Annotated in this window: 208 protein-coding genes, 2 tRNA genes, 1 other RNA gene, 5 pseudogenes and 1 riboswitch (2 of these 217 running past the window's edge); of the genes and pseudogenes, 102 read left to right on the top strand and 114 right to left on the bottom strand. The window is 62.1% G+C overall.

The annotated features are described in order from the left end of the window. Both AC5ZG5_RS02410 and AC5ZG5_RS02405 read left to right on the top strand, forming a co-directional pair. A protein-coding gene (locus tag AC5ZG5_RS02410; protein ID WP_456640943.1) for a xanthine dehydrogenase family protein molybdopterin-binding subunit crosses the window boundary here: on the top strand, positions 1–1,845 show its 3' portion. It extends 351 nt beyond the left edge of the window; 1,845 of the gene's 2,196 nt are visible here — the last part of the coding sequence; its start codon lies off the left edge, out of view; the stop codon is at positions 1,843–1,845. After that, positions 1,842–3,185 carry a c-type cytochrome gene (locus AC5ZG5_RS02405; RefSeq protein WP_456640942.1) on the top strand — a complete coding sequence of 448 codons (1,344 nt, stop codon included), beginning with the start codon at positions 1,842–1,844 and terminating at the stop codon, positions 3,183–3,185. Before AC5ZG5_RS02410 ends, AC5ZG5_RS02405 begins: the two co-directional genes overlap by 4 nt. A gap of 247 nt (positions 3,186–3,432) precedes the next feature. On the opposite strand, the gene AC5ZG5_RS02400 is transcribed toward AC5ZG5_RS02405, so the two are convergent. The 3 genes from AC5ZG5_RS02400 to AC5ZG5_RS02390 form a co-directional block, all read right to left on the bottom strand. Then, entirely contained in the window at positions 3,433–4,941 is a 1,509-nt protein-coding gene (locus tag AC5ZG5_RS02400; protein ID WP_456640941.1) for an amidohydrolase family protein, read from the bottom strand. Positions 4,942–5,249: 308 nt separating this feature from the next. Then, positions 5,250–6,779, bottom strand: a complete 1,530-nt coding sequence (locus tag AC5ZG5_RS02395; RefSeq protein WP_456640940.1) for a hypothetical protein — start codon at positions 6,777–6,779, stop codon at positions 5,250–5,252. A 143-nt stretch (positions 6,780–6,922) separates the two neighbouring features. Next, on the bottom strand, positions 6,923–7,573 hold the full coding sequence (locus tag AC5ZG5_RS02390; RefSeq protein WP_130226472.1) for a LysE family translocator: 651 nt from the start codon (positions 7,571–7,573) through the stop codon (positions 6,923–6,925). A 272-nt stretch (positions 7,574–7,845) separates the two neighbouring features. On the opposite strand from AC5ZG5_RS02390, the gene AC5ZG5_RS02385 reads away from it, so the two are divergent. Together AC5ZG5_RS02385 and AC5ZG5_RS02380 are read left to right on the top strand one after the other, a co-directional pair. Beyond that, complete coding sequence (locus tag AC5ZG5_RS02385; protein WP_245474759.1) at positions 7,846–8,418, top strand: hypothetical protein; 573 nt, start codon at positions 7,846–7,848, stop codon at positions 8,416–8,418. A gap of 272 nt (positions 8,419–8,690) precedes the next feature. Next, positions 8,691–9,440, top strand: coding sequence for a response regulator transcription factor (locus AC5ZG5_RS02380; RefSeq protein ID WP_456640939.1), 750 nt, complete (start codon positions 8,691–8,693; stop codon positions 9,438–9,440). 21 nt (positions 9,441–9,461) lie between these two features. Here the strand turns inward: AC5ZG5_RS02380 and AC5ZG5_RS02375 are convergent, their stop codons facing one another. From AC5ZG5_RS02375 to AC5ZG5_RS02335, 9 genes are all read right to left on the bottom strand, one after another. Further along, on the bottom strand, positions 9,462–10,886 hold the full coding sequence (locus AC5ZG5_RS02375; protein WP_456640938.1) for an HlyD family type I secretion periplasmic adaptor subunit: 1,425 nt from the start codon (positions 10,884–10,886) through the stop codon (positions 9,462–9,464). Next, the gene (locus AC5ZG5_RS02370) at positions 10,883–12,637 is read right to left on the bottom strand and encodes a type I secretion system permease/ATPase (RefSeq protein ID WP_456640937.1); all 1,755 of its coding nucleotides are present in this window, start codon (positions 12,635–12,637) and stop codon (positions 10,883–10,885) included. Before AC5ZG5_RS02370 ends, AC5ZG5_RS02375 begins: the two co-directional genes overlap by 4 nt. Positions 12,638–12,759: 122 nt before the next feature. Beyond that, complete coding sequence (locus tag AC5ZG5_RS02365) at positions 12,760–13,218, bottom strand: hypothetical protein (RefSeq protein ID WP_028163714.1); 459 nt, start codon at positions 13,216–13,218, stop codon at positions 12,760–12,762. A 173-nt stretch (positions 13,219–13,391) separates the two neighbouring features. Then, positions 13,392–14,780, bottom strand: coding sequence for a hypothetical protein (locus tag AC5ZG5_RS02360; protein WP_456640936.1), 1,389 nt, complete (start codon positions 14,778–14,780; stop codon positions 13,392–13,394). A 200-nt stretch (positions 14,781–14,980) separates the two neighbouring features. Then, complete coding sequence (locus tag AC5ZG5_RS02355; protein ID WP_456640935.1) at positions 14,981–15,805, bottom strand: TIGR00282 family metallophosphoesterase; 825 nt, start codon at positions 15,803–15,805, stop codon at positions 14,981–14,983. A gap of 6 nt (positions 15,806–15,811) precedes the next feature. Further along, complete coding sequence (locus AC5ZG5_RS02350; RefSeq protein ID WP_456640934.1) at positions 15,812–16,387, bottom strand: 5-formyltetrahydrofolate cyclo-ligase; 576 nt, start codon at positions 16,385–16,387, stop codon at positions 15,812–15,814. Between the two features lie 250 nt (positions 16,388–16,637). Further along, positions 16,638–16,798: non-coding RNA, 6S RNA (gene ssrS / locus AC5ZG5_RS02345), on the bottom strand. Positions 16,799–16,894: 96 nt separating this feature from the next. After that, entirely contained in the window at positions 16,895–17,278 is a 384-nt protein-coding gene (locus tag AC5ZG5_RS02340) for a cell division protein ZapA (protein ID WP_028163718.1), read from the bottom strand. After that, positions 17,275–17,598 (bottom strand): DUF4164 domain-containing protein, encoded by a 324-nt coding sequence (locus AC5ZG5_RS02335; RefSeq protein ID WP_028163719.1) that lies wholly within the window; start codon positions 17,596–17,598, stop codon positions 17,275–17,277. The genes AC5ZG5_RS02340 and AC5ZG5_RS02335 overlap by 4 nt, the downstream gene beginning before the upstream one ends. Before the next feature lie 396 nt (positions 17,599–17,994). Between AC5ZG5_RS02335 and tkt the strand changes: the two genes are divergently transcribed. The 8 genes from tkt (at position 17,995) to AC5ZG5_RS02295 (ending at position 27,558) form a co-directional block, all read left to right on the top strand. Continuing rightward, positions 17,995–19,980 carry a transketolase gene (gene tkt / locus AC5ZG5_RS02330; RefSeq protein ID WP_456640933.1) on the top strand — a complete coding sequence of 662 codons (1,986 nt, stop codon included), beginning with the start codon at positions 17,995–17,997 and terminating at the stop codon, positions 19,978–19,980. Between the two features lie 142 nt (positions 19,981–20,122). Next, positions 20,123–21,130, top strand: a complete 1,008-nt coding sequence (gene gap, locus AC5ZG5_RS02325) for a type I glyceraldehyde-3-phosphate dehydrogenase (RefSeq protein WP_456640932.1) — start codon at positions 20,123–20,125, stop codon at positions 21,128–21,130. Positions 21,131–21,281: 151 nt separating this feature from the next. After that, positions 21,282–22,475, top strand: a complete 1,194-nt coding sequence (locus tag AC5ZG5_RS02320; protein ID WP_130226480.1) for a phosphoglycerate kinase — start codon at positions 21,282–21,284, stop codon at positions 22,473–22,475. A 46-nt stretch (positions 22,476–22,521) separates the two neighbouring features. Continuing rightward, entirely contained in the window at positions 22,522–23,589 is a 1,068-nt protein-coding gene (gene fba / locus AC5ZG5_RS02315; protein ID WP_130226481.1) for a class II fructose-bisphosphate aldolase, read from the top strand. A 286-nt stretch (positions 23,590–23,875) separates the two neighbouring features. After that, positions 23,876–24,901: a class I fructose-bisphosphate aldolase gene (locus tag AC5ZG5_RS02310; RefSeq protein WP_456640931.1), complete on the top strand. Its 1,026-nt coding sequence runs from the start codon at positions 23,876–23,878 to the stop codon at positions 24,899–24,901. After that, the gene (locus tag AC5ZG5_RS02305) at positions 24,902–25,582 is read left to right on the top strand and encodes a thiamine phosphate synthase (RefSeq protein ID WP_456640930.1); all 681 of its coding nucleotides are present in this window, start codon (positions 24,902–24,904) and stop codon (positions 25,580–25,582) included. Continuing rightward, positions 25,579–26,679, top strand: coding sequence for an SEL1-like repeat protein (locus tag AC5ZG5_RS02300; RefSeq protein ID WP_456640929.1), 1,101 nt, complete (start codon positions 25,579–25,581; stop codon positions 26,677–26,679). Before AC5ZG5_RS02305 ends, AC5ZG5_RS02300 begins: the two co-directional genes overlap by 4 nt. A gap of 87 nt (positions 26,680–26,766) precedes the next feature. Next, entirely contained in the window at positions 26,767–27,558 is a 792-nt protein-coding gene (locus AC5ZG5_RS02295; RefSeq protein WP_028163727.1) for an inositol monophosphatase family protein, read from the top strand. Between the two features lie 53 nt (positions 27,559–27,611). Here the strand turns inward: AC5ZG5_RS02295 and AC5ZG5_RS02290 are convergent, their stop codons facing one another. Beyond that, positions 27,612–30,764: a multidrug efflux RND transporter permease subunit gene (locus AC5ZG5_RS02290; protein ID WP_456640928.1), complete on the bottom strand. Its 3,153-nt coding sequence runs from the start codon at positions 30,762–30,764 to the stop codon at positions 27,612–27,614. 6 nt (positions 30,765–30,770) lie between these two features. After that, entirely contained in the window at positions 30,771–31,982 is a 1,212-nt protein-coding gene (locus AC5ZG5_RS02285) for an efflux RND transporter periplasmic adaptor subunit (RefSeq protein ID WP_456640927.1), read from the bottom strand. Positions 31,983–32,573: 591 nt separating this feature from the next. On the opposite strand from AC5ZG5_RS02285, the gene AC5ZG5_RS02280 reads away from it, so the two are divergent. The 3 genes from AC5ZG5_RS02280 (at position 32,574) to AC5ZG5_RS02270 (ending at position 35,408) form a co-directional block, all read left to right on the top strand. Continuing rightward, the gene (locus AC5ZG5_RS02280; protein ID WP_130226488.1) at positions 32,574–33,575 is read left to right on the top strand and encodes a flagellar motor protein MotA; all 1,002 of its coding nucleotides are present in this window, start codon (positions 32,574–32,576) and stop codon (positions 33,573–33,575) included. Between the two features lie 221 nt (positions 33,576–33,796). Further along, a complete protein-coding gene (locus AC5ZG5_RS02275; RefSeq protein ID WP_456640926.1) occupies positions 33,797–34,825 on the top strand; it encodes a peptidoglycan -binding protein in 1,029 nt (342 codons plus the stop codon). Between the two features lie 88 nt (positions 34,826–34,913). Next, positions 34,914–35,408, top strand: coding sequence for a GNAT family N-acetyltransferase (locus AC5ZG5_RS02270; protein ID WP_456640925.1), 495 nt, complete (start codon positions 34,914–34,916; stop codon positions 35,406–35,408). Between the two features lie 18 nt (positions 35,409–35,426). Here AC5ZG5_RS02270 and AC5ZG5_RS02265 read toward each other — a convergent pair whose 3' ends face one another. Beyond that, positions 35,427–37,286 (bottom strand): ABC transporter ATP-binding protein/permease, encoded by a 1,860-nt coding sequence (locus AC5ZG5_RS02265; protein WP_028163733.1) that lies wholly within the window; start codon positions 37,284–37,286, stop codon positions 35,427–35,429. A 184-nt stretch (positions 37,287–37,470) separates the two neighbouring features. On the opposite strand from AC5ZG5_RS02265, the gene rpmE reads away from it, so the two are divergent. After that, the gene (gene rpmE / locus AC5ZG5_RS02260) at positions 37,471–37,698 is read left to right on the top strand and encodes a 50S ribosomal protein L31 (RefSeq protein WP_028163734.1); all 228 of its coding nucleotides are present in this window, start codon (positions 37,471–37,473) and stop codon (positions 37,696–37,698) included. Positions 37,699–37,905: 207 nt separating this feature from the next. On the opposite strand, the gene rcdA is transcribed toward rpmE, so the two are convergent. Then, a complete protein-coding gene (rcdA, locus tag AC5ZG5_RS02255) occupies positions 37,906–38,418 on the bottom strand; it encodes a protease adaptor protein RcdA (RefSeq protein ID WP_028163735.1) in 513 nt (170 codons plus the stop codon). Here rcdA and AC5ZG5_RS02250 point away from each other — a divergent pair. Continuing rightward, positions 38,417–38,608, top strand: a complete 192-nt coding sequence (locus AC5ZG5_RS02250) for a hypothetical protein (RefSeq protein WP_456640924.1) — start codon at positions 38,417–38,419, stop codon at positions 38,606–38,608. The two genes, rcdA and AC5ZG5_RS02250, sit on opposite strands and share 2 nt — an antisense overlap. A gap of 267 nt (positions 38,609–38,875) precedes the next feature. Here the strand turns inward: AC5ZG5_RS02250 and AC5ZG5_RS02245 are convergent, their stop codons facing one another. Then, the gene (locus AC5ZG5_RS02245) at positions 38,876–39,067 is read right to left on the bottom strand and encodes a DUF1192 domain-containing protein (RefSeq protein WP_028163736.1); all 192 of its coding nucleotides are present in this window, start codon (positions 39,065–39,067) and stop codon (positions 38,876–38,878) included. Positions 39,068–39,221: 154 nt separating this feature from the next. On the opposite strand from AC5ZG5_RS02245, the gene AC5ZG5_RS02240 reads away from it, so the two are divergent. Then, positions 39,222–40,223 carry an NAD(P)H-quinone oxidoreductase gene (locus tag AC5ZG5_RS02240; RefSeq protein WP_130226491.1) on the top strand — a complete coding sequence of 334 codons (1,002 nt, stop codon included), beginning with the start codon at positions 39,222–39,224 and terminating at the stop codon, positions 40,221–40,223. 119 nt (positions 40,224–40,342) lie between these two features. After that, the gene (locus tag AC5ZG5_RS02235; RefSeq protein WP_028163738.1) at positions 40,343–43,219 is read left to right on the top strand and encodes an EAL domain-containing protein; all 2,877 of its coding nucleotides are present in this window, start codon (positions 40,343–40,345) and stop codon (positions 43,217–43,219) included. A 101-nt stretch (positions 43,220–43,320) separates the two neighbouring features. On the opposite strand, the gene AC5ZG5_RS02230 is transcribed toward AC5ZG5_RS02235, so the two are convergent. Beyond that, positions 43,321–43,599 (bottom strand): DUF7662 domain-containing protein, encoded by a 279-nt coding sequence (locus AC5ZG5_RS02230; protein WP_456640923.1) that lies wholly within the window; start codon positions 43,597–43,599, stop codon positions 43,321–43,323. Between the two features lie 137 nt (positions 43,600–43,736). Between AC5ZG5_RS02230 and AC5ZG5_RS02225 the strand changes: the two genes are divergently transcribed. Next, positions 43,737–45,230 (top strand): GGDEF domain-containing protein, encoded by a 1,494-nt coding sequence (locus AC5ZG5_RS02225; RefSeq protein ID WP_456640922.1) that lies wholly within the window; start codon positions 43,737–43,739, stop codon positions 45,228–45,230. A gap of 136 nt (positions 45,231–45,366) precedes the next feature. Here the strand turns inward: AC5ZG5_RS02225 and AC5ZG5_RS02220 are convergent, their stop codons facing one another. Then, positions 45,367–46,248 carry a UTP--glucose-1-phosphate uridylyltransferase gene (locus tag AC5ZG5_RS02220; protein ID WP_130226494.1) on the bottom strand — a complete coding sequence of 294 codons (882 nt, stop codon included), beginning with the start codon at positions 46,246–46,248 and terminating at the stop codon, positions 45,367–45,369. 249 nt (positions 46,249–46,497) lie between these two features. Here AC5ZG5_RS02220 and AC5ZG5_RS02215 point away from each other — a divergent pair, with 249 nt between their 5' ends. Together AC5ZG5_RS02215 and AC5ZG5_RS02210 are read left to right on the top strand one after the other, a co-directional pair. Then, positions 46,498–47,832, top strand: a complete 1,335-nt coding sequence (locus tag AC5ZG5_RS02215) for a lytic murein transglycosylase (RefSeq protein ID WP_456640921.1) — start codon at positions 46,498–46,500, stop codon at positions 47,830–47,832. 148 nt (positions 47,833–47,980) lie between these two features. Then, a complete protein-coding gene (locus AC5ZG5_RS02210) occupies positions 47,981–49,660 on the top strand; it encodes an SGNH/GDSL hydrolase family protein (RefSeq protein WP_456640920.1) in 1,680 nt (559 codons plus the stop codon). 116 nt (positions 49,661–49,776) lie between these two features. Here the strand turns inward: AC5ZG5_RS02210 and AC5ZG5_RS02205 are convergent, their stop codons facing one another. Together AC5ZG5_RS02205 and AC5ZG5_RS02200 are read right to left on the bottom strand one after the other, a co-directional pair. Next, positions 49,777–50,145 carry a CsbD family protein gene (locus AC5ZG5_RS02205; RefSeq protein ID WP_028163744.1) on the bottom strand — a complete coding sequence of 123 codons (369 nt, stop codon included), beginning with the start codon at positions 50,143–50,145 and terminating at the stop codon, positions 49,777–49,779. Between the two features lie 61 nt (positions 50,146–50,206). Then, positions 50,207–50,941: an SDR family NAD(P)-dependent oxidoreductase gene (locus AC5ZG5_RS02200; protein WP_456640919.1), complete on the bottom strand. Its 735-nt coding sequence runs from the start codon at positions 50,939–50,941 to the stop codon at positions 50,207–50,209. A gap of 102 nt (positions 50,942–51,043) precedes the next feature. On the opposite strand from AC5ZG5_RS02200, the gene AC5ZG5_RS02195 reads away from it, so the two are divergent. Continuing rightward, positions 51,044–51,823 (top strand): SDR family NAD(P)-dependent oxidoreductase, encoded by a 780-nt coding sequence (locus AC5ZG5_RS02195; RefSeq protein ID WP_456640918.1) that lies wholly within the window; start codon positions 51,044–51,046, stop codon positions 51,821–51,823. 131 nt (positions 51,824–51,954) lie between these two features. Then, complete coding sequence (locus AC5ZG5_RS02190; protein ID WP_456640917.1) at positions 51,955–52,842, top strand: TauD/TfdA dioxygenase family protein; 888 nt, start codon at positions 51,955–51,957, stop codon at positions 52,840–52,842. A 115-nt stretch (positions 52,843–52,957) separates the two neighbouring features. Here the strand turns inward: AC5ZG5_RS02190 and AC5ZG5_RS02185 are convergent, their stop codons facing one another. After that, a complete protein-coding gene (locus tag AC5ZG5_RS02185; RefSeq protein ID WP_456640916.1) occupies positions 52,958–53,608 on the bottom strand; it encodes a YqgE/AlgH family protein in 651 nt (216 codons plus the stop codon). 135 nt (positions 53,609–53,743) lie between these two features. On the opposite strand from AC5ZG5_RS02185, the gene AC5ZG5_RS02180 reads away from it, so the two are divergent. Both AC5ZG5_RS02180 and AC5ZG5_RS02175 read left to right on the top strand, forming a co-directional pair. After that, entirely contained in the window at positions 53,744–54,583 is an 840-nt protein-coding gene (locus AC5ZG5_RS02180) for a protein-disulfide reductase DsbD domain-containing protein (protein WP_456640915.1), read from the top strand. A gap of 206 nt (positions 54,584–54,789) precedes the next feature. Continuing rightward, complete coding sequence (locus tag AC5ZG5_RS02175; protein WP_165435543.1) at positions 54,790–56,166, top strand: lipopolysaccharide biosynthesis protein; 1,377 nt, start codon at positions 54,790–54,792, stop codon at positions 56,164–56,166. A gap of 404 nt (positions 56,167–56,570) precedes the next feature. Here AC5ZG5_RS02175 and AC5ZG5_RS02170 read toward each other — a convergent pair whose 3' ends face one another. Next, positions 56,571–57,218: a TIGR02594 family protein gene (locus AC5ZG5_RS02170; RefSeq protein ID WP_456641012.1), complete on the bottom strand. Its 648-nt coding sequence runs from the start codon at positions 57,216–57,218 to the stop codon at positions 56,571–56,573. 53 nt (positions 57,219–57,271) lie between these two features. Between AC5ZG5_RS02170 and AC5ZG5_RS02165 the strand changes: the two genes are divergently transcribed. Further along, the gene (locus AC5ZG5_RS02165; protein ID WP_456640914.1) at positions 57,272–57,475 is read left to right on the top strand and encodes a hypothetical protein; all 204 of its coding nucleotides are present in this window, start codon (positions 57,272–57,274) and stop codon (positions 57,473–57,475) included. Between the two features lies 1 nt (position 57,476). Further along, positions 57,477–58,337: an alpha/beta fold hydrolase gene (locus AC5ZG5_RS02160; protein ID WP_456640913.1), complete on the top strand. Its 861-nt coding sequence runs from the start codon at positions 57,477–57,479 to the stop codon at positions 58,335–58,337. A 276-nt stretch (positions 58,338–58,613) separates the two neighbouring features. Here AC5ZG5_RS02160 and metW read toward each other — a convergent pair whose 3' ends face one another. Together metW and metX are read right to left on the bottom strand one after the other, a co-directional pair. Beyond that, positions 58,614–59,282, bottom strand: a complete 669-nt coding sequence (gene metW, locus AC5ZG5_RS02155; protein ID WP_130229631.1) for a methionine biosynthesis protein MetW — start codon at positions 59,280–59,282, stop codon at positions 58,614–58,616. 3 nt (positions 59,283–59,285) lie between these two features. Further along, positions 59,286–60,488: a homoserine O-acetyltransferase MetX gene (gene metX, locus AC5ZG5_RS02150; RefSeq protein WP_456640912.1), complete on the bottom strand. Its 1,203-nt coding sequence runs from the start codon at positions 60,486–60,488 to the stop codon at positions 59,286–59,288. An 82-nt stretch (positions 60,489–60,570) separates the two neighbouring features. Then, a riboswitch (SAM riboswitch) is annotated at positions 60,571–60,650 on the bottom strand. A gap of 306 nt (positions 60,651–60,956) precedes the next feature. Between metX and AC5ZG5_RS02145 the strand changes: the two genes are divergently transcribed. From AC5ZG5_RS02145 to AC5ZG5_RS02135, 3 genes are read left to right on the top strand one after another with little or no spacing between them, the layout of a single operon-like run. Beyond that, positions 60,957–61,814 (top strand): chorismate mutase, encoded by an 858-nt coding sequence (locus tag AC5ZG5_RS02145; protein ID WP_456640911.1) that lies wholly within the window; start codon positions 60,957–60,959, stop codon positions 61,812–61,814. 2 nt (positions 61,815–61,816) lie between these two features. Continuing rightward, the gene (gene hisC / locus AC5ZG5_RS02140; protein ID WP_456640910.1) at positions 61,817–62,914 is read left to right on the top strand and encodes a histidinol-phosphate transaminase; all 1,098 of its coding nucleotides are present in this window, start codon (positions 61,817–61,819) and stop codon (positions 62,912–62,914) included. Then, positions 62,911–63,846 carry a prephenate/arogenate dehydrogenase family protein gene (locus tag AC5ZG5_RS02135; RefSeq protein ID WP_456640909.1) on the top strand — a complete coding sequence of 312 codons (936 nt, stop codon included), beginning with the start codon at positions 62,911–62,913 and terminating at the stop codon, positions 63,844–63,846. The genes hisC and AC5ZG5_RS02135 overlap by 4 nt, the downstream gene beginning before the upstream one ends. A gap of 105 nt (positions 63,847–63,951) precedes the next feature. Here the strand turns inward: AC5ZG5_RS02135 and AC5ZG5_RS02130 are convergent, their stop codons facing one another. Next, positions 63,952–65,139: a DUF2125 domain-containing protein gene (locus tag AC5ZG5_RS02130; RefSeq protein WP_456640908.1), complete on the bottom strand. Its 1,188-nt coding sequence runs from the start codon at positions 65,137–65,139 to the stop codon at positions 63,952–63,954. 108 nt (positions 65,140–65,247) lie between these two features. On the opposite strand from AC5ZG5_RS02130, the gene AC5ZG5_RS02125 reads away from it, so the two are divergent. Then, positions 65,248–65,844: a gamma-glutamylcyclotransferase gene (locus tag AC5ZG5_RS02125; RefSeq protein ID WP_028163760.1), complete on the top strand. Its 597-nt coding sequence runs from the start codon at positions 65,248–65,250 to the stop codon at positions 65,842–65,844. A gap of 212 nt (positions 65,845–66,056) precedes the next feature. Here AC5ZG5_RS02125 and AC5ZG5_RS02120 read toward each other — a convergent pair whose 3' ends face one another. The 4 genes from AC5ZG5_RS02120 to ftsE all read right to left on the bottom strand — a co-directional run bounded on the left by AC5ZG5_RS02120 (position 66,057) and on the right by ftsE (position 69,275). Continuing rightward, positions 66,057–66,830, bottom strand: a complete 774-nt coding sequence (locus AC5ZG5_RS02120) for a lysophospholipid acyltransferase family protein (RefSeq protein WP_456640907.1) — start codon at positions 66,828–66,830, stop codon at positions 66,057–66,059. A 27-nt stretch (positions 66,831–66,857) separates the two neighbouring features. After that, positions 66,858–67,580 (bottom strand): YdcF family protein, encoded by a 723-nt coding sequence (locus AC5ZG5_RS02115; protein ID WP_456640906.1) that lies wholly within the window; start codon positions 67,578–67,580, stop codon positions 66,858–66,860. Positions 67,581–67,651: 71 nt separating this feature from the next. Beyond that, on the bottom strand, positions 67,652–68,623 hold the full coding sequence (locus AC5ZG5_RS02110) for a cell division protein FtsX (protein WP_028163763.1): 972 nt from the start codon (positions 68,621–68,623) through the stop codon (positions 67,652–67,654). Further along, positions 68,616–69,275 (bottom strand): cell division ATP-binding protein FtsE, encoded by a 660-nt coding sequence (gene ftsE, locus AC5ZG5_RS02105; protein WP_130229349.1) that lies wholly within the window; start codon positions 69,273–69,275, stop codon positions 68,616–68,618. Before ftsE ends, AC5ZG5_RS02110 begins: the two co-directional genes overlap by 8 nt. 203 nt (positions 69,276–69,478) lie before the next feature. Between ftsE and AC5ZG5_RS02100 the strand changes: the two genes are divergently transcribed. Both AC5ZG5_RS02100 and AC5ZG5_RS02095 read left to right on the top strand, forming a co-directional pair. Next, entirely contained in the window at positions 69,479–70,336 is an 858-nt protein-coding gene (locus AC5ZG5_RS02100; RefSeq protein WP_456640905.1) for an MJ0042-type zinc finger domain-containing protein, read from the top strand. Positions 70,337–70,371: 35 nt separating this feature from the next. Next, positions 70,372–70,749, top strand: a complete 378-nt coding sequence (locus AC5ZG5_RS02095) for a response regulator (RefSeq protein ID WP_028163766.1) — start codon at positions 70,372–70,374, stop codon at positions 70,747–70,749. Positions 70,750–70,935: 186 nt separating this feature from the next. Here AC5ZG5_RS02095 and AC5ZG5_RS02090 read toward each other — a convergent pair whose 3' ends face one another. Then, positions 70,936–73,536, bottom strand: a complete 2,601-nt coding sequence (locus tag AC5ZG5_RS02090) for a TIGR02302 family protein (RefSeq protein ID WP_456640904.1) — start codon at positions 73,534–73,536, stop codon at positions 70,936–70,938. Between the two features lie 253 nt (positions 73,537–73,789). Between AC5ZG5_RS02090 and AC5ZG5_RS02085 the strand changes: the two are divergent. Continuing rightward, positions 73,790–74,142: pseudogene (locus AC5ZG5_RS02085) on the top strand (carboxymuconolactone decarboxylase family protein); the annotation flags it as partial. A 228-nt stretch (positions 74,143–74,370) separates the two neighbouring features. Beyond that, entirely contained in the window at positions 74,371–75,270 is a 900-nt protein-coding gene (locus tag AC5ZG5_RS02080) for an NAD(P)-dependent oxidoreductase (RefSeq protein ID WP_456640903.1), read from the top strand. Positions 75,271–75,437: 167 nt separating this feature from the next. On the opposite strand, the gene AC5ZG5_RS02075 is transcribed toward AC5ZG5_RS02080, so the two are convergent. The 4 genes from AC5ZG5_RS02075 to argH all read right to left on the bottom strand — a co-directional run bounded on the left by AC5ZG5_RS02075 (position 75,438) and on the right by argH (position 79,110). Beyond that, the gene (locus tag AC5ZG5_RS02075) at positions 75,438–75,665 is read right to left on the bottom strand and encodes a hypothetical protein (protein ID WP_028163770.1); all 228 of its coding nucleotides are present in this window, start codon (positions 75,663–75,665) and stop codon (positions 75,438–75,440) included. 412 nt (positions 75,666–76,077) lie between these two features. Then, positions 76,078–77,343 carry a diaminopimelate decarboxylase gene (gene lysA, locus AC5ZG5_RS02070; protein WP_130229354.1) on the bottom strand — a complete coding sequence of 422 codons (1,266 nt, stop codon included), beginning with the start codon at positions 77,341–77,343 and terminating at the stop codon, positions 76,078–76,080. Positions 77,344–77,350: 7 nt separating this feature from the next. Continuing rightward, entirely contained in the window at positions 77,351–77,620 is a 270-nt protein-coding gene (lptM, locus tag AC5ZG5_RS02065; protein WP_028163772.1) for an LPS translocon maturation chaperone LptM, read from the bottom strand. A 92-nt stretch (positions 77,621–77,712) separates the two neighbouring features. After that, entirely contained in the window at positions 77,713–79,110 is a 1,398-nt protein-coding gene (gene argH / locus AC5ZG5_RS02060) for an argininosuccinate lyase (protein ID WP_456640902.1), read from the bottom strand. Positions 79,111–79,231: 121 nt separating this feature from the next. Here argH and tlpA point away from each other — a divergent pair, with 121 nt between their 5' ends. Further along, entirely contained in the window at positions 79,232–79,909 is a 678-nt protein-coding gene (tlpA, locus tag AC5ZG5_RS02055) for a thiol:disulfide interchange protein TlpA (RefSeq protein WP_496138672.1), read from the top strand. Here tlpA and AC5ZG5_RS02050 read toward each other — a convergent pair. The 6 genes from AC5ZG5_RS02050 to AC5ZG5_RS02025 all read right to left on the bottom strand — a co-directional run bounded on the left by AC5ZG5_RS02050 (position 79,906) and on the right by AC5ZG5_RS02025 (position 84,043). After that, entirely contained in the window at positions 79,906–80,094 is a 189-nt protein-coding gene (locus AC5ZG5_RS02050; RefSeq protein ID WP_028163775.1) for a putative motility protein, read from the bottom strand. The two genes, tlpA and AC5ZG5_RS02050, sit on opposite strands and share 4 nt — an antisense overlap. 185 nt (positions 80,095–80,279) lie before the next feature. Continuing rightward, complete coding sequence (locus AC5ZG5_RS02045; protein WP_028163776.1) at positions 80,280–81,161, bottom strand: 3-hydroxybutyryl-CoA dehydrogenase; 882 nt, start codon at positions 81,159–81,161, stop codon at positions 80,280–80,282. Between the two features lie 243 nt (positions 81,162–81,404). Next, positions 81,405–82,355, bottom strand: coding sequence for an electron transfer flavoprotein subunit alpha/FixB family protein (locus AC5ZG5_RS02040; protein ID WP_130229358.1), 951 nt, complete (start codon positions 82,353–82,355; stop codon positions 81,405–81,407). Continuing rightward, the gene (locus AC5ZG5_RS02035) at positions 82,356–83,105 is read right to left on the bottom strand and encodes an electron transfer flavoprotein subunit beta/FixA family protein (RefSeq protein ID WP_028163778.1); all 750 of its coding nucleotides are present in this window, start codon (positions 83,103–83,105) and stop codon (positions 82,356–82,358) included. It abuts the gene before it with no gap. A 120-nt stretch (positions 83,106–83,225) separates the two neighbouring features. After that, positions 83,226–83,798: a cob(I)yrinic acid a,c-diamide adenosyltransferase gene (locus AC5ZG5_RS02030; RefSeq protein ID WP_456640900.1), complete on the bottom strand. Its 573-nt coding sequence runs from the start codon at positions 83,796–83,798 to the stop codon at positions 83,226–83,228. Positions 83,799–83,848: 50 nt separating this feature from the next. Further along, positions 83,849–84,043, bottom strand: coding sequence for a twin transmembrane helix small protein (locus tag AC5ZG5_RS02025; RefSeq protein WP_208827699.1), 195 nt, complete (start codon positions 84,041–84,043; stop codon positions 83,849–83,851). A gap of 121 nt (positions 84,044–84,164) precedes the next feature. On the opposite strand from AC5ZG5_RS02025, the gene AC5ZG5_RS02020 reads away from it, so the two are divergent. Continuing rightward, the gene (locus tag AC5ZG5_RS02020; protein ID WP_456640899.1) at positions 84,165–85,058 is read left to right on the top strand and encodes a YihY/virulence factor BrkB family protein; all 894 of its coding nucleotides are present in this window, start codon (positions 84,165–84,167) and stop codon (positions 85,056–85,058) included. Here AC5ZG5_RS02020 and AC5ZG5_RS02015 read toward each other — a convergent pair. Together AC5ZG5_RS02015 and gluQRS are read right to left on the bottom strand one after the other, a co-directional pair. Then, on the bottom strand, positions 84,985–86,235 hold the full coding sequence (locus AC5ZG5_RS02015) for an ATP-binding protein (RefSeq protein ID WP_456640898.1): 1,251 nt from the start codon (positions 86,233–86,235) through the stop codon (positions 84,985–84,987). The genes AC5ZG5_RS02020 and AC5ZG5_RS02015 overlap by 74 nt on opposite strands. 272 nt (positions 86,236–86,507) lie before the next feature. After that, complete coding sequence (gene gluQRS, locus AC5ZG5_RS02010) at positions 86,508–87,380, bottom strand: tRNA glutamyl-Q(34) synthetase GluQRS (protein ID WP_456640897.1); 873 nt, start codon at positions 87,378–87,380, stop codon at positions 86,508–86,510. Between the two features lie 117 nt (positions 87,381–87,497). On the opposite strand from gluQRS, the gene AC5ZG5_RS02005 reads away from it, so the two are divergent. Then, entirely contained in the window at positions 87,498–88,166 is a 669-nt protein-coding gene (locus AC5ZG5_RS02005; RefSeq protein WP_130229751.1) for a DNA-3-methyladenine glycosylase family protein, read from the top strand. 96 nt (positions 88,167–88,262) lie between these two features. On the opposite strand, the gene AC5ZG5_RS02000 is transcribed toward AC5ZG5_RS02005, so the two are convergent. Beyond that, positions 88,263–88,778, bottom strand: a complete 516-nt coding sequence (locus AC5ZG5_RS02000) for a hypothetical protein (protein ID WP_456640896.1) — start codon at positions 88,776–88,778, stop codon at positions 88,263–88,265. 157 nt (positions 88,779–88,935) lie between these two features. After that, complete coding sequence (locus tag AC5ZG5_RS01995) at positions 88,936–89,823, bottom strand: LysR family transcriptional regulator (protein WP_456640895.1); 888 nt, start codon at positions 89,821–89,823, stop codon at positions 88,936–88,938. Positions 89,824–89,953: 130 nt separating this feature from the next. On the opposite strand from AC5ZG5_RS01995, the gene AC5ZG5_RS01990 reads away from it, so the two are divergent. From AC5ZG5_RS01990 to AC5ZG5_RS01955, 8 genes are all read left to right on the top strand, one after another. Further along, positions 89,954–90,928 carry an NAD(P)H-dependent flavin oxidoreductase gene (locus AC5ZG5_RS01990; protein WP_456640894.1) on the top strand — a complete coding sequence of 325 codons (975 nt, stop codon included), beginning with the start codon at positions 89,954–89,956 and terminating at the stop codon, positions 90,926–90,928. Between the two features lie 213 nt (positions 90,929–91,141). Continuing rightward, the gene (locus AC5ZG5_RS01985) at positions 91,142–92,323 is read left to right on the top strand and encodes an ABC transporter substrate-binding protein (RefSeq protein ID WP_456640893.1); all 1,182 of its coding nucleotides are present in this window, start codon (positions 91,142–91,144) and stop codon (positions 92,321–92,323) included. A gap of 29 nt (positions 92,324–92,352) precedes the next feature. Further along, positions 92,353–93,879 carry an acyl-CoA synthetase gene (locus AC5ZG5_RS01980; RefSeq protein ID WP_456640892.1) on the top strand — a complete coding sequence of 509 codons (1,527 nt, stop codon included), beginning with the start codon at positions 92,353–92,355 and terminating at the stop codon, positions 93,877–93,879. 133 nt (positions 93,880–94,012) lie between these two features. Continuing rightward, complete coding sequence (locus AC5ZG5_RS01975; RefSeq protein WP_456640891.1) at positions 94,013–94,873, top strand: helix-turn-helix domain-containing protein; 861 nt, start codon at positions 94,013–94,015, stop codon at positions 94,871–94,873. Positions 94,874–94,981: 108 nt separating this feature from the next. Next, positions 94,982–96,343, top strand: a complete 1,362-nt coding sequence (locus AC5ZG5_RS01970; protein WP_456640890.1) for an FAD-binding oxidoreductase — start codon at positions 94,982–94,984, stop codon at positions 96,341–96,343. 244 nt (positions 96,344–96,587) lie between these two features. After that, a complete protein-coding gene (locus tag AC5ZG5_RS01965; protein WP_456640889.1) occupies positions 96,588–97,673 on the top strand; it encodes a DUF2855 family protein in 1,086 nt (361 codons plus the stop codon). 92 nt (positions 97,674–97,765) lie between these two features. After that, a complete protein-coding gene (locus AC5ZG5_RS01960) occupies positions 97,766–99,553 on the top strand; it encodes a flavin-containing monooxygenase (RefSeq protein ID WP_456640888.1) in 1,788 nt (595 codons plus the stop codon). 128 nt (positions 99,554–99,681) lie between these two features. Then, complete coding sequence (locus AC5ZG5_RS01955; RefSeq protein ID WP_456640887.1) at positions 99,682–100,656, top strand: peptidyl-alpha-hydroxyglycine alpha-amidating lyase family protein; 975 nt, start codon at positions 99,682–99,684, stop codon at positions 100,654–100,656. A gap of 304 nt (positions 100,657–100,960) precedes the next feature. Here the strand turns inward: AC5ZG5_RS01955 and AC5ZG5_RS01950 are convergent, their stop codons facing one another. Then, the gene (locus tag AC5ZG5_RS01950) at positions 100,961–102,721 is read right to left on the bottom strand and encodes a chloride channel protein (RefSeq protein ID WP_456640886.1); all 1,761 of its coding nucleotides are present in this window, start codon (positions 102,719–102,721) and stop codon (positions 100,961–100,963) included. A 190-nt stretch (positions 102,722–102,911) separates the two neighbouring features. On the opposite strand from AC5ZG5_RS01950, the gene AC5ZG5_RS01945 reads away from it, so the two are divergent. The 3 genes from AC5ZG5_RS01945 to AC5ZG5_RS01935 all read left to right on the top strand — a co-directional run bounded on the left by AC5ZG5_RS01945 (position 102,912) and on the right by AC5ZG5_RS01935 (position 106,519). After that, positions 102,912–103,469, top strand: a complete 558-nt coding sequence (locus AC5ZG5_RS01945) for an HNH endonuclease (protein ID WP_028163793.1) — start codon at positions 102,912–102,914, stop codon at positions 103,467–103,469. Between the two features lie 42 nt (positions 103,470–103,511). Then, positions 103,512–104,126: a class I SAM-dependent methyltransferase gene (locus AC5ZG5_RS01940; RefSeq protein ID WP_456640885.1), complete on the top strand. Its 615-nt coding sequence runs from the start codon at positions 103,512–103,514 to the stop codon at positions 104,124–104,126. Between the two features lie 413 nt (positions 104,127–104,539). Next, positions 104,540–106,519, top strand: a complete 1,980-nt coding sequence (locus AC5ZG5_RS01935; protein ID WP_456640884.1) for a hypothetical protein — start codon at positions 104,540–104,542, stop codon at positions 106,517–106,519. A 168-nt stretch (positions 106,520–106,687) separates the two neighbouring features. Here the strand turns inward: AC5ZG5_RS01935 and AC5ZG5_RS01930 are convergent, their stop codons facing one another. Next, positions 106,688–106,987 (bottom strand): hypothetical protein, encoded by a 300-nt coding sequence (locus AC5ZG5_RS01930; RefSeq protein ID WP_456640883.1) that lies wholly within the window; start codon positions 106,985–106,987, stop codon positions 106,688–106,690. A gap of 247 nt (positions 106,988–107,234) precedes the next feature. On the opposite strand from AC5ZG5_RS01930, the gene AC5ZG5_RS01925 reads away from it, so the two are divergent. Together AC5ZG5_RS01925 and AC5ZG5_RS01920 are read left to right on the top strand one after the other, a co-directional pair. Further along, complete coding sequence (locus AC5ZG5_RS01925) at positions 107,235–107,477, top strand: DUF3551 domain-containing protein (protein WP_080663745.1); 243 nt, start codon at positions 107,235–107,237, stop codon at positions 107,475–107,477. Positions 107,478–107,639: 162 nt separating this feature from the next. Beyond that, positions 107,640–108,758 carry a class I SAM-dependent methyltransferase gene (locus AC5ZG5_RS01920; protein ID WP_456640882.1) on the top strand — a complete coding sequence of 373 codons (1,119 nt, stop codon included), beginning with the start codon at positions 107,640–107,642 and terminating at the stop codon, positions 108,756–108,758. Between the two features lie 100 nt (positions 108,759–108,858). On the opposite strand, the gene AC5ZG5_RS01915 is transcribed toward AC5ZG5_RS01920, so the two are convergent. Next, a complete protein-coding gene (locus AC5ZG5_RS01915; RefSeq protein ID WP_130229109.1) occupies positions 108,859–109,038 on the bottom strand; it encodes an ACT domain-containing protein in 180 nt (59 codons plus the stop codon). Positions 109,039–109,236: 198 nt separating this feature from the next. On the opposite strand from AC5ZG5_RS01915, the gene AC5ZG5_RS01910 reads away from it, so the two are divergent. After that, positions 109,237–110,919 (top strand): Na/Pi cotransporter family protein, encoded by a 1,683-nt coding sequence (locus AC5ZG5_RS01910; protein ID WP_456640881.1) that lies wholly within the window; start codon positions 109,237–109,239, stop codon positions 110,917–110,919. 35 nt (positions 110,920–110,954) lie between these two features. Here AC5ZG5_RS01910 and AC5ZG5_RS01905 read toward each other — a convergent pair whose 3' ends face one another. Together AC5ZG5_RS01905 and AC5ZG5_RS01900 are read right to left on the bottom strand one after the other, a co-directional pair. Continuing rightward, positions 110,955–112,076: an AI-2E family transporter gene (locus tag AC5ZG5_RS01905; RefSeq protein ID WP_456640880.1), complete on the bottom strand. Its 1,122-nt coding sequence runs from the start codon at positions 112,074–112,076 to the stop codon at positions 110,955–110,957. A gap of 206 nt (positions 112,077–112,282) precedes the next feature. Continuing rightward, complete coding sequence (locus AC5ZG5_RS01900) at positions 112,283–112,549, bottom strand: GlsB/YeaQ/YmgE family stress response membrane protein (RefSeq protein ID WP_456640879.1); 267 nt, start codon at positions 112,547–112,549, stop codon at positions 112,283–112,285. Between the two features lie 375 nt (positions 112,550–112,924). On the opposite strand from AC5ZG5_RS01900, the gene AC5ZG5_RS01895 reads away from it, so the two are divergent. After that, on the top strand, positions 112,925–113,230 hold the full coding sequence (locus AC5ZG5_RS01895; protein ID WP_456640878.1) for a hypothetical protein: 306 nt from the start codon (positions 112,925–112,927) through the stop codon (positions 113,228–113,230). A gap of 22 nt (positions 113,231–113,252) precedes the next feature. Here AC5ZG5_RS01895 and AC5ZG5_RS01890 read toward each other — a convergent pair whose 3' ends face one another. Beyond that, a complete protein-coding gene (locus AC5ZG5_RS01890; protein WP_456640877.1) occupies positions 113,253–114,491 on the bottom strand; it encodes a cytochrome P450 in 1,239 nt (412 codons plus the stop codon). 135 nt (positions 114,492–114,626) lie between these two features. Next, positions 114,627–116,474: an outer membrane protein assembly factor BamB family protein gene (locus AC5ZG5_RS01885; protein ID WP_456640876.1), complete on the bottom strand. Its 1,848-nt coding sequence runs from the start codon at positions 116,472–116,474 to the stop codon at positions 114,627–114,629. A 282-nt stretch (positions 116,475–116,756) separates the two neighbouring features. Here AC5ZG5_RS01885 and AC5ZG5_RS01880 point away from each other — a divergent pair, with 282 nt between their 5' ends. From AC5ZG5_RS01880 to AC5ZG5_RS01870, 3 genes are all read left to right on the top strand, one after another. Continuing rightward, complete coding sequence (locus AC5ZG5_RS01880) at positions 116,757–116,981, top strand: dodecin (RefSeq protein WP_028164458.1); 225 nt, start codon at positions 116,757–116,759, stop codon at positions 116,979–116,981. A gap of 121 nt (positions 116,982–117,102) precedes the next feature. Next, positions 117,103–118,992 carry an AMP-dependent synthetase/ligase gene (locus AC5ZG5_RS01875; RefSeq protein ID WP_456640875.1) on the top strand — a complete coding sequence of 630 codons (1,890 nt, stop codon included), beginning with the start codon at positions 117,103–117,105 and terminating at the stop codon, positions 118,990–118,992. A 297-nt stretch (positions 118,993–119,289) separates the two neighbouring features. Continuing rightward, positions 119,290–120,807, top strand: a complete 1,518-nt coding sequence (locus AC5ZG5_RS01870; protein ID WP_456640874.1) for an AMP-binding protein — start codon at positions 119,290–119,292, stop codon at positions 120,805–120,807. Between the two features lie 282 nt (positions 120,808–121,089). On the opposite strand, the gene AC5ZG5_RS01865 is transcribed toward AC5ZG5_RS01870, so the two are convergent. Continuing rightward, a complete protein-coding gene (locus AC5ZG5_RS01865) occupies positions 121,090–121,509 on the bottom strand; it encodes a DUF1810 domain-containing protein (protein ID WP_456640873.1) in 420 nt (139 codons plus the stop codon). Next, entirely contained in the window at positions 121,506–121,997 is a 492-nt protein-coding gene (locus AC5ZG5_RS01860) for an NUDIX hydrolase (RefSeq protein ID WP_283813312.1), read from the bottom strand. The genes AC5ZG5_RS01865 and AC5ZG5_RS01860 overlap by 4 nt, the downstream gene beginning before the upstream one ends. A gap of 252 nt (positions 121,998–122,249) precedes the next feature. Between AC5ZG5_RS01860 and AC5ZG5_RS01855 the strand changes: the two genes are divergently transcribed. Both AC5ZG5_RS01855 and AC5ZG5_RS01850 read left to right on the top strand, forming a co-directional pair. Next, positions 122,250–123,221, top strand: coding sequence for a S1C family serine protease (locus AC5ZG5_RS01855; RefSeq protein WP_456640872.1), 972 nt, complete (start codon positions 122,250–122,252; stop codon positions 123,219–123,221). 17 nt (positions 123,222–123,238) lie between these two features. Beyond that, on the top strand, positions 123,239–124,312 hold the full coding sequence (locus tag AC5ZG5_RS01850; RefSeq protein WP_456640871.1) for a carboxylesterase family protein: 1,074 nt from the start codon (positions 123,239–123,241) through the stop codon (positions 124,310–124,312). Between the two features lie 73 nt (positions 124,313–124,385). Here the strand turns inward: AC5ZG5_RS01850 and AC5ZG5_RS01845 are convergent, their stop codons facing one another. After that, positions 124,386–125,126 carry an SDR family oxidoreductase gene (locus AC5ZG5_RS01845; protein ID WP_456640870.1) on the bottom strand — a complete coding sequence of 247 codons (741 nt, stop codon included), beginning with the start codon at positions 125,124–125,126 and terminating at the stop codon, positions 124,386–124,388. Between the two features lie 121 nt (positions 125,127–125,247). Here AC5ZG5_RS01845 and AC5ZG5_RS01840 point away from each other — a divergent pair, with 121 nt between their 5' ends. Both AC5ZG5_RS01840 and AC5ZG5_RS01835 read left to right on the top strand, forming a co-directional pair. Further along, on the top strand, positions 125,248–126,135 hold the full coding sequence (locus AC5ZG5_RS01840; RefSeq protein WP_456640869.1) for a LysR family transcriptional regulator: 888 nt from the start codon (positions 125,248–125,250) through the stop codon (positions 126,133–126,135). Between the two features lie 71 nt (positions 126,136–126,206). After that, positions 126,207–126,413 carry a hypothetical protein gene (locus AC5ZG5_RS01835; protein WP_028164448.1) on the top strand — a complete coding sequence of 69 codons (207 nt, stop codon included), beginning with the start codon at positions 126,207–126,209 and terminating at the stop codon, positions 126,411–126,413. Positions 126,414–126,428: 15 nt separating this feature from the next. On the opposite strand, the gene AC5ZG5_RS01830 is transcribed toward AC5ZG5_RS01835, so the two are convergent. Together AC5ZG5_RS01830 and AC5ZG5_RS01825 are read right to left on the bottom strand one after the other, a co-directional pair. Further along, entirely contained in the window at positions 126,429–127,091 is a 663-nt protein-coding gene (locus tag AC5ZG5_RS01830; protein WP_130229120.1) for a DsbA family protein, read from the bottom strand. A gap of 218 nt (positions 127,092–127,309) precedes the next feature. Further along, on the bottom strand, positions 127,310–127,804 hold the full coding sequence (locus tag AC5ZG5_RS01825; protein ID WP_456640868.1) for a hypothetical protein: 495 nt from the start codon (positions 127,802–127,804) through the stop codon (positions 127,310–127,312). 189 nt (positions 127,805–127,993) lie between these two features. On the opposite strand from AC5ZG5_RS01825, the gene AC5ZG5_RS01820 reads away from it, so the two are divergent. The 4 genes from AC5ZG5_RS01820 (at position 127,994) to AC5ZG5_RS01805 (ending at position 130,796) form a co-directional block, all read left to right on the top strand. Then, on the top strand, positions 127,994–128,269 hold the full coding sequence (locus tag AC5ZG5_RS01820) for a PsiF family protein (RefSeq protein ID WP_456640867.1): 276 nt from the start codon (positions 127,994–127,996) through the stop codon (positions 128,267–128,269). A gap of 142 nt (positions 128,270–128,411) precedes the next feature. Further along, on the top strand, positions 128,412–129,476 hold the full coding sequence (locus AC5ZG5_RS01815) for an AbrB family transcriptional regulator (protein WP_433994508.1): 1,065 nt from the start codon (positions 128,412–128,414) through the stop codon (positions 129,474–129,476). Positions 129,477–130,128: 652 nt separating this feature from the next. Continuing rightward, complete coding sequence (locus tag AC5ZG5_RS01810; RefSeq protein ID WP_456640866.1) at positions 130,129–130,299, top strand: hypothetical protein; 171 nt, start codon at positions 130,129–130,131, stop codon at positions 130,297–130,299. Between the two features lie 173 nt (positions 130,300–130,472). After that, entirely contained in the window at positions 130,473–130,796 is a 324-nt protein-coding gene (locus AC5ZG5_RS01805) for a YnfA family protein (protein WP_028164443.1), read from the top strand. A 144-nt stretch (positions 130,797–130,940) separates the two neighbouring features. Here AC5ZG5_RS01805 and AC5ZG5_RS01800 read toward each other — a convergent pair whose 3' ends face one another. After that, a complete protein-coding gene (locus AC5ZG5_RS01800) occupies positions 130,941–131,477 on the bottom strand; it encodes a disulfide bond formation protein B (RefSeq protein ID WP_456640865.1) in 537 nt (178 codons plus the stop codon). Positions 131,478–131,629: 152 nt separating this feature from the next. On the opposite strand from AC5ZG5_RS01800, the gene AC5ZG5_RS01795 reads away from it, so the two are divergent. After that, positions 131,630–131,714 (top strand) — tRNA-Leu (locus tag AC5ZG5_RS01795). Positions 131,715–132,163: 449 nt separating this feature from the next. Here the strand turns inward: AC5ZG5_RS01795 and AC5ZG5_RS01790 are convergent. The 4 genes from AC5ZG5_RS01790 to AC5ZG5_RS01775 all read right to left on the bottom strand — a co-directional run bounded on the left by AC5ZG5_RS01790 (position 132,164) and on the right by AC5ZG5_RS01775 (position 137,327). After that, positions 132,164–132,490, bottom strand: coding sequence for a hypothetical protein (locus AC5ZG5_RS01790; protein WP_456640864.1), 327 nt, complete (start codon positions 132,488–132,490; stop codon positions 132,164–132,166). A 284-nt stretch (positions 132,491–132,774) separates the two neighbouring features. Next, on the bottom strand, positions 132,775–134,064 hold the full coding sequence (locus AC5ZG5_RS01785; RefSeq protein ID WP_456640863.1) for a phthiocerol/phthiodiolone dimycocerosyl transferase family protein: 1,290 nt from the start codon (positions 134,062–134,064) through the stop codon (positions 132,775–132,777). Between the two features lie 129 nt (positions 134,065–134,193). Next, positions 134,194–136,071 (bottom strand): DUF4387 family protein, encoded by a 1,878-nt coding sequence (locus tag AC5ZG5_RS01780; RefSeq protein WP_456640862.1) that lies wholly within the window; start codon positions 136,069–136,071, stop codon positions 134,194–134,196. 329 nt (positions 136,072–136,400) lie between these two features. Continuing rightward, the gene (locus AC5ZG5_RS01775; protein ID WP_456640861.1) at positions 136,401–137,327 is read right to left on the bottom strand and encodes a LysR substrate-binding domain-containing protein; all 927 of its coding nucleotides are present in this window, start codon (positions 137,325–137,327) and stop codon (positions 136,401–136,403) included. 96 nt (positions 137,328–137,423) lie between these two features. On the opposite strand from AC5ZG5_RS01775, the gene AC5ZG5_RS01770 reads away from it, so the two are divergent. After that, positions 137,424–138,716, top strand: a complete 1,293-nt coding sequence (locus tag AC5ZG5_RS01770) for an MFS transporter (RefSeq protein ID WP_456640860.1) — start codon at positions 137,424–137,426, stop codon at positions 138,714–138,716. A gap of 30 nt (positions 138,717–138,746) precedes the next feature. Here AC5ZG5_RS01770 and AC5ZG5_RS01765 read toward each other — a convergent pair whose 3' ends face one another. From AC5ZG5_RS01765 to AC5ZG5_RS01745, 5 genes and pseudogenes are all read right to left on the bottom strand, one after another. Further along, positions 138,747–139,676 (bottom strand): LysR family transcriptional regulator, encoded by a 930-nt coding sequence (locus tag AC5ZG5_RS01765; RefSeq protein ID WP_456640859.1) that lies wholly within the window; start codon positions 139,674–139,676, stop codon positions 138,747–138,749. Positions 139,677–139,940: 264 nt separating this feature from the next. Then, positions 139,941–141,197, bottom strand: a pseudogene (locus tag AC5ZG5_RS01760) (DUF3300 domain-containing protein). 71 nt (positions 141,198–141,268) lie between these two features. Beyond that, the gene (locus AC5ZG5_RS01755) at positions 141,269–141,559 is read right to left on the bottom strand and encodes a hypothetical protein (protein WP_456640858.1); all 291 of its coding nucleotides are present in this window, start codon (positions 141,557–141,559) and stop codon (positions 141,269–141,271) included. A 285-nt stretch (positions 141,560–141,844) separates the two neighbouring features. Further along, the gene (locus tag AC5ZG5_RS01750; protein WP_456640857.1) at positions 141,845–142,852 is read right to left on the bottom strand and encodes a phospholipase D-like domain-containing protein; all 1,008 of its coding nucleotides are present in this window, start codon (positions 142,850–142,852) and stop codon (positions 141,845–141,847) included. A 14-nt stretch (positions 142,853–142,866) separates the two neighbouring features. Next, positions 142,867–144,654 (bottom strand): ABC transporter ATP-binding protein, encoded by a 1,788-nt coding sequence (locus AC5ZG5_RS01745; RefSeq protein ID WP_456640856.1) that lies wholly within the window; start codon positions 144,652–144,654, stop codon positions 142,867–142,869. Between the two features lie 293 nt (positions 144,655–144,947). Here AC5ZG5_RS01745 and AC5ZG5_RS01740 point away from each other — a divergent pair, with 293 nt between their 5' ends. Next, positions 144,948–145,229 (top strand): hypothetical protein, encoded by a 282-nt coding sequence (locus AC5ZG5_RS01740; RefSeq protein WP_456640855.1) that lies wholly within the window; start codon positions 144,948–144,950, stop codon positions 145,227–145,229. A 303-nt stretch (positions 145,230–145,532) separates the two neighbouring features. On the opposite strand, the gene AC5ZG5_RS01735 is transcribed toward AC5ZG5_RS01740, so the two are convergent. Both AC5ZG5_RS01735 and AC5ZG5_RS01730 read right to left on the bottom strand, forming a co-directional pair. Beyond that, positions 145,533–146,204 (bottom strand): MarC family protein, encoded by a 672-nt coding sequence (locus tag AC5ZG5_RS01735; protein WP_456640854.1) that lies wholly within the window; start codon positions 146,202–146,204, stop codon positions 145,533–145,535. A 5-nt stretch (positions 146,205–146,209) separates the two neighbouring features. Continuing rightward, complete coding sequence (locus AC5ZG5_RS01730; protein WP_456640853.1) at positions 146,210–146,479, bottom strand: hypothetical protein; 270 nt, start codon at positions 146,477–146,479, stop codon at positions 146,210–146,212. A 275-nt stretch (positions 146,480–146,754) separates the two neighbouring features. Here AC5ZG5_RS01730 and AC5ZG5_RS01725 point away from each other — a divergent pair, with 275 nt between their 5' ends. From AC5ZG5_RS01725 to AC5ZG5_RS01710, 4 genes are all read left to right on the top strand, one after another. Further along, positions 146,755–147,048: a hypothetical protein gene (locus AC5ZG5_RS01725; protein WP_456640852.1), complete on the top strand. Its 294-nt coding sequence runs from the start codon at positions 146,755–146,757 to the stop codon at positions 147,046–147,048. Positions 147,049–147,232: 184 nt separating this feature from the next. Beyond that, a complete protein-coding gene (locus AC5ZG5_RS01720; protein WP_456640851.1) occupies positions 147,233–148,672 on the top strand; it encodes a DUF4403 family protein in 1,440 nt (479 codons plus the stop codon). A gap of 3 nt (positions 148,673–148,675) precedes the next feature. After that, complete coding sequence (locus tag AC5ZG5_RS01715) at positions 148,676–149,875, top strand: alpha/beta fold hydrolase (protein ID WP_456640850.1); 1,200 nt, start codon at positions 148,676–148,678, stop codon at positions 149,873–149,875. Positions 149,876–150,110: 235 nt separating this feature from the next. Continuing rightward, positions 150,111–150,632, top strand: coding sequence for a hypothetical protein (locus tag AC5ZG5_RS01710; RefSeq protein WP_456640849.1), 522 nt, complete (start codon positions 150,111–150,113; stop codon positions 150,630–150,632). A gap of 140 nt (positions 150,633–150,772) precedes the next feature. On the opposite strand, the gene AC5ZG5_RS01705 is transcribed toward AC5ZG5_RS01710, so the two are convergent. Then, the gene (locus tag AC5ZG5_RS01705; RefSeq protein WP_496138671.1) at positions 150,773–150,901 is read right to left on the bottom strand and encodes a hypothetical protein; all 129 of its coding nucleotides are present in this window, start codon (positions 150,899–150,901) and stop codon (positions 150,773–150,775) included. On the opposite strand from AC5ZG5_RS01705, the gene AC5ZG5_RS01700 reads away from it, so the two are divergent. The 3 genes from AC5ZG5_RS01700 (at position 150,900) to AC5ZG5_RS01690 (ending at position 153,595) form a co-directional block, all read left to right on the top strand. Next, positions 150,900–152,261 (top strand): DHA2 family efflux MFS transporter permease subunit, encoded by a 1,362-nt coding sequence (locus AC5ZG5_RS01700; protein ID WP_496138670.1) that lies wholly within the window; start codon positions 150,900–150,902, stop codon positions 152,259–152,261. The two genes, AC5ZG5_RS01705 and AC5ZG5_RS01700, sit on opposite strands and share 2 nt — an antisense overlap. A 50-nt stretch (positions 152,262–152,311) precedes the next feature. Beyond that, complete coding sequence (locus AC5ZG5_RS01695) at positions 152,312–152,479, top strand: hypothetical protein (protein WP_456640847.1); 168 nt, start codon at positions 152,312–152,314, stop codon at positions 152,477–152,479. A gap of 804 nt (positions 152,480–153,283) precedes the next feature. Next, on the top strand, positions 153,284–153,595 hold the full coding sequence (locus AC5ZG5_RS01690) for a hypothetical protein (RefSeq protein ID WP_456640846.1): 312 nt from the start codon (positions 153,284–153,286) through the stop codon (positions 153,593–153,595). Positions 153,596–153,702: 107 nt separating this feature from the next. Here the strand turns inward: AC5ZG5_RS01690 and AC5ZG5_RS01685 are convergent, their stop codons facing one another. Next, complete coding sequence (locus AC5ZG5_RS01685) at positions 153,703–154,038, bottom strand: hypothetical protein (protein ID WP_456640845.1); 336 nt, start codon at positions 154,036–154,038, stop codon at positions 153,703–153,705. 108 nt (positions 154,039–154,146) lie between these two features. Here AC5ZG5_RS01685 and AC5ZG5_RS01680 point away from each other — a divergent pair, with 108 nt between their 5' ends. Next, positions 154,147–156,486 carry a PAS domain S-box protein gene (locus AC5ZG5_RS01680; protein WP_456640844.1) on the top strand — a complete coding sequence of 780 codons (2,340 nt, stop codon included), beginning with the start codon at positions 154,147–154,149 and terminating at the stop codon, positions 156,484–156,486. A gap of 216 nt (positions 156,487–156,702) precedes the next feature. Here AC5ZG5_RS01680 and AC5ZG5_RS01675 read toward each other — a convergent pair whose 3' ends face one another. From AC5ZG5_RS01675 to AC5ZG5_RS01600, 16 genes are all read right to left on the bottom strand, one after another. After that, a complete protein-coding gene (locus AC5ZG5_RS01675; RefSeq protein WP_456640843.1) occupies positions 156,703–157,092 on the bottom strand; it encodes an NAD(+)--rifampin ADP-ribosyltransferase in 390 nt (129 codons plus the stop codon). A gap of 1,170 nt (positions 157,093–158,262) precedes the next feature. Continuing rightward, a complete protein-coding gene (locus tag AC5ZG5_RS01670) occupies positions 158,263–159,288 on the bottom strand; it encodes a mechanosensitive ion channel family protein (RefSeq protein WP_456640842.1) in 1,026 nt (341 codons plus the stop codon). Positions 159,289–159,387: 99 nt separating this feature from the next. Further along, positions 159,388–160,638 carry an adenylate/guanylate cyclase domain-containing protein gene (locus AC5ZG5_RS01665; protein ID WP_456640841.1) on the bottom strand — a complete coding sequence of 417 codons (1,251 nt, stop codon included), beginning with the start codon at positions 160,636–160,638 and terminating at the stop codon, positions 159,388–159,390. Next, positions 160,635–161,024: a response regulator gene (locus AC5ZG5_RS01660; protein ID WP_456640840.1), complete on the bottom strand. Its 390-nt coding sequence runs from the start codon at positions 161,022–161,024 to the stop codon at positions 160,635–160,637. The genes AC5ZG5_RS01665 and AC5ZG5_RS01660 overlap by 4 nt, the downstream gene beginning before the upstream one ends. A 2-nt stretch (positions 161,025–161,026) precedes the next feature. Next, entirely contained in the window at positions 161,027–162,517 is a 1,491-nt protein-coding gene (locus tag AC5ZG5_RS01655; RefSeq protein WP_456671140.1) for an ATP-binding protein, read from the bottom strand. Between the two features lie 34 nt (positions 162,518–162,551). Then, a complete protein-coding gene (locus AC5ZG5_RS01650; RefSeq protein ID WP_456640839.1) occupies positions 162,552–163,301 on the bottom strand; it encodes an SDR family NAD(P)-dependent oxidoreductase in 750 nt (249 codons plus the stop codon). 21 nt (positions 163,302–163,322) lie between these two features. Further along, positions 163,323–164,105: a 3-hydroxybutyrate dehydrogenase gene (locus AC5ZG5_RS01645; RefSeq protein ID WP_456640838.1), complete on the bottom strand. Its 783-nt coding sequence runs from the start codon at positions 164,103–164,105 to the stop codon at positions 163,323–163,325. A gap of 42 nt (positions 164,106–164,147) precedes the next feature. Then, positions 164,148–165,323: a DUF3734 domain-containing protein gene (locus AC5ZG5_RS01640; protein ID WP_456640837.1), complete on the bottom strand. Its 1,176-nt coding sequence runs from the start codon at positions 165,321–165,323 to the stop codon at positions 164,148–164,150. A 32-nt stretch (positions 165,324–165,355) separates the two neighbouring features. Further along, a complete protein-coding gene (locus tag AC5ZG5_RS01635) occupies positions 165,356–166,156 on the bottom strand; it encodes an acetoacetate decarboxylase (RefSeq protein ID WP_456640836.1) in 801 nt (266 codons plus the stop codon). 84 nt (positions 166,157–166,240) lie between these two features. Beyond that, complete coding sequence (locus tag AC5ZG5_RS01630; RefSeq protein ID WP_456640835.1) at positions 166,241–167,197, bottom strand: MBL fold metallo-hydrolase; 957 nt, start codon at positions 167,195–167,197, stop codon at positions 166,241–166,243. A 77-nt stretch (positions 167,198–167,274) separates the two neighbouring features. Next, positions 167,275–168,480 (bottom strand): NAD(P)/FAD-dependent oxidoreductase, encoded by a 1,206-nt coding sequence (locus AC5ZG5_RS01625; protein WP_456640834.1) that lies wholly within the window; start codon positions 168,478–168,480, stop codon positions 167,275–167,277. Between the two features lie 48 nt (positions 168,481–168,528). Further along, complete coding sequence (locus AC5ZG5_RS01620) at positions 168,529–169,386, bottom strand: alpha/beta fold hydrolase (protein ID WP_456640833.1); 858 nt, start codon at positions 169,384–169,386, stop codon at positions 168,529–168,531. Between the two features lie 226 nt (positions 169,387–169,612). Further along, positions 169,613–170,563, bottom strand: a complete 951-nt coding sequence (locus tag AC5ZG5_RS01615; RefSeq protein ID WP_456640832.1) for a helix-turn-helix transcriptional regulator — start codon at positions 170,561–170,563, stop codon at positions 169,613–169,615. A 234-nt stretch (positions 170,564–170,797) separates the two neighbouring features. After that, positions 170,798–172,900, bottom strand: coding sequence for a PAS domain-containing sensor histidine kinase (locus tag AC5ZG5_RS01610; RefSeq protein WP_456640831.1), 2,103 nt, complete (start codon positions 172,898–172,900; stop codon positions 170,798–170,800). Further along, positions 172,893–173,330, bottom strand: a complete 438-nt coding sequence (locus AC5ZG5_RS01605; protein ID WP_456640830.1) for a response regulator transcription factor — start codon at positions 173,328–173,330, stop codon at positions 172,893–172,895. The genes AC5ZG5_RS01610 and AC5ZG5_RS01605 overlap by 8 nt, the downstream gene beginning before the upstream one ends. A 66-nt stretch (positions 173,331–173,396) precedes the next feature. Beyond that, positions 173,397–174,041, bottom strand: a complete 645-nt coding sequence (locus AC5ZG5_RS01600) for a response regulator transcription factor (protein ID WP_456640829.1) — start codon at positions 174,039–174,041, stop codon at positions 173,397–173,399. A 516-nt stretch (positions 174,042–174,557) separates the two neighbouring features. Here AC5ZG5_RS01600 and AC5ZG5_RS01595 point away from each other — a divergent pair. Both AC5ZG5_RS01595 and AC5ZG5_RS01590 read left to right on the top strand, forming a co-directional pair. After that, entirely contained in the window at positions 174,558–175,493 is a 936-nt protein-coding gene (locus tag AC5ZG5_RS01595; protein ID WP_456640828.1) for a helix-turn-helix domain-containing protein, read from the top strand. A gap of 358 nt (positions 175,494–175,851) precedes the next feature. Next, the gene (locus tag AC5ZG5_RS01590; protein WP_456640827.1) at positions 175,852–176,424 is read left to right on the top strand and encodes a hypothetical protein; all 573 of its coding nucleotides are present in this window, start codon (positions 175,852–175,854) and stop codon (positions 176,422–176,424) included. 157 nt (positions 176,425–176,581) lie between these two features. Here AC5ZG5_RS01590 and AC5ZG5_RS01585 read toward each other — a convergent pair whose 3' ends face one another. The 4 genes from AC5ZG5_RS01585 to AC5ZG5_RS01570 all read right to left on the bottom strand — a co-directional run bounded on the left by AC5ZG5_RS01585 (position 176,582) and on the right by AC5ZG5_RS01570 (position 179,458). Then, positions 176,582–177,571 carry a glutathione S-transferase family protein gene (locus AC5ZG5_RS01585; RefSeq protein WP_456640826.1) on the bottom strand — a complete coding sequence of 330 codons (990 nt, stop codon included), beginning with the start codon at positions 177,569–177,571 and terminating at the stop codon, positions 176,582–176,584. A gap of 18 nt (positions 177,572–177,589) precedes the next feature. Then, positions 177,590–177,829, bottom strand: coding sequence for a DUF2798 domain-containing protein (locus AC5ZG5_RS01580; protein WP_456640825.1), 240 nt, complete (start codon positions 177,827–177,829; stop codon positions 177,590–177,592). A 31-nt stretch (positions 177,830–177,860) separates the two neighbouring features. Then, positions 177,861–178,352, bottom strand: coding sequence for an Ohr family peroxiredoxin (locus AC5ZG5_RS01575; RefSeq protein WP_456640824.1), 492 nt, complete (start codon positions 178,350–178,352; stop codon positions 177,861–177,863). Between the two features lie 74 nt (positions 178,353–178,426). Beyond that, a complete protein-coding gene (locus tag AC5ZG5_RS01570; protein WP_456640823.1) occupies positions 178,427–179,458 on the bottom strand; it encodes a glutathione S-transferase family protein in 1,032 nt (343 codons plus the stop codon). Between the two features lie 291 nt (positions 179,459–179,749). On the opposite strand from AC5ZG5_RS01570, the gene AC5ZG5_RS01565 reads away from it, so the two are divergent. The 3 genes from AC5ZG5_RS01565 to AC5ZG5_RS01555 all read left to right on the top strand — a co-directional run bounded on the left by AC5ZG5_RS01565 (position 179,750) and on the right by AC5ZG5_RS01555 (position 181,901). Further along, positions 179,750–180,364: an FMN-dependent NADH-azoreductase gene (locus AC5ZG5_RS01565; RefSeq protein WP_456640822.1), complete on the top strand. Its 615-nt coding sequence runs from the start codon at positions 179,750–179,752 to the stop codon at positions 180,362–180,364. A 297-nt stretch (positions 180,365–180,661) separates the two neighbouring features. Next, complete coding sequence (locus AC5ZG5_RS01560; RefSeq protein WP_456640821.1) at positions 180,662–181,525, top strand: tryptophan 2,3-dioxygenase; 864 nt, start codon at positions 180,662–180,664, stop codon at positions 181,523–181,525. Positions 181,526–181,676: 151 nt separating this feature from the next. Continuing rightward, entirely contained in the window at positions 181,677–181,901 is a 225-nt protein-coding gene (locus tag AC5ZG5_RS01555; protein ID WP_456640820.1) for a transcriptional regulator, read from the top strand. A gap of 61 nt (positions 181,902–181,962) precedes the next feature. Here AC5ZG5_RS01555 and AC5ZG5_RS01550 read toward each other — a convergent pair whose 3' ends face one another. The 4 genes from AC5ZG5_RS01550 to AC5ZG5_RS01535 all read right to left on the bottom strand — a co-directional run bounded on the left by AC5ZG5_RS01550 (position 181,963) and on the right by AC5ZG5_RS01535 (position 186,754). After that, positions 181,963–183,321, bottom strand: coding sequence for an amidase (locus AC5ZG5_RS01550; protein ID WP_456640819.1), 1,359 nt, complete (start codon positions 183,319–183,321; stop codon positions 181,963–181,965). 6 nt (positions 183,322–183,327) lie between these two features. Further along, a complete protein-coding gene (locus AC5ZG5_RS01545) occupies positions 183,328–184,485 on the bottom strand; it encodes an iron-containing alcohol dehydrogenase (RefSeq protein WP_456640818.1) in 1,158 nt (385 codons plus the stop codon). A 12-nt stretch (positions 184,486–184,497) separates the two neighbouring features. Continuing rightward, complete coding sequence (locus tag AC5ZG5_RS01540) at positions 184,498–185,664, bottom strand: VOC family protein (protein WP_456640817.1); 1,167 nt, start codon at positions 185,662–185,664, stop codon at positions 184,498–184,500. Between the two features lie 133 nt (positions 185,665–185,797). Continuing rightward, the gene (locus AC5ZG5_RS01535) at positions 185,798–186,754 is read right to left on the bottom strand and encodes a LysR substrate-binding domain-containing protein (protein ID WP_456640816.1); all 957 of its coding nucleotides are present in this window, start codon (positions 186,752–186,754) and stop codon (positions 185,798–185,800) included. A gap of 203 nt (positions 186,755–186,957) precedes the next feature. On the opposite strand from AC5ZG5_RS01535, the gene AC5ZG5_RS01530 reads away from it, so the two are divergent. After that, positions 186,958–187,575, top strand: a complete 618-nt coding sequence (locus AC5ZG5_RS01530; protein ID WP_456640815.1) for a glutathione S-transferase family protein — start codon at positions 186,958–186,960, stop codon at positions 187,573–187,575. Between the two features lie 22 nt (positions 187,576–187,597). Here the strand turns inward: AC5ZG5_RS01530 and AC5ZG5_RS01525 are convergent, their stop codons facing one another. The 6 genes and pseudogenes from AC5ZG5_RS01525 to AC5ZG5_RS01500 form a co-directional block, all read right to left on the bottom strand. Further along, positions 187,598–188,317: a nitroreductase gene (locus AC5ZG5_RS01525; protein ID WP_456640814.1), complete on the bottom strand. Its 720-nt coding sequence runs from the start codon at positions 188,315–188,317 to the stop codon at positions 187,598–187,600. A 213-nt stretch (positions 188,318–188,530) separates the two neighbouring features. Further along, a pseudogene (locus tag AC5ZG5_RS01520) lies at positions 188,531–188,811 on the bottom strand (integrase); the annotation flags it as partial. 321 nt (positions 188,812–189,132) lie between these two features. Continuing rightward, complete coding sequence (locus AC5ZG5_RS01515; protein ID WP_028167703.1) at positions 189,133–190,050, bottom strand: ABC transporter permease; 918 nt, start codon at positions 190,048–190,050, stop codon at positions 189,133–189,135. Then, on the bottom strand, positions 190,047–191,093 hold the full coding sequence (locus AC5ZG5_RS01510) for an ABC transporter permease (protein WP_456640813.1): 1,047 nt from the start codon (positions 191,091–191,093) through the stop codon (positions 190,047–190,049). The genes AC5ZG5_RS01515 and AC5ZG5_RS01510 overlap by 4 nt, the downstream gene beginning before the upstream one ends. Positions 191,094–191,134: 41 nt before the next feature. Further along, positions 191,135–192,715, bottom strand: coding sequence for an ABC transporter ATP-binding protein (locus AC5ZG5_RS01505; protein WP_456640812.1), 1,581 nt, complete (start codon positions 192,713–192,715; stop codon positions 191,135–191,137). A gap of 6 nt (positions 192,716–192,721) precedes the next feature. After that, positions 192,722–193,690, bottom strand: coding sequence for a BMP family protein (locus tag AC5ZG5_RS01500; protein ID WP_456640811.1), 969 nt, complete (start codon positions 193,688–193,690; stop codon positions 192,722–192,724). Positions 193,691–194,100: 410 nt separating this feature from the next. On the opposite strand from AC5ZG5_RS01500, the gene AC5ZG5_RS01495 reads away from it, so the two are divergent. Genes AC5ZG5_RS01495 through AC5ZG5_RS01485 form a run of 3 tightly spaced genes read left to right on the top strand, consistent with a single transcriptional unit; the run spans position 194,101 to position 196,797 of the window. Then, positions 194,101–194,907, top strand: a complete 807-nt coding sequence (locus AC5ZG5_RS01495) for a cysteine hydrolase family protein (protein ID WP_456640810.1) — start codon at positions 194,101–194,103, stop codon at positions 194,905–194,907. 1 nt (position 194,908) lies between these two features. Next, entirely contained in the window at positions 194,909–196,117 is a 1,209-nt protein-coding gene (locus AC5ZG5_RS01490; protein ID WP_456640809.1) for an amidase, read from the top strand. Then, positions 196,114–196,797, top strand: a complete 684-nt coding sequence (locus AC5ZG5_RS01485; RefSeq protein WP_028167709.1) for a TetR/AcrR family transcriptional regulator — start codon at positions 196,114–196,116, stop codon at positions 196,795–196,797. Before AC5ZG5_RS01490 ends, AC5ZG5_RS01485 begins: the two co-directional genes overlap by 4 nt. A 277-nt stretch (positions 196,798–197,074) precedes the next feature. Here AC5ZG5_RS01485 and AC5ZG5_RS01480 read toward each other — a convergent pair. Further along, positions 197,075–197,164, bottom strand: a tRNA-Ser gene (locus tag AC5ZG5_RS01480). A gap of 76 nt (positions 197,165–197,240) precedes the next feature. After that, positions 197,241–198,017: a helix-turn-helix transcriptional regulator gene (locus tag AC5ZG5_RS01475; protein WP_456640808.1), complete on the bottom strand. Its 777-nt coding sequence runs from the start codon at positions 198,015–198,017 to the stop codon at positions 197,241–197,243. 129 nt (positions 198,018–198,146) lie between these two features. Here AC5ZG5_RS01475 and AC5ZG5_RS01470 point away from each other — a divergent pair, with 129 nt between their 5' ends. The 3 genes from AC5ZG5_RS01470 to AC5ZG5_RS01460 are packed head-to-tail and all read left to right on the top strand — an operon-like array spanning position 198,147 to position 201,786. Then, a complete protein-coding gene (locus AC5ZG5_RS01470; RefSeq protein WP_456640807.1) occupies positions 198,147–198,638 on the top strand; it encodes a (2Fe-2S)-binding protein in 492 nt (163 codons plus the stop codon). Then, positions 198,635–199,624 carry an FAD binding domain-containing protein gene (locus AC5ZG5_RS01465; protein WP_035691962.1) on the top strand — a complete coding sequence of 330 codons (990 nt, stop codon included), beginning with the start codon at positions 198,635–198,637 and terminating at the stop codon, positions 199,622–199,624. Before AC5ZG5_RS01470 ends, AC5ZG5_RS01465 begins: the two co-directional genes overlap by 4 nt. Beyond that, positions 199,621–201,786, top strand: coding sequence for a xanthine dehydrogenase family protein molybdopterin-binding subunit (locus AC5ZG5_RS01460; protein WP_456640806.1), 2,166 nt, complete (start codon positions 199,621–199,623; stop codon positions 201,784–201,786). Before AC5ZG5_RS01465 ends, AC5ZG5_RS01460 begins: the two co-directional genes overlap by 4 nt. Positions 201,787–202,383: 597 nt before the next feature. On the opposite strand, the gene AC5ZG5_RS01455 is transcribed toward AC5ZG5_RS01460, so the two are convergent. Continuing rightward, positions 202,384–203,382 carry a Bug family tripartite tricarboxylate transporter substrate binding protein gene (locus tag AC5ZG5_RS01455; protein ID WP_456640805.1) on the bottom strand — a complete coding sequence of 333 codons (999 nt, stop codon included), beginning with the start codon at positions 203,380–203,382 and terminating at the stop codon, positions 202,384–202,386. Between the two features lie 134 nt (positions 203,383–203,516). Beyond that, positions 203,517–204,782 carry an FAD-dependent oxidoreductase gene (locus AC5ZG5_RS01450; RefSeq protein ID WP_456640804.1) on the bottom strand — a complete coding sequence of 422 codons (1,266 nt, stop codon included), beginning with the start codon at positions 204,780–204,782 and terminating at the stop codon, positions 203,517–203,519. Between the two features lie 132 nt (positions 204,783–204,914). Between AC5ZG5_RS01450 and AC5ZG5_RS01445 the strand changes: the two genes are divergently transcribed. Continuing rightward, on the top strand, positions 204,915–205,058 hold the full coding sequence (locus tag AC5ZG5_RS01445; protein WP_456640803.1) for a hypothetical protein: 144 nt from the start codon (positions 204,915–204,917) through the stop codon (positions 205,056–205,058). Positions 205,059–205,090: 32 nt separating this feature from the next. Next, on the top strand, positions 205,091–206,068 hold the full coding sequence (locus tag AC5ZG5_RS01440) for a LysR substrate-binding domain-containing protein (RefSeq protein WP_080663741.1): 978 nt from the start codon (positions 205,091–205,093) through the stop codon (positions 206,066–206,068). Positions 206,069–206,407: 339 nt separating this feature from the next. Here the strand turns inward: AC5ZG5_RS01440 and AC5ZG5_RS01435 are convergent, their stop codons facing one another. The 3 genes from AC5ZG5_RS01435 to AC5ZG5_RS01425 form a co-directional block, all read right to left on the bottom strand. Next, positions 206,408–207,028 (bottom strand): thiamine pyrophosphate-dependent enzyme, encoded by a 621-nt coding sequence (locus AC5ZG5_RS01435; RefSeq protein ID WP_456640802.1) that lies wholly within the window; start codon positions 207,026–207,028, stop codon positions 206,408–206,410. 713 nt (positions 207,029–207,741) lie between these two features. After that, entirely contained in the window at positions 207,742–208,785 is a 1,044-nt protein-coding gene (locus AC5ZG5_RS01430) for an alpha/beta fold hydrolase (RefSeq protein ID WP_456640801.1), read from the bottom strand. Between the two features lie 100 nt (positions 208,786–208,885). Further along, positions 208,886–209,386: a ferritin-like domain-containing protein gene (locus AC5ZG5_RS01425; RefSeq protein WP_456640800.1), complete on the bottom strand. Its 501-nt coding sequence runs from the start codon at positions 209,384–209,386 to the stop codon at positions 208,886–208,888. Between the two features lie 660 nt (positions 209,387–210,046). On the opposite strand from AC5ZG5_RS01425, the gene AC5ZG5_RS01420 reads away from it, so the two are divergent. The 4 genes from AC5ZG5_RS01420 to AC5ZG5_RS01405 all read left to right on the top strand — a co-directional run bounded on the left by AC5ZG5_RS01420 (position 210,047) and on the right by AC5ZG5_RS01405 (position 213,613). Beyond that, entirely contained in the window at positions 210,047–210,277 is a 231-nt protein-coding gene (locus AC5ZG5_RS01420) for a DUF2934 domain-containing protein (protein ID WP_456640799.1), read from the top strand. Between the two features lie 167 nt (positions 210,278–210,444). Further along, complete coding sequence (locus AC5ZG5_RS01415) at positions 210,445–211,728, top strand: SDR family oxidoreductase (protein ID WP_456641011.1); 1,284 nt, start codon at positions 210,445–210,447, stop codon at positions 211,726–211,728. Continuing rightward, positions 211,728–212,198 (top strand): DUF2269 family protein, encoded by a 471-nt coding sequence (locus AC5ZG5_RS01410; RefSeq protein ID WP_456640798.1) that lies wholly within the window; start codon positions 211,728–211,730, stop codon positions 212,196–212,198. Before AC5ZG5_RS01415 ends, AC5ZG5_RS01410 begins: the two co-directional genes overlap by 1 nt. 131 nt (positions 212,199–212,329) lie before the next feature. Then, positions 212,330–213,613 (top strand): DUF892 family protein, encoded by a 1,284-nt coding sequence (locus tag AC5ZG5_RS01405; RefSeq protein WP_130229815.1) that lies wholly within the window; start codon positions 212,330–212,332, stop codon positions 213,611–213,613. 27 nt (positions 213,614–213,640) lie between these two features. On the opposite strand, the pseudogene AC5ZG5_RS01400 reads toward AC5ZG5_RS01405, so the two are convergent. Next, positions 213,641–213,751: pseudogene (locus AC5ZG5_RS01400) on the bottom strand (metallophosphoesterase family protein); the annotation flags it as partial. 367 nt (positions 213,752–214,118) lie between these two features. Here AC5ZG5_RS01400 and AC5ZG5_RS01395 point away from each other — a divergent pair. The 3 genes from AC5ZG5_RS01395 to AC5ZG5_RS01385 all read left to right on the top strand — a co-directional run bounded on the left by AC5ZG5_RS01395 (position 214,119) and on the right by AC5ZG5_RS01385 (position 215,683). Beyond that, positions 214,119–214,340: a hypothetical protein gene (locus AC5ZG5_RS01395; RefSeq protein ID WP_456640797.1), complete on the top strand. Its 222-nt coding sequence runs from the start codon at positions 214,119–214,121 to the stop codon at positions 214,338–214,340. A 186-nt stretch (positions 214,341–214,526) separates the two neighbouring features. After that, positions 214,527–214,988: an HNH endonuclease gene (locus AC5ZG5_RS01390; RefSeq protein ID WP_456641010.1), complete on the top strand. Its 462-nt coding sequence runs from the start codon at positions 214,527–214,529 to the stop codon at positions 214,986–214,988. Next, complete coding sequence (locus tag AC5ZG5_RS01385) at positions 214,961–215,683, top strand: hypothetical protein (protein WP_456640796.1); 723 nt, start codon at positions 214,961–214,963, stop codon at positions 215,681–215,683. Before AC5ZG5_RS01390 ends, AC5ZG5_RS01385 begins: the two co-directional genes overlap by 28 nt. A gap of 101 nt (positions 215,684–215,784) precedes the next feature. On the opposite strand, the gene AC5ZG5_RS01380 is transcribed toward AC5ZG5_RS01385, so the two are convergent. Together AC5ZG5_RS01380 and AC5ZG5_RS01375 are read right to left on the bottom strand one after the other, a co-directional pair. Further along, on the bottom strand, positions 215,785–216,183 hold the full coding sequence (locus AC5ZG5_RS01380; protein ID WP_456640795.1) for a hypothetical protein: 399 nt from the start codon (positions 216,181–216,183) through the stop codon (positions 215,785–215,787). Continuing rightward, positions 216,183–217,184: an NAD-dependent epimerase/dehydratase family protein gene (locus tag AC5ZG5_RS01375; RefSeq protein ID WP_456640794.1), complete on the bottom strand. Its 1,002-nt coding sequence runs from the start codon at positions 217,182–217,184 to the stop codon at positions 216,183–216,185. The genes AC5ZG5_RS01380 and AC5ZG5_RS01375 overlap by 1 nt, the downstream gene beginning before the upstream one ends. Positions 217,185–217,450: 266 nt before the next feature. Here AC5ZG5_RS01375 and AC5ZG5_RS01370 point away from each other — a divergent pair, with 266 nt between their 5' ends. The 5 genes and pseudogenes from AC5ZG5_RS01370 to AC5ZG5_RS01350 all read left to right on the top strand — a co-directional run bounded on the left by AC5ZG5_RS01370 (position 217,451) and on the right by AC5ZG5_RS01350 (position 222,858). Continuing rightward, positions 217,451–218,260 (top strand): class I SAM-dependent methyltransferase, encoded by an 810-nt coding sequence (locus AC5ZG5_RS01370; protein ID WP_456640793.1) that lies wholly within the window; start codon positions 217,451–217,453, stop codon positions 218,258–218,260. A gap of 530 nt (positions 218,261–218,790) precedes the next feature. Next, positions 218,791–219,354, top strand: a pseudogene (locus AC5ZG5_RS01365) (integrase core domain-containing protein); the annotation flags it as partial. A 125-nt stretch (positions 219,355–219,479) separates the two neighbouring features. Next, a complete protein-coding gene (locus AC5ZG5_RS01360) occupies positions 219,480–220,397 on the top strand; it encodes a glycosyltransferase family 2 protein (protein WP_456640792.1) in 918 nt (305 codons plus the stop codon). A 135-nt stretch (positions 220,398–220,532) separates the two neighbouring features. Next, the gene (locus tag AC5ZG5_RS01355) at positions 220,533–221,243 is read left to right on the top strand and encodes a polysaccharide deacetylase family protein (RefSeq protein ID WP_456640791.1); all 711 of its coding nucleotides are present in this window, start codon (positions 220,533–220,535) and stop codon (positions 221,241–221,243) included. Between the two features lie 208 nt (positions 221,244–221,451). Then, positions 221,452–222,858 (top strand): asparagine synthase-related protein, encoded by a 1,407-nt coding sequence (locus AC5ZG5_RS01350; protein WP_456640790.1) that lies wholly within the window; start codon positions 221,452–221,454, stop codon positions 222,856–222,858. A 159-nt stretch (positions 222,859–223,017) separates the two neighbouring features. Here AC5ZG5_RS01350 and AC5ZG5_RS01345 read toward each other — a convergent pair whose 3' ends face one another. The 3 genes from AC5ZG5_RS01345 to AC5ZG5_RS01335 form a co-directional block, all read right to left on the bottom strand. After that, positions 223,018–223,821 carry an FkbM family methyltransferase gene (locus AC5ZG5_RS01345; protein ID WP_456640789.1) on the bottom strand — a complete coding sequence of 268 codons (804 nt, stop codon included), beginning with the start codon at positions 223,819–223,821 and terminating at the stop codon, positions 223,018–223,020. Between the two features lie 870 nt (positions 223,822–224,691). Then, complete coding sequence (locus AC5ZG5_RS01340; protein WP_456640788.1) at positions 224,692–225,810, bottom strand: hypothetical protein; 1,119 nt, start codon at positions 225,808–225,810, stop codon at positions 224,692–224,694. 32 nt (positions 225,811–225,842) lie between these two features. Then, positions 225,843–226,366, bottom strand: partial view of a glycosyltransferase family protein gene (locus tag AC5ZG5_RS01335; protein WP_456640787.1) — the 3' portion only. 436 nt of this gene lie beyond the right edge of the window; the window shows 524 of its 960 coding nt (coding positions 437–960); its start codon lies beyond the right edge, outside the window; the stop codon is at positions 225,843–225,845.

Raw genomic sequence — 226,366 nt, 5'->3', positions numbered from 1 at the left:
GTCTTCGGCTTGCAGGCGACGGGTGGCTCGACCTCGATCCGCGCCTGGTGGAAGCCGCTGCGCGCTGCGGGCGCCAGCGCGCGGGCAATGCTGGTGCAGGCCGCAGCAGTGCAATGGCAGGCCGAGCCTGCGAGCTGCACGACGTCGAAAGGCGAAGTCGTGCACGCGGCAAGCGGCCGCAAGCTCGGCTATGGCGAACTGGCGCTGGCCGCGCAAGGCGAGACGCCGCCGAAGGATGTCCCGGTCAAGGACCCCAAGGACTTCGTCTATATCGGCCAGCCCCTGAAACGGCTGGATACGCCGGACAAGGTCAACGGCAAGGTCGTCTACGGCATCGACGCGATCCTGCCGAACATGAAGATAGCAACGGTGGCTGCCTGCCCCGTATTCGGTGGCAAGGTCGGCAAGGTCGACGACAGCGCTGCGGTGAAAATCCCGGGTGTGCGCAAGGTCGTGGTCCTCGAGGACACGGTCGCGGTGATCGGCGATCACATGTGGGCGGCAAAGAAAGGCCTCGAAGCGCTCAAGATCGAATGGAACGAGGGACCTAACGCAAAGCTCGGCACAAAGGACATCTGGCAGCATCTGCGCGCCGCCATCGAGAAGGACGGCGCGGTCGCAAAATCGGTCGGTGACATCGCCAAGGGTCTTGCGAGCGGCGACAAATTCGAGGCGAGCTTCGAACTGCCGTTCCTCGCGCACGCCTCGATGGAGCCGATCAACGCGACAGTTCACGTCAGGCCGGATGCCTGTGAGATCTGGACCGGCACGCAGATCATGACGCGCGTGCAGTCGGAGGCCGCAAAGGCCGCCGGCCTTCCCGTCGACAAGGTGATCGTCAACAACCACCTGCTCGGCGGCGGCTTTGGCCGCAAGCTCGAGCCGGACATGGTGATCACGGCGGTGAAGATCGCCAAGCAGGTCGATTATCCTGTCAAGGTGATATGGACCCGCGAGGAGGACATCCAGCACGACGTCTATCGCCCGGTCTATCGCGACCAGGTCACCGCGACTCTGGTCGACGGCAAGGTGGCGGCCTGGAAATACAAGATCGCCGGTTCGGCAGTCATTGCGCGCTGGCTGCCCCCGGCGTTCCAGAAGGGAGTCGATATCGACGCAGTCGACGCCGCCGTAGAGACCCCCTACGACTTTTCCAACTTCCACGTCGAATATGTCCGCGCCGAGCCGCCGGCGGTGCCGACAGGCTTCTGGCGCGGCGTCGGCCCGAACAACAATGTGTTCGCATTCGAATGCGCAATGGACGAGCTTGCGCGCAAGGCCGGCAAGGATCCGGTCGAATTCCGCCGGAGCATGCTGACCAAGAGTCCGCGCGCGCTCGCGGTGCTGAACCTCGCCGCCGAGAAGTCCGGCTGGGGCGAAAAGCTGCCACCGCGCGTCGGCCGCGGCGTCTGCGTGCAGCCCTCGTTTGCGAGCTTCCTTGCGACCGTGGTGGAAGCCGAGATCGACGACATCGGCGAGATCGTGCTCCGCCGCGTCACCTCGGTGGTCGACACCGGGATCGCGGTCAACCCCGACACGGTGAAGGCGCAGATCGAGGGCGGCCTGATCTTCGGCCTCACCGCCGCACTCTATGGCGAGATCACCATCGACAAGGGTCGCGTGCAGCAGTCGAACTTCCACGACTACCGCATGATGCGCATCAACGAGACGCCGAAGATCGAAGTCACCGTGGTCAAGAGCGGCGAAGCGCCAGGCGGCATTGGCGAAGCCGGCGTCAACGCCGGACCGCCTGCGCTACGCAACGCGATCTACGCTGCAACGGGCGTGGCGCTGCGGCGCCTGCCGATCGACCGTTCACTGATCGCCGTGGGGAAGAAGGCATGAGACGGGTAAAGCGTATCCTGTTGAGCCTTGCAGTGATCATCATCGCGGCTGTTGCGATCGGCGTCTGGATCGTCCGTGGCCCGGGCCCGCTTGATTTCGCAGGTGGCAACAAGGCGGCCGTCGCCGACTACCGCGCCGGCAGGCCGACCGGCGTGCCAGCAGCGCTGGAGAAAGCGAGCCTGGTGGAGCGGGGCGAATATCTGGCCAAAGCGGCGGACTGCATGGTCTGCCACACCAAGCCGGGTGAGAAGCAATACGCCGGCGGGCTGGCGTTCAAGCTGCCGTTCGGCACGCTCTATTCGACCAACATCACGGCTGACAAGGAAACCGGCATCGGCAATTACAGCGACCAGGATTTCCTCAACGCTGTCCAGCGCGGCAAGCGCCATGACGGGGCGATGCTCTATCCGGCGATGCCCTATGCGTCCTACACCTACATGACGGACGAGGACCTGCTGGCGGTGAAGGCCTATCTATTCAGCCTGCCGCCGGTGCGCGCGCCGGCGCCGGAGAACACGTTGGCGTTCCCGTTCAACCAGCGCTGGGCGATGCTGTTCTGGTCGGCGGTGTTCAACCCGGACACGCGCTTTGCGCCCGACACCTCGAAGAGCCCGGAGTGGAACAGGGGCGCCTACCTCGCCGAAGCGCTCGCCCATTGCGGCGAGTGCCACACGCCGCGCAATCTCGGCTTCGCGCTCGACAACCGCAAGAAATTCGCGGGCGCCGTGACCGCCGGCTGGCGCGCCTTCAACATCTCCTCCGACAAGGCCACCGGCCTCGGCAATTGGAGCGACGAGGCGCTCGTCTCCTACCTCTCGACCGGCCATGCGCTCGGCCACGGCACCGCCTCCGGGCCGATGGGCGAAGCGGTCGACAACAGCCTGAGCCAGCTCGCGCCGGAAGACGTCCGCGCCATCGCCGTCTATCTGCGCAGCGTACCGCCGCAGGCCTCGCCCGACCTGCCGGCGACCACGGCTCCCGCAGCACCTGCCTCGCACAAGCAAGGCGTAACGGCGGATGCGAGGGGCAAGATGGTGTTCGAGGGCGCCTGTGTGAGCTGCCACGGCTGGACCGGCGAGAGCCTGGTGTCGCCGACGGCGACGCTGACCGGGTCGTGGGCGGTCAACGATCCCGCGGCCACCAACGTGGCGCAGATCGTTCTGTCCGGCACCAAGCGCACCACGCCGGACGGCGCGCTCTCGATGCCGGCATTTGGCAACGCCTATTCGGATGACGAGATCGCGGCAGTCGCCAACTATGTCACCGCCCGTTTCGGCGCCAAGGGCTCGAAGCTCACGGCGAAGGACGTCGCGGAGCTGCGGCAGCAGACGGCGCAGTAGGTATTTGGAAGTGCCGTAGCCCGGGTGAAGCGCCAGCGTAACCCGGGGCCGCTGGTAGAGGTTGACGGAGGTACCCTGGGTTGCGCTTCACGCCACCTGGGCTACGAAACCGGTGTCCAATTCGCATCGACGCGAATTGGACGAAGGCAAGGCAATTCACAGCGAGCTTGTCGCGCCGCGAATCGTTGTCCCTCTCCAATTGACGGAGGTCTCCTCGGCAAAGGGGTGCCGAGTCCGGGATCATGCTCTACGCGGCGCGAACGTATCCGTAGCGCAGGTTCGAGGGTTCCTTGGCCCCCAAGGCGTACTCATTCTTGAGCGCCGCCAGGCGGTCCTCTGAAAAGGCTGGCATACTGCTATTGTCAGCGGCCCTCAGCTTGATCTTGTAGAACCTGGTCGCGTTGCCGGCGAAGATCTGCTGCTTGACGGCGCTGTTAGCGTCGCCGAGCGGCGCAAACCCGTACTTCTTCTGCATATCCTCCGGGATTTCGAGCCGGCGTAGCGCCTCGATCTGCCATTGCGGCGAGCCGTACCAAACCGAGTCGGTGCCCCACATCACATGATCCACGCCCATGCCCTTGATCAGCGTGCCGACCAGCGCGGCGCAGAATTTCGGATGCGCGACCGCCGAGTTGGCAAAGGACGTGCCTAGCTCGGCATAGACATTGGTGACGCCGAACTTCTGCGGGATTTCCGCAAGATCGGAGGCCCACTGGATGCGACCCGTTTGTTCGAAATCCACCCATGCCTTGTCCGGCAGCTCGAGGAACGCCCGCAGCGCCGAGTGATAGATCACGAAGTTCATCTGCGGCCAATCCTTGGCTGCCTTTCCGATGTCCCAAGCCGTCGCGTATTCCCAGACGCCGGCGAACGATTTCTCGTAATCGGGCGGCAGCAATCCCTTGTGGATGCACAGCGTGTTGATGCCTGCCTTCACCGCCTTTTCATAGAACGGATACATCACCTGCTCGTCGTCGAGCCGCCACGGGAACTTGGAAGGCGCCAGCGGATCGCCGATCGTATAGGACTTCCAGGAGTCCGGCTTGTAGACCTCGATCGCCTTGTCAACCTCCTCCATCCAGCCGGGCTGTTTGGGCGTTATGACGCTGTGCGCCAGCAGGCGCCGGGAGCCAGCGAAGCCGTTGATGAGTTCGCGCGCCTTGACGATCTGCTCGTTGGAGAGCAGCCACCAGCTCGGATCGTCGAACGGTGCTCCGCTTAAGAGAGCCATATTGGTGTCGCTGTCGTAATAGATCTCTTTAACGTAGTTCTGGAACTTGTACCGGGCGAGCGACGACACGCCTTCCTCCTTCATCTTCGGATTCCAGTGGTCACTCGCAAATTGCGCTAGTCCCAACAGCTCCTTGTGGTCGAAGTCGTCGCGGACAAAGTGGGTCTGAACGTCAAAGATGAACTGCTCGGCAAGGTTTTGCGCCCGGGCAAGCATCAAATCGGGTTCGCGGGCCTCGGCCGGCGCGACTTGAAAGACGTTACCGTAGACATCGTTCATGGCTAGAAAGGCCGCGGCCATGCCGCAGCTCGTGTGCAGGAACTGCCGGCGGCTCAGGCCCAGCCATTTGCCGTTAGAATCAGCAAGCTCGTTAATTCGAGTTTCAACCTTTTTCTGAAGGGCGCTCTGCGGGGGCGGGAGATACTCGCCGTTTGATACGATCTGGGTAGGAATCGGCGTCGCCGCCGATGCCGCTTCAGCGCCGGCAACGAGGCGCTGCTCTCGTTCACTTAGCCAAGTGCTCATCATTCTCCTCCCCGGCTATGTTGGCATGCACCAATGCCGATTGCGCTCATTCGGCCGAGCGCTTGGCTTGCGATCTACGAAAGGCAAATGCGCTCGGCATACGGCGTTCTGTCCGCATCGCGTGATCAGAACAGAAAGACTGCTTGAGAATTTGATGGGATCAGCGGCACCCGTTTAGGTAGCTTAGCTAATGGACTCAACGCCCAAACTCGTATCAGCGCAAGCGATGTAATTCGGCAGCTTCGCTGTCCCAACGCTTCGTCGTCCCCGTTGCTGCGAGCGAGCGCAGCGGATTGCTACGATGCCTATCAGCCGCTCCTCGGGCCGGAACGCATCGCACGTCTGATCGTCGCGGCGGCGACCGCGCGATCGGCCATCAGTGTCTCAGTCGGTTCGACGGCGAAAAGGGACAGCATGAGGCCCACCATCGGCACTGCGGGCATCAGATATCGCGAGACGTCGAGAGTGTGAGCGGCGGCGGCGGTCGCGATCGAAGCCGCCCACATCACGACCACGATGCCTGCGCGCGTCACGAAAGCTGGCCGCCGACGCCGCACGGCTGCCACCGTCCAGAACATGACGGCGATAACGAAGGCAGCGGACAATGCCTTGAACAGATAGGCGGAAGTTACAGGGAAGTCGGACAATAGGCCGATCCGAACCGGTCCGCCTTGCAGATCGTTCGGCTCGGCCGCCCGGCCGTGCCGCGCCATGATCTCGGACACGTGCGGCACGTCGTCGCTGGACACTGGTATGAAAGGCTCGAGTCCATAAGGCGGCCATGCCGACGAAAAGCCATAGGCCATCTGACGAATGAACTTGCCTGCGTAGACCAGCGGCCGATCGCGCGCGGCGGCCAGGAAGATCCGCCAATAGGCTGCCGTTGCCCCGACGGCATGTCCGGTCGTGTCGGCGAAATCCCGATCCAGTTCGCTGTCGAACAGGCACGCGTCGCCAAAGAACCCGAGTACGGGCCAGCGGCCCGGCTCCGCGGCGAAGTCGGTGGCAAGCCGCGCCATTGTGGCATCGGCGCGGTCGCCTGCCGCCGATACGATCTCACCTCGCGCGGCATCGCTTGCGAGCACGATGTTCAGGTGATTGCAGAACAGTGTCTTGGGGACGAACACGGCCGAGGCCTGGTCGGAGCTGGAAACTCCGAACCGTGAGCCGGCAAGGAGAAGCGCCAGCGCCGCCGCGATGGAGGTGGCCATCACGGCAAGGCGCGCGGGCGTCTTCGGCCGGACAAGGCAGGCGCCCACCAGGATGGCGGCGATCGGGACGAGGAGTCCCTGCGATCTCAAGCACGCTGCGATCGCCGCGCACAGGATGGAAGCGACGACCGCGCAGCATCGCGCCGCTCCGTCGATGCAGGTGGCAACGAGCAATCCGGCTGTTGCCAGATTGAGGAAGACCGCAAAGAGAAGGTCCGCGGTGAGCACGTTCGTGAACAGCAACAAGCCCGGATACGTCGCGACCAGGATGATCGGAATCAGCCCGACGGCACTGCGCGTCGCCGCCTGCGCGGTTATCGCAAGCGCCAGCATCAGAACGGCCCAGGCCGCCTGCTGCAGGCGCACGACCGTTCCGAGGTCGCCTCCGAACGCGAACGTCACGGCCAGGAATGCCGGGTAGCCCGGGTCACGCCCACCCGTCACGGTCGGCCGTCCTGCCTCAAGCGTGCGCAGCGCGGATTCCACGAACGGCGGCGTGTCACCCCAGATGACCGGGACCGCCGGCCTGAACGACACGAGAATTGCCAAGAGGAGTGCGGCCCACGCCAGCGCGGCCCATGGCCGCCACGGCGACCCGACGCCGAAGGAGATGGCTCTGCTTTTCATACGCGCTGGAGCTTTTTGGTCGGACCGCACGATCACCGTCCACACGGGATAAGATCCGCCCCGGCGTCATGCTAGACCAGGACGCGCTACATCACCATCGACCGTGAGCGATGGCAGATCGTGAAAGCAGCGCAGCCCGGCAATCAATTGGCCGGACGCTTCGCCAGCACGAGGCCGATGCCCAGCGCGACCATCGCAGCTCCCGATGCCTCTCGCAGGCGGCGAATCAACGCGGGACGTGCTGCTGCGCCTTGGCGGATGCGACTCGCGGCGAAGGCGACCACGATGTCGGCGAGGGTGTTGAGCGCGACCGACACGAAGCCAAGCATCACGAACTGCAAAGCGACGTGGCCTGCGCTCGGGGTCACGAATTGCGGAACGAAGGCAAGGAAGAAGGCTGCGGTCTTCGGGTTCAGCGCCTCGACCAGCACTCCTTCGCGAAACGCCCGTCGCGGCCCGATCGGCGGTGCCGCTGGTCCCCCCTTCAAATCTGGCGATGCGTCCCTGCGGGCCGACAGAAGAGTGCGAAGGCCTATCCAGATCAGATAGGCGGCACCGATCAGCTTCAGCGCTGTGAACAGTTCCGCACTCGCGAGCACGATAGCGGAAACGCCCAAGCCGCCCGCGACGACGTGGACCATGCCGCCCAATCCGGTGCCAAAGCTGGAAGCCACGCCTTCCGCACGGCCGCCAGCGAGGGTGCGTGCAGCGACGTAGAAGATGCCCGGACCGGGCGTGACGGCGAGCACCAAGGCCGCGGCGAAGAAAAGCGCGAATTGAGTCAGATCTGGCATGATCGTGAGTTTTACAGCATCACGGGCCTAGCGCCCAGAGCGCAGATCCTGATCGAACGTCCCACGGATCTCGCGCAGCAGATCATGCGCTTTGTGCCTCCTCGCTCCCGACATATTTCCTCGCTGCGTTAACCATGCACGAGCGCGGCTGAGCAATGGTTCGACGCTTAATGCGCGCTTAACGCTTTTGCGGGACACATAGAGGATCAGCGCAAAATCAAGTCGCAAGAAGTGCGAGTGGAAGTCTGCCCTACCCCGAGGAGGGGGATTGCATGGGACTGCTTCTCATTGGCTTGGTGGCAGGAATGCTGATCGGCTATGGCATGCCTCCGTCTACCCAGGCGAGCTTGCAGATGTGCGGGTCGAAAATCTGTTTCGATGGGAGCGTGCCACCTCAGGCGGAGCCGAAGGCGAGCGCGCCCACGCCCGATACTGCGGCGAAGGCAACGAAGGCTGCAACGTCGGCGAAGCCAGAGAAGCGATCACCGCCCCGTCGGGACACAAGGGTTCCGCGTGGCAAGAACCCGCCGCCGAAGGCGATGGAAGACCGCGCCGCGGCTGCCGGGACATCCGAGGCCGTCCTGAGCAAGGCGAAGATGTCGGTCGCAGCAAAAATGGAAGATCCGGCATCGGCCGAGTTCACGGACGCGAAGCGGGCAATCAGGAAGAATACGCTGGGGCGATCGGTGGACACGATCTGTGGTCATGTCAGGGGAAAGAAGGCGTCGGGCGAGGACACCGGGGAGAAGCCATTTCTGTATCTCGTGAAGGAGGATGACGTCTACGTCGTCGACGGCAAAGCGAACTCAGCCGCGGCGATCGCATATCGGAATATTTGTAACTGAAGCGTGACACCGGGAAAGCGGATACCGGTGACCAACGTGCGCGTTCGATCGGCCAGAGGCTTGTGCCAAAGGCCGGTTGCGCGACGCTGGATCATGATCCGATTAGACGGAATCGGATCATGATCTCATCTCTTTGTTTGAGCATGATCTTCCTGCGCAAACGCTTTGCGTTTGTCGCAGGGAAAACCGGTTTCCACTTTTCCGAATCATGCTCTCGTCATTGGCATGGAAATGATTGGGGTAGGGCGGCAATTCCTTCAATTGAGGATATTATGGACGACCTTGTCTCTGCTGCAGAGCGGCTCAACGGATCGCTGCCGTTGCCGGTCCTGCTCATCATCGATCCGCTCACGCTGGCGCGGACCTGCATTCTGCACATTCTCAGACAGGAGCTGAGCGGATTCGAAATCGTCGAGATGGCCACGACCGACAATCTCGGCTGCGCCACGGGACGCGACGTTCGGCTGGCAACGCTCAGCATCGGGGACAAATCGGTGGCTGATCCCTCCGTCGCCGGCGACCTCGCGCTGCTCGCCGATTGCTGCCCCAACGCCTCGATCGCCCTGTTCTGCAACCGGGACGACGAAGCCACCGCGCTTGCAGCCCTGCATCGGGGCATCAAAGGCTTTTTTCCGACCTCGATCCCGGTCGAGCTCGCTGTCGCCGGCTTGCGTCTTGTTCTCGCCGGCGGCGTCTACAGACCGCTTTCAATTGAAGGGCAGGACGGGTCCTCTAGCTGCGAACCGATCTACCATAGCCCGTTGGCGCCGATATATCTGGCAAACCAGGACCAGATCGAATTCACGCCTCGCGAGCAACACGTGCTTGCGGAATTGGAGCTCGGCCTGCCCAACAAGCTGATCGCCGCCAAACTGAAGCTTTCGGAAAACACGGTGAAGATGCACATTCACCACATCATGCGGAAGTGTGCCGCCCGCAATCGGACCGAGGCCGTGCTGCGCTGGCGCGCAAGATCGACCGTTCACCGCGGACCGGAGCCCGGCGCATTCTCGTCATCCTGATCTGGCTATTCCTGCCGTCGCTCAGTCTTCACTGAAGGCGGTGTGGAAGCTGTCGAGCAGAGGCCGCAAGGCGTAGATCGCCACGGTGCCGCGCCCGGTTGTGATGAACACCTGGGCCGGCATTCCCGGAATGATCTTCAAGCCATTCTCCACGATCTTGGAATCCTGGACGCGGATTTTCGTCGCGTAATATGGCTGGTCGGTGCGCTTGTCGAGCAATCGATCGGCCGATACGTGCATCACCGTTCCCTTGAGACGCGGGACGCGACGTTGATTGTAGGGCAAGAGGTGTACGTCGGCGTTCAGCCCCGGATGAACCACGTCGATGTCCTCCGGCTTCAGGCGCGCGATCACGACCAGCCTGTCCTGCCGGGGCACCAGATCCATCAGCGCGGCGCCGGCGCCGATCACGCCGCCTGGCGTATGAACCCGCAGGTCGGTTATCACCCCGTCCTCGGGTGCCTTGACCTCCGTTCGGGACAACTGGTCCTGCGCCGCCAGCAATTTTTCGCGCAATTGAAAGCCCTGGTTCTGCGCCTCGCGCAACGACTGTGCGATCTCGTTCTGCCGGTCGCTCTCGAGCTTCAGGAGCGTCGCCTGCGATTCGCTGATCACCTGCTTGGCGCGCGAAATATGCGCAATGATCTCGCCGCGCCGTCCCTCGATATCGGCCAGCTCCCGCTCAAGGTTCAACAGGCGCGGACGGCGCTCGAGTCCCTTGTTGACCAGGATGGTCACCATGTCGAGCTCTTCGCGCACGATCGTGGCCCGCTGCACCACCGCGTCTTCCTGCGACTTGAGCCCCTCGATCTCCTTTGCGACCTGAAGCCGTTTTTCCCTGAGGATGGTGGCCTGGGACTGGAACACCTGCCGGCGCGTTTCAAAGATGTTCTGCTGTGCCGCCAGCACCGAATCGACCGAGCCGCTCGTGCTTCGGATCCTGTCGAGCCATGTCGGAAACGAGATCTGCTCCTGCCCCTGCTGCTCGGCCAGAAGCCTTGCCTCGCGTGCGGCCGCGTCCCACAACTGCCCCTGCAGGCTTTGCACCTCGGCGCGGGCCCTGGTGTCGTCGAGCGCGATCAGCGTCTGTCCCGCGCTCACGGCGTCGCCGTCGGCGACCAATATTTTCCTGATGATGCCGCCCTCGAGGTGCTGGATCGTCTTCCGGCTCGATTCCGATTCGACCACGCCGGACGCGATCGCCGCGCTTTCAAGCGGAGCAAAGGCCGACCAGATTCCCAGACCCAGCACAAAGCCGACGACCAATAGATTGCCGGCCAGGGTGACGTAGCCGAGCCTGTAGCGCGGCGAGGCTTGCGTCGGCGCCGGGCACCAGGGAAACTGCCGTGGCTCGAATTCGTCGATCGCGGTAATCACGACGCCGCTCTCGCGCTTCGGCAGGAAGGCGGGCGGCAACCGCACGAGGGCTCGGAGGTTTGCGATCATGGGAGAGCCGTTTCCTGCGATGCCACTTGGGAAGCCACTTGCGGCCGGCTCAAATACCGCTCGAAGATGTCCTCGCTCTCGCCGAACGCCGTGACCGCGCCGTCCTGCATGATGGCGATCTTGTCCGTCGCCGCGAGGATGCCCATCCGGTGCGTGACGATGACCACGGTGACGTTGGCGATCTTCAGTTGTTCGATGGCATCCAGCAGCACCCGCTCGCCGGTGTAGTCCAGGCTGGCATTCGGCTCATCCAGCACGACCAGCCGCGGCTCGCCAAAGAATGCCCGCGCCAGCCCCAGGCGCTGGCGAAATCCGCGCGAGAATATGCCGCCGTCATTGGCGACGATGGTATCGTATCCCAGCGGCAGCCGCAGGATACTCTCGTGAATCCCGGCGAGCTTGGCGGCATGCATGACCTTTGGCAGATCGGCGTCGTCCAGTCGGGCGATGATATCCTTGATCGTCTCTCCGACGAGATCGATGTCCTGCGGCAAATAGCCGAGGTAACGGCCCTGCCGCCCTCCGCGCAGGGCCGAGATGTCGGTCTCGCCGAGCAGGACGCGCCCCTGCCCCGGCAACAAGATTCCGGCAATGATGCCTGCGAGTGTGGACTTGCCGGAGCCGGACGGACCGATGATGCCGAGGCACTCTCCGCGCGCGAGCCGGAACGAGATGGTCTTGATGGGAAACCACTCGCCTTCCGAAACCTTCGCGCCGATATTGTCGACGACAAGATCGCCCGTCGACTGTTCCGGCGGACTGTCCGTGTTTTCGGTCGTAGGTGGAACGGCGGCAAGGACGTTGGTCAGCCGCTGATAGGCATCCAGCGCTCTCTTCAGCGCTTTCCAGCTTGCAACGGCGCCTTCGACCGGCGCCAGCGCCCGGCTGAACATCAGCATCGTGACAAAAATGATCGCCGCGCTCTTGCCGTGATCGAGGACGAGCCACGCGGCTGCGCCCATGATGAGAACTTGCGCCAATGAACGCGTCGGCTTGGCGATCAGCATGATGATCTCGTTCCGCCGCTGCGCCAGGTCGTGCTCGCTTTGCGCGTTCCGCGCATCCACGTAGACACGGCGCGCCACGTCGTCCAGCATTCCCATGCTGCGGATCAGGTGAACGTGGCCTGCGACCATCGCAAGGCGGCCGTAGCTTCTGGACAGGGCGATCGCGGATTTCGCCAGCGCGCTTTCGGTGAGAAGATCGCCGACCACCGTGAGGCCGAACAGAAACAGCACGCTGCAGGCGCCAATGCCCCCAAGCAATGGATGCACGAAAAACAGCACGGCGAGGAATGGCGGAATCCAGAGCGCATCGAGCAGCGTCAGGGACGCGCCTGACTCGACGAACTGACGCACGGCCGTGAGATCGCGATAGGCATCCGAAGCGCGTGCTGAATCGTTACGAAACGCATGATCAAGGCAGGCGGAGAGCACGGTGGGCCGAAGCCGGTCTTCCAGCCAGGCACCCAGGCGCGCCAGGACCGAGCGACGCAGCGCGTCAAGCACCCCGCCCACCACAACCGTGAGTGCAACGATCAAAGTGAGCATCAGGAGCGTTTCATTGCTCCGGCTCGGCAGCACGCGATCGTAGATCTGGAGCAGATAGATCGAGGGAGCGAACAGCAGCAGATTGTAGCTGCAGCTATAGGCGAGCACGATGGCGAGCGAGCCTGCGCAGGTCCGCAGCGCCGCCTGCAACGGCGTCCAGGGCGTCTGCAGCAGACTGAACCGAAGCAGCGGCATCAGCATGATCGTCACCGCCAGAGCTTCAAGGCTTGACCTTTTGCGCGGATCGTTTTGCGGGAAATCTGAGGCCGGCGGCATGGACCGCCGGCCTCAGCCGCCTCAATGAGGCCGCCGATCAGAAAGTACTAACCAATATGCACGTCAACGTCGCCGCCCATGCCGAGGTTGTCACTCCCGCCATCGCCGCCGATGCCCGCCGCGACTTCCTGATGCATGTCCGCCTTCAGGTAGTTCGACTGATGCGCCGTCGTGTTGGCATACACCTTGGACGTGTCGTACCCGCTGGACGAGCTCTGATCGCCGTTCGACTTGGCGTCGCCGCCATAAGCCTTCGAGTACTTCGAAGCCTTGGCGTCACCGCCGTCGGCATCCCAGGATGCCTTTTGACTGACGTAGTCGCCCGTCTTCACGTGTACGTCGGCACCATCGGCCTTGTTCGACGGATCGAACTTGATCGATGGTGAATTGCTGATGCTTCCCTTGAAGTAGCCGTCGCCGCCGTTTCCGACGCTCTGACCGCCTGTGCTGATTGACTTGAAATCGATCGAATCGGAAACCTTGAGAAATCCCTTGCCTTTCGACATTTGAGCCTCCGTGCTGAGTTTACCTCGCGCGACATTCCTCCCTGTCCTGGAAGCGGATGCGCGATGCGAGTTTGTCCGCCGACGACGGGCCCGCGATAGATGCCAAATGGGATGTCATTCGATTCCGCGGACTACGCCCGAAAGGATTACATGCCCTATCGAAATTCGGCGCCCTATCCGATCAGATGAAGATCGGACAACAGATGCATCGCGACGTCGCCCCCCAGCGCAAGATTGTCGTGGCCGCCGTTGCCGCCGATTCCGGCGATCTGAACCGCGCTTTGATCGATGTGAACATTATTGATCTGATCCGCCTCGGCCGTCGAATGCGGCCCGGCGATGGCGATGTTGATGGGAGCATAGATCGCGACGCTGACATCGATGAGACTGCCGGAGAAATGGCCGCTGCCGCCATTGCCCGCGCTGTTGTGTCCGGTTGCGATCGCATTGGAGCCGCCGCCCAGGAGTGCAGAGATGAGCGCTGCGCTGCCGCCCGCCGCGACATTGCCGCTGCCGCCGTCGCCCCCGCTGCCGGCCATCTGGAACGAGGACTGATCCAGATGCACGTCGTTGAGCTGGTATGCCTGGTTGGTGGAATTATATCCGGCGACCGAGATGTTGACGGGATCATAGACAGCGACGGACTTGTGGACGAGGTCGCCATGAAATTGGCCATCGCCGCCGTTGCCGGCCTGATTGCCGCCGGTGTCGATTGAACCTTGTCCGTTGCCGTTGGATTGACCATGAACGGATACGTCGCCACCGCCTGCGGCATTGCCGTTTCCGCCCTGCCCGCCGATCCCTGCGATCTGCACGGCGGACTGATCGATCTCGACCGTGTTCAACTGGCTCGCATGCGCGCTGCCGCCGGGCGCCGCAAACGCGAAGTTGACGGGATGGTAGATGACAACCGGCGCATCCAGCAGCGTTCCAAGGAAATGACCGTCGCCGCCGTTGCCGGCGTGATTGTCGCCTGTCGTGATCCCACTGGCGCCGAAGAAAGAGAGGTCGACGTTTCCGCCCGCGGCAATGTTACCATCGCCGCCACTGCCTCCGATGCCGGCCATCTGCAGCGCGGACTGGTTGATATCAACATCGTTGGTCTGCTCGGCGATGGCGATTGAACCATATCCCACGGATACCGCGATGTTGATCGGCTGATAGATCACCAGGGAGGCGTGAATGATGCCGCCATAGAAAAATCCGTCGCCGCCGTTGCCGGCCTCGTTCGCTCCTGTATCGATCGTGCCAGTATTGCTGTTACCCGAATTGGATTGGTGCGCGGGAGCGCCCCCGAACTGACCGGCATTATTGGGCTGGTGGACATCCGCGTTGCCATGAAGGCTGCGGCCTCCATCTCCAGTCGAATCGAGAGACGGGACGGACGCATTAGATGGCGAGCCGAACGAGGAGCCGCCGGCGCCGTCATGGCTATCGGCCGTGAGATGATGCAAACGGGCCGGCGAGAACTTGGTACCGTACGCGGGATCTCCATCATCCCAAGGATAATGCTGCGGCTGATCATGCAGCCGGATGCTGTCCGACATCCAATCGAACTTCATAGTCGCCTCCCTGGCGGGATCGCTCCGCGCAACGCGACGGACCACTCCCGACCGTGAGGCAATGTCACGCCGTATGCGTGAAAAGCCGAGCCATCAATTCGGATGCAACATTTCGGGTGAGATTGTACAAACGAAATCGGGTCGAAGAGGCGGTATCGCGCACGTCAGCGCACCCCATTCGCAGTCGACGCGTTCTTGAACTAGCCCACCCAAAAACCCGGCAGAGCCGGCTCGAGTCGTCCACCGACGCGTACCGGCGCGATGCGGAGCGCGAGGCCGGTGGCGTCGTCGGTCTCGACCGCAACCCCGCTCAGCGTCGCTTCGCCGGCGGCCGGCTCAAAGCGGCCGGAGGGGATGCCGGTTTGGAAGCGCTGCAGCGGCTCTTCCTTCTGCATGCCGATGATGGAATCGTAGTCACCGGTCATGCCGGCGTCGGTCATATAGGCGGTGCCGCCGGGCAGCACCTGGTGATCGGCGGTGGGCACATGGGTGTGGGTGCCGACCACGAGGCTGACGCGGCCATCGCAGAAGAAGCCCATGCCCTGCTTCTCGGAGGTCGCCTCGCCGTGGAAATCCACCACGATCGCATCCGCCGCCTGCCGCAACGGACATGCCTCGAGCTCGCGCTCGACCGCAGCGAAGGGATCGTTGGAGGGCTCCATGAAGACGCGGCCGATCGCGTTGATGACCAGCGCACGCTTGCCGTTCTTGGTGTCGACGAGCGTGGCGCCGCGGCCCGGCGCGTGGCGCGGAAAGTTGAGCGGGCGGATCAGGCGCGGGGCGCGCTCGATGAACACCAGCGCTTCCTTTTGATTCCACGCATGGTTGCCGAGCGTGATCGCGTCGGCCCCGGCATCCAGGAAGTCCTGGTAGATGGCCTCGGTGATGCCGAAGCCGCCGGCGGCATTCTCGCCATTGACGATGACGAGATCGAGCGACCAGTCACGGATCATGCCGGGAAGATGTTCTAAGATGGCGGTGCGGCCGGTCTTGCCGACGACATCACCGACGAAGAGGATACGCAAATTCAGCTACTCCCGGAAATCGAACGCCTTGCGCTCCGTTAGCACATAATCAAGCGCGACGTCGTGCGACAAAGCCGGAACCGCCTTGATTTCCTGCACCGCAAAGCCAAGCCCGATGCCGATCACGTGCTTGGTCTTGCGCAGATGGGTGAAGGTGAAGTCGTAATAGCCGGCGCCATAGCCGATCCGGTGGCCGACCCGGTCGAAAGCGGCGAGCGGCACCAGCATGATGTCGGGGATCAGCTCGGCCGCAACCGGCGACGGCTCGGGGATACCGAGCGAACCAAGCGTCAGCCGGTCGCCCTTGGCCCAGGCGCGGAATAGCAGGGAATGGCCGCGCGCGGTGACCGCCGGCAGCGCAAGCTGTGCGCCCTGCTCGGCGAGCTTCAGCATCAACGGCATCGGATCGATCTCGCTGCGGATCGGGAAATAGCCGGAGACGATCGTGCCCTGCGCGATCTCAAACGGCAGTCCGCGCTTGGCGATCTTCGCGGCGGCAGCAGTGCGCTCCTCTTCGCTCAGCGCATCACGTCGGGTGAGCGCGGCGCTGCGGAGCTCAGCCTTCGGAGAGATCGCGCGCATGATGTCTTGCTCCACGGTCATCACCCGCGAAGGCGGGTGATCCAGTATTCCAGAGCCGTCAGAGCGTTTTCAAGCGAAGTGGATACCGGTTCGCGTAAAGAAAACGCGTCAAACAAAAATGAAGAGCTTCGGATCAATCAGAACCGATGCTCCAGTGATCAACCTGCGAAGCCGCGGCGTACTGGATACCCCGCTTTCCGGGGTATGGCCGACGCCGGGTACCCGTGAACACCGCATGCAAAAAACAAAGCGCGAAGCCGCAGAGGCCGTTGGAGCGCTCGATCCCGGAGTTCCCTACGAAAGTAGGTGGGCACCATATGTCCGGGTCCACGGACCCGGCCAGGGACAGTTCCCTAAAGGATCGATAAGGCCCCGGGGATATATGGCTCCTGACGCGCAACGCAGCTTCGCAGGGGCTAATGTAGCGATGCGCGCGGCGTTCCGCCAGCGGGAATGGATTTCGGGTGGACGTTACCCTCACCTGAAAGGGGAGGGTAAGACAGCGGGCTAGCCGATCGCGATACCGCCGCCGATGGTGCGGTTGAGCACCTGCGTGGTTTTCTCGATCCGCTCAGCGGCGGCGTTGAGTGCGTTCGAGATCGCGACTTGCGTGGCGCGGGCGCGATCGACCGCCGCAGCGCCGGAGTCGCGCAAGGATTCGATTTCCTGCTCCAGGCTGCGGATGCGTGCGCCGGCGTCGACCAGTTCGTCGCAGGCGGTGAGCGCCGCCATCACGGTCAGGCGCGCATCGCCGATCTCACCGAACTTGCCGCGCAGCGATTCGATGCGCGATTCAAGGTTCTCCGCGAGCTTCAAGAGACGAACTTCCTGCCCCTCTTCGCACGCCATGCGGTATTGCCGGCCGTTGATGGTGACGTTGATGTGACTCATCGCGTGTTCTCCTCGCCATCAAGCACGGCGCGGATGGTGCCGATTGCCGCATCCAGCTTCTCGGCGATCTCGCGATTGGTGCGCTCGAGCTTGCGCGTCTTCACCAATGAGCTATCGAGCTCGTCCGCAAGCCGCGAGCGATCGGCACCGAGCGCCTGGATCCGGCTCGCCAGTTCGTTCTCGTCGCGGTCAGCCTCGCGCCGCCGCTCAACGGCGCTTTCCAGAGCATCCAGCGCCGCCATCAGCCGCCGTGTGGCGGCGTCGACGTCGGCGATAGCGGGCTCGGCATTGGCAGCCGCGTTGGTGGAACGATCGCTCATACGAGACAACGTACATCCTCGATGGCGTGGCCGTCCGCGAATCCTTGCGGTTCGGCAAGCGCTTAGGCGATGAAATTTACGTGGTGAGCGAGGCCGGCGCAACGCCGCCGGTAAACTATGCACCGATAGATGGAGCCGCCCCGGGGGTCGCACCTGTCGGTTTTACCCAGGCCCGTCCGCTCGGGAAACCGGCGCTTAGGGGGTTCGTGCCCCCTTCGGCCGGACACACCGGAGGCAACTTTGCGGCCGAAAGCGCGTTTCCTTGCCTTCGACTTCCCTTGGACTTCCGGAATTGAGGTGCTATCCAGCCTTTCCCCGTGCCTACCACCCGCATATGGCGGCCCTCCGGGCAGCGCGCATGCAAGCCAAGCCTCTCATTTCAGACGGATTTTCATCATGACGCAAGTCGATCACACCCGTATGGCCAACGCCATTCGTGGGCTCGCAATGGATGCGGTCGAGAAGGCGAAATCCGGCCATCCCGGGCTGCCGATGGGTGCGGCCGACGTCGCGACCGTCCTGTTTACACAGTTTCTGAAATTCGATGCGGCCGACCCGGCCTGGCCGGACCGCGACCGCTTCGTGCTCTCGGCCGGCCACGGCTCGATGCTGCTCTATTCGCTGTTGTACCTCACGGGCAACAAGGACATGACGCTCGACCATCTCAAGCACTTCCGTCAATTGGGTTCGCTGACGCCGGGGCATCCGGAGAACTTCCACACCAAGGGCATCGAGACCACCACCGGCCCGCTCGGCCAGGGCATCTCGACGGCGGTCGGCATGGCGGTCGCGGAGAAGATGCTCGCTGCCGAATTCGGCAAGAAGATCGTCAACCATCACACCTACGTGCTCGCCTCCGACGGCGACCTGATGGAAGGCGTGTCGCAGGAAGCGATCGCGCTCGCCGGCCACTGGCGGCTCAACAAGCTGATCGTGCTCTATGACGACAACGGCATCTCGATCGACGGCCCGACATCGCTTGCGGATTCCGTCGACCAGGTGAAGCGATTCAAGTCGGCGGGCTGGGCCGCCGAGCACATCAACGGCCAGGATCAGAAAGCGATCGCGGACGCGATTACGCGCGCGCAGAAATCGAGCAAGCCGACGCTGATCGCCTGCAAGACCACGATCGGCTACGGCGCGCCGACCAAGGCCGGCACCAACAAAGTCCATGGCGAAGCGCTCGGCGCCGACGAACTGAAGGCCGCCAAGGAAAAGCTCGGCATCTCGCTCGAACCGTTCTCGGTGCCCGATGACGTGCTGAAGGCCTGGCGCGAAGCGGGTGCGCGCGGCGCGGCGGAGCGCCAGGAGTGGGACGCACGCTACGCCGAGCTCGGCAGCCGCAAGCGCGCGGAATTCGAGCGCCGGCTGCGGCACGAACGGCCGGCGTCGCTGGCAAAGGCGCTGAAGGGACACAAGAAGGCGCTGCTCGAAAACCCGCTCAACGTCGCGACCCGCAAATCGTCGGAGGCCGCGATCGAGGTGATCGCCGCCGCGATGCCGATGGAATTTCTGGCCGGCTCGGCCGACCTCACCGGCTCCAACAACAACAAGGCGAAATCGGCGGTCAACTTCTCCGCCAAGACGCCGAAGGGCCGCTTCATCCACTACGGCATCCGCGAGCACGGCATGGCCGCGGCGATGAACGGCATCTTCCTGCACGGCGGCTTTGCACCGAACGGCGCCACCTTCCTGGTGTTCACCGACTATGCGCGGCCGGCGATGCGACTTGCGGCGTTGATGGGTACCGGCGTCGTCTATGTCATGACGCACGACTCGATCGGGCTCGGTGAAGACGGCCCGACACACCAGCCGGTGGAGCATCTCTCGGCGCTGCGCGCCATTCCCAACATGCGCGTGTTCCGCCCCTGCGATGCCGTCGAGGTTGCAGAATGCTGGGAACTCGCGTTGAACCGGATCGACGGCCCGACGGTGCTGGCACTGACGCGGCAGAACCTGCCACAGCTTCGAACCACCGCGCCTGCCGACAATCCGTGCAGCCATGGCGCCTATGAGCTGGTCGCGGCGCAAGGTGACGCAAAAGTGTCATTCTTCGCCTCCGGTTCCGAAGTTCAGATCGCTGTCGACGCGCAGAAACAGCTCGCGGAACGCGGCATCCCGTCGCGGGTTGTGTCGGTGCCTTCGCTCGAATTGTTGCTGGCGCAGCCGGAAGAGCGGAAAAAGGCCATCATCGGCAACGCGCCGATCAAGATCGCGATCGAGGCGGCCGTGCGCTGGGGTTGGGATGCCGTGATCGGCCAGGACGGCGAGTTCATAGGCATGCACGGTTTCGGCGCCAGCGCGCCTGCCAAGGACCTGTTCAAGCATTTCGGAATTACCGCCGAGGCCGCCGTTAACGCTGCCCTGAAGCGCGTCGGCTAGCGGTTGAGCTTGCCCCGAAAAAGGACTAGGTAACTCCTATCTAATCCGTCCTCGTCCGGCCGAACCGGGCGATCCGCCGTAACACCCTCGCTGGAGCACGCGCCAGCGGGGACGGCAACAGCTATTAGAGGAGTGAAACAGCATGGCAGTCCGGGTCGCAATCAACGGGTTCGGCCGCATCGGCCGCAATGTGCTTCGAGCCATCGCCGAGTCTGGCCGCAAGGACATCGAAGTGGTCGGGATCAATGATCTCGGCCCGGTCGAGACCAACGCCCATTTGCTCCGTTTCGACTCCGTGCACGGCCGCTTCCCGGGCACCGTCACCGTCGATGGCGATACGATCAGCGTCGGCGACAGCAAGATCAAGGTGTCCGCCGAGCGCGATCCGTCCAAGCTGCCCTGGAAGGAGCTCGGCGTCGACGTCGCGCTGGAATGCACCGGCATCTTCACGGCGAAGGATAAGGCGTCCGCGCATCTGACCGCCGGCGCCAAGCGCGTGCTGGTCTCCGCGCCCGCCGACGGCGCTGATGCCACCATCGTCTACGGCGTCAACCATGACACGCTGACCAAGGAGCACCTGGTGATCTCCAACGGCTCCTGCACCACCAACTGTCTCGCGCCGGTGGCGAAGGTCTTGAACGACACGGTCGGCATCGAGACCGGCTTCATGACCACGATCCATGCCTATACCGGCGACCAGCCGACGCTGGACACGCTGCACAAGGATCTCTACCGCGGCCGCGCGGCGGCGATGTCGATGATCCCGACCTCGACCGGCGCAGCCAAGGCGATCGGCCTGGTGCTGCCCGAACTGAAGGGCAGGCTCGACGGCGTCGCGATCCGCGTGCCGACGCCGAACGTCTCGGTGGTGGATCTGAAGATCGTCGCCAAGCGCGCAACCGACGCCAAGGAAATCAACGAGGCGATGAAGCGCGCCTCGGAGCAGCAGCTCAAGGGCATCCTCGGCTACACCACCGCGCCGAACGTCTCGATCGACTTCAACCACGATCCGCATTCGTCGACCTTCCACATGGACCAGACCAAGGTGCAGAACGGTACGCTCGTGCGCGTGATGTCGTGGTACGACAACGAGTGGGGTTTCTCCAACCGCATGGCCGACACTGCCGTCGCGATCGGGAAGCTGCTGTAACCATTTGTTTGTCGTCATGCCCGGCCTTGAGCCGGGCATCCACGTCCTTGTTTCCATAGGAGCAAGGATGTGGATGGACGGGACATAGGCGAGCGAAAGCGACGCCGTCCTTCGGACGGCGAAGCCCGGCCATGACAGAGGAAGCCCTGACATGAAAAACTTCCGCACCCTCGACGACGTCGATGTGAAGGGCAAGCGCGTGCTGCTCCGCGTCGATCTGAATGTGCCCATGGAAAATGGCCGCGTCACCGACACCACGCGGCTGGACCGTGTGGCGCCGACGATCACCGAGCTTTCCGACAAAGGCGGCAAGGTCATCCTGCTCGCGCATTTCGGCCGCCCCAAGGGACGCGATCCCAAGGAATCGCTGAAGCCCGTCGCTGAGGCGCTGTCGAAAGTGATCAAGAAGCCGGTCGCTTTCGCCGAGGACTGCATCGGCGAGGCCGCGGCAAACGCTGTGGCGGCGCTGAAGGACGGGGAGATCCTCTGTCTGGAGAATACCCGCTTCCACAAGGAAGAAGAGAAGAACGATCCGGCCTTCGTCGCGGAACTGGCAAAGCTCGGCGACATCTGGGTCAATGACGCGTTCTCGGCGGCGCACCGCGCCCATGCCTCCACCGAAGGCCTCGGCCACAAGCTGCCGGCCTATGCCGGACGCACCATGCAGGCCGAGCTCGACGCGCTCGGCAAGGCCTTGGAAGCCCCGAGCAAGCCGGTGATCGCGATCATCGGCGGCGCCAAGGTTTCCACCAAGATCGACCTGCTCGAAAATCTCGTGACCAAGGTCGACGCGCTCGTGATCGGCGGCGGCATGGCCAACACTTTCCTGCATGCGCAGGGCGTCGGCATCGGCAAGTCGCTGGCGGAGAAGGATCTCGCCGCGACCGCGCTGCGCATCCTGGACAAGGCCGCGGCCTCCAATTGCGCCATCATCCTTCCCGTCGATGCCGTCGTCTCCTTCCACTTCGCGGCCAATTCGCCATCGCATGCCTACGGCCTGGACGCGATCCCGGCCGAGGGCATGATCCTCGACGTCGGCCCGCAATCGATCGCCCGCATCCATGCCGCGATCGACGATGCGGCGACGCTGGTGTGGAACGGCCCGCTCGGCGCCTTCGAGCTGCCCCCGTTCGATCGCGGCACCGTGGTGGCCGCCAAGCACGCCGCCGAACGCACCAAGGCCAAGAAGCTGATTTCGGTCGCAGGCGGCGGCGATACCGTCGCGGCGCTGAACCAGGCCGGCGTGGCGCACGATTTCACCTATGTCTCGACCGCCGGCGGCGCATTTCTTGAATGGATGGAAGGCAAGCCGCTGCCGGGCGTCGAAGTCCTGAAAATCCGCTGACTACCAGCTCACGCGCGAACGCACTGCAAATACAGGGAGAATTCGGATGGCGCGCATTACCTTGCGGCAACTGCTCGACCATGCGGCTGAGCACGATTACGGGGTGCCGGCCTTCAATATCAACAATATGGAGCAGGCGCTGTCGATCATGGAGGCAGCCTCGAGCGTGGACGCGCCGGTCATCATCCAGGCCTCACGCGGCGCCCGGGCCTATGCCAATGACGTCATGCTCAAGCACATGATGGACGCCCTGACCGAGATCTATCCGCAGATCCCGGTCTGCGTGCATCTCGACCACGGCAACGAGCCCGCCACCTGCATGACCGCGATCCAGTCCGGCTTCACCTCTGTCATGATGGACGGCTCGCTGAAAGCCGACGGCAAGACGCCCGGCGACTGGGACTACAATGTCGGCGTGACCAGGACGGTCACCAACATGGCCCATCTCGGCGGCATTTCGGTGGAAGGCGAACTCGGCGTGCTCGGCTCGCTCGAGACCGGCATGGGCGACAAGGAAGACGGCCACGGCGCCGAAGGCAAGCTCTCCCACGACCAGCTCCTGACCAATCCGGACGAAGCCGTGAAGTTCGTGAAGGAGACCAAGGTCGACGCGCTCGCGATCGCGATGGGCACCTCGCACGGCGCCTACAAGTTCACCCGCAAGCCGGACGGCGACATCCTCGCCATGAACGTGATCGAGGAGATCCACCGTAAATTGCCGAACACGCATCTGGTGATGCACGGCTCCTCCTCGGTGCCGCAGGATCTGCAGGACATCATCAACGAGTTCGGCGGCAAGATGAAGCCGACCTGGGGCGTGCCTGTCTCCGAGATCCAGCGCGGCATCAAGAACGGCGTGCGCAAGATCAACATCGATACCGACAACCGCATGGCGATGACCGGGCAGATCCGCAAGGTGTTCAAGGAACACCCGGAAGAGTTCGACCCGCGCAAATATTTGAAGCCCGCGATGGAAGCGATGACCAAGCTGTGCAAGCAGCGGCTGCAGGAGTTCAATACCGCCGGCCAGGCCAGCAAGATCAAGAAAGTGCTGACCACGGCGGAAATGGCCAAGCGCTACGCCAAGGGCGAGCTCGATCCGAAGGTGGCGTGAAGCCGCCGCTGCCGTAGCCCGCGTGAAGCGTAAACCCGGGGCCACTTGCAACGCGGACACAGATGTCCCGGGTTACGCGTTCCGCTCCACCCGGGCTACAAGCTCTCCACCCTCCCCTCGCACCCGGAAGGCGGAGGGTCGTTCGATTTGTAGTCGCTGTTCGATTTTAATGTTAATCCTGCTCCGGCTTGCGCGCGGCGTCGGCCGCGGCGAACGTTTTCTAGGCAATTGCCCGATAACCGCCTATTTTGGTTTGCAAGGGCATGAACCATCTGGAGGACGTTCCATGAATCTCGCTGACCTCAACAAGATCGCGCTTGCCATGGTCACCCCGGGCAAGGGCATTTTGGCCGCCGACGAATCCTCAGGGACCATCAAGAAGCGCTTCGACGCGATCGGCGTGGAATCGACCGAGGAGAATCGGCGCGACTACCGCGAGATGCTGTTTCGCTCGACGGAGGCGATGAGCAAATATGTCTCCGGCGTCATCCTCTATGACGAGACGATCTGGCAGAACGCGAAGGACGGCACGCCGCTGGTCAAGCTGATCGAGCAGGCCGGCAGCATCCCCGGCATCAAGGTGGACGAGGGCACGCAAGCCTTGCCCGCCTGCCCCGGCGAACTCGTGACCGTCGGCCTCGACAAGCTGGCCGAGCGGCTGAAGAAGTATTACGAGCGCGGCGCGCGCTTTGCGAAATGGCGCGCGGTGATCGACATCGGACAGGGGATTCCCAGCACGACCGCGATCCATGTCAACGCGCATGCGCTCGCGCGCTACGCCGCACTGTGCCAGGCGGCGCAGATCGTGCCGATCGTCGAGCCGGAGGTGCTGATGGACGGCGGCCATGACATCGACCGCTGCTATGAGGTGACGCAGCAGGTGCTTAACACCGTATTCCACGAACTGTTCGTGCAGCGCGTCGCATTCGAAGGCATGGTGCTGAAGCCGAATATGGTGGTATCGGGCAAGAAGAGCCCGAAGCAGGCATCGGTACAGGACGTCGCGGAAAAGACCATTCGCCTCCTGAAGGCCTGCGTGCCGGCAGCCGTGCCCGGCATTGCCTTCCTCTCCGGCGGCCAGAGCGATGAGGAGGCAACCGCGCATCTTGACGCCATGAACCGGATCGGCGGCCTGCCCTGGAAACTCACCTTCTCCTACGGCCGTGCGCTGCAGGCGGCGCCGCAGAAGGCGTGGTCCGGCAAGGCCGGGAATGTCGCGGCCGGCCAGCGCGCCTTCACCCACCGCGCACGCATGAACGCGCTCGCGAGCAAGGGCGAGTGGGAGACCGGCCTGGAAAAGAAGGTGGCATAATTGGCCGCAAAGCCCGTTCCGCCGCGCCCGGCGCCGCGCCTCTATCTCGCGACGCCGGTGGTGGAAGATCCCTCCGAACTCATCGCAAGCCTGCCCGCTTTGCTCGCCGCGGCCGATGTCGCGGCAGTGCTGGTGCGGCTGCGCGAGACCGACCAACGCACGATGATCTCGCGCGTGAAAGCGCTAGCGCCGGTGGTCCAGAGCGCCGCGCTCCTGATCGACGGCCATGTCGAGCTCGTCGCGCGCGCCGGCGCCGACGGCGCGCATCTCACCGGCCTTGCCGCGCTGGAGGACGCGCTGCCGTCGCTGAAGCCGGACCGCATCGCCGGCGTCGGCGGGCTGCCGACGCGCCACGAGTCCATGGCCGCCGGCGAGCTCGGCGCCGATTACGTGCTGTTCGGCGAGCCCGATGCGAGCGGGCAGCGGCCCTCGACGCAGGCGATCGCCGAGCGGCTCAACTGGTGGGACGAATTGTTCGAGCCGCCCTGCGTCGGCTACGCCATTTCGCGTGAAGAGGCTTTCGAATTTGCAGCCGCCGGCGCGGACTTCGTCCTCGTCGGCGATTTCATCTTCGCCGACCAGCGCGGCGCTGGCACAGCGCTCGCCGAGGTCGGCGCGACCATCCGCGAAGCGCATGCGAGCGCGGTTGGGAAGCCAAGGGCAGGACTGACTCCGGAATGAGTCTGCTGCGTCCGATAGCGGTGGTGCTCGGCTGCGCCGTGCTGACGACGGGCGCGGTCGCGCAGATTTCGCTGACGCCGCCCGCCGCACAGGCGCCGGCCAGCAAGCCGGCTCCGAAAAAGGAAGCGCAGAAGCCTGCGCCAAAGCCGAAGGCAGCAGCGGAAAAGCCGAAGAGCGCGGCGGAAAAGAAGCCGGCCGCGCCAAAGCCGTCGCCTTCACCTTCGCCATCGCCGACCCCGACGCACCCGTTCGACGATCCCAATGTCGATCTCGTCTATGGCGCCTATCAGCGCGGCCTCTACAAGACCGCCTTCGACCTCGCCACCAACCGCGCAAACTACGCCCGCGACCCCAAGGCGATGACGATGCTGGGCGAGCTTTATGCCAACGGGCTCGGCGTCAAGCGCGATTACGGCAAGGCCGCCGAATGGTACCAGCGCGGGTCCGATGCCGGCGACCGCGAGGCGATGTTCGCGCTCGCGATGATGCGGCTTGCCGGCCGCGGCGGCCCGGTGAACAAGGACGAGGCGGTCAAGCTGCTGGCGTCCTCGGCCAAACTCGGCAATCCCAAGGCGGCCTATAATCTGGCGCTGCTTTATCTCGACGGCCAGACGCTGCCGCAGGACCTCAAGCGCTGTGCCGAATTGTTGCGGATGGCGGCCGACGCCGGCAGTCCCGAGGCGCAGTACGCGCTCGCGACCTTCTACAAGGAGGGCACCGGCGTGCCCAAGGATCTCGAGAAATCGGTGCGGCTGTTGCAGGCCGCCTCGCTCGCCGACAATGTCGATGCCGAGGTCGAATATGCGATCGCGCTCTACAACGGCTCCGGCACGCCGCGGAACCAGCCGGCGGCGGTGGCGCTATTGCGCAAGGCGGCCCGGCAGAACTCGCCAATCGCGCAGAACCGCCTCGCCCGCCTGCTCGCCACCGGCCAGGGCGTGCCGCAGGACAAGGTCGAGGCGTTGAAATGGCACACCGTCGCCAAGACCGCAGGCAAGGGCGATCCGGAACTGGACGAGATGCTGCTGGACATGAGCCCGCAGGACCGCGCCAAGGCCGAGGAGGCCGCACGCAATTGGCTCGGCACCGGCAAATGACGCCTTGACGGCGCCATCCCGAGAGGGCACGCAGTCGGAAATCCCCGACGGCGCTTGGGCCGTTTTCCCACCGACAAGCCCTCCATCATGCTCTATTCCGCCCTCATCAACGTCATGGTCAAGGCCGCGCGCCGCGCCGGCCGCAGCCTCAAGCGCGATCTCGGCGAGATTGAGCACCTACAGGTGTCGCTGAAGGGGCCGGCGAACTTCGTCTCGCTGGCCGACAAGCGCGCCGAGGAGATGCTCTACACCGACCTCGCCAAGGCCCGCCCGGGCTACGGCTTCATCGGCGAGGAAGGCGGCACCCGCGAGGGCACCGACAAGAGCCATAGCTGGATCGTCGATCCGCTCGACGGCACCACCAACTTCCTGCACGGGATCCCGCAATTCGCGATCTCGATCGGGCTGGCGCGCGAGGGCACGGTGATTGCGGGGGTGATCTACAACCCCGCCAATGACGAGCTCTATATCGCCGAGCGCGGCAAGGGCGCCTTCCTCAACGACCAGCGCCTGCGCGTCGCCGGCCGCCGCAGGCTTGACGAATGCGTGGTCGCCTGCGGCCTGCCCCATATCGGCCGCGGCGACCATGGACTGGCGCTGAAGGAGATGGCCGTGCTGCAGAACAAGGTCGCCGGCTTCCGCCGCTTCGGCGCCGCCTCGCTCGACCTCGCCTTCGTCGCCGCCGGCCGCCTCGACGGCTATTGGGAACGCAACCTCTCCCCGTGGGACATCGCAGCCGGGCAGATCATGGTGCGCGAGGCCGGCGGCACCGTGAGCGGCATCGAGGGCAATGACGATCCGTTGCAAACCGGACACGTGGTCTGCGGTAACGAATTCGTGCACGGCGAACTGGTGAAGATTTTGAAGCCGCTGGGGTAGTTGCTTCTTTGCAACCAAGTCGTCATGGCCGGGCTTGACCCGGCAATGACATGTCAGTGCGTTGGCCGTGCCGGTGCCGCATGCGGCTGCTGCGGCGCCGCCTCCTTCGGCTCGCGGTCGCCGGCCAGCACGCGTTGAACGCTGACGAAGAACACCGGGACCATCAACAGCGCCAGGATCACGACCGCGATCATGCCACCCATGACGACGGTGCCGAGCGCCTGCTGGCTGGCGCCGCCGGCGCCGCTGGCGATCGCCATCGGGAACACGCCGAACACGAAGGCGAGGCCGGTCATCAGGATCGGGCGGAAACGCAGCGAACAGGCCTCGATGGTCGCCTCGAGCAGCGGCTTGCCATGGGCGCGCAGGTCCTTGGCGAATTCGATGATCAGGATGGCGTCCTTGGCGGCAAGGCCGATGATGGTGATCAGGCCGACGGTGAAATAGACGTCGTTGGCGAGCCCGCGCATGCTCGCGGCGATCACCGCGCCGGTGACGCCGAGCGGTATGGTCAGCAGCACCGCGATCGGAATCGTCCAGCTCTCGTACAGCGCGGCGAGCAGGAGGAACACTACCAGCACCGACAAGCCTAGCAGGAACGGCGCCTGCGAGCCCGACAGCTTCTCCTGCAGCGACTGTCCGGTCCACTCATAGCCGAACCCGCGCGGCAATCTGTTCGCGAGCCGCTCCATCTCGTTCAGGGCATCGCCTGAGGTGTAGCCGGCTCGCGCCTCGCCGGAGATGCGCACGGCGGGATAATAGTTGAAGCCCGCGATCTGGGTCGGTCCCTTCTGCCATTCGACCGTGGCGAAGGACGAGAACGGCACGAGCTGCCCGCGGTTGTTCTTGACGTTGTAATTCAGGATATCATCCGCATTCATGCGGGTGAACTTGTCCGCCTGCACCACGACGCGCTGCATGCGGCCGCGGTTCGGGAAATCGTTGATGTAGTTCGAGCCGAGATTGGTCGAGATCGTATTGTTGATGTCCTCGAAGGTGACGCCAAAGGCGCCGGCCTTTTCCCGGTCGATCACCAGATTGACCTGCGGCGCCGGCGGGAGGCCTTCGATATAGACCTTCTGCAGCACGGGGCTGGCATTGGCTTCCGCGATCAGGCGGTCGGCGGCAGCCATCAGCTGGGCGTAACCCTTCTGGCCGCGGTCCTGCAGGCGGAACGAGAAGCCCGAGGAGTTGCCGAGGTTGTCGATCGGAGGTGGCTGCAGCGCCGAGATCTTGGCGTCGCGGATCGATGAAAGGTCGCGGTTGATGTCGGCGACGATTGCGGCCGCCGAATCCTTCGGCCCGCGCTCCGACCAGTCCTTCAGCGTGATGAAGGCCTGCGCGGTGTTGAAGCCCTGGCCGAGGAAGCTGAAGCCGGTGAGGAACGTGACGTTCTCGATGGCGGAGCGTGCCAAAAGATACTTCTCGACCTTCTCGATCGCCGCCTCGGTGCGGGCGAAGGAGGAATCCGAGGGCGTCTGCACGTCGGTGGTGATGAAGCCCTGGTCGTCGACCGGCAGGAAGCCGCCGGGCAGCCGCATGAAGCCCCAGCCAAGCCCGACCAGAAGCGCAACATAGATCAGCATCAGTCGTCCGGTGCGCTTCAGCGTCCATCCAACCGTGCGCGTATAGCCGTCGCGGCCGGCATCGAGCGTGCGGTTGAACCAGCCGAACACGCCGCGGCGGGCATGGCCGTGCCCGGCCGTGACCGGCTTGAGCAATGTCGCGCACAGCGCCGGCGTCAGCGACAGCGCCAGCAGCGCCGAGAACGAGATGGCGGCGACCATGGTGACCGAGAACTGGCGGTAGATGATGCCGACCGATCCCGGGAAGAACGCCATCGGGATGAACACGGCAACCAGCACCAGCGTGATGCCGATGATGGCGCCGGTGATCTGCGACATCGCCTTGCGGGTCGCCTCCTTCGGAGGCAAGCCCTCCTCGGCCATGATGCGCTCGACGTTCTCGACCACCACGATGGCGTCGTCGACGAGGATGCCGACCGCCAGCACCATGCCGAACATGGTCAGCATGTTGATGGAATAGCCGAGAAGCATCAGCGTGGCGCAGGCGCCAAGCAGCGCGACGGGCACGACGATGGTCGGGATGATGGTGTAGCGGATGTTCTGCAGGAACAGGAACATCACGATGAAGACCAGCACCACGGCTTCGACCAGCGTCGTCAGCACCTTCTCGATCGCAGCCTCGACCACGGGCGTGATGTTGTAGGGGATCTCATAAGAGATGTTGGCCGGGAAGAAGCGCGACAGCTCCTTCATCTTGGCTTCCACCGCGCTTGCGGTCGCGAGCGCGTTGCCGGTCGGCGACAGCAGCACCGAGAGGCCCGCCGTCGGCTTGCCGTTGAGGCGGGTCTGGAACTGGTAGCTGAGGCCGCCGATCTCAAGCCGCGCAACGTCGCGCAGGCGCACGGTCGAGCCATCAGGATTGGCGCGCAGGATGATGGCGCCGAACTCGTCCGGCGAAGAGAGCTGGCCCTTCACCAGAACCAGCGCCGAGACGCGCTGCGAGTCCGTCGCCGGCTCGGCACCGATGCTGCCCGAGGCGACCTGCGCGTTCTGCGCGGCAATTGCCTTGTTGACGTCGTCGGCGGTCAAGCCATAGCCGACCAGCTTTGCCGGATCGATCCAGATGCGCAAAGAGCGCTCGGTCGAATACAGCGTGGCACGGCCGACGCCGGGGATGCGGCGGATTTCCCCGAGCACGTTGCGGATCATGAAGTCGCCGAGGCCAATCTCGTCGAGGCTGCCATCGGTCGAGTTCAGCGTGATGATCTGCAGCACGGCGCTGGACGCTTCCTCGACCAGGATGCCCTGCTGGATCACGGCACGCGGCAGGCGCGCCTCGATGCGCTTGAGGCGGTTCTGCACCTCGACGGATGCCTGGCTGGTTTCGGTGCCCGGAACGAAATTGGCGATGATCTCGACCTGGCCGAGCGAGTCGCTGGTGGATTCGAAATTGAGGATGCCGGAGGCGCCGTTCAGCTCCTCCTCGATCAGCCGGGTGACGCTGTTATAGAGATTTTCCGGCGAGGCGCCGGGATAGCTGGTCGAGATCGAGATCGAGGGCGGCGCAATGATCGGATATTGCGCGATCGCCAGCAGCGGAATCGAGATCGCGCCGATCAGGCAGATGAAGAGCGCGACGACCCAGGCGAAGATCGGCCTGTCGATGAAAAAGCTCGCCATCTCGGATCACCGCAGCGCTTGCGCGGCTTTATTTTCCCCCGGCACAACGATCGAAGCATCCGCCGCCTCGGTGAATGCCTGCGGCCGGACCTTGTCGCCTGCCGCGAATTTCTGGAAGCCCTCGACCACGACGCGGTCGCCGGACTTCAGACCTTCGGTCACGAACACCTGCCCATTCTGCAGCGAGCCGGTACGCACGGGCTGAACCGCGACGCGACCGTCGTCCTTGACGACGAACACCTCGCTGCCGCCACCGCCATTGCGCTGAATCGCCTGCTGCGGGACCGCGATCGAGTCGGAATCGATGCCCTGCTCGATCAGCACGCGCACATACATGCCCGGCAACAATTCGCGCCTTGGATTGGGGAACTCGCCACGCAGCGTCACCTGCCCGGTATAGGCGTCAACCTTGGCGTCGGAGAACAAGAGCTTGCCAGGAATCGGATAGATCGTGCCATCGTCCTGCAACAGGCGCACCTTCATCGCGTCAGGCGCGATGCGGTCGAGTTCGCCGGTCTCGAATGCGCGGCGTAGCTGGTTGAGCTCGGTGACCGACTGGGTGAAGTCGGCATAGATCGGGTCGATCTGCTGGATGGTCGCAAGCGAGGTGGAATCGTTCTGCACCACCAGGGCGCCTTCGCTGACCAGCGCGGCGCCGACGATGCCGTCGATCGGCGCGCGGATGGTGGCGTAATCCAGATTGAGCTTGGCGCGCGCGAGATCCGCCTCGCGGGCCGCGACATCCGCTTCGGCCTGGCGTTGCGCGGCAATCGCCTTCTCGTTCTCGGCCTCGGGCATCGCCTTCTGGCTGTAGAGCGTCGTAACGCGATGCGCATGCTGGGCGGCCTGATCGAGCACAGCCTTGGCGCGCGCGAGCGCAGCCTGATTGGACTGCACCTCGACCTCGAATGGCCGCGGGTCGATGCGATACAGGGGATCGCCGGCCTTCACCTCAGTGCCCTGGTGGAACAGGCGCTCGACGACGATGCCGGAAACACGCGGGCGGACTTCGGCGACGCGCGTCGGCGCGACGCGGCCGGGCAGCTCGCGCAGCACCGCGCGCGGCTGCGGCTTGGCGACGACAACGCTCACCTCGGGTTCGGGCGCCGCCTCCGACGCAGCGGTCGCGGCAGTCGGCTCATCACAGCCGGCTAGCAGTGGCGCCGTGGCGGCCAGCATCAGGAGAATGCATGCCGTTCGTGCGCGTAGTCCGGACATTGAAAGCGTCGCCCCGAGTTTGAATTGTTGAACACACTTGGACACGCGGTGTCTCTGCCGACTCCGCCTTGTCACGCTATTCAGGATAAGGCGGGGGTGCTGCGACGCAATACATGACGGCGGCGGCTCAATGTCACATACGGAGAACATATTGAATTAGCATATTTTTCTCCGATTCACCGGATTGTGAAACCGGTTCCATCGGAGCTTGTGGGGGTAACGGACTGCGCCTTCTCCGACGCAGCGGCCGAAACCGATTTCTCGAACCCGCATGCGGGGGAGAATCAGCTTCCGGCGTTTTCCCGATGGTTTCTCCGTCTCTCGCGATCCGGTGCAGGCATCCGTTCGCTTTGCTTCGCGATCAATGCCGAATGAGGATCGGTGCGCGCGTCCCGCAAATCGAGGCCGGCGATTCGCCCAATTGATGATGCGCGGAACATCGTCGAACGGGACGATTTCGGTGGATGATATCGCGGCGGTCGCCATCCAGTTCCGCTTCCGCCCCGAATCACAGGTTTCCTGTCTTTCTTCCCTTGGCCGCTGTGCCATATTGGCTGCCCAACGCGGCTTTTCGCAACGGACATGCCGGCAATGCCCTCCTCTCCCCGCTCCGACATGGAGACCGAACTCAGCAAATTGTCCTCTCCACGGATCTTCCTGGTGCGGATGCTGGTATTTCTGGTGCTGTGCGCGCTGATCGCCATCGTCCTCTACAAGCAGATCCTCGTCGCCTTCTTCGCCAATCCCGGGCTGAACGCGCTGATCGGCGCGGTGCTTTTGATCGGCATCATCCTGTGCTTCCGCCAGGTGATCCGGCTCTATCCCGAGGTGCGATGGGTCAACAATTTCCGGATCGCCGATCCCGGGCTCGCGATCGACCGGCGGCCGACCTTGCTGGCACCGATGGCGGCGATCCTCGGCGGCGAGCGCAGCGGGCGGATGTCGATCAGCCAGCAGACGATGCGGCACCTGCTCGACTCCATCGCGACCCGCCTCGACGAGGCACGCGACATCTCGCGCTACATGACGGGCCTCTTGGTGTTCCTCGGCCTGCTCGGCACCTTCTGGGGCCTGATCGAAACCGTCGGCTCGGTCGGCAAGGTGATCGATGGATTGAAGGTCGGCGGCGACGCCGGCGCGCTGTTCGACACGCTGAAAGAGGGCCTCGCCGCCCCGCTCGGCGGCATGGGCATTTCGTTCTCGTCCTCGCTGTTCGGCCTCGCCGGTTCCCTGATCCTCGGCTTCCTCGACCTGCAATCCAGCCAGGCACAGAACCGTTTCTATACCGATCTCGAGGACTGGCTTGCGACCACGGTGCGCGAATACGCCGGTGACGGCGTCGTGGCCGCCGCAGGTGGTGGCGGCAACCTGCAGCACGCGATCGAGCGGCTGCGTGTCGCGGTGGAGGAAGGCGCGGGAACCCGCGGCACCACCGCGGCGATGGCCAATCTGGCCGAAGCGATCCAGGGATTGGTTGCGCATATGCGCACCGAGCAACAGATGATCCGGGAATGGGCCGACGGCCAGGGCGAACAGAACCGCGAGATCAAGCGCCTGCTCGAACGCCTCGCGCGTCAGCCGGAGAAGAGTTAGAGAGACGGGGACGGTGTCGATCTTGAAGACGGACGAGAGCCACACGGTTACCTCTCCCGGAGGAAGAGGTCGGCGCGTAGCGCCGGGTGAGGGCGCCCGGTCTATCGATAGAGCAAAACCCCTCACCCGGATCGCCGAGGCGATCCGACCTCTCCCTCCGGGAGAGGTGTAACTTGCGGCCTCCCTGGAGGTACCCTTGCTAACGCTAGTAGAGAGTCAAAATGGCCCTTGCCCGTGCCCGCCGCGGTGAATCCGGCTTCAACTACTGGCCGGGCTTCGTGGACGCGCTGTCGACGCTGGTGCTGTCGATCGTGTTCCTGCTCTCGGTGTTCCTGGTGGTGCAGTTCTTCCTGTCGCAGGAAGTCTCCGGCAAGGACAAGGCGCTGGAACAGCTCAACGCCAAGATCGCCCAGCTCAACGACATGCTGTCGCTTGAAAAGCTCGGCAAGCTCAGCCTCGGCGAACAGATCGCGCAGCTCCGCGCCGGACTTGCCTCGGCCGAAGGCGAGCGCGACCGTGTCAAGGGCCTCTATGAGGGTCTGGCCAATGCCGGCAGCGACGCGCAGGGCCGCGCCACCGAGCTCACCAAGGCGCTCGATTCCGAGAAGCTGGTCTCCGCGCGGGCGCTGGCGCAAATCGAAGTGCTGAACCAGCAGATCAGCGCATTGCGTCGCCAGCTTGCCGCCCTCGAAGAAGCGCTCGATGCTTCTGAGAAACGTGACAAGGAATCGCAGGGGCGCATCGCCGATCTCGGCCAGCGATTGAACGTGGCGCTGGCGCAGCGGGTGCAGGAACTGTCGAGGTACCGCTCGGAGTTCTTCGGCCGCCTGCGCGCCATCCTGGGCAACCGGCCAGACGTCCGCATCGTCGGCGACCGCTTCGTGTTCCAGTCCGAAGTCTTCTTCGATACCGGACAGGCCACGCTGCTGCCCGAAGGCCGCGCCGAGCTCGACAAGCTCGCGGCTGCCCTGATCGACCTCGACAAGCAGATCCCGAGCGAGATCGCCTGGGTGCTCCGCGTCGACGGCCACACCGACGTGCGGCCGATCAACAGCCCGGTGTTCAAGTCGAACTGGGATCTCTCCGCCGCACGCGCGATCTCGGTGGTGCAATATCTGATCTCGCTCGGGGTGCCCGCACAGCGGCTCGTCGCCGCCGGCTTTGGCGAATTCCAGCCGCTCGACGCCGCGCAGACGGAAGACGCCTACAAGCGTAACCGCCGCATCGAACTGAAGCTGACGGAACGGTAACGGCGATGTTGGGCAGGCTCTCGCCACAGCGTCATGGCCGGGCTTGTCCCGGCCGTCCACGTTCTCCGGCGTCGCGAGCAGGAAGGACGTGGATGCCCGGGACAAGCCCGGGCATGACGGCGTTGGTGGCGGCTTGAGCGGGGCTTTTGACCTCCGCCCCTATCGCGCCGAGGACGAGGACGCGGCGATCGAGCTTTGGCGGCGAACCTGGCAGCAGGCCTATCCGACGATCGATTTCGATGCGCGCGTGGCGTGGTGGCGCGAGCGCTGGCGCGGCGAACTGGTGCCGAAGGCAACCATCATCGTCGCGGAAGAGGCAAGCGCGCTGATCGGTTTCGTGACCATCGATGCAAGCGGCTATCTCGACCAGCTCGTGGTCGATCCCGCGCATTGGGGTTCAAAGCTGGCAAGCGCGCTGGTCGATGAAACCAAGCGCCTTTCGCCTGATGGCGTCACGCTGCTGGTCAATAAGGACAATGCGCGGGCCATCCGTTTTTATGAACGAAACGGCTTTGTGCATGCCGGCGAGGACCTCAACCCGACGTCAGGACGTCCGGTACTGAAGATGCGGTGGAAGCCGTAGAGCCGAGATCGTGAGCTCTCAAATCCCTTCGAACTGCAACCTCGCCAGCCGCGCATAGAGCCCGTTGGCGGCGACCAGCTCGGCATGGGTGCCCTGCTCGACGATCCTGCCATGCTCCATCACCAGGATGCGGTCGCAGGACAGCACAGTGGCGAGGCGGTGTGCGATGACCAGTGTGGTGCGGTGGCGCATCAACTCCTCCAGCGCGGTCTGCACCAGCGTCTCGCTTTCGGCATCGAGCGCGGAGGTGGCTTCATCGAGCAGCAAGAGCGGCGCGTCGCGCAGGATCGCGCGCGCGATCGCGATGCGCTGGCGCTGGCCGCCCGACAGCGTCACACCGCGTTCGCCGAGCTGGGCCTCGAAGCCGCCGGGCAGGCGTCGCAGAAATTCGGTAGCGTGCGCGAGGTCGGCGGCGCGCTCGACTTCGGCATCGGAAGCATCGGGCCGCCCGAAACGGATGTTCTCGCGCGCCGACGCTGCGAACACCACGGTGTCTTGCGGCACCAATGCCATGCGCGAGCGCACCACGCTTGGATCGGCCTGCCGGATCGGCACGCCGTCGAACGAAATCGTGCCCGAGGCGGGATCATAGAAGCGCAGCAACAGATGGAACAGCGTGCTCTTGCCCGCGCCGGAGGGACCGACGATCGCGACCTTCTCGCCTGATCGCACCGAGAACGAGACACCGTCAACGGTCTTCACCGACCGCCGCGTCGGATAGGCGAAGCTGACATTGTCGAACGCAACGTCACCACGCGCGGGCTGCGGCAGCGCGAGCGGCGCGGCCGGCGCCGTGATCTCCGGCTTGACCCGCAGGATCTCGAACAGCCGCTCGGCAGCACCGGAAGCTGCGGAGATTTCGCCCCAGACTTCGCTGAGCTGGCCGAGGGCGCTCGCAGCAAAGGCGCTGTAGAGAATAAACTGGCCCAAACGTCCCGGCGTCATCGCGCCCGCGAGCACGTCGTGCGAACCGACCCAGAGAATCAGCACCACGCTCGAGAACACGATGAAGATGATGATCAAGGTGAGCACGGCCCGTGCGCGGGTGGAGCTGCGCGCGGCGTCGTAGGCCTGCTCGACCTCGCCACCGAAGCGCGTGGCGGCGAGCCGCTCGCTGGTGAAGGCCTGCACGGTCCGGATGGCGCCGACCAGCTCGGAAGCATAGGCGCTGGCGTCCGCGAGCGTATCCTGCGCATTGCGCGACAAGCGTCGCACCCAGCGCCCGAACGCGACCAGCGGGATCACGATGATCGGGATCGCCAAGAGCACGAATCCGGAAAGCTTCGGGCTGGTGACCACCATCATCGCGGCGGCACCGAGGAACAGCATCATGTTGCGGAGCGCGATCGACACGGAGGCGCCGACCGCTGATTTGATCTGGGTGGTATCGGCGGTCAGGCGCGACACCAACTCGCCGCTGCGCGCGGAATCGAAGAAGGACGGCGACAGCGAGATCAGATGCGCGAACACGTCGCGCCGGAGATCGGCGACGATGCGCTCGCCGATCGTCATGACCAGGTAATAGCGGGAGGCGCTGGCGCCGGCGAGCACCGCCACCACCGCGATCATCACACTGAAGTAGTTGTTGATCATGGCGATGCCTTCGGCCGTGAAGCCGAAGTCGATCACGCGCCGGATCGCGACCGGCACGATCAGCGTCGTGATCGCCGCAACCGTCAGAGAAATAAAAGCGAGGATCGCCCGTCCGCGGTAGCGCGCCACATAGGGCGCAAGCGCCAGCAGCGGCTTCAGCCTGGCGCGGCTCTTCCCTTCCGTCTCGGTCAAGGTGGCTTCAACCAGCGCTTCGCCTTCGAGCAGCGCATCGCGCCGCGGCGGCATCGGACTGGGCGGGTGGTCAAGCTGTTCGGCTGCGCTCATCGGGACAAGGACCAGTTTTTATGTTTTCCAGATAGGCCCCGCGGAAGCGGCTGGCAAATCCGGAAGAGTCCTAATCCGGTGATCCCGGTGGCTTGTTTTGCAGGTTTCCTTACGCTATAGAGCGGCCCAAATCCCGTATCTTTGGACCCCTTGCGACGGGCGCCGGCGCGCCGAAGGAACTGTCATGAAAGCCGATATTCACCCGAATTATCATACGATTACGGTCGTGATGACCGACGGCACCGAGTACCAGACCCGCTCCACCTGGGGCAAGGAAGGCGACAAGCTGCAGCTCGACATCGACCCCAGGTCGCACCCGGCCTGGACCGGCGGCTCGCAGCAGATCCTGGATCGCGGCGGCCGCGTGTCGCGGTTCCAGAAGAAGTTTTCCGGCTTTTTGAAAAAGGACTGAGCGCAAGACTGCGCTTCCTTCTTCCTTTTCGACGTTCAACGAACGCCCCTGCCAAATCAGGGGCGTTTTTTGTTTCCACGCGTCATTGCGAGCGCAGCGAAGCAATCCATAGCGCCGCGGGTGCAGGCATGGATTGCTTCGCGGAGCCTGTCATCGGGCGGCGCTTCGCGCCGACCCGGTGGCTCGCAATGACGGTTAGAGTTGCAGTTACCGTTCGAACGCGGCCTTCAGGCGGTTGAGCTGCGGCACCAGCGGGTTGCCGATCGCGGCGCGATCGGCGGGCGGCGCATGGATCGTGGTGTCGAGCCGGCGCACGCGTGCCTGCAGGTCCATCGAGCGGGTGATCAGGTCCTGCAATTGTTGCGGCAGTTTCTCGATCAGTTCCGCCGGACCCGGATCGGCTGCGGAGAGCTTGACCTTGGTCTTCTCCCGATTGGCCTGGGTCAGCGTCATCTCGCCTTCCTTCACCGCGCGATGCAGCAGCAGCCAGGAGGCAAGCTGCATCAAACGGGTGGTCAGGCGCATGCTTTCGGTCGCATAGGTCAGGCTGACGGACCGTTCCAGCGCCTTGGCCTGGCCGCGGCCGTCGCCATCGAGATAGGCGGCGGTCTCCTCGACCAGGTCCATGCCCTCACGGAACAAGGCTCCGAATGCCGCAGAATTGGTCAGCCGCTCGCTGAACAGAACAAGTGCGGAATCGCTTTGCGACCGCTCCAGCATGGTTAACGCCCTCACGCCACTTTTAATTTTGAACACCGCCGGCTTTTGCGCCAGCTTTATGATGAACAAATCATTGCGCTTGCCGGGCGAAGAGTCCAGCCGCATCCGGATTTATGGTTTCCGGCCGCATGGCGGCGACGACAAGCCTGTGACAAAGCCAAAAAAGAGCCGCCGTTTCCGGCGGCTTTGAAGTTGATAACAGGGAGGCGTCAAACAGAGTGGACAGGAGCCACTCGGTGTCCAAACGAGGACGATGCAGTCATAAACGAGAAAGCTTAATTGATCGTAAATGAGCGATTTTGTTTAAGCTTCGTTTGCCATATCGGCCATTGGCCTAGTTTGGGACAGGATACCAGTTTCGTAGCCCGGATGGAGCGCAGCATAATCCGGGGATCGGTGCGAGCCGGATGCACCGGTCCCGGATTGCGCTGCGCTCCATCCGGGCTACGGGTGAGCGCTACGATTTGAAGAAGCTGTTGGCGGCTTCCTTGGAGGCGCGCTTCTTTGTCATCGCTTCGCGCAGGCGCTCCACTTCGGCCGAGAGCATCGCGATGCGGTCGGTCAATTCCTCGACCGAGAGCAGCGACAGGTCCTGCCCGATCTCGTGCGAAATCTTCTTCCTCGGCCGGTCGTCATCTTCCATCGCCATGCGCGTTCTCCGTGCTTTGCTTCGAGTATGAAAGCCGGTCTCCACTTTCCGGCCATGCTCTGTCACGATCCCGTTGCGGCGGTTGCCAGCGCGATGCAGGCTGGGTAATCAACGTGCCGCGTCTGGAATCCTCCCATTTCGCCAAGGAAAAACCATGGAAAAGCTGCCCGCGCAAATGACCGTCGTCGGCATCAGCAAGCCCGGCGGGCCGGAAGTATTGCTGCCGGAGACGCGCCCGGTGCCGCTACCAGGCCAGGGCGAAATCCTGGTCAAGGTGAAGGCGGCCGGCGTCAACCGGCCTGACGTGGCGCAGCGTTCCGGTTCCTATCCGCCGCCGCCGGGCGCGAGCGACCTGCCCGGCCTCGAGATATCAGGCGAGGTGGTGGCGGTCGGTCCCGGCGCCACCAGGCACAAGGTCGGCGACACCGTGATGTCGCTGGTCGCCGGCGGCGGCTACGCGCAATATTGCATCGCGCAGGACGGGCAGGCGATGGCGGTGCCGCCGTCGCTATCGATCGAGGAAGCCGGCGCGCTTCCCGAAACTTTGATGACGGTGTGGCACAATGTGTTCGAGCGCGGCGGCCTGCAAAAAGGCGAGACGCTGCTGATCCATGGTGGCTCCTCCGGCATCGGCACCATGGCGATCCAGCTTGCGAAGGCGTTCGGCGCCAAGGTGATCGTCACCGTCGGTTCACAGGACAAGGCGGAGGCCTGCCTCAAGCTTGGCGCCGATCGCGCGATCAACTACAGGACCGCGGATTTCGTAGCCGAGGTGAAGGCCGCAACCGATGGCGCCGGCGCCAATGTCATCCTCGACATGGTCGGCGGCGACTATATCGACCGCAACTACGACGCAGCCGCCGTCGAGGGTCGAATCGTGCAGATTGCCTTCCTGGCCGGAGCGCCAAAAGCGAGCGCCAATTTCGCGAAACTAATGGTGAAGCGCCTGCACCATACGGGCTCGACGCTCCGCCCCCGTAGTAATGCGGACAAGGCGGCAATGGTCGCGGCGATCGAGGCCAAGGTAATGCCGCTACTCCGCGAGGGGCGGGTAAAGCCGCTGATGGACAGCACTTTCCCATTGGAAAAGGCGGCCGACGCTCACCGGCGAATGGAAACCAGCGCACATATTGGCAAAATTGTGTTGGTCGTTTAACGCTTCCACTGCCGGCCTAGCCGGAAACCCTTTGATTTCCTTCGCTTTCGTGGCATTTATCCGGGAGCGGCGGGGCGCTGGTTCGCCCGCATGAATCGTGAAAGCGCGGAGTACTGACATTGCGTCTGATCAGGTGGCTTGCGCCGCTTGCGCTGGCCCTCATGATGGTTGTCGGCGCCGCTCCGGCGCGCGCAGTTGACGCCGTCAGCGTCCGCAGCGACGCGCCCGCGATCGATCTCACCGCCGTTCTCGACCACCAGCGCAGCGAGACCGACCGCATCCAGGTCTCGACCGCGCCCGGCACCGACGGCATCGTCCGCCGCATCGAGGTCCGCGCCCGCGAGGGCGGGCAATATTGGGTGGTGTTCGCGCTCGCCAACAATACCGACGACCAGCTCGACCGCCTGATCGTCGCGCCGCATTACCGCATCGTCTCATCCGGCCTGTTCTGGCCGGATCTCGGCCTGTCGCGCATCGCCACCATCACGCCGTCGGTCGGCGACCGTCCCGAGCGGCAGGAAAGCCCGACTGCCGACGTGTTCCGCATCACGCTCGATCCGGGCGCGGTCGTCACCTATGTCGCGGAATTGCGCACCGACAAGCTCCCGCAGCTCTATCTGTGGGAGCCGGAGTCCTACAAGGACAAGGTCAACTCGTTCACGCTCTACCAGGGCATCGTGATCGGTATTTCCGGCCTGCTAGCGCTGGTGCTGACGATCCTGTTCGTGGTCAAGGGCAGCATCATGTTTCCGGCGGCAGCCGCGCTCGCCTGGGCGGTGCTGGTCTATATCGGCGTCGATTTCGGCTTCTGGGGCAAGGTGCTCGACATGTCGAACAACGCCGAGCGCGTCTGGCGCGCGGCGGGCGAGGCGATATTGGCGGCGACGCTGCTCGTGTTCCTGTTCGCCTATCTCAATTTGAGCCGCTGGCATGTGCGCTATTCCCACATCACCATCGGCTGGCTGCTGTTCCTGGGATCGCTGGTGGCGCTGGCGCTGTTCGATCCGGCGGTGGCTTCCGGCATCGCGCGCATGTCGCTCGTCATGATCGCCTTCGCCGGCTTTGCCCTAATCGTCTATCTCTCGACCCACGGCTTCGATCGCGCCGTGCTCTTGATCCCGACCTGGTTCCTGCTGGTGGTCTGGGTGGTCGCGGCCGGCATGACGGTGGCGGGCAGCGTCACCAACGACATCGTCGGCCCGGCGCTGCTCGGCGGCCTCGTGCTGATCGTGATGCTGATCGGCTTCACGGTGATGCAGCACGCGTTTGCCGGCGGCGGCGCCACCACCGGCGTCGTCTCCGATGTCGAGCGGCGGGCGCTGGCACTGACCGGCTCAGGCGACCTGATCTGGGACTGGGACGTCTCCGCCGACAAGGTGTTCACCAGCCCAGAGACCGAGGCCCTGCTTGGCCTGAAGCGCGGCACGCTGGAAGGACCGGCGGCGACATGGCTCGAGGTGCTGCATCCGCTCGACCAGGACCGTTTCCGTGCCGCGCTCGACAGCGTGCTCGACCAGCGCCGTGGCCGCCTGGTGCAGGATTTCCGGCTGCGCACGCCGGATGGCCATTTCATGTGGTTCGCGCTGAAGGCGCGGCCTGTCGTCGGCTCCGACGGCGAGGTCTCGCGCGTCGTCGGCACGCTCACCGACGTCACCGACATCAAGAACTCCGAAGAGCGGATGCTGCATGACTCGGTCCACGACAATCTGACCGGCCTGCCCAACCGCAAATTGTTCATGGACCGCCTCAGCGCGGTCGCCAATCTCGCAAAGACGGTGCCGACGCTGCGGCCGACATTGATGGTGATCGACCTCGACCGCTTCAAGCAGGTCAACGACTCCGTCGGCATGGCGGTCGGCGATTCCATCCTGCTGACGCTGGCGCGCCGCCTGACCCGCATCCTCAAACCCCAGGACACGCTGGCGCGATTGGCCGGCGACCAGTTCGGCCTGATCCTGTTGTCGGAGCAGGACCCGGCGCGGATCACCGCCTTTGCCGAGACCATCCGCAAGACCATCCGCGCCCCGATCGCCTTCAACGACCGCGAGATATTCCTGACCGCCTCGATCGGGCTGGCGCTCTCCGACCCGCAGACGCAGCTCACCGACGAGATCATCAAGGACGCCGAGCTTGCGATGTATCATTCCAAGCGCATCGGCGGCGACCGCATCGACGTCTACAAGCCGGCGATGCGCGCGCGCAAGACCGACCGGCTGACGCTGGAGAGCGAATTGCGCCGCGCCATCGAGCGGCAGGAGATCACCATCCTCTACCAGCCGATCGTGCGGCTCGAGGACCGCTCGATCGCCGGCTTCGAGGCCCTGTCGCGCTGGGATCATCCGAAACTCGGGCGGATGTCGCCGTCCGAATTCATCTCCATCGCGGAGGAGATCGGCCTGATCGTCGACCTCGGCACGTTCGTGATGGACCAGACCGCGCGGCAGCTTTCGATCTGGCAACGCGCGATGCGCTCGCGCGAGCCGATCTTTGCCTCCGTCAACGTCTCCTCACGGCAATTGCTGCGCCACGACCTGATCCACGACATCAGGACCGTGCTGTCGCGCTCCTCGGTGGCACGCGGCACGCTGAAATTGGAATTGACGGAATCGCTGGTGATGGAGAATCCGGAGCACGCCGCGCAGATGCTGGCGCGCATCCGCGAGCTCGGCACCGGGCTCTCCCTGGACGATTTCGGCACCGGCCACTCCTCGCTGTCTTACCTGCAACGCTTCCCGTTCGACACCATCAAGATCGACCAGTCCTTCGTCCGCACCACCAGCCGCGGCACCCGGCCCGTGATCCTGAAATCGATCATCGCGCTCGCCCACGACCTCGGCATGGACGTGGTGGCGGAAGGCGCGGAAACGGATTCGGATGCGGTCGAGCTCTACCAGCTCGGCTGCGAATACGCGCAGGGCTTCGCCTTCGGCGAGCCGATGGACGCCGACGCCGCGATGCGCCTGCTCACCGAGGAACGGCTGGAAGCCGCGAGCTGATCTTCCGCTGTCGTCCCGGCCTTGAGCCGGGACCCATAACCACAAGTGTGCATTTTGCAGCACGCTGGAGCCACAGCGAGCTTAACAACAACGCCCTGTGGTTATGGGTTCCCGCCTGCGCGGGAACGACGCTGGGGGAGCCGCTTGAACTTCACGCTGTTGCCGTCGGCCTGGCGCATGGCGGCATAGCCGGCTTCGAGACAGGCTTCACGCTGCGGCATCCTTTCCTGTGGACTACGCAGGCTATCCCACCAGGAGGCGCGCTGCGCCGCGCGCGGCAGCGGCGCGTCGATGATGGCCTCGATCTCCTCGAAGCTGAGCACCAGTTCGGTCAGCGTCTGCCTCTTCAGATAGTCCCGCAATGGGCCGTAATCGTTCACCTCAGGTCCCTTGAATTCACGTCATTGCCGAAAATTGTCAGTCGAACCAACCAACCGTTAACCCATTCGCGGTTCGCTGTCGCCGTTTAAGGCGGCAACAATGTTTCCGGTGCATGAAGGGTGGCCCGGGACCAAACATGCCAAACGAACGGCGACAACAAGCAAAGCGGCACTGGCGGCTATCGACGAAGCTCCTGATCGCTTCCTCGGTCGCGACCGTGATCGGCTTTTCCACCATCTGCACCAGCGTCATGCTCGACATGCGCCGCGGCGAGGAGGAGCTGGCACGGCAGACGCTGGAAAACCTCGCCGCCGGCATCGACTCCGATATCAGCCGCAACATCGAACTGTACGACCTCTCGCTGCGCGCGGTCGCCGGCGCCATGGTGATGCCGGAGATCAAGGAAGTCAGCAATGAGGTCCGGCACCTGATCCTGTTCGACCACGCCGCCACCGCAAAGCACTTTGGCGCGATCCAGGTCTTCGACAGCACGGGGCAATTGGTAGACGATGCATCGACGCTCGATCCCCTGATCGAGAACCGCAGCGACGAAGAATATTTCCACATCCATCGCGACCAGCCCTACACAGGCCTCTACATCTCAAAGCCGATGCTCCACCGCGGCGCCTACGCGATCGTGCTGAGCCGGCGCATCAGCGGCGAAGACGGAAGTTTTCTCGGCGTCGTCGCGGGCTCGATCCGCTTCAGCTATTTCCACGAACTGTTCGGACGGCTGACGCTTGCCCCCGGCGACACCATCACGGTGCTGCGTCGCGACCGCACGATCATCATGCGCACGCCGTTCGATCTCGATGTCATCGGCACCAACCTGGCGGAGCGGCGCAACTGGACTCCAGACAACCTGAAGAACAACGGCTCCTATGCCGGTGCCGGCCCGATCGACCAGACCCCGCGGCTCTATGTTCGCCGCAGCGGAAACGGCCCGCTGTTTACCGTGGTCGGAAAGCCGCTGGACGGCGTCTTCAGCCTGTGGCGCAAGGAGGCGACCCGGATCGGCGCCATCATGGCGGCACTGGTCCTGTTCGTGCTCGGCACCACGCTGTTTCTGGCGCGCGAGATCGGCCGCCGCGCCGAGGCCGAGGAGAAGCTCGAGGAGCTCGCGACCACCGACGCGCTGACCGGTTTGCGAAACCGGCGCAAGTTCGATGCCGATATCGATACGGAATGGCGCCGCGCCGGCCGGCATGAGACGCCGCTCGCCCTGCTCATCATCGACGCCGACCATTTCAAGGCCTTCAACGATACCTATGGTCACCAGGCCGGCGACCAGGTGCTGGTTGGCATCGCGATCTGCATCTCGGATGCGGTCCGGCGCGCCGGCGATTGCACGGCGCGCCTGGGCGGCGAGGAATTCGCCGTGCTGCTGCCCGGCCAGAGCGCCGTGGAAGCGTTCGGCGTGGCGGAGATGATCCGCCGCAAGGTCGAACAATGGTGTGACGGAGAGACCATCACCACCGTCAGCATCGGCGTCGCGAGCCTGACGCCTCTGGCCGGCCAGAACTGGACCGATCTGGTGGAAGCCGCCGACCGGGCGCTCTACGCCGCCAAGGCCAATGGCCGCAACCAGAGTGTGGTCTCAAGCCTGCAGACAATGTCGCTGGTGGCGTAAGAGAGGCCGCCGTTACGGCCCCGTTTCTCCAGATCTTGTCATTGCGAGCGCAGCGAAACAATCCATGCCTCCACAAGCGGCGAAATGGATTGCTTCGCTACGCTCGCAATGACGGCAATCGACAGCTCGTTTGCCGTCACTTCTCCAGATACTTCTTCATCTCCGCCAGCAGGCCGTCGCGCAGTTCGGGGCGGCGCAGGCCATAGGCGAGGTTGGCGCGCAGGAAGCCGGCCTTGGAGCCGCAATCGTGCCGCTCGCCTTCGAACTCCACGCCATAGAATTTCTGCGTCTTCGCCAGGCCGATCATGGCGTCGGTGAGCTGGATCTCGCCGCCGGCGCCGCGCTCCTGCGTCGCCAGGATTTCGAAAATCTCCGGCTGCAAAATATAGCGGCCGGTAATCGAGAGGTTGGATGGCGCCGTGCCCTTCGGCGGCTTCTCCACCATGCCGTTGATCTCGAACATGGTGGGATGGGCGTGGCGCGGGCCGACGCCGCAGATGCCGTATTGGTGGGTGAGATGGTCCGGCACCTCCTCGACCGCGATCAGGTTTGACTTCTCGCCGAGCTTGCTCGCGGCCTCGATCATCTGGGCAAGGCAGCCCGGCGTGTTCAGCACCAGTTCGTCCGGCAGCACCACCGCGAAAGGTTCATTGCCGATAATGTCGCGGGCGCACCATACCGCGTGGCCGAGCCCGTGCGGCGCCTGCTGGCGGGTGAAGCTCACGGCACCTGCTTCCGGCTGATACTGCGCCAGGACGTCCAACTCCGCCTTCTTGCCGCGCGCGACAAGCGTGGTGTCGAGCTCGAACATCCGGTCGAAATGGTCCTCGATGATGGCCTTGTTACGACCCGTGACGAAGACGAAATGCTCGATCCCGGCCTCCTTCGCCTCGTCATACACGTATTGGATGAGCGGCTTGTCCACGATGGTCAGCATTTCCTTCGGCATCGCCTTGGTGGCGGGCAGGACCCGGGTGCCGAGACCAGCGACGGGGAAGACGGCTTTACGGATTTTCATGGGAATGTCGGGCGCCTTGAGCCTTGAAATGTGTGAGACGGGTATCGCACCTTGCTATCCGGTTTGCAGCCGGGAACAAAGGCGGATGTGTGATGCCGCGTCGCTTTTGTCGTTGTGACCGATCAAAACAAAATCTCGCCTTTGTTAAGCTGTTGGAAACCGTCACAAGGCCTTCTGAACCAATCGTTGGAACGGGCAGATCGAGCCATGCGGCGGACGGGAACAGCGACCAGGAGCCGAACCAGCGCGATGATAATCGCGGCGGTTCTGCTTGTTTCCAATCAGGCCTTGGCCCAGTCCCAGGGTGGGCTCGCGGATCTGTTCGGCAATCTGTTCTCGGGACCCAACCCCTCGCCACCGCCCGCAGCCGCCACCGGCGACGGCTCGGCTCCGCCCTGGAGCGGAGAGGACGGCGCTTCCGGCCACCCATTGATGACGGCGGCCGCGATTCGGCAGGCGGCGGCCAATTTCGACAATTGTGTCGCCTCGATGTGGCCCGATGCGGCGCGACGCAACGTCACACGCGAGAATTTCGAGCGCTTCACCGCGGGGCTCACGCCCGACCTGCGCATCATGGATCTCTTGGATTCGCAGCCCGAATTCACCAAGGCGATCTGGGACTATCTCGACATCCTCGTGAACGACAACCGTCTCGCCACGGGCCGCGAGATCCTCGCCAAATACAAGGCGCAATTCGACGCCGCGGAAAAAGCCTATGGCGTCGACCGCTACGCGATCGCGGCTATCTGGGGGATCGAATCCAATTATTCGACCCAGATGGGTGACCGCAGCGTGGTGCAATCGACCGCCACCCTTGCCTGCATCGGCCGCCGGCAGGCCTACTTCAAGGATGAATTCCTCTCGGCGCTGGAGATCCTCAATCGCGGCGATCTGCGCCCTGAGCAGCTCCGCGGCTCCTGGGCCGGCGCGTTCGGTCCGACGCAATTCATGCCGACCGCTTTCAAGCGCTACGCGGTCGATGGTGACGGCGACGGCAGGCGCGATGTCGTCGACAACCCGGCCGACCTGATCGCCTCAACCGCCAACAACCTGAAAAAGGACGGCTGGCAGACCGGGCAGAGCTGGGGTTACGAAGTCGTGGTTCCCAAGGACTTCAACTACATGATGGCCGACCGTGCCAAGGCGATGACGCTCGCGCAATGGCAGCAGCTTGGACTGCGGCGCGCCAACAACCAGCCGTTCCCGCGCTCCACCGACAAGGCTTATCTGCTCGCCCCTGCCGGCGCTGAAGGTCCGGGCTTCTTGATGATGCAGAATTTCCGGGTGATCATGAAGTACAACCCGGCGGAGGCCTATGCGCTTGCGATCGGCCATTTCGCCGACCGCCTGCGCGGCGGGCCGCCCTTCGTGCAGCCCTGGCCACGCCAGGAACGGGTGCTGTCGCGGGCCGAACGGCTGGAACTGCAACAACTGCTCGCCCAGCGCGGCTTTTACCGCGGCACGCCGGACGGCCAGATCGGCGGCCAGACCAGGGAAGCGCTGCGCGGTTTCCAGGCCTCGATCGGCACGCCCGCCGACGGATTTGCCACTTCCGACATGCTGGAGCGCCTGAGAGGGCGATAAGACCCCAAAAATCACCCAAATACCGCTATTTGGCCGCCGGCCTTGACGACCTGGGCGGATGCCCGATCCATGCTGGAAAATATGCCCGCTTGAGGCCCGATTCCGGTAGTATGGCGTTGTCCTCAAAATCCATTTCGACCGAGCTTTGATGCCGAAGCCAAAGTCCTTCCTGCGCATGTTCACCGAGAGCGGCCCGCTGGTCGCGCTCGCGGTTGCGATCGCGCTGCTGGTCGGGATCGCCGGCCCCGCCTCGGCGCAGTTCTTCGGCTTTCCGGGCTTTGGCGGTCCACCGCAGCGCTCGGCGCCGCGCAACAATGGCGGCGGCTGGTTCGGCGGGGATTTCTTCGCTCCCTTCCAGCATGCGCCGCCGCAGCAACAACAGCAGCAACAGGCGCCGCGTCAGGATTTTTCGCGAGCGCCACCGCCGGCGAAGCGCGACACGGCGCCGGAGCGCAACGTGCTGGTGCTTGGCGATGCCATGGCAGACTGGCTCGCCTATGGCCTCGAGGACACCTATTCCGAACAGCCCGACATGGGCGTGATCCGCAAGCACAAGACCGTGTCCGGCCTGATCAAATACCAGCCCAAGGGCGAGCCCTCCGATTGGGCCGCCGCCGCGCGGAGCATCCTCGCCACCGAAAAAGCGGATGCGATCGTGGTTATACTCGGTCTCAATGACCGCGTTTCGATCCGCGAGCCTGTCGTCGACAAGAAGGACGACAAGAAAACCGAGAAGAAGGACGCCAAGCCTTCGGATGGCGCCGCCAAGCCGGACGACAAGCCGGTCGATGCCGAATTATCGCCCGAGGATGCCGCCGACGCGCCGCAGGCCGCGGCGCCCGAGCGCAGCGCGCGTTCGGCAAACGGCGTCTATGAATTCCGCGACGAACGCTGGGTCGAGCTCTACAACAAGAAGATCGATGAACTGATCGGCGTGCTGAAGAGCAAGGGCGTGCCGGTGTTGTGGGTCGGCCTGCCGGCGATCCGCGGCCAGAAGGGAACGTCGGACATGCTGTTCCTGGATTCGCTGTACCGGGACAGCGCGGCCAAGGCCGGCATTACCTACGTCGATGTCTGGGATGGCTTCGTCGACGAGGCCGGTCGCTTCATGCAGAAGGGCCCGGATTTCGAAGGCCAGATTCGCCAGCTCCGCACCTCGGACGGCGTCTTCTTCACCAAGGCCGGCGCGCGCAAGCTGGCGCACTATGTGGACCGCGAGGTGACGCGGCTGCTCGCCCGCTCCACACCGATCGCGCTGCCGACCGAGCCGGCGACGCCTGACGCCAGTGCTACGCCCGGCCAGCCTGCACGGCCATTGGCGGGACCAATTGTGCCGCTGGTCGCCTCCTCCGTCGGCACCGATCAGTTGCTCGGCGGCCCCGGCTCGCGTCCAGCCGCGGTCGATCCGCTCACGGCACGAACCCTGGTGAAGGGCGAACCGCTCGCGCCACCCGCCGGCCGCGCCGACGATTTTGCCTGGCCGCGCCGCGAAATCGGTCGCGAGCAGGCCAAGGGCGAAACGCCGGTTGCCGCGACCACCCCCGAGGGGACTGGCGCAGGTGCGGGCGCCGGAACAGCGCCGGCGGCGACGGCCGCAGCTCCCGCGCCGCCAAAGCCGGCAGCGCAGAAGCGTGTGTTCCGGCCGGCCCAGCCCAATCCGCCGCCTGCCTCGACCTTTGGCGATTTCTTCGGCTTCGGCTCGCCGCCTGCCACCGGGCCACGTCAGCAGACAGCGCCGCCGCGGCCGCCGGCCTCGATCGTTCCACGTCCACCGGCAGATGTCGGACGATCCGCGGAAGCGCCGTTCGGCAATTTCATGAGATGGTGACGGCAGTCATTCCAAAGATAGGGTGGGCAAAGAGAAGCGTACCCACCATCGCGAGCGGAATGTTAGGCGGTGGCCACGCTTCGCTTTGCCCCCTACGCGGCGCCCTGGAATGACGGCTAATAGCGCCAGCGCGGTGGCGGACGGCGCGGCGGGCGCGACAGCAATAGCCCGAGCGCCAAACCGAGGCCGCCGGCAACCAGCAAGGCGCCGATCGGATTGTCCTGCACGGTCTTGGTCAGCGCCTGCTGGCCGCTTCGAACGGTCTCGCCGCGATTCTCGTAAGCATCCCTGGCGTAGTTGACGGCGGTGTCCGCGGCGTCGCGCGCGGCATCCTTGGCCTGGCCATAGAGATTCTGCACCGTGCCGGCGGCTTCGCGCGCGCGGCCTGATGCTTCCGTCTTGCTGTCACCGGCCATTTCACCGACGGTGCCTTCCGCCTTGCCGGCAAACTCCTTGGTGGCACCAGCGATCCGATCAGTATCCATCGCGGTCACTCCTCTCCTTCTCCGGGAAAGTAACCGGCGAGCCCAGCCGCGGTTCCTGCGCCTACAAAATCAACCCGCCGTCCACGACGATGGTCTGGCCGATGATGTAGGCGGCGAGCGGCGAGGCCAGGAACAGCGCGGCACCCGCCATGTCTTGCGGCGTGCCGAGCCGCCTCAGCGGAATCCGCTCCAGCGCGCCTTCGAGCCGCTTCGGGTTCGCCGTCGTCACCTTGGTCATCTTGGTATCGACCAGGCCCGGTGCGATGCCATTGACGCGGATGCCATCCTCGGCCCAGGCCTCGGCAAGCGTCCGCGTCAGTCCGATCGCGCCGGTCTTCGAGGCGTTGTAGGCGGGATTTCCCATCGTCGAATGATAGGCGGCGGTCGAACTGACGATGATGAGCGAGCCCTTGCTCGCGCTCAGCATCGCCTGGAATTTGGTCGCACACGCCATCAGGCTCATGAGGTTGACTTCCATGACCTTGCGAAAGCCCTCCATCTCGAACTCGCCGCGGCGGTAGATCACCGCGCCTTGCGCCAGCACCAGCACATCGAGCCGGTCGAAGGTCGGCTTGAATTGCGCGATCGCACGAGCGTCGCCGACGTCGAGCTGCGAGTATTCCAACCCGTCCAGATGCGAACCTTCCTCTGCCGAATAGTCGCTCGCCTTGGCGCGCGTGCCGCAGACATGCACGCGCGCGCCCTTGGCGCGGAATGCTTGCGCGATGCCGTTGCCGATGCCGCTGGAGCCGCCCACCACGAGAACCTGCCTGCCGCTGAAATCGAGCTCGTTCATCGCACGCTTTCTCCCTTGCTTCTTGCTTGTTTGACCTGTCTGCGGATCGATGCCAGCCTTGTCAATCCTGCAACCTGTTCCCTCCATCCCACTGGTCACACGATGTCCGAATTCAAACAGCTCAGCCGCTCGGTGAAAGGCTTGACCGTTCTCGTCACCGGCGCCGCCAGCGGCATGGGCCGGGCCACCGCGCTGGTGTTCGCCACTGAGGGCGCCAATGTCGCCGTCACCGACATCACCGCCGAAGGCACGGAAACGGTCGCGCAGGAGATCGGCAAGAGTGGAGGGACGGCAAAGGCGTGGGTGCTCGACGTCGCCGATCGCGATGCAATCCCGGCCGTGATTGGCAGCGTCGCCGCGCATTTCGGCGGGCTCGACATCCTCGTCAACAACGCCGGTATCTCCGTGCGCGTCGCAATCGACGACGACGGCTATGATGACGCGTGGGCCAAGGCGATCGCGGTGATGCTGACCGCGCATCAGCGCATCATCCGCGCCGCTTTGCCGCATTTGCGAAAATCGAAATGCCCGCGCATCGTCAATATCGCTTCCACCGAGGCGCTCGGCGCTACCGCATTGCACAGTCCTTATTCCGCGGCGAAGGCCGGCGTCACCGGGCTGACACGCTCGCTTGCCGTGGAACTGGGCCGCGAGGGCATCACTGTGAACTGCATCTGCCCGGGCCCGATCCGCACCGGGATTACCGACCGGATTCCGGAAGAGCATAAGACGATCTATGCCAAGCGCCGCACAGCGCTCGGCCGCTATGGCGAGCCGGAGGAGGTCGCGCACATGACCTTGAGCCTGTGCCTGCCGGCGGCGTCGTTCCTGACCGGCGCGGTGATCCCGGTGGATGGCGGGCTGATGGCGCGAAATGCGTGATGCGCTGCAACGTGTCCGGGCCGCCGCGTGCAAGGGGCCATGCGCCGGCGCCGCGTTGACTTGGCAACGTCACAGGATAGCCTTTCCTCAAACGAAGCGGAAAAACCGCCTGCACATGAGGAGAGAACGCCATGGCCATCGCGATCCGGCAGCTTCATCCGCATTTTGTCGGTGAGGTCACAGGCCTCGATCTGCGAAAGCCGCTGACCAGGCAGGAAGCGATCGAAGTCGAGGCGGCGATGGACAAATACGCCGTGCTCGTCTTCCACCACCAGGACATAACAGACGAGCAGCAACTGGCCTTTGCGCTGAACTTCGGCGAGCGCGAAAACGCGCGCGGCGGCAACGTGACCAAGAAGGCGGATTATCGCCTCTCCTCCGGGCTGAACGACGTCTCCAACCTCGGCAAGGACGGCAAGCCGCTACCCAAGGATCACCGCACCCATCTGTTCAATCTCGGCAACTGCCTGTGGCATTCCGACAGCTCGTTCCGGCCGATTCCGGCGAAATTCTCGCTGTTGTCGGCGCGGGTGGTGAACCCGAAGGGCGGCAACACCGAATTCGCCGACATGCGCGCGGCCTATGACGCGCTGGACGAGGAGACCAAGTCTGAAATCGAGGACCTGATCTGCGAGCACTCGCTGATGTATTCACGCGGCTCGCTGGGCTTTCTCGACTATAGCGACGAGGAGAAGGAGATGTTCAAGCCGGTGCTGCAGCGCCTGGTGCGGACCCATCCGGTGCATCGCCGCAAGTCGCTCTATCTCTCGTCGCACGCGGGCGCGGTGCGCGGCATGAGCATGCCGGAGGGCCGGCTGCTGCTACGCGACCTCACCGAGCATGCGACCCAGCCTGAATTCGTCTATGTCCACAGGTGGAAGCTGCACGACCTCGTGATGTGGGACAATCGCCAGACCATGCATCGCGTCCGCCGCTACGACCAGTCGCAGCCCCGCGACATGCGCCGCGCCACCGTAGCCGGCACCGAGCCGACCGTCGCGCAGCAGGCCGCGGAATAGCTGTTATACGCAATCAACGCTCGTCATGCGCGGGCTTGACCCGCGCATCCATCACCTCTTCAAGAACGCAATTTTTGACCGATGGATTGCCGGGTCAAGCCCCGCAATGACAGCCTCACGCGTGGCCAGCTTCGTTCGAGAGCATGCCGACGTCGATGCCTATCTTGCGCAGGGCGCGGTCGTATTTGTCCTCGACATCGTCGCCGAAGATCAATTCCGCATCGGCGTCGCAATGCAGCCAGCCATTGTGCTGGATCTCGTTTTCGAGCTGCCCCGGGGCCCAGCCGGCATAGCCCAGGGCCAGGATCGCATGCCTGGGGCCGGAGCCCTTGGCGATCGCCTTCAGGATGTCGACGGTCGCGGTCAGGCAGATATCGTCGTCGATATTCAGCGTCGCATCCTGGATGTAGAAATCGCTGGAATGGAGCACGAAGCCGCGGCCGGTATCGACCGGGCCGCCCTTCATGACCTTCATGGTCTCGGCATTTTCCGGCAATTTGATCTGGTCGGCCTTCTGGATGATATCGAGTTGCACCAAGAGCCCCGGGAAATCGATGCTTCCGGCCGGACGGTTGACGATGATGCCCATCGCCCCTTCGGCGGAATGCGCGCACATGTAGATGACGGAGCGCTCGAAGCGGGGATCGCTCATAACCGGCATGGCGATCAGGATCTGGCCGTCGAGATAACCGCTGCCCGACGAATTGTCGCCGACGCCGGCCACCTTGCCGCGGGCGGTCTTTGGTGCTTTGCCTTCAGGAGTCATCTGAAAGGCCTCCATGCTGATTTGATATCCTGATATTGGGTGAGGCTTCTGTCAATCAAGCAGAGCGCCGTATTCGCGCCATCCATCACACGCAATTCAATGGTTTACGCAATAACCAGCCGGTAAAGACGTTCCATGATCGCCATAGTTCCCATGCGGGCTGCGCTCGGCCTGCTAGCCACTCTTTCAGTCGTCTGGCCTGCGACGGAGGTACATGCCGAGGATTCCTCGCCCTGGCAGCGGGACGCCCATTCGGCGGTACGGCTGCTTGCAGGTTCGCGTAGCGGCGCGGTTTTGCTAGGCGGTATAGCCATCCAACTCGAGCCCGGTTGGAAAACCTATTGGCGTACCCCCGGCGATTCCGGTGTGCCGCCGCGTTTCGATTTCTCGAAGTCGGAAAATGTCGACGCGGTGACAGTGTTGTGGCCGGCGCCTATGAAATTTGACGACGGCGCCGGCGGCACCTCGCTCGGCTACAAGCACCAGGTGGTGCTGCCGCTTCGGATCGTCGCCAAGAGTGCGGACAAGCCGCTGACGCTGCGCGCCAACATTAACTATGCGGTGTGCGAGAAGCTGTGCATCCCTGTGGAGACCAGCGTCGAGCTTGCTTTTGCGAGCGTCGCCTCCACCGAGGACGGCGCGCTGTCATCCGCGCTCGACGCCGTGCCGAAGCCGGCCAATATCGGCGATCCCAACCCGGTGACGATCCGCGACGTCAAACGCAGCGGCAAGTCGACCGTGCTGGTCGATGTCGCCGCGCCCGAAGGCAAGGACGTCAGCCTGTACGTCGAGGGACCGACGCCGGACTGGGCCCTGCCGGTGCCGAAGCTCGAGCCGAACTCCCCACCCGGGGTGAAACGGTTCTCCTTCGAGCTCGACGGCCTGCCGCCGGGCGCCAATCCGGACGGCGCCGCGCTGAAATTGACCCTGGTCGGCGGCGACCGCGCCTACGAGTTCAACACTAATCTGGAGTGATTAGGAATTTGTAGCCCGGGGACAGTGGCCCCGCGCTGAAAGACGGGCCCGGATTGCGCGGAGCCTGTCATCGGGCGCGTATCGCGCGACCCGTTGGCTTCCATCCGGGCTATGGTTTCACCGTTATCCACCCAACCCATTCTTAACGTTTCGTTGATAGTTCAGGGCCCCTGTCGCAAACGCGCGGCATTTTGGGAATTTTCGCCTTGGCCGTGATGGACGCCCAATCCGCAACCGCTTCGCCCACGGGCATGATGGCGCGTATGCGCGGCCTGATCGGCGGCTCCGGCGAGGCATCTGTCACGCGGCGGCTCGCGGGGACGATCTTCGTCATCCGCGTCGTCAGCGCCGTCGCCGCCTATCTCTCGCAAATCCTGCTCGCGCGCTGGATGGGCAGCTCGGACTATGGCGTCTATGTCTATGTCTGGACCTGGGTGCTGCTGCTCGGCAGCATGATGGATTTCGGCATTTCGGCCTCGGCGCAGAAGCTCATTCCGGAATACCGCACGGCAGGCGAGCACGCGCTATTGCGCGGTTTTCTGTCCGGCAGCCGCTGGCTGACTTTTGCGGTGTCGACCGCGGTCTCGCTGCTGCTCGCAGGCCTCGTCAAGCTGCTGTCGCCATGGATCGGCATGGACACGGTCGTGCCGCTTTATATCGGCTGCCTGACGCTGCCGGCGTTCGTGGTCGCCAATACCCAGGACGGGATTGCCCGGTCGCATGACTGGATGCGGCTCGGCCTGATGCCGCAATTCATCGTGCGCCAGGGACTGATCATCGGCTTCACCGCGGGCGCCGTCGTGCTCGGCTTCGATCTCGGCGCCACCGCCGCGATGCTCGCCAGCGCCGCGGCGGTGTGGATCGCCATGATCGGCCAGATGCTGGTGCTGAACCGCCGCCTCGCGGCCCACGTCGAGCCGGGCGAGAAGGCCTACGACATCAGCGGCTGGCTTGCGGTCTCACTGCCGATCCTGCTGGTCGAAAGCTTTTATCTGCTGCTCTCCTACACCGATGTGCTGGTGCTGCAGCAGTTCCGCTCCTCCGAGGAGGTCGGCGTCTACTTTGCCGTGGTGAAGACGCTGGCGCTGGTGTCCTTCATCCACTACGCGATGTCGGCGACGACGGCGCATCGCTTCGCCGAATACAACGCGCTCGGCGACAAGGCGCGGCTATCGGCCTATGTCGCCCATGCGATCCAGTGGACGTTCTGGCCTTCGCTCGCCGCGACCGTCCTCCTGCTCGCCTTTGGCAAGCCGCTGCTCTGGCTGTTCGGGCCGCAATTCGTCGTCGGCTACGACATCATGTTCCTGGCCGCCATCGGCCTCGTGGTGCGCGCTGCAATCGGCCCGGTCGAACGTCTGCTCAACATGCTCGGCCACCAGAAGATCTGCGCGCTCGCCTACGCGCTCGCCTTCGTCATGAACCTGGTGCTGTGCGTCGCACTGGTACCGCGCTTCGGCGGCCACGGCGCCGCCATAGCGATATCGACGTCGCTGAGCTTCGAGACCGTGCTCTTGTTCTGGATCGTCCGCCGGCGGCTCGGGCTGCACGTGCTGGCGTTCGGGAAGATCGGTTCCGGCTGATAGCAATCCCGGGCCGCGCCACATGTAATCGCAGCGTGACCGCAGCAGACCTGAAAGATCTTCTGGAACGCATTCAGGCGTGGCCGAGGCTCGCAAGGCGAGCTCGCTGCGGTTGCGGAGCAAATCGAGAGTGAACTGCGAGGCGACGCCTATGTCGTCACTTGCGGCAAACTGTGCGCGATCGACGACGCCATAGCCTCGATCGATGCCGACGACTTTGCGACCGACCGCGAAGTGGAACGAAGCGAAGCAATCCATAGCGCCGCAAGTGGAGGCATGGATTGCTTCGCGGAGCCTGTCATCCGGCGCGCGTTCGCGCGACCCGTTGGCTCGCAATGACGGAGGCTGTCATTCCGGGGCGATGCGAAGCATCGAGCCCGGGCTGACGGTGGAGAGTGTAGCGGCTAATTCGTCGGCATCACGTAGGCGTAGATGCGGCTGCGGGAGACCGGGGCTTCGCGGACGCGGTTGCCGTTGTTGCCGGAGATCATGATCGGATTTCCCTTGGCATCGATGCCGGTGATGATGCCGACATGGCCGCCGCGGCGTCCCCGCGACATCACGGCGATGGCACCGACCTGCGGTCCGGAGACACGCTGCCCGTAATGGGCGAACGAGCTCGCCATGTCGGAGCCGGTGCCGCGATAACCCGAATGCTGCAGCACCATGTTCATGAAGCGCGCGCACCACAGGCTGCCGCGGCTGGTCGGGTTGCCGCCGAGGTGACGGCGGGCTTCATCGACGATGTTCGATGAACCGAAGCTTGCCGCCTGCTGAGGCTCCGGCGACAGACTCGCATTGCTGTCGGCAAAGCCTTGCGCCTGCATCTGTGCGACGCCGCGCTCAAAGCGCGAGACGCGGACCCTGCGCCAGTGGTGAGCGCGGGCATGGTGATGCTTGGCATGATGACCGGCATGATCGGCCCTGGCGTGGCGCCCTGCGCCGTGATGAGGCCGTGCCGAAGCGGGAGAAATAGAAGCGACGATAACCGTCGAACACAACGCCAGCGCCAGAACTCGAAGCAACCGGCGGAACGCACGCAACTGAACCATACTTCCCATTTTTTCCTTCTGTTACACCCCCGTTTTCCCAGGTGCGCCCGTCTGTGGATGACATCTGGATGACAGCCGCAGCGCGTTTTGTGCCGCTCAATGTGGCAAGACAAAGATGTCGTGCCGCGCTGCGGCGAAAAATTGCGGGACGATTTCGCGAACATTTGGCGGCGAAAAAGAAACGATGCCGCCGCATTGCAGCCGTGAAGGTTAATTGCAATCCTCGCCGCGCAGGCTCACAAGAAGGAAAAGGTTAAAATGCCCTATGCCGTCGCCAAGGATAATGTCCGCCTCTATTTCGAAGAGGTTGGGAGCGGAACGCCGATCATCTTCCTGCACGAGTTCGCGGCCGATCACACCAATTGGGAGCCGCAGATGCGTTATTTCTCGCGCGGCCACCGCTGCATCGCCTATTCCGCGCGCGGCTACACGCCCTCCGACGTCCCGCCATCGGCCGAGGTCTACAGCTACAAGCATTTTTACACCGATGCGCTCGCGGTGCTCGATCATCTGAACATCGCCCGCGCGCATTTCGTCGGGCTGTCGATGGGCTCCTATTCGTCGCTGCAGGTTGCACTGAATGCGCCCGAGCGCGTGATGTCGATGACGCTCGCAGGCGTCGGCTCCGGCTCAAGTCTCGAACACCTCGACGCCTTCCGTGCGCAATGCCGGGCCAATGCCGAGCAGTATGAGACGATTGGATCGGAAGCGGTCGCCAAGGTGACGCGCGAGGCGCCGGGCCGGATTCCGTTCCTGGTCAAGGATCCGCGCGGCCATGCCGACTTCTATGCCGCACTCGCGCGCCACGATGCCAAGGGATCGGCCAACACCATGCGCAGCTTTCAAGGCGGCCGGCCCTCGATCTACACCATGGCGGAAGCGATCGGACGCGTGCCGACGCCGGCGCTGATCATCTGCGGCGACGAGGACGACAATTGCGTCGAGCCGAGCCTGTTTTTGAAGAAGCATTTGCCCGCGGCGGGGCTGACGTTCTTCCCGAAATCGGGACACGTGCTCAATCTCGAGGAACCGGCGCTGTTCAACGAGATGGTCGAGCGGTTTATTGCGTTGGTGGAAGCGGGAAGGTGGCTGCCGCGCGATCCCAGGTCGATGGTGTAACCGTCATTCCGGGGCACGCGAAGCGTGAACCCGGAATCCATTCATCCACGCGTTTTGCGGCGCAATGGATTCCGGGCCTGCGCCTTCGGCGCATCCCGGAATGACGAGGGGAGGTGCTCGCGGCAACAGTTTAGCCTGTCATTCCGGGGCACGCGAAGCGTGAGCCCGGAATCCATCGAGCCGCAGAGTTCGTGGAGGAAATGGATTCCGGGCTCGATGCTTCGCATCGCCCCGGAATGACGGAGGAGAGGTCTTCCGGAATGACGGGGAGAGTACTCAGCGTCCCTTCCCGCCCCTGCTCAGCAGGAACACGCCCTGTTCGCCGAACATGTTCCAGACCCACCACGGCAGGTTCAGCGGCACCGGGCGGCCGTAGAGGTCGAGCGCGACGGCGCGCTCCATCTTGACGTGGATCTCGTCGCAGAGCTGCACGAAATCCTTGATGGTGCAGAAATGAATGTTGGGGGTGTCGTACCAGGTGGCCGGCAGATTTTCGGTGCGCGGCATGTGCCCGCCGATCAAAAGCTGCAGCCGCATCTTCCAGAAACCGAAATTCGGGAACGAGACGATGGCGCGGTGACCGATGCGCAGGAGATTTTCCAGCACAGCCTTCGGCTGCCGCGTCGCCTGCAGCGTCTGCGACAGGATCACGTAGTCGAACGCATCGTCGGGATAGTTGCCGAGGTCGGTATCGGCGTCGCCCTGCACCACCGCGAGTCCCTTGGCGACGCAGTGGTTGACGCCTTCGCGCGACAACTCGATGCCGCGGCCATCGATGCCGCGACTCTCCAGAAGCTGCAACAGATCGCCGTCACCGCAGCCGACGTCGAGCACGCGCGACCCGGGCTCAACCATTTCGGCGACGAGAAGATGGTCCGGACGAAGGCTCGTGCTCGCCTGCGGCGCCAAGCCGGGCAGCGGCAGAGTTTGCTCCTGAAGCGCCATCACTTAAGCCCCCGCATCGCCAAGGCCGCGCGACTTGCCCGCCGAGTGCAGGAAGGCGCGCGAGATGTCGAAGAATTCGGGCACATCGAGCAGGAAGGCGTCGTGACCCTTGTCGGTCTCGATCTCCGCGAACGAGACCCGCGCGCTGGAGGCATTCAGCGCGTGCACCAGCGCCCGCGCCTCCGAAGTCGGAAACAGCCAGTCGCTCGTGAACGATACTACGCAGAAGCGGGTCTCGACGCCGCGGAACGCCTGCGCCAGCACACCATTGTGGTCGGCGGCGATGTCGAAATAGTCCATCGCGCGCGTCAGATAGAGATAGCTGTTGGCATCGAAGCGCTCGACAAAGGACGAGCCCTGGTAGCGCAGATAGCTCTCGACCTGGAAGTCGGCATCGAAGGAGAATGTCGGCAACTCGCGATCCTGCATCCGCCGCCCGAACTTGCGATGCAGCGCCGCGTCAGAGAGATAGGTGATATGCGCGGCCATCCGCGCGACCGCGAGCCCGCGATGCGGATGCGTGCCCTGGTCGACATAGCTTCCGCCACGCCAATCCGGATCGGCCATCACGGCCTGCCGGCCGAGCTCATGAAAGGCGATGTTCTGCGCCGAATGCCGCGTCGAGCAGGCGATCGCGAGCGTCGAGAACACGCGCTCCGGATAGGCCGCCGCCCATTGCACCGCCTGCATGCCGCCCATGGAGCCGCCGACCACCGCGAACAGCGTCTCGATGCCGAGTTGGTCGATCAGCATCGCCTGCGCACGCACCATGTCAGGGATGGTGATGATCGGAAAATCCAGGCCCCATACCTTGCCGGTCGCAGGGTTCAGCGAGGCAGGGCCAGTCGAACCCATGCAGCCGCCAAGCACGTTGGAGCAGATGATGAAGTATCTGGAGGTGTCGAGCGGCCGGCCGGGGCCGACCATGGTCTCCCACCAGCCAGGCTTGCCGGTCACCGGATGCAAATTGTTGACATGCTGGTCGCCGGTCAGGGCGTGGCAGACCAGAATGGCGTTGGAGCGCTCGGCATTGAGCTCGCCATAGGTCTGATAGGCGATCTGGAACGGCGCAAGGTCAATGCCGCAGTCGAGCTTCAACGGCTGATCCATGCCGAACTTCGCCACCAGCGAGGACGGATGATCGGCCTCATGGGCGCGATCCTCACCCTGAATCGACGGACTCTTGATCGACTGCACCTTGGTCATTTGTGGCGCCTTCCTCCGACGCGGAGGTCCCGGACAGAAATCAGACCATGAAAAACCCGGCCTGAACAAAGGTTCGGCCGGGATCGATCTGTCCCCGGCCTGTTTAGCGAATTCTTTAACGTGGCTGCAAGCCGGCCGGCTCAAATGACCACGAAGTGCTGGGAAAGTAGTCCCTTACCCGGCCTGCGTCAAGGCAAGTGGGGCCGTTAACCTAACCGTGACCTTTAGGCCGAGCTTGCACCATCTGGCCCCATGGGACAGAACGGGGGCTCGCACTTTCTCCCTCTCCCGCCCTTGCGGGGAGAGGGTTGGGGTGAGGGGCTCTCTCCGCGAACACGGTACCAGACGGATTCGCGGAGGCTCCCCCTCACTCGAAATTCAAGCTGCGCTTGAATTTCGACCTCTCCCCGCAGGCGGGGAGAGGTGAAGAGTCTGCTTGCTGATTGAAGAGAAACGACGGGCCCTAGCATGTCAAAACCGCCTCCGGCGCCGCCCTCACTGGCCGAGTTGCGCAAAGAGATCGACGCGATCGACGAGCAGGTTCATCACCTGTTGATGGCGCGTGGCGACATCATCGACCGCCTGATCAGGGTGAAGCAGACCCAGGAAGTCGGCTCCGCATTCCGGCCGGCGCGCGAGGCCTCCATGATGCGCAGCCTGGTCGAGCGCCATCGTGGCATCCTGCCGCTCGACACCATCGAGAGCATCTGGCGCGTCATCATCTCGACGTTCACCTACGTCCAGGCGCCGTTCTCGGTGCATGCCGACGTCTCGGTCGGCGAATCCATGATGCGGGATTCGGCACGCTTCCATTTCGGCTTCGTGGTGCCCTACGTCTCGCATTTCAGCGCGCAGGCGGCGGTCGAAGCGGTGGCGAAATCGAAGGGCGACCTCGCGCTGGTGTCGGCCATTTCCAGCCGCACGCCATGGTGGATCGACCTCGAGGCCGAGGGCGCGCCGAAGATCATCGCGCGATTGCCGTTCCTGGAGCGCGCCGATCATCCCGCGGCGCTGCCCGTGTTCGTGATCTCGCGCGTCGCCGACAACGCGATGGTGACCGAAGTCGAGATGTGGAGCGTGCGCGTTTCCGGCTGGAATGCCGAGATCGCCCGCGCGCTGGCCCCGCTCGCTGAAATCGTCGCGGTGCCGGACACCGCCTTCGACGGCGCGGCGCTTTTGGTATCGGTCGCCGGCCGCGGCTTCGAGGAGATCAAAATGGCCCTGATCCGCGCCGGAGCCTCGGTGCGCTCATCGGCCCTCGTCGGCAGCCACGCAACGCGCTATACGGTGCCCCCCCGCCCCTACAATCCGGAGCTAGAGAGTTAGAGATGTCCCGCCCCGTGCCGAATCCCGGCATCCTCGATATTGCGCCCTACACCCCCGGCAAGAGCCCGGTGGCGGAACCGGGGCGCAAGGTGTTCAAGCTTTCCGCCAACGAAACGCCCTTCGGTCCCTCGCCGAAGGCGATCGAGGCCTATAAGCACGCCGCCGAACATCTCGAGGACTATCCGGAAGGCACCTCAAAGGTGCTGCGCGAGGCAATCGGCCGCGCCTATGGCCTCGACCCGAGCCGCATCATCTGCGGCGCCGGTTCGGACGAAATCCTCAACCTGCTCGCCCACACCTATCTGTGCGAGGGCTCGGAGGCGATCTCCACCACCCACGGCTTCCTGGTCTATCCGATCGCGACCAAGGCGAACGGCGCCAAGAACGTGGTCGTGCCGGAGACCGACTACACCGCAAGTGTCGATGCGATCCTTGAGGCGGTCACGCCGCGGACCAAGCTGATCTGGCTCGCCAATCCGAACAACCCGACCGGCACCTATCTGCCGTTCGACGAGGTCAAGCGCTTGCGCGCAGGCCTGCCGTCGGACGTGCTCCTGGTGATCGACGCCGCCTATTCGGATTACGTGGTGCGCAACGACTATGGCCTCGGTCTCGAACTGTGTGCGACGACCGAGAACACGGTGATGACCCACACCTTCTCCAAGATCCACGGGCTCGCGGCGCTCCGCGTCGGCTGGATGTTTGGCCCGGCGCATATCGTCGATGCGGTGAACCGCATTCGCGGCCCCTTCAACGTTTCTACTCCGGCGATGCTCGCGGCGGTAGCCGCGGTCGAGGACACCGCGCATGTCGAGATGTCCAGGGTGCACAACGAAAAATGGCGGAGCTGGGTGACGGACGAGGTCCGCAAGCTCGGGCTGAAGGTGACGCCGAGCGTCGCCAATTTCGTGCTGATCCATTTCCCGACCGAAAAGGGCAAGACCTCGGCCGATGCGGACGCCTTCCTCACCAAGCGCGGACTGGTGCTGCGTGCCGTGAACAATTACGGCCTGCCGCACGCGCTGCGCATGACCATCGGCACCGAGGAGGCCAACCGCCTCGTGGTCGAGGGCCTGCGCGACTTCATGGATCAGAAGTGAACGCCGCGCCGCACTTTCAACGCATCGCGCTGATCGGCTTCGGCCTGATCGGCGGCTCGATCGCGCGCGGCGCGCGGGCGCAGGGGCTGGTCGGCGAGATCGTCACCACCGCGCGCTCGGAAAAGACGCGCGCGCGGGTCGCCGAGCTTGGCATCGTCGACCGCGTGGTGGAGAACAATGCGGAGGCGGTCAAAGACGCTGATCTCGTCATCCTCTGCATTCCCGTCGGCGCCTGCGGACCCGTGGCGGCGGAGATCGCGCCTTACCTGAAGAAGGGCGCCATCGTCTCCGATGTCGGCTCGGTCAAGGGCGCCATCGTCAGGGACATGGGCCCACATATCCCCGATGGTGTGCACTTCGTGCCCGCGCATCCGGTGGCGGGCACCGAGCACTCAGGTCCCGATTCCGGTTTCGCCGAGCTGTTCATCAACCGCTGGTGCATCCTGACGCCGCCCGAGGGCACTGAGGCGGGCGCGATCGGCAGGCTGCGCGAGTTCTGGGCCGCGCTCGGCGCCAAGGTCGAGATCATGACGCCTGATCATCATGACCTCGTGCTCGCGATCACCAGCCATCTGCCGCATCTGATCGCCTACACCATCGTCGGCACCGCCGACGAGCTGGCGCAGGTGACGTCGTCGGAAGTGATCAAATTCTCCGCCGGCGGCTTCCGCGATTTCACCCGCATCGCGGCGTCCGATCCGACGATGTGGCGCGACGTGTTCCTGAGCAACAAGGACGCGGTGCTGGAGATGCTCGGCACCTTCAACGAGGATCTCTCCAAGCTGACGCGCGCGATCCGCCGCGGCGACGGCGAGGCGCTGTTCGATCATTTCACCCGCACCCGCGCCATCCGCCGCGGCATCGTCGAGATCGGCCAGGATTCGGCCGCGCCGGACTTCGGACGGCCGCATGCGAATCTGGAGAAGAAGTAGCGTGGGGCTTGGTAGCCCGGGTGGAGCGCAGCGCAACCCGGGGCAGGTTTATCCGCGTCACCAGCAGACCCCGGGTTGCGCGGCGCTTCACCCGGGCTACGGAAGCTAGAACAGCGGCGGGATTTGTCCGACCTTGATCGGGCCTAGCAGCACTGCGCCGTCGACGAAGCGCAGCGGGAAGCTGCGCGCCTTCTTGCCTTCGAGCATGGCTTCGTTGCCGAGCGAATTGATGCTGGCGGCAACGCCGACATTGGCGTTCTGCTTGACCATCTTGCCGAGACCAGGGACCGCGCGGTCGAGCGCGCCGAAGAGATTGTTGAGGTCCTGCGTCTTCACGCCGGGCGCGACGCGGTCGAGCGTTGATTGCGGCACGCCCTCCTCCAGCATCTTCTCGATGCCGAGCGCCGGGATCACGCGCTCGAGGCCGGTGACCGTCATCTGCAATTCGCCCTCGATGCGGCCACTCGCGTTGAGGCTCAAGGTACCCGCGGAGATCGCGATCATCTCGCCCTGCTGGATGCGCGACTGCACGATTTCGACATGGCCGCCGGCGGCCTGGATCTCGCGGAAACGCTCCGGCCACGGCTTTGGCGTGAAGTCCTTCAAGCCGGAAATCTTGGTACGGATGTCGGCATCGAACGGCGTTGCCAGCACCGGATGCACGTCCTGCAGGCTGCCGCCATTGATCTGCAGCGCGGTCTCGATCACCGGATTGTCCAGGGAGGAGCCTTCGGCGAGGCGGCCGTGCAACTCGACGTGGCTGGCGCGGCCGAGCGGCGTCTGCACCGAGCCGTTGACGCGGTCGATCGCGGGATCGTCGAACACCAGCGAGGCGCGCTGCGGCACCGCCGGCAGGCCCGCCACGCTGGCGCGCCCCGAGCGCCAGTTCACAGCAAGCGACGGCTGCGCGCCGCGCTCGGCGAGCGTCGCCGGCGCCTTGAATTCGGCGATCACGCGTGTGGGGTCGTAGACCTGCGCCACCACCAGGATCTCGCCGAGCCGCGCGGTGAACGGTGTTTGCGCGCCGGCCGTCTGCGAGATCAAGGTCACGCTGGCGTCCTCGCAGCTGATCTCGAGACGGAAGGGGTAACCCGCGACCGATCGCTTGCCGCAATCATAGACCCGGCCCGCCTTCGCCTCCTGCGCGCGCCAGGCATCGGCCTGCACCCAGACCTGGGACGAGGCATAGAACCAGAACGCGCTCCACGCCACGGCGAGGATCAGGACGAGGACGGGGGCGGCAAAGAGACGCCAACGCGAGCGCCGGTGCGGCGCGGGGGTCATATCAGGCATGCGGCGACCTCTGGCTGTCAATTTTGGCAAATGTAAGCGGCAAATGCCGGCCGGAAAGCCGATGAAACCGCTTCGCTTCGCCCCGCGCTTTTGCTAGCCCTTGCGCCGATGTCCGCGCAACTCCTCTCCCCGCCCGAATCAGGTGACAGCGACCTCTGGGTATTCGGTTACGGCTCGCTGATGTGGAAGCCGGGTTTCGACTTCGAGGAACAGGTGCAGGCGCGGCTGATCGGCGAGCATCGCGCGCTCTGCGTGTATTCCTTCGACCATCGCGGCACGCCGGAAAAGCCGGGGCTGGTGCTCGGGCTCGACCGCGGCGGCGCCTGCCGCGGCATCGCGTTCCGCGTCGCGGCCAAGCGGCGCAGCGAGACCATCGCCTATCTGCGCGGCCGCGAGCAGACCACCAACGTCTATCGCGAGGTGCACCGCTCGGTGTGGCTCGAAGACGACCCGCGGTCACGGGTGGCCGCGCTGACTTACGTCGTAGACCGCAGCCATGTGCAGTACGCCGGCCGGCTGACGCTGGCCGACCAGCTCCGCTACGTGCAGCAGGGCCACGGCCGCTCGGGCAACAACCGCGACTATGTGCTGTCCACGGTGCTCGCGATCGAGAAGCAGGGTTTTCGCGATCCGCAGTTGCACAAGCTCGCGACGATGCTGCACGACGCGCATCCCATCGAGCTGCCGCTGCAGGAAGGAACGTAGCTAAAGCGGGATGGCTCTTGTTTGAATCGGCGTGGCAGCGTTTGCCCACCTCTCCCATAGGGAGAGGTCGCGCGAAGCGCGGGTGAGGGGTCGCGGTCCATCGTTAGAGCCGCGGCCCCTCACCCGATTTGCTGCGCAAATCGACCTCTCCCCGACGGGGAGAGGTAAGGCACCTCCGACGTGGCGCCAACGCGACCTGATCTCATCATGCTCTACACCTTCGCCTTCGCGGTATCGGGCACGACGCCGAACAATTGCGCCTGCTCGGCGCGCGCGTCCTCGACGATGCGGTCGGTGGCGCCCTCGATCGACTCGCGCAGCCGCGTCATGAACTCGTCGCGCCGCAAACCCGCCGGCAGCGGATCAAGGAATTCGACAACCAGCGTCCCAGGATAGCGCATGAAGGTGCGGCGCGGCCAGAACAGGCCGGAGTTGAGCGCGACCGGCAGGCACGGCACGCCGCTCTCGGCATAGATCTGCGCGACGCCAGTCTTGTAGCTCGGCGGCGCGCCGACCGGTCGCCGCGTGCCTTCCGGAAAGATCACGAGCTGGCGGCCGCGCTTCACTTCAGCCGCCGCGCGGCGCAGCGTCTTCACCAGCGAGCGCGGTCCGCCGCCGCGATCGATCGCGATCATGCCCGCCTTGATCAGGAACTGGCCGAACACCGGGATCCAGGTCAGCTCGCGCTTGAGCATGTAGAGCGGGTGGTCGAAGAAGCGCAAAAGCTGGAACGTCTCCCACATCGACTGGTGCTTGGCGGCCACGATCAAGGGCCCTTTCGGAATCTTCTCCACCCCTCGGAATTCGACCCGGATGTTGCAGACGACGCGCATCAGGAACAGCGTCGCGCTCGCCCACCATGCGGCCAGCGTCATCATCGCCCGGCGCGGCAACACGACGGTCGGGATCGCGATGATGCTTAAGCTCACCAGCACGAGATAGAACAGCACGTTGAAGATGAGCGAGCGCACGAAGATCGAAGACATCGAATTCCCGAACACGAGTTGGTCTGGTCAGTTCACCTGCGCGGTCGCGGGCCGGCGCGGCGCCTGCGCGCCGCTGGGTTGATCCAGGAATTCCGGCGTCAGGTCGAGACCGATTCTGGCCAGCCGCACCCGCACCTCCGCCGCGACATATTTGACGTATTCCGATAGCAGGAGGCGCAGCGTTCCGCCACTCATCCACCAGGGTTCGTCGCGCCATTTATCGCCGATCACCACGAACGGGATCAGCTCGACATCCGGCATCGCGTGCGACAGTTCGACGATCGCACGCGGCATGTGGTAGTTCGAGGTGACCACGATCAGCGACTTGAAGCCGCGCTCACGCGCCCAGCGCCGCGTCTCCGCGGCATTGCTCCTGGTATTGACCGCGGAGCGGTCGAGATCGACGCAGCACCTGAGCAGTGCCTGATTGCTCTCGGGCAGCGAGCGGGAAATATCGCTCGCCGCATTGGTCGGGTGAACGCCTGAGATCAGCAGCCGCTTGCCGTAGCCGGCCGCCAGCAATTCCACGGCGTCGGAGATCCGCGAGGAACCGCCGGTCAACACCACGATGCCGTCGGCGTTATGCTCGGGCTGGGTTTCGACGCCGCGCAATTGCGACAGGAACGCGACGAAACCGAACCCGGCGGCGACGAACAGCACCGCCAGCGGCGCGACGATCAGCGCGCGCAGCCATCCGCGCGGCCGCGCTGGCCGGCGCTCTTGCGATCCGTCGTCGAGTTCAGAGCTCATCGGATAATGGCTGTCCTTCCCCGGACGCAATTTTAGTGCGTTTTCGGGCGAAGTGGAGTCCGGCCGTTCCATCAGTCGACATCATCGAGCGTGGCGAACAGCGTCCGCCGTGAGGCCCAGGCCGTGATCGCGGCGATCAATACCGCCTGCAGCGCCAGCACCAGATAGCCGGACGGCCGCAGCGAGAAGGTGCCGAGCAGGGCTGCGAACTGGTCGCCGACCGGAGTGCCCGAGAACCAGCTCGCGATCGATTCAGAGAAGCCGAAGAACAGCATCGCGACGCCGCCGCCGATCAGCCCGCCCTCGAGGCCCAGCATCAGGAAGTGCCGCAGGAAACGGTTGGCAATGTAGCTGTCGGAGGCGCCGACGAAATGCAGCACCTCGACGATCGGCCGGTTGGCGGCCATCGCGCCGCGCGTGGCGAAGGAGACCGAGATGATCGTCGCGATGATCACGAGGGCCAGAATGCCGATGCCGGCGAACACGGTGGCGCCGCTCATCGAGCGCATGCGCTCGATCCAGGCGCGATGATCGTCGACGCTGGCGCCGGGGGCGGCCTGCGTGACCCGCGCTCGGAGCGCTGTGAGGTCGGGCGTGCCGCCGGGCTGCACCCGCGCCACGATGACGCGCGGCACCGGCAATTGCTCGATCGACAATCCGCTGCCGAGCCAGGGCTCGAGCAGTTTTGCGGATTCCTCCTTGCTGAACGGGCGGACTTCGACGATCCCACCTTGCGTCCGCATCGCCTCCGCCGCCGCTGATGTGTCGCGATCGAGATCGCGGCCGGGAGCCGGGCGGATCTGGATCGTGATCTCGCTTGCGACCTCCGACTGCCACTCGGCTGCGGATGCGCTGACCAGGAGCACCGTGCCCGTGGTCATCGAGGCGAGGAAGGTCATGATCGCCACGACAGCGACCAGCGCGCGGCCGGAGATCGAGGCGCGCGGCACGATCGGCGACATGTTGCGCGCGTTCGCCGACACCTGCGGGCGTTCATGCCCGAGGTCGACGAGCGGCACATGCTCTCGGCCGATCTTATTCATAGATGTGCAGCCGTCCCTGGTGCAGCACCAATCGCCGCGCCTCGTACTGGTCCATCAGCGTGATGTCGTGGGTCGCGATGATCACGGCGGTGCCGGACTTGTTCAACTCGATAAACAGGCGAAGCAGCCGCCGCCCGAGCGTCGGATCGACGCTGCCGGTCGGCTCATCCGCCAGCAGCAGTTGCGGCCGCGAGATCACCGCGCGCGCGATCGCGGCGCGCTGCTTCTCGCCGCCCGAGAGGATCGGCGGCAGCGCATCCATTCGCTCGCCGAGGCCGACCCATTTCAAGAGATCGATCACCTCGCGCCGGTAGCTGGATTCGTCGCGGCCCATCACGCGGAACGGCAGCGCGACGTTCTCATAGGTCGTCATGTGGTCGAGCAGGCGAAAGTCCTGCAGCACGATACCGATGCGCTTGCGCAGGTTTGCGATCTGGTCCTTGCTCAGCAGCGAAACATCCTTGCCGAACAGATTCACCAATCCGCGCGTCGGCCGCAGCGACAGGAACAAGAGCCTGAGCAACGAGGTCTTGCCGGCGCCCGACGGGCCGGTGAGGAACTGGAAGGAATGAGCGGGGACGGCGAAGCTGAGGTCGCGCAGAATCTCCGGGCCCAGTCCGTAACGCAATCCGACATTTTCGAACCGAACCAAGCTCTAGCTCCGCTCGACATTGGGTTGGACGTTGGGTTCAACTGGGGCGGCGGCCGGGAACCTCGAACCTTGGCTCAATCCTCGCGCCCGCTTCCGGCTGGGCCGACGGGCCGAACAAAGCGTTTGTGCTTCGGTTATGGTTTCCGATTCGTTAACGGTCGCCTTGTAGCATCCCGGCGCATCCATGGTGGGGATTGGGCTCCATGCATATCGTTTGCCCGCATTGTACAACATCCTATGCGATCAAGCTGGAGACGTTAGGTCCGGCCGGGCGTACGGTGCGTTGTTCCCGCTGCAGGGAAGTCTGGCTGGCGCGGCCGGAGGATGCCGTCGACATCACGGCGCCGATGCCGGCGATGGCGGCGGCGAACAGGTCCGCCGCGTGCGATGCCGCCGCGGAATGGGAGGCGATGGCGCGGCAGGAGGAGGAAGAGCGCACGCCTGTCGTCGACAGCCCCTCGATCTCGGCCGACTGGCCGGCGGACGATGCAGACCGGCAGGACTGGCCGTCGGTCGCCCGGGAAGACGCCGAGGCTCACGTAGATGCCGAAGCCAAACCCCGCCGCCGGCTGCCAGGACTGTTCAGACTGCCCACCCTGCCCCGCATCCGCATGCCCGCAACGAGCCTGCCCACCGCCTGCGCGGCGATGGCGGCGCTGATCGTGGCGCTGGTGGTGTGGCGCGGCGACGTCGTGCGCCTGTTGCCGCAGACCGCGCTGTTCTACCGGCTGGCCGGGCTCGAGGTGAACCTGCGCGGGGTGGCGTTCAAGGACGTCAAAGTCAGTCACGAGACAGTGGACGGCAAGCCGGTGCTGGTGATCGAAGGCATGATCGTCGGCGAGACCCGAAAGCCGGTGGAACTGCCGCGGTTGCGCTTTGCGGTCCGGGACGCGCAGGGCGCAGAGATTTATGCGTGGAACACGGTGCTGGAGCAGCCGGTGCTGAAGCCGGGCGAACGCGCCTTTTTCAAGTCCCGCCTTGCCTCGCCGCCCCCGGAAGGGCGCGACATCGATATCCGCTTCTTCAACAAGCGGGATTTGGCGGCCGGCGGCAAGGCTTAGAATACGAGACGTGTCTTGCGAAGGAGGTTAGCTCGATGCCGCGGGTGTTGATCGCCGACGACGAAGATTCGATGCGCTCGCTGGTGGCGCGCGCCATCGCCATGGACGGCCATGAGACCGTCACCGCGCAGGACGGCGCCGCCGCGCTCGAAATACTGGCGCGGGAGCAAGGCGCCTTCGATCTGCTGCTCACGGATATCCAGATGCCTGTCATGGACGGCATTGCACTGGCGCTCGCCAGCGCGCGCGACTTTCCGGAGTTGAAGATCCTGTTGATGACCGGCTTTGCCGATCAGCGCGAGCGCGCCTCCGGCCTCAATGCGATCGTGCACGACGTGGTGACCAAGCCGTTCTCGGTCGCCGATATCCGCACGGCGGTGGCGGATGCGCTGTCGGCGCGGAAGGTGGCGTAGGGTTGCGCGGGGCTCTCTCCGTCGTCCCGGGCTTGACCCGGGACCCATAACCACAGGGAGGTGTTGTGGCGCGAGCAAGCAGTTGCGGCGAAGCCTACAACAACGGCCTGTGGTTATGGGTCCCGTCTTTCGACGGGACGACAGCTGTGTGTGGGAGCCGCACGTCGCGTCATTACGCGCGGAGCCTCAATAATCCTTCAGCAGCCGCTCGAGATAGTCGAGCTCGATCTGCGGCCGCGACGGGTCGGCGAGGCGGCGGCGGAGTTCTTCCAGGATTCGCCGCACGCGCTGCACGTCGATCTCGCCGGGGATCTTGACGGTGTAGTCGTCACCGAACTCGCGGCCGTGCAAGGGGCGCCCGAGCGGATCGGTCTGGTTGCCGCCGCTCTGCTGCCGGCCGACGCGGTTGCCGGGGCCGTCGCCGGCCTGCTCGCCCTCGCCCTGCTGCATCGCCTCGGCGAGGCTCTGCGCGCCCTTGCGCAGCGCATCCAGCGCACGGCCCTGCGAGTCCACCGCGCCATCGGCATTGCCTTCGCCAAGTCGGCCGCTGGCATCGCCCATCGCGGAATCGGCCTGATCGAGCCCGTCCTCGCCGTCGCCCTGATCGCCCTCCTGGCCGCCCTGACCTTGCTGGCCTTGCTGGCCCTGCTGTCCTTGTTGGCCGCGCTGGCCCTTCTCGCCGCGCTGGCCGGGACCCATGCCGCGCTTGGCGAGCTCTTCCTGCAACTTCTGCAGCCGGTCGCGCAGCGCCTGCTGATCCTGCTGCAGGTCGCCCATGGACTGATCGCCCTGTTTGCCGCGCATGCGGTCGCGCCGCGAATCCTGGCCCTGCTTGAAGGTCTTGTCGCGCAACTGCTGCTGCTTGCGGATCATGTCGCCGAGCTCGTTCAGCGCCTGCTCCATGTCGTTGTCGCCGCTCTGGCCGGGCTGCGCCATCTGCAGGTTCTCCAGCATCTGCTGGAGCTGATCGAGCAACTGCCTTGCCGCGTCCTTGTCGCCGGAACGCGACAGCCGTTCCATGCGGTCGAGCATGTTCTTCAGGTCCTGCTGGCTCAGGACCTTGGCGTTGGGATCGAGCGGGCGCGCCAATTGCTGCGGGTTGTTGCGGAACTGCTCGGCGAGCTGGCGCATGAAATTGTCCAGCGCCGCGCGCAGATTGTCGGTGAGCTTCTTGATCTCCTCGTCGCTCGCGCCACGCTCCAGCGCCTGTTTCAAGGCGTCCTGCGCCGCGCGCAGCGCCTTGTCGACGTCGGTGATGTTGCCGTCCTCGATGGTGACGGCAAGCGCCCACAGGCTGGCGACGACCTCGCGCAGCGCGTTGTCGGTATGGGCGGCCTCGAGCTGCCGCGCCACGCTGTGCAGGCCGAGATAGGTGCCGGCCTCGGGCGTGAACATTTCCGGCGCGATCAACAGCGCGTCCAGCGCGGCGTAGACATCGGCGTTCTTGTTGGCGTTGAGCGCGAGAATGCGGCGCTGCTCAATCAGTGCCCGCGCCAGCGGTTTCGTGAACAACCGCTCCGGCAGGCGCATGTTGAACGGTTCGCTCTTGGCCTCATTGCCGGCCTCGTCCTTTGCCGTCAGCGTCAGCGTCACATCCGCGCCGGCATAGGGGTCTTCGCTCAAATCCTTGACGGTCTGGCCGACGCCATTGCGGGTGCGCGCGTTCGGCAGCACGAGCGGGAATTGCGGCGGCTCGAACAGCGGCCGCACCTCTGCCGTCCTGGTTCCGGCATTCCCGGGGTCCTTCGGCGCCTCGCCCGGACGCGCGACGAACTGCGCGCGCGCTTCGGTGATGCCGTAATCGTCCTCGAGCCGGTAGGACAATTGCAACGAGCCGCGCGCCTGGCGCTCGGGATCCTTGGCCAGGGCGACCGACGGCGGACGGTCAGGCGTTGCGGTAAAACGCCACAGCGGCTGGCCGGCCGGCGCGCGGACATGCGCGGTGCCGTCGCCAGCGATCTTGAAATGCCGCTCGTTGGTGCCCTTCGGCGCCTCGCCGGTCGGGGCAACCTCGGTCACGCCGCCGCCGACCACGACGTCGATATTGCCGCCGCTGGAACGCACGAGCAGCGTGCTGCCGGCGGGAACCGCCAATGGCCCGCTCTCGGCGGCAGCCGCTTCCCGGTTCGCCGACGACAGGATGATCGGCGGCTTGCCGGTATAGTTCGGCGGCGTCACCCAGGCATCGACCCGGATATTGGTCGGCGCCAGCACGCCATTCCAATCGAAGGCGGAGGCGAAACGGAGAGAACGCTCATCGCCTGCGGCGATATAGGTGCCGACCAGCATCACGATCACCAACGCCCGCAGGGCCCAGGGATCATGGATCGGAAGCCGGGGCGACGGCAGGCCGGCACGAATGCGCTTGAGCGAGGCCAGCGTGCGCTCGCGCTGTGCCTGCCACAGCGCCTGCGAGACCGGGTCCTGGCTCGTGAGCGTATCGCTCAGCGCGGTCGCCGGGCGATGGCGGATGCCGGTGCCGCGATCGAGCCGGCTCAAGCCCTCCTCGCGCGTCGGCCAGCGGAAGCGAACCAGCGGAAACAGCGCGGAGAGCGCCAGCACCGCGAACAGGCCCACACCGACGAGACGCACCGCAAGCGGCAGCGCCAGCCAGAGTCCCGCCCAGGAGACGACCAGGAACAATCCGATGACGGTCAGAAACCGGGCCAGATGCGGCCATACGCGCTCCCACGCGATCGCGTATTGTGCCCGCTGCAGGGCTTCGTTCAATTTTAGCCGCGCGACGGCGTTATGCTCGCGCGCGGGTTCAGTGGGGTCGCCGCTCAATAAAATCTCCGGGTTGCCCGACACGTCACCTTACCACAAGGGCGGCAATGAGGCACCCGTTCCGTTCCGGCAACCCACACGTGGAATTACGCATAACACGAAGGCGTGACTGCGCGTGAGCGACCCCGTAACGTCGCCGCCACAACCCCAGATCATGAGCCGAAATCGGGCCATGATCTCATTTTTGTTCGGGCATGGAAAACCGGTTTCCATCTTTCCGGATCATGCTCTCTGAACTGCATGAGGAAACGTTATGGACCAAAAGACGCACGACAAAGGCCTGGAAATCCGCAAGGCCGTGCTCGGCGAGGCCTATGTCTCCAACGCGCTCAAGAACGTCGACAGCTTCAACAAGCCGTTCCAGGACCTGCTCAACGAATATTGCTGGGGCTCGGTATGGGGCCGCGAGGAATTGCCGCGCAAGACCCGCAGCATGCTCGACATCGCCATGATCTCGATCCTGAACCGGCCGCATGAATTGCGCTGACCAACGGCGTCACCCGCGAAGAGATCCGCGAGATCCTGATGCAGGTCGCGATCTATGGCGGTATGCCCGCCGCCGTCGACAGCTTTCGTATCGCGCGCGAAGTATTCGCCGAGATCGATAAGGCGCAACGCCTTCTCCGCCGTCGTCCCGGCCAAGCGAAGCGCGAGCCGGGACCCATAACCACAGGCGGATGTGGTTGCGAAAACTGGGGCCACCGGCCGACGCCACAACTTCTCCCTGGGGTTATGGGTCCCGGGTCAAGTCCGGGACGACAGTGAGTGTGTGGCGTGCTGTTTCGCCGCAACGATCTCACAAATAACGATGCAAACAACGATAAAGGAAACACCATGGAAATTGGATTCATCGGCCTCGGGAACATGGGTTTTCCGATGGCGCGCCGGCTGGTCGAGGCCGGGCATCAACTTACCGTGTTCGATACGCGCAAGGAGGCCGTCGAGCGATTGACCGCGCGCGGCGCGCAAGCGGCGTCCTCGCCGAAGGCGATCGCCGACCGGGTCGAGACCGTGATGGCGAGCCTGCCCTCGCTGCAGGCCTCGCTCGAGGTCGCGACCGGTGCCGGCGGCGTGATCGAGGGCGAGCGCGTCAAGCGCTTCGTCGATCTCTCAACGGTCGGCTCGCAGATGGCGGTGCGCATCCATGACCTATTGGCGAAGCGCAACATCGTGCAGATCGACAGCCCCGTCAGCGGCGGCGTCGGCGGCGCCGAGAAAGGAACGCTGGCGGTGATGGTCTCCGGTCCGCGCGCGGACTACGAGGTGCTGAAACCCGCGCTCGACGTGATCGGCAAGGTGTTCTTCATCGGCGAGAAGCCGGGCTCGGGCCAGACGATGAAGCTCGCCAACAATTTCCTGTCGGCGACTGCGATGGTTGCGACCTCGGAAGCGGTGGTGATGGGCGTGAAGTCCGGGCTCGATCCGGCCGTGATGATCGATGTCATCAATGCGGGCTCTGGCATGAATACGGCGAGCCGCGACAAGTTTCCGCGCTCGGTGCTGCCGCGCACGTTCGATTTCGGCTTCGCCACCGGCTTGATGGTGAAGGATGTGCGGCTGTGCCTGGACGAGATGAAGTCGCTCGGCCTGTCGATGGAAGTCGCCGAGGCCGTCGGCCGCCTCTGGGAAACCGTGATCCGCGAGACGGGACCGGACTCCGATTTCACCTCCGCGATCAAGCCGGTCGAGAAAGCGGCGGGCGTCGTGGTCGGTGGCGCGCGAGCAAGCGGTTGAAGCGGAGCACACCCCAAACGCCTGTGGTTATGGATCCCCGCTTTCGCGGGACGACGCTGAACAAGGTGATGTTTGAATCAAAAGAAAGACCGCCTCTCGGCGGTCTTTCTGCATTCAACGAAAGTGTTTTGTGCCGGTCGTTTTTTGTGGCGCCTATCGCGCAAGCGCTATTTCGAGTTGCGGCGGCGCCTGACGTACCAATAGACGCCTGCAGCGACGAGAAAGGGAAGGCCAGCGCCAGCGGCTGGGCCGGGCGCACCACGATATGTTCCCTGGCCGACATAGGTGTAGACCTGGTCGGGAGGGAAGAACAGCGTGGCCGTGAAGTACACACCGGCGGGCACCGCCGCCGCCATCAAGAGGAAAATCGCGAGAACCCAGCCTGGCAATGACATTGTTACACCCCGCTCAGCCGCATTTGATAATATTAATCTCACTCGAATTTAAATATCTGTCAATGAAGATTTAATATTTAAATGGCAGGCATGCGAAAATGACGCAGGCATCTGGGGCAGAAAGTGAAAATACTACGCCCTCTTCGAGACTTATCAGTCACACCGACAAGCAGCGGGCACCGCTCCGCGGCTGTGAGATGGTGTGATCACCGTTCTGTTAAGGCAAAAGCTGCGCGGCGCCCGTCAGAGCCCAAAACGGCTCCCCAAGCCTCCGCACTGCACCGGGAATTCGTCCGGGAGGCCCGATTATTTGAAAACTCCCGCTGTCGCGCGGATTTTTCAATCGTTAAGCTGAATTATAAACCTGTTAAATCGCGACGGGAATTTAAATGCATTAATTCCCGATCGCCACTCACAGCCACGGGGCGGGCTTGTCCATCGCGATCAGCGCCTCGACGTCGACGCGGGGGCGCACGATGGCATACTGATCGTCCTTGACCAGCACTTCCGGCACCAGGGGCCTGGTGTTGTAGCTGCCGGACTGCACCGCGCCATAGGCGCCGGCGGTCATGATCGCCAGGAGATCGCCGGGCTTGGGCTCGGGCAGCGAACGGTCGAGCGCGAGATAGTCGCCGCTTTCGCAGACCGGGCCGACCACGTCGGCAACCATCATCGGCGCGTCTTTCTTGGCCTGCCGCACCGGCAGGATGTCGTGATGCGCTTCGTACAGCGTCGGTCGGATCAGGTCGTTCATCGCGGCATCGATGATGACGAAGTTCTTGGCATCGCCATGCTTCACATAGATCACGCGGGTGAGGAGGATGCCGGCATTGCCGACGATCATCCGCCCCGGCTCGAACATCAGCGTGCAGCCAAGGTTATGCGTCACGCGCCTCACCATCGCGGCATAGGCGTCGGGTGCCGGCGGCGCCTCGCGGTCCATGTAATAGGGAATGCCAAGGCCGCCGCCGAAATCGATATGCGAGATGTTGTGGCCGTCGGCGCGCAAGGTCTGGACGAATTCGGCGAGGATCCGGAACGCCGTCTCCATCTTGCTGAGATCGGTGATCTGGCTGCCGATATGCATGTCGGCCCCGCGCACCTCGATGCCCGGCAGCTTCGCCGCGCGGGCATAGACGTCTCTCGCACGGGAGATCGGGATGCCGAACTTGTTCTCGGACTTGCCGGTCGAGATCTTGGCATGCGTCCCGGCATCGACGTCAGGATTGACGCGCACCGAAATGCGCGCGGTCTTGCCCATCTCGGCCGCAAGCCGCGACAGCAGTTCAAGCTCAGGCTCGGATTCGATATTGATGCAGAGGATGTCGGCGGAAAGCGCGGCGCGCAGCTCGGCCTCGGTCTTGCCGACGCCGGAGAAGACGATCTTCGAGGGTGGAATGCCCGCGGCAAGGGCTCGCTTCAATTCGCCGCCCGAGACTACGTCGGCGCCGGCGCCAAGCTTTGCCAAGGTGCGCAGGACCGACTGGTTGGAATTCGCCTTCATCGCGTAGCAGACGAGCACCTTCTCGCCGGCGAAGGCTTCGGTGAACACCCGGTAGTGGCGCTCCAAGGTCGCGGTCGAATAGCAATAGAATGGCGTGCCCACGGTCTCGGCAAGCCTGGACAGGTCAACGGCTTCGGCGTGCAGCACGCCGTCGCGATAGTCGAAATGATTCATGGCGCGCTCAGTCGAGAAGCGGGTCGAGGACGAAGGATCGCTGACGACCCTTGGCCGCAGCCGGCGGCGCATCCGTTCCGTAGTTCGGATTGAACAGGCTGGGCTGGGCTGCCCGCTGGGTCTCGGTATCTTGCGGCGCGGCCGGCGTCTGCGCCGAGCTCGCGGTCGGCGGCAGGTCGAGCGGTCCCTTGCGTCCGCAGCCGCCGAGCGTCAGCGCGGCAACGCCGACAAGGATGAGAGCCCATCCCGACCGGGTCAGGCGGTGGTTACTGGTCACGACGAAATCCCCAATGCGGACCGCACCATACAAACATTGATTTGCTCTGGCGAGCCCCCGGATAACCATGAGATTGCAGCGAAATTTGTCGTTCAGCCAAATTTTCGCTCTTTTTCCAGCCGCTTCGCCCAGGTCTTCGCCTGGGAAAGCACGTTCTTCGGCGCGGTGCCGCCGTAGCTGATGCGGCTTTTCACCGATGATTCGACCGAGAGCACCTTCAGCGCGTCGGCAGTGATCTTCGGCTCGACCTCCTGCATCGCCTTCAGCGGCAGTTCGTGCAGGGCGACGGCCTGCTGCGAAGCCAGCGCCACGATGCGGCCGGTGACGTGGTGGGCCTCGCGGAACGGCATTTTCAGCGTCCGCACCAGCCAGTCGGCGAGGTCGGTGGCGGTGGCATAGCCCTCGCCGGCCGCGGCTTTCATCCGCCCCTCGTCGGGCACGAGGTCTTCGACCATGCCGGACATGGCGCGGATCGCGAGCGAGAGCGCGGCAAAGGCCTCCATCGCGCCCTGCTTGTCCTCCTGCATGTCCTTTTGATAGGCGAGCGGCAGGCCCTTCATCACGATCAGGAGCGCGGTGAGCGCGCCGATCACGCGGCCGGTCTTGGCGCGCACCAGTTCCGCCGCATCCGGGTTGCGCTTCTGCGGCATGATGGAGGAGCCGGTGGTGAACTTGTCGCTGAGGCGGACCAGGCCCACCAGCGGCGAGGTCCAGACCACGATCTCTTCCGCAAAACGCGACAGGTGCACAGCCGTGATCGCGGCAGCCGACAGGGTTTCCAGGACGAAATCGCGGTCGGAGACGGCGTCGAGCGAATTGGCCATCGGGCGGTCGAAGTCGAGCGCTTTTGCCGTCGCGGCCCGGTCGATCGGAAACGAGGTGCCGGCGAGCGCCGCGGCGCCGAGCGGCGATTCGTTCAGCCGCTTGCGAGCATCAGCGAAGCGGCCGCGGTCGCGCGCCGCCATCTCGACATAGGCGAGAAGATGATGCCCGAAGGTCACGGGCTGGGCGGTCTGCAGATGGGTGAAGCCCGGCATCACCGTTCCGGCATGTTCCAGCGCGCGCTCGACCAACGCTTGTTGGAACGCGGCCAGCGCCGCGTCGGTCTCATCTATCGTGTCGCGGACATAGAGGCGGAAGTCGGTCGCAACCTGGTCGTTGCGGGAGCGCGCGGTGTGCAGCCGTCCGGCGGCCGGGCCGATTAGCTCGGACAGGCGGCTCTCGACGTTCATATGGATATCTTCGAGCGCGCGCTTGAAATCGAACGATCCCTTGTCGATTTCTGACAAAATCGTGTCTAGACCTTTGCCGATATTTTTCGCATCAGACGCGGTGATGATGCCTTGCGCGGCGAGCATCGCGGCGTGGGCCTTGGACGCAGCAATGTCCTGGGCGTAAAGGTGACGATCGACGTCGATGGAGACGTTGATTTCCTCCATGATCGCGTCGGGACGTTCGGAGAACCGACCGCCCCACATCTTGTTGCTCATGATTGCTCGCTCACGACTTCTTAAAACTTCAGGCCTGCCCTTGATCGCCCGACCGTCAAAACCGAACCGGCCACCGGCGCGGGCCCTGCTTAGCCATATCTGACGCGGAATGACAAACGATATGCCCGAAACTCCCCCGTCCCGTGGCGCAACGCGCCGGATCCCGCTCGTGATCGGCGCGGTGCTGGTGGGTGCGCTGATCGGCTATGCCGGCGTCTCCGGATTTGGCGGGCTGATGGGCCGCGGCCCGGCCGGCGATCCGGCCTGCAATGGCGCGGTCGATCTGGCGAAGAAGCTCGGCCCGCTGGCACACGGCGAGCTCGCCGCGCTGACGATGGCGACGAAACCCTTGCGGGTCCCGGACCTCGCCTTCGAGGACGCCGAGGGCAAGCCGAGGAAGCTGTCGGACTGGCGCGGCAAGACCGTGCTGGTGAACCTCTGGGCCACCTGGTGCGTACCCTGCCGCAAGGAGATGCCGGCGCTGGACGCGCTGCAGGCCAAGCTCGGCGGCAAGGATTTCGAGGTGGTGGCGATCAACATCGACACCCGCGACTTCGACAAGCCTAAGAATTTCCTGAAAGACGCCAATCTGACCCGGCTCGGCTATTTCAGTGATGTGAAAGCCAAGGTTTTCCAGGACCTTAAGAGCATAGGCAAGGCGCTTGGGATGCCCACCTCGATGCTCATCGACGGCAACGGCTGCGAGATCGCGACCATTGCGGGTCCGGCCGAATGGGCCAGCGATGACGCCGTGAAGCTGATCACGGCCGCCGTACAGCCGGCCGCGGCAGGGATTTAGGCAACGACGTTCAGATTACCGCCGACGCCCGGCGCCAGATTGGCCGTCGACGGGGCACCCAGGAGCGTCTGGACCGCGGATTTCTCGGCGTCCGCATTGGATTTGATGATCGAGGTCTGAATCTGCGACTGCAGGCCGCCGGCCTGCATGGCCAGAATGCCCGAGACCATGCTCATCATATCCATACGCGGTACTCCCCAATTCGGGCGCACCATAGGCGGCGGGGGGTTAATGAAAGCTGGATATGTCGGGCGCCAGCCGGCCCCGATCATGGCATGTCATACGCGGCTTGACCCGCGTATCCATCAATCTTCACATGAGTCGTTTTTTAGGGATGGATTGCCGGGTCAAGCCCGGCAATAACGACAAGTTAGCGCGTCGGGACCGGCTTCTCGCCGCGGTAGTCGTAGAAACCGCGCTGGGTCTTGCGGCCGAGCCAGCCGGCCTCGACATATTTCACCAAGAGCGGGCACGGCCGGTATTTTGAATCGGCGAGCCCCTCATGCAGCACCTGCATGATCGACAGACAGGTGTCCAGTCCGATGAAATCGGCGAGCTCCAGCGGGCCCATCGGATGGTGGGCACCGAGCTTCATCGCCGCGTCGATCGCCTCGACATTCCCGACGCCCTCGTAGAGCGTGTAGATCGCCTCGTTGATCATCGGCAGCAGGATGCGGTTGACGATGAAGGCCGGAAAATCCTCCGATACCGCGACCTGCTTGCCGAGCTTGCCGACGAACGTCTTGGCAGCGTCGAAGGTCGCATCATCAGTGGCGATGCCGCGGATCAGCTCGACCAACTCCATCAGCGGCACCGGATTCATGAAATGAATACCGATGAAACGCTCGGGGCGGTCGGTGGAGGCGGCGAGCCGCGTGATCGAGATCGAGGAGGAGTTGGAGGCGACGATCGCCTCCGGCTTCAGGACCGCGCAGAGATCGTGGAAGATCTTCCGCTTGGTCTCTTCCTTCTCGACCGCGGTCTCGATCACAAGATCGCAATCCGCCAGTTCGTCGAGGCTGTCAGTCGCGACGATCCGGGACAGCGCCTGCTTGCGCTGCTCCTCGGTGATGGACTTCTTGGCCACCTGGCGCGACAAATTGCCGTTGATGGTTGCGAGCGCCGATTTCACGCGATCGGCGGAAATGTCGTTGAGCAGCACGTCGAAGCCCGCAAGCGCCGCCACATGGGCAATGCCGTTACCCATCTGGCCCGAGCCGATTACGCCGACCTTCTTGATTGCGACCGTCATGTTGTCACCACCGGGACAGCGCGTCCATCGCGCCTCGCCCAAGTCCCCTACTACGTCCCCAATATCCGACAAGTCTTACGTTTGCGCATGATCTTTTTCGTAAACCGGCGCCCACTTAGCGCCGACGCGGCGCTCCGGGTACGGATCATGCTACGGGCGAAAGGTACCTGCTTCGCCGAAAAACGCCATTCAAAAACAAGAACACCGGCCGGGGCCGTACCATCCGGCCGGTGTTCTCTTTGCTTATTTTCCGAGCTTGCCGAGCGCTTCGGTCAGCTCCGGAACCGCCTGGTAGAGGTCGGCGACCAGGCCGTAATCGGCGACCTGGAAGATCGGCGCGTCCTCGTCCTTGTTGATCGCGACGATCACCTTGGAATCCTTCATGCCAGCCAGATGCTGGATCGCGCCGGAGATGCCGACCGCGACATAAAGTTCCGGCGCCACCACCTTGCCGGTCTGGCCAACCTGCCAGTCGTTCGGGGCATAGCCGGCGTCGACCGCCGCGCGCGAGGCGCCGACACCGGCACCGAGCTTGTCGGCCAGCGGTTCGATGTACTTGGCGAAATTTTCCCGGCTCTGCATGGCGCGGCCACCGGAAACGATGATCTTGGCCGAGGTCAGCTCCGGACGATCGCTCTTGGCGACCTCCTCGCCGAGGAAGCTGGAGAGACCGGGATCGGCCGCAGCCGCCACGGACTCGACCGAGGCGCTGCCGCCCTCGCCCGCCGCGGCGAAGGTTGAGGTGCGGACCGTGATCACCTTCTTGGCGTCCTTGGACTTCACTGTCTGGATCGCGTTACCGGCGTAGATCGGACGCTCGAAGGTATCAGGCGCGACCACCTTGATGATCTCGGAGACCTGCATGACGTCGAGCAGGGCCGCGACGCGCGGCATCACGTTCTTGAAGCGCGAGGTCGCGGGCGCAACGATCGCGTCATAGGACGGCGCCAGCGAGACGATCAGCGCGGCAAGCGGCTCGGCGAGATCGTGCGCATAGGCCTCGCCTTCGGCCACCAGCACCTTCTTGACGCCGGCGAGCTTCGCCGCCGCTTCGGCCGCAGCCTTGGTGCCCGCCCCGCCGCCGGCGACCAGCACATGCACGTCGCCGCCCAACTGGGTCGCCGCGGTCAGCGCCTTGTTGGTGACGTCCTTCAGCTTCTCGTGTTCGTGTTCGGCAATCAGCAATGTCGTCATTTAGAGAACCCCGGCTTCGGTCTTGAGCTTCGACACCAGTTCGGCGACGTCCTTGACCTTGACGCCCGCCTTGCGGCCTGCCGGTTCCGAAGTCTTGAGGATTTCGAGATGCGGTGTGAGGTCGACGCCGTAATCGGCGGCGTTCTTCTCGTCGATCGGCTTCTTCTTCGCCTTCATGATGTTGGGCAACGAAGCATAGCGCGGCTCGTTGAGGCGAAGGTCGGTGGTGACGATCGCCGGGCCCTTCAGCTTCACGGTCTGCAGGCCGCCGTCGACCTCGCGCGTGACTTTGAAGTCAGAACCTTCGACCTCGAGCTTGGAGGCGAACGTCGCCTGCGACCAGCCGAGCAGCGCGGCCAGCATCTGGCCGGTCTGGTTGCTATCGTCGTCGATCGCCTGCTTGCCGAGGATGACGAGGCCGGGCTTCTCAGCCTCGACCACCGACTTCAGGAGCTTGGCCACTGCGAGCGGCTCCACCGTGCCCTCGGCCTTGACCAGGATGCCGCGGTCGGCGCCCATCGCAAGGCCGGTGCGGATGGTCTCGGAGGCTTGCGCCGGGCCGATCGACACCACCACAACCTCGGTCGCCTTGCCGGCTTCCTTCAGCCGCAACGCTTCCTCGACCGCGATCTCGTCGAACGGGTTCATCGACATCTTGACGTTGGCGAGCTCCACGCCCGATCCATCGCTCTTGACGCGGACCTTGACGTTGTAGTCGACGACCCGCTTTACCGGCACAAGAACCTTCATCGATCCTCTTTCGCTTTGAAATTAGGGGGTTGATTGGCTTGGGCGCGGAACCTAAAGGTCCCGCTATCGGCGGTCAACGCGCGAAAGCCAAAAATCGGCCCCGTGGATCTCAGACCCATTCTAGCGGTTCTGGCCCGGCACCCACAACACATCACCGGCACCCTTGTCGTTCTGGAAACGGCTGGCGACAAACAGGAAATCCGACAGGCGGTTCATATATTGGATGCCAGCCTCGCTGACTGGCTCATCCGGCTTGGCCGCAAGTTCCACCATCATCCGTTCCGCCCGGCGGCAAATCGTACGGGCGAGGTGCAGATAGGCTGCCGCCGGGGTACCGCCGGGAAGTACGAACGAGGTTAACGGCGCCAGCTCGGCATTGAGCGTATCGATGTCGCGCTCGAGCCGCTCGACCTGGCTCGCCAGCATCCGCAAACGCTCCGCCTTGCCCTCGCGCTGGGGCACCGCGAGGTCGGCGCCAAGATCGAACAGATCGTTCTGGATCAGACCGAGCATGCGGTCGAGCGCGGGATTATCCGCAAGATGAAGCCGCACCACGCCGATCGCGGCATTGGTCTCGTCCACCGTGCCGTAGGCGCTGACGCGCAGATCATATTTCGCTCGCCGCTCGCCGCTTCCGAGCGCCGTCGTACCGTCGTCGCCGGTGCGCGTATAGATCTTGTTGAGCACGACCATGTTCCAGCTCCGGTATTTGCGACCACCTCTTCCTTTTGGAGAGGTAAGAACTAGCGCCCCATCGCCCAGACCGCGAGCATCGCGATTACGATGGCGACGAACTGCAGCAAGACGCGCAGCCGCATCAATTTCTGCGAGGTGTTCGGCGAGCCGCCGCGCATCATGTTGGCGAGACCGAGCAACAGGACTATCCCGACGGCGCCGACCGCGATCGGGAGGATGAACGTACTTAAGAACGATGCCATCTGCGCTACATAACACCGCGATATCTGAAGCGCCACATAGGGCAAGTGCAACGATCTGGCGTTTGGCGCGATTATATCGGAAGCTGGTGTGCGGCCTCGGCTGGCCGGATCAGGGTGGGAAGTGAAGCAGGTTCGGTACGTCTACCACGTCGTGATGGATGCGTTCTACACGTTCCTCGCCGACGACGGCTGGGCGATTGCGAGCCATATCGCGCTCTCGACCCTGATGGCGCTGTTCCCGTTCCTGATCGTGCTGACCTCCCTCGCCGGCTTTTTCGGCTCCAAGGAACTGGCCGACCAGGCCGCGAGCCTGCTGCTGCAGACCTGGCCCAAACAAGTCGCCGACACGCTGTCCAGCCAGGTCCACGACGTCCTGACGACCACGCGCGGTGACATCCTCACCGTCGGCGCGGCGCTCGCGGTCTATTTCGCCTCCAATGGCGTCGAGGCGCTGCGGGTGGCGTTGAACCGCGCCTACGCCGTCCCCGAGCGGCGCCGCTGGTACTGGCTCCGGCTTGAATCGATCGGCTACACCCTGATCGCCGCCATCACCTCGCTCGCGATGGCGTTCCTGATCGTGCTCGGTCCGTTGATACTCGAGACGGCACGGCACTACATTCCGTTCTTCGTCGAGAGCAACGAGCGCATCCTCAACATTGCACGCTACGGCATCACGATCACGGCGTTGACCGTTGCGCTGTTCATCCTGCATGCTTGGCTGCCGGCGGGGCGCCGTAATTTCCTGCAGATCCTGCCTGGCATCATCTTCACCATGGTGGCCTCGCTGATATCAGGCATCGTGTTCGGCCAGTACCTGGCGCGCTTCGCCAAGAACTATGTCACGATGTATGCGGGGCTCGCGTCGGTGATCATCGCTTTGGTGTTCCTGTATTTCATCGCCGCGATCTTCGTCTATGGCGGCGAATTGAATGCGGCGATCATCAAGTCGCGCCTGCCGAAGGGCGTATCGCTTCAAGCAGCGCAGTCGCTAAAGCACGCGGACTCACAGGCTTGACCAGGAACGCGTCGGCGCCGGCCGCCCGCGATGCCGCCTCGTCCTCGCTGCGGCCGGAAATCCCGATGATCGGAATGCGGCCAAGCGGCGACTGAAGCGCGCGGATACGCCTGATCGCCTCCACCCCATCGATGCCGGGCAGCACCATATCCATCAGCACGGCGTCGAAGGCGCCCTGCTGAAGCCGCTCCGGCGCCGCTTCTCCATCGCCGATGAACTCCGCCTGATGGCCGAGCTCGGTGAGGATGGTGTTGAGCACGACGCGGCCGAACGGATTGTCCTCGACGCTGAGCAGCCGGAGCGCGCGCGGCGACCCGGCCGGGACGTCGCTCCCGGCATCGCCGTTGGATGCGGCCGGTTCGCCGGCGGACGCCAGCACGATCGTCAGCGTAAAGGTGGTGCCCCCGCCCCGCCGCTGCCTGGCGACGATGTCGCCGCCCATCGCCCGCGCAAGCTGCTTGACCGAGGATAGGCCGAGGCCTGCGCCGCCGAAGCGCGAGGCGACCCGGACATTGGCCTGCGAGAACGGACGGAACAGGCGCTTGATCTCGGCGAGCGAAAGCCCGATGCCGCTGTCGGAGACCGCGAAGGCGACCCCGACCTTGCCTTTCGCGGCGCGCGTCGGCGTAACCTCGAACGCGACTGTTCCCCGCTCGGTGAATTTGACCGCGTTGTCGATCAGGTTCTCCAGCGCCGCACGCAGCCGAATGGGATCGCCGACGGCGAAGGCGGGCAGCTTTTCGGAGATATCGACCGAGGGCTGCAGGCCCTTGGCCGCCGCCCGCCCGGCGAGTGAATTCCCGGCGTTGCGGGCAAGCGTGCCCAGGTCGAAAAAATCCTGCCGGATCTCAAGGCCGGGCCCACGGCTTCGCGCGGCATCGACGAACAGGGTGGCAAGGCTGGCCAGATGCTCGGCGCCGGCCTGGATGGTATCGACCCAGCGCCGCTCGCGCTCGTCGAGGTCGGAGGTCGCAAGCAGGTTGCTGATCGCGAGAATACCGGTAAGCGGGGTGCGCACCTCATGCGCGAAGGCCGCCAGCGCGGTCTCGACCACGCCGGGGCCCGCCTTGGCAGGCGCGCGTCCGCGGCGTGCCTTTGCCGCCTTCAAGACACGCTTCCGCGACGGCGTCTTCTTGGGATGCCGAATGGTGCGCCCAACGCGCGATCTTGCCGCCATGATTCCCGTGAACCCTGCCCCGGCCGGCAGAATGGCATGCGAGGGTGGTGGGTGTCACGGAGACCTTTTGGGCGACGGCGCCATTACGCGAAAGTGGGCTGAGGCCGTTTGGTTGAGCTCGATCTGGCCGCGAGGACCACCTCTCCCCATCGGGGAGAGGTCGCGCCGACGGCGCGGGTGAGGGGATCAGGTCCCACGAGAGTGCAGGACCCCTCACCCGGATCGCATCTTGCGATGCGATCCGACCTCTCCCAATGGGAGAGGTGAAGCACCTAGGGTAGCCCCACCAGACGGCGGATATCAGCGGGCGTCGCACCGCCGGCGCGCAGTTCCCGCAAGGCGGTTGCCTTGGTCGACTTCGACAGCTTCTGTCCGACCGAATCGCGGATCAGCCGGTGGTGCCGGTAGGCCGGCGAAGCGATGCCGAGCAGCGCCTGCAGCAGCCGGTGCACGCTGGTGGACCAGAACAGGTCCTGCCCCCTGATAACGTCAGTCACCCCTTGCAGGGCGTCGTCGATCACGACCGAGAGGTGATAGCTGGTTGGCGTCTCCTTGCGCACTAGGATGACGTCACCCCACGCCTCCGGCCGGGCGATGACGGTTCCGTGCTCGCCGGCAGGTCCCGCCCCCTGTTCGGCCCAGCTCAGATCTTTCACCCGCGCGCGAGCCGCCGCCATGTTCAACCGCAGCGCGTAAGGCGCCCCCGACTCGATCAGCCGCCGCCGCTCCGGCGCCGGCAGCGATCGCGCGGCGCCCGGATAGAGCGGCGCGCCATCCGGATCGCGCGGCCATGGTCCTGCCGCCTCGCGCTCGGCGACCAGGCGCGCGATCTCAGCGCGGCTTTCAAAGCTCGGATAGAGCAGGCCCTCGGCGGTCAATCGCTCGACCGCCTCGCGATAAGCGTCAAGATGCTCCGACTGCCGCCGCACCGGCGTCTCCCAGGCGATGCCGAGCCAGGCGAGGTCCTCGTAGATCGCAGTCTCGAACTCCGCGCGGCAGCGCGTCGGATCGATGTCCTCGATCCGCAGCAGGAAGCGTCCCCCGGACTCGCGCGCGAGGTCAAAATTCAACAACGCCGAAAAAGCGTGGCCGAGATGGAGATAACCGTTCGGGCTCGGCGCGAATCGGAAAACGGGTGGCGACATTGTATTGGAATTCGTCATTGCCGGGCTTGACCCGGCAATCCATCCTCTAGGACTCTTATCGATAGCAGATGGATGCGCGGGTCAAGCCCGCGCATGACGCGACGAGACTGTTCCTCCATGCTCATCCACTTCGAAACCCAATCGGACCTCGAAGACGCGATCAAAACTCTTGTGAAGCAGGACAAGCGGCTGAGGCCAGTCCTGGAGATCACCGGCATGCCGGCGCTGCGGCAGCGCGAGCCGGGCTTTGCCGGGCTTGCCGCGATCGTCTGCGGCCAGCAGCTTTCGACCGCGAGCGCCGCGGCGATCTGGGGCCGGGTCAGCAAGGCATTCGATCCCTTTCATCATGATGCGATCAGCAAGGCGCGCGCCGACCGGCTTGGCCGGCTCGGCCTGTCGGCGGCGAAGATCAAGACACTGAAGCACATCGCGCGCGAGCTCGCCGCCGAGCGGCTGAACCTCGACGTGCTCGCGAACGAAGACGCCGACATCGCCCACAACACGCTGACCGCGCTGCCCGGCATCGGACCATGGACCGCGGACATCTATCTGTTGTTCTGCCTCGGCCACGGCGACGCCTGGCCGGCGGGCGACCTCGCCGTGCAGGAAGCGGTCAAGATCGGGCTGGGACTGAAGGAACGGCCGACGGCAAAGCAGATGGCGCCGCTGGCCGAGCCCTGGCGCCCGCTGCGCGGCGCCGCGGCGCATCTGTGGTGGGCTTATTACCGTGTGCTGAAGAAGCGCGAAGGCGTGATTGCCGGCGCGAAAACGAGCGCAGGATCGTAGCCCGGGTGAAGCGCAAGCGTAACCCGGGGCCGGCGGCAAACGTCGATACTGGTGTCCCCGGGTTGCGCTTCGCTCCACCCGGGCTACGGGGCTTCGTCACAGTTTTCGGCTGTCGTAGGCCCAATGGAGCAACGCTTGGCGTTGCCGTGGCCTGCAGGTCAGATCACCGGGTTCGCAACTGCGCTTGATCTGCGCGACATGTCGCCGGATCGCTTTCCAGCGCCTGATCTGCCGCGCATCCTCCATCGATATGCGACGGCCCATGTAATAGCGGCAATACCACTGAAACCAGCCGCGCGGATCGTCGGGGTGGATCCATCCTTTCTGTCGCCAGACCGAAAGAGGCTGGCTCGCGTTGACGCCGAAGTAGTTCAGCGAGCAGTCGCGTCTCGAAGGCGAAAGCCGGGCGCCGGCAAACCAGCTCGCCGGGAATTCCTTGCGGCAGTCCGTCATGTACTTGCCGCAGAAGATGCCGAGGGCCAGCAGCTGCTTCGGTGTGAGTTCGGGACGAAATTCCGGATCGAAATTGCGTCCGGCAGGTTCGGTGAGGACGTAGCGGTACCCCCGCTGCATCTTGTCGTTGACTGTAACGCTTACAGAGCGTCGGCGCATGATTGTGAGCCTCATGTCCTTTGACAAGCGCGGCGGGCGGCGAAAGTTCTCTGGACAGGCCCGTAGCCCGGGTGAAGCGCAGCGTAACCCGGGACCGATCGTCAATGTTGATGCAGATGTCCCGGGTTGCGCTGCGCTCCACCCGGGCTACGGGGCACTAGCCGCGCAGCCTGATGCGGTCTTCGCGGGCACAGGCGGTGACGAAGCTGGTCACGGCGCGGACGGCGGGCAGTTCGATCAGGTCGGGATGCGCGAGCAGCCAGAGGTCGGAGACGCTGCCGAGCTTCTGCGGCGCGACCCGCACCAGGTCCGGGCAGCTCTCGGCGACGAAGCAGGACAGCGCCGAGATGCCGAGCCCGGCGCGCGCGGCGGCCAGCATGTCGCCTTGCGACGAGCAGCGCATCACCACCGTTCCCTGCCGCGTAATGAAGTCGCTCCAGCGCGCCAGATGCGCGTTCGACGCCTGGTCGGCAAAACCGATCACGCTGTGACCCCGCCACTCCTCGCGCCGCTCCGGCAGCTTGCGCCGCGCGGCATAGTCGCGCGAGGCGTAGAACCCGGTGCCGAGCCGGCCTATTCTGCGGCCGATCAGGTTTTCCTCGCCGGCATCGACCGGCCGCAGCACCACATCGGCCTCGCGGCGGCGCACGCTCGCCGGAAACGGATGGGTGATGATCTCGAGCTGGATACGGTCGTGATCGCGCAGGAACGGCCCCAGCCGCGGCATCAGCCAGTGCGCGGCCAAGGTCGCACCGATCGACAGCTTCACGACGCCTCTCGCCTGTTCGCCGGTTGCGGACGCCGCGACCTCGGCGCGCAGCGCTGCGGCCGCCATGGCGTCGGCATGCTCGCGAAACTTGCGGCCCTGCGAGGTCAGCGACAACCCGTCATTGGAGCGCGCGAACAGGCGGGTGCCGAGCTGCTTCTCCAGCGCCGCGATCTTGCGGCCGATGGTCGGGTGGCTGGCGCGCAGGCGGCGTGCGGCGCCGGCGAAACTCCTGGTGTCCGCGACGGCGACGAAGGTCTTGCACAGGTCCCAATCCATCCGGCAGCCTCGCATAGCCTGTTCATTTCTGCTGAAACGACTGTTCAATATTGAACAGCGCCACCGCTTCGTCCAGCCCTATATTGACAGCGTCAAGATCAAGATGCCGCAGGCACCGGAGGACCCAGGAATGACGCTGCCCGCTTTTCTCGCCAATAGTCTCGAACTACCGGTGGTCGGCTCGCCGCTGTTCATCGTGTCAGGGCCCGATCTCGTGATCGCCCAGTGCAAGGCCGGTATCGTCGGCTCGTTTCCGGCGCTGAACGCCAGGCCGGCCGAGAAGCTCGACGAATGGCTGACGCAGATCGAGGACGAGCTCGGCGAGTACAAGGCGCGACATCCGGACAAGAAGGTCGCGCCCTACGCGGTGAACCAGATCTGCCATGCCTCCAACGACCGGCTGATGCGGGACATGGAAACCTGCGTGAAGCACAAGGTTCCTGTCATCATCACCTCGCTGCGGCCGCCGTCGGAAATCGTCGAGGCCGCGCATTCCTATGGCGGCGTGGTGTTTCACGACGTCATCAACGTCAAGCATGCACGGAAAGCCGCCGAGCAGGGCGTCGACGGCCTGATCCTGGTCTGCGCCGGCGCCGGCGGGCATGCCGGCACGCTGTCGCCGTTCGCGCTGGTGCGCGAAGTCAAGCAATGGTTCAAGGGCACCATCCTGCTGTCGGGCGCGATCTCCGACGGCTGGAGCATCGCCTCCGCGCTCGCGCTTGGCGCCGATCTCGCCTACATGGGCACTCGCTTCATCGCCACGCAGGAAGCCAATGCCGATCCGCGCTACAAGCAGGCGCTGACTGAACATGGCGCCCACGACATCGTCTATTCGAACCTGTTCACCGGCGTGCACGGCAACTACCTCGGACCGTCGATCGTGGCCGCCGGTCTCGATCCGAACAATCTGCCTGTTGCCGACAAGTCGACGATGAACTTCGGCTCCGGCGGCAACATGAAGGCCAAGGCGTGGCGCGACATCTGGGGTTCGGGCCAGGGCATCGGCCAGATCACGGATGCGCCGCCGGTCGCCGAACTGGTGGAGCGGCTCAAGACGGAATTCACCGAAGCAAGCAGCGACTTCCAGAGACGCGCGAGCGCATGAATTCACCTCGCCCCGCTCTTCGCGGGGAGAGGTCGAAATTCAAGCTGCGCTTGAATTTCGGGTGAGGGGCTGCCTCCGCGAATGTCTCTGTCATCGTATTCGCGGAGAGAGCTCCTCACCCCAACCCTCTCCCCGCAAGAGCGGGGCGAGGGAAAGGCGCGATCAAGCGCCCTCAATTCAGAATAAAAATCTTTAGTCATCGGGAGAGAGACCATGAAGCTGCGGCACGCATTGGCCGTTCTGTTTACCTTGGGCGCGATCGCAACGGCCTTCGCCGAGGACAAGGAAGACATCCGCATCGGGCAGACTCTGCCCTATAGCGGTCCGCTGTCCGGCTTCGGCATCATCGGGCGGACGCAGGAAGCCTTCTTTGCCAAGGTCAATGCCGAAGGCGGCATCAACGGCCGCAAGGTGAAGTTCATCACGATGGACGACGCCTACTCTCCGCCCAAGACGGTCGAGCAGACCCGCAAGCTGGTCGAGCAGGAAGAGGTGCAGATGATATTCGGTTCGCTCGGCACCGCGACCAACAGCGCCGTGCACCGCTACCTCAACGGCAAGAAGGTCCCGCAACTGTTCCTCTTGAGCGGCGCCACCAAATGGGCCGACCCGAAGAACTTTCCCTGGACCATGCCCGGCATGGCCGCCTACGAATCCGAGGGCATCGTGTATGCCAAATATGTGTTGCAGGCCAAGCCCGACGCCAGGATCGCTATCCTCTCCCAGAACGACGATTTCGGCCGCGACTATGCCGCCGGCTTCAAGCGCGCGCTCGGACCCAAGGCCGCCAATATGATTGTCGCGGAGGCGAGCTATGAGACCAGCGCGCCGACAATCAGTTCGCAGCTCGCGACATTGAAGGCCTCCGGCGCCAACGTGCTGTTCGCCGTCGTGCTTGGGAAATTTACCTCGCAGTCGATCAAGGGCGTGGCCGAGCTCGGCTGGAAGCCCGAACTGTTCTTCGTGCCGACCTCGGCCTCCTCGATCTCGTTCCTGGAGCCGGCGGGACTGGAGAATGCAGTCGGCCTGATCTCCTCGAGCAATCAAAAGGACACGATGGATGTGCAGTGGGCCGATGACGCAGGTGTGAAACAATATTTTGCGTTCATGAAGCAGTATCTGCCGAATGCCGACCTGAACAATTCGAACTACGCCGCCGGCTACCACTATGCGACACTTCTGATGGCCGCGCTCAGGGCATGCAAGGACGATTTCAGCCGCGACAACATCCTGCGCCAGGCGACGTCGCTGCGCGAGGTCAAGCTGCCGCTATTGTTGCCGGGAATGACCGTTACGACCGGTCCGGATGATTACCTGCCGTTCCAGCAGTTGCAGTTGCGACGCTTCAACGGCAAGAGCTGGGTCGCTTTCGGCGAGATCCTGGACGACCGCTAGGCCTGTCGCGATAGATTGAGGGTGTGAGAATGATCATCAGCGGTGAACGCCGGATCGGCTATGGCGAGATCAACGAGCGCATCGGCCGCGCAGCATCCGGGTTGCGGGCGCTGGGCGTGCGCGATGGCCAGCCGGTCGCGATGATGTTGCGCAACGATTTTGCGCTGTTCGAGGCGGTGGCCGCCTCCGCCGCGCTCGGCAGCCCAATCGTACCGGTCAACTGGCACCTGAAGGCCGACGAGGTCGCCTATATCCTCGCCGATAGCGGCGCGGACGTCCTGATCTGTCATGCCGACCTGTTGCCGCAGATCCACGATGGGTTGCCCGCCGGGCTCAAGCTGCTGGTGGTGGCGACGCCGCCCGAGATCGCCGCGGCCTACGGCATCACGCCTGAACTGACGCAGGTGCCTGACGGCCTGACCGACTGGGACCGCTGGCGCGACACCCATGCGCCCCTGACCGATGCCCCGATCGGCGCTTCGCCGATGTTCTACACCTCAGGCACCACGGGCCAGCCCAAGGGCGTGCGGCGCAAGCCGATGCCGCCCGAACTGCAGGCCGCGGCCGCCCGCGTCAGCGCGATCGCCTACGGCATCAAGCCGAACGACAACCAGATCGTTCTGATGAACGGGCCGATGTATCATTCGGCGCCGCACAGCTACGGCATGCTGGCGTTCCGCAGCGGCTGCACCATCGTGCTCGAACCGCGCTTCGATCCCGAGGATCTGCTGCAGCTCGTCGAGCGCCACCGCGTCACCCACATGCACATGGTGCCGACGATGTTCGTGCGGCTGCTGCGGCTGCCGGAGGAAACGAGACGACGCTACGACGTCTCCTCGTTGCGCTTCATCATTCACGGCGCCGCGCCCTGTCCGCAGGATGTGAAGCGCGCGATGATCGACTGGTGGGGACTGGTGGTGAACGAGTATCTGGGCTCCACCGAGACCGGGATCCCGATCTGGCATTCGGCGACAGAGGCGCTGGCAAAGCCCGGCACCGTCGGCCGCGTGATCGAAGGCGGCATCGTCAAGATCTTCCGCCCCGACGGGACGGAATGCGACGTCAACGAGCCCGGCGAGATCTTCATGCGGCAGACGGCAATCCCGGATTTCGACTATCACGGCAATGCCAAGGCGCGCACTGAAACCGGGCGTGAAGGCCTCGTCAGCGTCGGCGACGTCGGCTATCTTGATGCGGACGGCTATCTGTTCCTGTGCGACCGCAAGCGCGACATGGTGATCTCGGGCGGCGTCAACATCTATCCCGCCGAGATCGAGAACGCGCTGATCGGCATGGAAGGCGTGCGCGACTGCGCGGTGTTCGGCGTCGCCGACGACGAATATGGCGAGCGGCTGTTCGCCTGCATCGAGCCCGAGCCGGGCGCGACGCTGTCGGTCGCCGCCGTGCAGGATTTTCTGCGCAGCAAACTTGCCAACTTCAAGGTGCCGAAGGACATCCAGTTCATGGACGCGCTGCCGCGCGAAGCCACCGGCAAGATCTTCAAGCGCAAGCTGCGCGATCTGCATCGCGAAGGCACGCTCCGCGCAGCCGTTTGATGCGGCCGAGGCAAATGCGCTCTCACGCCTTTTCACGTGTGCGTTAGGAACGGCTTCGCCGCCCTTTCGCAGCCTCCATCCGCGCCCAACCTAGCAACGTTGTTTCATGCGTTGCCAATGGAGCGCGATCGGCGTGACGAAGTTCGGTCAGGTGCGCTGGGCTCAGAAGGATGGCAGCCCGCCGACGACGTCCCAAGCGGACGGTCCGGCGGGCGAAAGCGGCGTGCGGGTGTTCCGGGCGCTGTTCGACGGCGGGGCGCATTTCAACGCCACACCGGATCAGCACCTCGTCTTCGTTCAGATGTCACCCCATCTGCAGCTCGATTGCCGAATAGCCGGACGGCAGCTTCGGCACGAGACGACCCACGGCGCGCTCGCGATCTGTCCGGCCGGCATTGACTCGTCCGCCGATGCCGACGGCACCGCCGATATGCTGCTGGTCGCGGTCAAGCCGACCCAGCTTGCGCTTGCGGCCGCGGAAGATTACGCGCTCGAAGCAGAGCTGCCGGAACGGCTGTCGGGGTACGACCAAACGCTTCAGCAGGCGGCGCAGTCGCTGGCCGCGGAGAGTGCGCAAGGCTATCCCAATGGTCCGCTGTTCTGGAGCGAAGCCGCGAGCCGCTTCATCGGCCGCCTAGTCTCCCACTATACGTCGACGCCGCGACGCCCAGTTCGCGGCCGGCTCGGTCAACGCGCGCTGCAGCGGATCAGAGACTATGTGCTGATCAATCTCGCCGAGCCGATCGAGGTCGCCGATCTGGCCGCACTCGCCGGCCGCAGCTCGTTCCATTTCTCGCGCGTATTCACTCGATCGGTCGGCATGACGCCGTATCGCTACGTGGTCCATCTCCGCCTGCAGGCGGCGGCGCGGCATATGCGCGAAGGACGAATGGGTCTCGCGGAAATCGCTGTCGACACCGGGTTTGCAGATCAGAGCCATTTGTCGCGATGGGTCCGACGCGTGTACGGCGTCGCGCCCTCCGAGTTTACCTGAGCGAACCAGCAAAACCGCAGGAATCTTCACGAACGCAGGGCCCGCTTCTCCGTAAATCGGCAGACACGCCGAGCACTCCGCTCGCGCCGATCACAGGAGAGTGAAGCCATGTCTGCTACGATCGATGCCGCCGTTTGCGGCCTGAGCGAGGACTTGCCCGGGCTGGTGTCATTGCCCGGCGATGATCGCTATGCGGCGGCGACCAGTATCTGGGCCAAGCAGGTCGGCATCGCGCCCGGTGCGGTCGTGCATTGCCGAACCGCTGGGGATGTCCAGGATGCAATCCGGGCTGCGCGCGAGCGCGAGCTGCCACTGTCGGTCCGCGGCGGTGGCCACGACTGGGCGGGCCGTGCGCTCTGCGACGGCGCGGTGATCGACCTGAGCGGCATGCGCAAGGTGGTGCTGAGTGCCGACCGCCGCAGCGCCTCGATTGCGGGCGGCGCCCGCGCCGCCGATGTCATAGCTGTCACCGATCCACACGGGCTGGCGGTGGTGGCGGGATCGGTTTCGAGCGTCGGGATCGCCGGACTCACGCTCGGCGGCGGCTATGGTCCGCTGATCGGACGCTTCGGACTGGCGATCGACAACATGCTCGCCGCCGAGATCGTGCTGGCCGACGGCCGCATCGTGCATGCCGACAGCGAGAGCAACGCAGATCTGTTCTGGGCGCTGTGTGGCGGCGGCGGCAATTTCGGCGTGGTGACGGCGATGCGTCATCGCGTCCATGAACTGCCGAGCGTCCATTCCGGCATGCTCGTCTATCCCTTTTCCGAGGCCCGCGCGGTGCTCGAACGATGCGGCGCATTAATGGCGTCGGCGCCGGATGAGTTGACGGTGCAGCACACGCTCATGGTCGGTCCAAGCGGCGCGATCGTGGTCCTGGTCATTCCAACCTGGAGCGGCCGGCCCGAACAAGGTGAAGCAGGGCTTCAGCCGTTCGCGCGGTTGGGAACGCTGCTTGCGGGCGGAATCGAGCGGCAATCCTACGCAGCCCTGCTCGGCATGTTCGATCCCTACATCGCGAGCGGATTGCAGACCGTGATGGACAGTTGCTGGCTGCCGGCGCTCGACCGCGACGCCATCGACGTGTTCATCCACGCGATGGAAAACGCGGTCTCGCCGGGATGTGCGATCATTACCCACGAATTCCGCGGCGCGGCGTCCCGCGTCGCGGAGGCTGCGACGGCGTTCGGACTGCGTCGCGATCACCTGCTGGTCGAAATCCTGGCAAGCTTTCCGGATCGCTCCAACGCCAGCGACTGGCCGCGGCACCTGCACTGGACGCGCTCAACGCGCGAGCGCTTCGCCTCAGCGCTACCCGGCGGTTATCCGAACTTTCTCGGCAAGGATGAACTCGATCGCGCGAGACAGAGCTACGGCGGCAATGCCGGGCGGCTGATGGAGATCAAGCATCGCTACGATCCCGACAACGTCTTCTCTTCTGCCATTCCGCTGCCGCGTTCCGCTTAACGTTGAGGACGCGCATGCTGATTCATGTCGTTAGCACTGCTGTCGCGTTCATGCTGACGGCGTTCAGGGCAAAAAAGGTGGCCCCGTGTCTTCCTCGGGTCCACAATTTCAAACGGCTTGTCAGGCCGGCGTCCGCTTCATCGCAGCCGCCGGAAGCGAACAGCGTTTTAAACTATGTTGCCGTTGCAAAACGTCCATCGCCCGACGCAAAGATGGCGGCACGTCACGAGCCGGAGCCGCCGCCATGACATCGACCGACTTCGTCGTCGCCCGCAACGATCTCAAGCAATGCAAATTCATCGAGCAGACGGTGCCCGATGCCGCCGTGCTTCCAAGCGAGACATTGCTGGTCAAGGTGACGCGCTTTGCGCTGACCGCCAACAACATCACCTATGCGGTGCTCGGCGACGAGCTGAAATACTGGCAGCTCTTTCCTGCACCGGATGGGTTCGGCAGCATTCCGGTGTGGGGATTTGGCGAGGTCATCGCCTCCCGCCATCCGAACGTTGCCGAGGGTGAACGGTTGTTCGGGTATTTCCCGATGGCGACGCACCTTGTGATCGAGGCCGCCGAAGTCAGCAAGCGCGGCCTGCGCGACGGCGCCGCACATCGGCAGGGCGTGGCGCCGGTCTACAATGCCTATGCACGTGTGAGCGGCAATCCGGCCTTTGCCGGACGGCAGGGCGACTACCAGGCCTTGCTGCGGCCATTGTTCATGCTGTCGTTCCTGGTCGACGACTTCCTCGCTGAGAACGGATTTTTCGGCGCAGAAAGCGTGATGCTCTCCTCCGCCTCCAGCAAGACCGCGTTCGGGCTCGCGCATCTCTTGCACTCCAGAGGCATCGAGGTGATCGGCCTGACGTCGGAGGCAAATACCAGCTTCGTGACATCGCTCGGCTGCTACGACGAGGTCATCACTTATGATCGCGTCGCGTCGCTGGCTGCGGATCGGCCGGCGGCGTTCGTCGACATGGCCGGCAACAGCGGCTTGCGCGAGGTGCTGCACCGGCACTTCGGCGCGCAGATGAAATATTCCGGGCGCGTCGGACTGACGCATCGTCGCTCATCGGAGAACGAGCCGGAACTGCCCGGCGCCAAGCCGAGCTGGTTCTCCGCGCCCGAGCAGATCCGCAAGCGCGCTAAGGAATGGGGACCGGGCGGAATCGAGGCGCGCCTGGGCCCCGCATGGGCCGGCTTCGCGCCGAAGCTTGAGCAATGGCTCAAGGTGAGCGAAGGCCGTGGTCCCGCAGCGGTGCAAGCAGCCTATCTCGACACCCTGAGCGGCCGCGTGCCGCCGGAACTGGGGCTTATTCTCTCGCTCTGGGAATAGCCGACATCCCGTCACGACCTTTCTGCGGTCTGCCGAATAGGTATAGGCTGCACGGGAACACGCCGCGGAGACGGCCGTGATGGGAAACGCTCATGCTCGACAAGACCGACGACATCTCGGTGGCCGCCGACACTTGGCTCGCGCGATTCGAGGACGCACTTCGCAAGCCGGGCGACGGCGCGCTCAATTTCCTGTTTCTCCCCGATAGTTTCTGGCGTGACATACTGGCGCTGAGCTGGAACATCCAGACCATCGACGGCGCGGACGCCATCATTGCCGAGTTGAAGCGGCATGCGGGCCGCGCGGCACCACGCCGCCTTGTGATCGATCCCGACCGCCGCGCCCCGCGCAAGGTGATGCGGGCCGGCACCAATGCGATCGAGGCGATGTTCAAGTTCGAGACCACGACCGGTCGCGGCAGCGGCATCGTCCGCCTGATCCCTGACCCTACCGACGGCAACGCGCTCAAGGCCTGGACGCTGCTGACCGAGCTCGGCGAGCTCAAGGGCTTTGAGGAGCAGCTCGGCGTCAACCGCCCCCGTGGCAACGCCTATTCGCGTGACTTCCGCGGGCCGAACTGGCTCGACCTCCGCAAGGCGTCGACCGACTATGCCGACCGCGATCCGACCGTGCTCGTGGTCGGCGGCGGCCAGAGCGGGCTTTGCATCGCGGCACGGCTGAAGCAGTTGCAGGTGGATACGCTGATCGTCGACCGCGAGGAGCGCATCGGCGACAATTGGCGCAAGCGCTATCACGCGCTGACCTTGCACAACCAGGTGCAGGTCAACCACCTGCCCTATATGCACTTTCCGCCGAACTGGCCGACCTATATCCCGAAGGACAAGCTTGCCAACTGGTTCGAAGCCTATGTCGACGCCATGGAGCTGAACTTCTGGACCAGCACCGAGTTCGAGGGCGGGCACTACGACGCGAACGAAGGCCGCTGGACGGTGACGCTGCGCGGCGCCGATGGCTCGAAACGCCAGATGCATCCGCGCCATGTGGTGCTGGCCACCGGTGTCAGCGGGATTCCGAGCGTGCCTGATATCCCCGGCCTGAAGGATTTTTCCGGCAAGGTCCTGCATTCCAGCGGCTATGACGACGGCGAGAACTGGAAGGGCAGGCGCGCCATCGTCATCGGCACCGGCAACAGTGGCCACGACATCGCCCAGGACCTCTATTCCAGCGGCGCCGACGTGACGCTGGTGCAGCGCAGCCCGACGCTGGTGGTCAGCATCGAGCCGTCGGCGCAGCTCGTCTATGCGCCCTACAATGAGGGAACGCTCGACGACAACGACCTGATCGCGATGTCGATGCCGCTCAAGCTGGGGCGCAAGAGCCACGCGATGGTGACCGAGAAATCGAAAGCGCTCGACAAGGACCTGCTCGAGGGCCTTAAGCGCGTCGGCTTCAAGCTCGACTACGGCGAGGACAACACCGGCTGGCAGTTCAAATATCTCACCCGCGGCGGCGGCTATTATTTCAACGTCGGCTGCTCCGATCTGATCGTCAAAGGCGAGATCGCGCTGAAGCAGTTTGCCGATATCGAGACGTTCGTTGCCGCCGGCGCCAGGATGAAGAACGGCGAACTCCTCCCCGCCGACCTCGTGGTGCTCGCGACCGGCTACAAGCGCCAGGAGGAACTGGTGAAGAAGCTGTTCGGCGCCGACGTCGCCGACCGCGTCGGCACGATCTGGGGCTTTGGCGAGGAGCAGGAGCTCCGCAACATATACACCCGCACGCACCAGGCGGGCCTCTGGCTGATCGCCGGCGGACTGGCGCAATGCCGGATCGGCTCGAAGCATCTGGCGCTGCAGATCAAGGCGATCGAGGAAGGCCTGCTGCCGCGCGACGTCGGGCCGCGGGCGATGTTTGCGTAGTTTACACCGTCATTCCGGGGCGCGCGAAGCGCGAGCCCGGAATCCATAACCACCATCGTGAGTATGGATTCCGGGCCTGCGCCTTGCGGCGCATCCCGGAATGAAAACGACCTTGGGGAGGAAAACACATGTCGACCATCCTCGGCTCCGGCGAGCATCGCTACCGCGTGGTGCAGAACTGGGCCAAGCTGCCCGACGGCTGGCAGCTCACCGACGTCGCCTCCGTCGCGGTCGACAGCAAGGACCGCATCTACGTCTTCAATCGCGGCGAGCATCCGATGATCGTGTTCGACCGCGAGGGCAATTTCCTGCGGAGCTGGGGCGAAGGCCTGTTCTCCCGCGCCCACGGCCTGCACATCGGCGCCGATGACAATCTCTATTGCACCGATGACGGCGACCACACTGTGCGCAAATGCGCGAGCGAGGGCAAGGTGCTGCTCACGATCGGCATCCCAGCTAAGCCCGCGCCGTTCATGAGCGGAGAGCCGTTCAACCGCTGCACCCACACCGCGCTATCGCCAAAGGGCGAGATCTATGTCTCAGACGGCTACGGCAACGCCCGTGTCCACAAATTCACGCCCGACGGCAAGCTGATGCGGAGCTGGGGCGCGCCCGGCACCGATCCCGGACAGTTCAACATCGTTCACAACATCGCGACCGATGCCGACGGCTTTGTCTATGTCGCCGACCGCGAGAACCATCGCGTGCAGGTGTTCGACGGCAACGGCAAATACGAGACGCAGTGGAACAATCTGCACCGTCCCTGCGCGCTCTGCTGTTGTGGCGGCAAGCAACCCAATTTCGTGATCGGCGAACTCGGTCCCGGCATGGCTGTCAACCGCAAGGTACCTAATCTTGGACCCCGGCTGACCATCGTCGATGCCAAGGGCAATCGCATCGCGCGGCTCGGCGGCGAAACCGGCCCGGGCGTGGAGACCGGCAAATTCCTGGCGCCGCACGGCATCGCGCTCGACTCCAAAGGCGACATCTATGTCGGCGAGGTCGGCGTCACCGACTGGAGGACCAGCTTTCCCGAGACCGAGATGCCGGCCGAGGTAAGGGTGGCGCGCTGCCTGCAGAAGCTGGAGAAGATCGTAACGTAGCTAGAGTTTGATGAGCTAAGGTTGAACTGTATCCGCCGTGGGCGCTGCCTCTTTTCACCTCTCCCATAGGGAGAGGTCGGCGCGCAGCGCCGGGTGAGGGGATCTGCTCTATCGAGGGACCGCAACCCCTCACCCGCGCCTCCGGCGCGACCTCTCCCTTCGGGAGAGGTGAACTTGCGGCTAAGCCGATTCAACCAAATGACATCGCGCTTGAGAGCATGATCCGGAAAAGTGGGGACCGGTTTTTCCTCGCGACAATGGCGAAGCGTTTGCGCGAAGATCATGCTCGAACAAAGAGCCGCGATCAGATATCGCCGATCACCTCGCGCCGGCGCTGCTCGGATTCCTCGGCATAACGCCGCATCGCGTGCGCCTCGTTGAGAACGCCGATCGGACAGCGTTCCGCACCCTCCTCGACCACGGCGAGCGATTCCGCTTCCGCGGCGTCGAACACCGCAATTGCCTCCTGGATGTTCATGGACGGATGCAGCACCACGTCGCTGTGGCGCAGGATGCCGAGGAGGCCGTTGTGCATATCGATATCGGCCGCATGCGCGTCCGCGATCAATGCCAACCCGGCGTAACGCCCCTCGCCGTCGACCGCGACCACCTGGGTTTTGGAGCCGAGCGGGAACTGCTTGCGGAACTGCGCTATTGGCACGTCCGCATTCACGGTCGTCATGTCCCGGCGCATCAATTTGTCCACCGTGAGATCGCGGATCCAGCCGACATCGGCGGCGCTGCGGATGGTCTCGCCGCGCAGATGCAAGCGCCAAGTCGCAAATGAATAGCCGAACAGTTCCCGCGTGATCATCGTGGAGATGATGACGGAGACCAGCACCGCCGTGGTGAGCCAGAGATTGCCGGTCGATTCCAGCGCGATGAAGGACATCGTCAGCGGTCCGCCGATGACCGACGCCGACAACGCGCTCATGCAGATCACCGCATAGACGTCCGGATCGAGTTGGAGGCCCGGCCACAACATGTCGCAACCGGCGGCGAACAGCCGGCCGCCCAGTGCGCCCATGAACAGCGTGGCGAAGAACAGGCCGCCGCGAAATCCGCTGCCGAGCGAGACGATCGAGGCCACCGCTTTCAGGAACAGCACGCCGGCCATGAAGGCGAACGGTATGGACACGATGCCGCCGAGATGCAGCGCGCCATGACCCGAGGACATCACCTGCGGCGTCAGCAGCGCCATCAGTCCGACCGCGAAGCCGCCGAGCGCCGTACGCAATGGCGGCCAGAGCCCTGTCTTTCCGAGCAGCGTCTCGCACAGCGTGACGCCGCGCATGATGGCGATGCCGAACAGCGCCGCCAGCACGCCGAGCAGCGCGGCGATGGCGAGGTCGCGCCCCAGCACGTCGCCGGCGGCATCGACGCCGACCCCCAGCGTCAGCACGCTGAAGGAATGGGCGACAAAATAGCCGGCAACCGCGGCGACCCCGACCGGCGCCAGGCTCGCGGGCGTATAGCCGCCGATCACAAGTTCGAAAGCATAGAAGGCGCCGGCCAGCGGCGCGCCGAAGGCGCCGGCGATCGCCGCCGCCGCTCCACAGCCGACCATGATGCGCTGATCGATGCGCCGCAGGTGGAAGGCGCGGCCGACCGAAGCTGCGATGCCGCTGGAGAGCTGCGTATAACCCGCCTCGAGCCCGACCGAGGCGCCGACGCCGGAGGACCAGATCGTCTGCAGGGCGACGATCACGCTGCCGCGGAACGACATCCGCCCGCCGTAAAGGGCATTGGCCTCGATCGGATCGATCTCGCGCTTCGGCCGCCAGCGCGCCAGCGCGAGGAAGGCCAGGCCCAGCAATAGCCCACCCAGGCTCGGAACCAGCACGGCGCGCAGCGGATCGAGGCTGATCTGGCTGGAGAGCCGCTCGCCGAACGGCAGGTCGAACAGGGCGACGTGCAGGACCGACACCGCGCCACTCATGGCCGCCACCACCAGCCCGCCAATGGTTCCGGTCAGTGCCGCCAGGACCACCAGGCTGGTTTCATGCGCGCGGACGAAGGCGCGCAGCCGGCGTGGAGCCTCGAGATAGCGGGACTTGGTGAGCATTGCAGAGGCCGCCGACGCAGGAGGTATCTGCGGCCTCGTTTACGGGCCTTGCAAGCGGGTGGCAATCACGGCGGGATCATGGCAGCGTGGAATACGATAAACGGCTCAACGCTCTTCACAATCCCGTCACGCTGCATGTAGTATGTCAGTACATGCTGCTTCGCAGCGATATGGAGGCCGGGAGCGTTACTTGAACGCACATGTCTCGCAAGGCGGTTGGCCGGTACTGGTCCTGAACGCGGACTTTCGGCCGCTGAGTTATTATCCCCTGTCGCTATGGTCGTGGCAGGACGCGATCAAGGCAGTCTTCCTCGATCGCGTAAATATCGTCGAATATTACGACCGGGCGGTCCGGAGCCCCTCCTTCGAAATCCAGCTCCCCAGCGTCGTCTCGCTGAAATCCTTCGTCAAGCCGACCACGCATCCCGCATTCACGCGTTTCAACGTTTTCCTGCGCGATCGTTTCGCCTGCCAGTACTGCAATTCGCCTGACGATCTCACCTTCGATCACATCATCCCGCGCAGCAAAGGCGGCCAGACTACTTGGGAGAATGTGGTCGCGGCGTGCTCGCCCTGTAACCTCAGGAAGGGCAACCTGACGACGCAGCAGGCCAAGATGTTTCCGAAGCAGACGCCGTTCGCACCGACCGTGCACCAGCTCCACCGCAACGGCCGCCTGTTCCCGCCAAACTATCTGCACGATAGCTGGCTCGACTATCTGTACTGGGACACCGAGCTGGATCCGTAAAGGGTGCGGCCGTACTTGTGTGCTGAGTCCCACTGCCTGTGAATGAGTGACCTCGCCAGCCAGATTATCCCTCACTACGAAAAGCACGCAGCAGCGTGGGACCGCGACCGTCGGAACGCCTATTGGAACGACAAGGTCTGGCACGACCGCTTCATCGGCCGACTAGCCAAGGACGCCACGGTGCTTGATCTCGGCTGCGGTCCAGGGCAACCGGTTGCGCAGCAGATGATTGAACGAGGACTGCGCGTGACCGGCGTCGACTCCTCACCGACGATGATCTCGTTCTGCCGTGATCGCCTGCCCGATCAAGAATGGATTGTTGCGGATATGCGGCGATTGTCGCTCGGTCGGCGGTTCGACGGCATTCTCGCGTGGGACAGCTTCTTTCATCTTAATCACGACGACCAGCGAAGAATGTTTGCGGTTTTTGCCGACCACGCCTCTGTCGGAACGATATTGATGTTCAATACCGGACCGCAGCACTGTGAGAGCATCGGCGAATACAGGGGCGATCCGCTGTATCACGCGAGCCTATCACCTGCCGAATACGAGGTGTTTACCGCGCGTTTTGGGTTCGGCGTGCTGGAACACGCGACGAACGATGCGCAGGCAGGCGGACGAACGGTGTACCTCTGTCAACGGAATGACTTCGGGTAATGTCGCCTGCTGGGCCCCTGAGCTGAACCGCGCTTCCGCTTTCATCATGTCGGCTGTCCGAACCAGGGCGGATGTCGCCGTGCGCTTGCCCCGACCGCCGCTTCTGAACACAAAGGGACATCCCGCATTGGTCAGCATCACTGACCTCTGCGTGGCGGCGCGGCAACAACCACTTCACAAAATCGCGCCGTGCCGGTTTTCGCCATATCTACGGCGTTTCGCCCGACAATCGTGGTCCTCGGTTATTCGCATGCTCGGCTTCTGCTTTGAAAAACTACGCCGGCTGGAGTGGCAACTGACCTCAGCCGCGACAGTGACGGCGCGCGATGGTAGCGGCGGCTGAGCCACGGACGTCCGAGTGGGGATCGGCAGGGCCGAATGCGGTTCCGGCTTCCTCCAGAAAGGTTGTCAAAATGCATCTCGCCAGCCGGTTTGCTGCTGCAACAGCCGCGTTCATTTTCGCAACAGTTGGATCGCCAGCCCACGCGGCGTCGGGCCCGTGCGGGGAGATGGTCGGGATATCGGTCTTGCCCTCGCCGTTCGCTCCTTGGAAGGGGGCGCCACTGCGCGTCATGATCGTCAGCGAAAAGCCGCTCGAGGGTGTGATGTCGCTGGTCGCGCCCGATGGAAGCGTCACGGCCAAATCGTCTGATCGGCACGGCGGTGCGCCATACTCCTGGCTTGCCGAGGTCGCCGCGCCGGCCGCGGGGACGTGGCACGCCACGCTCGCGCTCGACCACCCGACGGCGGATTGCAGCACGATCACACACGATATCTCCGTGAGCGCGCGCAAGCCGGACCCTGTGGCTATTCCCGCCGGCCGCTTCTGGAAGGTGCGCAACAGCTGGAATCACGAGACGGAAGCCTTGTTCTCGGCGTGGATCGAAAAACTGTTCGACGCGCCGCCCGATCAGGATCTGTCCTGGAAAGCCTGGCATGAAGTCCTGCGCGACCGGTCACGCAACTTCCTGTTCAACTATCTTGGTCGCGGCGAAGACAACGTGAAGACCGGCCTTCGCCCCGACTGCGCCGACTTCGTGTACTTCCTGCGCGCCTATTTTGCCTACAAGGTCGGGCTGCCGTTCGGCTATTCCAACTGCTCACGCGGCACCGGCGGCAGGGCGCCCAAATGCTACCAGTGGTTCGACATGGAGCATCCGGAGATGACACGTCCGCCGGCGCCGCCCGAACAGGAGATCGCGCCGGCGACGATCGCCGACGCCACGCTGCCTGGGCAAACGCCGAGGATCCTGAACATGTTCGGCGGCGCCCCGTCGGCCCAGACACCAGCTCCCGTTGCGGCTCCGCCGAAGCCGCAGCCAAAGCCGCCGACGACGTTCAGTGAATATCTGCGGGACGTCGGCGACGTCGTGCATACGGGCGCCGTGCGGGTCGCCGCGAGCGACGAAAACACCGATTTCTACACCGTTCCGCTGGCGCAAGAGACGCTCCGCCCGGGCACGGTGTACGCCGATCCCTATGGACACGTGTTGATGCTCGTTCATCGCGTGCCGGAGATGGACGGCAAGCCGGGCGTCTTCCTCGCGGTCGATGCCGAGCCGGACGGGTCGATCACGCGAAAGCGCTTCTGGCGCGGCAATTTCCTGTTCGTGCACGACCCCGCGCTCGGCAGCCCGGGTTTCAAGCACTTCCGGCCGATCGCGCGCGACAAAGGCGGTTCGTTGCGGCGGTTGGCCAACGCCGAAATCACCAGCAATCCGCAGTACGCCGATTTTTCGCTCGATCAGTCAAAGATGAGTGCCGAGGACTTTTACGATCGCATGGATGACGTGATGTCGCCCGAGCCGCTCGATCCGGTGAAAGCGATGACGGACGCCATCGCGAGTTTGAACGAGCAGGTGAAGACGCGTGTGACCTCGGTCGAAAACGGACGAAAATATCAGGAGAAGCAGGCTGGCGACGTGGCCATGCCCAACGGCCCCTCGATCTTCGAGACGTCAGGAGCCTGGGAGGATTACTCCACACCGGCGCGCGATTTCCGCCTGTTGATCGCGATGGACGTCGTGCGGGGCTATCCTGATCGCGTCGTGCGGCGGGGGGCGCGCTACGCGATGCCGAACGGCAGGGACATCGCGGATGTGAAGAACGAGCTGCAAGGGGTGCTAGCGTCCGAACTCGCCTCGCGAAAAATATCCTACACCCGCAGCGACGGCTCGCAGTGGACGCTGTCGCTCAAGGAGGTCCTCGATCGTGCCGCGAGCTTCGAGATGGCCTATAACCCGAACGACTGCGTCGAGGTGAGGTGGGGCGCGCCTGACAACAGCGAGGAGGCTTCCACGTGCAAGCGGCATGCGCCGCAGGCACAGCGCGCAAAGATGTCGTCGGAATATCGCAACTGGTTCCGCGAGCGGCACTGGCCGACGCACACCTGAAGCGCGGTACAGGGCATATCAAGGCCAACCGCTTTCGTGGCGCAAGCAAAACGCAAGACCCGCGCTTGTATCCCTACACCGAAGAAGGTTTTTTGGTTACTTCATGAGTCCCGGCACATGTCGTGCTGGGACTCATGACAAAAGCACGTGTCACGTTTTCCGCCTTCACTAATCTCGACCATAGACGCACTTGGCCATCGACCGCAGCGGAACGCCGAACCTGTTGTGAAGGTCATACTCTACGAACGCCTCGAGGCGGCTGTGCGGCTGCTGCGGAGGCCAGGCAAAATAGGGCGTGAAGAAGACCGGCTGCTGCCATTCGATGAGGTTGACCCGGCGATACGCCGAGGGCGCCAGCATCCGCTGTTTCACCGCCCGCTCACACCAATGACCGAACGTGGATGCCTGTGCGCCGCAAGCCGGGGCAAGCGAAAGCACCAATGCTGCGAGCGCTGACATGGCCTTCATTTGACTGCTCCTCGTGAGGATGACAACGCAGGAGATTGCGCCAGTCTTTCATGGACGTCTACCAAGATGTCGTGGCGGCTGTGTCGCACCAGTCTGCAATCACCTTGGCCGCCGGTCCACAAAAAGGCTGTAGCGCATCTGCGCAGTTAATCTCGAAAATTTTAATCCAGTGATGTGAGCCAGTTCACGTCGAACCCGCACGTTTGGTCCCAGCGTCGCGTGGGGCACTTCAACGTGGGAGAGAAAGATGCGTAGCTTCCTTCTTGCTCTCGCGACGTCCGCGACCGTCCTCGCAACTGGCGTAACCCCGGTCGCAGCTAGCGAGTACCGGTATTGCCTCCAAGGCGAAGAGTTTGCCGGCACCGGCGATTGTAGCTTCACCAACTACCAGCAATGTCAGGCTACCGCATCAGGCCGCATGGCCTATTGCGCTGCCAATCCCGACTTTGCGACCGTCCCGACAATTCGTGTCAGGCCGCACCACCGCTGACGCCGCGTGCGTCGCAAGCAAATCAGATGGCTTGGTCCGCTGTGCATCATAAGGCGAGATCGATCATGTGATCGCAGCGGCCAAGTCTGGTATTGGGCCGGTAGCCGACGTGCTGGTAGGCAGCTCGAGAATGTGCGGGCAACCGGAACGAAACCGCCTCGAGTGAAGGCGTCCACTCATCCAATGGTTGTTGCATCTGGCGTCACCCGCTACTGTGGTGGCCGCCACAACGGGGATCTGTCTTTGACGGCCGGATGTTCATTATACCTCGATCTTTACAGACGGCTGCAACAATCATGGTCCGTCGAGACCAGCAGCAAATGGCAGTCCGACAACCCAGCAGCAGGGCAGTGCGCAGTCACCGCCTTGGTGGTTCAGGAAATTCTCGGTGGAGATATCCTGAAGACAGACGTCGATGGGGCGTGGCATTTCTACAATTGCCTCGACGGACGCAGAGTTGATTTTACGGCGCGCCAATTCGCTAGCCCCATTGGCTACGACGATATCGTCAGCAACAGAGACGAAGCCTTTAACGAGACCTCGGCGAGCCAATATGAGCTTCTTCGTTCCTGTGTGACCCTTCTTGGCAGGGAACGTAGTCCGGCACTTGCCGAACGGCGGTTTGCGGAGCGACGACAGGAATTCGTCGGCCTCGATCGCGCCGCGCGCTTCAAGCTGATCTATCAGACCAATCTTTGGGGAGCAAAATCGTCTGTATCGGGCGTTAGCTCTGAAATCACCGCGACGCAGAAGCTCCGCAAGGAATTGTCGGATTTGCCGCGCGGCCTGGGCGTGAGAACGTTGCTGGATCTGCCCTGCGGCGACTTCACATGGATGGCCGAGACTGACCTGGATGACATTCGATATCTCGGCGCCGATATTGTCCCTGAGATCATCGAGGCCAATTTGTTGAGGCATAGCAAGGACGACCGGGAATTTCGACGCATGGACATTATCGAAGACCCAATTCCACGACACGATCTTGTCCTGTGCAGGGATTGTTTCGTGCATTTCTCATTTGCGCAGATCAACCGCGCGATCGAAAACATCAAGCGATCTGGAAGCAAATGGCTGCTAATGACGACGTTCCCGGGTATTCGTCAGAACCAGGATATTGAAGATGGAGATTGGCGGCCGCTGAACCTTCGATCCGCTCCATTTCTGTTTCCTAGTCCGGATACAACAATCAATGAGGGTTGCACGGAAGCCAACGGCGACTATTCGGACAAGTCCCTGGCCTTGTGGCGTATCGACAGTTTGCCTGTCCCCCATGAGCGATAACCGAAACGGAATCATTGAGGCTTCCGGTGACAGTCTTTTGGGTCTCAGGACAGTAAATCTAGCAAGGCGAACTGCCCTTCGGGCCAATAGCGGCTATCATCTACGTAGGAGATCGAGGGCCTCGTCTGCGCACACCTCCACACTGCGATGTGCTGTGTCGGTCGGGAATTTCCTCGTCTCTCGCAATCGTGCAAAACACGAAACTGCTCTCCTGCATTTCGGGCTTCATATCTCTCAATAGCGTCTTAAGGTTGAGTTCACCTGCCACAGTCGTATCCATTTCAATAACTCTGGGCCCACCTCTAATGCGAGGATTTGGCTGACACCTTAATCCCCCATAAGCTTGCCTTTCTTCCCCGGAATACCAGCCACCGTCCCCGCGTGGAAGGAAGGGGCGTCGACGCCGCCGGAACGATCGGCTGCCCTCGCTCCGCAACTGCGCTAGAGTGCAGGACTGGCCTGATCGTCAGGAGCCCGCATGTCTACGGCAATCTCAACACTCGGCGGCGTCGGCCTCTTCCTGCTTGGCATGACCGTGATGACGGACGGCCTGAAGGCGCTGGCCGGGTCCGCCCTGCGCACGGTGCTAGCCAAGGCGGCGGCGACGCCGCTGCACGGCTCGTTCTGGGGCGCTATCGTCACGCTTCTGGTGCAATCCTCCAGCGCAACGACCATGACGACGATCGGTCTCGTCAGCGCAGGTCTGCTCACGTTCCAGCAGGGGCTGGGCCTCGTCTTCGGGGCGAATGTCGGCACCACAGGGACCGGCTGGCTGGTCGCGCTCATCGGCGTCCGCGTCTCGCTCACGGCTGCGGCACTGCCGATGATCTTTGTTGGCGCGTTGACCAAGCTTCTGGCCCGCGGGCGAATATCCGGGATGGGCGCCGCCCTCGCCGGGTTCGGGCTAGTGCTGTTTGGGTTGACGACCCTGCAGCAGGGCATGGGCGGGCTGGCCGAACGGTTGCACCCGGCGGACCTGCCTGCCGTTCTCGGCAGTCCCGAGGCCGGGTGGTGGTCGGGCCTGTTCGGCGTGCTGGTGCTGGTCGTGGTTGGGCTGGTGATGACTGCGCTGATGCAGTCGTCAACGGCCGCCGTCGCGGTCACACTGTCCGCCTACTTCGCCGGCGCGGTCGGGCTGGACCAGGCCTGTGCGCTGATCATTGGCCAGAACATCGGAACAGCGACGAGTTCCGCCCTGGCCGCGATTGGCGCCAGCACCACCGCCAAGCGGCTGGCCATCGCTTATGTCCTTTTCAAGCTTATCGCCGCCGTTATCGCGCTGGCGCTTTTCCCCGTCGTCATCCCTCTACTCGTGCGCGCCTCGAGCACCGTCGATGGCGTCACGCTGCTGGCCTTGTATCACACGGCATACAATGTTGTCGGCGTGGTGGTTCTGCTGCCGCTGATCAACTGGTTCACGCGACTGGTCGAGCGTATTCTGCCCGAGCGTGGCTCGCCGCTCACGCGGTGCCTCGACCCTTCCGCGCTTGAGACCCCGATCGTGGCGGTGGAAGCGGTGCGGCGAACGATTGCACGCGCGCTCGTAACGGTATGCAGTTCGATCGAGGCGGCACTGGCCGGCCGTGCTGAACCAATCCGACTGGGGAAGGACACCGCATCGGTGCAGGATGCTGCAGACGCCTTGCGTCAGGCACAGATATTCCTGTCTGATGTGACCGGACCGCCTGAGAGCGACGACGAGCAACAGCGTCTCACGAGCACACTGCACGCACTCGACCATGCGTCTCGACTGACGGAGATGGCGAATAGCGGAATCAATTTCGGTTCGGTGAGTGGCGGACCGGAGGACATCCGCGCCGGAGAGCTATGCGCAGAAGCGATGCGAAGCGCGGCCGCGATTGCGCGCGGGGTGGCGGCGCCCGCCCGCGCCGACGGATCGCCGCAGGTCACAGCCTCGCATGGCGACGTCATGGCCGGTCCGCGCGCGGTCTCCACTGACGAGGCCATGCCCGAGCTCGAGCGTTGCGCGACGCAACTTGGCGAAATGCTGCGCACCCACCGCAGCGCGACGCTGGGCGCGGTCGCCAATGGAACGCTTACCGCCGACGCGGCGCTCGTTCGCGTCGAAACGGTTCGAAGCCTCGAGGCGCTGTCGCGTCACGCCTGGCGCTCCGCAGCCCATCTCGTCGGTCGCGGCTAAACCCGAGCGATGGCCTCCGGCGCCCGGTCGCGCGCCTAGGGCTCAGTCTCCGTCGCTGCGGTGGCGCTCGAGGCATACAACGAGCTCGCATAGTAAGTGCGGAATGAAAACCGCGTCAGCACGCCAATGGCGGAAGCGAGCGGTACCGCGACCAACAGGCCCACGAACCCGAACAAATAGCCGAAGGCGAACAGCGCGAACATCACCCAAACCGGATTCAGATGCACACGACGGCCCACCAGATTTGGCGCCAGGACGTAGTCGGCCAGCGCTTGTCCGACAATGAAAACGGCCAACACGAGCCAAATCGGCTTCCAGTCCGGCGAGAATTGAGCAATCGCGATGCACACAGATACCACCAGGCCCGAAAGCGCACCGAGATACGGGATGAAGCTGATCAAGCCGGCCACGACGCCTACCAGGATCCCGTGTTCGAGACCGATCAGTTTCAATGCCGCTGCGTAGTACACCGCGAGCACGAGGCAGAGGAAGCTCTGCCCGCGGACAAATCCGCTGATCGTCTTATCGACCTCGCGTGCAAGCATCCGAACCGTTTCACGATGTGCCGGCGGAACCCAATTGTCGACCGTCGCAATCATTTTGTCCCAATCGTAGAGCAGGTAGCAGGCAACGATCGGCGTGACGATGCCAAGCGAGACGATCGAGATCAGAGCCCGTCCCCCGGACCACAGCGATCGGAGGATGGTGTCGAACCAACTGGTAGCCATTCTCGTCAGCTCGCCGATCGAGCGTTCGGTGTGGTTCAGTCCCTCTCCGACGATCCTGCTTACCCACGGTCGGTCCGGATCGGTTGCCAACGTATGCACCCGTCGGACATAGAGCGGCAGGTGTTCGGCGAAATACCAGAGCTCACGGACGATGACGGGCACTGTCAGAACCATCGCGATGCTGATCAGCGCAACGACGAACGCGATAATGGCAAGCGTGGCCACGAGCCGGTTCACCCCCAAGCGCTCGATGCGAGAAGCCAGGGGATTGAACAGATACGCAAGCGCCATGCCGGCGACGAATGGCAGCAGAACTTCGCGCAACAAGATCACGACCGCGGTGATTGCCGCGAAAGTCGCAATCCAAAACACGAGGGGCCGGGTGCGGCGGACGCCGATCGAGCCCATTGCGATTGGTCGTTTCGACAATTCGCCGGTCATGTGTTGAACACGGTCCGTTGGCGATTTCTTAAACTTGCACGTTTGGCCTACCGCTTACGTGCTTGCGATGGATCCGGATGGCGACCGGATCAGGCAGGACGTGGATATGGTCACGTAGCGCGTCATTCTCGGCCGATGGTCGTCTTGCAGCGCTGCCCGCACCGATAGGTCAGAGGCGCTGCCTCTCCTCTACATCAGGTCGCGCGGCCTTGGCGGCCTGCGAACAGGCCGTAGACAAAGAGTACGACGACTGCGCCCACCACGCCACCAAGGAAACCTGCAGATTCACCGGGCTGATACCATCCAACGGACTGGCCCAGGTAAGTCGCGACGAATGCGACGACGATCCCCAAGATGGTCGTCAGAATAAAGCCCTTCGGCTCCGTCTTGTCGCCAGGCATAATGAATTTGGCAATCACTCCAACGATAAAGCCAATGATGATCGTCCAAAGGATGCTCATCTCATTGCCCCTGTGTTGAAACCGCCGATCGACAAATCTGCATTCCGGCGGCCCCCACGCCAGTTTCCTTGATACAGATCAACGGACCGACTTCATTTTCCTGACGACCGCCTCTTCGAGGAGATCGAGCAAAGCGCGCGCGGCCGACGGCATCTCGCGATTGCATCAAATTTTAGAGATAGATCGAAGCGACTTTTCAAGGATTTGCGTTAGGTATCGGGTCATGAGCACCCCGACCTACACACTCTGCTCGCGCGCGCTGACGCTGCGGGCTGACTGAACCAACACGTAACTCCCTTCCCAATCCCGCGAAGCAATGGCCGCAGGCGTCCTCGTCTGCGAACGGCGGAACTTTGCCCGTGAACAGGACCGACGATGACCGTCTCTTACTTGAGCTTCCGCGTGCCCTACTCGGCCAACCGGGACTGCGTGATCGTCATCAAGCCCCAGAGGGAGGCTTATCAAGCAGTCTGCGTCGACGCAGCGACCAGGCGGACCATCGGCAGTCCATCTGTTCAGCGTGACTCCAGCGGCGCCCGGCCACAGATCTCGCCCGCCGATGTCATCGGCCGGATCGGCAGCTATCGCCTGGCCTCCGCCGCTGTCGACCTGGAGGCGGACGAATTGGCCGACCGCAGCCGCCGGATCTCCAGCCAATTGCGCTCGCGCCGGCGTCTGTAGCGCAGGAATTTGCCGGACCGTCTTACGGCTTCCAGGAGAGCCGCATGGTGTCGGCGCGGCGGATTCCGAAATGGCCGCTGATTTTCGGCGGCACATCCAGGTTGAGCTGCGGTATGCGGCCAGCGATTGCGCTGAGGCTTTCCTCCAATTCGGCGCGGGCGATCGCCTCGCCGATGCACCGATGCGCGCCATAGCCGAAGATCGGATGCAGCCGTGGCTGGTCGGTGCGATGAATATCGAAGGTGTCAGGACGATCATAGGCCATCTCGTCGCGCATGGCCGACATGGTCGATAGCGTGACAAGCTGGCCGGCCGGGATGACAGTTCCGCCAACATCGACATCCTCGCTTGTGACCCTTGCGACCGCCCCGACGCTGGGTTCGAAGCGCATCGCTTCGGTGACCGCGCCCGAAACCAGAGCGGGATCACGACACACCTCCGCCCATTGCTCGCGATGCTGAAGCAGAAGAGCGACCTGTACTGCGATCGCGACCCTGGTGGTATCGGTGCCACCGACGATCAGTTGGAAAATCTGGTAAAGCATCTCCTCGGGGGACATTTCACCGGCTTCGCCAGCGGCAGCCAGGAACGCGGACAGGAAATCCCCGCGCGGGCTGCGGCGACGTTCGCCGAGGATCTTGTCGACGTACTCGCGTAGCCTTTGCCCCGCCCTCTCGATCTCGACGAGATCGTCCGGACTGAGCCCAAGACTGAAGGCCTTGGTCACCTCATAGACCAGCAGCGTAAACTCCGGGATGTCCTCGCGCGGGAGTCCGAGGAGATCGGCAATGATGCGGGCGGGTATCTTGGCCGCGAATTCGTCGAGCAAATTGACCTCGCCATCGCCGTACCAATCCTCGATGATATCTTCGGCCGTACGGCGAATGCTTGGACGCATCTCAGCAATTGCGCGGGCAGCAAATAATCGTGAGAACGGCGCACGACGGCGCCGATGTACATCGCCGTCGGCCGTCAGCATGCCATAGTCGAACACATCGAAGATCGTCCCGCTGTCGAAGCCCTGCATCCTGGGAAAGCTCGTTCCGGTGGGGCGGAAGCGTAGATCCTTGCTCAGACGGTCAACATCGGAAAAGCGCAGCACGAAATATCCGCCGGTTTCGTGCAGCACCACGGGGTATTCCTTGCGGTAGGCACGGAATACACCGTGAGGATCCGCTTCAAGCTCCTGCAGGGTAACCGTCGGGACTTCATTGCTGGCGAAGCCGACGGAAAGTTTCTTGGCGCTGATCTCTGCCCTCATCGTACAGTCTCCGCCTTTGTAACATGCCCCGGTCTACGGAAGGGGTATGTTGGTCGCGCGGAGTTTCAGCTCGATTTCGCAGGATCATTAGTCTGTTACGTTCGTAACGCGCCCGATCGGTCGCCGCGTCCCATTTCACGGAGGGCTCACCTCGAACGCGAGCAGCACGTTGCCGGGCACGCCGCTCCATTGCGCGTAGCCTGAATTGACATAGAGCATGCCGTCCACAATCACCGGACCGGGCCCGTCAATGGCGCCGCCGTGTGCCGGGACGCCGTTCACCGTCTCATAGTCGCGCGCGGTGTCGAATTCCCAGAGCAGACGCGCATCGTCGGTCGCGTAGGCGCGCAAATAACTGCTCACGCCGCCGGAGAAGACAACACCAGGAATGGCGCTAACCGCCGCGGAGAGGGCTGGACTGCATCGCTCGCGCTCACCACAGGAGACCGGCGCCACCTGCATGGTGACCTTGCCATCAGCCAGATTCAGCCCGAACAGACCGCCGCCGGCGTTCGGATCGAGACGCCTTGTGCCATCGCGAAGAAACCGCACGTCGGAGTTCGCGACATAGATCCGCTGCTGATCAGCGGCGGAGCCCCACTCGCTGCCGCCCAGCGGCCCTCCCTTGCCGACCCGCGTTTGCCAGATGATCTTGCCCTCGTCATCGGGATCGAAAGCGTGGACTATTCCTGACTTCTGCCCGATCACCAGCATGCGGCGCCCGTCCGGCAAGCTCACCAGGATTGGCGATTGGCCGAAATCGTGGTCCGGACCGGGATCTTCCGGACAGTTGGTCTTGTCGTACCCGTAGCAGGCGACGACATAGCTGTCCTTGGGGGTTGCCTGCCGATGCCACAACATCCGGCCGGACTTCAGGTCGAATGCGACGATGGCGTCGCTCGTATCCGCCGGCGGGTTCGAATAGGAGTTGCTTGTCGCGACGTACAGGGCCTCGCGCTTCACATCGATCGTCGGCGCGGACCACACCGAGGCGCCGGACGGACCGTAAAGCTGCACCCCCGCGGCATTCCTGGTCGTCGGACTTGGCGCATCCGGAATCGTGTACGACTTCCAGATCGGCCCGCCGGTCGCCGCGTCCAGAGCCACCACGCTGCCGCGAAACGTGCAGCATTCGTAAGCGGGCCGCGATCCCGTCGCTTCCTCGATGGAGGAGACCGGAACATAGAGGACGCCGGAAAACAGAGCCGGCGTGCCGGTAATCCGGGCGGCGGGATGGTCTTCCACCTTCTGCTTCCAGATCAGTGCGCCCGTTGTTGCGTTGACGGCGTAGGCATTGGCACGGATATCGCCGAAGAAAATCGCGAACTCATTCTTGCCCGGCAGCGGACCGAAGCTGATCGCGGTGCGTACTGGCGCGTCCGTCGCAAACGTCCAGAACGTGCAGCCACTCCTGGCGTCGAGCGCGTGCACCTTGCTATCGGCGCCGCCGACAAACAGCATGCCGCCGATCACGGCGGGCTGGGCATTGGCGGTGGAGACGCCAGGAAAGCCGAACGTCCATTTCAGGCGCAACCGAGGCACCTCGTCCGCCGTCAGCCCCGCCATCTCGGCGGCTTGAAACCGGCTGTTGTTGATATCAGCGCCCCAACCGGTCCATCGCGGCCGGTCGAACGCCCCGTCGAAGCCGTGGGCGGCTTCCACGCAGTGCCCCGCTGCGTCGGCCTTGGCGGCAGGAGCGCTGTCGCCAACCTGTCTCCCCGTGACGAAGGAGGCGATCGCTTTGCGCTCATCATCGGTGCGGTCCTTAAGCATGGGAGCCATGCTCCCCGACGTGATGGCTCTGAGCACATGCTCGAACGCCATCGACTGCAATGCGGCGCGGTTGGGAATGCGGCTCTGCGGATCGCCCGCATCGTGGCACTGGGCGCAGTGCTGCGCATAAAGCTCGGCACCGGACTGCGCCGCGGTGGCGGGAAGACAGGACCAGATCAAGAGGCCAACGGCCGCAGCGCTCGATCTCATGAGGCTCCCCCCTGGGCGCGACGATCTGAACTTATGGTCTCGGAAAGATCTGCAACCTGGGGATGATAGCGTGATCGGGAAACCTCGACCAGTCAGAACCGCCGCTGGGGCCATGACCACCGGCGCATGTTGTTGGGCGAGCAGCGAGGCGAGCGGAACTCCAGGTGCAGTGAACTCGTTCAGACTGGACGCCGCGCCACTACCGACTGATCCTGGGTGGACGGAGCGACAATCCGGATACGCCGCGAATGACCTGAAACCACTTGCAAAGGAGGTTTTGCCATGCCGACGACAGCCGAGAAAGACCACGTCTACAAGATCCTGGACCTCGTCGGATCGTCCGAGAAGAGCATCGAGGATGCGATCCAGAATGCCATTGCCCGCGCTGCCAAGACCATTCGCGAGATGAAGTGGTTCGAAGTCGTGCAGACGCGAGGCCATATCGAGAATGGCGCCGTTCGCCACTACCAGGTCACGCTGCGGGTTGGATTCACATTGGAGGAGTGAGTCCGGACATCCGGCGCGCCACATAACCATTCTTGCGCCAAGTCAAAGATGTGAGGTAGCCCCCGTGCGACAGATTCATGTTTTCGTTTGACGCTCAACGTCGTCGGGAGGCTAAGTGCAGATGGAAGAACGGTCCGGCGCCCCTTTGATCCCGCAAACCGGCGCGCCGGATACGCTTGCGCAGGTCCGCACGCTGCCCGAGCTGCTGCGTTGGCGCGTCCGGGCAACGCCTGATACGGAAGCCTACCGGCATTTCGATGCAGCCGCCGGGCGCTGGGTCAGCCATTCCTGGCACCAGATCGACCTGGAGTTCGACCGCTGGCGGCGCGCACTCGCCGCCGAGGGGTTCGCAGCCGGCGAGCGCGTCGCCATCCTGATGCCAAATGGCATCGAACATATCGCGATGGACCAGGCCGCATTGTCGCGCGGCCTGGTGCCGGTGCCGATGCACGCGATCGATAATCCCGAAAGCATCGTCTACATCCTGAAGGATTCCGCGGCGTCGCTGCTGCTGGTCGACACCATCGACCGTTGGCGGATCCTCGCAAGCGCCGGCGCGCCGACGGATACGCTCAAGCGTGTCGTCTGCGTCGATCTGCAAGGTACCGAAAACCCGGCAATGATGGATTATCGCCTCATGGCGCTGAAATCCTGGCTGGAGCGCGGACAGGCGGCCGAGGCCGTCACAGACGACGTCGCGTTGCAGCCGGATGATCTTGCCGCGATCGTCTACACCTCCGGCACGACCGGGCGCCCCAAAGGCGTCATGCTCTCGCACGGCAACATCGTGGCGAACGTCAAGGCGATCCACGCGCGCATCGCCGCCAGCCCAAATGATGTCTTCCTGTCCTTTCTACCGCTGTCGCATACGTTCGAGCGTACCGGCGGCTACTACTATCCGATCGCCGCCGGCGCCTGCGTCGCCTATGCGCGATCGGTGCAGCAGCTCTCCGATGATTTGAAGCAGGTGCGGCCGACCGTGCTGATCTCGGTGCCGCGGATCTATGAGCGCATCTATGCCCTGATCATGCAGCACAGCGAGGCGGCCGGCCGCTTCGAACGCGAATTGCTCGATCTTACCGTTGCCGTCGGCGGACGGCGCTTTGACGCGAGGCAACAAGGCCGCAGCCCGTCGCTGTTCGACCGGATGCTCTGGCCGCTGCTCAAGCGCCTGGTCGCCGACAAGGTGCTGGCTCAGTTCGGCGGGCGGCTGCGCGTCGCCGTCAGTGGCGGCGCGGCGATCGGCGAGCGCGTGATCCGGCTGTTCCTCGCGCTCGGACTGGACATCCTGCAGGGCTATGGCATGACCGAGACGTCACCCGTCGTCTCCGTCAATACCGCAGATGACAACGATCCCCGCTCGGTCGGCCGGCCGCTCGACGGTATCGAAGTCAGCATCAGTGAGGATCAGGAGCTATTGGTGCGGGGGCCCAACGTGATGCTCGGCTATTGGCACCGTCCGGACGAGACGCGCCGAATCAAGCAAGCCGACGGATGGCTGCATACCGGCGATCAGGCCCGCATCGAAGGCGGCCGCATCAGCATCACCGGCCGCATCAAGGACATCCTGGTGACCTCGACCGGCGAGAAGATCGCGCCCGTCGATCTCGAAACCGCGATCCTCGCCGATCCCTTGTTCGAGCAGGCCATGGTGATCGGCGAGAATCGTCCTTTCCTCGCGGCGCTCGTGGTGCTGAATGCGAAAAGCTGGGAGCGGGAGAAGGCCAGACTCGCGGGCAGCGGCACGGACGCAGAAACCGCGTTCCTCGTCAAACGGATCGCCGAGGCCGTCAAAGCCTACCCGGCCTATGCGACACCGCGCGCGGTATGGTGGACGCTGGAGCCATGGACCATTGCTGCCGGCCTGCTAACGCCGACGCTGAAGAACAAGCGCCCGGCGCTCGAGCATCGCTTCGCGGCCGAGATCGAACAAATCTACACGCGCAAGCCACAGGGTGGATCGCGTCCTGCACCTGCGCACGCGATCGAAGGATCGGCCGATAGCCGGTGAGGTGTACATGCGCTGTCATTCCGGGGCGATGCGCAGCATCGAGCCCGGCATCCATTTTCCCACCAACACCTGCGGCCCGATGGATTCCGGGCTCGTGCCGACGCGCGCCCCGGAATGACGGCGGTGATTGTTGGCGCGAACGAATGACGAATTCACTTTCGGCTTTCGTCGCGCTCAGCCGGCTGCTTGACTCGCCTCGCTCCTTGTTGATGAAGTGCTTCGAGTGGCGCCGCGCCACACCATCCAAGACACAGACCAAGCGGCTGCAAGCAGCCCACTAAAAATGGAAACGCCCTCATGCTGATCCCGATCGCCGACGTGCCGCGCTGGTATGCTGAACGCCAGCCGGCGGATACGATCGCCATTCGTCATGGACAGGATACGCTGACGTGGGAGCAACTCGAGCGCGGTGCCAATGCCCGCGCGCGGGCGTTTGCGGCCAAGGGCGTCAAGCCCGGCGACTTCGTCGCGATCGGGCTGCCCAACAGCAACGCATTCTTCGAGACCACCTTTGCGGTATGGAAGTGCGGCGCGACGCCGACCTCGCTGTCCTGGCGATTGCCGCGCGGCGAAGCGGCCGCGGTGCTCGATATCCTCAAGCCCGCGCTGGTGGTGGGCGGCGAACCCGATTGGAATGCGCCGAACTCGCTGCCAATCGGCTTCGTGCCCGAAGGATTTTCCGACGAGCCGCTCGCGGCTCCCGTCTCGCGGTATTGGAAGGCGATGACGAGCGGCGGCTCGACCGGCCGGCCGAAAGTGATCCTCGATCATCTGCCCGCCGTGGTCGATACCACCATGGCGCCACCGCTCAGCATCCCGCTAGGCGCCTCGCTGCTCAATCCGGGGCCGCTGTATCACAACGCGCCATTCATCGTTTCGCATTTTGCCTTGTTCGGCGGCGGACGCCTCACCGGCCTGACCAAGTTCGATGCCGAGGAGACGCTGCGGCAGATCGAGGCCGAACGCGTGCAATGGGTCAATTTCGTGCCGACCATGATGCACCGGATCTGGTCGCTGCCGGACGAGGTGCGCAACCGCTACGATCTCTCCAGCCTGCAGGTCGTGTTCCACATGGCCGCGCCGATGCCGCCATGGTTGAAGGAGAAATGGATCGAGTGGCTCGGGCCGGAGCGGATCTGGGAGCTCTATGGCGGCACCGAACGGCAGGGCTCCTGCATCATCTCCGGCGTCGAATGGCTCGCGCACAAGGGCTCGGTCGGCAAGATCGGCGAGACTGCGCGCCTGCGCATCATTGGCGAGGACGGCAATGACGTCGCTCCCGGCGAGACCGGCGAGATCTATTTCCTGCCCAATGATGGCGCCGGCACTACCTATCACTATCTCGGCGCCGAACCGAAGCGCCGCGCCGACGGCTGGGAGTCGCTTGGCGACATCGGCCGGCTGGATGAAGATGGCTATCTCTATCTCGGCGATCGGCTCGCCGACATGATCCTGCGCGGCGGCGCCAACATCTATCCGGCGGAGGTCGAGGCTGCGGTGTGTGCGCACCCCGACGTGCGCTCCTGCGTGGTGGTCGGCCTGCCCGACCCCGAATTCGGCCAGCGCATCCATGCGATCATCGAGTGCGATCGTGCGGCCGATGCGCAGGCGATCGTCGACGGTATGGGCGATTTCCTCGCCGACAGGCTGAGCCGCTACAAGCATCCGGAGAGCTTTGAAATCGTGGACGCGCAGGTGCGCGACGATTCCGGCAAGGTCCGCCGCACGCTGTTGCGCGACGAGCGCGCCGCATGGCTGAAGGAGAATCGCCCATTCCGGATCATGCCGTCGCGCGTGCAGGCGAAGGCGGAGTGACTTCGAGACAATTTCTGCATGCCTCGCGTTCAATACGCGCCGTCATTCCGGGGCGCGCGTCAGCGCGAGCCCGGAATCCATTTCTCCACCTGCGCATGAGGCCTGATGGATTCTCTGATGTGCAATTGCACATCATAGCTCGCGACTTCGTCGCGCCCCGGAATGACAGCGAATGGACTGGCTAAAGCGCGATGAGATGAGGATGAAGCATCATCGCGCTTTAGGTTATTGTTTGAGCATGATCTTTTCGGAAAACCGCGTCACACTTTTCCGGATCATGCTCTAGCCGAGCAACTCCAGCGTTCTCGGATCGGCTTCGCCGCCATAATATTTCTTCAGCGCAGCGGGAAATTCCGGAGCGGCCGACGCGGCGGCGAACAAGGTCATCGAGGAGCGGAACTTCAGATCATCGGGGCTGCCGAGAATATCCCGGATGGTCTTGCCTTCGACCGCGTTGACCAGACGCGTGCACTCGAGCAGCCGCGGTCCCAGGATATCATGCTGGAGATAGGCGATCGCCTCGTCGCGGGAAGCGATCGCAAAACGCTGCGCCATCGCGCTGAACCCGAGGCCGGCAAGCTGTGGGAAGATGAACCACATCCAGTGGCTTTGCTTGCGGCCGCGGCTGAGCTCCGCCACAACCTGCCGATAAACCGGAGCCTGTGCATCGACAAAGCGCGCGAGATCAAAGCGGTCGCTCATAAACTCCTCCCTGATGGGCCGACAAGCTCGGCGAGACGATCGAGCAGCGGCCGCTGGCCTTCGAGGATCTTCGCATGCGCGGCCGCGAGATCGAACCATTCGGCGCGGTCGATCTCAGGGAATGCCTGCATCTTCCCGCTTCTCGGTGGCCACTCGATCTCGAACATATTACTCCTGATAGCATGCACATCGAGATCGCCTTCGACGGCGAAGGCGATCACGCGCTTTCCGGCACGCTGGCGGATCTCGCCCAGCGGCTCAAACGGCTGATCAAGGACGACGCCGGTCTCCTCGGCAAATTCACGACGGGCCACCGCGATTGCATCCTCTTCCCCGTCCATCTCGCCCTTCGGGATCGACCACGCGCCCTCGTCCTTGCGGCGCCAGTAAGGCCCGCCGGGATGCACGAGCAGAACTTCCAGCCGCGCCCCCGAACGGCGATACATCAGGATGCCCGCACTTGCGGGCGCGCGACGTTCCGCCTTCAACGATCTTTGCTCCCGCGACACATACCCTCTCGGGCGTAACCCGCTAGCCAGACCCGATGCTATCCCCGGATGCGTTCGGTTTCAAAATCGTCAGCACCGGCGGGGCTGACGCATTTGTAGTCGTTCCAAACGATGAAGCCCGCTCGCGCTGGGCTCATTTCGTTGTTATATTGCCTCCGGGACGATCGACCGGACATTGACTATTGGGTGCGGCGTTAGTCGAAGGAAACGCGATTCTTACGGAGATCCTTCATGTCTTCCTTGACCGAATGGAAAGTGCCACCGGCGCACCAGCCCAGTTCCGGCAATTACAAATTCGACCTCGACCGCACGCTTGCTGCCGTGGTGGGACTGCACTCCATCATCCCGTCCGACGCGTTCAGCGCGGAGACGCTCGGCACGGAGCGCGCCGGCAACGGTGTCCTGATCGACGACGGGCTGGTGCTGACGATCGGCTATCTCATCACTGAAGCGGAAACCGTGTGGCTGCATCTTGGCGACGGTCGTGTGATCGAGGGCCATCCGCTCGGCTTCGATTTCGAATCCGGCTTCGGCTTGGTGCAGGCGCTGGGACGGCCGGGCATCGAACCAATGCCGATCGGCTCCTCCGCCGCGACGAGGGTCGGCGACAATGTCGTGGTCGGCGGCGCCGGCGGCCGCACCCGCTCGCTGGCGAGCCAGATCGTGGCGAAGCAGGAATTCGCAGGCTATTGGGAATATCTGCTCGATGAAGCGATCTTCACCTATCCCGCGCATCCCAATTGGGGCGGCACCGCGCTGATCTCCGGCAAAGGCGAATTGATCGGCATCGGCTCGCTGCAGCTCGAACGCGAGCGCAACGCCCGCGCCGAGCACGTCAACATGATGGTGCCGATCGACCTCTTGATGCCGGTGTTCGACGACCTGCGCAAATATGGCCGCGTCAACCGGCCATCGCGGCCCTGGCTAGGCATGTACACGACCGAGATCGACAACCGCATTGTCGTAGTCGGCATCGCCGGCAAGGGGCCGGCGGCGCGCGCCGAGCTGAAGACCGGCGACGTCATCCTCGCCGTTGACGGCGAAAAGGTGATGAGCCAGGCGAGCTTCTATCGCAAGCTCTGGTCGCTCGGCACCGCCGGCGTCGACGTGCCGCTCACCGTCTATCACGAAGGCGTCACCTTCGACGTCACGCTGGCCTCGATCGATCGCACGAAACTGTTGAAGGGGCCGCGGCTGCATTGAGCACCGGGAGCGTCGCAATGAGCGAGGCCGTGGTGGACGACATCGTGGCCGTGCTGCCGCCGCTGTTGCAGACGCTCGAATCGCTCGGCTTCATCGCGCGCCATTTGCACCCGCCGGAGTTCGGCCATGTGATGCAGATCGCGGGCGAGCCGGACGAAGCGCTGCGCGCGGTCCGCCCGCGGCTCGCCGACTGGCCGGAGCAATTTGCCGCGATCAGCGCGCAGCTCGAAGCCGCAAGCGATGCGGCGCTCGCCGCCTGGCAGGGCCTGCGCGCAGTGCAGGACGGCAATGGCGATCTGGTGAGCGTGTTCCGCGCGCTGCGCTACACGCCGCGCGCGCTGGAAGCGCTCTATCCGCTGGCCGCGCGATTGCCGCCGGTGAACGAGTTCTTCACCGATCCCGCCTTGCGCGGGGATGCCGAACTGCTGGCGCGGCTGGCCGAGCCCGCCGGTGAAACCACCGGCATCCTGCACGACAGTAACGAGCCCGGCAGCCGCGGCGGCTTTTCGCTCTACGTGCCGGAATATTACACACCCGAGCGCGCCTGGCCGCTGGTGATGGCGCTGCACGGCGGCAGCGGCAATGGCCGCGGCTTCTTGTGGAGCTGGCTGCGCGATGCCCGCAGCCGCGGCGCCATCCTGGTCTCGCCGACCGCGCGCGGAAGCACCTGGGCCTTGATGGGCGACGATATCGACACGCCGAATTTGGTCCGCATTCTCGATTTCGTGCGGGCGCGCTGGACTATCGACGAGAAGCGAATGCTGATGACGGGAATGAGCGACGGCGGCACGTTCTGCTATGTTTCAGGCTTGGACGGCGCCTCGCCCTTCACCCATCTTGCGCCTGTCGCCGCGACCTTCCATCCGTTGATGGCGCAGATGGCGGATGCGGATCGCCTGCGCGGCCTGCCGATCCATATCGTGCATGGGAAGCTCGACTGGATGTTCCCGGTGCAGGTCGCGCGCCAGACGCAGCAGGCGCTGAGCGCGGCCGGCGCTGCCGTCACCTATCGCGAGCTCGACGACCTCAGCCATACCTACCCGCGCGAGATCAACGCGGCGATCCTGGAATGGCTGAACGAAGTGCCGTAGCCCGGGTGAAGCGCCAGCGTAACCCGGGAATGCTTGCTACGCTGACGCAAGAGGCCTCGTCGACGTCGAAGTTTCAGACCAGACCACCATTGGCACGCAGCGTCTGGCCGTTGATCCAGGCACCGTCGGGGCCGGCGAGGAAGGACACCACCGAGGCGATGTCTTCGGGCGTGCCGAGCCGCTCCAGCGGATTCGCCTTGGCAAGGTGGTCGATCAATTCCGGCGACTTGCCGTGCAGGAACAGATCGGTCGCGGTCGGACCGGGGGCGACCGCGTTGACCGTGATCGCTCGTCCGCGCAATTCCTTGGACAGGATCGCGGTCAAGACCTCGATTGCCGCCTTGGTCGCGGTGTAGACGCCGTAGGTCTCGAACTTTGTGCCGACGACGCTGGTCGAGAAATTGATGATGCGCCCGCCGTCGCGCAGCCGGCGCGCGGCCTCGCGCATCGCATTGAAGCTGCCCTTGAGGTTGATGGCGACGTGCTGATCGAACAGCGCGTCATCGGTGTCGGCGATCCCGGCAAGCTTCATGATGCCGGCGTTGTTGACGAGCACGTCGACGCCGCCGAAGGCGGCCTCCGCCGCATCGAACATGCCGCGCACTGCATTGGGATCGCTGACATCGGCCTTGGCGGTAAGCGCCCGTCCGCCGGCCGCTTCGATCCGGCTCGCCACCGCCTCGGCGGCTTTGGTGTCGCCGGCGTAATTGATCACGACGGTGAAGCCGTCCTTTGCAAGGCGTTGGGCGACCGCAGCGCCGATCCCGCGCGAGGCGCCCGTTACCAGTGCTACTTTTTTGGTCCCGTTCGACATCTTTGTTCTCCTGCTGATTTGCGGCCAGGCCGCTGGGTGGCAGGAGTAAAGTAGGCGCTTCCATCTCCCGGATAATCATGTATTTTTTGGCCTTACTGTTCGTAAAACTCGGACAATCGAGATGGATCGGTTCGACGCAATGCGGGTGTTCACCCGCGTGGTGGAGCGGCGCAGCTTTTCGCAGGCGGCGGAGGATCTCGGGCTGCCGCGCTCGACGGTGACGGACGCCGTCAAGTCGCTGGAGGCACGGCTCGGCGTGCGGCTGATCGAACGCACGACACGGCATGTCCGCCCGACCCTCGATGGCGAAGCGTATTATCGCCGCTGCCTGTCACTGATCGCCGACCTCGAGGATGCCGAAGGTGCATTCGGCGGCGGCAAACCGAAGGGGCTGTTGCGGCTGGAAGTGCAGGGCACGCTGGCGCGTCACTTCTTGTTGCCGAACCTGCCGGGCTTCTTCGCGGAATATCCCGACATCGAGATCAATATGAGCGAGAGCGACCGCTGGATCGACCTGATCGAGGAAGGCGTCGATTGCGTGTTGCGCTTCGGCCATCTGCCCGACAGCGACATGATCGCAAGGCAGGTGGTGATGCTGGAGCGCCTCACCTGCGCGGCGCCTCGTTATTTCGAGCGCTTCGGCACGCCGTCCGGTCCCGATGTGCTCGAAGGCCACCGCATGATCGGGATACGCTCGCTGACAACGGGACGGCTGCGGCCGATGGAGTTTGTGGTCGACGGTGCAGTTCGCGAAGTGATGCTGCCGGCGATCATGTCGGTGACGGGACCGGAGAGCTACCTCGCTACCGCGCGGCTCGGCCTTGGCCTGGTCCAGGTGCCGCGCTTCCACGCCGAAGCCGATCTCGGGCGCGGGGCCCTCGTTGAGGTGCTCACGGAATGTCCGCCGCCCTCGGTCCCGGTATCCCTGCTCTACCCACGCAATCGCCAGCTCTCGCCGCGCGTACGCGTGTTCATTGATTACGTGTTGCGCGCCTTCGGGCGGGCGTGAGTGCGGTTCCGGCCCGACCCGGAACCATCCGCCGGCCATCCCCGTTATCTGCGGTCACCGGAGGTTTCGTCATGCGAACGTTTTTCGGAATGATCTTGGGTGCGCTGCTGCTGATTGCGGGCGTTTATCTCTATGATTCGATGCGAACGTCGAGCGTGGCGGGCGGCCAACTCGCGCAGAGCGGCCGCACCATCGTCAACTGGGACGTTGCCGCCGATGACCTGAAGGCACTGAAGGCTCGCGCCCATGAGGATTGGCAGAGGATTTCGTCGCGCTAGCGAGCACGACGGCCACTAGCGGCTCATGTTCGCCTTGCGCGCATCGGCGATGGCCTGCACGAACTGCTCCTTGGTCAGGATGCCGGGCACGCGGAATTTACCGACGATGAAGGACGGCGTGCCCTGAAAACCAAACGCCTCGGCCTGCGCGTTGTTGCGCGTAAGAATGGCATCGATTGATGTGGCATTGGCCGCAAGATCGCGCTTCAAGCGATCCATATCGATGCTCGCACCTGCGAGCACCTCCTGTATCCGCGGCTCGGTCAGCTTCGTGGTGAGGCCCATCATCGCCTCATGCGCGGCCTGAAACTTGTCCTGATACTTCGCCGCCAACGCCATGCGCGATGCAACCTTCGATACATCGCCCAGGATCGGCCAGTCCTTCCACACCAGGCGCACCTTGCCATCGTCCTGCGCAATTTGCTGCAGTTCAGGTGCGATCTTGCGGCAATAGGGACATTGATAGTCGAACCACTCGACGATGCTGATGTCGCCCTTGGCGTTGCCGGCGACAGGGATCTCCGGATCGCGCAGCACGGCCGCTTCGGTCAACACCTTCTCTTCGTCCTGCGCGGCGGCAGCGCGGCTGAGCAGCGTAACGCCGACAGCCATCAGGCCGAGCGCGGCGCGGCGCGTGGGTTCCGGATTGATCCCGGCACGATCGGTCGATGGGCTCATGTCAAATCTCGCGGCTGCCTGCGCTGTCTACGCTCGGCGGGCCGAGATGTCACGCCGCTTTGCCGAGCCCGCACAGCCCATCGCAAATGTCGGCCGAAACACGGCACCATGAAGGCTGGTGCGGCCAGTGTCGTACTCCGGCCGCGCCAGTTGCTTTGTTTGGGCATGATCTTTTTCGGAAAACCGGTGTCCACTTTTCCGGATCATGCCCTAGGAGATCAAGCAGCGCCCTTCAACCGCTTGGTGCATTCGCTGTAGTAGCCGCCGCCCTTCTGGATCCACTTCAGGCCGCCATTGGCATTGCTGGCCTTGTTGGCATTGTACTGGTCGACGCAAGTGTGCATGCGGGCCTTGCCCTCGGTCTCCTTGGCGTATTTCGGATCGACCGCGTTCGGGAATACCGCCGGTCCTGCCGGCGACGTGGGCGCTGCGGCTGGAGCGGCTTCCTTCTTGGCCTCCTTGGCGGCCGGGGCCGGCGCGGGCGCGGCGGCTGTCGGTGCAGCGGGCGCGGCAGCGGCTGGCGTTGCGTTTGCGCCGCACTCGGCCTTGCGGAAGTCGTTCCACTTCTGGCCGCCCAGTGTCCCGGCTGCCTTGGCTGCCTGGTACTTGGCGCTGCATTCCTGCGCGGTCAGGGCCTGCGCCGGCGCCGACATCACGAATGCGGCCAGACCCGAGGCGGCCATCGTACAAAGCAGTTTGGCTTGAATTGTCATGGTTGTTCTCCCTTTCCGTCAAACCTCAGCGCGTTGACGAGGGCCGCATCCTAACGCAACCGGAACTTGCGACAACGCATTGGCGAACCGCCCGCTCAAAATATTGTGCCGCCCGATACGCGCGATATTCATCGGCGGTTCAGCATCGGGCGACGACGGTTTCGCGTCCACTCATTCGAGGTGCGCCCCATGCCGAAGTTTTCCTCCCTCGCCACCACAACCGCCCTCGCCGCGTTCCTGCTGACGGGCACCGCCTTTGCGCAAACCACCACGCCCGCACCGAAGGACACGGCCAAGACCGAGACCAAGGCGGCCCCGACGCCGGAAGAGAAGAAGGCGCGCAGCGCCGCTTCGCTGGACTGCTCCAAGCAGGCGGATGCGAAGAGCCTGCACGGCAAGGAGCGCAAGAAATTCCGCCGGGAGTGCCTGAAGGAAGCCGCCGACAAAAGCGCGGGCACGAAGTAAGGGTGTCACCCCGCCCTCCCGAACACGGGGATGGCGAGCAGCGACGCTCTAAAAATCCGGCGCATTGCTGCAATCGCGAGATGCATTTGTCGCGGGCCTGCGGATTTGGCATAACGCCAGCGTGAACCAGCTTCCCGCATCGATGGCGCTTGCCATTCCCAGCCGCGCGAACATCCTCAATACGACCGAGACGCTCGTCATCGGCGCCGCGGGCGGCCTGCTGTTTTTGTGGGCGAACCTGCCGGGCGGGTTGATTTCCGGCGCGATGATCGCGGTCGGCATCGCCGCGCTCGCCGGCCGGCCGCTCACCGTGCCGCCGGTGGTGACCCAGACCGTGCTGATTCTGCTCGGCATCTCGCTGGGCTCCCTGGTATCGCGGCAACTGATCCAGCATGTGAGCGCCTATCCGCTCACCATCGCGCTGCTCTCGCTCGCCACCGTCTGCTCGATCTTCGGCAGCAGCTTCTATCTGCAGCGCGTACATGGCTGGGACCAGACCTCGGCTTTCCTCGCCGGCAGCCCCGGCGCGCTGTCGCAAATCACGATGCTCGCGATCGAGAAAGGCGCCGATGTCGCCGCGATCGCCGTGGTGCAGACCATGCGCGTGATCATCCTGACCGCCGCTTTACCACTGATGCTGGCGGTGCTCGGCATAGCACCGGCAGCGCCGCCGACGATTGCCTCCGCCAGCGCCTCGCCGATCGAGCTCGTGGCGCTGATCGCAGCCTCCATCGGAGCGGCGCTCGTGCTGCGCTGGGCGAAATTTCCGGCAAGCTGGATGTTCGGCGCGATGCTCGCGTCCAGCCTGTTGCACGGCGTCGGCGCGATCGAGGGCGGCTTGCCGCCGTGGGTGCGCGGCGTCGCGCTGGTCGGCATCGGCGCCCTGATCGGCTCGCGTTTTGCACGGATGAAGCTCTCGACCCTGCGCAGCCACATCAATGCCGGGCTGGGCTCGTTCGCGGTCGCGATCGTGATCTCCGCGATCTTCGTTGCCGCGATCACGCTGACGACGCAGGTCCATCTCTCCGACGTCGTCGTCGCCTTTGCCCCCGGTGCGATGGACGCCATGCTGGCGCTGGCGCTGACGCTGCATATCGACCCGATCTTCGTCGGCGCGCACCACCTCTCGCGCTTCGTGTTCGTGACGCTGGCGACGCCCGGCATCGTGCACCTGTTCGGCCGCCCGCAGGAGGATGTGGACGATTAGGCGAGCTTTCCCCGTGTACGATCTCGTCCCCCCATCGGCGTCACTGGCTTTTGTGGTGTGAGCAAGGGTTTGCTAATCCAAATTTCAAACAGCGGTCCCGTAGGATGGGTAGAGCGAAGCGAAACCCATCAGCTTTGAACCCAGCTGCGCGAATGATGGGTTTCGCTTCGCTCTACCCATCCTACGTCTGAAACAGCGGATGTGAGTTCGCGTTCTCGCGGCGCGTCGCGCCCGAGCTTTGCATCTACTTTCCGCCCTCCTCGATATCAGAGGGCGCAGGGAAAGCCGGGTGCCGGTTGCACCCATGGGCCCCGTGCAACAAAAAGCACGGGGGTAGGACCACAGGTTCAACCGAAAACACTCCGGCTTTCCCTGCGCAGTGGTTTACGACTTACTTCGTGCTCTTCCCGGTGACCGGGCTTTCTTGCCACCGTCGCCTCTCGCGCGAACTTGTTTCGCGCAAAAAACTTAGCGCCAGCGTCGGGGCGCCAGAACCACACGACTTCGCCGTCCGCGCATAGCTGCGTTCGTCGTTCGCAGCACCCGCGTCCACCGCATCTCACCGCAACGTTCGTGACGATCGCGACCCGCCCCTCATCCGCCGTGAGACGCACGGAGTTAAATCACTGATTTGCCCGACAGCGGAAGCGGAATGTTTTTTGCGCGAGGACTGGACGACCCAAATCAGATTGAAATCGCTAGCGAATTTTTCTCCTCTGTCATTCCGGGGCATCGCGCAGCGATGAGCCCGGAATCCATTTCTCCACTCGCGCAAGCGGCCCAATGGATTCCGGGCCTGCGCCTTCGGCGCATCCCGGAATGACGAAGAGGAGTTGGCGGTCACCCTGGCGCTATGGTGACGGCGACGGTGGTATTGACGATCACCGTATTATGGCCGCTGCACGAGAAGCTCCTTCTTCGAGCGCCGCGGGTTTGACGGCGACGATTTGACCCGCCGCCTTGAACAGCAGCGGGAGCCGTGAGAGATGATCCCTTATGAGAACTGCCGTCGTCTATGTTGGCGCCGCGATCGCTGAAATCGCCGGTTGCTTTGCGTTCTGGGGCTGGTTGCGTCTTGGCAAGCCGATCTGGTGGCTGCTTCCGGGCCTGCTCTCGCTGACCATGTTCGCGTACCTGTTGACGCTGGTCGAGAGCGAGGCGGCGGGACGCGCCTACGCGACCTATGGCGGCATCTATATTGTCGCCTCGCTTGTGTGGCTCTGGGCAGTCGAGAACGCACGTCCCGATCGCTGGGATATTACAGGCGCGTCCATATGTCTGATCGGCGCAGCCGTCATTCTATGGGGACCACGTGGGTAGCGGTAGTCGGAACAATGACGGGACTGTCATTCCGGGGCATCGCAAAGCGATGAGCCCGGAATCCATTTCGCCGCTTGCGCCTGTTGCCCGATGGATTCCAGCCTGCGCCTTCGGCGCATCCCGGAATGACGAACGGGCGATCTCTCAGGCTCTTACCGTCCGCGCAAAACCCCAGGCGGCGATGGCGGCCATCAGAAGCGAGATCAGCACGTTGTAGCCGGCAAGCGAGAGGCCGAGAAAGCGCCACTGCACCTCGTCGCAGCGGATGACCTTCACCGTATCCAGCCGCTGCAGCAGGGTGCCGGCGCTGCCGAGATTCCCGACCGGCCCGGTGCAATCGGTCGGCCCCTGCCAAAAGCCCCATTCGACGCCGGCGTGGTAGGCGCCGAGCCCGGCATTGACGAGCGCGGCGAGCGCGAGGACCGCCAGCCCTGCGAGCAGCAGCGGCCGCGGCGCCCCCTTCGCGGCAGCGAACGCCACCAGCGCTCCGAGCGGGACCGCGAGATAATAGGCATAACGCTGCTCGAGGCAGAGCGGACAGGGCAGGATCTCCAGCACAAGCTGGAAAAACCAGGCCCCCGCCAGCGTCGCCGCGGCGATGACAGCCACGGCGGTCGACGCCGTCAGCGCCGGATTGGCCGATCTATGTGTGGACAGCGGATTGGCGGTCGCGAGCGTCACGGCTAAAGCTCCTGCAATACCAACGTGGTATCCCCTGGACCCGGCGCTGTCGAGCCGCGTCCGGATCAAAACCGCGCGGGTTGACCCCACCACCCCGCCCGCTATATTCCGCCCGCTTCGCGACGCCAGCCTTCCGGGCTGATGGGGCGAATGCCCCTGTGGCGGAACTGGTAGACGCGCTCGACTCAAAATCGAGTTCCGCAAGGAGTGCTGGTTCGATTCCGGCCAGGGGCACCACGGAAAAACATCAATAAAAACAACAACTTAAGGCACAAGTTCGATTCCGGATTTCCTCGGAATCTGTCGCGGCGCATTGAAAATCCGAGCAAAAAGCCCACCGCAGCGGTCCACTTTGCTGGTATTTTTGCTGGTATCGCCAAGCCAAACGCGCCGCAGCGAATTTCGCTATTCCGAACGACGGAATCGAGCAAATGGCCCGCAAGAATAATGGCGCGGGTGCCAACCCAAAGTAGACCTGACTAATCTCGACTGCCGCCGCGCGACCGAAATTCGACATGAGCGACGGAACGCCACCCAGCACGAGTTCCTGTCCGATCAACCCACGCAATATCATCGCTGGGCCGGTGTTGGAGCACCAAGGTGGCTAAGAACTGCGAACGCGATGAAGGGGGCAAAGGCTAACGACATTAGATACGTCTTAGTGACAATCAGTCATGTGAGTTGCGCTAGATTACCTCGTACGCAAACAGGGTCGCGACCGCAGTAATTGCGATCAAGCCCCAAAGAAAAACAGTATCTGCGAACTGCTCCATTCGGACGCTGAGCGTAGCTCGATCTGAGTAGCGCATCGACAGATATGACGTTAGGGCACTTACAAGAAAAGTTACCGCAGCAAGAGCCGCATATTCATCTACATGAGACGGGCCATGCTTGACCTCGGCCAGCTTAACCAATCCGATCAGCGTGACACAGACACCGATCATTGTTCCGGAAACTGGCAGGATGTGAGATGCCAGTGTCTCGCTACGCAACTTTGCTGTTCGATCAGTCATGTTTACTCGCTTTGCATGTGCTGTTTCCTTCGATTTTCGCATTGAGTCACGTAGCATCCTTGTTTGAAACGACGAGCGTTCCGGGATGGCGGCTGATGGTATCGTCGATTGTCGACGAATAGTCGTCCATCCGGAATGTACGTGGAAGCGCCGAATAATCGCCCATTGGAGACTCAAACGTCGGATCCCGGAGAGAGCGACTGGCATACAGATGGATATGGGGCTCGGCGAATGCTCGATTGCTCGGCCCATTGGAGTGGTTGGAACGTAACGCGCGCTGACGCTCAGGTCGCCGGGACTGCCACGCACGCAGCGGCAGAGATCAGTCTTCTCACAAACTTTTCGGAGACCACCTGCATCACGGATGGGTCGATGAACTCCGGCACATAAACGATGTTTGCGACGAGCGTACCCTCATAGATTGCGACCGAGACGTTCGGGAATTTCTTGAGCCAGCCGAGCGCATATTCGAAGCCGGCCACCCTCAGCCGCGCCATCGGCCAGCGGAATTTGACGGCTTGCATGTCGGAGACATTCAAAGCAACAGGCGCCTGCTGCGCTGCGCCAAACGACTTCGGATAGTTCAGGTATTCGCTGAAGAAGGCGCCATTGGCGACACCCCGGTGTATATCGTCGAAGATGAGCCTTGCAATTCCGAATAGCGGCTGGTCTAGATCCGGAATCCGCGTGATGTGGCCCGTGATCGCCGTGACGACGAGCTCCGTCGAGACATGCGGCTCAAGTCGCCGACGCATGTCGATGTTGGACCGCAGCAGGATCTGGCGGTAATTGCCTTCTGAGACGTCCCGGATCGCAAGCGCAAATGCGGCGAGAAGCAGTGAGTGGACCGAACATCCGTTGGCGTGGCTTGCCGCGTGGATGCGCTCCACATCGTCGGCCGCGATGACGATACGTTCGAGGCGATGGCTCAAGGCTTGACCATCATGCGCGGCCAGCATCGGAAACTCCGTATACGGGCCCGCATAAGATGGAGCCTTCTGGATTGCATCTGCCGGTAACGAGGCGAGCGCGCGCTCGACCGCGGCGTCCAGCGGCTCAGGGAACGGCTGCTCTTGCAATACCGGAGGCACCTGCCTGACCACGCAATCACAGATGTAGGCCAGGCAGGAATGCAGTTCGACCAGCGAGGTTGCATCAGTGACCGCATGCGAGCTCAGCATGAAGATGTCGAGCGCATCTGCGGCTGAGATAACGTGGATGCGATAGATGCCCTTGCTGGTGTCGAGCTCGGCATTGAGCAATGTCGCGAACAACGCATCGACCGAGCACGTCTCAGGTGTCGCCCACATATCTATGGCCGGGCAGCCATCATCGCGTTCGATGAATTGCCCGTCCTGCACAGCCGCGCGAAGAATGCGGTACCTTGCTTCCAGATGCACGACGGCCTGTTCGAATTGCGCCCTGCTGACCACGCCGGCGATGCGGCTGCGGCTCACCACGGTCGTGCCGGTTGCGAGGTAGATCGTTTCCGTCGGCGACGCCTTCCGAAACCGCCGGCGGGCAGTGTGCGAGAGCTTCAATGGGGTCGGCTCGCTGGTGATGATCTGCTGCATGGTCGAATTCCCTGAATGGCTGGCAAGAAGCGGAGGATTTCGTGCCGCAACATGCCTGCTCAAGGGAATTGGGACAAATATGGCTTCGATATGCAGGTATCGACAGGCCTTATGGGACGCGCGTCTCCGTCAGAACGAGGAAGCCCGCGTAAGCGCGGTCGCATAAAATGGAATGTCCATTCCCTCCAGCGCCGACTGCTGCTGGACTCCGAACACATCTCGCTCGTCCGTTGACCCGGAAATGTTGGGTCGATCGACCGATATCTTGATGGCGTTGCAGCTATCGACGAAAAACGTACCAACGATTTTCGCACTGGGAATGCCGAGAACTCCGGCAATATTTTCCTTTGTGAACAGGTTCGAATTCAGTGCGGCTTCGTAGTTCTCTGCGGAAGCGAAGAAAATGTCGAAGGTCTGTCGATTGATGCCGGCGTCCTTGCTTCGGATGACCGACGCCATGTCCAGCAGCCGAGAAGATCCGATCGGCGCCTCCGTGGATGCGTGGTCGGCAATCATGGAGAGAGTCTGAGTATCGACGTCGCCGGAATAGTCCGTCTCTCCGATCTCCAGATAGTGGTAGTGGTCCACGCCCTCATCTTTCCAATCGCTTCCGTCCGCCCGATAATAGGTGATCGGGAACATCTTCTGGATCACGTCGTCGTTCTGGAGCAAGTGGTAAAGCGACCATGCATATGAATCGGCAGCGTCCAGATTCATGCGCGACGCGGGGCGCGGCGTCGCGACCGAATCAATGCGCGCGAGGTCCCGGCGATGTTGCAGGTCGATCGTCTCGCCATCGCGACCAACGGTACGCAGCAAAATAGCCGGGTTTGAAATGTCTGCCTCGGTGATCGTGAATTCCGCATTGACGAGAGCGGCCGGAAACGCCTCCGCAATATCATTGAGAACCGCCGCTTTGATTTGCGCATAATGGGCCAGGAATACGGGATCGCGCGTACCGCTGGGCACAATGGATCCGAACCGGCCATCTGAACGCTTGAAGTTGATGAAATTCGGCGACATCGGAAAAGCGAGGTTGCCGACCGACGTCTTGCGTCCGGGATAGCCGTAATTAAAAATGGCATTTGTCAGCAGCCGCGCCAGCAGAATCGCATCTTCCTGCTTCGTTGCTGCTGTTTCAATGATAATTCCGAGCTCGCGGCCGGCGTTGCGGATCGGCGTCGCTCGGACGCCGTTGCGGCCGTAGACAAGAATATCTTCCGGAATGCGGCTGAGGTCGGCTGGATCGATGTAGATCAGCGACGCCTTCTGTGCGCCAAGCCGGCACGCTCCCTCAAGCTTGATGCTCCACGGCCATGGCTTGCCATGGCGGACCAATGTGCCGCCCCTGATGCCCGCAGTCCTCCCATCGCGAGAGAAGAACTGGGCTTTCTCCGTCGTGAGAATGCCTTCCGGATAGAACTGAAGTTGCGGATGGCTTTCCTGATACAGCGAATGCGCGGCGATCGAAAAAGGCGTGCAGCGTCGCGCAGGGTTCGGTGACGTGAAGATCGCCGATCCGTCGTCATAGACCTCTGCAACCAGGCAATCGGACGGCGATCCCGGCTCACAGGCGAGCGCACCACACTCCAATACCTGTCCGACATGATATGCAAGGCCGGCGTTGATGCCGCGCCTGATCATGTCGGCTGCAAACAGCGCGGAGTCGCACGAGCGGCCGGCGATGACGAATTGAGCTCCGCCACCGAGCGCGGCGATCAGAGGATGAACACCCATCTGGCCGACGATCGTGCTGTTACGCAGCATTTCCTCATTCAGGGCCGGCCCCGCGCCCGTGGCACGAAGCGCCCCTGCCCGGTATTCCCGGATGACGGTTTCCGGATCGATCTCGGACCTGATGACGGCGACCTTTGCATCCCTCAAGTTGAGTTCGGCAAAGACTTCCCTCGCGATGCCGAGCATCCAGTCGACGGCGCGGTCTCCACCCGCCGTTCCGCTGCTGCCGATGATGACGGGGCAGCCGATGCGCTTGCCGGCCGCCACCATCTGGCGGTAATCCGCTTTGACCGCTTCCCGTTCGAAGTAGGACGTTCCGCTGCCGAGATAGTAGGGCCCGGCATCCATCGAGCCGGCGTCGCAGATGATGGCATCGACATGACCGTTGAGTGCAGACTGAAGCGACTCCTTGGGATAGCCGTAACCCAGCGTGCCGCACGCCGCGACCACCCGATAAATGAGATTTGGCATTGCACTGCTCTTCATGCTCGGCTGCTCCGAATATGGAACCGCCAATCGTCATGAAATCAGATGGTTCGTGCCGGGCTCGGGGACAAATAGGACTTCGATATGCAGGTATCGGTGCTGAGTATGCCCAGCTATTTGAGCCATTCCATTCCGAGGATATGGCCGTCCAGGAGCTCGGCTCCGATAAATTCGGTCAACAGCAAACGAACCGCCTCGCCGGCCCGGCTGAGCGGGAAATCGCTAGACGAGATAATGGAACAAGTCAGATAAAGGTTGGCGTCGACCGGAACGGGTTGCGCGAAGCCCTGATCGACAAAGTTCTTTCCGTTTGCCACCGGCAGAAGCGTATGCGCGATGCCGGTCTTGACTGTAAGCAGCTCGGTCGAGAGCGAGTTGGTTTCCGCGACGATGTTTGGCGTCAACCCATACGCTGCAAAGGTGCGGTCGATCAGCGCCCGCCGTCCATTCGGCCCCCCCGGAAGGGTCAATGGAAGCTCCGCGATCTCCTCCAGGGTCACCGAGGACTTGCCAGGTTCGCCGAACGGCCGCGCTCCTACCAGGCAGAGCCGCTGTCTGAACAGCGGTTCCCGCGCGAATTTCGACACCAGTTCATCCTCGTATATCAGGGCCAGATCCAGGTCGCTGGTATCGACCCTGGTTTCGAGCGATTCACTGTCGCCATCGGATATTTTGAGCTTAACTTTCGGAAGCGCGATTTTCACATGGGCGATCAAGGATCCGATCAAAATCGGAGCCAGCGACGAAGCAATCCCGACGCTGACGGCCCCCTCCGGCTCGCCGCTTTGGGAGCGCGCTACCGTCGGCAGCAGATCGAGCTGATGCAGGATGGACGACGCCTCCCGATAGAGCACTTCTCCCGCGGCCGTCGCGCTGACACCGCGGGCGCTCCGGTTGAGCAGCTTCATGCCCAAACGGTCCTCCAGTTCATGGATCTGCTGGCTCAGGGCCGGCTGGGCCACGTGAATGGCAGCCGAAGCCCGGGAAAAGCTCCCGGCCTCCACAATCTTCACAAAATACCGAAGTTGTCGGAACTGCATGAGTCGATATAACTTTCGGAAGCCGCAATCTGCAAGCGACACGTTATGGATGGCTCACCCAAAAGTCGCAAAGGCCGAGAATACCGGCTCATCGAAATGCGCTCCATCGAGATAGTCGAAGCTGGCCCGGACGAAATAGCGCTCTTCAACAGGCTAGGATGGCGCCTCCTTCCGCTGCTCGTCCTGCTCTTCCTCGTCGCTTTCATCGATCGGCAGAACGTCGGCTTCGCCAAGCTCCAGATGGTGTCGGACCTCAATCTATCAGAGGCGGCCTACGGCTTCGGGGCATCGCTGTTCTTCATTGGCTACGTGATATTCGAGATTCCGAGTTGCCTTGCGCTCAACCGGTTTGGCGCGCGGATATGGCTTGCGCGGCTCATGCTGAGCTGGGGCGTCGTCACAGTACTCCTCGCCTTCACGTCGTCCAAGGAGATGTTCTACGTCCTCCGCTTCCTGCTGGGTGTCGCGGAGGCCGGTTTCTATCCCGGCGTCGTTTTCTACATACGCGAATGGTTTCCTGAACCTTACCGCGTCCGCATGCTCGGCTACTTCACGCTCGGCAGCAGCCTCGGAAACATGTTGGGCGGTCTGTTCAACGGCATCCTGCTCGATTTCGAGGGCGTCCTCGGATTGGCGGGCTGGCAATGGGTGTTTTTGGGAAGCGGAATGCCTGCGATCTTGCTGGCTTTCGTTGCTCTCGGCTTTCTCCCGTCGTCCCCGGCAAAGACGGCAATCCTGACCGACAAGGAACGCGTCGTCCTTGCCGCCGCCCATGCAAGACGCCCGTCCGAGGTGGACGGTCACGGCAATCCACTTTCCGTGCTGTGGGATCCGCGCGTGCTCGGCTTTGGCGGCATCTACGTCCTATATGTCATCGCCTTCTACGAGGCCACCTACTGGCTTCCAACCGTCGTGCACGAGTTCGGCGTCAGTTCGACCATGAACGGGGTCCTCAACATGATCCCCTGGGGCATCGGTAACGTGGGTCTGCTGCTAATCCCTCGAATCCTTGTCAACGACCGGATCACATTGTCGGCGACCGCCGCGATTACCGCCATGGGCGCACTCTGCTTTCTCGCCGGCGTCCTGGTGCAGGATGTGTCACTTCGCTTCATCGCGCTCGCAATCGGCGGCCCCTGCATCGCGGTGCTTAATCCATGCTTCTGGATTTTCCCTTCGCGGATGTTTGCGGGCGCCCGGGCTGCAGCCAGCATCGCAGCCATCAACTCGATCGGGAATTTTGGTGGTTTTGTTGCGCAAAACCTGGCGCCATGGGTCGAGCAGCTCACCGGAACGGTGGTCGGACCGATGCTGGTGCCGGCCTTCTGCCTTGCGGTCCTGTCCGTGCTGGCCATTATTGGACTAATGCTTTCGCCGAGGTCGGTATGAGGACCGCGGTGGTTGGCCACCGAACGCGTTTCATGCTTCCATCAGACGGGCCCCACGCCGCTTGGTCTGCTTGACGAACTTTCTCACGACTTCGATCAACGAGGACTGAACAGCCTCGGTCGCCGTCGACAGCGCAGCGTCGCCGTTCGAAATGACTGAGCACGTCATGTACAAGGCGGGCTCGACCGGTAGCGGGGGTGCGAGTCCTTCAAACCCGCCAGGGGGAAGCTCGCCGATATTCATGATGGTGTTTCCAAGTCCCGCGCGAACCGCGGAGAGTTCGCTCGCGAAATCCTCGGTCTCCACCACGATATTCGGAACCAGCTTGTGCTCGGCAAACGCACGATCGACGACCTGCCGCCGGTTGCCCGGCCTGCTCTGCAAAACGAGCGGCAGCCTTGCGACGTCCTCCAGCGATATCGATGGCTTCGAAATTGCCGCCACATCATTGCCGATCAGGAATAGGCGCTGCATGAAGACCGGCCTTCGCACGTGAGCAGCCACCAATTCATCCTCGAAGGCTAGCGCGAGATCGATCGCATGGGCTTGCACGCGGGCGCTCAGGGCCTCGCTGTTGCCGTCGGAGCAGACCAGGTTCACGGACGGGAGCTCCGTTCTGAAATGCTCGAACACGATTCCGACGAGCGCCGGCGCGAGCGAGGAAACAAGCCCCAGTCGTACGGTGCCCTGCACCTGCCCCGCCGACTCGCGCAAGAGGCTTGGCAGTTGACTCATCCGTTTCAGGATCGAGGATGCTTCGTGGAAAAAGGCCTCGCCTGCCGGCGTCGGCCTGACGCCCCTCGGCGTCCGCAGAAGGAGTGCCGCGCCGACGCGCTCCTCGAGATCGGCGATCTGCTGGCTCAGAGCCGGCTGCGCGACGTGCACAGCGGTCGCCGCCCGTGAGATGCTGCCGGCTTCGACCACCGCAACGAAATATCGCAGCTGCCTGTATTGCAGCATTTTCGCTTTCCCAAGGGCATTCCTAAACCATTATAGCCGTGCTCTGCAAAAATGACAAAATGTGGGGTTGTCGAAGCAATCCCGGGTACTTTTAAGAGGAGACTCTTGCCCCGCGGTACCTTCCGTCGCTCAGCTACGGAAGGTCCCGCAAGACGCATGACTCCTTCAACGCCGGCCAAACGTCATGTGCTCGCCTAAACCGTCGCGAGGCCGCTCCGGACGGAAGTCCGGATGGAAGGCCGGCATCCGCGGCCGCATCGCGTCCTAGGCGTCACCCCGCCGCTCCGGCGCCACCATGCGGTCGATCCTCCGGTCACCAGCGTCACGCCCAAAGTCCGCGTCCCGACGCTCAATACCGCCCTTGGCCCCGTCGCCGGCCAGCGCACGATCTTCGCGCGGTCGATCGACATGCGGCACATCGGCTTGGTCGTGCGACGCATCTTCACGCGGCATGTCCACATGGTCGCGGGAGGCACCTTCATGGGGCATGTCGACAAGGTTTCTCGGAGCGTCATTCGGCAGAACGGTCGGATGGTCCCTGAACATGTCACCGTGCTCGACATCGGCCCGGTCTCGGAAGGCGTCCCGAGCGGCCATCTCGTTGCCGCGACCGAAACGCGCCGCAACTGCCGCGTTGCGATACGGCACGTTGCCGCGATGCGCCGGGTCGTGAACCCAGACGTTGTTGGTGATGTTTATATTGGTGTGGTTGAACACGTTGTAACGGTTGACGTTGATGATGACATTGTGATTCCACCAGTTGCAACCACCCCAGATCGCAGCGCCGACTGCAACGCCCGCCGCAAAGGACACGACATTGCTGGCAACGAAGCCGGGCGGCGACCAGTAGAACGGCTGGTAGTCGGGATACGGTCAGGCACCGTAGACGACGCCGGGATTGTAGACCGGGACGTAGTAGACGTCGGGATTGACCGGCTCGATAACGATCGGCGGCTGCACGCCCGCGACCTTGCTGCCGATTGGCGGCGAGACCGTCGTGACCACCTGCTGGGGCGTCGATTTCAGATTTCCAGCAGCTTGCGCCTCAGCCCGCAGCTTCTGCACGGCATCTAGCACATCCTGTTGCTGCCCCAGGAACGCATCGCCGAGTTCTTCCGTCCAGGCGAGCCTGTCGCTCATCATCCGGAGCGTCTGCGGCACAGCAGTAAGGGCCTTGACGCTCGGATCCCACGATTGGCCCTGCATTGCGTTCTCGAGCGCCTGTCCTTGAACGTCCGGATTGTCATGCGACCAGCGCGCCGCCTCGACCACCTCAAGGGGATAGGTCGAAGCCATCAGGACCTGTGTCAGCAGGGCGTCAGGGTAGAGCGCGATCGGGGCAACGACCTGCATAATCTGGGCTTGGGAAAAGCTCTGATCGCTCGCTGGTTGGCTCTGGGTCTGATCCGCGGCCGTCGGGCTCTGTGCCTGCGCCGGCACGGCGGCGACGCTCCAGACCAGGACGAGAGCGGCGGTGCAGAGCGCCAAGCGACGCGTCGTTGTCGAATCTTTGTTGAACATCTTAGTTCCCCGTTTCCGCCGCGGCGCAATCGATGCGCACACGGCTGTCATGACCTGTGATTCCGAGAGCTTTAGAGGCAGATGCGCTGGCCGTTGCGCCAGAAACATCCGGAGCCGCGGTGGTACGCGTAGACATTGCCATAGCGACCAACGGCAACTGCGCCATTTGGGCCGAAGCCAATCGCGCCGCGGGAGCTGATGCAGCCAGCACGATAGACGCCGCGAACGCACTGGAAAGCGCTGGCGCTGGACATGCTCAGCATCACCCCGAGTATGCCGGCAGCTGCGGCCGCCGCATACTTGGCTTTGCGCGAGGAGAAAGCAGTGACGCGCCGGTCGGATTTCACGTTGATGATAGTCATGGGTCTGTTCCTTTCACGGTCAACAGGGGATCATCCGCGACAGCCTTTCTGTGCCGCGGTGGGTTGGGTTACGGTGTCTTGGAAGGCGGGCCAGAGCGATGAACTGCCCTGCCCGTCAACGCTCAGTACAAATGATCCAGGCAGGCATCGGAAACAAATACTGCTTCGATATGCGGGTATCGGCGGGTGCTATGGCCGAGGATGACGAACACCGCTCATGCATAAAGCACGGGCGCGCTTGCCGCGCCGATGCTCCAGCTTTTGTCGAATAAATATCCGGTTGTGTCAGACGTGATGTTCGTCCGCATCCCGATGCGTCAACGCAAGGCGCGTAATATCCGTCACACCGTGACCTTCCAGATCGGTTCGCACTGCCTCGTCCGACAAGGGCATCTTCCTCGAATGTTTCCAGTCGTGCGCGGCGGTTTCGATCAATCGCCTCACCACGTGCTTTGATGAGGTTTCGATCGCCAGCTCGCGCCGGTCGTCAAAACTGCCCGGGCTGAGATTGATCGATCCAACGATGGCTCGTTCATCGTCGGCGATCATGATCTTGCCGTGGAGCTTCAAGTTCCTGAGCACACGAACCTTGGCGCCGACATCGTGGACGATACGCAGGCCGCTGACGCCCTCGAACAGCTTCTTGCGTTTGAGCTTGTGTAGCGCGCGCGACATGATGCGGACACGTACGCCGCGGCGCTCGGCCCGAACCAGGCGTTCGATGATCACCATGTCCTGATATCGCTCGTTCTGCAGCCACAGCGTTTCCCGGGCGGCATCGATGAAGTCGGCGATGCGCTGACGGCCATTGTTGGGACACCAGATCAAGCTCGAACCGGCTTCCGGAATGAAGGGCTTCTCGTCCCAGTCCGCATTGAAGCACCGTACCATCTCTGCGATCTCCCAATCGTCCGTCGTCTCGACCGCGTAGTCCCGCGTCTGGGTTAGATCGCGCGTTTCCCAATTCAGCGATTCGATGAATCCAACCTTGTTATCGATCACCATCGACTTCTGATGGGTCACGGCGAACGCACGGTTGCTGTCGCGCACGCTGACGCCGGCTGCGAGCAAGCTGTCGCGAGCGATTTCATTGTCGCTGCTGCCGTCCCGGCGGGCCGGATTGAGCATCACGCGGACATGCACGCCCCGATGCCGGGCGGCGATCACAGCATTGAGCAGAGCCGGATCCGTGAACAGGAACATGCGGATGTTGAGGGCGTGCCGGGCCGAATTGATGGGATCAATGATGGCAGAAGCCGTGTCGTCGGGCAGCACGATCAAACGATGTGACATGACTATTCCTCCCCTTAGGCCGCTGCCGTGATCGCCGAGCCCTGCTGGGCGCGGTGCAAGCCCGCATAGACGCCGCCATGCGAGATCAGCGCGGCATGGGGGCCCTCCTCCACCACGACACCATCCTTGAGGACGATGATCTTGTCGGCATCGATCAGGGTGCTGAGACGATGCGCGATCATGATGACGGTGCGACCCTTCATCAGGCGGCGCAGCGCTTCGATGACGAGGCGTTCCGATTCTGTGTCGAGGGCCGCCGTGGGTTCATCCAGCACCAGGATCGGGCTGTTGCGGATCACCGCCCGTGCGATCGAGATGCGTTGCCGCTGGCCGCCAGACAAGGTCTCGCCTCGTTCGCCGACCATCGTGTCGTAGCCATGCGGCATCCGGCTGACGAAGTCGTGGGCATTGGCGACTTTGGCCGCGGCGATGATCTCGTCCTCGGTCGCTTCGGGCCGGCCGTAGGCGATGTTTTCCCGCACCGTGCCGTGGAACAGCACCGCATCCTGAAGCACGAATCCGATCTGGGCCCGCAACGCAGCGACCTTATAGTGGGCAATGTCGACGCCATCGATCAACACGCGGCCGAGAACGGGATCGTAGAAACGCGGCAGCAGGCTAAGCACGGTCGATTTGCCCGAGCCGGTCGGGCCGACGATACCGACGACTTGCCCGGGCTCGATACTGAATGAAACCTCGTGCAGCACCGGATTGTCTTTGTCATAGCCGAAGCAGACCCGGTCAAATGACACGGCTCCCTTGGCCCGGCGGAGATCGATGGCGCCGGCGCGCTCGCTGATCACATCATCGGCGGATAGGATGGTCTGGATACGCTCCAGCGCGACGGTGGTCTGGGCAAGCGTGCTGGTCATGCCGGCGAGATCCTTTACAGGTTTGAAGAATTTCTTGAGATAGGCGAGATAAACCGTGAGCGCGCCAGCAGTCATCTCTCCCGTCACGATCAGCGAGGTTCCTCTGCAAAGCACGATGGCGGTGCAGACGGCGACGACGATATTGACAATCGGCGACATCAGCGACTTGATCTTGCGCGCGCGGAGTGCCGCGGCGACGGTGGCATGGCTGGCAGCTTCCAGATGCGCCAATTCGAGGTCCTGGCGTCCGAAAGCCTTGGTCACACGGATCGATGCCAGGCCTCGCTGCACGACGGACAGCAGGTCGCTTTGGCGAATCCGCACCGCGCGAGTCGCATCCTTTACCACTTTCTTGAAGTGGAAGATGAAGAGCAGGAGCATCGGCGCGAATCCGACCGCGATCATCGTGAAGTCCCACTCAAGCCAGAACATCAGCATCACCATGAACACGATAGTCAGGAGATCGATGACGATGCTGAGCGTCGAAGATGAGGCAAAATCCTGGATCGTGGCGACATCGGTCGTGATGGTCGAGACCAGCGCGCCAACTTTCGCGTGGTCGTAGTAGCGGAGCGAAAGCCGATGCAGATGCTCGTAGATGCGCAGCCGGAGGTCGTTGGCGACCCACTGCCCCGCGCTCGTGGTGTAGTAATTGTCGATATAGCTCGCTATGGCGGCGACGATTGCGATCGCGAGCGTGGCGACACCCGCGAACAAGGCGACGCCAAGCGTATGCTTGCCGAAGCCGGCATATTCATGCGCCCAATCCAGCCATTTCGGCAAATGGTGATTTCCGAGCGCGTCGTCGATCACGAGCTTGAGCGGCCACGGGGCGGCGAGCCCCATCGCGATCTCGACAAGCATGGCGACAAACACGATCGCCAGCCAGCGGCGATAAGGTTGCAACAGATCCATTACCAGGCGTGACATTCCCCATCTCCTTCAAGTCAAAGGCGCGGCGTCAAAGCGCCAGTCCGTCGACGACCGCTGTTGGGGCGGAGGAATGATCGCGCGGCAGATCAAAAACAAATATGGCTTCGATATGCAGGTATCGGCGCGAGCGATACATCGGTTCGCGGTGGTCCACGCCGTGAACCTATCGGTACGGCTTATGGCAGCATACCCAATCCATATTTGTTTCAGGGCGCCCTTTCGGCGAGTGAGGCGCCGTGCACCGAAGCTATCGAAGCCGGCGCGCAAGCGATTTCAGAAAGGACGCAACTATGAACGACGCCATACTCACCCGCCGCGGCTTTGCCGCGACCGCCGCCACCGGGCTCGCCGCGATCGGCCTGCTTGGAGCCAGCGTACGATCCGCCAGCGCCTATCAGGGCAATATGGAACGTGCTGTGGGCTCGCTCCACGAAGCGCTGCAATCGCTGCAGGAATCCACCCCCAACAAGGGCGGCCACCGTGAAAGGGCCATGGACCTGATCCGGCAGGCTATCGCTGAAACGCAGGCCGGCATCACCTTCGCCGATGAGCACGGTGGCGGCGGCCGCTGACCGAATACGGGACGGGCGCGTCTCCCCTAAGTGGGCGCGCCCGTCGTCTAGCAAATGAACGGCCGCTCAGGCCCGCGACCGCGCAAAAGTCGATCATGTCGCGGTGAGACCATCTGGCGCACTCCGCCTTTCCTTGTCATCTCGTCCGAACAGGTGGAGCTATCATCCACTGCTCCGAGAAAGGATTGAAACGCACTCGACCAATGATCGAGGCGGCACTGAAGGACAAATATGTCCTCGTTAAACCGGCATTGGCACCGACTATGGGCCGGTCCGTTGTTTTGCTTCGGAATGATTGGCCCATCACACGCCGTGCAGGCTGCCGATCAGCTCGCTTAGACCGCCCCAGCCGATCTGCACGCCGATGCAGACAAGAATGAAGGCTGACAGCCGAACCAGTGCGTCGACATCCCTATCGCCGAGCCATCGGACGAGGGGCGACGCAAAGCGGTAAGCCGCATAGATCGTCGACGCCAGCGCCAACAAACCAAGAAGGGCGCCAGTGGAGACCAGAGCGATATGAGCCGTAAAGGGCCTGCTGGCGTGGTGGGCGCCGATGGTCAACGCGACCGAGATGGATCCCGGCCCGACCGTCAGCGGCAATGTCAGAGGATAGAAGCCGTCGCTTGCTTGGAGTTCTGGACTTACTTCGGTTGACGGCGCCATGTTCGAAGAACCGCGACCGTTCAGAAGCTTCCATCCCATGCAGGCCACGAGCGCGCCGCCCGCCACGCGCACGGCGGGAACCGTGATTCCGAAGAACTCCAGGATATGCGATCCGCAAAGCATCGAACCGAGCAGCAGCAGGAAACTGTTCAGGGTGACGCTCAAAGCGAGCCGGTTGCGCCTCTCCTCGGCAACGCCCCGGGTCAACGAGAGAAATATGGGCGCCGCTCCGAGCGGATTCACGATCGGAAACAAACCGGCATAGACGAGCAGAAAAGCACCGACCATTTCGCGCTCCAGACCAACCATAAGCTTTACCGGAAGTGTTCGGCTTGAAGACGGCTATTGCCGGCATTGTCGAACTCGGCCTGGCACGCGGGACGAAGCCGGTCGCGATTCTGCAGCAGGCAGGTCTCAATCCTCGATACATTCGGAATGTCGGCGCTGCAGAAGCGGAATGCATCTCCCATGCAAGCACTTCGCTGCTGCGGGGTCCCCTGAGCAGATGCGGGGCCGGCGAAGGCGATTGCCGTCAGTACAAAAAGGCTGCCGACCGTCATAGTCGAGAAGTTGCTCATTCTCATTTTGCGCTCCTGTTATTTGGGTGGACCGCCGCATGGCGGATGCGCGGTTAGAAACAGCGACGCGCGCCGAAGCGCAAATAGCGTCTCGCTATGCGGCTATCTCTGCCGCTTATCGCCCGGGGAGTCGCGCACGCCATCTCGATCGCAGATACCCGCATATCGAAGTCGTATTTGTCACGTCGCGGCCCCGCGCCTATCTCGCGACCGTCAGACTTGCCTCCCCCCGAACGCAACGCGCGGTCGTGAGGAGCCAGGCCAAATCAACGGAGACAGACATGCTGAAAAAAACTTCGATGCTGATCGCAGCCGCCGCATTGGCCCTGGGATCATCGCTGATGATGGCGCAACCCGCCGCCGCGGCCGACGGATGCGGGCCGATGAAATATCGCGGTCCGGGCGGATATTGCCATCGTCTTGGTACCGGCCCTTATCCAAACGGCTATTCCGGCCCCTATCGCAACGGCCCGCGGCCGAATGGCTGCCCTCCCGGCTACTGGCACGGCCCGTGGGGACATTGCCGTGACACGCCCTATCACGGTCGGCTGCCCAACGGCGGCTGGAAACCGTGACCGTCACGCACCGCGCGAGCCGGCAGATGCCGCTCGCGCGGTGCGGCGGGATTATCCAAGCGCACCAATCATTTCCCGTCGCCTATAGCGCTCTCCAATACCTGCATATTGAACGGGTATTTGTCTTCGGTGCGCAGGTCGATCATTTCTCCCGCCAAGCTTTAACCAAAGGAGGTACTCCATCATGACCCCGATCTCGACTTCGCACATCCGCCGCTCGCGTCTGGGCGTAGCATCATCCGCCCGTGCAGGACTTGCTGCACTGGGACTTATCGCATTTTGTTCAAATGCGCCGGCAGACGATAGGCCGCCGCTTGCGCCGGACACTGTCGCACCATTTTCAATCGACTCGCGAATTTCCGCGACGGTCGAGTTCGGGCTGCGTGATCTCGCATCCGACATCCAAGCGCATATCCCGCAACGCCTCGCAACGATCGACGAAAAAGTGAGCTGCGTCCATCGTCGCGTGCTGTTCTTCCGGGTCAATGCCAATTGCGACATCTATGGATATGTCGACCGCTCGGGCCCGGTCTCGCTCTATGGCCGCGGCGATCGCGTCTATGGCTCGGTGCCGATTTATGGTGCTCTGGAAGGCCAGGGCGCCAACCGCTTCACCGCTCGTATCCATGGCGAGACCGAAGCCAGCGCCACGGTCGAGGCCGAGGCCCGTCCCGAGCTGACCAAGGACTGGTCGGTCGATATGAACTTCAGCGACGGCTTCCACTGGAGCGAGCCGCCGGTGCTGCACGTCCTCGGTCGCGAGATTCCGATCTCGAATTATGCCGAACCGCGCATTCGCACCGTGCTCAGTGAAGTTCGCGGCCGCGCCCTGGCTGCCGCACGGCGCCTCGACCTGTATGCCAAGGCCGAAACCGCCTGGCGGCACGCATTCGAGCCGGTGCAACTGTCCGACAGCCCGCCGGTCTGGCTGCAACTGACGCCGCAGAACGTCGCGTTCGCCGGCGTCCGGGCCAGCTCGTCGGTGTTGAGCGGATCGCTCGAGCTGTCGGGATCTGCGGAGACCGTGGTTGGCCAGCAGCCGGCCGCAGTGACGCCGACGTCGTTGCCGGCGCTGGGCCATGAGGTCAGCAATCCCGGATCGTTCGACGTCATCCTGCCGATCCACATCGGCTATGACGTCCTGAAAGACAAGATCACCCAGGCGATCGCCATGCTGCCGCCAATCCCGGGATTCGCCGTGCGCGACGTCGATGTCTATCCCTCGTCGGGCAAGCTCGTCATCGGCCTTAGGATTGCCAACAGCGACGACAAGGATCCGAATGCGGGCCGCTGGATTTATTTGGAGGGCGCCGTCCAGGTCGACGACGCCGGTCATGCGATACGCCTGTCGAATCTTGGCGTCGTCACCAACGACGAAGAGTTGTCGCCGATCATGCAGCCGATCATGGCTCAACTGAACGACAAGATGGATGTCGATTACGGCGTCGCCTATCAGAACCTGCTCAATGCAGCGAACGCGAAACTGAGCCGGCCGCTGAAAGACGGCTTCCGGATGCAAGGCCATCTCGACTCCGCAAAGCTGGAGAAGGTCTACCTGCCGGCCGACGGCATCACCATCGCATTCCGCGCCAGCGGCGAATTGAAAATCCTGTACGGGATGTGAGCCATGATGACCTTCCTCAGCCGCCTCACTCTCAACACCTGCCGCAAGCTGATGCTTGCGGCAGCCCTCCTCTCGGCCACGGCCTATGCCAGCTCGGCCTCGGCGCAGACGTCGTTCTATGATGCCCCGAGATCGATGCTCGCAGGCCAGCCCGGCACCCTGGTCCGCCAGGAAGTGATCGATGGCGCCCCACTCGGCGCCACTGCCTACCGCGTGCTCTATCGCTCGACCGGGATGAAGGGAGAGCCCATCTTCGTCTCGGGCGTCGTGATCGTTCCGCAGGGCGATCCACCGCCGGAGGGACGCCCGATCGTCGCCTGGGCTCATCCCACTACCGGGGTTACGCCCCGTTGCGCGCCGTCGCTTGCGATCTTCCTGTTTCAGCAGATCCAGGGGTTGCGGTCATTCCTCGAGCACGGCTACGTCGTCGCCGCCACCGACTATCCGGGCCTTGGCACGCCCGAGACACATCCCTACCTCGTTGGCGACAGCGAGGCACGTGCCGTCCTCGATTCGGTGCGTGTTGCACGAACGATGCCGGGTGCGGGCGGCGGCAGACGGTTCACGGTATGGGGCCACTCGCAGGGCGGCCAGGCCTCGCTGTTCACCGGGCTCATCGCCAAGACCTACGCCCCGGAATTGACGTTGCTCGGTGTCGCCGCGGCGGCGCCGGCCACCGACCTCGTCGCGCTCATGAACGACGACATCAACTCGATCGGCGGCAAGAACATCACGGCGATGACGCTTTGGTCATGGCACCGTGTCTATGATGCCTCTCTCGGCAAGATCGTCGATCCCCGGGCCATGCCCGTGATCGATCAGTTGGCACGCGAATGCATCGAAGGCCCGTTCGATCTGGCGGCAAGACAGAAGACCGGAGAACCGCTCGAGCAGCACTTTCTCACCGTCGAGCAGCCCGCGGATACCGAGCCGTGGCATTCGCTCTTGGAAAAGAACACGCCCGGCCCCTTGCCCGCGGACATACCCATTTTCCTCGCCCAGGGAACGACCGACCCGATCATCCGGCCGCAGGTGACTGAAGACTACATGAAGAAGCTTTGCTCGGCCGGCAGCAAGGTACAGATGATGCTGATGCCCAATATCGGACATGGCCGCGCCGCTCAGGCCAGTACCGCAACTGTCGTGCGGTGGATCGACGCCCGGTTCGCCGGCGAAACGCCGCCAACCGACTGCTCTAACTGAGCCAACGCGATTTTACGTCCAATGCAAGAGGCCGTTGATGGCCAGAGATCCATCGACGGCCTCTTATTTTCGCGGCAGCACACCGGACGCCAACGACGCAGAATTGCCGGCTCTCGCCGCGCTATCTCCACCGCCCATGTCCCGCGCCGATAGCATCATACCGAAGCCGTATTTGTGCGTCGCGCGCGATGGGTGTCTTTGGCGATCATTCCAGATTTCATTCACGGGAGTGGCCATGAAGATCGCCAACATTGCTACAACAATCATGACTGTCGCGGTCATCTCGATCGCGTTGAATCCAGCTTATGCCGCCGACAAGACCGTCTCGGCGCAAACGGGCTTTACTTGTCCGCCGATACGGAAAAGCGGCATGCCAACGGAGCGAGCCGCTATCCGCAAGCTGATTCCCTCTGGCAAGGCCCTGCAAAATCCTGCGCAACTGAACGCCAGCGTCGAAGGCCTGAAGCGCCTCGGCCTGTCGAAAGTGTGGGTCACCGATCATCCGATCGGTGCTTACTGCACGAACATCGCTAGCAACGGCGTCCTCTCCGACGAGGAGAAGACCGAAGACGTGCGCGAGTTCGCGGCCCAGATCACGCATCTGGTCTACAATGAAGATGATGTTTCCGACATTTCCCTCAACGTTCTATTGAAGCCATCGGTGGCCGACGCGGTGAATGTCAAGGCGCAGGCAAGCGGTCTGTCTCCGGAGCAGTGGATGTCCCGAACAATCGAAGCGGCCGCCCAGAAGCGCTAGCCAAAGCTCGTGTCGCGATCTTGCATCGATTGCAGACTCGCGACCCGCTGCGCGGTAACATGCCTTGACGCGTCCCATCTGCCATTCGTCTTGCTGCCGGTCAGTATTTAAGGACTTGGTGTGATGCACAACGAGCAGCTTCATTCTTCCCGCGCGCAAGAGCCGGGAAGCATCGCGATCGCCAGGCCGGCAGTGGTCTTGTCCGCTCCGGCGGGCGGGACCTCGATGATGTGGATCATCGTGGCAATTGTCTGCATCGGATCCTTCATGGGGCAGCTCGATGCGAGCATCACCCAACTCGTGCTTCCCGCGCTGGAGCGCGATTTCTCAGCGTCAGTTGGCGAGGTGAGCTGGGTCGCCGTGATATTCCTGCTTGCCGTCTCCGTCATGCTTCCAATCTTCGGCCGGCTGGCCGACATGTACGGACGAAAGAAGCTCTACGTTGCCGGATTTCTCGCTTTCATCGCAGGCTCTGCGCTGTGCGGCTTCTCGCCCGGCATCGGCTCGCTGATCGCTGCGCGGGCATTGCAGGCTGTGGGCGCGGCGATGCTGTCGGCCAACAGCGTCGCGATCATTGTGTCCGTCGCCGGTGACAAGCTCCGCGGCAAGGCACTTGGAATCCAGGCCGCAGTGCAGGCCATTGGTCTCTCCGCCGGTCCAACGGTGGGCGGCTGGATCGTCGATACCCTGGACTGGCGCTGGGTGTTCTGGGTGAACGTGCCGTTCGGGCTGTTGGGGACCGTTCTAGCCTGGTTCATCGTTCCCGAAACCAGTGCGAGCAAGCCCGGCAGCCGTTTCGACATGCTCGGCGCCCTGCTCCTCGTGCCGGCCCTTGGTACCCTGATGTTGGCCATCAACCAGGTCGGCTCCTGGGGTTTGACCTCTCCCGGCGTGATCGGGAATGCGGTTGCGGGCATCACCCTGCTGGCCGGGCTTATCATCTGGGAGCGCCGCTCGTCCGATCCGCTCATTCCGCTCGGCCTGTTCAAGAAATGGTCGTTCGCCTGCGGAAATCTGGTGAGCCTGTTCGCCAACGTTATCCTTTTCGGATTGTTCTTCCTGATGCCATTCGCGTTCGAGCGTGTCTTTGGCGAGAGTGCGTTCTCCGCCGGCCTGCGCCTTACCACCATTCCCATCGCGCTCGGCCTGCTTGCCCCCATCAGCGGCGCCGTGTCCGATCGCATCGGGAATCGCCTGCTCTGCGCCGGCGGCATGCTGATCGTTTGTTTCGGCCTGATCTTCCTGTACGTTCAATTGAACGCTGCGACGCCGAGCCTTGCTCTGGTCACGCTTTCGCTGGTTGTCGTTGGTATCGGCGAAGGCGCATTCTTCGCCCCCAACAACAATGCGATCATGGGAAGCGCATCTGTCGCGGGAGCCGGTGAAGCCGGAAGTTTGATGATTGTCACTCGCGACCTTGGCACGAGTGTCGGAATCGCCATGGCGGCGAGCCTGTTGTCGTGGCAATTGCGACTTCTCACTGGTGGATCGAGTACGCTCAACGCCAGCGAGGCCGATCTGACATCGGCCATACAAATGGTCGTGATCGTACTGGCGCAGTTGGCGTTAGTTGCAGCGATCATGTCCTGGGTCCGGCCCGCCAGCCGAACTGCCGTGGGCGAGCGATAGGCCACTATTTTCGATCCCGGATCACACTCGCGAAGGAAAAGATAACGTCCATGGCGACGCCCAAGGAACAACTTACTCAAATCGACAGGGACATCGAAGCCGTTCGCACCGACCTCGTCGACGCCTTCGACGAGCATCGGCTGGCATGCGAGGCACAGCTACATGAACGTCTTGAACTAAGAGAAGAGTTATTGAAGCGCGTGAGCACGGACAATTGATGTCATCGCCGACGATTTAAGCGAGTCACGCCGAGGAAGATGACCTCCGCAAGCGGTCGTCGAGTTAGCAATCCTCGATCGTCGGCTCTATTTGGAATAGCTGGTCTTACGGTCGACCTACGCCTTGATTCAATTACCTACTGAGACTAGGACTCGAGGGCATCAACGTCGAATGCCGTCAAAGCTCGGCTGCTTCAGCGTCTTTGGACCGGCGAGGGATTCCGCAAACTAGATGAAGCGCTTCCGGCCGCACTCCCGCACGGGGCGGCCTGTGTGCATCAAATATCTTGCTGCGGCCGCCGGTCACGCAGTGTGCGAACGATTTCCGCGATCGTCGCCTGTTCCCCCAGCTGGCAGCGTCGCGTAGCGTCCGATCAAGCATTCGCCGGCGACAGCGATGCTTTCGCATCTTATCCTTCCTAAAGGCTCGCGGATACGCTAGGCGGGCGCCTCGAGAAGTGACAGTGGCCCTCACAAGAACTTCGCGCGAGGGCCTAATCTCCCATTCGGATCTGAAAAGCGGCGTCGCCGCTCCCGAAGCTAGCGAGCGTCTTCTGGCGCGAGACGATCATCGAAGCGACAATTCTGCGCGAATGGCACTGCAACCTCGCCGCGCGCGATGCACTGTCTTCCATCGCGCACCTGAAATGGCATCCCGCGCGGAGGCGGTCGGCCTTGGGAACGATGACCGTTTCCACCTGACCAGCAAGATCTCGCCGACGCATCCGGCACCTCGGTCGTGCACGTCAACAGGACCCTCCGGGAGTGCGTAAACGGCGCCTGATCAGATGGGAATATCGGACAGTGAGGCTCCTGGATTTCGAGGAGCTGAAGCGCATCGCCCAATTCGACCCGGACTACCTGCAGGGCAAGTCCACTTTGGAGCGAGCGCGGGTCCCTGGCTTTCGCGCCTTCAAAAGCCGCGAGTCCACACGGACGCGTCGGGTGGTCGGATTACTTTTGGGAGTCCGCAATGATGCGGTTGTCGCGTCGCAAGGTGATACGGCGCTGGGGATGGTCACCCTGGGCCGCTTTGAAGATCGCGCGGGCGAGCTGGGCGTTGGCGGCGCGGGCAAGGATGCGTTCGACGGCATCGTGGCCGCCGTCGTGCCATAGTTCCACGCGAAACGGGAGCTCTTCCGTTGGCGCGGCAGCCCCGTCACTCTTCAATGTTTTGTCCTTGCTCTGCCTCATTGTTCGAGCGGACCGTGCTGCCGGCCTTTTCAATGCTGCGGAGGGTTTGAGCGGGAAACGATACTATTCTTGTGGCGCAAGGTGACATAACGGTCAGGGTATTCCCGCGCTGCGGCATAGTAAGCGGCGTATCCGATGCTTCCATTGGCGGTGACGGCCAGCACCTGTTCGACGCTAGTGCGGCTCTCGTCCCAGAGTTCCACCTTATAGGGCAGATCCTCGCGGCTGGCGGTCGACTGACCGGATCGCTGCGCCGGGCGGGCGGGGTCACCGGGCCCTTCATCCGGAACAAAGCGGTAACTGGTCGTTGCGGCGAGATGCCTGAGGGGAAGGTCGGAGCGGAGAAGACTGGAACGAATGTTCATGGCCATTCATTAGTGTAAAGTCGATACCTGCGGTTTCAATAAGAAATCGCCGGTTCGGTGCGCGACAGGGCGGCGTCAGTGAATATATCAGCCCCACAAGGCTCTTCAATGGAAACCAGGCGGCTCGAACTGCTGCTCGATGCCGTCGCCGACTATGCCATTTACATGCTCGATCCGGACGGGTTCATCACGACCTGGAATGTGGGTGCCGAGCGGGTCAAAGGCTACCAGGCGGTCGAGATCATAGGCCAGCATTTTTCAAGGTTCTTCACCCCGGAGGATCGGGCTAGCGGCCTGCCGGAAAAAATTCTCGAGCGGGCCCGCACCCACGGGCGTCACGAGGCGGAAGGCTGGCGCGTTCGCAAGGACGGCAGCCGGTTCTGCGCCAACGCGATCTGCCAGCCGGTCCTCGACGATCAGGGCGCCTTGGTCGGTTATGCCAAAGTCACGCGCGATATCACCGAGCGCGTGCAGGCGCAGCACGCCATTCTGGAATCCGAGCGTCGATTCCGGATTCTGGTCGAGGGCGTGCTCGACTACGCGATCTACATGCTGGACCCCAGCGGGATGATCACCAACTGGAATAAGGGGGCCGAGCGCCTCAAGGGCTATTCCGCCGACGAGATCATCGGCCAACATTTCTCGAAATTCTATACCAAGGAAGACCGGAACTCGGGCTTGCCTATTCACGTGCTGGAGACGGCTGCGCGCGAAGGCCGCTATGAAGCCGAGGGATGGCGCGTGCGCAAGGATGGCAGCCGCTTCTGGGCATCGGTCGTGGTGGATGCGATCCGCGACGACACCGGCAGCCTGGTGGGTTTTGCCAAGGTGACACGCGATATCACCGAGCGGCGCGTTGCGCTGGAGGCCCTGCGCGAAAGCGAGCGTCAATTCCGCCTTCTCATCACCGGCGTGACGGACTACGCGATCTTCATGCTGGATCCGAATGGAAACGTTGCAAGCTGGAATGCCGGCGCGCAACGGATCAAAGGCTACACCGCCGATGAAATCATCGGCCTTCATTTCTCGCGCTTCTATACTGAGGTCGACCGTTCGGCGGGAGCGCCAGCGCGCGCTCTTTATACGGCCTCACGGGAAGGCCGCTTCGAGGCGGAAGCCTGGCGCCTGCGCAAGGATGGATCGGTCTTCTGGGCTAATGTTGTCATTGATCCGATCCATGACGAGGCCGGCGAGCTGATCGGGTTTGCCAAAATCACCCGCGACATCACCGAGCGCCGCAACGCGCAGCTCGAACTGCAGGAAGCGCAGCGGCAGCGTGCTCATGCCCAGCGCATGGATGCCTTGGGACAACTGACGGGCGGCGTGGCGCACGACTTCAACAATCTTCTGATGGTGGTGAGCGGACATATCCGTACGGTTCAAAAAGCCGTGGCCGACGACACTAAGCTTGCGCGGGCAGCCAACGCCATTTCTTACGCGGCGGAGCGCGGAGCGGCGCTGACGCGTCAGCTTCTCACTTTCTCCCGCCGGCAGACGCTCAATCCGAAGATTTTTCAGATTGCCGAAAGCGTCAACGCCTGCCGCACGATGCTCGAAAGTTCAGCGGGTTCTGCGGTGCGATTGAATTTCCGGATCGCGCCCGACCTTTGGCCGGTCAATGTCGATCAAAGCGAGCTGGAGCTGGCGCTTGTCAACGTCACGCTGAACGCGCGGGATGCGATGCCGGCTGGGGGTGCACTCCTTATTGCCGCAGACAATGTCACCCTCACCGGGGCGGAGACTGACGCCAGGATCGCGGGCGCGTTCGTTGCGGTCCGCCTTACGGATACCGGGTCCGGCATCGCCCCCGACGTGCTGCCCAAGATTTTTGATCCGTTTTTCACGACCAAGGAGGTTGGCAAGGGAAGCGGCCTCGGTCTTTCCCAGGTGCACGGCTTTGCGCATCAGTCGGGCGGCACAGTGCATATCGAAAGCCAGGTGGGACGCGGGACGACGGTCACAATCTATCTGCCGCGATCCGAGGAGATGCCGCACGCTGTAGCGGACGAACGCCAGGAAGAGCGCTCGGCTGGCGGAACACTGCTTGTCGTCGAGGACAATCCCGAAGTGCTGTCGGTATGCGTCTCAATGCTCGAACAGCTTGGCTATGAGACCTACGCGGTGTCCGGCGCTCCGGCCGCGCTGGAGGTGCTCGAGCAAAAGGATTTCGATCTCGTGGTGAGCGACATTGTGATGCCGGGCGGCATGGATGGCGCGGCGCTGGCTAACGTGATCCGCGCGCGCAAGCCCGGACTTCCCGTCCTTCTGGCAACCGGATTCAGCCCCTCGGGCAGCCACACGGATTTTCCTGTCTTGCGCAAGCCCTTCGATCTTTCGGAGTTGAGCCGGACCGTCGCGCGGCTGATTGCCGAAGCCAAGCAGCCGCCAGGCAGCAATCTTGTGCGTCTCAGTGAAGCGCGCCGCTCTTCGGTGCGCAAACCCGACTAGCGAGAAACCTTCTGGATCCGGCCGGTTCGCCGCATGCGGTAAGCGAAGCCCGGTCCGGCTGCGCTTTACGAAGCGCCCGGGCTCGCGGGTTTTGCCGCATGAATCCGGTCACACATTTAATCCCCATGTGAGCTGCCGCGAGGCAGCCTACCTGGAGTGTTTCCGAGGTTTGATGGATAAGAGTTTTTTCCTCGCGCAATCCTTGTATTAGTCCGATCACAGAAGTAGCCTTTTCCTCGCGGCCAAAAGCAATTCCGGGGGAATCTTATGGACGTTGACGATGCGTGTTTTCTCACACTGGAAAGCGGTCCCTGGCGCGTCAGGATCATCTTCGACTACGCACTCGACTTCAACTTCATAAATGCGCGGATGTTCGTGGTGAGTTGCCCAAATTGCAGCTTGGTCAAATAGCTTCACCATGTAGATGCGATCGTTCCGATGGATATCTGGCGAAACATCGCCATTTTGTGGTACGCCGGTCACCGACGACGGCCAAATATACTCGCCTATCTGTAGGCCGAAGTTGCTGCCATGGAAGTAGCGTGGTGGTTTCTTACAAGGAAGCAATCCTTTGGCGGCGAGACGCCTGCGATTCCTTTTCCCCATTCTTCGTTCATGGCCCCGCCGACCGATTTTCTTCTTCCTCGGTTCGAAACATACAGCACTGGTGAAAACGCCGACTACGGCACGTTGCTGACCCCGGTACGAAAATCAGCGTCGCGCGATCAGCGCTTTCGGCGTCGGTCCCGCCCCGAGCGGCAATTCCGATCAGGGCGATTGTGGAGTCCGGAACGGCATAGGCGTGCCCGCTGCGGGAAGCCTGCTGTTTTATTTGCCGGCGAAACCGCGCGTCATCCTGCTGGTATTTGTGCTGGTATCGGCAGCAACCGGCGACAAAAATGGTTTCAAATCAAATCGTTATGGCTCTAGGCGGTTATCGGCCAGGGGCACCACGGAAAAAACTGTAGTAATAACAACAACTTAAGACGCTAGTTCGATTCCGGATTTTCAATCCGCCGCGACAGTTTTCCGGGGAAATCCAAGCATAAGCCTACTGCAGCGGTCCACTTTGCTGGTATTTTTGCTGGTATCGCCAAGCCAAACGCGCCGCGGCGAATTTCGCTATTCCGAACGACGGAATCGAGCAGATGGCCCGCAAGAATGATGGCGCCGTGGGTGCCAACCCACAGCAGATCTCACTAATCTCGACTGCCGCCGCGCGACGAAATTCGACATGAGCCACGGACCGCCGGCGCTTTTCGACTCGCGCACGAAGCTGATGCCGCATTGGGCTGATCGGAACTGTTTCGATCCCAAGAAGTCGATGCCGACAAGGTAGGCGCGCAGGCTTGAGTCTCCTAACATCAGGCTGGTTGAGCTTGTCCGATTCAACCCGCGGCAAGCTCAGGTGATAGTCGTCGAACGCTCGTGCATGACGTGCCGGAGAGCGGATCGATTTCGCAGCGCTTTTGCAACGCGTTGCGCTTGGCCACCTGAGTAAACCGCCACGCGTACATACACCGTGACCAAGAGATCGTCTGCGCTCCTCGTGCGAGTAAGCAATCTCTCCTTCCCCCGGTTTGAGATGGCCCATCAGTGGCTCGCGGATGCTCCAAGTCCATGAGATCCTTAGAGACGCACTGATCCCATGATCCCATGACCGTTGCTAGCGAAGCTTGGCGCGAGAAACCGCGCAGCGTCACGCTGTCCGATCTCGTGCAAATCCTTTCGAAGGAAACACGTACGGCGCTCTGGAAAGATACGTTCGCGTGGGTCTTAACCCGCGCGGGATGAATGCGCCTCGATTGCCCTGGCAGAATGTTCGCCGCTGATCGTGGCCGGGCCGAAGACGAGGCTTTCGGCCGGCGCAGCCAACGAAAGACCGTTTGCTTTGCATTGGCTGTAAAGGAGGTCGATGACTTCATTGCGGGCCGCCGTCCACCCGGCGGGACTCGCCACACGGAACAACAACTCGACTTCAATCGCGGCTGCGTCAATCGCATTCAGGGCGACAATCGGCGACGGGTCCTGAACGATCCGCGTGCTGGCTTCCAGTACGGACCGCATGACTTGCTCGACGACGTTTGGCGTCGTGGTGGCAATGCGTACGGTCAACGTTATCTGGTGCGTCTCGTCGGGGCGGCTGAGATTGGTGACACCCTGTCTTGCCAGGATGCTGTTCGGCACAACGACGACATTGTACCCTCCGGTGAGCAGATTGGTGGAGCGCCAGTTGGTCTCAACGACGCGGCCTTCCGTGCCGTCCTTCAACTGGATCCAGTCGCCTATGGCATAGGCCCTCCCCAGCGTCAGCGCGATCCCTGAGAAGACATCACCAAGGGTATTTTGCAGCGCGAGACCGAAAATGATCGCGACAACGCCTGAGGTCGCGACCAGTGTGCCGACCGGGACACCAAAGACAAAGCCAATGATCGACAGCGCCACACCGAGATAGATGACACCGACGGCCATGTCCTGGATCAGATGCGCTTCCCGTGGCCGACGATTGAGCAACATATAGATGTGGACCAGACCAATAATGGCCCATGCGAGATGGGTCCACCACAGGATCCTGGCCGATATGGAGAGCAATGCGCCGAAACCCCGCAAGTGAGCGCCATCGACGCGGTGCGGAGAGATGCCGCCCAGATAGAGCACGAGGCTCATGCCGACAAAGAACAGAATCTGGGCGATCAGTCGGCCTGCCGGACGGTTGCTCCCCTGAACATGCCAAACGACGATACCGGCAATTCCGAGGATGTTGGTCAGAACAAGCGGCATCATGTGATCTTCGTTTAACATAGTTTAGACTCAGCAATAGCGGTCGGTTGCAATCGACGAAGGCCTTAGACTCAGGTGAAGCTACGCCTCAATGAGTCCACGCCCTCGTGGTGTGATCAATCACCCCACATGCATTCGAACACCCTTGGCGCCGTTGAGGAGCCGCTTCAGATGAAAATTCGCCAGCGGGTCGTCGGCGTTGAGACCGACCAGTGCCGCGAAGGCTGGCACCACGTCGGTGTCATTTGCCTCCAACTTGTTAAACGCAGTTGCATACTGTGTCACGGCTAATCCATAACTCTCCGCAGCCGATAAGGGCTCGTGGGCGCGTAGCGCCTCACTTCGTCCCCGCAGAACAAGATCGCCGATCGGCCGCCCCCTGAACTCTCGGGCCTTACACGCGATCGAGTCGCTGACGCAGATTCGCGTGCCCAATGTTTTGTTCGCCGCCTCCAGTCTGGCGGCAGTGTTAACCGTGTCCCCGTAGGCTGTGTAGTCAAAGTAACGGCCGCCGCCGAAATTGCCGACCAGCGCAGGCCCGGCATGGACGCCTATCCGCGTGACACCGAAGTCAACGCCCCTCTGTTTCCAGCGCTCCCGAAATGTTTCGGCCCATCGATCGAGCGCCTGTGCGCACGCGATCGCACGGGTGGCGTAATCGATCTGGTCGCCGGGTGCATTGAACAGGACCTGAATGGCGTCGCCGATCACCTTCGCCACCGTCCCTTCATAGGCGAAGACGACATCCGTCAGTCCACCGACGTATTCGTTGAGCAGATGTGTCAGCACATTCGAATCGGCCGTCTCGACGAGTGATGTAAAGCCGGTAATATCGGTGAAAATCACCGCAATGTCGCGCCAGTGGACCTGCATTCCATCGTCGCCATCTACCGCAGCAAGGCGCTTAGCGAGCTCAGGCGAGAAATATCTTGACAGCGACGCATGAGCGCGCTCCGCCTCCGCCTGTCGCCGGCGTGCCTCTCGCAAGACCTCGATGTGGCGGATGGTCTTGTGGATCGTGGATTCCAGGTCGGCGAAATCGATGGGCTTGGTCAGGAAGTCGAACGCGCCGCGATTCATTGCGGTCCGTATGTTGCTCATATCGCCGTACGCCGAGACGACAATCGCCGCCTTCTTGTCCTCTCGCTCCTGCAGTTTCGCCAACAGCGAAAGGCCGTCCATGCGCGGCATGTTGATGTCCAAGACCACGAGATCGACATGCGGATGCTGCTCGATCGATTGCAACGCTTCAAGACCGTCACGCGCGAACACGAAGCTTATCTGCCGTTCGCGAATCTGCCGGCGAAACCTCCGGAGGACGAGCGCCTCCAGATCCGGCTCGTCATCGACTACAAGAACGGTGGAGGTCATGCGACATGTTCCAGTCTGGCCTCGATCGCCTGGCGGACCTGGCCGAAATCGATCGGTTTGGTCAACAGAGCCTGCGCGCCCCGGTCAAGTGCCGTCTTGCGCGTTTCGGCATCGCCGTACGCCGTGATCATGATCACCGGAACGTCGGGCCGCCGAGCGCGAAGCTCCGGCAGCATCTCCAGCCCGCTCATTCCGGGCATGTTGATGTCGGAGAGGATGAGGATCAGCGCTTGCTCGCCGGTATCGGAAATGCGGTTCAGGGCCTGCGCTGCCGAGCCGGCAAACTCCATCACAAAGCGTTGGGCGCGAAGCTCGCGTCGAAATTTCTGGCGAAACAGGACCTCCAGATCGGGTTCGTCATCCACCACAAGAACCGATACAGTCATAGTCAGCCCGCAATACTGTGAGAAAGACCGATGTTGCGCGGCAGCAGGATGGTGAACTCGGTGAATTCGCCGGGCTCAGTCTCGACATCGATGCTGCCGCCATGTTGCTTCACGATGATGTCGTGGCTCATGGAAAGTCCGAGGCCCGTTCCCTCGCCCGGCGGCTTGGTCGTGAAGAACGGATTGAACATCTTCTCCTTCACCTCCGGCGGAATACCGACGCCATTGTCGCGGATGCGGATTTCGACGTAATCGCCGCGATCATGCGTGACGGCGCTGAGCGCAGGTTCAAATCCGGGATCACCGTCCTCACAGCGCTTCGCCACGGCATAGAAGCCATTGGAGATGACGTTCAGCAGCACCCGCGTGATCTCATGCGGGAACACGTCGGCGATCCCGGTGTCCGGATCGAACTCGCGTCTGAGGGTGACGTTGAACTGCGGTCTCTCGGTGCGCGCGCCATGATAGGCAAGATTGAGGCTCTCTTCGACCAGCGCATTGACGTCGGCGGGCCGATGCTCGCCGCCGCCGCCGCGCGAATGCAGGAGCATGTTCTTGACGATGGAGTCGGCGCGCATGCCGTGCTGCACGATCTTCTGAAGGTTGTCCGTTAGCAGCCCGCTCAGTTCATCAACTTCGTCGCGGACGTCGTCCAGGAGCGTGACCGGAGCGAGAACCTCGTTCAACTCGCGGGTCAGCTCGACCGAGAGCGCGGCGAAATTGTTGACGAAGTTGAGCGGGTTCTTGATCTCGTGCGCAATGCCAGCAGTGAGCTGACCGAGCGAAATGAGCTTTTCTGTCTGAACCAGGCGGTCCTGGGCCGCCCGCAGATCGTCGAGGGATCTAGCGAGCTCCTTCGTGCGGGCCTCTACTTCTTCGAACAAACGCGCGTTCTCGATTGCGATCACAGCCTGATCGGCGAACGTCTTGAGAAGGTTGATCTGGCTGTCAGTGAAGGTTCCGGGTTCGACGCGCGAAACACCGATCGTACCGATCGCGACGCCTTTTCGGAGCATGGGCACGACCACGATGCTTCGATATCCCCTCGCGCGTGCCATGCTCTTGATCGCTGGATGGACACCCGGTTCAGCCTCGATATCGGAGCGAAATGCGATCGTCGACGTGAGTGCGACCCGGCTGTGGATCCCGGAGGACGTGAGCGGCGCAGGAAATGAGATTCGGATCTCCTCATCGCCAGCCACGCTTCCTGCCGTGCATGCCGCCAGATGAAGCATGTCGCCGACGACACGTGTCACGAGCGCCGTTTGGCCGGCAAGCAACCGCCTCGCGCTTTCGGAGATGACGTCGAATACCGGCTGCACGTCAGTTGGTGAACTGGCGATGACATTGAGGATTCCTGCCGTGACGGTCTGCCGCTCTAACGCGATCGCGAGTTCGCTCCGCAGGCGGGCATTCTCGGCTACTCCGCTCTGCAGTCGTTGTTCGAGCTCATCGACCCTGTTCCTCAGGTCGGCATCCATTGTGCTGATCATCACTTCCGGGTTCAGCGCCAAACCCCGATCGCGACTAGGCCAACCCCAGGCCGCCGTCGATGGCAACCACTTGGCCGGTCATCCATTCCGAGGCTGAGCCGGCAAGCCGGACAATCCATTCTGCGACATCGTCCGGAACGCCGCGCCGCCCGAGCGGGATGCGCGCACGCTCCTGTTCCTTGACAGCGGCGGCCTGCTCCTGCGTCAGCCCCATCATGCCGGTGAGGGCGCCGGATTCGGTTGGCCCAGCCGCGACGGCGTTCACCCGTATGCCGAATGGCGCAAGCTCCAGCGCCCAACAACGGGTGAGGTGCTCCAGCGCCGCCTTGCTCGCTGCATAATGAGACAGTCCGGCTGCGGGCCGGTGACCAAGGGTGCTCGACACGTTGATGATGGTGCCGCGCCTCGCCTTCAGGTGCGGAAGGGCAGCGGAGGCAAGCAGGCTGGGACCGAGCACATTAACCGAGAAGATATCCATGATGCGATCGGCCGTGGTATCGGCCAATGGAAGGATTGCGCCGGCGCCGGCGTTGTTGACCAAGGCGTCTATTCTGCCCCAGAGATCCATCGCCTTGGCAATTGTGCGCCTGGCATCATCGGTCGAGGCCGCATCCGCAACGATACCCGCGATGTTCGGATGCTCGGCAATCGTTTCGTCCAGAGGACCCGCCCGGCGGCCGGTCACGAGCACCTTGTCGCCCTGGTTGGCAAGGCGAATCGCCGCCGCTCGCCCGATTCCTGAAGTGCCGCCGGTCAGGACAATGACCTTTTCTTCGCTATGCATGTTGATCGCGCTCCTTTGCGGTTACTGCGCGGTCCAGCCGCCATCGACCGAGATCGCCGTTCCGGTGATCTGGTCGGCGGCGGATGAACACAGGAAGGCAACGGTGCCGCCAAGCTGCGCCGGAGAAACGAACTCGAGAGATGGCTGCTTCTCGGCCAAGAGTGTCCTGGCGGCTTCCGTCCGGCTGACCCCTCTTTGCGCAGCGATGTCGTCGATCTGCTTGTCGACCAGGGGCGTTCGCACCCAGCCCGGACAGACCGCATTGCATGTGACCCCGCTCCCGGCAGTCTCCAGGCCAACCACTTTGGTCAAGCCGACCAGGCCGTGCTTGGCCGCGACGTAGGCTGCCTTATGCGTCGAAGCGACGAGGCCGTGCGCGGAGGCAATGTTGACGATCCGCCCCCAGCACTGCTTCTTCATCTGGGGCACGGCCGCCGCAATGCCGTGGAACGCGGCCGACAGATTGATCGCCACGATTGCGTCCCACCTGCCGGCTGGGAATTCTTCGACTGGCGCAGTGAACTGGATGCCGGCATTGTTTACGAGGATATCGAGCCGGCCGAATTTCTCGACCGTCGCTGCGATCAATCCGCGCACGGCCTCCCCCTTCGACATATCGGCGGCATCGTAAACGGCGCGCACACCATGCTCGCGTTCGATGCCGCCGCGGATCGCCTCGATTTCGCTGGCATCGCCAAAGCCGTTCAAAACGATATCAGCCCGGAGCTTGGCCAACTCCCTAGCGATACCGAGCCCAATACCGCTGGTCGATCCGGTGACGACGGCTACCCTGCCCTTCAACATGGGACTTCCTTTCGATGCTTTGGGGTGAGATTTGCCGCGAGATCAGTCACGGCGGTGGATATCGTGCGTGACAATGCCGAGCTCCGGATCCGGCGGATCGAGCCGCCGCGGGTCGGCCAGCGTGCGGCGGATATCCTCCAGCCCACTCTGCCAATGCGCCCGCATCGCGTTCACTCCGAATTCGTAATCCTTCGAATGGCGCTCGTAGATCTTGGACTGGTAAATCAGATGGATGATGTTGCAGGACCGATGGCGGGCCATCTCCGCGATCGCGCGAATTTCCGGATCCTGCTTCGCGCTATCAGGAAGCATTTCGAGCGTCCGCTGCAAGGCCCGACGCATCTCCTGCATCCTCAGCGCCTGATCTGTGATGGCGCGCGTGCGGCTGGAATACTGAATGTCCTTCTGACGGCTCGACACCTCCATCATATCGTTCGGCACACGGCCACGCGCCGACCAGAGATCGACCTGGAAAGTCAACGTGTCGCGCGGCTCGCTCGACAGAATTCGGGATAGAGGCGTGTTTGAGACGACGCCGCCGTCCCAATAGTGCTCGCCCTCGACCTCGACCGCAGGGAAGCCCGGCGGCAGCGCGCCAGATGCCATGAAATGCTTTGGTCCGAGTCGGCGTTCAGCCGTGTCGAAGTAGGTCAGGTTGCCCGTGCGGACGTTAACCGCACCGACACTGACGCGCACCTCTCCCGCGTTCAGCCGATCAAAGTCGACAAGCCGCTCCAACGTCTGCCGCAAAGGTGACGTATCGTAGAAACTCGTCGCCGCGTTGCCCGAGAAGGGCGACAGGAACGGTGGCGGGAAGCGTGGCTTGAAAAAGCCGGGCTGCCCCTGGAATAGAGCCGTCATCGCCGCGAGAGCATTGTGCGCCGAGCGCAGATCGAACGCGAAGGGCATCACGTTGGCGAGCCCGTCGCCGGCCGGCCACTCCACCGGTGCCGCGCAGATGCTCTCCCAGAACTTGCGCAGCCGTTCGACCCGCTCGGCCTCGGGCGATCCGGCGATGATGGCGGCGTTGAGTGCGCCGATCGAGATGCCGGCCAACCAGTTCGGCCGTATGCCAGCTTCGTGCAGGCCCTGATAAACGCCGGCTTGATAGGCACCAAGCGCGCCGCCTCCCTGCAGCACCAGGGCCACGACATCATATGGCAACGGCTTGGCCGGTTGCGGCGCCGGATCGATTTTCCCGCGCATGACGTTCAGCATTTTTGGAGCTCCGGATTTAGGGCCGATCTCGGTCAGCCGGCATTTGCTTCGATCAAGACGTCAGAGACCGAGCCGCGGCGCGGAGTTGCCTGGTCGGTGGCAAGATAGTCATGGACCACGCCGCCGAGCCCGAGCGTCAGGTCTACGACGAGGTGCTTGGCCGACAGAACCTGCAGCACCGGCAACTCGGCGACGGGTGCCAGGGCATGCGAGTACAGATCTAGGGTAGCGGGCCCGGTCCAAGCGCCCTTCACGCTGATATCCTCAAGATAGAAGCGCACCAGCTCGCAGATGCGCGGCGAACCATCGACATGCGGAATGATCTTGAGAAGGAAATTGGGATCTGCGAGCTTCCGGGCTTCCGCTGCGGTATCGAGCGTCCGGTGCTTGTAGCCCATGGTGCCGGTCGCAATGCGGACCGAGCCGTAGTTCAATGTGCCAACCAGCGTGTCGATTTCGACCTCCAGCTTCGGTTGCGCCAATTTCTTGGGAAACCCCCACAGCTCGCGCCCGCCCGCAATCGGCGGATGGTCGTTTAGGAACATCTGATGGGTGAAGCCACCCAGCTGGCCCTTGTAGGATACGGGAATGACCTGGCCACTCTCGGTGTAGTCACCGAAGCCTGTTGAATCGGGCATGCGGATGAACTCGTAGTTCACCACCGGTTCGGCGACCTCCAGCGGTTCCGGCACTACGCGGCGCAGCGCGTCGGGATCGGTGCGGTACTGGACGATGAAATATTCGCGGTTGACGAAGCGGTAAGGACCGGGAGGAAAGGCCGGACTGCTCAGCGGCATCGCGAACGACGATGCGCGCACGGTCTCGTGTTTCACGGTGGTAAGCTCCAAGTTTGTCAGTGGCGGGCGCGTCGCGCTTGTCAGCACCCGCCCCTGGTTCGGATTTGAGCCAACAATCGGTCAGTAGTCCCAGAAGGCCGGCACCCAGCGAAACGCGTCGTCGGCGACCGCGACATGACCGACCGATGGGAACGGCATGTGCGTGGCCACCAGCAGTTCGCGGTTCGCCGCCAGTTCGCGCAAAAGTTCGATCCGGACGCGAGCGGCTTCCTCGGGATCGTGCTCGAAGCCGTTGTGCCAATCCGGGTGCTCGAACCCGACGGTGAAGACGAGGTCGCCGGCGAATGTCAGCCGCTCGCCGCCGGATGCCACGCGAACCACGCTATGTCCGGGAGTGTGGCCACCGGTGCGGCGGACTACGATGCCCGGCGCAACTTCGTGCTCATCTTCGAACGTCCGCAGCTGGTTGTGGTACTCGTTCGCGAACCGCTTGGCGGTGGCCCGAAGCGCGTCCGGGAATCCCGGCGGCATGGAGACGCGGGAGAAATCGGGCGCCTCCCAGAATTTGACCTCCGCGGCCGCCACGTGGATCCGCAGGTCCGGACGCAGCCGGTCCTTCACGCCCTCGACCAGCAAGCCACCGACGTGGTCCATGTGCATGTGGGTCAGCACCACGTCGGTCACGGATGCCAGGTCGATGCCGGCGGCTTCCAGTCGCTTGACCAACTGCCCCGCCCGCGGCAGGTGCAGATCCGGGTCCAGTCCGAGACCCGCGTCGATCAAGATGGTCTGCGCGCCGCTGCGTACCACGACCACGTTCAGTGCCCAGTCGAACGCGTCCGGCGGCAGGAACATGTCGTCCAGCCAGGCGGCGCGGACGGCCGGGTCGGCGTTGTACGCCAGCATCTTGGACGGCAGCGGCAGCACGCCGTCGCTGATCACCATAACATCGATGTCGCCGATTTTCAGCGCGTAGCGCGATGGTACCAATTCGTCGGGCTTCGATCTAACGGAGCGTGCGGCAGTGTCTAAGCTCATGGTTGTCTCCTGTTGAGTATTGCGGATCATCCGATCCATCTTCGAGAACTTCTGCGCTCGATCCTGAGCGGCTCGTGCTTTTCGCGCAGAAAGCGCGGTCAATGCTCGTGAGGTGTTCAGAGGTCAGTGACACGCTCCGGATCAGCGGACGCAAGAGCAGCGGCACGCGCGGCTCGCGGCGGATAGATCCAGACGGTATTGATATCTTTCTTGGTCTTCTTGGCTTCGTCGCCAACCATTTCGACTTTGCGCTCCCAGCCTCGCGTGAACAGCGCGCCGGCTTTTCCCAGGTCGAGGCAGGTGACGTAGGCCTTCTGGTGGTACCGTTTGGTCGGGACCCCGAGCAACTCGGCGGCCGCATTGTTGCCGGCGAAGGCGCCCATCCGCATGGCGTGTTGGCAGGACATGAGCGCGTAGTTGCCAACCTCGTCACATGCCGCTCTCGCGGCATCGCCGGTCGCAAAAACGCCAGGCACCGACAGCACGCGCAAGTCGGGATCGACGAGCAGGCGTCCAAAGCTGTCTCGCTCGGCCGGAATCTGTGCGGTTAGCGGAGCGGCGCGCATGCCGGCCGCCCAGATCACGGTCCCGCTGTCAATGTGCTCTCCGCTGGAAAGCGTGACGCCGGACTTGTCGAGCGAGGTGACGCCAACGCCGAGCCGAGTCTCCACCCCCAGCTTATGCAGCGCAGCTTCGATGATAGGACGAGGACCTTCGCCCATGTCGGGGGCGATCGAACTGTTTCGTTCGACGATGACGACACGCAGCTTGGCATCCTTGCCGAGGATCTCACGAAGCCGCGCGGGCATTTCTGTGGCGACTTCGATGCCAGTGAATCCGCCGCCAGCCACGACAACCGTGTCGCGCATCTGTGATACCGGCCACCCCACCAAGTGATGCAAATGCCGGTCGAGGGCGATCGCATCGTCGAGCTGGTCGACGCTGAAGCCGTGTTCAGCGAGCCCGGGGATACTGGGGCGGAACAGCCGGCTGCCAGTGGCGACAATCAATCGGTCATAGGTTAGTCTCTGCTTCGCACCCTTGGCCGCAACGATGTCTACCACTTTGGACTTGGTATCGATCGACTCGGCGCTGCCTTTCACATAGGCAACGTCAACGGCCTTCAGCACATCCAGGAGCGAAGCTGTCAGAGTCTCCGGTTTCGGCTCATAGAGCCGCGGTCGAATCACCAGCGTCGGCTCCGGTGCGACCAGCGCAATCTCGAGGTCTCCGGGGGAAACACCCTGAATTTCGCGCAGGCGGGCGGCGGAAAGTGCGGCGTACATGCCGGCGAAGCCGGCGCCTATGATGACGAGGCGCATGTAATACTCCTGTAGATCTGGGTGGTGCAGAGTGGTCGGCGGAACGCACTAGGCCGAGATGAACGAGAGAAGCTCGGCGTTGACGATGTTGGCGTGGGTCGTGCACAGGCCGTGAGGCAGGAGATCGTAGATCTTCAGGACGCTGTGCTTCAGCAGCTTCGCCGACAGGAGGGCAGAATCCGCAACAGGCACGATCTGATCGTCGCCGCCGTGCACGACGAGCGTGGGGACGGCGATGTTCTTCAGATCCTCGGTGAAATCGGTTGCCGAGAAGGCCTTGATGCAATCGTAGTGCGCCTTGGCGCTTCCCATCATGCCCTGACGCCACCAGTTCCAGATCACAGCCTGGGATGGCGCTGCACCCGGCCGGTTGTAGCCGTAGAAGGGACCACTCGCGAAATCAAAATAGAACTGCGCGCGGTTCGCGGCGAGTTGAGCGCGAAGGTTGTCGAACACTTCGATCGGCAGGCCACCCGGATTGGCCTCCGTTTTCAGCATCAACGGCGGTACGGCACCGATGAGAACCAGCTTGACCACGCGATCCTTGCCATAGCGCGCAACATAGCGCGTGGCCTCTCCGCCGCCAGTGGAATGTCCGACGTGAATGGCATTGCGAAGATCGAGCTGCTCGACAAGCGCAGCGACATCGGCTGCATAATGATCCATGTCGTGACCATTGCTCACCTGGGCCGAGCGCCCGTGGCCGCGGCGGTCATGGGCGATGACACGATAGCCCTTGCCGAGGAAGAAGAGCATCTGGGTCTCCCAGTCGTCAGAGCTCAGCGGCCACCCGTGATGGAAAACGATTGGCTGGGCGGTCTTCGGGCCCCAGTCCTTGTAGAAGATCTGCACGCCATCCTTGGTTGTGACAGAGGTCGTGGGATCGCTTCCTTGTGTAGGCGACATAGAATGGTCCCTTTCCTTGCCAATCGCCGAAGACGGGCGAACGGTCAGCGATGTCGCGCAAATGAGCGTGCTCGCCAGCAAGTTTCGACGCGACGTGGCGAGGCCGCTGAAGAGTTTTTTGGAAATCATCTGTTGGTCTCCGTGTCGCCAGATTTCTTACGGCTATCTAAGGGATCTCGGGGACCATTGCCCAAGAGCGATTGCGTCGATTGCAGCGCGATTGCTGCTAACGCATGCTGCGCCGCCAATTGGTCGGTGTTTCGCCGGTCAAACGTTTGAATGCCGCGGCGAACGCGGTCTGAGAGCCGTAACCAAGGGCTTCCGCGACCGCGACGACCGATGCGTCGGTGTCGCGCAGCATCTCCATGGCCTGCTCGAGCCGTCGCTGGCGCAGCCAGGCATGGGGCGAAAGGCCTGTGCTCTCCTTGAAGGCACGGCAAAAGTGGAAGCGCGAGAGGCCGGCCTCGGAAGCGAGTGCTCCGAGGGAAACGTCCGCATCGCTATCGGAGCGCAAGCGCTCGATGGCGCGGCGCAGGACATTCGGCGACAGACCGCCCAGAGTTGGCCGGACCGTGATCGACGAGCCAGCATGTGCTGCCAAGAGGCGTGTTGCCAGAAGGTCCATCAATTGCTGCCTGAACAATGCGTCCAGCGTCGCGTGTCCTTCCAGAACGTCCACTGCACTCATCAGCAACCGGGATGTAACGGGATCCGAGTGCACTGTCCGCTCGAGAAGATCGCCAGGCGCGGCCACGTCGGCTTCGTCGGCAACGCGCGAGAGTGTTGCGTGCGGAAGATAGAGCTGAAGGACGTGCATCGGCCGGTGAATATCCCACCGAGAGGTCGAACCAGCCGGAATGAGCGTCACGACGCCGGGACGAGCCGTTCCGATCGCAACTGATCGTCCGGTGCGCCGCTCGAGCCGTTGTACGCCGGTCGGGTAGGTCATGATGACGTGATCGACCATCGGCTTGACGATGTCGTGTACGGGCTCGTGCTTCCAGTATGCGATCGTGCCGCTGGACGGTTCCAAAGCAACGCGAAAGGGCTTGGTCCTGAGCACGCGTGCCATCTCTTCATTGGCGGGGCGCCGCTCACCGACCGGCGGGTCACTCCTATGCGCCTGCGTCGCGCCGGGCGCATTGTCCAGGGGGGCGCGCAAGATGGGCTTGCTCATGAACTTCCACTCGCATTGGGGAAGAGCGTTCGTTCCGCGCGTCTGCGGATGCATCGCTTCCCGTGTGCTGCGATCATGGCGGCGAGCGCTGTACGAGGGCATCGTGCAGCGGGTCTGGTCGCGCTGGTTCGGCGGATAGGTCGACCTATACCTCGGTATAGTTCGGGAGAGATGCTTCCCATCACGAGCGCTATTCCTTGCAGACGCAGGCGCTCATTGCGGAGGTTGGCGCACTTAGCGAATGAGCGCGACAACGCTGGAATCGGGACCGGCAGTCACCGGCACCGGAAGCGTGAAGCGAAAATGTGCGCCGCCATTCGGGCGATTAGCGCCCAAAATGCTGCCGCCGTGCGCCCTAATGATCGACTGGCAGATCGCGAGGCCGATGCCAATTCCTGCATCCTTGGTGCTGAAGAAGCTGTCGAAGATGCGCCCGAGGTCTCCGGTGGCGATGCCCGGCCCATTGTCGAAGACGGAGAAGCCGACCGAGCCGTCTTCGGTGACCGACGTCTGGATGTCGATTCGACGTATCGGTTGACCGGAGTGCACGATCGCCTGGACGCTGTTGACAAGCAGATTGATAATCACCTGCTGCAGCTGAATCCGGTCACCAAGCACCTGGGGAAGCCCAGATGCAAACGTCGTCGACAAGGCAATTGATTTTGACTCGATGTCGTGGCGAATGAATAACAGGGCTTCTTTCGCGACATCATTGATATCCATGAGCCGTTTCTCTGGTTCATGCTTCGCCGCCATGCCTCGTATGCGATGAATGATTTCGCTCGCGCGCCGCGCATTCGCCACGATTCGGGTCGTGAGCTGCGTGACCTTTTCGATGTTTTGATCAGCGCGCGCCAGCCACCTCAAGCTTGCCTCACCATTGGTCACGATGGCCGCAAGCGGCTGATTGATCTCATGCGCGATCGACGTTCCGAGTTCTCCAAGAGTTGCAATGCGGCCCGCAAGCGCGAAATCAGCTTGCAGTTTCCGAAGTTGCCGTTCGGCGTTCAAACGCTCACTGATGTCCTGGATGGTGATGAAAGTGTTGTCGAGTTGCTCGGGAGGCACAGGATATGTGACCGTGAACAGGACATCGATGAGCGAACCGTCGAATGCGCGGATCCTGGTCTCTTCTATGAGATTGCGTCGACCTTCAAAGTGAGCCACCATGACCCGCTCGGCAAGCCCCGGAGCGGCTGCAAACAGGTATCGAACGGGTTTGACTAGGTCGCCGGGATTGTGTGCCCGAAACAGTGAGACTGCATCGTGATTGACGTCCGTCACACGGACGACGTCCTTGGAGTGCTCGACAAGATCAGGGTTTGCCGCCAGGTAGGAGGCAATATCGCGAACGCCCATCGCCTTCAGATCGTCGAAGACCTCGCCCGTGCGTCGGGAATCGACTTGCCAGAGAGCAGTCGGGAGGTATTGAATGAGCTTGCGATAACGATCCTCGCTCGCCTGTAGCTCCCAGGACGTGCGATCATCATCGATCGCACCGTTGATCGTCACAAGCACGGTGCCCGGCGACTTCGGGTCGGCAGAATGCCAGGCTCTGATGATGGGGTTGCGTATCGCGCCACTCAGGACCATTCTGCGGGTCTCAAGGCGAGAGCGGTCTGTGGCAACGTTTTCGATCAGTCCGGCCAGGATTGAGCGGCTTTCAGCCGGCCAGAACGTACCGACCGGCTGACCGATCATCTGCTCGTGCCCAGCATGTGCCCCGAACATGCGAACCGCGCGATCATTGGCGGCCAGAATTCGAGTTGCGGTAAGCAGTCCGTTGACCCAGTCCGGATGCTGATCAAGGTCGATAGCGGCTCCGCGGCGCCTGTGCTCCGCGATTGCATCAAGCAGAGGCCGAGCCGGCGAGGCATCAAGCTCCCAAGCAGCGGCCAGAGATCCCTGCAACTCGGCGTCCATGCGCAGGTATGCTGCTTCGGTGACCGGTCCCGCATTTCGGCCAAACTCAACGATGTCACGAACGGCGCCGGTTGGGTCTCGCCGCACGACCTGCCGCACGGCGGCAGCAACCTCGACTCCGGTCAGGCTACGCCGAAAGACGATACCTTCCCATCGACCTTCGCGGCGCAGTATGTCGATGTGATCGATACTGGAGTGGCCGCGCGAGCCGATTTCTGCCATGTGTCGACCGACCATCGCCATGGAAGGCCAGCCGTACAGGACTTCCGATGCGGCATTCCAATACTGGATGACACCGTGCAGGTTGCTGACGATGATGCTTTCGGACACAAGGTCAGCCAGTTCCGTGCCGGGAGCAGAGGCAGCGAGATTCGGCTGGCCGCCTTGCGATACTTGTCGGGCGAGATTAGTCATCTGATGGTGGATCCCGTCGCTCGTTGCGTCGCGAGCGGCCTGCGCAGTTCATTGCGTTCTGCAGGAGATGAAAGAGCACCTCATCATTGACCGGCTTCGTCAGGCAGGCATAGGCACCGCCCCTCAATGCGCGAGCCTCTGTCGCTGGACTTGTGTCCGCGGTGATAAAAATGACCGGCATTGACGAGCCCAGCTCTCGTAATCGCTCCTGTAGTTCAAGCCCGCTCCGGCCGGGCATGCTCACATCGGTGATCAAGCAATCGAAGCGGCCCGGTACAAATTCGGCCATGAAAGCCTCCGCCCGATCAAACGAGCGACACGCAACGTCCAGGACCAGGAGGAGATCGCAAAGAGCCTCTCGTACAGCTTGGTCGTCATCTACGATGGCAACTAGGGGCGTTTTGGACAAACAGATGTCTTTCGCTGGCATGGCCCGACGACCATCTGCCCATTGTCGATTGGGTTGTACCTGTTCCTTGGTGTAGGCTGGGCTACGCTACCTACTTCCTCGAAGTTCCGCAGGAAGTGCTTCCCAAATCCGGATCAAGTCTCCGACGGACGTTGCTTGCAGCTTTCTTGTCGCGTTGCCGCGATGCAGCTTTACAGTGATCTCGCTTATGCCAAGATCAAAGGCGATCTGCTTATTGAGGCGGCCCCTTGCTACCTCACCCAGGACTTCACGTTCGCGCGGTGTCAGCGTTGCGAAGCGGGCAGCGTGTTGCGTGATGCGGCTGGCCGCAGCTCTTTGCGAGACATCCTTCTCGATCGCCGCCGCGACGGCGTCGAGGAGCGTCTGGTCTCTGACTGGTTTCGTCAGGAAGTCGACGGCTCCGGCCTTCATTGCCTGGACGGTCATGGCGATATCGCCATGACCCGTGAGGAAAATGATCGGTCTCGTGTTGCCGTTCAATGCCAGACGCTGCTGCAGATCCAGACCGCTTGCTCCGGGCATGCGAACATCGAGAATCAGGCAGCCGGGCCGCTCCGGAAGATCGGCACGCAACAATTCCTGCGTTGAGCCAAAGCAGCACGCGTCGATGCCGACCGACAGCAGAAGCTCCCGAAGCGCCGACCGGATCTCGTCGTCGTCGTCCACGATCAAAACAAGTGGGCGGTCCACACTGCTGGAATTGAGAGTCATAGATAAGCGCGTTACGTACGAGGAAGGCTGCGAGCCCGTAGATACGGTTGCCCTAAGCATGTGCGTGGCCTCCCGATCGCTTCTGCCCCCCGGTCTTTCGCTGCTTCTTCGCAGATACCCGTAAGGTCCATGTCATGACATGGCCGTCACGGTCACCTAGCTTTTACGGCGTCTTTCTAGGGCTCGCGGGGCGCCCACGTCTTTCCCAAAGCCGCCATCCTTTGCCTCATTCCGTGCCAAACGAGGACCATGCGACCACGAGCCGCGGAATCACCGGTGCTTGCCAGCAGTTGCCACTTTTCGCTCTAGAGATTCACCGCAGTTCGTAGCAGCAGTTGATTGGGTCGACCGCATTGAGATTGCTACCGAATCCGTTGCGACTTCCGCGACGATGTGCCCTCACGAAAAGTTGCATCGCGGGGTCGCCGTAGACAGCCGCTCGCCGATTTCCGATAATGCACCGCAAAATTCGCATGGCGATCGGGGCCTGCAATCTAACCTTCCGGATCAACTCAAATGGCACAAGCCGGCGTCTACGGATCGAGGCTCGGACAACCCTTACAGGCGAAGAATGCACCTTCGCTGATTGCACGTACGCTGCGCAGCGCCGAGCTGGCAGTGACCGAAACCCGAAACGACGACCCAGTGCCGAGCCTTTCCGGTTCGCTGCCCTCCGAGGACGCTTACCTCGTCAGCCTTAAATTTCGCGATTATCCGGACTGCGAGTGCTGGGAGCGGGGCCGATGTGTCGTCAAGACGAATGTCCACGGCGGCGCGACCTATCTCTACGATCTGAAGCGCGATCCGCGCTACGTCATCGACAAGCCGTTTCACTCCCTCTTTTTCTATCTTCCACGCTCGGCTCTTGACGACATTGCGAGGCAGGCCGGCGCACCGCGCATTGGCGAGCTCGCCTACGAGCCGGGTATAGGCCACGACGACACGGTCGTCCGTAACCTCGGTGCGTCGCTCTTGGACGCTCTCCGTCGAGCGGACGAGACCAACCAGCTTTTCGTCGACCACATGTTGCACGCACTTACTGCGCACGTCGCTCAGACCTATGGTGGGCTTCGACCTAACGCCAGGCCGATCCGCGGTGGTCTTGCTCCGTGGCAGTTAGACCGTGCTTGCGACAGGCTCGAGGCCGATCTCGCTGGAAAGATTCCGTTACGGCGGATCGCGGCCGAGTTCGGTCTTTCAGTCGATCATTTTTCGCGAGCGTTTCGAATCTCCACGGGTCTGCCGCCGCATCGATGGTTGCTTCGCCAGCGAGTGAAGACGGCCCAGCAGCTGATGGCCGTCCGCGATCTGCCGCTATCCGAGGTGGCTAAATCGGCCGGGTTTGCCAATCAGAGCCACTTTACCAAGGTTTTTTCGACCATAGTTGGCGTCAGCCCGGGAGCCTGGCGGCGAGAACTGCGGGGCTCGTCGGACAGCGAGACCCGATCCTGATTACTTTATTGCGGCGCATCGTACGCATCGTCAATTCGGCACTCGGGATGGCGATCGCCCCAGCGGGATTTTCGTGACCGTGTTTTCTTGACCCTTGCGAGCGACATGCACGTGTTCTACGCAGTGCAGTAGTGAAGCGACCTTTCCTAAAATAGGCATGTTTATCTGATCCTGCTGCGCGCGCAGCATCGATACCGACAAGAGCGTCCAGAGTGGCAGCTTTTGCCGGATAGCATTTGCCGCTGGGCAGCGCGTGAACTCCGAGACGTGCGATAAGTCGTTGAGAACGCAAGTCTTCGAAATTGGGCGTATCTATTGCTGACAGTCCGAATGTTTGAAATGACAGAGGAGTCTCAGCGTGGGTATCGGAAGCATAGCCGGCGGAAACGCCGTGAGCTGGCCTTCTTCGGTCCTCCAAACTAATTCTGTTTCGGCGGCCGGTTCAAAAAGCGAAGGTTCGAAGCTCGCGCTCGGCATGAGCGCCGATGCGCCTTACGACGCGATTAAGGTCAATCTACCAAATGGCATGTCCGTCGGCGTCTACAGCTTCGGCGGAACAGGACTCGATAGCGAAACCCTCAAGACGATCGAGGATTTCGTACAGGGATTGGCGAGCCAGGATATCCCAGGACACCAGGCATCCGCCGCGGATAAGCCAAGCGCAAGTTCAGGCGGCGATGAGGCATCGGACGTCGCCGGGCTGGACAAAATCCACGTGGATCTTCCGAACGGGATTTCGTTCGAGGTGCGACACTTCTCCACTGGTCAAACGACAGACAGTGTCGCTGTCATGAAGGAGCTCACAGATGCCGCGGAGGAACTAGCGGAGCTCTTTGGAAGATATTCGCCAGCTTCGACCGCGGCCTCTGCCTATGCAACCAACCAGGCAGCGTCACTTAGCCGCGCAAATCAAGTCGACACGCGGACTTGAGAACGACTTGTTGATGCCCGCTTCGTGCTCCTCCCCGGGCGCAGCGGGCTTTACGTGAACGGATCCTCGTGTGCTAACGGGCGCTGGAGATTACCAAACGCCCGTCGGCACACGTTGCGTCCCGGCGTGCAGGTACCCGGTCCAAGGCCGAAAATTGCTATTTATCTGCCGAGAGCCGTTTGCGCCCATGCGCCGCGCCAAAATCACGCAGAGGGCCCGCAGGGACGATACCCGTGGGATTGATGGAGCGATGGCTCTGATAGTAGTGACGCTTAATGTGCTCAAAGTTCACGGTCGATGCGATTCCTGGCCATTGATAGACGTCACGGACGTACGCGGAGAGGTTTGAATAGTCGGCAACAGATCGAATGTTGCACTTGAAATGGCCGAAATAGACGGCATCGAACCTGATCAGCGTTGTGAAGAGCCGGATGTCCGCCTCGGTCAGACGATCGCCGAAAAGGAAGCGGCCATCCGCCAGACGCTCTTCAAGCCAATCCAGTGTCTCGAACAGCGGACCGACAGCATCATCGTAAGCAGCTTGGGTGGTCGCGAATCCGGCCTTGTAGACACCGTTGTTGAGCGTGCCGTAGACCCGGGCATTCACGGCATCGATTTCGTCTCGAAGCTGCACCGGATAGAAGTCGCCCGATCTCGCACCGAGATGATCGAACGCAGAATTCATCATGCGAACGATCTCGGAAGATTCGTTGCTGACGATAGTGCCTTGTTGCTTGTCCCACAGCACTGGCACGGTGGCCCGACCCGTATAGTGGCTGGTGGCCATCGTGTAGATCTGATACAGAAATTCCGCTCCGTTGACATGGTCGGGTATCACTCCCGGGCCTTTCGCGAAACTCCAGCCGCGCTCGGCCATCAGCCAATGCACAATGGATACGGAGATCTTGTCTTCAAGACCCTTGAGCACTCGCATGATCAGTGTTCGATGGGCCCAGGGACAAGCAAGACTAACGTAGAGGTGATACCGACCCGCTTGGGCCCTGAACCCGCCAACACCGCTCGGACCGGGACTTCCGTCCGCGGTGATCCAGTTGCGGAAAGCTGCGTCCTTGCGAACGAAGAAGCCGCCGGTCGCGTCGGTGTTGTACCAGGTGTCACGCCATTCACCTTCAACCAACAGTCCCATACTATCCTCCTGGCGTGATCAACTGGCGGGATCGTCTCTGATAAGAACGAGAGACAAGAGTTTTATCGCTGGCGCGGCCAGAAAGACTACGGGGGACATCGCAGCCCACGAAATCAGCCACGATGAGAACCAATTCCAAAGGAAATGGCCCGTCGCCAGAGATGGAATGCTCGCAATACCGGCAGCGACGAGGGACGTCATACCGGACTGTATGACCCCAAACACGAAATGGCTATGACGACGCGGGATAGGAAGCATGACGAATTCGAGGAGCCGTCGTCCAACGCCTCTACGTCGACCAAACCGTGTTCTCGCAACCCTTACGAAGCATCTTCGAGTACGGACATACTCGCTCGGTTTCCTTGATCAACTCGTGCGCAATGGTGCGGTCAATCCCGGGAAGGGTCACCTCCGTATCGACGTTGAGCAGAAACAATCCGTCTTCAGGGTCCCTGCCGAAAGTTACGCTGACTTGAATGGTGGACTCGCCTATCGAAATCCTACTCTTCGAGGCGATCAGATTGAGCGCACCGTGAAAGCAGGCGGCAAAGCCCGCCGCAAGGAGTTGCTCGGGATTCGTTCCACCACCTGGACCGCCCAGTTCTTTGGGAAGGCGAAGATTAAGACACAGAGCGCCATCATCGGACTTAGCAGTACCTGACGCACGTCCGTGACGCGCATCACCACCCGTTACGACAACTCTGGCCGTATAGAGTGGGAGAACGCTCTCCCCCGTGTATTTGTCGAGAAGGCTGATCGGTGGTGCTTGAATCGCGGCCATGTCATTGCTTCCCGTCATAAAACGCTTCCGATCACGAGAGCCGCCCCGCCTTGCAGCAAAGATAGGCCCAGCTTCTAGTGCTTCTTGAAGCGTTCGATACGCTCGCCGGAGGGATGACCAGGCCAGTTGACGACGCCATTTTGAATTGCAGACGACACAAAAAGCCGCTCCGCGTAATCAGACACCTTTGGGCAGTCCTTCCACATCCAGTCGTAACCAAGATAGAGAAGCCGGAAGAGGCTTACACCCCAGAAGATATCAGCCAGGGTAAACCCATCGGGAAGCAACCACTCGTTCTTGTCTTCCAGTCTCTGATTCAATTGCACGATGGTTCTTTGCGTTGACTGGATTATGCCTCGCATATTCGCAGGCTGCGATATGAATCCACGCCCCGCTTCTTCCTTTATGATCTTGTGCCTGTAAGCTTCGCGAAGAACGGATTCTGCCGGCAGGCGCTCCAAACGCTGGCGTACCAATTCGATCTTCTTGCCATGCGCCCCCTGCATTCCCGCACGAATTTCTTCGGGTCGATCGTCGCCGTCGGGATTCGCGCCATAAAACAAACCGGCGTGCGGTATTGTGTCGACGATAGCAATTTCATTCCAAATCCGGTTTTGCCACTGGAGTGGCACCAATGCCCCCCCACTCAAGATGTCGAGATAGGCCGCGATCAGCCGCGAATCCGCGACGACTGTTCCCTTTTCATGGTCGACGAGCGTGGGTACCGCCAAGGGGTCGAAGCCCTCGTTCTCAACACTTGAGCCTCCGGAATAACCGTTCACAAACGGCCGGCTGCGCGCAATAGCAGACGCCATGCGAAGCTTCACGTATTCCGCCGAATAGTTTTCGCTGAACGGAGGCATAATGACCAGCTCGCTGCTGGCAAATGGAGCGCCAATCTGGAATAGCGCCCCGCGAATCTTCTGGGAGCAGATCGACATGGTGAAGTGAAACAGCTCGAGCCGTGGGCTCGGTTCCTGTCGGCCTCTCGGCTTCGGACGTACGCTACCACTCGAAACGATGCCCCTCCGCTCAGGATCCCCGATTGCAGCGTTCCTCGCTTGCTCGGCCAAAATACTGGTCGACGTTTCGAAATCAGTGGTCATCGCGTTTCCTGGATGTTCGAGGCTTGTCCACGCACTTACCCACTCAAAATAACTGCGGACTGCCCGACCTGAAGCAGTCTTTCTTCGAACTATGCGTTCAACGTGTCGGACGATGTTTTCGCCTAAAAAGGAGGGGGATCATCGCGGTGATCGTTCCAATCTGTGGAACGATGCGTCCGAGAACGCGCAGCTTCCCGCTGAGCCTGCGCTGCATTTACGTCCAGACGGTCGTCACCCGCGAAATCAATCTCGTTGGAGCGGCTGACTTACTAGCAACTCTGGAGCAAAAGAATGACCCGCCTCTTGGTGATTGAAGCCAGCCCACGCTTCGAGCACTCGACTTCCCGCACGTTGACCGCGCAATTCGTCGAGAAATGGACCCGCCTGCATCCCAATGCTTCCGTTCTCACACGCGACCTTACGCGCTCGAATCTACAGTTCGTTGACCTTCCGTGGATTGGCGCCGCATTCACCCCACCTGAGACGCATTCGCCCGAAGTTGCTGCAGCCCTGACGACCTCCGATATCCTTATCGAAGAACTCAAGTCTGCTGACCACATCGTTATCGGCACACCAATGTACAATTTTTCGATTCCCGCCCTCCTCAAAGCGTACATTGATCAGATCGTGCGTGTCGGTGTTACAGTCTCAACCACCTACGAAGGCATGCTGAAGGGCAAGCAAGCCACCGTGATCCTTACGACCGGCGGCGACTTCTCTCCCGGAGCTCCATTCGCGTCAGCCAACGTGGCAAGCTCATATCTCAAACAAATTCTCGGATTCGTCGGCATCACCGACGTCAACATTGTTCTTGCCGTTAAGACTCTCACAGTCGATCAAGGCGAGACGACCCTTGCAGATTTTGCCAGCCGGTTCGATGCCGAACTCTCGGCGGCAGCTGCATAGAACGGGATCAGTCAGAGTCTAGCACCATCGCTGGACCGGATGGAAAGCGCAGCTCCGTTCAACAATGTAGACGATGTGTTCGGCTGCAGGTGTCTTTTCAACGAGCACAGAACACCACGAACATTGATTGGAATATTGAGCAGTTCAACTGCGTGTCGGCAGCGGTAAATCAATCAACCGGAGGCCACCGCGAGTCACGATGTTTGCGGATCAAGTTCGTCAGGCAAGCCATCCGCCCGGCGGCGGTTCGATTCCGAACCAGGCAGGAAGTTCTTGTAACATGGGAGCACCAACGCAATGAACGCCCAGATCACCGAGAAAGATAGATTTGAACAGACACCGTATAGTATGTGGCTGCAGACGGAGGTTCTGCACACGCTGCAAAGGACGGTGAGCGATCATCCAGGGGAGTACTCGTTCATCGTCAACTGTCAGGTAATGGAGCTCTATTGGGCTCTCATTGTCCGAGAACTTCAAGCCGCTCAAAGCGGTCTGAGACAGAATGACCTTGCGAAGGCCCAGCAAGCGCTGCGACGAGTGGTCGATGCACATGAGCCACTCAATGCTACGTGGCGTTCTCTATCGTGGCTGACCCCGTCCGACCTGCTTCCGATGCTGGGCGCGGCAGGAGCGACATTAGGGCGCGACACTGCTCTCCAAGGTTGGACCTACCGCCATATGGTCTATCTGTTCGGAATCAAACAAGGGGAACATTTGGAGCACTTTAAGCCGCAGCCGCGCAGATGGCAGCAACTGAATGAGGCCCTTAACGCTCCGAGCGTCTACGACGACGTGCTGGCATTCCTGCATCGTGAAAAGCTTCCCATCCCTCGAGCTCAGTTTGAGCGTGATTTCGCTCAGCCGTACAAGCCTAGCCCCGAGGTCGAGCGCGCTTGGCAAATTGGATACGATGAGCGACCCGAGATCAAGAACTTGGGTGAGACACTTGCCGATATTGCCGAGGAGTTCACGACCTGGAAGTATCGCCACCTGATGCTGACCCGACGCACCCTGGGATCTCGTAAGGCCTACTTCGGCGTCTCCGGAATTGAGTGGCTGACGCCGACTCTCGAAGAGATTCCATTCCCGGAACTCTTTTCTGCCAGGACGTTCATCGGCGATCCTCCGGCGGGCTGCCCCGTGGGCAAAGCCAAGGAGTGACCTTTCGCGACCGCCTGAGTTTAGGGGAAGCAGCCCTGACGGCCGCTTCCCTTCAACCGGCGCGGATCGGCGTTCCTGCAATGGCTCCTCGGTTCTTGCACAGAACCGATAGCGGGCACGGAATGAGCGAATGCTCATTTGGGCACGCCAAATGAAGGCCGCGCGTTGTCTTGTGGGGTGGCAGCAGTTTCAATTGGCCGTTGCAGCCGGCATCGCAGCCGGCGTCGTCATTGCAACCATTCGCCGGATTGAGAGAATGACGGGTCCTATCAACGCCCAGTTCGAGACGGTCGAAAAGATCCGCGGGGCGCTCGAAGGGGCTGGCGTTGCGTTTATCGGAGAGCCTAAGCCCGGCGTGTGCGTTCGCTCCAAGTAGTTGGGCCATTCCTTATTTCGTTAAGCAGAGACATCGATCGTCCGCCAGCGGTCGGCCGGATCTAACTAGTTGCACTGTTGCAGTTGAGCTCGGTGAGCAGCCTCTGGCACTGCACCGCGGCATTGATGACATCGCGATCCTTTCCTCTACGACCCACGATCTGCAGGCCAGCCGGCAGGGCACCGGCCCTTCGTGGCAAGGGCAGAGTCACGACAGGATATCCAACGAGGTTGAATGGTGCCGTGTAGGTCATGAGCGCCTTGCGGACGTCACCGCTCCACGCTCCAATCCGAACATCGTCCGCTCCGATCAGGGGTGCAGTACAGGGGCACGTAGGCAAAATCAGAAGCTCAATTTGCTCAAAAAGGCATGCAATCTGCGACGAGAACCGACGCCTTGCCTCCTGGGCTCTAGCGAAATCGTCGATGCTAAGCATGCGCGCACGCTCGAGCCTGGCAACTGTCTCTCTACCGTAGCTTTGGCGAATTAGCTCTGAGGAGTTGCGCGAAAAATGTACCATACCTCCCTCGGCCAGCACCAGGTTGGCAAAGATCGAGTAGGCCTCATCTAGGCGCGTCTCGACCTCCAGGAGGTTATGATCATGACGCAATCGTTCAACGACTGCCGAAAGGTCACTCCAAATGGCCGCGTCGACTGGAACATCGCTTGGCACTTTAAGTACACCAATCATTCGCTTCACGTTGGCGTCGCGCCAGGAATCATCTGGCGTTACGTTCATGCCCAGAGCACCGGCCAGGACGATAAGATCCTCGGCCGTCTGGCAAATGAGTCCCACATGGTCGAGCGTTGGAGCGAGCGGAAATACTCCATCGGGTGAGAGAACGCCGTACGTCGGTTTTAGTCCAACTACCCCGCAAAGTGCGGCCGGGATTCGAACCGAGCCTCCGGTATCCGTGCCGATAGCGGCCGGAACCACTCCGTAAGCAACTGCAGCGGCCGAACCACCGCTCGATCCTCCTGGAATTCGCGTTGAATCGCTCGGATTGAGCGTATTGCCAAACGCCTCGCTCGAGGTGGTCACGCCCCAGGCAAATTCGTGTGTGGTCGTCTTTCCAAGGATGATTGCACCGGCATTCCGCAGATCACGCACCACTCGGGCGTCGGCTCTCGGCACGTTACCGATGTAAGCGGCCGATCCATACCGGGTCTCAACACCAGCGGTATCGATGATATCCTTGACGACGATCGGAATACCCTCAAGAGCTCTTGCCGAACCTCCTGCGTATCGCCGGTCGCTCTCGGTTGCGAGAGCCAACACGCTTTCATCGATCGCCGCAAAGGCATTCAACTCAGCTGCGCAACGTTTTGCCTTTTCAAGTGCTACCTGCACAAGTTGACGCGATGTTGTTGCGCCCGACCGAAGCTCAACTAGCGTCTCGGCCACGGATGGCGACGTCATCCTGGCTCACCAAAGGCTTCGTAACAGGGCTTCAAGTTTTCGATCAGCGTCTTCTCCAAGATCGGCGACTTCGCTCTGATAATTCGCTCGCAGGAGATCAGTGATCTCCGGAAGCGCCGATAGCCCCATCTCAAATGATCGCAGCCGATTTGGTAACCCGAGGTGCGCCACAAGACTCTCTATTCTGCCGGCGAGTGCAGTCCCCGGATTAGGTTCTCCTGGCGAATTGAACACCCGAAGCTTATTGCCATACCGCGCTTCACAATTTCGGATGACGGGCCCAAGCGTTATGCATGACGTGACGCTATGCGGAAATCCAAACGTCCCACCCAAGATATGTCCGATTCGATGACTGAGCCCGTAGATGACGGATGCCGGATAGAAATAGCATTGCCACGCGGCCAGCTGCAGCTGAAGCAAAGCATCGAGATGAACCGCTCCTCGTTGAACGGCCTCGCCGGTTTCTAGATCGGTTGGCCACTGCTCCAATATGTCAAAAAATCTGCTTGCGCCTGCCGTGGCCATGATAGCGTGTGGGTGGTCAGCATCGACGAGTCGCATGCCTTCAATGGCATGATCCAGCCCCTTGACGGCAGACGACAAGAGCAACGCCCGGGGTGTGTTGATGAGCAAGCTGGGATCCATCAGCACAATCTTCGGAACTGTGTCGCGCTCGGCGTAGCTTCTCTTGAATGGTCGCGCCCCTGACGTTTCCGTGACACCGAAATAGTGAGAGAACTCGGATCCGGAGAGAGTGGTCGGTAGAGCGACTATCGGAAGATGGCGCCCCTGACGAAGCGAATGAAAATGCGAAACGGCCTTGGCGGCATCCAAAACCGAGCCGCCTCCATAGGCGATGATCGAGCGGGCGCCCGCTAGGATGCACCGGTCAAGCGCACTTTCGATCGCTGTATCAGGCGCATGAGGCGGAAAATCGGAGATAATTCCAGAGACGTCGTGAAGATGCGGAAGAATGAGCCGATCGGTTGAGCGCAGCAGCGCCTCAACCGTGAAAATCATCGGACGCTCTAGGCCGTCGTCAGCCAATTCCCGAAGAGCCGCATCGACGATCCCCAGCCCCCACCGCAGGGTTTCCTGCGGTAAGCACCGCAGGATCCCCCCGCTGATTACACATTCGGAGCGAGACGGGGCTGCCTTCAGCACGGTGCCGCTCCTTCAATTCTGAGGAAGCGGTACAGGAGCTGGGCGCAACGCCATATTGCGCTCTATCTCAATGCGGCGATCTTCCAAATCTGGCGCCAAGCAAAGCTTGGTCCCGAGTTCTTCAACGGGTTCATCGATCGTCAGTTGAGCTGGCGTGGAAAGGGCGCAAATGTGCCCATCCGGATCCCGGAAGTAGAACAGCTTGCTGTAGAGGCAGTCATAAACGTCCGACACCTTCACGTCAGCTCGTTTTAGGCGTTGGTGCTCATGCGTAAGGGCCGCGTCGTTCTCCACTTCCAAGGAAAAGTGATGCGATAATCCTGTGCCCAAACGTCCGGCGGAATACCCAGGCAGCCCAAAGAAGGTCAAGACCGAGCCGGGCGAAAGATCATCGTCGCACGCGTAATAATAGTGCGTACCTCCGCGCTCATCCAAATAGTCGGTCTTTTTGATCAATCGAAGTCCGACCGTTTCGACGAAGAACTTTTCGGTCCGCTCGGCGTTCGACGAGATCGACGTGATGTGGTGGAAACCGCGCAGCGCAAAGTCATCCGTAATCGACGGGACGACACGGGGCCAAGTTTCGGCTGCCGTCAACACCTCGTCGCGACCGCCAATAAGGTTCTCCTTCGGCTGAGACCGGAACCCAGACCCGAGAACCGCTTCATCGTGCCCGAACCCAGGTTCGGTGGTCGCGATTTCGATGATCGCGCCATCGGGGTCGCGGAGGTAGATCGCATGAAAGTAGTTACGGTTGTAGGGCCCCGTAACGTGGACACCCAGGTCAGTAAGTCTCCGCTTCCATTTCAAGAGGCCGTTTCTTGTTGGAACGTGAAGAGCCAGATGATGGTTCGTACCGGCCCCCCAACGCCCCTTTGGGTCTCCAACCCTCGGCGACGTAACCCCAGCGACGGCCGTTTTTGGATCCACGAATCCAGTTTGCGGCATCATGTAGAAGATCGGATTCCACTCGATGTAGCTGATCGTGTGACCGCGTTTCTGCTCGCCTTTGAATGCCTGAAATCCAAAAGTAATGACCGGCAGTCGCGGATCCAAATGATGGACGGTCCGCTTCACGACTGGCAGGCCTAGAAGCGTTGAATAGAAGTGCTCAATCCTGCCGAGATTTGCGGCCACGAATACCTGGTTGTTGACGCCACCGATAGTCATGTTGTTCATCTTAAACCCTCGCGATCACAGGCCGCTGAAGCGGCGTCTCTACCCGTCGCGAAGGATGGCAGCGCTATTGAGGGAGATGAAGATACTCAGCGAAGGACGTAGCGTTCAATTTGTTGGACGGAGCGGCAAACCCTCAGGTCGATCGCTTGCTCGACGCTTTGGCGTGCATGTCTTCCGCCGGCGCAGGCTCGAATGCGGTCACGCGCGGTATCTCCGACGCCAAGAAATCGACCAAGGCCCTTACCGCAGGAAGAAGGCCCCGCTTATATGGGATAAGGGCCGAGACTCGCGCATCTGCCGCAATCCAGCGCGGCAATATCTGCTTGAGCTTTCCCGCCGCAATTTCGTCTCGGCAAATGTATCCCGGCAATGCAGCAATGCCCAGGTTGGCACATGCTGATTCCTTTAGCGCAACGAGATTGTTGCTCTGAAAGCGAGGCGCCGTCTGCACGATGCACCTGCGGCCGTTGGGTCCAGTCAGCACCAGGTTCGATGAACTCGTCCTTGCAATTGAGATTGTATCATGCTGAGCAATTTCCTCAGGAGTAGCTGGAGCACCTCTAGCGTCCAAATATCCGGGTCCGGCGAACAAGTACCACGGTGCGCGTGCGATGGCCCGCTGGACCAGGGATGAATTCTGCAACGGCGCGGTATGGCCACGCAAAGCCAGATCGAAGCCGTCGGCGACGATATCGACGAGGGCATCCGTAGTGATCTCCACGATCTGCACTTTCGGATACTTCTTGAGAAATATCGGTATCAGGTCCTTCAATGCGAACTGAGCGATTTCGACGGCCGTCGTCATTCTGATGACGCCGCTGGGCTCAGTTGCTCTCTGGCGCACCGCCTCCTCCGCGACCTCGGCCGTCTGCAGCAAGGTCTGAGCGTAATGATAGAACTGCGTTCCTACTTCGGTCATACCGAAACGGCGCGATGTTCTGTTGAGCAACGTTACGCCCAAAGTGCCTTCGAGTTCTCTTATCCGATGGCTCAAGGTGGATTTCGGCAAGCCCAGCGATCTACTCGCAGAGGTAAAGCCCCCCCTGTCAACGACCTGGACAAAATAGAAGATATCCTTGAGATCAAGCATGACACAAGCTGATTGGTGTGTACCTCAGGCTGACAAAAAACCGCGGCTCGCGTTTTTGGATGTGCAGACCGACTTAAGCCATTCTAGACACCCACCATTCTGACCTCAACAGGCACACCCCTTGCTTGTCTCTCGACACCAGCGGCTCGTATTCTGTCTCGAACTCGATGCCCATCGGAGTCAGCCATTCGCCGGAGTAAGCCATGTTTCGTCTTTACGATAGCCTGCTATCTGGAAACTGCTGGAAGGTCCGAATTCTGCTTTCTCAGCTGAACCTTGAGTATGAGAGAATTACTCTGGACTTGGTCCGAGGCGATACTCAACAACCGGATTTCGAAAGAATTAGCCGGTTCTCGAGAGTCCCAACATTGGTGTTGGAGGATGGTCGCCCCATCGTGGAGTCCGGCGCCATATTGATGCATTTGGCAGAAGGAACGCGTTTTCTTCCTGGCGACCGGCATGCGCGCACGGAGGTGCTCAGCTGGCTGTTTTTCGAACAAGCCGATCTTCAAAAGGCCATCGCATTTCCACGTGTTTACAATCTTCGCGGCCAAGCATTCCAGATGGCAGGCGAAATCGCCTACCGGCAAAAGGACGGATACAGCGCTTTACAAAAACTCGAGAACTGGATTGGAAATCGAGACTGGCTAGTGGGTAATGGCTACACGATAGCCGACACTGCAGTTTTCGCCTACGTGTCCCTGGCTGCAGAGGGCGGGTACCAGATGGAGCGATATCCCGGAATTCTCAGATGGTTGGACGACGTACGATCGACCGATGGCTGGGTTCCGCTTATCGAAGGGACGGCCCCCTCAAAATAATCAGCACCCAGCCCAGGGAAGTCTAGTCGTCGAGGAACGTTGCGAACTTCTCCGGCCCGAACTTATCAAGCGCCATGTTGTTCTCGGGTAGGCCGTTGTCCGCGTAGCCAATGCACATGCCGCATACGACCATATCGTTTTCAGGAATGCCAAGCTCCTTGCGCAGCACTTGATATTGCAACGACCAAATCTGTTGAGGAAGCGTATCAAGTCCTCGGCCCTGAGCCGCCAACATTACCGTTTGCAGGAAGGCGCCGTAGCAGATGAAGCTTGCGGGGACCAGTTTCCGGTCCATCGTGAAAATAAGACCGACAGGCGCGCCAAAGAACATAAACTGTCTCGCTACATCGCGGCGGCGGCTTTTTTTGTCGCTTCTTTCTACCCCCTGTGCGTCGCCTAGTTGACCACGAAACTTGGTGAAGACCGATAAGTGGGGCTCGTGAAGTGGTTCCGGAAAAAATGGATATTCCGGAGTCAGTTTGTCATGGTTGTCATTGAAATTCTTCACCGCGGCAGCAACTACGCGCTCGCGGGCCTTCCCGGTCAATACGTAGCATTTCCACGGTTGAGTGTTGCTCGAGCTAGGGGCGAACCTAGCAATCGAGAGGATATCCTTAACAAGTTCGGTTGGAACGGATTTGTCTGTAAAGCCACGTTTCGCCCGACGACATTTGATGAGTTCATCAATGTAAAAGGGGCTCTCATCATCCTTCCGCACGTGCCGCTGAAGCTCCAGTGTCATTGCATCCCCGAATCCTTTGAACCAAGACCGCATGGCCGTATGATCCATCTTCGGAGTTCAGCAGCCATCTAGGGAAGTAGCCGATCTTCGGACTTATCGTTCGACAAATTCGAACGATGCGGGCGCCTTGGTCCTGGGCTGCTTCTTGCGCCTGGTCGCGCTTCGGAAGTTTTTCGCTGCTACTAAGGCTAGCCCGCCAGGACTGTATAGGCGCTAAGCCGCCAATTGGCACTCCTGCTCGATCAGCTGTTGGTCGCCACTCGAAGCTCTCTTTGGGAAGCGCGCCAGGGCAGCCTTTCGCGAATCGCGATCCAACGCGCAGGCAGTCTGCTTGAACTCGATGCCATCGAGGAGCCCTTGGATGTAACCGGAGATCTGTCCGCAGCCATGATGAGGGCCGTGTCAAGTGTATGGATGTACTTGCTCGTTACCGAGCGCTTGGCATGGCCAACTAGCGCCGCGATCGTCACCTCGGTAAAGCCGAGATCGTTGGCGAACCGCCGACCATCGACGTGACGGCTGGCTATCACCGCGCCAACGCTTCGCCGATCTTGAAAACTTTCCTTTCAAGAATCGATGGCCTGAGCGTGGTCTAGATTCGCGCAGAATTTACGTGGTCTCCCAATTCCACGCGAACGAGTTGCGCCCTGTCCAGGCCACCGGATTTTTCGCGGCACAGCTGCACGGATGATGGCCTCAGGTTGTACCAAGGCACCTAGGTTTCACGCCAAGGGCCCTGCAACAGGAACGCACGACGAATGAGTTGAGCAACCTTCTCTTCTAGTCATCGTGGCCAAATATTGAATCCGAGTTATTCAGCGTCGGTAGGGCTCACCAAGGGACGGAGGCGCCATCTGGCGGCCAACGAGCCCGCCGACTGCGAGCAGTGCCAGAAGATACGGCAGCATGATGAGAAGGGCATTTGGCACGCCAATTCCTAGCGCGGGCAACTGGAACTGCAGCGCGGTCGCCGCGCCGAACAGGAGGCAGGCAAGCGAGGTGCCGCCGATCCGCCATTTGCCGAAGATGACGGACGCGATCGCAAGATAGCCGGCGCCGCGCGTCATGCCCTCGGTGAAGGTGTGAATGTCGCCGATCGAAAGAAACGCGCCGGCAAGCGATGCCATGAACCCGGCAAAAACTACACAGGCATAGCGGATGCGCGCGATCGACAGGCCCGACTTGTCGACCGCCTTAGGCTCAGCCCCGGCCGCATGGATTGCCAAGCCGACGGACGTAAAGCGAAGGACCAGGGCGACGATGACGATCAAGGCTATACCGGCGTAGAGCAACCAAACCTGTTCGAACACGGCCGGACCGATCACCGGAATGTCGCCGAGCAGCGGCGGCTTTACCTTGGCGAGTCCGGGAATTTCGGCGCGAGACCGTGCGCCGAAGATCTCGCGATAGGCGAGCGTGGTCGCGCCGAGCACGAGGATATTGATGCCGATGCCCGAGACGATCTGGTTGGCACGCAGCGTGTTGCTCAGAAAGGCCTGAAGCAGCGCAACCGGCAACACCGAGACGATACCGAACAGAAGCCCCACGAAGGGATCGCCGGTTGCCCAGGAGCCGACGGCCGCGGCAAAGGCTGACATCAGCATCATGCCCTCAATGCTCATGTTCAGCACCCCGGCCCGCTCAGAGACCATCTCGCCGATGCCGGCGAGAAGCAATGGCGTCGCAAGCCGGATCGACGAGCCCAGGAAAACCGCGAAGAGCTCAGAAGTCATCGCCGCTCCAATTTCTCAATGAACAAACTGGCGCCGGCCAGCGTGATGACGATCAGGCCCTGGATGACAACGACGAGCGCGGTCGGCACCGCGGCAACCATCTCCATGTTGATACCCCCGGAGCGCATGAAACCGAACAGCAGCGACGCCGCGATCACGCCTGGAATCGAGCCGCGCGACAGCAGCCCGGCGACGAGACCGTCGAAGCCGTAGCCGGAGGAGAAGCCGTCCTTGAGCGTATACTGTTCGCCGAGCAGCATCAGTGCCCCCGCCAGACCACCCAACGCTCCGGCCGTCGAGAGCGCGAACACGACGGTCTTCGCGTAGGAGATCCCGGCCCGCCTGGCCGCGACGGGATTGAGACCGACGGCGCGCAAGCGAAATCCCAGCGTGGTCCGGGACAGGATCACGCTAACGACGATTGCAAGGATTAGCGTTAGCGGCAATCCGACGTGAACCGGGAAGGAATAGTCGCCGGTCAGCAGCGGCAGCTGCGTCGCATCCGGGATTTCGAGCGATTCCGGCAAAGTTGCCGAACTCGTCATGGGCTTGCGCAGCAGCGCGGGCGACTGCACTGACCAGTAGAGCAGCCAAACCCCGATGAAGGAGAGCAGGAGCGTCGAGATCACCTCGTTGGTGCCGGACTTGACCTTGAGCACTGCCGCTAGTCCGCCCCACAGACCACCCGCAATCACCGCCGCAAGCGTCGGAAGGACGAAGGCAAGGCCGAGCGGCAATCCACTCACGTGGCCGTAGAGTGCGACCGCGGTGGCCGCGATGCCGCCGACCGCGATTTGGCCCTCGCCACCGACATTGGTCAGGTTCGCGCGGTTCGCCAGCACGAAACCGAAGCCGACCAGCGCAAACACCGAACTCCGGTTGAGGGAGGCAGCAAGCGCGAAAGGCGAACCGATGGTGCCGTCGACGAACGCCGCGACGGCCTTCGGCACCGACACCCCGATCATCGCGATCAGCGACAGGCCGACCACGGCCGCAAAGGCAACCGCGAGGACCGGCACAACCAGGGACGGGCGCAGAGACAAGCGAGGCGACCCAGGAAGAGAGCCCCGTTGGTTCACGACTGTCATTGCGGCTGTCCTGCCATCATGGCACCGATGGCTTCTTTTCGTTTCGGATCGGCCGGACAGGATCCCATCACCCGTCCGCGGTACAGCACGACGATGCGATCGGCGACGGTGAGGAGTTCATCGAGTTCCGAGGAAACCAAAAGAACTGCGATGCCTCGCTTGCAGGCGTCGCGGATATGGCCGTAGACGGCGGCAACCGCGCCGACATCCAGACCGCGGGTCGGTTGGGCTGCGACCAGGCAGGACAGGTTCGGCAACGTCATCTCGCGCGCGAGCACCGCCTTCTGCTGATTACCGCCCGAGAGCGAAGAGAATAACGCGGCGGGGCCGCGCGCTCGCACGTCGAAGCGCTGCATCAGCGACGTCGCCTCGCGCTCGAGGGCGGTGCGGTTGAGAAAGCCGAAGCGGGTGAATTCGTCGAGGCGATTGAGGTAGATGTTCTCGGCGAGGCTCATGCCGAGCACGCAGCCGACCGCATGGCGGTCTTCCGGGACGATACCGACGCCTGCCGCGGTGATCTCCTTCGGCGAACGTCGTGTGAGATCGATCTCACCGAGATGGATGCGTCCCTCGGTCGCCTCCATCATGCCTGAAAGCACGGCCGTCAATTCGCTCTGGCCGTTGCCCTCGACGCCGGCGACCCCGACGATCTCGCCGCGGTCGACCGTGAGGGTGAAATTGTCGAGCCGCGTGACGCCCTGACTGTCCTTCACGCTCAGCCCATCGATCTGGAGGACCTCGATCCTGGTTTTGGCGGCCGGCTCATGACCCACATGGGTGACGGGCTCGAGCCCGAGGATGGACGCCGCTGAAGAATCGAGCGCCTCGACGTTACCCTGGATCATCGCGCGGACCAGCGCGCCGATATCGCCTGCCGGATCATCGGAGGTCGCAACCGTGCGGCCGCCCCTCAGCACGGTAACGCGATCGGCGACCTTCTTGATCTCGGCGAGTTTGTGCGTAACCAGCACCACTGCGCGGCCGCTTGCCGCGACGCGGCGACACACGTCGAGCAGAGCCGCGATCTCGTCTGGCAGGAGCACCGCCGTAGGCTCGTCAAGGACGAAGAGGCGGGGATTGCGGATCAGGCACTTAACGATCTCGACCCGCTGCCGCTCGCCGACGGATAGCTCTTCGATCTTCGCGAACGGATCGAGAGGCAGGCCGTATTCGGCGGCGATCCGTTCGAGCTGCCTCGCGCACTCCTTGCGATTGAGGATACCGCGCTCCCGCCCGAGCAACACGTTATCGACGACGCTCAGGTCGCCGACCAGGCTGAAATGCTGATGCACCATCGCGATGCCCTGACCCAGCGCATCCGCGGGGCCGGCGGGATCAAACGGCGCGCCCCGATAGCGCATGACGCCGCCGTCAAGCCGGTGCACGCCGAAAATCACGTTACACAGCGTCGACTTGCCTGCACCGTTTTCGCCGAGGATGCAATGCACCTCGCCGTCCCGGAGGTCGAGCGAGACCTCCGACAGGGCGGCGAAGTTGCCGAACCGCTTCGTCACCTGCGACAGTGACAGCAGCGGCTCGGCCACGGCATCGACCGACCGAGGCAAGCTGGTGCTCATCGAGCCTCAGCCCTTCAGCACTTTGATCTTGCCGTCGAGCAGATCCTTCATGATCTGGTCGAGCTTCGCCTTCTGCTCGGGCGTCGTGCCGCAGATCACCATGCTGGAGGCTTCGGGCCCCATCTTCAGGCCGAACTCCTTGTAGCCGGCTTGCCACGAGCCCTTGACCGCCTCGTCGATCGCATATTGCACCTGATAACCAGTGCCGGTGATCGAATAGGCGACGTAGAGCGGATCGGTGCCGCATCGGTCGGTGTAGCTGCCGATGATGTGGGTGCCCTTCTCCTTCGCCGCCTGCTCCATGCCGCGCAGGCCGAGGTTGAGGATGTGGTAGTGGATGTCGGCCCCCTGCGCGATCGCCGCCAGCGTCGCTTCCTTCGCCTTGGCGACGTCATCGAAATCGCCGGTGTAGTTCTCGGTGTATTTGATCGCCGGATTGATGGATTTGGCACCGTTGCCGAATTCCTTGCCGGCATTGACGATGGACGGAATTTCGAGCCCGCCGACATAGCTGACGGCGCCGGTCTTCGACAGCATGGCCGCCGCCGCGCCTGCGACATAAGCGATCTCGGCCTGCTTGACGTCGTAGCCTGCAACGTTCGGCGCGCTCTCGCCGTCATTGCCGCCGACGATCGAGAAATGAACCTTCGGGAATCGCTTGGCGATCTTGTAGACGGAGGCTTGGGTCTGGCCGCCGACGCCGATCACGAGCTCATTCTTGCTGGCCAGATTGGTCAGCGCCTGATCCATGTCGGCGTAGTTGATGTTCTCGATCATCTGCACCTGGATCTTGTCGCCGTACTTCTTCTGGGCGGCCGTCAGACCGTCGAAGGACGACTCCATCCAACCTTTGTCGGACTTCGATCCTGGAATCAGGATGCCGACCTTGAGTGCGTCGGCGTGAGCCGCATTCGCGGAGACGGCCAGCGATCCGGCGAGCAGAACTGCCTTGAGAAACAAACGGCGTGACTTCATGAAGACCTCTCGCACAAGCTGAAATTCGACCGGCGGCCTCCTACGCAGCAAGCGGCATGCCAAAGATCTAAGCCATTGAATCGGATTTGAGTTTTCGAAGCCGCCTACCTCGAAAACAAACAAATGCTTACTTTTTATCCAATGTGCGCTCGCATCTGTCAGATTCATGAGCAGCGACGGCGCGGCATTGAGACCGGGCGTTGAATTTCTTTGCAAAACGCGGCTGGCAACGAACTTGCAAACTCTTGAAGCGCGATGAGATGGGGTTGAATCGTCATCGCGCTTTAGCTCTTTGTTTGAGCATGATCTTTTCGGAAAACCGCTTCACACTTTTCCAAAAAGATCATGCTCTAGGCACACGCAAGCGAGCATCCGACAGCGGATGCACCATCACGCCAGAGGAGGTGATCATGAAGGCGAGCGAACAACAGCGCACCCAGGCTGCCTTGGGCGGGCAGCTCGGCCTTGGTCGGCAATTCGCGTGGTGGGCAACCGAGACAGAGGTTAACATGGCGATGCCGCAGCCGACGCCGGTTCCGGTAACGATCGCCTGCGCACCGCAGAATGTCACTGTCGATCTCCTGCGCACCGCGATCATCGTCATCGACATGCAGAACGATTTCTGCACGGCGGGCGGATGGGTCGATCACATCGGCGGGGACTACCGCCCGGATCGCAAGCCGATCGCTCCGTTGCAGCAACTGCTGCCGGCCCTGCGCAACGCCGGCGTACCCGTGATTTGGGTGAACTGGGGCAACCGGCCGGATCTCGCCAACATGCCACCGAACCAGATCCATCTCTACAAGCCGAAGGGGAGCGGGGTCGGGCTCGGCGATCCCCTTCCTGGCAACGGTTCACACGTGCTGGAGAAGGATTCGTGGGCGGCAGCCGTCGTCGACGAGCTGCCGCAGGAGGCGCAGGACATCAAGGTCGACAAATATCGCATCAGCGGTTTTTGGGACACGCCCCTCGACAGCATTTTGCGCAATCTCGGCGTAAAGTCGGTGCTGTTCACCGGCGTCAATACCGACCAATGCGTGCTGCACTCGCTGACCGATGCCAACTTTCTCGGTTATGGATGTATCCTGGTTGAGGATTGCTGTGCCACCTCCTCACCGGACTTCTGCACCGAAGCGACGATCTGGAACGTGAAGAAATGCTTTGGCTTCGTCACCAATACGGCCGCCATCATCGGCGCGCTCGGCAAGCATGGTTGACGTGAACACGGCATCCACCACCGGACCTCACCGTGACATTCCGACGGGTTCATTCATTCCCGGCCCGCCCATCACCCGGGAGCCGACGTCTGCGGGGCCACTGGGCGGCCTCACCTTTGCGGTCAAAGACCTGATCGACGTCGCGGGCGAGGTTACCGGCGGCGGCAATCCTGATTGGCTGAGAACGCATTTGCCGGCAGCGCACTCGGCACCGGCGGTGGAGCAATGTCTCGCCGCGGGCGCCGCGCTGCGCGGCAAGACCGTCACGGACGAACTTGCCTTCAGTCTCGAAGGCGTCAACGCGCATTACGGTACGCCGTTGAACCCGGCTTGCCCGGATCGAATTCCTGGCGGTTCGTCATCGGGGTCCGCCGCCGCCGTGGCGGCCCATCTCGTCGACTTTGCGCTCGGTACCGACACAGGCGGATCGGTTCGGGTGCCCGCAAGTTTCTGTGGCCTGTTCGGCTTCCGTCCCACTCACGACGCTGTTGCGTTGACGGGCGTCGTCCCCTTCGCGCCGTCCTATGACACGATCGGTTGGTTCGCACGTGACGCCGCAACGCTCGCCGCAGTCGGCGACGTTCTATTGCCCGTTTCCGCGCGGGCGCCGGTACAAAAACTCATCATTGCCCGCGACGCATTTGATCTGGCAGATGCCCCCGTTGCTTCCGCACTGCGCGCGGCATGCGCGAAGCTCGGCGTGGATGACGAAGAAGAGATCTTCGGCGGCCCGGCCGACGATTGGCGCGAATGCTATCGGGTGCTCCAGGGAGCCGAGATCTGGCAACAATTGGGGCCCTGGATCACGGCAACCCGGCCTGCCTTCGGAGAAAACATCGCGCCGCGCTTCGCCGACGCGGCCGCTGTGACTCCAGCCGACGTCGCGCGCTGGGCGCCCATCCGTGACGCTTTGAGGTCGCGGGTCCGCGCCCGGGTCGCTGGGGGGACCGGCCTCGTGATACCGACGGCTCCCTCGATTGCGCTCCGCAAGAATGCGAACGGCGCAGAGGTCGAAGCCTTCTATCAACGGGCCCTAGCCCTGAGCTCGATTGCCGGCCACGCCGGTCTGCCGCAAATGACTCTTCCGGCCGGTCAGGTCGACGCTTGCCCCATCGGCTTGTCGATCGTCGCAGAGGCCGGCAGTGATCGCGTGCTCCTCGATCGCGCGCGCGCCTGGTCCCTCGCGCTCATAGCCAAGAAGACGAAATGACCGAACGCCTCGACACAAACGATGCCCGACCCAAACCGCGCCGGCGACCGCGCCGCTCCGCGGAGCAGAACAGGGCCGAGATTCTCCGCGCCGCGACTGTCGAGTTCGCCACTCATGGCTATGCGGGTGGACGAATCGAGCGCATCGTCAAGAAGGCCGGCACCAATCCCCGAATGATCTACGAGCTGTTCGGCAGCAAATCGGAACTCTACGTCGCGACGCTGGAAAGCGCACTCAGCGCGCTGCGTACAGAGGAACTGACGCTTGAGGTCATGCATCTCGATCCTCTAGAGGGTCTCCTGAAGCTTTTTGACTTCATGAACGGCCACTTCGAGCGGAACGGTCACCTAGTCAGCCTACTGCGCACCGAGAACTTGATGAAGGCACGCTTCATGAAGAAGTCGCCGCGCATCCATGAAATGTCGTCCCCTGTCCTGTCTATGACCAGGCGTCTGCTGGCGCGCGGCATCGCCGAGGGCAAGCTGGCCACCGATATCGATCCCTTGAGACTGTATGTGATGATCGCGGCGCTCAGTCAGTTCCACCTGACCAACGTCCACACACTGTCGTCGATGTTCGCCAGCGACCTTGGCGATGCCGCCTGGCGGGCAAGCCGCCGCGAAGACGCGCGGAAAATGCTTGCGGCCTATCTTGGGCGAAAGGAGGCACGCCCCACCTGAAGGTCCTCGGCGCGACGCAGGCGAACCGTGGGAAAATGGACTAGGAAGTGAGAAATCTCCGCGACCATGCCGGTCGGACAACTCAAGCGAATGCGACCATGGGGATCGGTATGGGGCTGCGTCACCAGCCCGCTACCTGCTCCGCTTCCGCATTGAAACTTGCTGCCCGCCATGGCAGGGTAGCTCGACCTTGGGGCTACATCCAGGGGCTACACCAGACGCCTCTGGGGTGCAGTAAGACCTAATTTTACGGGGCTTTCTCGAAGCCGTTTTATTGTGGCGGAGAGGGAGGGATTCAAACGCCCGATAGGCTTGCACCTATGCCGCATTTCCAGTGCGGTGCATTCAACCACTCTGCCACCTCTCCAGGCGCCAAATCGGGGGCCTAGGCCCTCGTGGTCGGGGCCGCAATTTGGCGACTGTCAGTAGAACCCCGCCGCCCCCTACTTCACCGGCGTGTAGATCACGACCCGCAACGACGGGTCGTCATTGGCCTGGAAGCTCGCATGTTCGAAGGACACGACGCCCTTCTTCGGATGATGCAGCCGCTTGATGCCGGCGGCTGTGCCGCGGATGTCGTGGGTTTTCCACCAGACCGAAAATTCCGGGCAGCCTTTCCTGAGCTTGAGCAACAGCTCATGAAACGCGGGATCGTCGGCCCATAGATCATGCACCGCTCGGAACTGCGCGACGACGCGCTTGGCTTCATCGGCCCAGGCCGCCCCGAACAGCTTCCGCGCCGAGGGCCGCGTCAACATGGAGACGAGCACGTTGCGGTCCTCGCTCGCGAGCTGATCGAAGGCGAAAGTGTCGTTCGCCGCCTTGTTCCAGCCGAGCAGATCCCATCTGCGCCCGGTCACATAGGCCGGCTGTTTCATGGCGTCGATCATCCGCTGCAATGACGCCGGCACCGTCTCCTGCTGGAAACCCTGTCGCTCGCCGGAGCGCGTCAGGGCCTTGAGGTGAAGGTGCTCGACCTTGCTGAGCCTGAGCGCACGGGCCAGCGCATTGATCGTCGTGATCGACGGATTGACGGAGCGGCCCTGCTCCAGGCGCACATACCAATCGACGCCAATGCCGGCGAGTTCGGCCACTTCCTCGCGCCGCAGACCGGCGGTTCGCCGCCGCCGTCCGTCGGCAAGCCCCACATCCCGCGGCCGCAATTTCTCACGACGCGAGCGCAGGAAATCCCCGAGCTCACTGCGGCTCTTCTCGATCACTGCAGCACCTTTCGAACAACGCCCAAAGGGGGGACGTGCCAATCCTAGGATAATACCATGCCTTCCAGCTTCGCCCTAGCCTGCCATAATCGCAGCCGAACATTCCAGTGCCACGGCGATGTACACCACATGACGCAATCACCGAACGCCAACATTCCGAAACAGAGCATCGCGCTGTCCATAAAGATCAACGGCACGCGATACGAGCGCGAGATCGCGCCGACCGCGACCCTGCTGGACGTGATCCGCGACGAGCTCGGGCTCACCGGCACCAAGAAGGGCTGTGACATGGGCGGCTGCGGCGCCTGCACGGTGCTGGTCGCGGGCCGTCGGATCGCATCCTGCCTGGCGCTGGCAGCATCCTTTGGCGACGCCGACGTGACGACGATAGAGGGGATGGGCACGGCCGATCGCCTGCATCCGCTGCAGGATGCGTTCATCCGGCACGATGCGCTCCAGTGCGGCTACTGCACGCCGGGCCAGATTCTGTCCGCGATCGCCTTGCTGGCGGAGGGGCCACGCTCGATCGACGACATCCGCGAAGGCATGAGCGGCAATCTCTGCCGCTGCGGCGCCCATGCCAACATCGTCGCTGCGATCGCGGAGGTCGGCGGGCTATGAGCAGCGCTTCCTTCAATTATATTCGCGCGGCCGAACTCACCGATGCGCTCGCGCGCGGCGAGAGGGCAGGTGCCGCCTATCTCGCCGGCGGCACCGATCTGCTACCGCTCTGGAAAGCGTCGCTGACCGCGCCGCAGGACGTGATCGACATCTCGCACCTCCCGCTTGCGACCATTATCCGTGCCGGCGACACGCTCAGCATCGGCGCGATGGCGCGGCTGAGTGACATCGCCGCCCATGCAGAGGTGAAAGCGCACTATCCTCTTGTATGCGATGCGATCCTTGCGAGCGCCAGCGGACAGGTGCGCAATGTCGCAACCATGGGCGGCAATCTGCTGCAGCGGACACGTTGTCCCTATTTTCGCGACGCGGGACTGGCCTGCAACAAGCGCGATCCCGGGTCCGGATGCGGCACCCGACATGGCGAGAACCGCCATGCCGTGCTGTTCGGTGGCTCGCCCGGCTGCGTCGCCACGCATCCGTCCGACCTCGCGGTGGCGCTGGCCGCGCTTGACGCCAGGATCGTGGTGAGCAGTGATAGCGGCGAACGCGAACTCGCACTGTCCGAGCTTTACCCGCTGCCGGGCGAGACCACCGCACCCGATTCATCTCTGCGCCCCGGGGAGATGATCACGGCGATCCGCATGCTCAATGCGGCGCGTTTCTCAAACCACGCGACCTATCTGAAGATCCGCGATCGCGCCTCGTTCGAATTTGCCGTCGTCTCCGTCGCGGCGGCGCTGCGCATCGAGGATAGCGTCATCGCCGAGGCGCGGCTCGCGGCTGGCGGTGTTGCACCACTGCCCTGGCGACTTGAGAAAAGCGAGGCGGCGCTGATCGGTCGCGCACCGACGGAGCACGCCTTTGCCGAGGCCGGCGCGCTCGCAATCGAAGGCGCGCGCCCGCTCGAAGGCAACGCATTCAAGATCCCCTTGCTGCGCAACGCCGTCATTCGCGCCCTGCAAACGGCCGGAGGCCATTCGTGAAGAACCGAACCATCGCGCGCTATGAAGGCACCCTCAAGGTCACCGGCCAGGCCCGCTATGAAGGCGAGATGATGCCCGAGGGCCTGCTGCACGCGGCCCTCGTGGAGTCGCCCATCGCCTGCGGCGAATTGCAGTCGCTCGACGCATCGCGCGCTGCCAAGCTGCCGGGATTTGCCACCCTCGTCACGCATGAAGATGCCGCATCGCTGAAGCCGTCGGCAGCAACCGCCCTGATCCGGGAGAAGGCGATTCATTTTCACGGCCAGCCCGTCGCGCTCGTCGCCGCCACTACGCTGTCGGAGGCCCGCGAAGCGGCGAAGGCGACACAAGCCTCGATCGCAGCGCGCACCACGTTGACGCAAATGGGCCAGGCGCTGGACCAGGCCTATGAGCCGGCGATGGTCGGGCGTTTCCCGGCCTCGACCCGCCGCGGCGATTCTGCGAAGGCGTTGAGCGAAGCCGGGCTCGTGGTCCGGCGCCGCTACACCACTGCCGTCAACAACCATCATCCGATGGAACCTCATGCGGTCGTCTGCTGGTGGGAAGGCAAGAAGGCCGTCGTCCACACCTGCACCCAGGCGATCTTCGGGACGCGCGCGATGATCGCGCATGCGTTCGAGATGCCGCCCGCCGACATCCGCGTGCTGTCGCGCTATCTGGGCGGCGGCTTCGGCTGCAAGGGACAGCTGTGGTGGCCGTGGATGTTCTGGGCGATGCTGGCGTCGCGAAAGACGAACCGTCCGGTGCGGCTCGAGCTGACCCGCGCACAGATGTTCACCCTGGTCGGGCGGCGGCAGGAGACGGCGCAAGATCTCGCGCTCGGCTTCGTCGATGGCCGGCTGACGGCCATCGAGCACGATGTCATCGCGCAAACCTCGACACATGCGGAGTTTTCCGACTCGACCGCGGTCTACACGCGCTTCCTTTACGCCTGCCCCAACGTCACCACGCGTCACAGCCTCGTGCGCACCAACGAGCCGCAACCGGTTCCGATGCGCGCGCCGGGAACGGCCCCCGGCACGTTTGCACTGGAGTCGGCGATGGACGAGGCGGCTGAGCTACTCGGAGTCGATCCGCTCGAATTGCGCCTCAACAATTTTGCTGATCACGACCAGGAGAACGGCCGGCCCTGGAGCAGCAACAGCCTTCGCGAATGCTATCGCGTCGGCGCCGAGCGTTTCGGCTGGGCCGAGCGCCGTGCGCGATCGGCAGCCAAAGTCGGCCGCTGGAAAATCGGCTTCGGCATGGCGACGACGCTCTATCCGGCAATCCGCCAGGCCTGCCACGCGCGCGTCGCGCTACGCGCCGACGGCTCGCTGCTGGTCCAGTGCGGGACACAGGACATGGGCTCGGGCACCTACACCACGCTCGGCCAGATCGCAGCCGATGCACTCGGCTTAAGCATGGACAAGATCACCGTCGAGCTCGGCGACACCGACTTGCCGGACGGCCCTTTCTCCGGCGGATCGCAGGTCACGGCGAGCATCTTTCCCGCCATTGAAGCGGCGACGTCGAAGCTGCGCGCGGCGCTCGCGAGCATCGCAACGGCCGACACCACCTCGCCGCTCGGCGGCAAGCCGCCGGAGGATCTCGAATTCGCCGACGGGATGATCCGCAGCCGCTCCGGCAACGCCAGCGAGAGGCTCACCGATGTCCTCGCACGTGCCGCCACTGATGGCCTCGAGGCTGAGGGCGAGAGCCCGGCGACCGATCATCAGAAACTTGCGGCAACCGGCATGGGATATGGCGCGATCTTTGTCGAGATCGGCGTCGATCCCGAGCTCGGCGAGATGCGCGTCCGCCGCGTCTGCGGTGCCTTTGCGGCCGGGCGCATCCTCAATCCGCTGCTGGCGAAGAGCCAGTATATCGGCGGTCTCATCGGCGGCATCGGCATGGCGTTGCATGAGCAGACCGTGACCGATGCTGCGACCGGCAGCATCCTCGGCAAGTCGTTCACCGACTATCTCATTCCGGTTCATGCCGACATGCCCGCATTCGACATCGCCATGATCGACGAGGACGACCCGCATCTCCCCGGCGGCGTCAAGGGCATCGGTATGCTCGGCACCGCCGGCATCCAGGCCGCGATCGCCAACGCCGTCTACGACGCCATCGGCAAGCGCATTCGCAAGCTGCCGATCCGGATCGAGGATTGTCTCTGATCGCGGCACGTGGCTGCGCGCTCAAATAACTTCTGCGCTGCCGGAAAATGATGGCGGAGAGAGTGGGAGTCAAACTCCCGATTTCGATTACTCCACTTCGAAAGACTGAAAGCCGCTGAATAAACGCTCGCCTGCCTCCTGCAAAGGTTTCGAGTTTGAGCCCGGTTCGATTCCAGTCGGGCGATTGTTGAGCATGGACCGTGCCGGCGCAGATCGTTTGCTGTTTTTTGCGAGCTAATGCCGTCCGCATCCTGCTGGTATTTGTGCTGGTATCGGCAGCAATCGCCGACAAAAGTGGCTTCAAATTCAAGTGGTTATGGCTCTAGGCAATTATCGGCCAGGGGCACCATCTCGTCGCCATTCGAGAGTGCGACCAGAGGCCGCCTTCGATGACAGCTCTCACCGCCCGCACACAAGGGTCCCCATCCGCTTCAAGCACCTATAGCTTTGGGCAGAGGCACCCAAAGCGGTTTGCGCACATACACGTTTCTGTGGGCGAGAGGCGGGTTGCAGGCGTTGGGTGCTGTAGCGGCGGCCTACGTCTTCGTGCTGCAAGTGCTTCTCAGCGCGATCATCGGTGCCTTCTGATCGACAGCGTCAGTTGAAAACCTTTGCTTTTGCACGCTTCACAATATTTTCCATCCGCGCAGAATCCCTTGCGATGGTTTCTCCGAACTTGGCGGGCTCATCGGCGATCACGGTCAAACCAAGGCTTTCCAGACGAGCTGAGACGGTCGAATCTCGCAAGGCCTCCACGATGCACTTGTTGAGCTTCTCGATCACGTCCTTTGGGGTCGCCGATGGAGCAACAAAGCCGTACCAGTTGCCTGCGAGGAGATCAGGTGATCCTGCTTCCGGGGACGTCGGCACATCGGTTAGCTGCTTGCTTCGTTCAAGCGCGGTCACGACAATCGGCCTCAGGGCTCCGCTCTGCACCTGCTGGACGACATTCGACAGGTTGTCGCACATCATAGAAACCTGACCACCGACAACATCCTGGAGTGCCGGAGCTGCTCCTTGGTACGGTATGTGAACGGCATCAATGCCTTCGAGCACCTTCAACGTCTCCCCACACAGGTGGCTCGTGCTCCCATTGCCGGCCGAAGCAAATGTCAGCTTGCCCGGCTCAGCTTTGGCCAGCGCCACCAACTCCTTCAGCGAGCTTGCCTTGACCGACGGATTGACGACGATGATGTTCGGCGTCGAAGCGCCATTGGTGATCGGCGTGAAATCCTTTTCAGGATTGTACGTCGGCTTTTCATAGATCCATTGGTTGATTGTAAGCATCCCAGTCGTCGCAAGCAGAATGGTGTGGCCATCCGCTGGTGACGAAGCGACGCGAACCGCCCCGATCGAGCCGTTTGCGCCGCCGCGATTTTCGATGATCACCGGAACACCGAGCGACTTGGACATCAACGGACCCACCAATCGTGGAATCGCGTCGGCGGTGCTTCCGGCAGGATACGGGACGACAATCGTAATCATCTTTTCAGGGAATCCAGCCGCTGCCGCGCCGGGCACCTCGAAGGATGCTGGCGATAGCAGTGCCGCCAAAATAAACGTCGCCCACTTCATCGGTCGATCATTGCTTCGCATTCTGAACATCCTGCATGACATCTTGGCGAACCATGGCATTGACTCCTCCAAGTTCACTGGTGCCTCCACTGACGTGGTTCTTGCCCGGCCGACAAGCCGGTTACCGTCGACATCGTCCAAGAGAGAATTGGCGATCACCCCTGGTCGGCCGCGGCGACATGCAGCGAAGCTGCCCGCTCGAGCGAGTCCAGCATTGCAATTCGGCGCAGGAGCGCTCGTCCCTTTTCCGGATCGGCGGCCGCGGCGCGAATGTCGTCGCGAAAACGCGCGCGGTCAGCTTCATCTTTCGCCTCGAGATTCTTCTTGTTGCGAATGGTATCGCCCTGAATGGCCTGCATCGTGACCGTACGACGCTGCAGATCGTAGTCGGCGAGAACGCGCTCATTGGCCGTACCATTGATGACCGAACCCAACTTCGCCGTCAGGTTCAATGCGTCGTGAATGCCGCCATTCATGCCCATGCCACCGAGCGGATTGTTGATATGGGCGGCGTCGCCAACCAGGAAGGCGCGACCTTTCCGGAAGTTCGCGGCGACGCGCTGATGCACACGGTACAACGTCGTGTGGAGGATGGGGGCGTCCATCTCGGCGGGAACGATCCGCCGGATCGACGCCGTCACATAGTCTTCGGAGAGCGCCTCGGCATCGGAGATTTCCGCAGCCACCGGCATCATCACGCGCCACGCTCCGGGGATACGGAGAAGGAAGTACCAGCGCTCGGGATCGGCGACGTAGCTGACCGAGGACACACCCGGGCGAAGCACCGTGAAATCGACCGGAGTTGTCATCACCAGAAAGCGCTCGGGCCAGGTGAAGCCCTCGAATTTGATGTCCTGGCTGCGGCGTACGATGCTGTTCGCGCCATCGGCGCCGATCAGCCAGGCACATTCACGTATGGTGTCGCGTCCCTGGGCCCCGACCACGACCTTGACGGCATCGCTCGTCTGCTCGACGGATTTGACCTCGCTGCCGAACGCGATCGAGAACAAAGGGTTGCCGGACAAAGCATCCAAAATGATGCGCGTCAGCTTGAACTGCTCGGCCTGCAGGCGGAACGGGTGCCGCACCAGATCGGAAATCGCCGCGAAGTCGAACGTCCCGAGCACGCCGTCTTCGGACGAACTGTATTGAACAGTCGGCGCCTTCAGGCCCTGCGCAATCAGGGTGCTGGCGAAACCGAGATCATCGAGCATGTCCAGCGTGGGCGGATGGAACGTCGATGCGCGCGACTCGCTGCTGAGTTGGTCGTTCTTCTCCAGCACCAGAACCGGGATGTTCTGTCGCACCATATCTGCCGCTGCCACCATGCCTACCGGCCCTGCCCCAGCGATGATGACGGGAGGCTTCGCATTACTCATTGTATCAAGACCTCTTGCAGAAATTTCGAGCGTATCCAGCAAACGGCGTGCCGCCTTGCCCGTTCACGTCATTGCCAACGATCAGATCGCCGGCCAGCCGCTCTCCATGTCGAGCGTATGGAACTCGTGATGCAATTTGTTGACCGCCACGGATATGCCCCTTGAGATTGATCTTTGAAGCGCCTGCAGGTGGCTGGCGCTGCAGCTGAGATTCTCAACGCCATTGAGGGGCGCGGCCTTGATGAAGGCCGCAGCTCAATAGGCTCTAATCATCCGCACCAGTTTGTTGCCTTACGTTTAGGCATGCAAACAATTTAATCTGCGGATATCTTGCGTTTTTGGAATGAACTATGCGACGCAGAATACCTAGCCTCGGCGCGCTGATGGCCTTCAGCGCGGCTGCCAAGCACCTCAGCGTCACGCGTGCCGCCAGCGAACTCGCGCTGAGCGAAAGTGCGGTCTCGCGCCAGATCGCGCAGCTGGAGGCGCAACTCGGCGTCAGACTCTTCCACCGGATCAAGAAGCGGATCACCCTGACGCGTGCCGGAACAGCTTACAGCACCCGTGTAGCGCAGACGATCGAGCGGATCGAGCGCGATACACTCGAGATCATGGGCTACGAGGCCGACGGCACGGTTCTGGACATCGCGGCGCTGCCCACCGTCGGCACCGAATGGCTCATTCCGCGCCTGCCGGACTTCTATGCTCGGAATCCCGGCATTGCCGTCAACGTGAGTGCGCGCAACACGCGCTTCTTCTTCAGCGAGACCGCTCTCGATGGTGCGCTATACTTCGGTGAGCCCGACTGGCCCGGCACGCAAGCGGACTATCTGTTCGACGAAGTTCTTCTGCCGGTCGGATCGCCGAAGCTTATCGGCAAGCGCGCCGAACTGCGAGCGAGTGAGATTGCCGAATTGCGGCTTCTGCATCTGGTGTCGCGACCCGATGCATGGCGTCGCTGGTTCGATGCTGCGGAACTTGGCGGCACGAATGTGATCCGCGGGCCACGCTTCGATATTCAATCCACTTTGATCAGCGCAGCGAACTCCGGTCTTGGCGTGGCGCTGCTTCCTGAATTCCTGATTTCCGACCAGTTGGCCTCCGGCAAGCTGAAGGTGCTGTCGAGCCTCACGTTGAGAAGCGCCGGCTCGTACTATTTCGCCTGCCCGGAAGAGAAAGCCGACAATCCCCTGCTCTCGGCATTTCGTGCATGGCTCCTGACGCAAGCAGGCACGTCAGCGCCTCCGGCACTTCGAACGGCCGGTAGGCAAACTGGTCCTAACGCAAGCCGACGCTCAACCGTATCTCGCTCTGGGAAGCAGTTTTGACGCCGTCGCAACCTCGCTCGAACGCCTAATGCCTAAGACGCGACGTGTGCAAGTGACCAAATGAGGGCCTGACGGAGAGCGCCTGCAAAAATTTGGTCGCTCCGCCTGAGTGGAGTTCCGTCACGGCGACATGTTCGCTTCCAGGAGGGATAGAAGTGATCGCACTGTCGCTGGTCGCCGACGTCCGACCATTGCGGTCACGAGATGTCCGGCTAGGTGCCCAATTCAATCCGTGGCAGGCTCATGTGATGGTCGTGCTCACGTGCTCGAAGCGGACCGATGCTTAGCGGATCTCATCGTTGCGATTTAGTTGCGGCTTTCTTGGGGGAGAACATGCTCCTAACTCGCGGGTCGAGGCTCTCGAGCTTGGTTCTGATCGGGGTGCGCTCGACGTTTGTTCGCGCCCAAGACGGCGATGACTTCGCTCGCAGGTCGCGCGAGCTTTGCGCCAAGTGCAATGGGCAGTCCCCGGCCCAATCCTGCCAGACCACGCGGAGAGATGATGCGCGTTCTCGGATGCGATGTGCGAAGCTGGCCCACGATCCAGCTCGAAGCGTAGCTTGCGTCGGGCACGACGATGGTATCTGGACCAAGGCGACGCTGAATGGCAGCAAGAGTCCGCTCCGGGCGAATCGGTGAGGCGTCGGTCAGCCAGGGCGCACGATCGCGTTCGAAAGCCTCCCATGCTCCGGCGATGAACCGCTCGAGCTCGGCCTGGCTGCGGGAAGGATTCAGCGCCCTGCCTGCAAGTGCATCGGTCAATGCATTCAGTGTCTCCCGCGCGTCGCCTAACAGTCGCACGGATTGATGGTTGCGGCCGATCTCCTCTGGCGAAATATCGATATGCAGGACTTGGGCATCCCTGGGGATCAGGCGCCAACCGTCTGTGCCATCTTCATTGGTGCGGGTGCCTATCAGCAGGTTACATACCTTCTTGTACATATTTGAGAGGACATTCAATTTCCCTCGGGATCAAAAGAGAAGAGTTGGCGCCCTCGCGCGGCCATTGCCGGGGCGGAGCTATCCGCACCATCCCCACGTGCGAGCGCGTCAGGCTGATTTCGGCTTGTTGTTGAGATGAACGAGGGCTCGACGGCCCACGTATGTCAGCGCTCCGAGAGTCGTTTGGCCCCCGCGCGCGGCCTGGATGAGTTGCTCGGCGATATATTTTCGGCTCTCGTGGTCGCCGCCATTCGGCCACTCAGCGCAGACCTCATCTAGGACAATGTCCATGTTCGCTTGAACACGTTCAGCAAACTCGCCCATGCTCCGCCCTTGAGCTCGCGAAAATCCACCTGCACGTCTCTTATTTCGATAGACCCAAACTAAGGACCGCATTCAGCTCGCCAGCGCGCGCGGCTTGCCGCGCTTGCCGGAGCAGCTTTTCCCGCTCCGCGCCGGGCGACAGACATTTCGCGCGACTGCGAGCGCCGAGCTGATCAGCCGCTCCTGGAGCGAAATGGTCTGCTTGGCTCGATTGCGCTTGCGCTTGGCTTCCATGATCGAAAGTTAATCGCGGGAACTTCAGAGCTACATTCAAGTATGTTAAGATGGCTGAAACATCACACGTGCGATCGACCACGGCCTCGTGAGTTACAATGTCAGGGGCGTTTGGGTCGCCTGAGAACGCGAGCCGTTGATCAGCTCGGCTCGATTTCCTCGCAAATGGCTCGCTACCCCGCCTGTTGAAGAGAGGTCGCCTTGTCGCTGCGCTTCGAGCTAAGCGTCGTTGCTTCGCCAATGGCGATCATGACCTGATCAGGGGCGCTCTGATGCACCATGTGGCCCGCACCCTTCACGCGGTGAAAGGTACTGTGGGCTATCTCATGATGAAGCCGGGCCGATTGTTCGTCGATATTGGCAACTCGATCGCCCTCGCCTGCAATGATCACGACGGGCATCTTGAGTTCAGAATATTGCCTGCGGAACACGATGGCGTCGGGAATCATCAAAGCCGCCTCTCCCGCACCCGCTCGGATCTGAGAAGGCCGCATTGCCATCTCTTTGGGAAAGTACCCGAACTTCGGCGGCACCGGTGCGGGTGCGAATATCTTCCTCGTTAGGAGCGGCCACATCAACCGACTGAGAACGGGCGAGAGGGTATGGCTCAGGACGCTTCCGATGACGGGCAGGGCTGGCGGAGACTTAACCATGACGTCAAGCCGCGGGGTCGGATAATAGTATCCTGAAGCCAGCACTAGCGCCCGGACTGCATCGGGAAATTTCAGCGCAAGGGCTACCGCCACTGAAGCTCCCCATGAATGTCCGAGTACCACTGGATTAGAGATGCCCAACCTTCCGAGTGCCTTCCGAATGAGCTCGGCTTGTGCTTCGGGGGTCCACACAACACCGCGTGGCCGCTTAGTATGCCCGAATCCCGGGCGGTCGAACGCGATGACGCGGTAGGTTTGTGACGCCAATTGCAAAAGGCCACTTGTTTCGAAATCGGCGATCATGCTGCCGTTGCCGTGGAGCAGCACAAGTACATCGCCCGCGCCGCGCTCCAGATAGTGTAGCCGCACGCCATCTATCTCGAGAAACCCGCCCCCCGGTGGATTTTCTTGCTCCGCATTCGCCGCTAGTTGCCGGTTCACGAGCGCCGTTGCTGCAAGGATCAAGGCACCGATCACCGCCGCACTAGCGTAAGTGTGATATTTAGGCCCGCTTCCGGCTTCCACGGACGACTCCTGCCAGACTGTGTTGTGTCGTGCGTCCATTTGGCCGCTCCTTGCCTGGACGAGGAGTATTGCGCAGCGATGGCGAACCTCGGGTCGCCAATCTTCGTCAGCCCGGTCGGCTGAGAGTCATGGCCGCGACTCAAGCCGCCTGGCGCTCCTGAATGTCGACATACTGCATCGTGACCTTCTCGACATTCCCCTCGACCCAGTCCGCCATCCGCTCCTCCTCCTTGAGGGAGGCTTCCAGCAGCGGACGAGCCGAATCAGCTCCCGCGGCCCCGCAAAGTGCCAAAAGTGATTTATATGCCGCGATCTCGTAGTGCTCGAATGCGTCATTGGCAAAGGTGTTCTTCAGGATTTCATCACCTGCCATCGAGTGGCCCATCGCCATCATATTGGCCATGAAAGACTGGGCCGTATCCTTCAGGGTCGACGTGCTTTCACCGCAGGTCTCCAGGCACTGCTCCAACCGACGGAGCTGCTCATTGGTCTCATCGAGGTGGCTGGTTACCCTGGATTTGACTTCCGGATATTCGTCGAGCCGCTCCGACTGCCGCTCCAGCAGCTCTCTTGCCTGGATCTCCATCGCGTGCGCATTGCGCAGGCCTACAATGAAGATATCTCGTGCTGTCGTAGCCATAGACGTTTCCTTTCTTCGGAGAATGTTAGTCACAAACCTACCTAGATAGCGGTTGTTCCTAGAAGGATCTGCACCGAAGCTCTGAGCCCGGGGCCGATCTTTAACGGGAAAGGCGTCTTATCCTCTTGATCGCGTCATCGGGACCACGCCAACTCAAAAGCTCAAGCACTTTCGGCTCGAACGCATCCGTCGCTTGAAAGAAATGCGCAAGCTCCTCCTTCACGCGAGGGCATGCGCTTTATCGGCCCAAGTGGGAAGTTTCAGGAAGTTTGTCATAGTCTTCGCATCACCTGCCTCTCTCCAATGTCTCCTCACTCGCGAACGCGATCAGCGAGATGGCAACAATTTCTCGCGCCGGAGGCACATTCGAAAGCTCAACTGCTGCTCGCCTACATGGTTGCTATGGTTGGGCTTTTCTGGTGAGGAAAGCTAACCTTTGTTGGTCTCGCGATGATGAAGAACATTCAGGTCGCGCCGCACCTGCACCTCCCAGTATAGGGTCAAACGGTGCATTCAACGAAAGCCCTCGATCTCCCACTAGGCGGCTGGGCCAGAGCCGCGCGAGATCAGCGGCCTGACTGAAGCTTCGGGAACACTCGGCGGTCGTCCGTATTTTCATCCGATGACAAGGTGCTACCTCGACGGCGATCCCGCGGTGGAATGCCCGATCGAGCAGTGGGGCGGAATGGCCCCCTCCTGAGCGGAGCGCGACAAGCCATGGCGGATCCGAATGACCACGAAATCCGAGTTCGTGCGCATCGACTATGGGAAGCTGCGGGGAGACCCGAAGGCAGGGATGAGGAGTTTTGGCGCCGTGCGGAACTGGAATTGCGGACGGAAGCCGAACAATTGGACAAGCTAAAGGAGCCACCAAACAATCTTCCGGGATGAAGTCGACATCAGGAATCTCTGCTCCTGAACCTTCCGGCGCTTCGCGGACCAGTCTGGATAGGGCAGCTTGCGCGGCCTGGAGAGCAGAACGTGGCGGAGAGCTGACGTGTGGCTTGGACTTGGTGAAGTGCCTGGAGCAGCAGGCGGCAAACCTGCTGAAAGAACCAATGAGGATTGTGGTCTCAGGTGCGACGGGTCTGATTGGATCTGCGGTCGCGACTCGTCTCGCACACGAGGGGCATCAGGTGATTGGGCTCGCTCGCCATGCAACTCATCAATTGCCGATAGCTGAATGGGTGACGCTGGATATTGCATCCACCCGAAAACGGGAAGACTGGCTGTCAGTTCTCAGGGACATAGATGCGGTCGTGAATTGCGCAGGCGTCCTGCAGGATGGCAGGCGCGAGGATACCGAGGGCGTTCATGCAGCCGGAGTTGGCGCCCTGTTCGATGCCTGTGAGAAAAGTGGCGTCCGTCGCGTTATCCATTTTTCTGCGATCGGCGTCGATCGCGCGCAGCCATCGCCCTTTTCTTCAACGAAGTACGAGGGCGATCGCCGTTTGATGGCAACGGAGCTCGATTGGGTTATTCTCAGGCCATCGGTGGTCCTTGGTCGTCCAGCATTCGGCGCAAGCGCCTTGATCCGCTCACTTGCCAGTCTGCCTTGGGTCCCGCTGATGCCCGATACACGGCCCCTTCAGGTGGTGCAGCTGGACGACGTCGTTGATACCGTCTTATTCTTTCTCAAAGAAAATGCTCCGGCCCGCTTGGCGCTCGAGCTCGCCGGCCCCGAAAGACTGCAGATGGGAGAGATCATTGCGCGATACCGTAACTGGTACGATTGGCCGTCGGCCCGCTCGTTCGTAATTCCGCATCCGTTGTCGAAGCTCACCTACTGGCTCGGCGATGTTGCGGGAGCGCTGGGTTGGCGGCCGCCGGTACGAACCAGTGCCGCGCGCGAAATTGCGAGAGGGGCCGTGGGAGACCCGCAGGGGTGGATCTCGATCACCGGCATCCCGCCTCGATCACTGGCGGAGGCGCTGGCGGCCGAACCCGCAACCATCCAGGAAAAATGGTTTGCCCGACTTTATCTGCTCAAGGCGATCATTTTCATTGTCTTGTCTTTCTTCTGGATCTGTACCGGCGTGATCTCACTGACGGTAGGTTACCCGAGCGGGGTGGAGCTGATGCGCGGCACCGGGGCAGGTCTACTGTCCGTACCATCGGTTGTTGCCGGCGCGCTTGCAGATATTTCTGTCGGCCTCTGCATCGCTTGGCGCCCCCTCACGCGGCAGGGACTCTACGGCGCGATGGCGCTTTCGGCGTTCTACGCGGTGTCCGGCACCATTCTCCAGCCCGAGCTATGGATCGAGCCTCTTGGTCCCCTCTTGAAGATCATTCCGATCTTCGTGCTGCATCTGGTCGCGCTTGCGATCGTGGATGAAAGATAATGATCTATTTCGTTTTGAAATATATTCACCTCATCGGAGCCGCGGTTTTGTTGGGTACTGGAGCCGGCATCGCTTTTTTCATGCTCCGCGCGCACTTGACCGGAGACCCTGTGATTGTCGCGGCGATCGCTCGCATTGTCGTCCTCGCTGATTTCCTGTTCACGGCAACGGCCGTGGTGGCACAACCCTTGACCGGAATCGCGCTCGCGCACGAGGCTGGATATTCGCTGACCGAGAGCTGGATTGTGCTATCGATAGTCCTGTATCTCGTGACGGGCGCCTTCTGGCTTCCAGTTGTCTGGATTCAGATGCAACTGCGCAACCTGGCGACTGCCTCGGCAGCTGAACGAAAGCCGCTGCCCTCGCGATATCATAGGCTGTTCTGGGCCTGGTTTAGCTTTGGCTTTCCGGCATTCGGCGCCGTGATGGGCATTTTCTGGCTGATGATACAGCGCCCTTCGATCTGGTAGCCCTCTCATTGGGCCTTGACTATGTGAGCGTCCTTTCGCGCCGCATTCGGATTGCTGGCATTGAGAACTCAGGAACGTCCTTCAATCTGGAGAGTTGTGGGCAGGTATTTCAGCATCCCGCGAGGCCCATCATGTATCATCACGTCAAGAAGCTCATGTATACCGTGCGCGTTGACGAGCCCGACCCTCGGTTCGGCAATATGCTTCTCGAGCAATTTGGAGGAGCAAATGGAGAGCTGGCGGCGGCGATGCAATACTCGATCCAGGGGCTCAACTGCGAAGACCCGGATCGCAAGGACCTGCTGATGGACATCGGCACGGAGGAATTAAGTCATCTCGAGATCGTCGGCTGTCTCGCCCGTATGCATCTTAAACCGACGAAGTTCGATCGTGAGAAGGCCGAGGCCGATCCATTGATCGCGATCGCAGGCGGTGGAGGCGTCAATCTGTTCAATTCGCAGGGAAATCCCTGGACGGCGGATTATCTGAAGATCACCGGCGAATTGGACGTTGATCTCCGCAGCAACATTGCGGCCGAGGCGCGCGCGAAGATCGTCTATGAACGATTGATCAACTTTTGCGACGATGCGGGCAGCAAGGACGCACTGCAGTTCCTGATGACTCGCGAAATCACGCACATGAAGGCCTTTGCTGCCGCGCTCGAGAGCATGAAGAAGCCCGCGTTCTCGATTGGCAAGATCCCGCCGACTCCGGGCCTCGTGAATCAGTTCTTCAACGATTCGACCGGTGCTGGAGATGAAGGCGAGATCGATACTCGCGGGCCTTGGAATGAAGGCGGCGATTGGGAATTCATGGCCTCTCCGGCCCTGCTCCCCGAAGGCAACGGCGAAACGGCCACCGTGATCAAGACCGAGAGTTCCCCACCGACGGCCCCTGAGGGCGTGAGCGAGCTGCTTGTCCATGAACTGCGAGACATTCTGCACGCGGAGAAGCAGCTCACCAAGGCTCTTCCCAAAATGGCGAAGGCGGCTCGATTCGATCGCCTGCGAGAACTTTTCGAGCAGCACTTGATGGAGACGGAAGAACAGATTGAGCGGCTCAACGAGTGCTTCTCGCTGCTCGGGGAGACCGCACGAGCGAAGGCCTGCAAAGGCATGATGGGCCTGGTCGAGGAAGGCCAGGAAGTCATGGACGAGGGTGAGAAAAAGGAGGACGCGCTCGCGGACTTGGCACTCATCGGTGCGGCTCAGCGCGTGGAACATTACGAGATGTCGGCCTATACCACCGCAAAGAACCTCGCTCAGCAACTGCGGCACAGCGCCATAGTCGCGCTACTCTCGAAGTCCTTGGCGGAGGAAGAGAACGCCGATCAATTGCTCAATCAGGTCGCCCGCACGCTGATGTCAGTGGCTAAAATGCCTGCAGCGATCGAACAGGCGGAGGAGGAAACATAAGATTCCACCGCCAACCATCGCCTGCGGTCACCCGATGCAATCAAGGTGGTGAATGAGCGGCGAAATGCGATTTGCGGTCAGCTCAAGGGTCGCCAGCGTGACAGGCAATTTAAAGCGCCGCGGCCCCGCGCTGCCTGGAAATGAAAGCCGGTGCTGCCGACGGGGACTGTTCATCCGAAGGCGGCTGCCATAGGTCCGGCCGCAACGACCTGATCAGCGCCCTCTTCTCGTCAGCTCTGGCATTATCGCGTAGGCAACCGCGGTGGTATTTCGAACCCGGTCCGAAGCCTTGGCGGCCTGATCGACCGCCGATGACCCTCAACGGCACCAATGGCGCGAAGAAATGCGACGCCCGCATTTGCCCCCCGAAGATGCTTTGACGCAGGCGAGCAGATCGGGCGTCGGGATGTTGCAAGTGGAAGGGCAACGTAAGCTGCTCTATTAGGTCAAAATCGATCGGGCGACCGAGGCGAACGTCATCACCCTGCATCCGGCGACTATCGCCGTGTATCTCGATGCGGTGGAGCAGCTCGCGAAAGCGCTTTCGGCTGCCGATGCCAAAGCTGCATGCCTCAAGCTGCGCGAACTCGCCGACAGCATCGTCGTCGCGCCGCGGATCAGGCCTGGCGATCCGATCCATTTCGAAGTTCGCGGGCGCCTAGCCGCCCTGATGCAGCCCCACCCCAATAAAATGTCGGTGGGAGCGTTGGTGCGCCATTCAGAATAAAATTGCGAACTCGTATGTAATTGAAATCACTATACAAATTTAACGCCCTTACTCCAGGTGAGTGCAAGCAACCGACCTGGCGCGGCTCTCTCACAATTGAAGATCCGGCGCGCCGCGGCGGCCGTGCGAGCCGGTGACTGCCAATCCAATGGTGGCCCGCGGATTTCGACAAAGTCATCCAAGCGTATGTGCCAAATATGTGCCGTGTGGATTCAACTTCCCGTGACGCGTGAGGCACTATCGACGCCCAATCATAGGTTCAAAAAGTGTCTGCCAGGGGCGATAACGCGATTGGGTTGGCTTCGATCGAGACAACCGACTGTGACCACTGAGAAGGCTAGCGAGATGGCTAATTGCAAAGGCTGTGGTGTCCCTATTACCCCTAAAAATGACTCCGATGCGCATATGATCCCGAGGGCCCTCGGCGGCCGGTTAGCGCCGCGTGGCATCATCTGCCGGGACTGCAATGGCAAGCTGAATGACGCGGCAGACTTCGAGCTGATAGACGCCTTGGCGCGTGGCCTACCCTGCTTGACATTCCTCGCCAAGGCGCCAACCCGCCAAAGACGATCGATACGAAGAAGGGCTACCGCGCCAGACTGGATGCGGACGGCAAACTCATGCGGACCGATGTCGTCTATAACGTAAAGACCCTGCCCGACGGCTCGCCGAAAGTCGAAATGGGTGCCGGCGATATGAAAACGGCCCGCCAATTGCTCGCGCGCGCAAAAAAGCAATTTCCGCAGCTGGACCTTAAGGAAGCTGAAAAGCATCTTGCCGTGCAAGGCATCCCGCCGGATGACGAGATAAAGCTGGGTCTCGACTTCAGTCCAGCGGCGACCTTCGGGAGCCTTCTAACAGCGATCTGGCTGTTTCTGATTTACAAGACTGGCCGCGCCTTCATGACCTTGGACCAGCTGCTCGCGAGCATCAAAAAGATGCAGGAGTACGGCGGCACGTTCCGGTATTTGGTCGACGGTCTGCCTGGGCTCTTAGGTCCGGATATCACACTCGGTCATAAAATCATCGTTCGCTCGGTGCCGAAAACCGGCGAGTTGATCGCCTTCGTGGAGATCTTGGGCCTGTTGAAGATCGGAGGCGTATTCGCCGCCGGAAGCAGCGGCTTCGCGCTTGAGCACATCTACGCCTACGACCTCCTCAAAAACGAAGAACGCAGCGGGAAATTTTCAATTGATCCGACCATCTTTGAGGCGCAGGACTGGCGAAAGATCGGACTTGGTCCTACGGACGGCGAAGCCCTTCGGAATCATTTTAGGCAAGCTCAGGTCGATTTATCGGCTCTCTACTACGCCCGCTTCACGGCGGCGCCCTCAACGAAGTAGCACCGGACAAACACGCCCGACCGGTCAGGGGTTTGGCTTTTCGTCCGGCTGCGGGGTACCACGCCCCAGTTTTTCGTACAGGTGCCGCAACTGCACAAGGATCATTCCGACATCAAACGTAGGGCAGCGACCTCGGATGTGGCGCTGCTGATATAGGCGGCGTCCACCTGCTCTTGGTCGAACGAAACTTCGCTCTTCTTTCGGCTTCGCCTTCCGTCGTTTCGTTCGTGACGATATGCTTGAAGGATCTCAAGTACTTCCTTAACAACCGTCGCATGCTTGCCGGCCGCCGCTTTTTTGAACTTCTCCACCGCTGCCGCGATACCGCCTTCGACATTTTCGAGACAGCACACGATGTCATGCGCATCCTTGCGCTCGTGCCGGTCCGGCACGGCATAGGCTTTGAGGCAGGTGAAGCTCACAATATCGACGTGGCGTAATTCCTCGGTGGCAATGCCCTTGCCACCCAGCACTTGGCCGCGCTGACGCGGGCAGAACATCACACTGCCGCCGCGATATATGGGCGGCCTTCCTCGCGCGCTTTAACTTGATCGTAGATCCAGCGGTAAGTCTCCTCCATGCCAACCTTCAATTGGATACTCGGCGCCCATCCGAGCTTGGCTCTGATCAGTGTGTTATCGCTATTGCGGCCACGGACGCCTTTCGGCGCCTCGAGATTGTAGCGGCGCTTGAGCTTAAGCCCAGCGATCTCTTCGACAACATCGACAAGTTGATTGATCGTGACCAGCTCATCGCTTCCGATGTTGAGCGGCACATCCACGTCAGAATGTAGCAGCATCTGTGTGCCGTGGAGGCAGTCGTCAATGTACATGAAGCTGCGCGTCTGCTCGCCGTCGCCCCATATTTCAATCTCGTGTTGCCCCGTTATGACGGCGATTGCTACCTTGCGCGCTACCGCCGCCGGCGCCTTTTCGCGCCCTCCGTCCCACGTTCCGTAGGGGCCATAAACGTTGTGATAGCGCGCGATGCGCGTCTCGAGGTCGAATTCTTCGCGAAAGTGGCGGCAGAGGCGCTCGGTATATAATTTTTCCCATCCATAGCCATCCTCGCAGTCGGCTGGATAAGCGTCTGACTCTTTTAGAGCAGTCACCTGCGCGCTGGTCTGCTTATAACTCGGATAAATACAGGCCGAGGAGGAATAGAAGAACCGTTCGACGCCATTATCGCGGGCACCAAGCAGCATGTGCGTGCTAGTCAGGACCGACAGCATACACCGAGCTCTGTTGCTCTCAATGAAGCCCATGCCGCCCATGTCGCAGGCAAGGTTGTAGACGTGCCTCACGCGCCTGGTGGCCAGATCACAGGCGTCGGCAAGCTGTAGATCAGCAATGATATTTTCCGCTTTCGGAGAACGAAAATACCACTCATTCAGCGGTTTCTTGTCGACCGCCCGCACCGCGGTACCCTTGCCCAAAAGCTCGCGAACCAATTGGCCGCCAATGAAACCACCCGCGCCAGTTACCAGGGTCAACTGTGTCACAATTGTTTCCCGTACAGGTTGTCTAGACTAGCCGCCCTGCCGACCGCTGTCCAGCCGGGCGAACGGCAGCTATGCCACTCTTGCGAAAGTGAGAAGAGCTAAGCGCGGAGCACCAACACACACATCCTTCGGAATGACTATCAGTTGCCGCTCATGTAAAAGCATTGAGGCCGCGCCGCCGCGCTCTCGATGGTATGAAGCGATCGCGCTTGGCTACGGCGAAGTTCAAGACGCTGTTCAGAAAATAACGTTGGGGTATCAAATAGATGCCGGCAAACACAAACGCTACTTTCGAAGAGCCCGGGCGGGGGATCACGGCAGTCGAGGCGTACTGGGATGCACGCCCCTGCAATATTCGCCATTCTCCAAAGCCCCTGGGTGGCCGCGAGTATTTCGACGAGGTCGAACAACGCAAGCATTTCGTCGAGCCGCACATTCCGGGATTCGCACAGTTCGAGCACTGGGCTGGCAAGCGCGTGCTCGAAGTCGGTTGTGGGATCGGCACCGCTGCAGTTAATTTTTGCCGCTGCGGTGCTGACTATACCGGGGTCGAACTTTCCAAGGCGAGCCTTGAACTGACGAGTGAGCGTTTTAAGGTCTATGGGCTCAAGGGCCGCTTGGTGCTGTGCAACGCCGAAGAGCTAAGCCGCCACGTGGAGAAAGATCACTACGATCTCGTTTACTCCTTCGGCGTCATTCATCATAGCCCTAACCAACGCGCTATCGTCGAGGAAATCCGGCAGGTCATTCGTGCCGACGGCGAATTTCGTTGCATGCTCTACGCCAAGAATTCGTGGAAAGACATCATGATCGAGGCCGGCCTCGATCAGCCGGAGGCGCAGCAGGGCTGCCCTTATGCGACGACTTACACAGACGAGATGGTCCGAGAACTCTACAAGGATCTTTTTGAAGTCATATCAATGAGACAAACCCACGTCTTCCCTTATATCGTCGAGAAATATGTCAAGTACGAATACGAACTCGAACCATGGTTCAAGGCGATGTCACCTGAGATGTTTGCTGCGATAGAGCGCAGGCTTGGCTGGCATATGCTGATCGTCGGACGACCAATTTAGTACCGAGTTTCCTTCTTAGATGCGTCATGATTCAAAACCGGGACAATTCGCAAAGCGAGTGAATTTCGGTCAGGCCGAAAGGGCCTTGAAGGTGCTTGTCACGCGCTGCCAGCGCCGAGCCACCACAGCGCGACGTGCTTCCGGCGCGAACAGATCGTTGACGGTTGAAAGTACGTTCGTCTCTGTTGATCAATACCTGCTTGAGGGACGGTCCTCAGCGCTTTGCCCCCGACGCCCGCAGCGGACGGGGTTTGAAGCCCGCTCTTGGAATCCGACCCCGACGGGCTGAGAATATCCTATTGCCTGCTCCGGAGCCCGGCGCACCGGCGCGGCCGATCCGACACCATCGCCCCCGCGAGGCCGGGGCCTCAAAAGCGTTCAGGCCGCCAACGGTGACAACTGGTCCGCCGTTGTGATCTTGACGTCAGCGTCACTCTCACCAGCCTTCAATGCGCGCGACGCTTGGTCGCCCTGGTCTGAGCCCCGCCAACTCCTCCAAAAATGGTTAGAGTCCGTCACCTTGGAAGGGGTGGAGTCTCGACTTCCTGTCCGACGCCTTTGCGGACGGCCTGGCGGTGGTTGACGATTTCACCCGTGAGGGCCTGGCGCTGGTCGCCGATACCTCGCTGCCTGACCTGCGGGTCGTGCGCGAACTCGAGGCCGTCCCTTCCTGGCGGGGCCGGCCGGCGATGTGCGTCTCCGACAACGGCACCGAGCTGACCGGAATGGCCATCCTGCGCTTCAGCCAGGAGAGACAGATCGAGTGGCACTACATTGCGCCCGGCAAGCCAACCCAGAACGCCTTCATCGAGAGCTTCAATGCTCGGCTTCGCGACGAACTTCTCAATGAGACGCTGTTCACCTCGCCCGCGCAGGTTCGTGCTGTGCTGACGATCTGGAAGGACGATTACAACGACACCCGGCCGCACGGTGCGCTGGGCAATCTGACACCAACTGAATATGCCAATCGCAGTGTCCCCGGACCGCAACGGGGCGGGGCGCTGCGCTGCGTTGAAGGCTCCGCGCCCCGCCCCGTTGCTCTACCGAGCCAAATCGGCTCAAATGCAACCGCGACTCTCACCATTGCTGGATGAGGTCAGGGGCTCAGACCAGCCCATACGACAGAACTTAACACAGCTGGCTGAGCCGAAAGCTACCGTATGAGCATGGCTCACGAGATTTGTCGCCCTGTATCGTGCCTCAACTAGGACGCTCCCCTATGCACGTATCTATCTGCGTATGCACGTACAACAGAGGGTATATCCTTCGTTACTGTCTAGAATCATTGACAAAGCTGAGCATCCCGGCTGGTTGCGAGGCCGAAATATTGGTGGTTGACAATAACTCAACAGATGACACCAGAGAAGTTGTCGCCTGCTACTCTAAGCGATCTTCAATTCCGATTTTCTATTTTCACGAACCAGAGCAGGGTAGTTCCGCAGCGCGCAATCGAGCGATCAACGAATCTTACGGCGACTATATTGGCTTTCTCGACGATGAATGTGTAGTTTCACCGAACTGGCTGGAAATTGTCTTCGAAGACATCCAAGAATTTGCGCCGTATATAATCGGGGGACCTTATATCGGAGCGCTGCTTCCAGCAACAGGTCCAAAATGGTTTAAGGCCGAATATGGCAATGCCTATTTTCTAAATTACGGTCTCGGCCGAGGTTTTCAGAATGAGTTCCGAGCGTCGGCGGGAAATATGCTCATTCATAAGACGGTGTTCCAAACACAGCGGTTCGACCGAAAACTTGGAATGAAGGGAAATGAAATGAAGTTCGGCGAAGAATCGTTTTTGCAAGAGCGATTCTTAAGCAAGAACCCTGGCGCGGCGGCGTTTTATGAACCTCGTATCGAAGTCACGCATTATATTCTGCCACATAAGATGAGTCTGTCTTATTTTGCCAAACGCGAAATGGAGATGGGAGCCTGCCACTATTGTACGTTCAAAATACAGTCCTTGCCAATCGAGATCGCTCGCGCCTGCGCATATCTGTGTATCGCACCATTCGTCGCTGTATTTCGTGACCGAAGGGCATTTCCGTTTTGGCAAAACTATCTGTATGAGCAAGTGATACCCAGATTAAGCGTTTTTGGCGCTGCGCTGGAAAGAGTTCGCAGGAGGTACATTTGATGCGCGGATTCTCACTCTGATCGTGCATGAGTCGAACTGAGCTGCGTTCATGGCTTCGTAGGTATCGTCACGTGCACGCGGTCCTGTGCAAGTCCGATTTGGCGACGTAAGGAAACAATAGTGATCAGACGGACTATGGCTATGCCTTTCGCTCGCACCGTCCCGATGCGAAACCAGTCCGCTATTGTTTCCTTTACATTCGACGACTTTCCCAAATCTGCCGTCTCAAACGGCGCGCGGTTACTACAGGACTTTGGTGTACGCGGAACGTTCTATGCTTCGGGTTCGTACTGCGGACGGGTCGTCGAAGACATCACACAATACTGCGTGGGGGATCTAGCGGCGTTAGCGCGCGCAGGTCACGAAATTGGTTGTCACACATTCACTCACGTGCGGGCGTCCACACTCTCTAGGAAGTCATTGAATAGGGAGATCGATTTCAACGCAGCGTTCCTGTCTGGACAACTTCCCGGACTTGATCTCCGAAGCTTTGCATACCCGTTCGGCGACATTTCATTGTCTGCAACCATGCAATTGCAATCGCGTTTCAGTTCTTGCCGCAGCAGCCAGCCAGGCCTTAATATTGGCGCAGCTGATCTTGGAAGGCTGCAGTCGGTCCGTCTATATGATCGCCTGGTCGATGCTCGAGAGATCTCAGAGCTCATCAGACAAGTCGTGACACATAACGCGTGGCTCATCTTCTATACGCATGACGTCAGCGAGCGCCCCTCGCACTTTGGTTGCACTCCCGACCTGTTGATGCATGCCATCGAAACAGCACGCGAGGCCTGCTTGGAGATCCTAACGATGGATAATGCAGTCAAAGCCATATGCGCTCGGAACTGAACGCGCCATGTCGGCGGATTTGAGACACTAGAGCGCGAGAGATCCGCGCCTCGCTGATATACCCATCAAGATCGCGGCTGCTCAGGAAGCTCTGGGAAGTCGAACTAACACCCCCTGGATTAGGGCAATCGAAGGGTCGCATTTCGAGCTAGTTATTGGCGTGGTGGCAATCTCGCGGCTGCTTGTCCATCGTTATAGGATGATGGCGATGGCCGCCATCCCTACGCATTCAATAGCTTCGAGCGTCGCGATTCCTAAGTTGGCTGATTCTATTATGATAGTTGCACGGCCGTACAGGCGACAATGGATCATAACCTCAAGCCGGGTCATAGCTCCCTCCTTGCATTTTAAGTCGTTGCCGCTTGCGACGGGCCTCTATCTTCACCACGATCAGGATCTGCAAGTAGCAGTTGATACGATCAACAAGAGTGTCACGCTTGGTCACGTCATCCGGGAGCCTGGCTCACAGGAAAATAGCCACTACAGTACGGGGCGCTTTGTCCTTATCGCATCACCATGGCTCTCCCTTGATGCGATGGGATTGCTCGGAGTTTACTACTTCGAGGGGCAGCACGAAGTAGTGTGCTCATCGAGCGTCGCTCTTATTGCCGAGGTTACTGGCCTGTCTCCGGAAACATTTCCATTGTATTGGAAGAAAGGCTTTAACTGGGACTTAATGCCAACAGGGCGTATTGCTGGTCTCAAAAAGCTATATTGCGATCAAGCATTGAATCTTCAAGATCGCGCGATTGAACAAAGGCCGCGAAGTGTGCGGACCGACCTCTCGGAAGCCGCAGCATGTAACGCCCTGTCAACCTATTTTGCCCAACTCATGGTAAACCTCGGAGCCCGCTATCAGCGCATCTATTTAGCTCTCACTGGAGGCCTCGATTCCCGGATGTTGATGAGCTCTCTTTTGGCAAGTGGAGTAAACTTTGAGGCGTTCACATGGAGTTTCGATGCACACAGCGAACGGGATGCGGAACTTGCAAAGCAAATATGCAAGAGGTACGGGATAGTACACCGTGAAATAGTTGCTGAAGGTTCGAACCCATCAGCACTCGAAAATTATAGAAGACACACAGCGGAATGCGTTGACGATGCAGATGCGCACCATCTAGTACCCGGAAACTTCTACCGCATATTTCAGCCCGGCGATCTTATTTTGTTGGGCGACGGGTTTGAAATATCCGCAGATCCTTACGCTCTCTCGACTTGCGCTCTGTCGACCGCATCGTCCATTGCGGTCGTATTCGGTGAGGAGAATTCGCCGCGCGTCAAAGCGGCGTTGGACGCTTGGATTACTTACCGAGGTTCGCAAAGGATTTCCAATATGGAGATCTCGGATACCTTTTACCTAGACCAAAGGCTTAGTGGTTGGCAGGCATCGATTTGTCAGGGTCAGGATTGCTTGATACCCGAGTTCATTGCACCGGCGAACTCGTGGACGTGCATTGATCTACTCATGGCCAACTCGGCCGAGCGGAGGGTGTCACGAGTGATTCAAAGACGTGCGATGGATGAGCTTGTACCAGGGATAAGCCAATTACAAACAACGCAGAGAATTCGTGCTCCAGCGCCTCGTTTACAAACCACTAATCGCTCTCAGGAGTGATCCGACCAAACCTCGTTTCTTAAGATCAAGGTCGACGAAGCCGAAAAGCTTGTCCGTGGGCTTATCCTCACGTCGTATCACGTCCCCTCCCCAACTCGCGGTCCTACGCCAGGGTCGACAACTGCCTGCAAGATGTCTGCTGGCACAAATAGGAGCGGATCAGAGATTTGAGTTCCTCATTGCAAGCACGTCTACTTGTGCTTCTTCCGTAACGAAGCCTATGTTTTCAAGTTTAGAAATCATAGCACGAATAAGTGTACTACCACGTTCCCCGGCATGCGTTTCAACGATAAACCATTTCACGCACTCACGCATAATATCCTCGTCCTGATCGACCATTTCCACCTCGCCGCCCTCTGAATCAGAGATCAAATTGATGACCTTAAAGTTATACTTTCTGATTATTTCGCGCAGTGTTATGGCCTTGACCTCAATCTGCATGCCGCCGCTTCCGTGTAACCGACCCATCATGAAATGATCAAGCGCGACGGTGAAGGTTACAGTGTCCGCAGCATAAGCCAATGCGAGCGGTTCAATGGAAAACGGGCAACTGTTCAGCACACGGTTACGTTCCAAGGTGGGTAGGACGTAAGGATTGCATTCAACGACAACGTGTTCCCTGGGAAAGCGCAGCAGTTTGTTTGTTGTGCAGGCTACACCGCCGATTGAGCCGCCAATCTCAACGGTCGGTAGGTCGGGGTCGATGTACCGTTTGGTCAGCGCACGCACCTTTATTTCATAGATCTGAAAAAACAACGTACTTTTGTGCCTCGTCATCACCAGCGGATTATCGACTGACAATTTGACCCCATCAATCCACACGTGATTGCCTGTCAGTTCGATAAGTCGGCCTATGAACCAATTGTTCATCTGGAATGATTGCTTGTAACAGCGTAGCCGGTCAGCGATTATCTCCACCAGACTCTTTTCCGCTACTTTTTGACGGTAATGCTTCATCTTCATGATCATCCGAAATCAGATTAAAGGGGTGCGGCATACTTTTCAGACCACTCTTGGATGACGGGACCTTCCGCGCCCGGCAGATTAATCCGAGATTCTCTCGAATGGATCCCCAACCTTGCGTTTTCCCGGTCTTTCCAGGATCGACCCGACGAAACTTTCTTTCCGCATTTCGTCAGTTTCCCTCCGGCGGGGGCCGCCTTGTGTAGTTTCAGATGCGGCCCGAGGATTTGGCCTTAAGTCTAGCTTTAAGGTCAGGTGGCGCATGCAAGTCAATGTGTTGGGTACCGAGTGTCGGCGATGCGCGCGTTGGGTCCGAATGACTTTCGCGATTGTCGATGGGCGGCCGGTGCTGGCGTTTAACAGCGGGACGAACGTGCGGCCGCGGCCGTATGAACCCGGCCCCCAACTCTTCCGGAAGAGCAACTCCAAATCGTTCCTAACCTCGATTGGCTTGAGCATTAGCGCCTTCGGCTACCATCACGAGCAATCGAACGGCAGTCGATCTGAGCTGCCGCAACTCGACACTAACTTTCGCGGCAAGCCGACCTAGAGACTATGCGCTCTCCTCCATTGGAATAGCATCTAGGAAGGTCTGCCTTGGGGGTTTTTAAGCAACCACATCGCTTGTAAGGCTGCGCCTCCGGGATCCAGATGTAATCGTCGAAGCCCAACACCAGCGATCCGACTGTGCAATCCTACGAACCACGTCGGCTCTGAGCGGCTCGCTCACTATCGTCACCCTTAGGCGCATCAGCTAGCTAGGCGTCCGACAAAAGCCAAAAGCCGCCGTATCACCAAAAACTCCGTCACCTTCAGCGACGCCGTCGCGGTTTCCTACGGATGCTACGACCTCACATCGAATGACATATCCTAGATCAATTGCGTCCCAGACGATTGAGACCGTATCCGATAAAAATTCTTCATTCTGCTGATAACATCACGCGGAACAGCGTCCTCAATGCCAGACCGAGGTGCTAAGCGAAACACATTGCCCTGCTCTTCAAATATGACGTTCAATTCAGGCGGGAAGTGGCCAAAGCCATACTGTATCGCGGCCGACGAGTGTCCTCCGCGGCATGTCAGGACAAACGGACGGCGTAAGCTTTTCACGGGCTTTTCTCCGGTCAGATCCACGTCAAACTCGTAGCCTCGCAAGGCTGGAACCAGCCGCTTGAGACGTTCCGCTTCAAATTCCAGGAATGGATCATAAACTGACAAAGACTCATGAAGCTCAGGTAGGCGTAAGGGACTCGCGCCGACTCCGAGAGCGACGGTAAGGTGAGTTGTCTCAAACTTCAGATTTACGCCTCGATCACCCATGTTCGTCGACATAGACACTCTTGGGTAAACGACAAACTGCTTCGACTTCGCCAGGTACATATTAAAGAACCGCTTCCATGACTTCTGCGGTGACCAAGCAAGTACTTCTCTCGGAACCGCAGCTCCCTCGTCGCTGACATACGTTGAAAGCCATTCATCGAAAGCAACCCACTGCGTACGAGTCCACATTTGGCCCCACGAAGAACCCGTCTGGGCAAAAAAAACGTCCCATCCATCGTTTACTGCCACGAAGGGTATCTCAGCAAACTCGTTAAACATATGGGAATAGAGTGAGATACCAGCGACCTGAGATGATGTTCCGTACTTCGCCAGTAGCTCGTCCGCTACTTGGAAGACAGCGCGCGAAACGCATAGATCATCCTCAAACACTAGAACGTTCCCAACGCTGCGACTTAGGTTACAGCAAGTCAACACATGCTTGCGTAAGCCCAACTGCACCGGTTGGATGACCACGTGTTTCGTTCCAGGCCAATCAAAATGCTCCGCGTACTGGACGCAAGCAGACCACTCTTGTCCACCACCATAATCAATGCTGATGATGATAGGTGGCCAACGCTCTGCATATTCGGCCGCATTGGCTAGAGACTTGAGTAGCCTACGCAGGCTGTGCGGCCTATTGTATCCAACCACGACTACTGTGAAATCCATCTGATTGGATCGCTAGATTGCTTATTCGACGATTATCCGAGCATGAAGTCGAAGAATGATTGCATGTTCATTTGAGAACGCCAATGAAATTGAGCCATCTTCGTTTTCGTCAATTGCGTTTCATAGTCGTACAGAATTGAGGTGAGCGCGGAGACAATCGAGTCGGCACTGAAGGTAGAAAACGCTGCGCCACCCGCATCGAAGCGGTAGAGCATGTCTGCCATCCAGGAGTTAGCTGGAACCACAACTGGCTTTCCGACGGCCAGCGCTTCCGCGAAGATCGACGATGTACGGCCACTGTAACGACGGTTGTCATAAGAGATCAAAACGATGCCGCAGCCCATCAGCAGCTCAGAGTATTTTGAGTACGATAGCACTCCTTCAACCAGTTCTAGTCGATCGCTTCGGCCAGCGATCCGGCGTAGCTCTATCTCGAACTTTTCCATCCGTTCAGTGCCCGGACAGAGTTGGATGACGAAATTGACTCTCGAGTGTTGATCGAGAACTTCCTTCACAATGTTTGGCAACAACGCAAATCCCTTCTCTAATCGCGCAG

This window comes from Bradyrhizobium sp. Ses1, from assembly GCF_059512365.1.
Note: the sequence above shows the minus strand (reverse complement) of the source record. Positions and strands in the feature narration are given on the sequence as shown.

Excerpts from the sequence above, each read along its gene's own strand:
- tlpA (WP_496138672.1), top strand. The coding sequence starts at position 79,232 with ATGCCCGAAACTCCCCCGTCCCGTGGCGCAACGCGCCGGATCCCGCTC.
- AC5ZG5_RS01830 (WP_130229120.1), bottom strand. The coding sequence starts at position 127,091 with ATGAGCCCATCGACCGATCGTGCCGGGATCAATCCGGAACCCACGCGC.
- AC5ZG5_RS01485 (WP_028167709.1), top strand. The coding sequence starts at position 196,114 with ATGACCGAACGCCTCGACACAAACGATGCCCGACCCAAACCGCGCCGG.
- AC5ZG5_RS01665 (WP_456640841.1), bottom strand. The coding sequence starts at position 160,638 with ATGACCTCCACCGTTCTTGTAGTCGATGACGAGCCGGATCTGGAGGCG.
- AC5ZG5_RS01420 (WP_456640799.1), top strand. The coding sequence starts at position 210,047 with ATGCCCGATCGAGCAGTGGGGCGGAATGGCCCCCTCCTGAGCGGAGCG.
- AC5ZG5_RS01605 (WP_456640830.1), bottom strand. The coding sequence starts at position 173,330 with ATGCCAGCGAAAGACATCTGTTTGTCCAAAACGCCCCTAGTTGCCATC.
- AC5ZG5_RS01675 (WP_456640843.1), bottom strand. The coding sequence starts at position 157,092 with ATGGGGAAAAGGAATCGCAGGCGTCTCGCCGCCAAAGGATTGCTTCCT.
- AC5ZG5_RS01740 (WP_456640855.1), top strand. The coding sequence starts at position 144,948 with ATGAACGACGCCATACTCACCCGCCGCGGCTTTGCCGCGACCGCCGCC.
- AC5ZG5_RS01345 (WP_456640789.1), bottom strand. The coding sequence starts at position 223,821 with ATGAAGATGAAGCATTACCGTCAAAAAGTAGCGGAAAAGAGTCTGGTG.
- AC5ZG5_RS02190 (WP_456640917.1), top strand. The coding sequence starts at position 51,955 with ATGGCCATCGCGATCCGGCAGCTTCATCCGCATTTTGTCGGTGAGGTC.
- AC5ZG5_RS01815 (WP_433994508.1), top strand. The coding sequence starts at position 128,412 with ATGGCGCTTGCCATTCCCAGCCGCGCGAACATCCTCAATACGACCGAG.
- AC5ZG5_RS01685 (WP_456640845.1), bottom strand. The coding sequence starts at position 154,038 with ATGAACATTCGTTCCAGTCTTCTCCGCTCCGACCTTCCCCTCAGGCAT.
- AC5ZG5_RS01550 (WP_456640819.1), bottom strand. The coding sequence starts at position 183,321 with ATGACGTCGCCATCCGTGGCCGAGACGCTAGTTGAGCTTCGGTCGGGC.
- AC5ZG5_RS01660 (WP_456640840.1), bottom strand. The coding sequence starts at position 161,024 with ATGACTGTATCGGTTCTTGTGGTGGATGACGAACCCGATCTGGAGGTC.
- argH (WP_456640902.1), bottom strand. The coding sequence starts at position 79,110 with ATGAGCAACAAGATGTGGGGCGGTCGGTTCTCCGAACGTCCCGACGCG.
- AC5ZG5_RS02160 (WP_456640913.1), top strand. The coding sequence starts at position 57,477 with ATGCCCTATGCCGTCGCCAAGGATAATGTCCGCCTCTATTTCGAAGAG.
- AC5ZG5_RS01535 (WP_456640816.1), bottom strand. The coding sequence starts at position 186,754 with ATGCTTGATCTCAAGGATATCTTCTATTTTGTCCAGGTCGTTGACAGG.
- AC5ZG5_RS01850 (WP_456640871.1), top strand. The coding sequence starts at position 123,239 with ATGAGCGAGGCCGTGGTGGACGACATCGTGGCCGTGCTGCCGCCGCTG.
- AC5ZG5_RS01705 (WP_496138671.1), bottom strand. The coding sequence starts at position 150,901 with ATGAAGGATCCGATGCAGACAATTGCCACGATGATCCACATCATCGAG.
- AC5ZG5_RS01875 (WP_456640875.1), top strand. The coding sequence starts at position 117,103 with ATGGAAGAACGGTCCGGCGCCCCTTTGATCCCGCAAACCGGCGCGCCG.
- AC5ZG5_RS01960 (WP_456640888.1), top strand. The coding sequence starts at position 97,766 with ATGCTCGACAAGACCGACGACATCTCGGTGGCCGCCGACACTTGGCTC.
- AC5ZG5_RS01930 (WP_456640883.1), bottom strand. The coding sequence starts at position 106,987 with ATGAAGGCCATGTCAGCGCTCGCAGCATTGGTGCTTTCGCTTGCCCCG.
- AC5ZG5_RS02120 (WP_456640907.1), bottom strand. The coding sequence starts at position 66,830 with ATGTCTTCGATCTTCGTGCGCTCGCTCATCTTCAACGTGCTGTTCTAT.
- AC5ZG5_RS01775 (WP_456640861.1), bottom strand. The coding sequence starts at position 137,327 with ATGCAGTTCCGACAACTTCGGTATTTTGTGAAGATTGTGGAGGCCGGG.
- AC5ZG5_RS02045 (WP_028163776.1), bottom strand. The coding sequence starts at position 81,161 with ATGACGGTCGCAATCAAGAAGGTCGGCGTAATCGGCTCGGGCCAGATG.
- AC5ZG5_RS02125 (WP_028163760.1), top strand. The coding sequence starts at position 65,248 with ATGTCCGCGCAACTCCTCTCCCCGCCCGAATCAGGTGACAGCGACCTC.
- AC5ZG5_RS02240 (WP_130226491.1), top strand. The coding sequence starts at position 39,222 with ATGGAAAAGCTGCCCGCGCAAATGACCGTCGTCGGCATCAGCAAGCCC.
- AC5ZG5_RS01390 (WP_456641010.1), top strand. The coding sequence starts at position 214,527 with ATGTGCCAAATATGTGCCGTGTGGATTCAACTTCCCGTGACGCGTGAG.
- hisC (WP_456640910.1), top strand. The coding sequence starts at position 61,817 with ATGTCCCGCCCCGTGCCGAATCCCGGCATCCTCGATATTGCGCCCTAC.
- AC5ZG5_RS02290 (WP_456640928.1), bottom strand. The coding sequence starts at position 30,764 with ATGGCGAGCTTTTTCATCGACAGGCCGATCTTCGCCTGGGTCGTCGCG.
- AC5ZG5_RS01890 (WP_456640877.1), bottom strand. The coding sequence starts at position 114,491 with ATGAGGGCAGAGATCAGCGCCAAGAAACTTTCCGTCGGCTTCGCCAGC.
- AC5ZG5_RS02395 (WP_456640940.1), bottom strand. The coding sequence starts at position 6,779 with ATGAAAAGCAGAGCCATCTCCTTCGGCGTCGGGTCGCCGTGGCGGCCA.
- AC5ZG5_RS02025 (WP_208827699.1), bottom strand. The coding sequence starts at position 84,043 with ATGGCATCGTTCTTAAGTACGTTCATCCTCCCGATCGCGGTCGGCGCC.
- metW (WP_130229631.1), bottom strand. The coding sequence starts at position 59,282 with ATGGCGCTTCAGGAGCAAACTCTGCCGCTGCCCGGCTTGGCGCCGCAG.
- AC5ZG5_RS01555 (WP_456640820.1), top strand. The coding sequence starts at position 181,677 with ATGAAGGCCGCGCGTTGTCTTGTGGGGTGGCAGCAGTTTCAATTGGCC.
- AC5ZG5_RS01585 (WP_456640826.1), bottom strand. The coding sequence starts at position 177,571 with ATGGGACTGTTGGTTGAAGGTGAATGGCGTGACACCTGGTACAACACC.
- AC5ZG5_RS02300 (WP_456640929.1), top strand. The coding sequence starts at position 25,579 with ATGAGTCTGCTGCGTCCGATAGCGGTGGTGCTCGGCTGCGCCGTGCTG.
- AC5ZG5_RS02365 (WP_028163714.1), bottom strand. The coding sequence starts at position 13,218 with ATGTCGAAAGGCAAGGGATTTCTCAAGGTTTCCGATTCGATCGATTTC.
- AC5ZG5_RS01730 (WP_456640853.1), bottom strand. The coding sequence starts at position 146,479 with ATGAGAATGAGCAACTTCTCGACTATGACGGTCGGCAGCCTTTTTGTA.
- AC5ZG5_RS02145 (WP_456640911.1), top strand. The coding sequence starts at position 60,957 with ATGTCAAAACCGCCTCCGGCGCCGCCCTCACTGGCCGAGTTGCGCAAA.
- AC5ZG5_RS01560 (WP_456640821.1), top strand. The coding sequence starts at position 180,662 with ATGAACGCCCAGATCACCGAGAAAGATAGATTTGAACAGACACCGTAT.
- AC5ZG5_RS01825 (WP_456640868.1), bottom strand. The coding sequence starts at position 127,804 with ATGACAATTCAAGCCAAACTGCTTTGTACGATGGCCGCCTCGGGTCTG.
- AC5ZG5_RS01970 (WP_456640890.1), top strand. The coding sequence starts at position 94,982 with ATGTCTGCTACGATCGATGCCGCCGTTTGCGGCCTGAGCGAGGACTTG.
- AC5ZG5_RS01415 (WP_456641011.1), top strand. The coding sequence starts at position 210,445 with ATGAGGATTGTGGTCTCAGGTGCGACGGGTCTGATTGGATCTGCGGTC.
- AC5ZG5_RS01990 (WP_456640894.1), top strand. The coding sequence starts at position 89,954 with ATGACGCTGCCCGCTTTTCTCGCCAATAGTCTCGAACTACCGGTGGTC.
- rpmE (WP_028163734.1), top strand. The coding sequence starts at position 37,471 with ATGAAAGCCGATATTCACCCGAATTATCATACGATTACGGTCGTGATG.
- AC5ZG5_RS02245 (WP_028163736.1), bottom strand. The coding sequence starts at position 39,067 with ATGGCGATGGAAGATGACGACCGGCCGAGGAAGAAGATTTCGCACGAG.
- AC5ZG5_RS02370 (WP_456640937.1), bottom strand. The coding sequence starts at position 12,637 with ATGCTGATGCCGCTGCTTCGGTTCAGTCTGCTGCAGACGCCCTGGACG.
- AC5ZG5_RS02015 (WP_456640898.1), bottom strand. The coding sequence starts at position 86,235 with ATGGCGGCAAGATCGCGCGTTGGGCGCACCATTCGGCATCCCAAGAAG.
- AC5ZG5_RS01855 (WP_456640872.1), top strand. The coding sequence starts at position 122,250 with ATGTCTTCCTTGACCGAATGGAAAGTGCCACCGGCGCACCAGCCCAGT.
- AC5ZG5_RS01780 (WP_456640862.1), bottom strand. The coding sequence starts at position 136,071 with ATGGTGGCGGCCGGCAAGCGCATCGGCTGCCCCGTCATCATCGGCAGC.
- AC5ZG5_RS01495 (WP_456640810.1), top strand. The coding sequence starts at position 194,101 with ATGAAGGCGAGCGAACAACAGCGCACCCAGGCTGCCTTGGGCGGGCAG.
- AC5ZG5_RS01810 (WP_456640866.1), top strand. The coding sequence starts at position 130,129 with ATGTTTTTTGCGCGAGGACTGGACGACCCAAATCAGATTGAAATCGCT.
- AC5ZG5_RS02285 (WP_456640927.1), bottom strand. The coding sequence starts at position 31,982 with ATGTCCGGACTACGCGCACGAACGGCATGCATTCTCCTGATGCTGGCC.
- AC5ZG5_RS02000 (WP_456640896.1), bottom strand. The coding sequence starts at position 88,778 with ATGCGCCGACGCTCTGTAAGCGTTACAGTCAACGACAAGATGCAGCGG.
- AC5ZG5_RS02220 (WP_130226494.1), bottom strand. The coding sequence starts at position 46,248 with ATGAAAATCCGTAAAGCCGTCTTCCCCGTCGCTGGTCTCGGCACCCGG.
- AC5ZG5_RS01620 (WP_456640833.1), bottom strand. The coding sequence starts at position 169,386 with ATGTCGCCTACACAAGGAAGCGATCCCACGACCTCTGTCACAACCAAG.
- AC5ZG5_RS02250 (WP_456640924.1), top strand. The coding sequence starts at position 38,417 with ATGGTTAACGCCCTCACGCCACTTTTAATTTTGAACACCGCCGGCTTT.
- AC5ZG5_RS01645 (WP_456640838.1), bottom strand. The coding sequence starts at position 164,105 with ATGTTGAAGGGCAGGGTAGCCGTCGTCACCGGATCGACCAGCGGTATT.
- AC5ZG5_RS02095 (WP_028163766.1), top strand. The coding sequence starts at position 70,372 with ATGCCGCGGGTGTTGATCGCCGACGACGAAGATTCGATGCGCTCGCTG.
- AC5ZG5_RS01505 (WP_456640812.1), bottom strand. The coding sequence starts at position 192,715 with ATGAGCACCAGCTTGCCTCGGTCGGTCGATGCCGTGGCCGAGCCGCTG.
- AC5ZG5_RS01575 (WP_456640824.1), bottom strand. The coding sequence starts at position 178,352 with ATGGCCGCGATTCAAGCACCACCGATCAGCCTTCTCGACAAATACACG.
- AC5ZG5_RS02040 (WP_130229358.1), bottom strand. The coding sequence starts at position 82,355 with ATGACGACATTGCTGATTGCCGAACACGAACACGAGAAGCTGAAGGAC.
- AC5ZG5_RS02375 (WP_456640938.1), bottom strand. The coding sequence starts at position 10,886 with ATGATCGCAAACCTCCGAGCCCTCGTGCGGTTGCCGCCCGCCTTCCTG.
- AC5ZG5_RS01710 (WP_456640849.1), top strand. The coding sequence starts at position 150,111 with ATGAAGATCGCCAACATTGCTACAACAATCATGACTGTCGCGGTCATC.
- AC5ZG5_RS01940 (WP_456640885.1), top strand. The coding sequence starts at position 103,512 with ATGAGTGACCTCGCCAGCCAGATTATCCCTCACTACGAAAAGCACGCA.
- AC5ZG5_RS02205 (WP_028163744.1), bottom strand. The coding sequence starts at position 50,145 with ATGGATACTGATCGGATCGCTGGTGCCACCAAGGAGTTTGCCGGCAAG.
- AC5ZG5_RS02360 (WP_456640936.1), bottom strand. The coding sequence starts at position 14,780 with ATGAAGTTCGATTGGATGTCGGACAGCATCCGGCTGCATGATCAGCCG.
- AC5ZG5_RS01865 (WP_456640873.1), bottom strand. The coding sequence starts at position 121,509 with ATGAGCGACCGCTTTGATCTCGCGCGCTTTGTCGATGCACAGGCTCCG.
- AC5ZG5_RS01820 (WP_456640867.1), top strand. The coding sequence starts at position 127,994 with ATGCCGAAGTTTTCCTCCCTCGCCACCACAACCGCCCTCGCCGCGTTC.
- AC5ZG5_RS01880 (WP_028164458.1), top strand. The coding sequence starts at position 116,757 with ATGCCGACGACAGCCGAGAAAGACCACGTCTACAAGATCCTGGACCTC.
- AC5ZG5_RS01720 (WP_456640851.1), top strand. The coding sequence starts at position 147,233 with ATGACCCCGATCTCGACTTCGCACATCCGCCGCTCGCGTCTGGGCGTA.
- AC5ZG5_RS01805 (WP_028164443.1), top strand. The coding sequence starts at position 130,473 with ATGAGAACTGCCGTCGTCTATGTTGGCGCCGCGATCGCTGAAATCGCC.
- AC5ZG5_RS01845 (WP_456640870.1), bottom strand. The coding sequence starts at position 125,126 with ATGTCGAACGGGACCAAAAAAGTAGCACTGGTAACGGGCGCCTCGCGC.
- AC5ZG5_RS02295 (WP_028163727.1), top strand. The coding sequence starts at position 26,767 with ATGCTCTATTCCGCCCTCATCAACGTCATGGTCAAGGCCGCGCGCCGC.
- AC5ZG5_RS01380 (WP_456640795.1), bottom strand. The coding sequence starts at position 216,183 with ATGTTCTGCCCGCGTCAGCGCGGCCAAGTGCTGGGTGGCAAGGGCATT.
- AC5ZG5_RS01655 (WP_456671140.1), bottom strand. The coding sequence starts at position 162,517 with ATGATCAGCACAATGGATGCCGACCTGAGGAACAGGGTCGATGAGCTC.
- AC5ZG5_RS02100 (WP_456640905.1), top strand. The coding sequence starts at position 69,479 with ATGCATATCGTTTGCCCGCATTGTACAACATCCTATGCGATCAAGCTG.
- AC5ZG5_RS02075 (WP_028163770.1), bottom strand. The coding sequence starts at position 75,665 with ATGTCATTGCCAGGCTGGGTTCTCGCGATTTTCCTCTTGATGGCGGCG.
- AC5ZG5_RS02390 (WP_130226472.1), bottom strand. The coding sequence starts at position 7,573 with ATGCCAGATCTGACTCAATTCGCGCTTTTCTTCGCCGCGGCCTTGGTG.
- AC5ZG5_RS01750 (WP_456640857.1), bottom strand. The coding sequence starts at position 142,852 with ATGTCACATCGTTTGATCGTGCTGCCCGACGACACGGCTTCTGCCATC.
- AC5ZG5_RS01565 (WP_456640822.1), top strand. The coding sequence starts at position 179,750 with ATGACCCGCCTCTTGGTGATTGAAGCCAGCCCACGCTTCGAGCACTCG.
- AC5ZG5_RS02005 (WP_130229751.1), top strand. The coding sequence starts at position 87,498 with ATGCTCATCCACTTCGAAACCCAATCGGACCTCGAAGACGCGATCAAA.
- AC5ZG5_RS02265 (WP_028163733.1), bottom strand. The coding sequence starts at position 37,286 with ATGAGCGCAGCCGAACAGCTTGACCACCCGCCCAGTCCGATGCCGCCG.
- AC5ZG5_RS02225 (WP_456640922.1), top strand. The coding sequence starts at position 43,737 with ATGCCAAACGAACGGCGACAACAAGCAAAGCGGCACTGGCGGCTATCG.
- AC5ZG5_RS02115 (WP_456640906.1), bottom strand. The coding sequence starts at position 67,580 with ATGAGCTCTGAACTCGACGACGGATCGCAAGAGCGCCGGCCAGCGCGG.
- AC5ZG5_RS01935 (WP_456640884.1), top strand. The coding sequence starts at position 104,540 with ATGCATCTCGCCAGCCGGTTTGCTGCTGCAACAGCCGCGTTCATTTTC.
- AC5ZG5_RS02320 (WP_130226480.1), top strand. The coding sequence starts at position 21,282 with ATGAAAAACTTCCGCACCCTCGACGACGTCGATGTGAAGGGCAAGCGC.
- AC5ZG5_RS02350 (WP_456640934.1), bottom strand. The coding sequence starts at position 16,387 with ATGCGCGCGATCTCTCCGAAGGCTGAGCTCCGCAGCGCCGCGCTCACC.
- AC5ZG5_RS01515 (WP_028167703.1), bottom strand. The coding sequence starts at position 190,050 with ATGACTTCTGAGCTCTTCGCGGTTTTCCTGGGCTCGTCGATCCGGCTT.
- AC5ZG5_RS01610 (WP_456640831.1), bottom strand. The coding sequence starts at position 172,900 with ATGACTAATCTCGCCCGACAAGTATCGCAAGGCGGCCAGCCGAATCTC.
- AC5ZG5_RS01405 (WP_130229815.1), top strand. The coding sequence starts at position 212,330 with ATGTATCATCACGTCAAGAAGCTCATGTATACCGTGCGCGTTGACGAG.
- AC5ZG5_RS01735 (WP_456640854.1), bottom strand. The coding sequence starts at position 146,204 with ATGGTTGGTCTGGAGCGCGAAATGGTCGGTGCTTTTCTGCTCGTCTAT.
- AC5ZG5_RS01540 (WP_456640817.1), bottom strand. The coding sequence starts at position 185,664 with ATGAACAACATGACTATCGGTGGCGTCAACAACCAGGTATTCGTGGCC.
- AC5ZG5_RS01650 (WP_456640839.1), bottom strand. The coding sequence starts at position 163,301 with ATGCATAGCGAAGAAAAGGTCATTGTCCTGACCGGCGGCACTTCAGGA.
- AC5ZG5_RS02035 (WP_028163778.1), bottom strand. The coding sequence starts at position 83,105 with ATGAAGGTTCTTGTGCCGGTAAAGCGGGTCGTCGACTACAACGTCAAG.
- AC5ZG5_RS01950 (WP_456640886.1), bottom strand. The coding sequence starts at position 102,721 with ATGCTCACCAAGTCCCGCTATCTCGAGGCTCCACGCCGGCTGCGCGCC.
- AC5ZG5_RS02405 (WP_456640942.1), top strand. The coding sequence starts at position 1,842 with ATGAGACGGGTAAAGCGTATCCTGTTGAGCCTTGCAGTGATCATCATC.
- AC5ZG5_RS01570 (WP_456640823.1), bottom strand. The coding sequence starts at position 179,458 with ATGACCACTGATTTCGAAACGTCGACCAGTATTTTGGCCGAGCAAGCG.
- AC5ZG5_RS01430 (WP_456640801.1), bottom strand. The coding sequence starts at position 208,785 with ATGGACGCACGACACAACACAGTCTGGCAGGAGTCGTCCGTGGAAGCC.
- AC5ZG5_RS02385 (WP_245474759.1), top strand. The coding sequence starts at position 7,846 with ATGGGACTGCTTCTCATTGGCTTGGTGGCAGGAATGCTGATCGGCTAT.
- AC5ZG5_RS01840 (WP_456640869.1), top strand. The coding sequence starts at position 125,248 with ATGGATCGGTTCGACGCAATGCGGGTGTTCACCCGCGTGGTGGAGCGG.
- AC5ZG5_RS01360 (WP_456640792.1), top strand. The coding sequence starts at position 219,480 with ATGCACGTATCTATCTGCGTATGCACGTACAACAGAGGGTATATCCTT.
- AC5ZG5_RS02380 (WP_456640939.1), top strand. The coding sequence starts at position 8,691 with ATGGACGACCTTGTCTCTGCTGCAGAGCGGCTCAACGGATCGCTGCCG.
- AC5ZG5_RS01355 (WP_456640791.1), top strand. The coding sequence starts at position 220,533 with ATGGCTATGCCTTTCGCTCGCACCGTCCCGATGCGAAACCAGTCCGCT.
- AC5ZG5_RS02275 (WP_456640926.1), top strand. The coding sequence starts at position 33,797 with ATGGCCCTTGCCCGTGCCCGCCGCGGTGAATCCGGCTTCAACTACTGG.
- AC5ZG5_RS01895 (WP_456640878.1), top strand. The coding sequence starts at position 112,925 with ATGACCGTCTCTTACTTGAGCTTCCGCGTGCCCTACTCGGCCAACCGG.
- AC5ZG5_RS01530 (WP_456640815.1), top strand. The coding sequence starts at position 186,958 with ATGTTTCGTCTTTACGATAGCCTGCTATCTGGAAACTGCTGGAAGGTC.
- AC5ZG5_RS01965 (WP_456640889.1), top strand. The coding sequence starts at position 96,588 with ATGACATCGACCGACTTCGTCGTCGCCCGCAACGATCTCAAGCAATGC.
- AC5ZG5_RS01465 (WP_035691962.1), top strand. The coding sequence starts at position 198,635 with ATGAGCAGCGCTTCCTTCAATTATATTCGCGCGGCCGAACTCACCGAT.
- AC5ZG5_RS01385 (WP_456640796.1), top strand. The coding sequence starts at position 214,961 with ATGCGGACCGATGTCGTCTATAACGTAAAGACCCTGCCCGACGGCTCG.
- AC5ZG5_RS01525 (WP_456640814.1), bottom strand. The coding sequence starts at position 188,317 with ATGACACTGGAGCTTCAGCGGCACGTGCGGAAGGATGATGAGAGCCCC.
- gap (WP_456640932.1), top strand. The coding sequence starts at position 20,123 with ATGGCAGTCCGGGTCGCAATCAACGGGTTCGGCCGCATCGGCCGCAAT.
- AC5ZG5_RS01580 (WP_456640825.1), bottom strand. The coding sequence starts at position 177,829 with ATGCTTCCTATCCCGCGTCGTCATAGCCATTTCGTGTTTGGGGTCATA.
- AC5ZG5_RS01410 (WP_456640798.1), top strand. The coding sequence starts at position 211,728 with ATGATCTATTTCGTTTTGAAATATATTCACCTCATCGGAGCCGCGGTT.
- AC5ZG5_RS01755 (WP_456640858.1), bottom strand. The coding sequence starts at position 141,559 with ATGACTATCATCAACGTGAAATCCGACCGGCGCGTCACTGCTTTCTCC.
- AC5ZG5_RS01835 (WP_028164448.1), top strand. The coding sequence starts at position 126,207 with ATGCGAACGTTTTTCGGAATGATCTTGGGTGCGCTGCTGCTGATTGCG.
- AC5ZG5_RS01680 (WP_456640844.1), top strand. The coding sequence starts at position 154,147 with ATGGAAACCAGGCGGCTCGAACTGCTGCTCGATGCCGTCGCCGACTAT.
- AC5ZG5_RS01790 (WP_456640864.1), bottom strand. The coding sequence starts at position 132,490 with ATGACTGATCGAACAGCAAAGTTGCGTAGCGAGACACTGGCATCTCAC.
- AC5ZG5_RS01955 (WP_456640887.1), top strand. The coding sequence starts at position 99,682 with ATGTCGACCATCCTCGGCTCCGGCGAGCATCGCTACCGCGTGGTGCAG.
- AC5ZG5_RS02210 (WP_456640920.1), top strand. The coding sequence starts at position 47,981 with ATGCCGAAGCCAAAGTCCTTCCTGCGCATGTTCACCGAGAGCGGCCCG.
- AC5ZG5_RS02180 (WP_456640915.1), top strand. The coding sequence starts at position 53,744 with ATGATCGCCATAGTTCCCATGCGGGCTGCGCTCGGCCTGCTAGCCACT.
- AC5ZG5_RS01870 (WP_456640874.1), top strand. The coding sequence starts at position 119,290 with ATGCTGATCCCGATCGCCGACGTGCCGCGCTGGTATGCTGAACGCCAG.
- AC5ZG5_RS02185 (WP_456640916.1), bottom strand. The coding sequence starts at position 53,608 with ATGACTCCTGAAGGCAAAGCACCAAAGACCGCCCGCGGCAAGGTGGCC.
- AC5ZG5_RS02340 (WP_028163718.1), bottom strand. The coding sequence starts at position 17,278 with ATGAGTCACATCAACGTCACCATCAACGGCCGGCAATACCGCATGGCG.
- AC5ZG5_RS01765 (WP_456640859.1), bottom strand. The coding sequence starts at position 139,676 with ATGCTGCAATACAGGCAGCTGCGATATTTCGTTGCGGTGGTCGAAGCC.
- AC5ZG5_RS02110 (WP_028163763.1), bottom strand. The coding sequence starts at position 68,623 with ATGAATAAGATCGGCCGAGAGCATGTGCCGCTCGTCGACCTCGGGCAT.
- AC5ZG5_RS02080 (WP_456640903.1), top strand. The coding sequence starts at position 74,371 with ATGGAAATTGGATTCATCGGCCTCGGGAACATGGGTTTTCCGATGGCG.
- AC5ZG5_RS02130 (WP_456640908.1), bottom strand. The coding sequence starts at position 65,139 with ATGCCTGATATGACCCCCGCGCCGCACCGGCGCTCGCGTTGGCGTCTC.
- AC5ZG5_RS01915 (WP_130229109.1), bottom strand. The coding sequence starts at position 109,038 with ATGGATACGACTGTGGCAGGTGAACTCAACCTTAAGACGCTATTGAGA.
- AC5ZG5_RS02200 (WP_456640919.1), bottom strand. The coding sequence starts at position 50,941 with ATGAACGAGCTCGATTTCAGCGGCAGGCAGGTTCTCGTGGTGGGCGGC.
- AC5ZG5_RS01630 (WP_456640835.1), bottom strand. The coding sequence starts at position 167,197 with ATGGATCGGATGATCCGCAATACTCAACAGGAGACAACCATGAGCTTA.
- AC5ZG5_RS01900 (WP_456640879.1), bottom strand. The coding sequence starts at position 112,549 with ATGAGCATCCTTTGGACGATCATCATTGGCTTTATCGTTGGAGTGATT.
- AC5ZG5_RS01350 (WP_456640790.1), top strand. The coding sequence starts at position 221,452 with ATGGCCGCCATCCCTACGCATTCAATAGCTTCGAGCGTCGCGATTCCT.
- AC5ZG5_RS01985 (WP_456640893.1), top strand. The coding sequence starts at position 91,142 with ATGAAGCTGCGGCACGCATTGGCCGTTCTGTTTACCTTGGGCGCGATC.
- AC5ZG5_RS01910 (WP_456640881.1), top strand. The coding sequence starts at position 109,237 with ATGTCTACGGCAATCTCAACACTCGGCGGCGTCGGCCTCTTCCTGCTT.
- AC5ZG5_RS01615 (WP_456640832.1), bottom strand. The coding sequence starts at position 170,563 with ATGAGCAAGCCCATCTTGCGCGCCCCCCTGGACAATGCGCCCGGCGCG.
- gluQRS (WP_456640897.1), bottom strand. The coding sequence starts at position 87,380 with ATGTCGCCACCCGTTTTCCGATTCGCGCCGAGCCCGAACGGTTATCTC.
- AC5ZG5_RS02030 (WP_456640900.1), bottom strand. The coding sequence starts at position 83,798 with ATGGTCGTGCTCAACAAGATCTATACGCGCACCGGCGACGACGGTACG.
- rcdA (WP_028163735.1), bottom strand. The coding sequence starts at position 38,418 with ATGCTGGAGCGGTCGCAAAGCGATTCCGCACTTGTTCTGTTCAGCGAG.
- AC5ZG5_RS01455 (WP_456640805.1), bottom strand. The coding sequence starts at position 203,382 with ATGCGAAGCAATGATCGACCGATGAAGTGGGCGACGTTTATTTTGGCG.
- AC5ZG5_RS01980 (WP_456640892.1), top strand. The coding sequence starts at position 92,353 with ATGATCATCAGCGGTGAACGCCGGATCGGCTATGGCGAGATCAACGAG.
- metX (WP_456640912.1), bottom strand. The coding sequence starts at position 60,488 with ATGACCAAGGTGCAGTCGATCAAGAGTCCGTCGATTCAGGGTGAGGAT.
- AC5ZG5_RS02215 (WP_456640921.1), top strand. The coding sequence starts at position 46,498 with ATGATAATCGCGGCGGTTCTGCTTGTTTCCAATCAGGCCTTGGCCCAG.
- AC5ZG5_RS01700 (WP_496138670.1), top strand. The coding sequence starts at position 150,900 with ATGGGGCAGCTCGATGCGAGCATCACCCAACTCGTGCTTCCCGCGCTG.
- AC5ZG5_RS01625 (WP_456640834.1), bottom strand. The coding sequence starts at position 168,480 with ATGCGCCTCGTCATCATAGGCGCCGGCTTCGCCGGCATGTACGCCGCA.
- AC5ZG5_RS02280 (WP_130226488.1), top strand. The coding sequence starts at position 32,574 with ATGCCCTCCTCTCCCCGCTCCGACATGGAGACCGAACTCAGCAAATTG.
- AC5ZG5_RS01745 (WP_456640856.1), bottom strand. The coding sequence starts at position 144,654 with ATGTCACGCCTGGTAATGGATCTGTTGCAACCTTATCGCCGCTGGCTG.
- AC5ZG5_RS02310 (WP_456640931.1), top strand. The coding sequence starts at position 23,876 with ATGAATCTCGCTGACCTCAACAAGATCGCGCTTGCCATGGTCACCCCG.
- AC5ZG5_RS01595 (WP_456640828.1), top strand. The coding sequence starts at position 174,558 with ATGGCACAAGCCGGCGTCTACGGATCGAGGCTCGGACAACCCTTACAG.
- AC5ZG5_RS01715 (WP_456640850.1), top strand. The coding sequence starts at position 148,676 with ATGATGACCTTCCTCAGCCGCCTCACTCTCAACACCTGCCGCAAGCTG.
- AC5ZG5_RS01340 (WP_456640788.1), bottom strand. The coding sequence starts at position 225,810 with ATGGATTTCACAGTAGTCGTGGTTGGATACAATAGGCCGCACAGCCTG.
- AC5ZG5_RS01995 (WP_456640895.1), bottom strand. The coding sequence starts at position 89,823 with ATGGATTGGGACCTGTGCAAGACCTTCGTCGCCGTCGCGGACACCAGG.
- AC5ZG5_RS01770 (WP_456640860.1), top strand. The coding sequence starts at position 137,424 with ATGCGCTCCATCGAGATAGTCGAAGCTGGCCCGGACGAAATAGCGCTC.
- AC5ZG5_RS02050 (WP_028163775.1), bottom strand. The coding sequence starts at position 80,094 with ATGGATATGATGAGCATGGTCTCGGGCATTCTGGCCATGCAGGCCGGC.
- AC5ZG5_RS01600 (WP_456640829.1), bottom strand. The coding sequence starts at position 174,041 with ATGACTCTCAATTCCAGCAGTGTGGACCGCCCACTTGTTTTGATCGTG.
- AC5ZG5_RS01440 (WP_080663741.1), top strand. The coding sequence starts at position 205,091 with ATGCGACGCAGAATACCTAGCCTCGGCGCGCTGATGGCCTTCAGCGCG.
- AC5ZG5_RS02195 (WP_456640918.1), top strand. The coding sequence starts at position 51,044 with ATGTCCGAATTCAAACAGCTCAGCCGCTCGGTGAAAGGCTTGACCGTT.
- tkt (WP_456640933.1), top strand. The coding sequence starts at position 17,995 with ATGACGCAAGTCGATCACACCCGTATGGCCAACGCCATTCGTGGGCTC.
- AC5ZG5_RS02170 (WP_456641012.1), bottom strand. The coding sequence starts at position 57,218 with ATGGTTCAGTTGCGTGCGTTCCGCCGGTTGCTTCGAGTTCTGGCGCTG.
- AC5ZG5_RS01500 (WP_456640811.1), bottom strand. The coding sequence starts at position 193,690 with ATGAAGTCACGCCGTTTGTTTCTCAAGGCAGTTCTGCTCGCCGGATCG.
- AC5ZG5_RS01425 (WP_456640800.1), bottom strand. The coding sequence starts at position 209,386 with ATGGCTACGACAGCACGAGATATCTTCATTGTAGGCCTGCGCAATGCG.
- AC5ZG5_RS01925 (WP_080663745.1), top strand. The coding sequence starts at position 107,235 with ATGCGTAGCTTCCTTCTTGCTCTCGCGACGTCCGCGACCGTCCTCGCA.
- AC5ZG5_RS01370 (WP_456640793.1), top strand. The coding sequence starts at position 217,451 with ATGCCGGCAAACACAAACGCTACTTTCGAAGAGCCCGGGCGGGGGATC.
- AC5ZG5_RS01670 (WP_456640842.1), bottom strand. The coding sequence starts at position 159,288 with ATGTTAAACGAAGATCACATGATGCCGCTTGTTCTGACCAACATCCTC.
- fba (WP_130226481.1), top strand. The coding sequence starts at position 22,522 with ATGGCGCGCATTACCTTGCGGCAACTGCTCGACCATGCGGCTGAGCAC.
- AC5ZG5_RS01885 (WP_456640876.1), bottom strand. The coding sequence starts at position 116,474 with ATGAGATCGAGCGCTGCGGCCGTTGGCCTCTTGATCTGGTCCTGTCTT.
- AC5ZG5_RS01695 (WP_456640847.1), top strand. The coding sequence starts at position 152,312 with ATGGCGACGCCCAAGGAACAACTTACTCAAATCGACAGGGACATCGAA.
- AC5ZG5_RS02335 (WP_028163719.1), bottom strand. The coding sequence starts at position 17,598 with ATGAGCGATCGTTCCACCAACGCGGCTGCCAATGCCGAGCCCGCTATC.
- AC5ZG5_RS02400 (WP_456640941.1), bottom strand. The coding sequence starts at position 4,941 with ATGAGCACTTGGCTAAGTGAACGAGAGCAGCGCCTCGTTGCCGGCGCT.
- AC5ZG5_RS01785 (WP_456640863.1), bottom strand. The coding sequence starts at position 134,064 with ATGCAGCAGATCATCACCAGCGAGCCGACCCCATTGAAGCTCTCGCAC.
- lysA (WP_130229354.1), bottom strand. The coding sequence starts at position 77,343 with ATGAATCATTTCGACTATCGCGACGGCGTGCTGCACGCCGAAGCCGTT.
- AC5ZG5_RS01470 (WP_456640807.1), top strand. The coding sequence starts at position 198,147 with ATGACGCAATCACCGAACGCCAACATTCCGAAACAGAGCATCGCGCTG.
- AC5ZG5_RS01640 (WP_456640837.1), bottom strand. The coding sequence starts at position 165,323 with ATGCTGAACGTCATGCGCGGGAAAATCGATCCGGCGCCGCAACCGGCC.
- AC5ZG5_RS01725 (WP_456640852.1), top strand. The coding sequence starts at position 146,755 with ATGCTGAAAAAAACTTCGATGCTGATCGCAGCCGCCGCATTGGCCCTG.